The sequence below is a fragment of the Streptomyces lunalinharesii genome (genome assembly GCF_039532155.1).
GTDB lineage: Bacteria > Actinomycetota > Actinomycetes > Streptomycetales > Streptomycetaceae > Streptomyces > Streptomyces lunalinharesii.
This window is the reverse complement of the sequence record NZ_BAAARK010000009.1, coordinates 114,783-278,022: the sequence shown is the minus strand read 5'-3', so window position 1 is coordinate 278,022 and position 163,240 is coordinate 114,783. Positions and strand designations below refer to the sequence as shown.

The window sequence follows — 163,240 nt, the reverse complement described above, 5'->3', positions numbered from 1 at the left end:
AACGGCTCGATCAGCAACCACAGTTCATCCGACACGATCCACGGCCGTGCCTGTCTCTTCCCCACGACCAGACCAACGAGCGGACAAGCCAACAGTCACATGATCAACCACTTCTGTTAGGACCTCTTAGCGAGCGGTTCCTACGCCTACCGCGGCTCGGTCAGATAGGTACCGGCAAGCGTGCCGTCGAATCCCTCCGCCCGGGCTGCGCTCTCCAGGCTGGGGTGGTCCTGGACGATCCCTTCGCCGATCATCGACAGGTAGTCGGCGCGGGTCAGTTCGCGTTCGACCCACTGGTGCGAGCAGCGGCAGCGAAGGCTGATCTCGTTTCCGTCGCAGATGACCATCCAGTCTCGGCGCGCGCCGCACTGTGGGCACATGACCGTGATCCCGGTGATGATGATCTCCTCCGGGTGGGTCGTTGCGCGGAGATCGTAGTTGCCGTCGTTCGGTTGCATCTCGCGTCGGAGCCGTAGCAGGGGGTCCCCGCTGTGGATGCCTCCGGGTGGATGTGTCTGCGGCATCGGAGGGGTTCGGTGTTCATCGGTCTGTTTCCTTGCTGGGTGCTACGACCAGCCGTAACAGGGTGTTTCTGACAGTGTCCAGAGGTTTCTCGCCGCCTTGGTCAGTGCCTGGCACTGGGCCGACCGGGTCGCTGAGGCGGCTGCTGTGCCGCGTTGTGCTGTGATGCCGTGGGTTGCGATGTCGGGCGGTGATGTTGCGGTGATCGCGGCCGTGCGGTCGACTTCCGTGGCGTGGTTGGCGCAGCCGGAAGATCCGCCAGGCGACGTAGGCGCCAGACGAGTACGTCGGTGACGTTCTCGGCGGTGTGCAGTTCGCGCCAGGCAAGGGCCTTCTGGAGCAGGGCATCGGGGTCGTGACCGGCTATTTCCGCCTGGTGGAGGGTGGCGAGGAGAGCGTCTCGATCTCGGTCTCGGTGGGAGGGCGAGTGGGCACCCCAGCCTGGTAGTTGCGTTTCGAGGGTGGTGGCGTACTTGGCACGTAGCGGGTCCGGAAGGCTCTGTCCGTGTGCGCGGAGGTTCGCCAGCGACGTGGCGGAGGCGGTTCGGTAAGCAGCATGTAGGTGTTGGGCGGCTTGGTGTGCTGCGGCGGCCTGTTGGGCGTGGCCGCGGGCGGAGTGCCAGCGTGCGGCAGCGGCGGTATCACCGTCTCCGGTCGACGCGGTCACAGCTCGTTCCGCGGCGGGGACTGCCGTACGGCGGGCACGGGCCGGCCGCGCCCGGAGCGTGGTCTGGTCGTCGAGGGTGTGGGCATCCAGCGGGTCGGCGGCGAGTCGTCGACGGGGCCAAGGGCTCACTGCACCGACACGACGGGTGCTCCGTCGACACCTGCAACGGCTCCCTCCCCCGCCTCGTCCAGACCCTCGTCGGCCCGCAGTTCCCGACGTCGAAGCGCCAGGTGCCAGACGGCCATAAGCGCACCGGTCAGCAGCGCGCTGTGCCACAGCAGGGCGTCCAGGCGGCCTGCCTCGAGGTAGGCGCCCGCGGCCACGGCTGCCAGTGCGCACACGGCGCGGTCGACGATGCTCTCGACGGAGAGGAGGGTGGCGCGTGGTGCGTCAGGGGGGATGGCGTCGTTGACCAGCTTGCGCTGGAGCGGGTAGGTGAAGCCACAGACGGCGGCGAACAGGCAGAGCAGAAGGATGACGGTCCACGGGCCGCCGAGGGCGAGGCCTGCCAGTGTCCCGGCCATCGCGAGGCTGAGCAGTGTCACCCATGACGCCGGCCGCAGCCGTGCGGTGAGCCACTGCGGGCGGGCCGAGGCCACCGCCTCCGCGACGGTCATCGCGGCCAGTACGGCGCCGTGCGCCCCTTCGCCGATGCCGTGGTCCAGCAGCACCGGCTGGAAGAGGTTGACCTGGCAGATGCGGGAGAGGGTGAAGACCGCCACGCCCTGCACCATGGCAAGGGCGAGCCACGGGGTGGCTCTCAGAGTGCGCAGCGCCGTTGTGGCATCGCGCAGGGCCGTGGGGTGGCGGCGCGCTCCGGCCATGGGCGGAGAGGGGGCCCGGCCCGGCAGGACCACGGCGCACACGACGGAGCCGGCGGCGCTGATGGCGCTCAGTGCGTACGGCGCGCCGTGCGCGAGGTGCATGAGCGGGCCGACCAGCGGCCAGCACAGCACCTTCGCGCCCAGGCCCCACGCCCTCGCCTGTCCCTCGGCTTTCAGGTAGTGCTCGCCCGCGCCGTGGGCGCGCAGGCTGTCGTAGAGGTAGGCACTGGCGGCGCCGGAGGTCAGGGAGCGACCGGCGGCGATCGCCAGGAAGTGCGCCAGGAAGCCGGTGTAGGTGGCAGCGAGGAGGGGGGCCAGGTTTGCCGCGGTCATCACCACGGCGCCGGCGCGCAGACAGTTGCGGGCCCCGAGGCGGTCGGCCACCAGTCCGGTCGGGATCTCGAACAGGCAGAAGGCGATGTAGTAGATGCTCTGGATTCCGAAGATCTGTCCGTCGGAGAGGCCCGCCTGGCGCTGGTAGGCGTAGAAGACCGGCATCCACCACAGGAGGTTGAACAGCAGCTGGAAGGTGTTGTTCAGGCGGATGATCCGGCGGGCCCCGGGGGCCAAAGGCTGGGGCGTACCGGCGTTGCCCGGATGGGCGCTGCGGCGGTTCATCGCGCGTAGGGGCGGATCTGGACCAGGTGGAACGTTCCCTGATCGGTCATCAGCCACTCGATGTCGAGCGGATGGTCCACGTCCGGTGCACTGAAGTGTGACTGGAGCAGCCGGCCGGCCAGGGCCAGGTGTGCCAGTCGCTCCCGCGTGGCGGCCGGCAGGTCGGTGCCGGACGCACCGAGCGCGACGGTACGGCCACCGCCCTCGACCGTGTTGTAGAGGTACTGGAGAGGCAGCGCCGTGCCGTCGACGACGGCCTCCGGTGATCCCGGCGAGCAGTTGAGGAAGACGTTGCGGAAGTCCGAGCGCCTGGTCGGATTGCAGGTCACCAGTACACCGCCGAGGGCGGCCGGCACGTACGGCTGGACGATCACGCCCATGTAGGTGTCGTCGAGGGAGATGCCCGCCTCGTGGCGGAGCCGGACGCTGCGCGGCGACAGCAGGGAGGCCCACACCTCGCGTACGGCGTCGAGGAGGTGGTCCGCGCCGTGCACGGAGGTGACCGAGGTGTAGAGGCCCGCCGCGGAGAAGCCGGGCAGGTCCTCGGCGTTGGCGGACGAGCGGACCACGAGTCGGCGTCCGGCAGCCGGCCCGGTGGGTAATGCCCGGAGGATTTCGCGGGCCACCTCGTCGGGCAGGGTGGTGGTGCGGACGAGCTGTTGCAGCCGCCGGCAGAGCGGGTCCAGCGCCTCGGGGGCGTCGCCGTCGAGGGCCGCCCTGAGGCCGATGACGCCCTCGCGCAGTGCCGGGGAGGAGAGCACGAAGCGGTGTTGCAGGCCGAACGGCAGGGCGACGCCGTCCGGTGCGCCGACGGTTTCGGCCACGAAGTCGGCCGCCGCTGATCGGAGTTCGCCGGGGGCCGCCGGGTGTGTGGTGCCGAGGCGGGCGGCCAGGTGCCGGTAGAGGTCGGGGCGGGGCGGTCGCGGCTGTCCGTGGAAGGCGGTGAGGTCGGCGGCGCGGGTGTGCAGGACGTGGTGGAGCTCCCCGAGGTGGGCCGCCTTGGTGCCGTAGCGGTTCTGATCCGCGAGGCGCAGTCGGTGCAGCGACCGTGCCGAGATGTCGTCCAGCAGCGGTGTCCGCAGCCGGATCCGATGACGGTGCCGGGCAGGTGCTGTGGTCGGCACCGTCGCCGGGACGATCGGGACGAGGCTGATGTCGTCCTCGGTGACCCGGTAGCGGACCCAGCCGCCGGCCAGGCTCCCGGCCTGGATGAGCCGGTCCAGGTCACGGACTATGGCGTTGGGGATGCCCCAGCCGGCGGCGAGGACGTTGGTGTGCGAGAGCGGGGTGGTCGCCGCGGTGTTGATGAAGCCCGCGACGCGCGGCACATCGTCCGGGAGGCACGGCATGGCCAGGATGTCGGATCCGCGGAGGGCGCCGGCCGCGGCCACGTACTCCTCGGTGGTGCGGAAGTGGCGGAGCCGGCCGGTGGCTTCGCCGGGGTTGAGAGGGGTGCGGGTGCGATGGCCGAAGAGTTCGTGGCTGAGGATCCGCGGCACCCGGACGTCGCTGATGGGCGCGAGAGCGTGCTCCTGACCGTGGTTCGCCGGTTTCAGCAGGAGCGGCAGCCGGCCGTCGAGCCGGTGGCGGACGAACGTGTAGAACTCCTCCAGCAACGGGCCGTCCATGGTGTCGGCCTCGGTCGTCTCCAGGACGAGGAAGGGCCAGCGGCGGCCCTGGGTGTCCTGGTCGGTGTGCAAGGAGAGCACTCCCAGCAGGAAGCGGCGGTCGGGGGCCGTGTAGACCGAGGCGTTGAAGGCGTCGAGACAGGAGTCCAGTTCGGCCAGTTCCATGCCGAGGACGCGGGTGGCGATGTAGTCGACGTGGAAGGGGTGGACGGCGGTGTCCAGCAGGTGCCAGGTGTCCTCTGCGCGGTCCACCACGACCTTGAGGTACGGGTGACCTGCGAGGGAGCCGGACAGGCTCCGGAACAGCGGCAGTGCGAGGCGTGCACCGACGGCGGTGCGATCGGTCACGGAGCGTGTAGCGGCGGCCGGCGGGACGATGGCGGTGTTCATGAGCGGGCCTCCGTGGCGCCGGCGAGGGGCAGGATCTTCGGCAGGGCGTGCACGAGGGCCTGGAAGTCGTGGAGCACGGTCGCCGGGTCGGCGGCGGACAGCAGGCAGAGTGCTGCCATCGTGTTGGCGCCTGCGGCCGCGTCGTACACCGGCACCGGAGCACCGTCGGGGAGCGAGTTCTCGGCCACCACGGACAGCCGGCTGCCGGCGCTGAGCAGCGCCGCGTCCCGTACCGTCGGGAAATCCCAGAAGCGACGGTCCGGCCAGGCGTCACCGGCGGCGTCGACGGCGAGCACGACGAGCGAGCCGGCGGCACCGCGCGCCTCCTGGGAGGTGAGGACCTGGGCGGGCCACGCAACCGGCCGTCCCAGCAGCTGGTCGACGAGCATGCCGATGAGGTCCAGCCCGAAGACTTCCTCGGTCTGGGGCACGGTCATCGCGCCACCGAAACGTGCGGCGGTCTCGATCACCCACATCCGGCCGTCCGCACCGAGCTTGATCTCCGTGTGGGTACCGCAGTTCTCCAGGCCCAGTGCGTCGACGGCGTCGCGAGCGAGGGCCACGATGCGCCGCTGGGTGTCGTCCGGCAGCGGTACGGGGGTGATGCCGGCGCGCTCGGTGAACGGTGCCACGGTCGGCATCCGGCCGCTGAGACACACCGGGCGGAACTCCCCGTCGGCGACGACGCCCTCGACGCTGACGTAGTCGCCCCAGCCGCTCTGCTCGAACCAGCCGTCGGCGGTGCCCTGGACGATCTCCTCGACGAGGAAGTCCCCGCCGGCTCCGGCTACATGGAGTTCGGCGTAACCCAGCTCGGCCGATTCGGCCATGACGGCATTGGCCCGGTGCCAGGCCGCCGGCATCTCGTCGGCGGAACGGATGATCTGGTGCGCGGTGGAACCCGCGCTCCAGGCAGACTTCAGAAGAACGGGGAGGTGAAGCGCGGCGGCCGCGTCGCGCAACTCCTGCTCGTCGGCCACCGGGCGGAACTGCGGCTGGGAGATGCCCCGCTGCATCCAGGTGCGGCGCATCAGCCGCTTGTCGCGGGCGAGCGGGCTGCGGCCGCCGGCCCCTGCGAGGCCGAGCTTGGCACTGGCCTCGGCGACCGCGACGACCGCGTACTCGGAGAAGGTGACGATGGCGTCCGCGCCGACGGCCTCGGCCCGGGTGACGATCAATGACACCAGATCGTCACGTTCGGTCCCGGCGGGGCTCAGTACCGAGGCGCACAGTCGCTCGGCGACGGGGGCGGCGGTGGGCGGAAGCGTGCTGAGCGCCAGCAGGTGCACTGCCGACCGCGCGGCGACCCGTGACAGGGCATACCCCAAGGGCGGGCCACCCTTGGCATACACAAACAGCACCGTGCTCACTGGAATCCGACTCCTCTACAGGCGGTTTGGGGCCGTACCTACCGGTGGACCGGGGCAGCCGACGGCGCCGGATCCGCTCTCCGTGCGCCTCACCTCAAGCGAAGCAGCCGGTCGCCGCCCGATGCGCCGCAGCGGGCCTCACGCACTCAGGCAAACGCCAGAGTTGTGGAGTTCACCGTCAGCTGGTGAAGGTCCCGTGATGCTGTATGGCGGTGGGGAGGTGCGTTCCGACGGCCGGACACATACGTCCAGATCGGCCGAGAAGCGGGTATGCAGCCGGGGAGCTCCGGATACGCATTGCGGTGGCGCGGCGTACGCCGTCGTTGAACCCGTTGAACTCTTCACCGAAGAGAGGGCGTTGTGGACGAGACCGGACTGAAGTCGCTGCTCGAACACCTTCCGGTGTCCTGGTGGGAGGCCGACGGTGAACTGCGGGTGATCGACAGCGGAGGCGGCGCCTTCGGCGACCGGGAGACTGCGCAGCGCTTCCTGGACACCGTGTGCCGGAAGCTGTCCGGCCCGCACGCCTCCGGACTCAACCAACGGCGGGCACAGTTCGACGGCCGGCTCTTCGATGTGAACTGGTGTGGCGACGCGCCGCGGCAGGGCCGCTTCCGCGGGGTCGCCGTGGAGATCGGCGCCGGCTCGGCCACCAACCGTCGATACGACGCCTTCGCCGACCTCGCCCCCGCCGCGGCCTTCATCCGGGACGCCGGCGGCCGCCACCTGTGGGCGAACCACGCCTACGCCCACCTGTACGGCACCACCCCGGAGCACATCATCGGCAAACACATCGAGGAGGTGGACTCCCCCGTCGACGCGGCGCGGGTCCTCGCCCTCGACAAGGACGTGCTCGCTCGCGGGAGGCCGGTGCGGCACACGGTCACCTATCACCGCCCGGATGGCAGCAGAGGGCAAGCCGCAGGCCATCGCTTCCCCGTACAGGAGGGCACCGAGACCTGTGTGGCCGGAATCTACATCGACATCAGTGACTACACCCGCGCACTCCACCAGCGCCGGGAGGCCGAGGAGAGTCTGTGCGCACTGCGCGATCACAGTGGGCTGCCGTGTGCGCTGGTCTCCGCGGGCGGCCGGATCCAGCAGGCGAGCGCGGCGGCCGCCGAACTGTTGCAGATCCGGCTGTCCGACCTGGTCGGCCACCGGGCCGACAGCGTGCTGGCGCCTGCCTCGGAATTAGCTGGTCTGCGGCGCGGCTGGCGTGATCTGATAGCCCGCCGCAACCGACGGCTCCAGATCTCCGCCGTACTCGTTGACGCCCACGGCCGGCAACGCAGGGCCCAGTTGCACCTGACGACGGTGGGTTGGAGCGCAGCCCGCGCCACCAGCGTCTGGGCGGTCGTCACCCACCAGGGCATCGCCCACGAGCCCCACCCCACCCTGTCGGCCAGTCAGGAACGTATCCTGTCGCTACTGGCGGTCGGCCGCAGCAACGCGGACATCTCCACCTCGCTGCACCTCTCCCGTCAGACCGTTGACTACCACCTCAGCCGTCTCCGGGACCTCCTGGACGCTCCCAACAGGTGCGCGCTGGTCGCTCGCGCCTACTCGCTCGGCATTCTCGTCCCGCAGTCCTGGCCGCCTCGTTCGGCGACCCGGCAGCAGTAGCAACAAGTCAGGGAGAGCGACGGCCACCATCCTGAACTTGCCTCACTACGCTGACCGGCCCTAATGTCCCATTCCCTGATCCCTGATACCGCTTTCTCAGAACCTCGCAGGGGCCAGGTTGGCCGTCCCATACGGGGACGTGGTCCACACCCAGGCGATCGGCCGGGGCACGACCATGGCGGTCGACAGCTCCTAGAACTCGTTCGGAGCCATCTCTGCAGGATCGAAATCAACGCGCACGGTGATCAATATCTCTCCGCACGGCCGCGGATTCCACGGACGATCCGCAGCAACGCCCAACCGCGGAGTTCGATCGAAAGTGCCCGACATCGGAGCCACCAAGCACCAGGAACCGACCCCGCGCCAGCAACCACCAGCGCCGCCGCCCGGAAGATGTGCGAGCCGTCCCCAGCCTGCGCCCCGCAGATCGGCTGCGATCCCGGAGGGACGTGCGCCTGGCCACGCCCGCAGCCGTGATCCGCCGCACCAGTCGACCCGGCTTGCGCACTCCGTGCTCCAGCAGATCGACATCCGCAGGCTGGTCGATATCGGCTTCGACCACCGTGGTGTCGATGCGCGGTTTGCCGCATCGCAGCAGCTTTTCCTCCGCCAGCTTGCCGAGCAACGCGGCGTTGAGATGCTCCACGGTCTGTACTCCGCTGCGGCGCACCAGCTTGATCAAGGTGGTCGGGTGCGGGCCCGCGGACGTCAGCGGGATCCGGTCGACGGCCGCCCCAGCCGCTCGGCGAATGCTCCGCGCCACAGCGCGATGAACCGCTCGTCGTCCCCGTAGGCATCGATCCTGGCCAACTCCGCGGGCGGCCGCCGCGCCTGCTCCGGCAGCACCTCCCACCAGGGATCCTGCACACCTGCGACACGCAACAGCGCCCCACCCCCGGTCACCACGCCCCGCCTCCACTGTGAGGAAGCAGCCAGAGCGCGGCTACGGCAAGACGCCCCGAACTACGTGAGTTCGGGGCGCCTAGGCATTCGGTCAGGCCGGGGTGACGTTCTCCGCCTGCGGGCCCTTCGGGCCCTGGGTGACGTCGAAGGTCACCGCCTGGTTCTCCTCCAGGGACCGGAAGCCCCCGGCGTTGATGGCGGAGTAGTGGACGAAGACGTCGGGGCCCCCGCCGTCCTGAGCGATGAAGCCAAAGCCCTTTTCAGCGTTGAACCACTTCACGGTGCCGGTTGCCATGTTGTCCCCTAGTCCAGGGTCGGGGGGCACTGGCTTGTCAGTGCCCCAGGGTGAGGTGATCGCCCTGGTCCTCAGGCACTGCTGCACAGCACGACGCCCGCGGCGCGAACCGCGGGCGTTGAGACTTCGGAACCACGACTACTAGTGCAAAAGCTAGCCGATCCGAAGTCACCTGGCTACCGGGCGCAACGGAACTGGAGAGCATGGAGTGACACATCGGACAGGCTCTGGGTGCCCGTACCTCCCCTTTACTTCCCGCCCCCCATTGCCACCGCCGCCCTCCCTACGCCGTCGAGTGCGGCGAGCCGGAGCACGACAAGACCGCATCGAACACCACGCACCAGGCCGATCCCTGACCGTAGGGACCCCCGCCGGGGCTAATGGAAACAGCTCAGTCCGCCGGGCAGCTCGGGCAGCTCGGGCAGCTCGGGCAGCTCGGGCAGCTCGGGCAGCTCGGGCAGCAGGCAGGAATACCGGCCGAGCATGTTCATGTGATGCCGAACGAACGGGAGAGCCGGGCGACGTCCTCGTCTACCGCGTCGAAACCGTTCGCCCGTAGCTGGTTCACCGCGGTGTCCATGTAGCGGGCTGGCAGACAGGACGATGGCGTTGAGGACCAGGCCGAGGGCGCCGAGCTGGTCACCGGCTGACCCCTCAGAGGGTGCCAGCGTCGATAATGCGCCCCTGATCTTGGTTCTCGAGTGGGCTTTGGGCCACTCCCTTGCTGTCCATGAGGGAAGAGACAAGAGGCGGGACTACGGTGAACGTTCCACCTTTAGGAGAGGGGATCGGCACCGTGGGGGACAGCCGACTGGGACTCGTGATGATCCACGGGTTCATGTCCGGGCCGAAGGTCTGGGAGCCGTTACGTGAGCTGATCACCGCGGACCGGAGTCTCGGGTTCGTCGAACCGCTGAGTTTCGAGTACGCGACAGGGCTGCTGCCGGTCAATCCGCTGCGGGTCCTCCCGTCGATGGAAACGGTCGCCGACAGCCTCAAGGAGTACCTGGCCACGGAAGCCGGCGCGTTCGACCAGTTGCTCCTGATTACCCACAGCCAGGGTGGGCTTGTCGCCCAGCGCTATCTGGCCCGCATGCTCCATGACGGCAAGGGCGGCGAACTCGCCCGGATCCAGCGGCTGGTCATGCTCGCCTGCCCGAGCAACGGCTCCGAACTGCTGCTCTCCTTACGACGGCGCGCGTTGGGGGTACGTAATCCGCAGGAGAAGGATCTCCGCCCGCTGAACGACCGGGTCAGCGAGACCCTGCGCACGGTCCTGCGTGATGTCGTGCACGCCACCGCGGTCACCGACCGGACGTGTCCCATCCCGGTGTCGGTCTACGCGGGTGAGAGCGACGGCGTGGTGTCCCGCGCCTCGGCGCAGTCCGTCTTCCCCGACAGTTCCGCCCTGCCGGGCGACCACTCCAGCATCCTCAAGGCCGATTCGCCCCAGCACCGAACGTTCACCGCCCTGCGCCGTCTGATCCTCGCCACCCGCAGCGAACCCTACGTACCCGGGCCGGAACCGGAGGCGGGGCCCGAACCGGCGGGCCTCTTCACGCGTGCCCCGGCCGCGGAAGAGCCCTCGGGAAAGCCGCGGCGCCGGGTGGCCCTGATCACCTCGGCCGCCGCTCTGGCGGTTGTTGCCTCGGTCCTGTACTTCGCCCCGATGCCGTGGAAATCGACCGAAAACTCACCTGCCGCGGACCCGGAACCACCTATCGCAGGCACGGGTTCGAGTACTCCGAACCCGATACAGGAGGAGGGCGGCGCTACCCCGCCCGACAAGTTTCCGGCCACGAACAAGTTCTGGTTGGTCGACCTCAACCAGGACAAGAAAGCCGAATACATCACGGTCGACAAGAGCCAGAAATGGAAGTTCTGGTGGAACGGCGGCGTCAAGGACGAGCGCTTGTACTACGGCGAGAAGGGGGATAACTCGTACTCCCCTGCACCCCGTGCGGACGGCGCCGCCTTGCGCTTCGGCGACATCGACGGTGACGGCTGGCCCGACTGCATGGTGGTGGATCAGACCGGCAGGGTGGCCGTCCACACCTGGATCAAAGAGGCTCCGCCGGGCGCCCGCATGTGCCAGCGCAGCGACGGCAACGCCGACGTTCCCCTGACCGCCACCGCCCATCGCGTACCGGGCCTCAAGGAGATCCAGTTCGCCGACCTCGACGGAGACGGACGCGTCGACTATCTGTGGGTCGAGCCGAGCAGCAAGGTGACTGTCTGGTTCAACCGGGGCTTCACGTATGAGGAAGGACACAAGCGGCTGAAGTGGTCCCGTCCCCTAAGGACCGGCGGAGACACCTTCAACCGTGAGATGCGATTTGCCGACCTCGACGGAAATGGGCGGGCCGACCAGATCCTCATCACCGCCAAGGGCGGCGCCAATGCTTGGCTCAATCGAAGCGGCGCGGAATCGGGCATCAAGTCCGACGACATCTGTCGGATCATGCCGGACACCAACACCCCTCCGGAAGAGATTCAGTTCGCCGACGTCGACGGAGACGGAAAGGCGGAATTCCTACACGTCGACAAGAGCGGCGCGGTCCACGTGCGGACCCCCGACCTGCGGGGACAATGCCCGTAGCACTTCGTTGCGTTCTGGTGCGGGTGCGGGTGAGCGTTCTTCCACAGATGGTCCAGGTTCCGGTCCGACACCGCAGCAGGTCCTGCCGGGTATGGAAGACACGATGGCGGGTCAGGCCGCGATATCCCCACCGCAGCACACGGGTACGTGCTGTTCCTCTTGGGGAGTGGGGGTCAGGCGGTGAGTGGGGAGTGGGGGTGCTTCCAGCGGAGTGCCGCGTTTTCTCCGTCGAGCCAGTAGGACCGTTGGTCGTTGGTGCCCTGTTGGCCGCCGATCCAGTAGGCGTGTGCCTGTGGGGTGACGGCGAGGCGGACAGAGGTGATGTCGTGAGCAGCAACACCAAAATCGCGGGACCTGTCATCGACACCCGCGTCCTCCTCCAGGCCGGCGAGGGGATCCTCTTCTAGCGCTGGCGCCTCGGCTCCGGCGTTTCGGCCACCGGATCGCCCCGGCAAAACCCGCGCTTCACAAGGGTCTACGCCCCTTGGACGCACCGTCGATCGCTCTTCCTTACGGATCCCGCTCCGTCTGAATCACGTGTGTTCGATATCTCCAATGTGTCGTTGACCATCACAACACCGAACTCCCAAAGCTCCTGCGAATAAACCTGGTTGGCACTCGACGGCGCCGGTCTCGACCGCTTGGAGGACCACGTGATGCTCCTACCTGCCCCCGCGTTTGCATCCTTCGGACATCGACAGCCGCGGCTCGCGGCAAGCGCATCCTGCTCCTCCTCGTGCAAGGGGCAGGCTTCGTGGGCCGCGCTCCCAGAGTCGAGGTGTTCAGCATGAGTCCGACGAACGATGCAGCCGGCGCCTCCGATGCGGAGGTGCCGTCGCCGCGGTCCGGCCCGTTGTCGTTACCCCCGTCGTCCATGTCCGCTTCCCCGCAAGACGGTGACATGGTGGAGGAGATGGAGGAGGCGTACTGGTCCCTCTTCGACGGCGCAGCGGCCCAGGCGACCGTGCGACAGATGCTTGCTCGTCTGCCGAAGATCGCGAGGCAGATCGGCCAACTGGCCTGGCGTGCCGACCGGAACGCAACCCGGGCCCTGATCATCTGCGAACTCGCGTCGGCCGCGATGACCGCCTTCGGCCTGATGGCCTCGGTCTCGGTCCTGCAAGCACTTTTCGCTCAAGGACCGACCCCTGATCGGGTGTGGGCAGCACTGCCGCAACTACTGGCCGTGGTCGGGTGCCTCGCCGCACGAGGGCTGTTGGAAGGCGGTGTTTCTGCGGCCCAGGCTCAGGTGACACCCAAGATCCGTACGGCGCTGGAGACCGAATTCCTCTCGTTGACGGCACACGTGCGGTTGGAGGTCGTCGACAACCCGGACTGGCACGACGAGGCATACAGGGCCAACGACCGAGGGCTGTTCTACGCCCGCCAGATCATCGGCCAGGTCGTCGACCTGGCCTCCGCCATGCTCGCGCTGATGGGCACCGCAGGCGTGCTGAGCGTGCTCCACCCGGCGTTGCTTCCCCTGCTGCTGCTGTCCGTCGTGCCCGTCGGCGCGGCTGCGGTACACAGTGCGCGGGCCCGATTTCACTCCTACAAGCGGTACAACGCCCTTCAGCGGCGGGTGCGGGTGTTCTCCTGGCTGTTGTTGGAGCCGGACGCCGCGGCCGAGTTGCGCTCGGACACCGCCCAGCGTGCTCTTCTGGAGGAACACCACCGCCTGGTGTCCAAGATCGCGGAGGAGGACACCCAGCTCGGGATGCGTTCCGCGGCACTTGCCTTGGCCGGGCGGACGGCCGGGGGCCTGGCGCTCGGCGTCACCTACACCGCTCTGGGGGCCATGCTGATCGCCGGATGGCTTCCACTGGCGGCCGGCGCAGGTGCGGTCCTGGCCATCCAGACCAGCCAGTCCTCCCTCAAGCGCTTGATCAACGTGTCCCACCTCGTCTACGAGCACGCGATGTGGGTCGATGACCTCCTCGCGTTTCAGCAGCGCTGTCGCAAACTCACGCCTCGTCAGAACGACTTGGCAGCTCCGCCGACGGTGAAGACGATCACGTTGCGTGACGTCACGTACGCCTACCCTGGTAGGGACACCCCGGCTCTGGACCGCGTCTCCTTGACGCTCACCAGCGGGGAGGCCGTCGCCTTCGTCGGGCTCAACGGGTCGGGCAAGTCCACCTGTGCCCGGGTCCTGGCGGGCCTGTACGACGCCCAGGACGGCACCGTGTGCTGGGACGGTGTGAACGTGCAGGAGATGGACGCACAGTCCGTGCACGCCCAGGTCGCCTGTGTCCTCCAGGACCCGGTCCGTTTCCCCTTCAGCGCCCTGTCCAACCTCACCATCTCCACCGGCACCCTCACCGAGGCCGACCCACAACGCGCTCTCGACGCGGCTCGGGCTTCGTGCGCCGAGCAGGTCATCGCTGGGCTGCCGCACCAATGGGACACGCTGCTGTCGAAGCGGTTCCGCGGTGGCCGACAGCTGTCAGCTGGCCAGTGGGCGAAGATCGCGGTGGGCCGTGGCCTGTACAAGAAGGCTCCCGTACTGCTGTTGGACGAACCGACCGCGAGTATGGATCCACCGTCCGAGCACGGCATCTACGAGGCGGTACTGCGCAGCGACCTGCGCCAGGACCGGATCACCGTGTTGATCTCCCACCGGCTGGCTTCGGTCGTGGACTGCGACCGCATCTACGTCTTCGACGAAGGCCGGATCGTGGAGGCCGGGACGCACCAGGAACTCATGGACCTCGGTGGTGCCTATGCCTCGATGTTCACCCTGCAGGCATCCGGCTACCGGACCACAGCCGGGCCCGACGACGAGGCGGTGTGCGCATGAGCGAGTCCACTGAACCCACCGATTTCGACTCCCCGCGGCCCGCTGGTCCGGTCAACGCTTCGGCGCTGATCGTCAATTCGGCCGGTGAGTACCTGCTGCATCTGCGCGACCACATCCCTGGTGTCTGGGAGCCGGGGGCATGGGCTCTGCTCGGTGGTGGCCGCGAGCCCGGTGACGCCTCTTTGGAGGACACAGTCCGGCGTGAACTGCACGAGGAGGCCGGCCTCGATCTCCCGGACCTCACTTCGTTCGCAGTCGACACCGTGCCGGGAACGGATGGTTCTCCCGTTCCCATTCAGGTCTTCACGGGTCAGTGGAACGGCAATCCCGACGCCCTCCCGCTGGCCGAGGGGGTGATGTTGCGTTGGTTCCGCCCCGAGACGATGCCGCGGCTGCGGCTCGCTCGCTCAACCCTCGAACTGATCCGCCGTCACGCTCGACTCAGCGGGCCTCGGGACCACGACCGCCTCTCCCGGCCCCTCTCAAAGCAACGCGGTGTTCCGGGAGCGGGCGCCTCGGGACGCTCCGTCTTCACGGTGATCGGCGTGCACCTGTACCTGGAGAACCCCGACGGGCTGGTCCTCCTCGGTCTACGCCACTCGGATTCCGCCTTTGCCGGGGAGTCGTGGCACTTCCTGGCGGGTCACTGCGAGTGGGGCGAGAGTATGCTCGCGTGCCTTGTTCGCGAAGCCGAGGAGGAAGCGGGCCTCATCATCCAGCCTGAGGACGCCGAACTCGTCCATGTCGTGCACCTCGTCGACGAGCCGGGCGGCCAGCCTCGTATGGGGCTTGTCTTCCGTGTCCGGCGTTGGCAAGGCCAGCCGGAGCTACGGGAGCCGGACAAGTGCCTGGCCTGGCGTTGGTGGGACCCGGACGAGCTCCCGACTCCGATCGTGCCGTACACCCAGGCGGCGATCCAAGGCATCCGCAACGGCCGTCCGCACACCGAACTGGGGTGGCGAACCGGATTGCCGTCCGGAAGCGGAGCCGACGCGCCAGCGCTACCTCGCGCCCAGCACAACGCCACTCCCGCGGACCTTCCCGGACCAGACATGTCCGATACCGCGTACATGCGTTCCCGGCATGCTGTCTGGATGAGCGCCGCAGCGATCTTCACTGACGCGCTGCAGCGTGTACTGCTGGTCAAACCGACCTACCGCCGTCAGTGGCTCCTGCCCGGCGGAGCAGCCGAACCGCACGAGAGCCCCCGACAAGCCTGCCGGCGCGAGATCACTGAGGAAATCGGCCTGGAACGCGTCCCGGGTAGGCTCCTCGCCGTTCACTGGTTACCTCCGAACCACCCCGACATCGACGCCGGCATTCAGCTACCCGGCGAGATCCGCTACCTCTTCGACGGCGGCACCCTCGCCGACGACGAGATCACTGACCTGCGCATGCCCCAGAACGAGCTGACCGGCTTCGAGTTCGTCGACTCGACGCAGCTGGACCAGCACATGATTCCCCTCGATGCGCGGATCGCGCTCGCTGCGCTGCGGGCGCGACTGTCCGGGACGACCGCGCACCTTGAGGGTGGCCAACACGTGGACGAGGTACCGCCGTTGGACCGGCACGATGTGCGCCTGCGGTTTCGGGCTGGCCTTCGGTTTCCCTTGCTCACCGAGCCGTTGCCCGCTGACCTGGCCGTGCGCCAGTCCTGGGGGTGGCTGTTCGTGCCGGACGGCCGTGTGGTCCTGGTCGTCGACCCGGGCAATCGGCTGCCGGCACTGCCAGGCGGGACGGTCGAGACCACCGATGCCTCCCCCGAGGAGACACTGCGGCGCGAAGCCGTTGAGGAAGCTCAGATCACGATCGGTGAGCCCGTGCGGCTGGGCTGGGTACACGACACAACCGGTGGCGTTGACGGTGGTCCCGGCTCGTGCGCGCGGCTGCGGTTGGCTGCCCCGGTGACGGAGATCGGTGCGGTCGCGACGGACCCGGCCACCGGGCGGACCTTCGCGCGGTTGCTGGCCACCCCCGAGCAAGCAGCTGCGCTCCTCGGCTGGGACGAACAGGTTCTTCAGCAGGCGGAGTTGGCGGCGCGCGTCGCCCACACCCGGTGGGGCATTCCTCGCGCCACGCCGTCTGCGATCACGGAACTGCCCAAAGAGGGATTCGGCATGTGATGCGGTTGCGGGCAGGCGGGTCTGCTGAATTCGGCAGGCCCGCCTGCTGGTGGCATCGTCATCGGGCGCGGTCAGCTCATCGTCCCGATGGCGGTCCTGCAGTGCTTGTGTTGGACGTCGACAGCGCGCTTTCTGCTGCGGGGCGCATGGCGCGGATGAGGGCCGCTCAACAGCCGGTTTGGAGTTGAACCTTCCGGGCGGCTTGGTGCAGGAACATGGGCAGGCCGCCCAGGACGGTGCTCCCTGCCCGGTGCGCTGCCTTCGCGAGAAGAAGGGATCCAACCGTTCGATGAAGCGAGCGGCGCGGGAGTGACCGACCTCGTACCCTGACGCTCCGCAAGAGACAGTTCGCTACCCCACCCACCTGGGCTGCTGGGTGCGCGCAGGGCCTGGGGCGACCGCGTATCTACGCGCCCCCCAGGCCGTTGCGCCATGCTCAGCGCAGCCGTGGGTGATGGCGGTCTCGCCGTCGGCTGGTGTTCGGCGCCGATGAAACCGCGGGCCGGCTGCGTCTGACGGGTCAGTGCAGGATGTCGGCCCGCAGCCTCTCGTTCGGCGTCGCGATATCCCAGTAGCGGGCGGTGCCGCGCGCATTTTTGTAAATTCCTGTACCGCCTGTGATGGCCATGGTCAACGAAGTCGTTCCACTCGCCCAGAGCGACTGCATCGCCAGCGAACCATGCTCGAGGTCAATCGTGATTAAGCATTGCGACGTGAGTTCTCCGTCCTTGACGTACAGGATCTGACACGCACCTCCCCCACGTCCGACTCTGCGGCCGTCCTTCATCATGGCGCCGGAGTAGACCTCCATGTCACCCAGGCTCGGTCCTGTCGGCCCGAGATCAGTGGTCGCATGCTGCTCGTTTTGCACCTTGAGTTCGAGGACCTCGGCCTGGTTCCCTTCCGGGGTCTCGGCGTCCGCTCTGACGATGGTGCAGACACCGATCACGGCAGTGACCAGCGGTAGGGCAAGGAGCTTGGTAAGCGCCGCTCGCGGGCGACTTTTGCCCTGCCTTTTCCCGTGCACGCCGCCCCGCCTCGGAATACTGGTGACCATGCTGATTTCCTCCTCGCTACGCTCCTGCACGAACAGTTCGACGCTATAAGCGAGGAGTTGTCTTGTCTAAGATCAATATCGCTATGGCGATATGACCCAGGAGGCATGGTGGAGTTGAATTTGCTCAGGCAGTTCCTGCCGAGTTCGTTTCCGCCACCGAGGCCGGCGTCGGGGTCGCCCGGTGGAGCCCCGTCGCCGAGCGAAGCGCATCCCGCGCGATCGGCCTCCGCGCTCCCGGCTGTCGCTTCGCGACGTTATCCGTCGGATGGTCAGGTGTGGCCGACCGGAGCGTGGGGCCGCTGGATGTCCTCCGGGTAGGCGGTGTACACGACGGCCTCCTCGTAGGCGATGGTGCCTGCCGCGACGAGGGCGTTGATGCTGGTCTCCAGGGTCTGCATGCCGTCACGGTGGCCGGTCGCGACCACGTTGCGGATCTGGCGGGTCTTGCCCTCGCGGATCAGGTTGCGGATCGCCGACGTGCCTACCAGCACCTCGAAGGCGGCCACCCGGCCCCCGCCGATCCGCGGGATGAGCGTCTGGTTGAGGATGCCGACCAGGGTGTGCGCCAATTGCAGCCGGATCTGCGGCTGTTGCTCGGCCGGGAACACGTCGACGATGCGGTCCAGCGTCTGCGACGTGTCGTTGGTGTGCAGGGTGGCGAACACCAGGTGCCCGGTCTCGGCGATCGTCAGGGCCGCGGAGATGCTCTCCGGGTCGCGCATCTCGCCGAGGAGCAGGACGTCGGGATCCTCGCGCAGGGCCGAGCGCAGCGCGGCGGGGAACGAGTCGGTGTCGGTGCCGACCTCGCGCTGGTTGACCGCCGCGCGCTTGTGCTGGTGCAGGTACTCGATCGGGTCCTCGATGGTGAGGATGTGCACCGACCGGTGCGTGTTGACGTAGTCGAGGAGCGCCGCCAGGCTTGTCGACTTCCCCGACCCGGTCGGCCCGGTGACCAGCACGAACCCGCGCGGCATGCCTGCCCACCCGACGACGACCGGGGGGAGCCCGAGCTGCTCGGACGACGGCACGTCGAACGGGATGATCCTCAGCGCCAGCGCCGACGCGCCGCGCTGCACGAAGGCGTTCCCGCGCAACCTGGCCTTCTCCCCCCAGCTGAACGCGAAATCGACCTGCTTCTCCCGGCGGAACCGTTCCGTGAGTGCCTGGCCCAGCACCCCGGTCACCAGGCGATCGACCTCCGGCTCGGTCAGCGCGTCCCCCTCGACCGGTCGCAGGGCGCCGTCGACGCGGAGGAACGGCGCCGATCCGGCGGTGAGCAGCAGGTCGCTGCCGCCCCGCTCCCACAGCTCACCGAGCAGGTGGTCGATGATCGCGGAACTCGGCCCGGGCATGGTGGTCTCCAAGGGTGCGTGGTGGCTCATGGCAGGACCGTCCACCGCTTGACGGTGCTGGCGTGGCCGTCGAAGGACACGGCGGCCTGGAGGAGCGGGCCGGACAGCAGGTCGATCCGGGTGCCGCCGAGGTGCTCGGTCGCGCCGCCGCTCCCGGCGGTGACGGTGTAGGTCACGGTCAGCCCGGCCAGCTGGGAGGCTTTGGTCAGGCCACACGGTGCCAGGTCGACCTGGTCGGTCACCGGGCCGCTCGAACCGAGATGGACCGGCACGTGAAGTGCGTTGTTGACGCCGGTGCAGGTGCTGCCGGTGAAGTCCACCGACATCTTCACCGACTCCACGTCGCCGTCGTCGTGGTGCGCGACCTGGAGGACGACGTGGTCGAGCGGTCGGGTCGTGGCCGGTCCCGGCTGGGCATAGCCGCCCAACGTGAGGGATGCCCGGCCACCGCCGGGGAGGGTGGCGTCCGTGACGTCGACGGGCGCGCCGGGAGCCGGGGGCGTGAACCTGGTGATCGCGGTGACCGAAGTCGGTTTCGCGATCACGGCCGGATAGGTCGTGAACAGCACCGGCTCCGGTGGGATGCCGATCACCGGGCGGAGGTATCCGGCGGTCGGGCTGATGCCGAGGTCGATGGTCCGGGCGATGATGCCGCGGGTGACGACCTGCGAGCTGACCTGGCTCATCGACAGGTCGACGGCAGCGGTCGGGGCGTAGACGGTGCCGTTGACCACCAGGCGGCTGTGCGCGGTGGTGGTGTCGGCGTCGTCGGTCGACTTCAGCACCGCGCAACTGCGGCCTGCCGTGAGGCAGCCGGACAGGGCCCTGATGGACGGGGCTCGGAACACGATGTCGAGCTCGACGCCGTCGAGCTGGTCGACGCCTTCGGTACTGCCCGTGGCCAACGTCGCCGCATAGTCGACAGCGAGCTTGGACAACTGGTCGTCCGTCCTGACCCCGCAGGCGCCGAGGTCCACCACGTCGGCGCCGAGCGCTCCTTGATGGGTGGTCAGGGCGTGGGTCGCGTCGCAGGCGGTACCGGTGCCGGAGACGGTGAGCGCGGTCGTGGGTGGCTTCGTCGGTGGGGCCGGTGCCGGGGTGGTGTCGTCGTCCTGGTGCGCTACGCGCAGCACGACCTTGTCGATCACCGCCCCCGCCGGCAGCGGCTGCATCGCGAACGCGCCGAGCTGGATCGACGCCGACGGGGTGGCCGTGGCGAGCGTCGCGGTCGAGGTGGTGGTGTCGATCGCCTGCGCGTTGTTCGGGTTGTGGAACGCCGCGGTGGTGGGCGTCGCGGTGCTGGTCGCCTTGGTGGGCCGTACCGAGAGCGGGGGTCGGTAGGCCAGTTCCAGGGTGACGCCGTCGAGCTGATCGGTGGCGGTGGTGCTGCCGGCGCCCAGGGTGGCGGTGTAGGTGACGGCCAGGCCGGTCGTCTGGGCGGGGTCGGTCAGCCCGCAGGCGGCGACCAGGTCCACGGTGTCGGTGGCCAACGCGCCCTGGCGCGCGGCGAGTTTCCGCGGGGCGGTGCAGGAGCGAGGCATGCCGGGCCCGGTCAGGGTGACCGTGACCGTCGGCGGCGGTCCCCCGGTCGCCCCGGGATCGTCGCGGTGCGCGACGTGCAGCAGGGCCCCGTCCAGGACCGAGCCGGGTGGCACCGCGGGGGTGTCGTAGCCGCCGAGGTCGATGGTGGCGGTCGGCTTGGCCGGGTCGAGTGTGGCGTGGGCCGTGTTGGCGCCGTCGATCGCCCTGGCGTTGGTCGCGGGGAGGAACGTCGTGGACTCCGCGCTCGTCGCCGGCCGGGGCGGTGGCGGGTCGTAGACGACTTCAAGCCACATGCCGTCCAGGGAAGTGGCGCCCTCGGTGCCGCCCGCCTTCAGTCCGGCGGCGTAGGTCGCGGTCAGGCCGGTCAGCTGTGCGGCGTCGGTGATGCCGCATGCCGTCAGGTCGACGCGGTCGTCGCCCAGGCCGGCCCGCGCGGTGAGCGGCAGGTTGGTGCAACTGCCGCCGCCGTCCGCGGGGGTGACGTCGATACGGGGAGCCGCCGCGTCGCCGGTCTCCCGATGGGCCACCCGCAGCACGGCAGAGTGGATCGTCGATCCCGGCGGCAGGGGCGGCTGGCCGAACCCGGCCAGGGTGATCGATGCGGACGGGGCCGCCGTGGTCAGATCGGCGCCGGCCACCAACGGTGTCGGCTGTTCGCCGATCTCCAGGGCGTTGTGGGGATCGGTGCCGGGGGCGGTGAACCCGGTCGATGCGGTGACGGCGGTCGGCTTGAACGTGGTCGGCGTGCGGTAGGCGACCTCCAGCCAGATGCCGTCCAGGCGTTCCGTGGCGGTGCTGCCGTCGGCGTCCAGGGTGGCGGCGTAGGTCACTGTCAGGCCGGTGAGCCGGGCCGGGTCGGTGAGCCCGCACGCGCCCAGCAGGTCGATCGGCGGATCCTCGGCGAGCGCCGGGTGCCGGGGCAGGTTGTCGCTGCGGCAGGTGTCTGCGCCGACGGCGGTGGTGACCTTCACCGCGCCGGGGGCGGTCAGGTCGCCGTCGTCCTCGTGCCTGACCCGCAGCGTCGCGCTGGTGATGACCGAGCCGGGTGGCACCTGCGGGGTGAAGCCGGCGAGCTGCATCGACGCCGACTGACGTTTCGTCGGGTCGAGGGCGGCGTCGGCCGTACAGCTCGCGGTGCCCGTTGGCTGCGAACAGCCGGGCGGGGTCGGCTGTTCGCCACTGGTCAGGGCATGGCCCGGGTTGGCGAAGCCGGTGTTCGTGACGACCGCTGTCGGTTTCAGCGGGTGTGACGGCTTCGGTGGTTGGACTCCGTACACCGCCAGCTGTTGCGCGTCCGGGGTCACCGGGGCGCACAGTTCGACGTGTCCACGGTCTACCTGGAATCGGCTGCCGCCGCCCATCATGACCTCGACGCCTTCGGGCCGTGTTTTGTCGCAACCGCCCGGGTTGGGGATGGTCGGGCGGGTGGGGGCCGCGGGATCCCAACCGGCCTGCGTGCCGCCGACCACGCTGACCGTGGGGTCGTCGACCGTCCAGACCGCGGTGCCGCCGGTGAAGGTGAAGTCGAAGTAGTAGAGGCCCGGCCGTAGCCACACGACGACGCCCGGGCAGTCGCCACCGGTGAGGCGGGTGAGGGCGCGGGCGTCGTCGTAGTAGCCGGGCTGCAACCGCACCAGCCAGGAACCGGGGCCGGGGCACGCGGGCACCGTCTGCCGGACCGGGACGGCCGTGGCGGGCGGGGTGTAGTCCGGGTCGGCACCCACGGCCTCGTCGGCGGGGGCCGGCGGGGTGTCGTTGGCGCAGTGGTGCGCGTACGGCGCCTGGGTCGGGGGGAGCCGGGTCTGTGACACGGCACTGGAGCAGTCGCCGACGGCGGACACGTCGCCGGACACCACCATCGAGGCGCCGGCGCCGGTGGTGACGTTCGAGTGGGAGAACACGCTGCCCTGCACGCGCAGGCCGGGCGTGGACACGTTGATGCCGTCCTGCGCCGCCTGGCCCAGGCTGCGCAGCGCGTCCTGCGGTTGGGTCGCGCGCGTGGCCACGGGAGACGAGTTGAGGGGGTCGCAGTGGACGATCATCTGCTGGCCGTTGATCGGCGGGGCGGTGTAGTCGGCGCACGGGTTGCCCTGCGAGAAGTTCTTGATCGCGAGCTGCGTGGCACCGTCCGCGCTGTAGCCCCGCCTGCCCTGGTCGACGTACACGCGCGCGGCTTTCAGTCCCGTGCCGGCGAAGGACAGGACGGACACGGTGACCAGGCCGAAGACGACGACGAAGACCAGCGCGAGGATCAGTGTCGCGCCCTGTTCGTCGTCGCGCCGGCGGCGCGGGTTGAGGCGGCCGGTCATGACGCGCTGGATCGTCGGACGGCGGTGAGGGCCGTCGGGGGCGCGGCGGGGTCGCTCTGCACGGTCAGCGTTACCTCCATGGGCGGGGTGCACGAGGTCTCGGCACCGCAGCTCAGAGTCACCGGATGGGTAGGTGTGGCGTTGTCGAACCGGCCCAGCAACGTGGTGACGACGCCTTCGTCCGTGCACTTCACCCGCTTGAGGGCGCCGGTCGGCTGGTCGTAGGTGTAGACGACGTCGGCGCCGGTCCAGCTGAGGTGGACGATCACGCCGGCGACGCCGCACGCGGGGCCGGTCGTGACGTCGTCCGCGCTTTGCACGTCGCCGTAGAAGTAGCGGTTGAGCGTGCCCACCGCGCTGGTGGCGGCCACCCGCTTCTCGGTGCCGGCGGTGAACCGCAGTCCGAGGATGATCGCCTTGGGCAGCAGTACCCCGATGATGCCCACGATGACGATCGTGACCAGCAACTCGGTCAGGGTGAATCCCGACTCCGAGCGCCCCGTGGGCCGTTGTGTCGTCATGACAGCATCGACTCCCGCTTGACCACTTCGAGCGTCGCGTCCCTGACGGGGTGCGGGCCGGTCGAGTGCACGGTGAGCGTCACCCTCTGCACTCCGGTATCGGCCGTGGGGCAGGACCGGCCGAACGCACCCACCCCGTCCCAGTACTCGATCGTGACGGCCACGGTGTACCCGGCCGGCGGCGTCGGAGTCTCGTAACTGCTGGCGCAGGACACGTACGGGTCGCTGACGACCTTCTCGGCGGCGCTGCGGATGACCGAGTCGGCGCTGGTCACCTTCTGCTGCGTGACCGAGCTGATGAGCGCGGTGCCGATGCCCCCGATGATGGTCACGAAGGCGACGCCGATGAGCACCACGGCGACGAGCACCTCGATCAGGGTCTCGCCCTCTTCGCCGCGACGGCGCCGCGGGCGGCTTACCAGGCCGGTCACTGGACGTTGACCTGGTTGTAGACGCCGTAGATCGCCGAGATGAGGGCGACGGCGACGAATCCCACGACGACCCCCACCATGATCACCACGGTCGGCTCGAACAGGCTGGTCAGCCGCTTGAGTTTGTGCTGCAGTTCCTTCTCGTAGAACTCCGACACGTTTTCGAGCTGGTCGTCGAGCGTCCCGGTCTCTTCCCCCACGCGCATCATCTGGGTGACCGCCCCGGGGAACAGGTTGGTACGGGCGATCGGCCGGGAGATGCCGCCGCCTTCGAGCATCTCCGTCTGGGCCGTCCCGATGGACCGTTCGTACACCAGGTTGTTGGCGCCCGAGCCGGCCAGGCTGAGCGCCTCCGGGATGGGCACGCCGGCCTTGATCATCGAGGTCAGGATGCGGCAGAACCGTTCGATGACCATGAAGCGGACCACGTCGCCGACCACCGGCATCGCCAGCAGGAAGCGGTCGCGCAGTGCCCGTCCCCGCTCGGTCCGCAACCCGGCGATCAGTGCCACGACGAGCGCGACGAGCACGCCGACGATGACCGGGTACCAGGCCGTGACGAAGTCGGTGCAGCCCAGCAGAATCCGGGTCGGCAGCGGCAGTTCCGCGTGGAAGGACGCGAAGAACACCTTGAAACGGGGCAGCACGAAGATGACGAGGACGAGGACCACGGCGACGGCCAGACCCATCACCAGGCTCGGATAGGTCAGGGCGGAGCGGATACTGCGCCGGCCCTCGACGTCACGCTCGATGTAGCGGCCCAACTGGGCCATCACCACGTCGAGTTCACCGGTCGCCTCGGCCGAGCGGAGGACGGAGATGTAGAACGGCGGGAGCGCCTTGGTGTGGGCGGCCATCGCGACGGCGAAGCTCTCGCCGAATCGCAGCGAGTCCATGACGTCGACGAGCAGCTTGCCCAGCTTCTTGTCCTTGGTCTCGGCTCGGATGATCTCCAGGGCGTCCAGGATGGGCACTCCGGCCTTGATGAAGGCGGCCATCTGGCGGGAGAAGTTGCTCAGTTCGACCAGGTCGACCTTTTCCGCGGTGAGTTCGAGGTGCAGCAGGTTGCGGCCCTCGGCCTTGACCGACCGCACGTCGTAGCCCTGCCGGGTCAGGCTGTCGGTCACGCCGTCGACGCTGGAGCCCTTGAGCACGCCGGTCGCCCGCTTCCCGTCCTGGCCGACCGCGACGTACTTGAAGGTGGCCATGCCGATGCCCTCCCGGTTTCCGGTGTCAGAGGTTCGCGTCGTCAGTGTTGGGGTGCCGCATCCAGCGAGCCGGGCACCAGGGGCGCTTCTGCTAGACCACGTACACGCTGGACATGATCTCGGCGATGGTCGTGGTCCCCTCCTCCACCAGACGGACGCCGCCGTCCAGGAGGCTGTCCATGTGCTGCTCGCGGGCGGCCTTGCGCAGGCTGTCGATCGGCGCCTTCTCGACGAGCAGCCGCTTGACCGCGTCGCTCACCACCAGCAGTTCGAAGACGCCGATCCGCTCCTGGTAGCCGGTCCGGGAACAGAAGTTGCAGCCCCGGCCCTGCCAGAACGCGGTGTCGGTCGACCCGCCGGCCTTCGCGAAGAAGGCCAGTTCGTCCACCCCCGGTTGGTAGGGCTCGCGGCAGTGATCGCAGATCCGCCGCACCAGTCGCTGGCTGACCACGCCGGCGACGGTGGAGGTGATCAGGAACGGCTCGATGCCCATGTCGACGAACCTGTGCAGCGCGGAGCAGGCGTCGGCGGCGTGGATGGACGACAGTACGAAGTGGCCGGTGAGAGCGGACTCGACCGCGATCCGCGCCGTCTCGGCGTCTCGGATCTCGCCGACCAGGATCACGTCGGGGTCCTGCCGCAGGATCGAGCGCAGCCCGGTCGCGAACGAGATGCCCGCCTGGTCGTTGATCTGGATCTGGTTGATCGACGGGAACACGTACTCCACCGGGTCCTCGATGGTGGTGATGTTGCGCTCGCTCTGGTTCAGCTCACCGAGCGTGGCGTACAGGGTGGTCGTCTTGCCGCTGCCGGTGGGTCCGCCGCAAGCCACCATGCCGTACGGGGAGCGCAGCAGGGACGAGAACCGTTCGTAGGTCGCGGGGGGCATGCCGAGTTCGCCCAGCCGGAACAGTGTGCGGTTGCTGTCGAGCAGCCGCAGCACCGCCTTCTCGCCCCAGATGGTGGGGCTGGTCGCCACCCGGATGTCGACCGACCTGCCGTCGATCTCGGTGGCGATCTGCCCGTCTTGCGGGCGCCGCCGGTCGACGATGTTCATGTTGGCCATGATCTTGATCCGGCTGACCAGGGACGGGCCCATGTTCTCCGGCAGGCTGAGCACGTCGTGCAGCGCGCCGTCGATGCGGTTCCGGACCCGGACCCGGTCGGCGTGCGGTTCGATGTGGATGTCCGAGGCCCGGTCGCGCAGGCCCTGGGTCAGCATGAGGTTGACCAGGTGCACGACCGGTGCGTCCTCGCTCACCACCCTGGCACCGGAGTTGGCGTTGCGGCCGGTCTCGGTCGCCTCGAAGGCCTCGACCAGGCTGCTGACGCCGGCCAACGCCCGGTAGGCGCCGTCGATCGAGCGCCGGATGTCCGAGGGAGCCGCGATCGCCAACTCCACCCGATCCGGCGTGACGGCCCGGCCGACCTCGTCGAGCACCCGCGGGTCAGCCGGGTCGCCCGCCGCGATCAGCAGCGTGCCTTCGGCCCACCGCACCGCGACCACGCCCAGCGAGCGGGCCAGCGCCTCCGACACCCGGGCGGCCGCCTCGGGATCCGGTTCGCTCTGGCGCAGGTCGGCGACCGGGACGCCGAGTTGAACCGACAGCGCCTCGATCAGTGACCGCTCGTCGACCATGCCGAGTTCGACCAGCAGGGCGCCCAGTCGCCTGCCCGACGCCGACTGCTGGAGCAGCGCCTCGTCCACCTGCGCCGGGGTGAGCAGCCCGCGCTGCACCAGCAGTTCCCCGATGCGCGGCCGCTTCTGCCCTGCGGGCGACGACTGCGCCGCGCCGGACATCGCGTCCCGGGCCGGTTCGTCCGTTGCGGCCGGAGACGGCGCCGGACCCTGCGTTCCCTCGGGCAGGGTGCTGCCCTCGCCCTCGGGGCCGGTCGACGCCGCGCGGCGCCGGAGAAGTCGGCGATTCGCCAAGGAATCCACGCCCTTTCGCGCATCCAGCACAACGCGGATCGCTCAACGCGAGTGCACTCACAGTGTTGTCAGCCGCTGATTAGTCAGCCGGATACTACATCAGGCCACCACGCTGTCACCCGCGTCGACCGCCGGGGTCAGTCCTTGTGGGTCCACCACTCGCTACGTAGTCTACTGCTGAATAGTCAGGCTGTTACTATCGCTCGATTTTGCTTGCACCGGTCACCGTAGAGGGAGAAGGATGCTCACGTACCTGCAAGGCAAGTTGCGCCAGCGAATGCGTGCACCGAACGAGACGGCGGAAGCCGGCTTCACGCTCATCGAGCTTCTCGTGGTCATCGTGATCCTCGGCATCCTGTCCGCCATCGTCGTCTTCTCCGTCCGCGGCATCAACGACAAGGGCCAGGGTTCGGCGTGCAAGACCGACAAGTCCACGATCCAGACCGCGGAGGAGGCGTACTTCGCCGGTGACAATCGCGGCGTGTACGGCACCATGGCCGAACTGGTGAGCGGCGGGTTCCTGTCCAACGCTTCCACCTGGTACGACGTCAATCCGAAGGGCAACACGTACGACATCGCGCCGAAGGCCACGCTCCCGAGCGGCCAGTCAAACCCCTGCACCTGACACGGGGGAAGTCCTCACCGGATGTCGCCGGCCAGCGGTCGCCGGACGGTCGAGTTGGCCAGGCGGCTTCGGAAGCGCCGCCTGGCGAACCGCGGTCGGCGGCCTGCGGCATCGCCGGAACTGCCGGCCGCCTGGGCCGCCTTGCGAAGGGTGAGGCCGGTCGCGGCGAGGGTCGCAGATGCCTGGAGCACTGGTCTGGAGCATTTGCATCGTGGCAGTAGCGACGGGCAAGCACGGTGCGGCACCCTTGCGCCCATGCCACCCACACTTGTCGTGATCATCGGTCTGTTGGGGCTCGCGGTGGGGTCGTTCCTCAACGTCGCCGTCTCCCGGGTGCCGGCCGGCCGCTCGGTCGTGCGGCCCCGCTCTGCCTGCCCGCAATGCACCACGCCGATCGCGCCCCGGGACAACATCCCCATCGCGTCCTGGCTGCTGCTGGGCCGACGCTGCCGTGCCTGCCGGGTTCCCATTCCCGCGCGCTACCCGCTGATCGAAGCGCTCACCGCGATCCTGTTCGTCGCCGAGGCACTGCGCTTCGGCTGGTCGGAAGCGCTACCGGCCCAACTGGTCTTCACCGCAGGGCTGTTGGCCCTGGCCGCCTGCGACGCCGAGCAGTTCCTGCTCCCTCGGCGGCTGATCTACCCGACTCTCGGGCTCACCGCCGCCTGTCTGCTCGTGGCCGCGGCGACCACAGGACAGTGGCATCGGCTCGGCGTGACTGCGGCATGCGGAGTGGGCGCATTCGCTGTCTTCTTCGCCCTGCACTGGGTGCGGCCGGCCTGGCTCGGGTTCGGCGACGTGCGCCTGGCCGGATTGCTCGGCACCGGGCTGGGCTGGCTCGGTCCGTGGTACCTCGTCTTCGCGCTGCTGGCCGGCAGCTTCGCCGGGTTGCTGGTGGGCATCGCGCTCATAGCGACGGGGCGAGCGACCCGCAGTACCCGCCTCCCCTACGGTGCGTTCCTCGCCGCCGGCGCCATCGCCGCCATCCTCGTCGGCGCTCCCGTCGTCCACTGGTACGAGAGCCTGGGTGACCTGTACGCGATGGGTGCGCCGCTCACAACGGTCCGCCACTGACCACAAACACCTAGGCCAGACGTCGGTCGGGGGCCGGTTTCCGACTACCGGTTTCCGGCTACGGGCCACGGGCTACCTGCCACCTGCGGAACCGCAACAGTACTTCTGGGGCCTACGGCGCCGCGATCCGCAGGGGCACCGCAGACTGTTCCCTCGCGCGTCCGCCGGCCGGACCGACCGGTCCGTCCCCCTGGTATCCGGTTCCTATTTCAGCCTTTCCGGCCCCAGGCTCGATCGACATCGCAAACACCACCGACGAGCGCTACGGTAGTTACCATGGAACGACCTGATCTGCCACTGGCTGAGTGGATTGTACTTGCGCTCGTGGCTGAACGACCCAGCCACGGCTTCGCCATCGCAGCCCTCACGGCAGAGGGCGCGGAAATCGGTGAGTTCTGGTACATCTCGCGCCCCATGGTCTACCGCTCGATCACGCGGCTGGTCGAGCGCGGACTGATCACGCCGATCGGCCCCGAGGAGAGCGACCGCGGACCGCAGCGCGTGATCTATGCCGCCACCCGCTCGGCGAAGACGGCCGTCAGCCGGTGGCTCAGCGAACCCGTGGCCCACCTACGCGACGTCCGCGCCGACCTCACGACCAAGCTTCTGCTGCTCCAGCGTCGTGAGGCCAGCCCGGCTCGCCTGGTCGAGCGGCAACGGGTCGTCATCGACGAGATCGAGGAGTCGCTGCGCGCCAAGGAGCACGACGGCGACTCCCTCAGCCGCGCAATCTACGCGTGGCGACTGGAACACGTCCGCGCCGCGCGCGGGCTTCTCGACGCCGTCGACATCGACTCGACGCGGCCAACCGTCAAGACCTGCTGACGTCGCGCTTGTGATCGTCCTCCCCTCGGCAGCCACGTCACCGCGGCGCGCGTGCCACGACTCGATCCGGCCCGTACCGGCCGGCAACGACCACGACAGACGACACCCCGGCGCCACCGCAGCAGCCTTCACCTACGCGTCCGGCACCACACCCGGCAGCCGTGGACAGTGCTCAACGATGCGCGTGTGCCAGCGAGGCGGGCTCGGCGATCGCGTCGTCGCCATCGCCGAGCCCGCGAGGCACGTCAGCGCCTCATAGGCAGCCGCCGGAAACGGATCGTCGGCCACGGCACCTCAACGAGGGTCTCGCAGGAGCCGCCGGCCAGGGTGCCGTGCGTCGGCCCGGTCACGACCGCCGCCGTCAGCGTCTTGCCGTCGGCCGCCGCTTCGTCGTGTTGAGCAGCACCGACTCGTCGTTGACGAACGTCGCCGAGCTGTTGCTGTTGGCCGTGGCGACATCAGGACGCCGGTCGCCGTCGAGGTCGGCTACCGCTGTGTCCTGCGGATTGCTACCGCCGTTGAGCCCGAACGCGAGCGGGCTGCCGAACGCGCCGGTGCCGTCGCCCTGAAGCACCATGACCTCGTCCGAACCGGTGCTGGAAACGACCAGGTCGGCGTGGCCATCGCCATTCAGGTCGGACACCGAAGCGGAGCTGAGGTTCTTCCCCGCCGACAGGACGCGCGCAGTACTGAACCCGCCCGCGCCGTCGCCGAGCAAGACGGCGACGCGTCCCGGCGAGCCGGGTGCCACGATGACGGCGTCCGGCTTGCCATCCCTGTTGACGTCGGCGAGCTTGAGCTTGGACGGCAGTGCCACACCGGCCGAGACGCTCGACGCCGTGCCGAAGCCCCCGTGTCCGTCGCCCCGCAGCACGGAAAGCGTGCCGGTCGACGAGTTCGACGTGATGAGATCCAGATGGCCATCGCGGTTGAGATCGGCGGCCGCGATGCTCTGTGGGCCGGTGCCGTCGGCCAGTCCGAACTGCGTAGCGGCGCCGAACGTGCCGTCGCCGTTGCCGAGCACTACCGAGACGTTGTTCGTGTTCGTGTTGGACGTCGCGAGATCCGGCTTGCCGTCCTCGTCAAAGTCGCCCACCGCGACGTCATTCGGGAAGCGCGCGACACACGGGTTGTCGCCCGTGGTGTCGCACCCGGGCTTCGGGTTGAGCTGCACCGCCGCTCCGGCGCCGAGAGCGCCGGAGCCGTCGCCGCGCCAGACCAGGGCGACATTGCCGCGCCCGTCCTGGCTGATGACGTCCAGGTGGCCGTCGCCGTTGACATCCCGGATCACCGCCGAGCGGATAAAGGAGCTCGACATCTGGCGTGGCGCCGCGTACTTCGTCACGGGGCCGAAGCGGCCGCCGCCCAAGCCGAGGAACACGCCGAGGCCCTCGGTACGGATCGCCGTCACGAGGTCCGGTATCCCGTCGTTGTTGAGATCGCCGATCGCGACGGCGGAGCTGCCGCGCCCGTTGTCGTCGAGGTTCGCCGCGGTGCCGAAGCTGGTCCGGTGGGCGGCGGCCGCCGAGGCCGGGCTGCTGACCAACAGGACGGTCGCTGCCGCAAGGACGAGCGTCGGAGCTCGGCGTGACCGGCCGTGCGTGACCGCAACTGAGCGGCCGTCCGGCGTGCGGTGGCGACGTGGTGATCTGTTCATGGGTGAGGCCCCTCCTCAGGGCCTGACGAATGGGAGTTGGTGACGCACTTCGGCGGTACCACTGCCGAAGTGCGTCAGTGCTGTGCCGGTCGTTGCCGATCCGGCCGGCATTCATGGCGGGATGGCGTGGCGTGAACCGACTTCCGGTTGGTGGCTGCCGCGTGGGGAACCTGCTGGCAGGAGTAGGCAAATGTCTCGGCATGCCCAGGCGTCTACACGATGACCCGCTTGGTGGTGCCTTGCGTGTCGAGGTGCCGAGAGGGTGCTCCAGTGGTCAGCAGTTGACAACTCGGTGAGTCGACGTTGGCAACTTCTGCGGCGTACGCAATGTGCGTTGTCCGGCTTGCCGCGGGATGCACACTTCGGCGGTCCTACCGCCGACTGCCAGTGGGACCGCCGACGAGCATCGGCGAGCCGGGACCGTCGGCGGGCGATGTTCGCGCCTGGCCGATGGTCCGTTGCCCAGTGCTCCGGATCGCCTAGTAGCCGTAGGCGGCGAGGGTCGTCTTGATGGCGTTGTCGTCCCACTTGGTGGTGAACAGGTCTTCCCAGGCAGCCTCTGCGCCGGCGCTCCCGCCGTTCAGGGCGACGCCGAACTGCTGGATGTCTCCGTAGTCGGAGTACGCGCTCGGATCAACGTCGGTCCACGTGTTGGGGTCATTGCCCGTGGTGCCGTTCAGCGAACTCGACGTCCAGCTCACGTGCATGATGTTCGACTTCGCGACAAGACCCAGCTGGGTGTTCCCGCCGGCATTCGCCGTCACCGCGCCCCGCACCTGGCTGATCCCTGATTCCAGGCGTACCTTGCACGCCGCACCCGCGCTGTCGCACGCGCTTCCGGTGAACACGTTCTGACCCGCCCCGCTGGTGGTCCAGGAGAACCCGTTCTGTATCAACGCCTGCTTGGACGCCGCACCGAACGGCGCGGAAGCCGGGTCGGCGACCGCGATCCGGTGCCCGCTCGTCGCAAGCCAGCTCACCACCCCCGACATCGTCGTGGGCGCGCCGCCGGCGACCGGCGACGCATCACACCGAGGCGACTGCGACTTGCCGTTACCGCTGCCGTTGGCGTCCGCGCCCAACGCCAGCGGCGGACTCCCGGCGTTGGACGGGTCATCACCGTGCGTCGCGCCCGCCCAGTTGCCGCTACAGCTGTAGATCGCCAGGTGCCCGATTGCCACAGACTTCTTGCTTGCGATCGCGCCGTTGCACTCGACGCTCCCGCTCGCCGTGCACGTCCCTCCATCCGCGGTCGGGATCACCGCGTCCACGTTGGCTTCGTCCGCCGACAGGAACGCGTCGATGTGCAACGGCCCGTTGACGCAGTTGTTCGACGTAGACGGATCGCACGTGGTGTAGGGGCCGGCGCTCTTCAGCTGCTGACGCAGGCTTCCCGACGTGATCCCCCGCATCGTCGACGTATCGATCGCCGGCTTGTTCCAGAACCCGCCGATCTGCGATCCGGCATTCGCCGTGAACGCCGTGAACGACCCGAGCGACTCGATCGTTCCCTTCATGTCCTTCACCGCGGGATACATGTTGTTCGCGATGGCGACCTGCGAACCCGTCGTGGCGAATGCCGTCGGTGTCACGGCGGCGATCAGCGCGGTGGCGAGGGCGCCCACCGCGAACGCGTTCCGCACTCGGCGCATCGCGGTGCTGCCGGAGTTCCGGGCACTCCCAGTGCGTCTGGACCTTCTTCGCATTCTGCTACTCCTACTCCTCGTCGATCCGGTTGGCGGCGGCTGCCGCACGGGCACCCTGCTGGCGGAAGTAGGCAGATGTCCGCGAACTCCCAGGCATCTGCGTGGTTTTCCGGCATGACGGTGCCTCACACGCTAGATGGTGCTCACTCGGCCACCCAGTAGTCAATGATTGACAACCATGCTTGCTCTGTATGTAATGCACGCAGCCATCCTGTGGTGGGCCGGCGGGCGAGTCCCGTCGGCCCACTTCAGGACGTAAGGGAGGGGCTGGGAGCACGATGGACAGAAGCGTGATATGGCACGGTTGAGCAGACTGTCGCGCTCGCGCGCGATCCGGTGGGGTGTGCTGTTTCTCGCGCTAGCCGCGGTGACGGTGGTCGTTGTGGTGCTTGGGCGCGGTGGGTCAGATGAGGCCGCCCCAGCGCAGAGGTCCGACCCCGAGTGGTGCACTCCGGGCACCCAGCGCACCGCGCTCTGCCCGCACAACAAGGTTTTTCATGCAAAGGAATACGCCGTCCACGGGGACGCCTTCGAGTGCGACAACTTCGCCAGTCAGGCGGATGCCCAGGCGGTGCTGCGGGCCAACCCCAGCGATCCGAATCACCTTGATGACGGCGGCGGCGTCGCGTGTCGTGGGTTGCCGGAACCGCGCGACACCAAACCGGTTGCCGGCATCGCACAGCACTTCAAGTGCGGTCCTGGCGACACTCGCAGCGCGCTCTGCCCGCAACCGAAGCGGGCCTTCGACGCTCGCTACTTCCTGCGCTACGGCACTGACGCCTACGACTGCTCGGACTTCGCGAGCCAAGCGGACGCGCAAGCCGTCCTGCGCTTCGGGCCGGCCGACCCGAATCACCTTGACGACGATGGGAACGGGGTCGCGTGCCCGGACCTGCCGGGACCAAAGGACCGCAAGCCCGTACGTCGGGGAACACCGTGACGCGGCAAGGGCTAGCGCGTGTGCTCGGGCTGAACGTGACCCATCGATCGAAGGAAGCCCCGACTGCCATGACATCGGACCATCGCCTGTTCTCCTTGCGCGCCAGACGCCAGGACGGCTTCACGCTCATCGAGTTGCTCGTGGTCATCGTGATCCTTGGCATCCTTGCCGCCATCGTGGTGTTCTCCGTCAGGGGCATCGGCGACAAGGGCCGCAAGAACGCGATCGCCGCGGACGCGGCTACCCTGCGCACAGCGGAAGAGTCCTACTGCGCACGGCACGGGCACTACGGGACAGTCGATGATCTGAAAGACGACGGACTGCTGGCCGGCGAACCGGTCTACAACGCGGTGGCGGTCGGCGAGGAAAACAAGTGCGGTCGAGGCGAAAAGTCGTCGTTCGCGCTGCATGACGCCTCCACGCCGATGGAGCGCGGAGCGGACACAATCCAGGTTGGCACGAATCCGACCGACCTCGCGGTCGATGCGAAGGCCAATCGTGTGTACGTCGTGGCCAGCGGTAGCAACGACGTGACCGTGATCGACGGCAAGACCGACGAGCCGGTCGGTCCTCCGGTCAACGTTTCCAGCGCTGTGACGAGCCCGACCCGCATCGCGGTCAACCCTGGCACGGGCCAGGTCTACGTCGGGGGTACGGGCGGCGTCGCGATCATCGACACGACCCACGCCAATCAAGTGACCCACGTCAGCGGCTATACGACGACGGTCGCCGGCCTGGCCGTCTCCCCTGAGAACGGCGACGTCTATGTCGGCGGCGGTTCCGTAGGCAGTTCGGAGGTCGCCTACATCGCCGCCGGCAACACGTCGGCGACGCCGATCCCACTGCCCGCTGCGGGAGTCGTGAGCGCAGGCAGCGGCATGGACTTCTCCTTCGACCCCGTGCACCACGCCGTGTACCTCGCGAAGGCTAATCTCGGCACCGGCACGAGCCTCGCTGCCAGCATCGGCCTCGTCAGCATCTCTTCGCAGGACCACGTCGCGACCGTCGTAGCGAAGTTCCCGACGAAGTCGGCCTGCGGCACCGATACCGGGGACGTCCTCGTTGCACAGACCGCTCGTGGCAGCATCGCTGTCGATCCCGGCCGCAACCGGGTCTACCTCCTTGCCAAGAGGTGCGTTCGGGACCCGGAGAAGCCCTCAGGCCCGTGGAAAACCGTCGCGACAACGATCGTCATCAACCCCAGCGACGGCAGTTCAACACCGATCAACGACCTGGCGGCATCGTCCAACACGGCCATCTCCGCGGCCTACAACTCAGCGGCAGGGTCGGTCTATGTCTACTTGAACGGTGGATCGAACTGCACCGGTAGTGGGGGCCGCATCGACCGAATCGTCGGGACGACGGTCACGGGGCAGGCATGGGTCTGCGGATCGTCAACTGCCCGCGGGAACTCCGCGCACCAGGTCACCGTGCTGAATAACCTCAACAGGATCTTCGTCGCACAACAGGGCGACGCGCCAGGCGGGGTCGGGATTGTCGACGGCAGCACGCTGCTGACGCAAACTCCACTCGGCACGCCTCACCAGTTCGGCGCGTTGGCCGCGAACAACACTACGGCGAAGGTGTATGCGGTCGATACGGTGAACGGAACGGTCGCGGTGTTTCGACCAGGATCGGCCTAGGACGATGCCAAACCAGCCGCGCAACATCCACAAGGGCCCGGATCACCGGCTACGACCGGGTCGTCGTGCCTCCATTGCGGCGGTCAGCGTGATCGCGGCGATCACGCTGACCGCGTGCGGCGGCAACGAACCCCCGGAGCATGCGTTCGGCGTCGCTCCCTATGTCCACAAGGGGCACGTGGTCAACTGCGACACGTTCAAGACCCAGGCCGATGCGCAAGCGGTGCTGCGCGCGGACGCACTCGACCCCAACGGACTCGACCGGGACGGCGACGGCATCGCGTGCCCGAACCTCCCCGAGCCGACGGACAAGAAGCCGGTCCACCGCGACTTCATGACCGACAAGGACGGCGCACCGATCATCGAGCCGATCAAGCCGCCGCCGACGTAGCAACAGCGGAAGCCGTCATGCTCGGCACGGGTTTCTCTCCCACGCGTGCCTTTCCCACGCGTGTCTTTCCAACACGGAGCTTTCCGACGCGCGCCGCCCGCCCGCCACCCGAGGGCCTGCGCCCATTGCGTGACCCGGTGACCGTCCACCGCAACGAGGACGACGAGGACACCGGCGAATGACACGGCGTCAGGGCGTCCGGGGCGGGTGCTCGTCCGGGGTACGGGGCCCGGCGGCCTGGGGCTGCGCCGCGTGGGCGCGCGTGGCCGGAAGCAATGCCGCAGGCGGGCGGCGGCCGGGCCCGAGGCCCCCGGATCCGTGCTCGCCAGGACAGTGCGTCAGACCACGGCGAGCCGGTCCACCAGCAGTTCCACCCTCGGCTCGATGTACTCCGGGGGCAGCCGTCCCGCGCGGGTCAGGGTCGCGAGGCCGTGCAGGCACGCCCAGAACGTCTCGGTGAACAGCCCCGGGGCGACTCCGTCCCCGGCGACCTCGCCGAGGCACTCCAGCAGCGCGGCGAAGGCGTCCTTGAGGGGTTCCGGGGTGTCCTCCTGTGCATACGCCAGACCGCCGTCGAGCTGGAAGATGGCGTCGTAGACCGCCGGGTTGCGTGCGGCGAAGTCGAGGTAGGCGCGGGCGAGGGCGGCGACCCGCTCGCGCGGGCCGTCCACGGCGGCGGTCGCGGCCCGCACCGCCGCGGCCATCTCGGTGGCGCCCTGGAGGGCTACGGCGCCGATGATCTCGCGCTTGCCGCGGAAGTGACTGTAGAGGACGGGCTGGCTGTACTCGATGCGCTCGGCGAGCCGGCGGGTGGTGACCGCGTCCCAGCCCTGCTGCTCGGCGAGTTCACGGGCCGTCGCCACGATGAGGCGCTCGCGCACCGCCCGTTCGCGTTCCTTGCGTTCCTGTACCGACATGATTCGACCCTAGCACCGCTAGACATTAGAGCGGCAGTAGGTCTAGCGTCGCCTCATCACCTAGCGGCGCTAGATCCCAGGAGGGGCATCATGCTCAACGCACTTGAGGTCGTCACCACCGTGGTCGTCGGGGTGCTGGTGGGGGTGGAGTTCTCCGTCGCCTTCGTCATCAACCGGATCCTCAACGCGCTCCCGGAGGACAGCCGCCAGCTCGGCCACGCCCATGGGGGCCGGATGCTCGGCGCCGTGATGCCGTTCTGGTACATCGGCTCGCTCGTCCTCACCGGCATCTGGGCTGTCGCCAGGTGGCACCACCACGGCACCGGCCTCGTCGTCGCCGCCGGCGCGCTGCTGATCATCAGCGTGATCATGTCGGTCCTGCTGCTCGTCCCGATCAACAACCGGAACAAGACCTGGACCCCCGACAACCGGCCCGCCGACTGGAAGCAACAGCTCAACCGCTGGGAGCGCCTCCACTACGTCCGCGTCGCCATCCTCATCGCCGCCTTCGCCCTGCTGGTCGCCGCCCTCACCTGAGCCGACGGGCTCAACCGCCCGGGCGACCACCTGGCGGCCAACAGCCAACCCTCCCAGGCTCACCCGACTCGCCCTCGTCAGCCGCGTCCGTGCGGCCTGCCCAGCCCCCACGCGGCTCACCGAGCCCTATCAAGCTCACGACGACTCGCAAGGAGAAGAACAATGGCGCTGAAGAAGTTCAATACCGTCCTGGCCGCCGTCTTCGTCCTCTTCATCCTCTGGTTCGGGACGGAGTTCGTCCTGAGCCCCGCGACGACGGCGCCTGGCTTCGGCCTGCCGAGTTGGCCGTCCGGCGACGGCGGCGGCTTCCTGATCATCAAGGGAGTCCGTGACGTCGTCCTGGCCCTGGTCCTGGGCATCCTGCTGGTGACGGGCCAACGCCGGGCGCTGAGTTGGGTGCTGCTGGTGGAGGCCCTCGCCGCGTACGGCGACATGACAACCGTGCTGGCCCATCACGGCTCCGTGGCCACCGCGCTCGGCATCCACGGCCTCACCGCAACGCTGATGGTGGTCAACGGCCTGCTGATGATGCGCGAGACCCGCAAGGTCGCGGCCGCTCCGGCGACGCCCGCCCCGCAGCCCGCCTGATCCCATCGGTCCAAGGTGGCCCGGGCCCCGGCCAGGCCACCTCGGCGCGCGCCGGCATGCGCGTGTCAACGCCCGCCGGGAAAGGCCAGGCAGGCCGATCACGTGCCGGTCGGGCCCGCTGCACGCAGGCCACGACTCCACGGAGAGCGAGGGCCCCGTCCTCCTCAGGCCATCGTCGCGTCTAGCCTTGGCCAACTCGACGACGAGGGAGGGTTCATGACCGGGGCGAGCAGACTCGACGGCAGGAGAGCTCTGGTGATCGGTGGTGGCGGGACGGGGATCGGTCGCGCCATCGTCCGCGCCTACGCCGCCGCCGGGGCGGCAGTGGTGGTGGCTGACGTGGACGCCGCGCGGGCAACGGAGGCGGCGGCGGAGTTGCGGACGGCCGGACACACCGCCCATGCGATGAGCGGCGACGTCCGCTCACGTGAACAGCTCGACGACATGATCGCCGGCGCGGCGGAACGACTCGGCGGTCTGGACATCCTGGTCACGGTGGTCGGCGGGCAGGTGGCGTTCGTGCCCGCGGTCAAGCTCCACGAGATGAACGACGAGGACTGGGAGACCGTCTACGACCTGAACCTGCGCTACGTGGCTCGCGCCGTACGGCGCGTACTCCGCCTGTTCCTGGAGCAGGAAACGGGCGGGAACATCGTCAGCATCGGCTCGGTCACCGGGTTCATGGCCGCGCCGAAGCAGGCCGGATACGGCGCGGCGAAGGCCGGCCTCTACAGCCTGGCGCGCACCGTTGCGGCCGAGTACGCAGCCGACGGCATCCGGATGAACATCGTCGCAGGTGGAGCGATCAGCACCGCAGTCAACAACGCCAACCCCGCCGGCGACCGGGTCCCGGAGATTCCGGCGGGCCGCTACGGCACGTCGGAGGAGATGGCCGCTGCGGCCGTCTACCTGGCCTCGGACGAGGCACGCTACGTCACCGGCCAGCAGATCGTCCTGGACGGAGGCGTCTCCGTCCGCGGCCCGTTCCCCGAATAGCCGGCCGTACAAAGGAAGTTCACGCTGCGTTGGCGACCGTGGGAAGTGGCCGGAGCCGTCTCTGGAAGAGGAGGCGTTGCGGTAGGGGAAGCGAAGGCGCGGCCGAAGCGAGGCTGGGACAGGCACTGAGGGGAACGGCAGGTGGTGGCACGCGGTTCGGGAGTGACTGTGCGGACACGATCACGGCACGGGCCGCTCCCTGCCCGCGCGCCATCCGTGGGAGCGGGTGATGCCGTCCATCAGCAGGTCGAGCAGCCGCTCGGCCTGCTCGCGCTGATGGCCGGCCCCGGCTGCGAGGGTGACGCCGGCCAGGCCCGTGAGGATGTCGCGGGAGGGCAGGTCCTGCCTGATCACTCCCTGGGTGATGCCGGCGCGGCGGAACTCCTCGACCGCGTCGGTCAGTTGCTCGCGTGTCTGTGAGCCCAGTTGTTCGTCGCTCTGCAGGAGGGACTTGAGCGTGTCGGCCATGCCGTGTTTGGCGGCAAGGTAGTCCAACACCTCGGACATCCATGACCGCAGGGCCTGGTCGGCGGGTAGCTCGCCGAGCAGGGCCGAAGTCCGGGCGGCGAGACGCGAGGTCTCATAGCGGTAGGTGGCGTCGACGAGCTGCTCACGGGTCGGGAAGCGCCGGTACAGGGTGCCGATCCCGACGCCCGCGTCCTTTGCGATCTGCTTCAGGGTCGCGGCGGCGCCGTCCCGGGCGAAGGCTTGGGCGGCCGCGGCGAGCAACCTGTCCTCGTTGGCTCGCGCGTCGGCCCGGGTCGGCCGGACAGACGGATCGGTCATGCGCAGTCCTCTCTCTGCTTGCCAAGCGGAGTCGGCTCCGTCTAGCCTGCGACATCAAGCGGAGCCGACTCCGCTACTGGGACGGTAGCAGGTGACTGCCGGCCGTTCCCGCGCACCGCCGCGTCCACGGAAGGGCCGCCCACGCCATGCAGTACCGCACGCTGGGAAGTACCGGAGTCCAGGTCAGCTCGCTGTGCCTGGGCGCGATGATGTTCGGGCCGTGGGGAAACCCCGACCACGACGATGCGATCGCCATCATCCGCACCGCGCTCGACGCCGGCGTCAACATCATCGACACCGCCGACGTGTACGGGAACGGCGAGTCCGAGGTCATCGTCGGCAAGGCCATCGCCCACCGACGCGACGAGGTCGTCCTGGCAACCAAGGTGTCCAGCCCGATGGGCCCCGGCCCGAACGAACGCGGTGCCTCGCGGCGTTGGATCGTCCGGGCCTGCGAGGACAGCCTGCGCCGCCTGGGGACCGACCACATCGACCTCTACCAGGTGCACCGCCCCGATCCCGCCACCGACCTCGACGAGACCCTGGGCGCGCTGTCCGACCTCGTCCGCGCCGGCAAGATCCGCTACGCGGGTTCCTCGACCTTCTCCCCTTCGGCCATCGTGCAGGCGCAGTGGACCGCCGAGCGACGGCAACGGGAACGCTTCGTCTGCGAACAGCCCCCGTACTCCCTCCTGGCCCGGGGCGTGGAGACCGACGTGCTGCCCACCTGCGAGGCACACCGGATGGGGGTCCTTGCCTGGAGCCCGCTGGCAGGGGGCTGGCTGTCCGGCCGCTGGCGCCGGGGCGCGGCCGACCTGTCCAGCCACCGCACGCGGACGATGCCCTTCCGCACCACGCTCTCCCACTACGACCTGGACGTCCCCGGCAACCAGGCCAAGCTCGACGCCGCCACCGAACTCGCCGCCATCGCCGACGACGCCGGCCTGACGCTGATCCAACTGGCGCTGGCGTTCGTCACCACCCACCCCGCGGTCACCGCGGCGATCATCGGCCCGCGCACCGCCGACCACCTGCACGACCAGCTGAGCGCCGCGGACATCGTCCTGGAACCCGCCGTACTCGACCGCATCGACCGCGTCGTGGCGCCCGGCGTCGACCTCAACCCCGACGACACGGGCTACGGCGCGGCCGTCCTCGCCGATCCGAAGCGTCGACGCCGCGCCGTCTCCTGGTGAACCGGGGCGGATGCCTGGTGGCTCGCCTGGCATGCCCCGCGCCGACGCTCCACACCCCGAACCACGGTCCCGACGGCGTCAGACCCGCCTCCCACCGGGCGGACGAGGACTTCTTTCAGCCCGTCGAGGGATGTGGCGGCCGGTCTCGCGTTGTGTGAGGAACGGATGACAACGCGGGAAGTGCGTGTTTCCGCTGGTCTGCTTGACGCATGCAGACCAACACCAACCTCCGTGGTTCGACCTCCCCGCTCCGTCGCCGTCGCCCTGCCGTCGTGGCAGCCGTCCTTCTGGGCACGGTGGGCGTCGGTGGTGCCCTCACCGGGTGCGGCAACGCTGACGTCTCGGGTGTCTCGACGGCCCCCTCCACCTCCGCGAAGCACGAAACGGGCAAGAGGGTCTTGTGGTTGGGCGACTCCATCGCGGGTGCCGAGGCGCCGCCGCTGGGCGCGGCGTTGAAGGCGAGCGGCGTGGAGTTCGAGAACCTGTCCTCCGACGGTGGCGGCACCGTCGTCGAGGGGGACAAGATGACCGCGCCGATCGCCGAGTCGACGTGGCAGGGCCTCAACCGGGCGATCTCCTCCTTCCACCCGAACGTGATCGCCTACCAGGTCACCACCTACGACTGGGGCACCCGCCAGCAGCAGCGCGCCTCGTACGAGAAGCTCGCGAAGGCCGCCCAGGACGCCGGCGCCGAACTCGTCATCGTCTCCGCGCCGCCGTACAAGGTGGACGACTTCTACAAGAAGTACGAGGGCGCGATCAAGAGTGCGCCGAAGGCGGCCGAAGAGGCGGCCCGCAACAGCGGCGGCAAGGTGCGCTTCCTCGACGCCTCCGCCCTGTGGGGCACCGACAGCAGCGCCGCGAAGGCCCAGCGGTCGACCGACGGCATCCACTCGTGCCAGCAGGGATCGGCCGCCTTCGCCAAGTGGTTCACCGAGCAGCTCGGCAAGACCTACGGCTTCACCCCCGCCGCGCCGGACCAGTGGGCCAAGGGCTCGTGGGTGTCGGACCAGCGGTTCGCCAAGCTGGGCTGCAGCTGAGGACGCCGCGGCGGCCCCCTCCCTTCCCCTCCCCCTCTCTTTACGTACGGCGGACCGCCGGCACCGTGGTGGTGAGCGGCGGTCCGTCCGAGGACTCCGATGGCTCTTCATGACCTGGCCGCCGGCTCCGGCCGGCCCTCCGTTGCCCGGCGCGCTGCCGGCCGTGTTCACCTCGCCCCGCTCGACGGCCTGCGGGGCCTCGCGGTGGCGGCCGTGCTGCTCTTCCACGCCGGCCACGTGCGGGGTGGTTTCCTCGGCGTGGACCTGTTCTTCGTCCTGTCGGGCTTCTTGATCACCGGCCTGCTGTTGGGCGAGGTGGGGAAGCGGGGGCGGCTGGACGTGGCGGCCTTCTGGGGACGCAGGGCCCGCCGCCTGCTGCCGGCGCTGGTCGTGATGGGCGTCGTCACCCTGCTCCTGGCCTGGGGGTTCGGCCCGCCCGCCCGGCTCGGCTTCGCGCTCGACGACGCCCCGTGGGCCGCGGCACAGGCAGTGAACTGGCACTTCATCGCCGAGCAGGTCGGCTATTGGAACGCCGCCGACTCACGCTTGTTCTCGCATCTGTGGAGCATCGCCGTGGAGTGGCAGTTCTACCTGGTCTGGCCGCTGGTGGTGGCATGCGTCGCACGCGGCCGAGGACGGCGGTGGGGCGTGCTGGCCGTGGCTTTGACGGGCGCCCTCGCCTCGCTGGCGTTGATGATCCATTTCGGTGGGCTGGTGGACACGACGCGTGCGTACGAGGGCACCGACACCCGGGCGTTCGCCCTGCTGCTGGGCGCTGCTGCCGCGACCGCTCCGGCCAGGGAGTTCGCCGCCCGCATCCGGCGGCCGGTGGCGGAGGTGCTGAGCGCGCTGCTGGTCTGCGGGTTGCTCGTGTCGTGGGCCGTGACCGATGGGCAAAAGGCTCCCGGCCTGTTCCAGGGTGGGATGTTCCTCCACTCGCTGGCCGCTGCCGTGCTGATCGCGCTGGTGGCCGCCGTGCCTCACGGGCCCACGGGACGGGTGCTGGGCAGTGCGGCGCCGCGGAAGTTGGGCGAGATCTCCTACAGCCTGTACCTGTGGCACTGGCCGGTGTACCTGCTGCTGCCGCCGTCGGTCCTGGGGTTCGGCGGGTGGCCTCGTACCGTCGTGCTGATCGGGGTGTCGATCGTCGCTGCCGTGGTCTCGAAGATTCTCGTCGAGGACCCGGTGCGGTTCCGCGCCCGATGGGCCGTTGGGCGCCGCGGGCTGGTGGCGCTGGTTGCGGCGGCCGTCGTGGCGACAGGGGTGTGGGCGGCCGTACCGCAGCCGCGCCTGGGAGCCGGGACGGTGGACCTGGACCGGCTGACGAACCCGTGATCCGGTCGAGAGACAGGAACATTCCGATAGTGAGGCAAAATGGTCGAATGTCGAGCAAGAGGAGCGGCCTGCGCGCGAGGCGAGATCCGGGGCGCCGACCGTGGCGGCCCGCTTCGGCGCTCGCCCTGCTGCTCGCCACCGGGGCGCTTGCCGGCTGCGCGGTGACCGACACCGGGCCGGTCGCCGCCGGCGCGCCGGCGCGCGGCGAGCAAGCCCCAGCAGGAGAAGGTCTTCTTCGGCTGTACTTCCTCACCCCTCACGGCACCTGGCCCGTCGCCCGCCAGGCATCGCCCGGGGCCGGGCCGCAGGCAGCACTCGACGCCCTCGTCGCCGGCCCCACGCCTTCGGAACGGGCACGCGGACTGGTCACGGCGTTGCCAGCCAGCGCGCACAAGGTGAGAGCCCGGGCCACACCGGGAGCGGTTGACGTGGATCTGCCGTGGTTGGTTTCGGAGCTGGGCAGGGTCGCGGTCAACCAACTGGTGTGCACGGCCGCTGCCGCACCGGGAATCCCCGGGAACACGAAGCCGTCGGACGTGATCGTGCGGATCCACGAGTCGGGCATCGCGGAGAGTGCGTGGCCCGTCCGGTGCGACGACAGCGGCGCGGCCGCCCCCGTGGACACGGGCCCTGACCGCTGAGCCGACAGGTCGTTCCGGCCCGCCGGCGCTCGCCGCACTCCGCCCTCGGCGGTGGCCGGGACGACCCGCGAGTCCGATGCGCAACAGAAGGAGAAAGGGACCGCCTGATGACACACGTCCTGCTGATCGAGGACGACCCGGCCGTCCGCCGTGGCGTCACGCTGGGGCTGCGCCGCCGCGGCCACGAGACCGAAGCGGTCGGCACGGGAGAGGAGGGCCTGGAGGCGCTCGCCGCCAACACACCGGACATCGTCCTGCTCGACCTGATGCTGCCCGGCATGAGCGGCCTGGAGGTGTGCCGTCGCATCCGCCAGACCAGCCAGGTGCCCCTCGTGATCCTCTCCGCACGCAGTGACGACGTCGACGTGGTCGTGGGGCTGGAGGTCGGCGCCGACGACTACATCGTCAAACCCGCCAGCGACGAGGTCATCGAGGCCCGCATGCGCGCGGTGCTGCGCCGCCTCGCCCCCTCCCAGCCCGACACCGCCGAACCGGAGCGGGTCACGTACGGGGACCTGGAGATCGACCGAGCCGCCCTGCGGGTGCGCAAACGCGGTGCGGACCTGGCCCTCGCCCCCTCAGAGATCAAACTCCTGCTGTTCCTGTCCGCCTCCCCCGACCAGACCTTCAGCCGTCAGCAACTCCTGGAACAGGTGTGGGAGCACAGCTACTACGCGGACGTCCGGCTGGTGGACGCCTGCGTCATGCGGCTGCGGGCCAAGACCGAGGACGACCCGCGAAACCCGCGCTACGTGCAGACCGTGCGGGGCTTCGGCTACCGCTTCGGGCCGCTGTGAAAAGCCGCATCGTCCCGCGCGGGCTGCGCCCCCGACTGGTCGCCGCCTTCGTCCTGGTCTCCGCCCTCAGCGCCCTGACCGCCGCCGCGCTCACCTACCACCAGGCACGCACCGCGATCCTCCAACGCGCACAGGACAACGCGGTGCACGACCTGCGCGCCCAGGTCGACTCCCTGGCACCGGACCTGCCCGCCCGGCCCGCCGAGGCGGACCTGCGCACCCTGACGCTGCAACTCGACCGTGCCGGCGGCTCACGTGACTGGCGCACCGCGGCCACGTACCGCAACGGTCCGCTGACCACCGCGCACAGCCCCGCGCCCGACCTCCCCGCCGGCCTGCGCGCCAGCGCCGCTTCGGCCACCACCACCTTGGCGCAACGCTTCCACCAGGGTGAACAGCCCTGGCTCGCGGTCGCGTTGCCCGTCACCGCCGAGAGCCGCTCCGACCAGCCCTCCGGTCTGATCGTCTACGCGACCTTCTCCCTCGCCTCCGAACAGCAGGACGTCACCTCCCTGCTCGCCGCCGCCCGAGCCGGCGCGCTGCCTGTGGTGTTCGCCTCGGTGGTCCCCGCCCTGTTGGCCGCCCGCCGCGTCCTGCGCCCGGTCCGGCAACTGCACACGGCAGCCGAGAGCATGACCGACGGCGCTCTCGACACCCGCATCGAGGTCACCGGCCATGACGAACTCGCCGACCTGGGGCGCACCTTCAACACCATGGCCGCCACCCTGCAAGCCGACGCCACCGCCCTGAAGGCCATGGAGGCCAAGGCACGCCGGTTCGCCGCCGACGTCTCCCACGAGCTGCGCACCCCGCTGGCCGCGATGACTGCGGTGACCGGCATCCTCGACCATGACGGCGCCTCCGGCCACCTCGGCCCCGAAACCTCCGAAGCCTTCACCCTGGTCGCCGACGAGACGCGCAAACTCACGTCCATGGTCGAAGACCTCATGGAGATCTCCCGGTTCGATGCCGGCGCCGCACAACTGGCCCTCGACGAGATCGGCTTCGGGGAACTGGTCGGCAAGACCCTGACACTGCGTCACTGGCAGGACCGCGTGGCCGTCGACGTACCGCACGGGCTGCGCACCCGTCTCGACCCCCGCCGCATCGACGTCGTCCTGGCCAATCTCACCGGCAACGCCCTGCGCCACGGCGGGCCGCAGGCACGGGTAGGCATCCGGGCCCGGGCCGACGCCGACCACCTCGTCGTCACCGTCGCCGACGACGGCCCGGGCATTCCGCCCGACGTCCTCCCCCACGTCTTCGACCGCTTCACCAAGGGCGACGCGGCCCGTACCCGCAGCGAAGGCAGCGGACTGGGCCTGGCCATCGCCGCGGAGAACGCCCGACTGCACCTCGGTACCCTCACGGCCGCCAACGCGCCGGAAGGAGGAGCGGTCTTCACCCTCACCCTGCCGCGCGACCCCGCATGAGACGACATCGACTCGGCCTGCCGACCTTCGGCCCCGTCCTGCTCCTGACGCTGCTGCTGACCGGATGCTCGATCACCGACACCGCACCGACCCCGGCCGGCTCCCCGGCCACGGGACTCCAGATTCCCGCGTCCAACAGCACCGGCGCCACGCACATCTACTTCTACTCGGCCCAAGGACTCGAACGGGTCTCACGCCCCTACCAGGGGCCCGACGCGCTCGACGTCGCGCTGCGGCAACTCGCCGCCGGCCCCGATGCCGCCGAACGCGTCCGCGGCCTCGTCAGCTACGTGCCACCCCACGCCCCGATCCCCGTCGTCACCGCGCACAAGCCCGGCGAACTGACGGTGTTCGCACCGTCCGGATGGCAAGCGCGCACCGCCCTGCGCCAACTCGTGTGCACCGCAGCCGACGTTGCCAGCACCCAGGACCGAACCAGCCTGCGCACCCTCCGCGTCACGGTCCGTCGCGCCGCCGGCGAACCCACCGTCACACAGACGTGCGCGCCGTAGCGAGGAGCGAGGGACGGCGCCCCCGACCCACTACGACGCCCCCTCCTGCCACAGGCCACGGTGGTGGAAAGGCACCCGGGTCTCATGCCTGGAAGGTGGCCCGGTAGGCCGCGGGGGAAGTGCCGACATGGCGGTGGAAGGCGGCCCGGAAGGCGGCGGGGCTGCCCAGACCGCTGAGGCGGGCGACCTGTTCGACGGGCGCCGTGGTCGTTTCCAACAGTTCGCGAGCCCAGTCGATGCGGGCGGCGGTCAGCCAGGCCATCGGCGAGGTGTCCGTCTCCTGCTGGAAACGCCGGATGAACGTCCGCCGGGACATGTGCGCGCGCTGGGCCAGCTCGTCCACGGTCTGACGGTCGCCGAGATGGTCGAGCATCCAGGTACGGACCGGTGCGAGATCCTCACCGCGGCTGGCCGGGCGGAAGCGGTCGATGAACTGCGCCTGGCCGCCGGCACGTTGGGGCGGGGCGACGAGGACCCGGGCGCTGGCGTTGGCGGCCGCGGCACCGTAGTCGCTGCGGACGATGTGCAGGCACAGGTCGATGCCTGCGGTCACTCCCGCGGAGGTGAGGACGTCGCCGTCGTCGACGTAGAGCTGGTTGGGCCGGACGTCGATCCGCGGGTACCGGCGCTGTAGCACGGCGGTGTCCCGCCAGTGGGTCGTTGCGGGGCGCCCGTCCAACAGCCCGGCGGCAGCCAGCGCGAACGCCCCCGTACAGATCGACACCAGCCGGGCTCCGCGCGCGTGCGCCGAGCGGATCGCCGACAGTGCCGCAGCAGGAGGCGGGGCGTGCGGGTCCTCGTAGCCGGGGACGACCACGGTGTCGGCGGCCGACAACGCCTCCAGCCCGGCCGGTGCGGCGACGGTGAACCCACCGCTGAGGACCGGCCCGGCTGCCGGATCGGCACAGACGGTGACTTGGTAGTGCGGATCCATCCCGAAGGTCTGCACCGGTATGCCCAGGTCCAGCGGGAGAACTCCTGGAAGCGCCAGCACCGCGATGCGGTGCCCTTCGACGGTCGACATGGCACGATCCTAGCGATGCATGGCCCACGTGCCACTGTCGACGGCGACGACCTGCTTCGTAGCCTGCCGCCATGGACTTCTCACTCGACCTGCCCACCGGCCCCTTGGCCGAGGCCATCCTCGCCACCGTGCGGACCTCCGAGAACCCGTCGGTGGCCAATCACAGCCTGCGCAGCTTCTTCTTCGCCCAACTCCTCGCCGCCCACGAAGGTTGTCTGGACGACGCCGCCTACGACCGTGACCTGCTGTTCGCCGCGACCGTTCTGCACGACCTGGGCACCGGCGACCTCGCGACGGGCAAAGCCCGCTTCGAGGTGGAAGGCGCGGACCTGGCGGCGAGCCTGTTGCGGCAACACCAGGTCCCCGAAGCGGACGTCGACCGCGTGTGGGAGGCGATCGCCCTGCACACCTCCCCCGGCATCGCCGAGCGCCGCGGACTGTTGAGCTACCTCACCCGCGAGGGCGTGGGCATCGACTTCGGGCGCCACGCGCAGATCGTCTCCCGATGGGAGCAGCAGATCCACGCGGCCTACCCCCGCCTGGCCATGGTCCGCTCACTCGTCGACGCGATCGTGGAGCGGGCCGCCCGGTCGGACGCCGCGGCTCCCCGTTACGCGCTCGGCGGCGAACTCCTCCGCGAACGCCGGGCCGACGGCGTGACCAGCCTGGAACGCACTGCCGCCGCCTGCCCCTGGGGAGAGTGAGGGACCGCCATGGCCCCACACCCCCCGATCGCAAGGCACTTCGACGTGGAGAACGGGCGGGTCCACGGACAGGTCCGTACGGGTGCCGGCCCGGCGCTGGTCTTCCTCCACTACTGGGGTGGTTCCCATCGCACCTGGCAGCGCGTGATCGAACACCTCGACCCCGCCCAGGCGTACGTCGCCTACGACCACCGCGGCTGGGGCGGGTCCGCGGAGGTGCCTGGCCCTTACGGCATCGAGCAGCTGGCTGACGACGCCGAGCGCGTCATCGACGCCCTCGGGTACGACGAGTACGTCCTGGTGGGCCACTCCATGGGCGGCAAGGTGGCCCAGGTACTGGCCGCCCGACGCCCCGCCGGACTGAAGGGCGTGGTCCTCGTCGCCCCCGCTCCGCCTGCTCCGGTCGGGGTGACGCCCGAGTTCCAGGAAGCGTTGGCGCACGCCTACGACAACCACGACACCATCGACCGGAGCATCGATCTCGCCCTGACCAACGGCGGGTTGACCGCCGCCGCACGCCAACAGGTCCATGAGGACAGTCTCCGAGCGGGCGAGGTGGCGCGCCTGGCGTGGCCGCGGCAGGCGCTGGTCGAGGACTTCGCGGACCGGGTCGGTTCGATCGACGTTCCCGTCCTGGTGCTGGCCGGCGACAACGACAAGGTGGACCCGCCCCAGGTCCTGCGCGAACACCTCCTGCCCCTGATCCCCACCGCCACCCTCACCGAACTCGCCGATACCGGCCACCTGTCACCGCTGGAGGTCCCCGACCGAATCGCCGCGCACATCGGCACGTTCACGGGGTAGGTGGCGAGCCAGGTCAGGATCTGAGATCTCAGATTGCTTTACAGAGATCTCATGAGGATACTGGCGCCAGGCTGCTACCGCGCGGCCAAGGATCTCGGCATGTGGCCAGCAAGGACTTGAGCAATGACGATCTTCGAACCGATCACCGGCCGCTACGTCGCGGTCAACGGTGCACGTACCTACTTCGACGAGGCCGGGGACGGCATCCCGATCGTGTGTATTCACCCGGGGGCCACCGACTCGCGGGTCTACAGGCACCTTCTGCCGTTGCTCGCCGAACGCGGATATCGCGCGATCGCCCCCGATCTCCCCGGGCACTGCCGTTCCTACCCGGCGCAGTGGCAGCCGGGGACTTCCATTCACGACCACGCCGAGTTCGTGCACGCGTTCGTGCGCACGGTGCTGCCGGGAATCTCGCCGTTTGTGCTCGGCGCCTCTGTCGGAGGTCTGACGGCACTGGATCTTGCCGCTCACCATGGAGACAGCTATCGAGGGGTCGTCGCGATGCAAGCAGCATCGTGGACACCGCTGTCGGCCGAGGCCGCTGCGTTGCTGGCAGGTCGGACGAGCGCGCCCGATGCCGGCTGGACGGATCACCTTGAGTATGCGGCGGTGGCCTCGGCGAGCAAGAAGCTGACATCCGAGCAGAAAGTCGAGCTTCGGTGGCTTCAGCGCAGCACTTCCCAGCAGGCTGGGCAGTTCGACGGTCAGGCGTGGGCTTCCCACGATCTGCGCGGCCGGCTCGGCGACGTGCGGTGCCCGGTCCTGCTCGTGCAGGGCACCGACGATTTCTTCGTACAGGATCAGTTGGTCGATGACACGGTCGCGGAAATGGGCTCGATGGCACGATTGCTGCGGGTGCCTGACATCGGGCATTACCCGCCACTTGAGAATCCGGAGTGGGTTGCGCAGATAGCAGACACTTTTGCCACGCAGACGACGACGGCGGCCTGATCCCCCGTCCCGGGCCCTTGTGTTTTGCCATCCCCAGGCCGACGGATTCGACTGCGCACCCGCGACGCCTACGGGGGAAAACGCCGACAGCGGGACCAAGCACGAAAGCAAGAAAGCAAGACAGAAGAGCGGTGGCAACAGGCCGCTGCGCCAGGGGACACGGGGCCGTTGGCGAGCAGAGTTTCGCTCCTCCCTCCCCCTTCCCCCCCCGCCATCCGCCATCCGCCATCCGCCATCCGCCATCCACCATCCACCAGGATCCAAGATTTTCTCACTGAGATACCAGATCCGTAGGATGGGTGCGTGAAGTACCTGCCCGCCCTTCTCAGCGCAGACCACCCCAGCCTGACCGCCACCGAACGCGCTTACCTTGCGATCAAGCGGCGGATCATCGAACTCGAGCTGGAGCCAGGCGCCCATGTCACCAAGTCGACCCTGACACATCTGGCCGGGGCCGGCGCGATGCCGGTGCGGGAAGCCCTGACTCGACTGCAGCGCGACGGGCTGGTCCAGGCACTGCCACGCTCGGGATACCGCATCCTGCCTGTGACCCTGAAGGGGGCACGGGATCTCTGCGCGTTCCGGCAACTGCTGGAAACCGAAGCCGCCGGCCTCACAGCCAAGCTCGGTTGTCCGGCCGATGATCTCGCCCGGATGGAAGAACTCCTCGAAGCCAGTTACGAGTTGGGCAACGCGGCGAGCGTCGACGCCTTCCTGCGCGCCAACCTGGAGTTCGACACGATCATCGCCAACAGGTGCGGTAACGACATGCTGGCGCAGTCGATCACCCGGGTCTTCGACGAGCTGGAACGCATCCTGCGGATCACTCTGAAGTCGCTGCCCTTCTCCGCTTCGGCAGCACATGAGCGACACGCGATTCTGGATGCCATCCGTGAGCGTGATCCTGCTGCGGCCCGCACGGCCATGGAGGTTCGGACACGGGCCTCGCTGGAGCAGATCACCGACACACTCATGTCCAGTTCATCGATCACCGAGGCCAACATCCGGGTCTCCTGAACCCCAGAAAACGCCCTGGCGCAATGCACCAGGCGTGTTGTCCCGACAGGTTGGCGACGCGGCTGGAGGGTGCGGTGTGGCGGCTGTTTTATGGCAGCTGATGCCGGTGTGGAGCCACTGATGCCGGTGTGGAGCCGATGGTGGTTGTGCCAGTCCAGCCAGTCGAGGAAGGCTGCCTGTCTCAGGTGAGCGTGGCCAGCCGAGCGGAGCCGGCGGGTGGGCTCATCGAGCGGCGTTCAGCGGCAAAGGGTGCGCAGGGCGGCGAGGCAGTCCGCGGCCCGGCGCTGCGGGTCGAGGTCGGTGCTGGCCCAGGCGATCCGAGCGTCCGGCCGGATCAGGACTGATGTGACACTCCGCCAGATCCCGTGCGCCGCCTCGGTATTGACGGTTTCCGCCCGCTGCTCCAGGCCATCCGTCAGGCACGGTGTCCGCGTCCCGCCGAAGTCCAGCAACAGCGGTCGGCCGTGGTGCATCAACGGGTGGGCGGTGGGTGCGTCGGCTCCGTCCAGGGCGAGGCCGGCCAGTCGGGTGCCGTTCAGCGGGTGCGCGCCGGGTGTGGTGTCGGCCGGGCCCGGGTCGTCGAAGCCGGCGATCCGGCGGGCCCACTGGTGGTTGGTCTGCGGTTCGGCGAGCGCGGCGGACCAGACCTCGCGCAGGGCGATCTGCTCCGGGCTCGCCGCGGCGAACAGGGCGAGCTGCGCACGGGTGTTGTCGATGACGGCGCGGGCGGCCGGCCGGCGCTCCGTGTCGTAGCTGTCGAGCAGTCCGTCGGGCGCCCGACCCTGGAGGGTGGCGGCCAACTTCCAACCCAGGTTGGTGGCGTCCTGGATGCCGACGTTCATGCCCTGCCCACCGGCCGGGAAGAACATGTGCGCCGCGTCCCCGGCCACCAGGACCCGTCCGGCCCGGTACCGCGCGGCCTGGCGGGTGGCGTTGCCGTAGCGCGACAGCCACCGGGGGTTGCGGATCCCCAGGTCCCGTCCCAGCAGCGTGCGGGTCTGCTCGCGCACCTCCTCCAGGGTCAGCGGTTCGCCGACCCCACGGTGCATGGTGGCCGTGGAGAGCCCCGCCAGCCGGTGGACGCCGTCGCCGATCGGGGCCGCCAGGAACGACCCGGCCGGCCCGGTGGCGGCGAGCGGTGCAGTGGGCGGATCGTCCAGTTCCACGTCGGCGAGCCACCCGGTCAGCGTGGCGCCCTGGCCGGGGAAGTCGATGCCGGCCGCCTGCCGTACCGCGCTGCGGGTGCCGTCACAACCCACCACCCAGCGGGCCCGCACCGTCCGGTGGGCGCCGCCGGCCCGGATCACCACCTCGACGGCGTCCGGCCCCTGGGTGAGCGAGACGACCTCCTCCCCGCGCAACACCCGGGCGCCCACGGCGACCGCGTGCTCCTCCAGGAGTTGCTCGGTGACGGACTGACCGAGCGCCAGCATGAAGGGGTGGACCGCCCCGACGGTGGAGAAGTCCAGCCGGGTGGTCGCCGCCCCGAAGTGGCCGGTGGGCACCGGGGTGCCGCGTTCGATGAACCGCTGCGCGAGGCCGCGGGTGGCGAAGGTGTCCAGCGTGCCGGCCTGCATGCCGACCGCGCGCGACCGTCCGTCCGGTGCCGCCCGGCGTTCCACGACGGCCACCTCCACCCCCTGCAGGCGCAACTCCGCGGCGAGCCAGAGCCCCACCGGGCCGGCCCCGGCGATGAGCACGTCGAGCATGACAACCACTCCCTCTCACTCTTGTCCAATGGACAAGAGTGAGCATGCCCTAGAATTGTCCATTGGACAAGAGGGGCGCGGAAGCCGACCGGGAAGGCGCATCCAATGGGTACGACACAGGGCGAGATCGTCGCCGCCACGCTGGCGGTCCTCGACGAGCACGGGCTGGACGGGGTGACCATGCGCGCCGTCGCGACTCGGCTCGGCGTGCAGCACAACACCGTCCGCTGGCACGCCTCTAGCAAGAACCGCCTGCTCGAACTGGCCTCGGACGAACTCCTCGCACACTGCCTGGACGAGCCGCTGCCCGAGGCGTTCCCCGACCGGTTCAAGGAACTGAGCCGCCGCTGCCGTGCGGCGCTCCTCTCACACCGCGACGCCGCCAGAATGGTCGCGGGCGTCTACGCCGCCGAGCCGTGCACGCTGCGCTACGCCGACACCGTGATCGCCACCCTGCTGGCGGCCGACCACTCGCCGCGCACGGCCGCGTGGACCCACTGGTCGGTCTTCTACCTGACCCTGGGCCTCACACAGGAACAACAGGCCGCCCAGGAGAGCGCACCGACACTCCCACCCGAACAGGTCCCGGCCGACACCTACCCGGCCCTGGCCGCCGTCCTGCCCCACGTCAGCCCGGACAACTTCGACCAGCGCTTCGAATTCGCCCTCGAACTGATCATCGCCGGCCTTCCCCAGACCAAGGAGCCAGTCGGCTAGCAGGACTCCGTCACGCCACCCCGATCGTGGTCGCGGGGAGCATGCCGAGTGGACGGACATACGACAACCCAACGGCCCGCGTAGGGAGTTCGTGGCGGACGCGTTCGCCACGGCGCCACGTCGGGACCAGCGCCCCAAGGGAGACCGCTACTTGCAGAACCTGCGCGGCAGTTCGTCAGCCAGTCGACGTGAGATCCGGTGCAAGTGCAGCTGCGGGTGCGCGTACAGGCGCGGAGGCGCAAGCGGATCGCGGAGCGCATGGTCCCGCCGACCGGTCCTGACGCCTGGGCGATCGATGACGCGCCACTCCCCAACGGCGGGAAGATGTCAGTCGCGGTCACTCACCAGCACTGCGGCGCACCGGGCAAGCAGGCCAACTACCAGGTGGCGGGCGGTGAGCGTCCAAGCGGTCACCGATACCGCCTCCTGCCCACTGAAGTGACTGCGAGGCGGAGCCCGTGACCCGCATCAGCGCGAACGGTCCGCCTCGCCCTGGGCGAGCGACTGCGTCAGACGTTCCAGGCGCACGGCGAAGGCCGCGGCCTCACCCGACGGCCACGTCGCCATCTCCTCTGCCACGAACGACTCCATCGCCCCGCGCAACGCCGTGACCGCCCGCTCGCCCTCAACGGTGAGGACCAGCCTGGTCGCACGGGCGTCAGCGGGGTCGGGACGACGGGCGACCAGCCCGGCCTCCTGCAACCTGGTCGCGTAGCGGGTGGTGACGGTGCGGTCCATCCCGATCACCTCGGCGAGCTTGGTGGCGGTGACGGGCCCGACGCGGGCGAGCCCGGACAGCACCGGGTAGGTCGTGGCGTCCACGCCCTCCACCCCGGAGGTCAACCGGCCGTAGAGCCCGGCACGGGTGGCGCGCAGGGTCAGCGCCCCGATGGCTGCGGCCACGCGGGCGGCGGACGCGCTGTCACGTGTCGTTTTACTCACCCCTCGATGATACGTGCAAAAAGCACGGAGCCTTGCTACCGTAACTGCGTGCAGAAAGCACGTACATCAAGCACGCAAAGGACAGTCATGTCGCATTCGTCTTCGCACCAGCACCAGCACCAGCCCGTCGTGCGCCCGGAAGATGTCCTGCCCGAGGGCATCGACTCGACCGCGATCAACGGGCTGACCGTCCGCAAGGGTTCGGTGGCCGCATTCGTCGCCAACGCCCTACGACTGGACGACCTCACCGAGGGCACTCCCGAGTACGCGGCCGTCGTCACGCAGATGCGGGAACTCACTCCCGTCCTGCGCGCCATCGGCCTCCTCGACGTCTTCCGGCCTCACTCCCAGGCAGTGGAGCGGATCATCGCCGAGGCCGCGTAACGCGGCGCGTGCAGCCGGCGACCGCCCGACGCCCGGGGAAGCGACCACCGCGAACCCGTCAGGCGTCGAAACGTCGAGCGGCACACCGATCGGTGACGATCCAGTCATCGCGGCTTCCCCTCCGGGACGGCCCCGCCGGGGCCGTCCCGCCGGGGCCGTCCCGCCGGGCTCGCCCCCACGTGGCCTGCGGCGGGACAGCACCTCAAGCGCTCGGCGGCACGAACATCAACAGGGACGCTCATGCCCAACGGCCGTTCCTGCACGCTTCGTTACTCGACATCTCGAAGCGTCAGGGACGGCCGCTTCACTGCCCCAAAACCAGGCTGCGCCCGTACAACAAAGAACTGGAAGGCCAGCTGTACTCGGTACTCAGCGGGACGCCCGGTACCTCTACGGCAACGACATCACGCCGGAGACCGTCGCAGTACCAGTTGCACTACCAAGCTCCGCCCCACTCACAGGTGGCCCATGGGAGTGGCCCGCCGTCGCTGCCGCGGGCACCGTGCCGTATGTCGCGGCCGCACTGTAGAGCTCACCGGGCGCCCCGTCGAACCGTGCGGAGCGCCGGTTCGACCGTTCGGCTGGCGATGGGCGTCCGCAGGCATGACGGACGCCGAAAGCCGGCCCGATCTGTGCCAGTTTGTAGCCGACGATCTGACGGGCCGACACCGCGGTGGGGGTTCGGTCCACCCCTTTGGGAGTCGGCCCGGGACACAGGAGGCAGCCGATGGACAGTGGCGGACGACCGCCGGCCCCGGGCTCCGGCGAGCCGCGACGCCCGAGAGCGGACGAGGGCAAAGTGCAGGGGCGCCGCGAGCGCGTTCGCGCTGCCGCGGCGGCGCGGGTCACCCAGGGGGCCGCTCGTGCTCGGGCCCTCGTGCGGCGGGTTGAGCGGACTCCCCCGCCCCCAGGGCCCTTCCGTCCCGACTTCTGGCGCAGTCCCCTCCGCGGGCCCTGGCTGACGTCCGTGTTCGGCCTGGTGTTGCTGATCGGCATCCCGCTGATCTTCGTCACCGGGATGCTCTCCTACGCCTCCTACAACCCGGGACTCGACCGCCTCAACGACCAGACCCCGGACAAGGGCCTGCTGGGCTTCTACCTCTTCGCCTGGCCCACCCATCCCTACTGGCTGTACCGGCTGACCCAGGGCGTGCACGTGACGCTCGGGGTGGTCCTGGTGCCCGTGCTGCTGGCCAAGTTGTGGTCGGTGATCCCGAAACTGTTCGAGTGGCTGCCGGTCCGCTCCCTCGCCCACGGACTGGAGCGGTTGTCCCTGCTCATGCTGGTCGGCGGGGTGATCTTCGAATTCGTCACCGGCATCAGCAACATCCAGCTCTTCTACGTCTTTCCCGGCTCCTTCTACACCCTGCACTTCTACGGCGCCTGGGTGTTCATCGCCGCGTTCGTCGTCCACGTCTGCCTCAGGCTCGGCCGGATGACCCGTGCCCTGCGCTCCCGCAGTCTGGCCGCGGAACTGCGCACCGACCTCGCCAACACCCGGCCCGAGCCCCCCGACCCCGACGGCCTGGTCGCGGTCGCTCCCGCCCCGCCGACGATGACCCGGCGCGGCGCGCTCGCCATGGTGGGAGGCGGATCACTGCTCCTGCTGGTGGCCACCGCGGGACAGAGCATCGGCGGCTGGCTGCGCGGCACCGCCCTGCTCGCTCCGCACAACCGGACTCCGGGCGGCCGCCCGACCGACTTCCAGATCAACAAGACGGCCGCTTCCGTCGGCATCATCCCCGCGCACGTCGGCCCCGGCTGGCGGTTGGAGATCCACGGCCCCGGCCCGACGCACGTCCTCACCCGCGCGCAGCTCCTCGCGATGCCCCAGCACGCCGCCGCACTGCCGATCGCCTGCGTGGAGGGGTGGTCCACGGCCGACCAGCACTGGAGCGGCCTCCGGCTGGCCGACCTCGCCGCCCTGGCGGGCCTCCCCGACGCCGGAAGCGTCCTGGTGGAGTCCGTCCAACCCCCCGGCCCCTACAGCTCGGTGGTGCTACGGGGCAACCAGATCCACGACCCGCGCTCGCTGCTCGCCCTGCGCGTCAACGGCGCCGACCTCTCACTCGACCACGGCTACCCGGCCCGCGTCATCGTCCCGGCCAACCCCGGCGTGAACAACACCAAGTGGGTGCACCGGCTCACCTTCAGGACCTGACCATGGCGCGCTTCGTCCGCTGGTACGGCTCCAGCCCCCTCCATCTCCTCGTCCTGATCGCCTCGTTCGCCCTCACCGGCTACGCCCTGGTGCGCCTGTTCGCCGTCCGCCCCCTTGAGGTCGCGATCTGGTTCGTGGGCGCGGCGATCCTGCACGACCTGATCCTGCTGCCCCTGTACTCGCTCGCCGACCTGTCGGCCCACGCCGTCCTGCAGCATCGCGCCCCCCGCATGCCGCACCCGCCGTGGATCAACTACCTGCGCGTGCCCGCCTTTCTCTCCGGTGTGCTGCTGCTCGTCTGGTTCCCCCTCATCTTCGCCTTGTCGACCCCGTACCCGGGTGCCACCCGGTTGTCCATGGACGTCTACCTCGGCCGGTGGCTGGCCGTCACCGCTGTGCTCTTCGCCGCCTCCGCCGTGGCCTTCGCCCTCAAGCTCCGCCGGGTCCGGCGGGCCGCCCGCGCCGACGAGGAACGACCTGCACCGGGTCACGACGCCGCGTCATGACGACCGACGGGCACGGCTCGCCCCGCGCCGGGGGAGACTTCTACGCGCTCGCCCCGCGGGCCGGCCACGGGCCGGTGTACCTGCGGCTGGCGGACGGGCGCCGGATCCGGATGCCGGTGCACTGCTGGTACGGGCAGCCCGCCCTGGCCGACGAATCCGTACTGGCGCGCTGTGTGGGCCCCGTTCTGGACGTCGGTAGCGGGCCGGGTCGGCTGTGCGGAGCGCTCCTGGGCCGCGGAGTCTTCGCGCTCGGCGTCGACGTGGCTCCCCACGCGGTGGCCCATACCCTCGCTCGCGGCGGCATCGCCCTGTGCAGATCGGTGTTCGACCGGCTGCCGGCCGAGGGCGGCTGGCAGACCGTCCTGCTCATCGACGGCAACATCGGCATCGGGGGCGACCCGCGCGCCCTGTTGGGCCGCTGTCTCCAGCTCACCGCCCCGACGGCGCTGCTCCTCGTCGAGGTCGACCCCGACGACGTCGAGGAGCGCTGCACCGCCCGGTTCGAAGACCTCCACGGCCACGAGAGCCCGCCGTTTCCCTGGGCGCGTCTGGGAGCACCGGCGCTCCACAGGGTCGCCGAGGACCTTGCCCTCAGCGTCACCGACCAGTGGACGTACGGCCTCCGGCGCTTCCTCGCCCTCGGCCGTCGGAACTCCGCCTCGGGACCTCGCTGATGACGCGGGGCCGCCTCGTCACGCTGCAGTGGGGAGACACCGAGTACGCCGGCCGGACGCCGAACGCGGGGCACGGCGCAGGCGACGGCTCACGTCGTCCCGGCCGGGCCGCGTCCGACCCGACGTGGACGGGCGGGCACGCATGAGTACGCGGCCGATCGGTGACCACGCCCTGCTGTCCGACTGCCGCTCGGCCGCGCTGGTGACCTCCGACGGCTCGGTGGACTGGCTGTGCATGCCCCGGTTCGACAGCCCGGCGGTGTTCGCCCGGCTCCTGGACGAGGACGCCGGCCACTGGTCCGTCCGCCCTGTCACCGGTCCGGTCGACATCAGCCGCCGTTACGTCGAGGACACCCTCGTTCTGGAGACGGTCTTCCGCACGACCGGGGGCACGGCGGTCCTGCGGGATGCCCTCGCCCTGGGACGGCGCGAACGTGGGCACGCGCTGGGCACCGCTTCCCCGGGAACGCTGCTGCGGCAGATCACCTGCACCGAAGGGCGGGTGGACATCGAGATCGCCTACGCGCCGCGCCCGGAGTTCGGACTCGTCCACCCACTCTTGTCGGCCGTGCGCGGCGGGCTCGCGGCCTACGGGGGCGCCCATGTCGTACTGCTGTCCAGTCCCGTCGACCTGCGGGTGAGCGGTTCCACGGCGCACGGCCGGATCCCGCTCTCGGCGGGGCAGCGCCTCGGGTTCGCCCTGCACGTCGTGCCGGCGTGGGAACGGGAGTCGGTGGGCTGGCGGGCAGGGCGGATCCGGCGCCGCATGTCCGACACCGTCACGGGCTGGCGCTCCTGGTCGAAGCTCCATCGCGGCTACGTCGGCCCCTGGCAGGACGAGGTGGCGCACAGCGGACGCGTGCTGCGAGCGCTGACCTTCGCCCCCACCGGGGCGATCGTCGCCGCGGCCACCACCTCCCTGCCCGAGAAGACGGGCGGGATGCGGAACTGGGACTACCGCTACACCTGGATCCGCGACGCGAGCTTCACCCTGCAAGCGCTGGCCACGGCCGCCTGCGAGAAGGAGAAGAACCGGTTCTTCGGCTTCCTCGCCCGGGCCGCCGCGACCCAACTCGACCGCGGCGCCGACCTGCAGATCATGTACGGCATCGGCGGAGAACGTGATCTGAGCGAGCGGCTCGTGCCCCACCTGACCGGCTGGCGCAACAGCGGCCCCGTTCGGATCGGCAACGACGCCTGGCGCCAACGCCAACTCGACGTCTACGGCGAAATCCTCGACGCCGCCCACGAGTGCCTCCCGCCCGGCGAGCGTCTGGACCCGCCCACCCGCGCCTTCCTGGTCCAGGTGGCCGACACGGCCGCCCGTCGCTGGGCCGAGCGCGACCAGGGCATCTGGGAGAGGCGCGGACCGAGCAGACACTTCCTGCACTCGAAGCTGATGTGCTGGGTCGCCCTGGACCGCGCCATCACCATGGCCCCCGCCCTCCAGGCCCACGAACGCGTACCCCACTGGCGCCACGAGCGGGACAACATCCGGCAAGCCATCGAAGAGCGCGGCTGGAGCACCCGTGCGGGCGCCTTCACCCAGGCGTTCGGCAGTGACGAACTGGACGCCTCGGTGCTGATGCTGCCCATCGTCGGCTTCCTGCCTCCGCAGGACCCCCGCGTCCAGTCCACCGTGCTCGCCGTCGCCACCCAACTCACCGACCGCAACGGCCTGGTCCGCCGCTACCTCGGCGACGAGATCGAGGAGGCGGAAGGAACCTTCCTGCTCTGCACCTTCTGGTTCGCCCATGCCCTCGCCCTGACCGGTCATGTCGTCCGTGCCCGGCAGGTGTTCCAGTCCGCTCTCGCACACGCCAACGACGTCGGCCTGCTCGCCGAGGAGACCGACCCCACCACCGGAGAAGCACTCGGCAACTACCCCCAGGCCTTCAGCCACATCGGACTCATCAACGCCGCCCGCGCCATCCGCGACGCCGAGCAGCAGCCCCCCTCGCAAGGCATCGACGACCGTTCCCTGACCGGAACCGGGGACTGACGCTCGTACGCCACAGGCGGCGGACCAGCGTGGATGACGCGTCTTCCGCACCCGCCTCTCTACAGTGGGCGGCATGCGAGGACACCCGACCCTGGTAACCGTCGCGGCCACGGCGGCACTGCTGGCGTGCGCTTCCTGCTCCGGCACGTCGGAACCGGCCCCCGGCGCGCACCAGTCCTCCGCGGCCACCACACCCACCACCACTGCGCCCGCCGGGCCCCTCACCCTCACCCGGGGACCGGGATTCGACCGCACCGGAGCGTTCACCCCGCTCATGACCTGCGACGATCCGGGGGATCACTCGCCGGGTCTGAACTTCGCCAACGTGCCGCCCGGAACCCGGGAACTCGCCCTGACCATGGTCGACCTCGATGTCCACAAGATCCACTGGCTCCAGCTCGGAATCCGCCCGAGTGCCCACGGAATCACGGCCCACCAGCTTCTCCCAGGCGCCCGAGAGGCACTCAACGACTTCGGTGAGGCCACCTACGACGGACCGTGCCCGCCCCACGGCAGCACCCACCGGTACCAACTGACGCTGTATGCGCTCCACGCACCGATGCCCGCCTCCTTCGACGGCAGCACGCCGCCCGCCAAGACCCTGGAGGAGATCAAGCGCCGCGCCTTCGCCTCGGCGGTGCTGGTGGCCCCCTACACACGCCGCTGACGCAAGCTCCAGCCCGTTTCCCATTCACTGGGCAAAGTCACGCCATGCTCGGCATCGCCCGCCTGCACAACCTCGCCCTTGCCCGCACCGGCCAGGAGCAGACGAGACATGCCTGATCAGCCGGGCTTCGTCAGCCCGCCCAGGGGAGTGCGGCGCGGCGATACCTTTCGATGGCTGATCCGCCAGCCGTCAGCGGTGCGCACGACGGTGTCGTCGTAGGAGACGGAACCGCAGGAGCCGTCCGCCTTGATGCCCAGACCCTTGGATCGGACCTGCACCCGGCCGTCTGCCGACGCCGTGACGACGACGTTGGTGACGTGATGCGCGACCGGGTTACCGGATCCCAGCGTCCATGCCGCTTCTCGGACGGCCGTCACCCCGTACAGCGGCTCCTGACCGAAGTCGGTGAGGTCGTAGACGACATCGGAGGTGAACAACTCCTCCAACCGGTCAAGGCTTCCGTCGTCAACAAGGTGACCATGCAACGAGACCAGTTCGGTGATGGCCAAGCGATCTTCAAGAGCGAGTGACACGCGCGTCCTCTCCGGCCAGGCACGGAAAGGCCAGGCCGAGCATCGATCCGTCGTCAGCACGGCACCGCACCGCTGAACACCGCAACGAGTTCGAGTGCGTATGGCGAGAGACGGGCCGTGCACTCGCGATAGTCCCCTACCGCCGTTCGACCTGCCACCGACTTGTGCAGCCACGCCCTGCCACCGTCAGCCGGAGCACGTCTTACGGGACGGTCCTCAGGGGTCCTGGCGCAACGCCTGTGACGACGACCTACGGTCGGCCTTTCCAATCGCGCACGGCCCCGGCGACACGTACAGGCCGAACCTCAGCATTCGCGTCCTCATGACGGGCGCGAACCTACTGGTCAACAGCCTTCGGCGGCAACGCTTTCAGCCTTCCAAGGCACAGGGGCTCAGCGCGCCGCGGTGGGAGGGGGCAGGCGCAGGCCCGCCAGGTCCGGGGGGACGCAGGAGTCGGGGCGGAAGAACGGGGCGGACTCTCCGTCGGTCGCGGTGGCGGGTGCGTCGGTGAGCCGGAAGCGTTCCCGCAGACGTCCGTAGAAGTCGGTGGGCTGGAGGCGGACGAGCCGCACGCGTTGCGGGGCGCGGTAGACGCCGATCCAGTCGCCCGGGTCGAGGACGCCCCGGAGTTGGCCGTCGATGCTGACCGCGGCGCGGCCGGAGTGCGGCAGGATGCGCAGCGCGACCGGTTCGTCGGGGGCTGCGACGACGGTGCGGTTGAAGGTCATGTGGGCGGCGATCGGGGTGAAGACGACCGCGTCCATGTGCGGGGAGAGCACGGGGCCGCCGGCGGCGAAGCTGTAGGCGGTCGAGCCGGTGGGCGTGGCGACCACGAGGCCGTCGGCGGAGTAGGCGGCCAGCAGCCTGCCGGAGATGTAGACGCCGACGCCGACCTGGTGGTCCCGGGCGAGCTTCTCCACCACCACGTCGTTCAGGGCGTTGACGTCCAACGGCAGACCCCAGCCGTCGCCCGCGGTGCTCTCCGGCCGCGTCTGCGGTGGCGGCAGGGCCGGGCCTCGTCCGTAGCAGAAGGAGGACTCCAGTTCGGCGGGCACCTCCGGGAGGCGGGAGGCGCGCACGGTCAGCGTCATGCGCTCCTCGACCGGGGCGTGGCCGGCGTGGACGGCATCGAGGGCGGTGGCGATATCGGCGGCCGGCACTTCGGTGAGGAATCCGACCTTGCCCAGGTCGACGCCGAGCACGGTGGCGCCGGTCTTCACGGCGATCCGGGCGCCGCGCAGGAAGGTCCCGTCCCCGCCCAGGGTGACGACCAGGTCGGGGTCGCCGGCCGCACGGGCCTCCTCGCGCGCGGAGCGGCGGTGTTGGTCCGCCGACCAGACGTCGATCTCGGTGCAGGGGACCTCGTGCGCCGCGCACCAGGCGTGCACGACGCCGGCTGCTTCCCGGGCGGCGTCCCGGCCCTGGTGGGCGACCAGTCCGACGCGGTGTACGGGCATGGCGGACCTCGTCTGGTTTCCTCGTTCCACGGCTCTGCCCGCCGGGGTGCGGGGACTGCCTGTTCTCACCCGGTCAATCCTGCGGCCTCGGCGTGCGATCGGCCCACCGACATGCCGCTTGCTCCCGGCGCGGCGGCAGTCCCACCCCGTTGACAAGCGGGCCCAGTCACCCAACCTCACCGAGCGGAACCACGAGCACGTGCGCCGCCCGGACGCGCCGGGCACGAGTCACCGGCAGTCGGTCCGCCCGGTTGCCCCCTCGCTCGCGACTGCGGCCCGGATGGCTCATCACGGCATGACGACACGCCAAGACGTGTCTGAGCATGACGGCATGACGGCACGCCAGGAAGTCAGCCGGTCGGTGACGGACACCGACGGCCGCGTCATGGGCTCCGCCCCTGCCTGGCGGGCCGTGTGCGCTTTCCGGCGGCCGGCTTCCTGCTCCGGCGTCGGCTCGTACTCAGCCCGACCGGGTTGCGGCCCGGCGGCCGGCCGTGCGGGCGGTGTCCGGCCGTGCGGACGGTGGCTCATACGTCCGCCGCCGCGCCAGGAACTCCTCCCCCGACTGTCGGTGCTGCGCGTGGAGGAACGCGCCCCGCCGCTGAGGCCCAGGCAGTCCAGGCAGCGCCCCCTCGCCGACCACCCAGCACACCGACACGATCGCCACGAGGTGCTTTCCCATGCCCACACACTCCAGACGCGCCCTGCTCGGCGCGGGTATCGCCGCCGCCGGCAGCGGGCTGCTGGCCACCGGGGCCGCCGCCCTGGACACCAAGAGCGGCAGGCATCGTTTCCGCGGCGCTCCGCACCCCCTTGACTCGCACGACGGCCCCGGCTCGCCGGGACCCCACGGCCACGACACCGCGTCCCACTACGTCTCTCCGCACGGCCCTGAGGTCATCAAGACGGAGCGGCACCGGGGGTCGGGCCCCGTACGCCGCTTCAAGATGACCGCCAGCGCGGCCAAGTTCGACATCGGCGGCCGGATCGTCAGCACCTGGGCCTACGGCGACCGGCTGCCCGGCAGGGAGATCCGGGTCGACGCGGGTGACAAGGTCGCCGTGAGCTTCCACAACCGTCTCCCGCACTCCACCACCATCCACTGGCACGGGGTGCAGATCCGCAACGACATGGACGGTTCGCCCGACATCACCCAGCGCAGCGTGAAGGCCGGCCGCTCCTTCGACTACACCTTCGCGGTCACCAGGCCCGGCACGCACTGGCTGCATCCGCACGTCGGCGTGCAGCTCGACCGCGGGCTGTACGCGCCGTTGATCATCGAGGACCCCCGCGAGCCCCTCGCGTACGACCACGAGTGGGTCGTCATGATCGATGACTGGCTCGACGGGGTCGACGGAATGACTCCGGACGCGATGCTGGCCGAGCTGAACAAGAACAAGCCCGGTGGGGCCAGCGGCCACGGCGGCATGCAAGGGCACAGCGGCCGGTCGGCGGCGGCCGCCGCGTCCCGGTGGCACAGGCGTGCCAGGCACCTGCTGTCCGACGACCCCTCAGACAGCATCGACCATCCGTTCCACCTGATCAACGGCCGGGCGGCCAGGGACCGGGAGACCTTCCGCGCCAAACCCGGCGACCGCATCCGGATCCGCCTCATCAACGCGGCCGCCGCCACCGCCTACCGCGTCGCGCTCGGCGGTCACAACATGACCGTGACGCACACCGACGGCTACCCGGTGAAGCACAAGACGACCGACAGCCTGCTCATCGCGATGGGCGAGCGCTTCGACGTACTGGTCACGGCGAAGGACGGCGTCTTCCCGCTCACCGCGCTCTCCGCGGGCAGCAAGAACCAGACCGCGCAGGCCCTCCTGCGCACCGGTGACGGCGACGCACCCAACGAGAAGATCCGCCCGACGGAACTCAGGAGCGGTGGGTTGAGCGCGGACAAGTTCAAGGCCGCGGCATCGGTCCGGCTCTCGGACCGCGAGCCGGACCGCACCATCAAGATGGACCTCACCGGCACCATGGAGGACTGGGACTGGGCGATCAACGGACGGCCGTACACGGACACCCAGCGGTATGCCGTGCACCACGGGGAGCGGGTCCGGGTCACCTTCCACAACAAGACCAAAATGTGGCACCCGATGCACCTGCACGGTCACACCTTCGCGCTGCCCAACGGCGGCCCCCGCAAGGACACCACCATCGTCCTGCCGGACAAGAAGGTCTCCGTGGACTTCGACGCCGACAACCCCGGCCTGTGGATGCTGCACTGCCACAACATCTACCACTCGGAGTCGGGGATGATGACCGTCATGGGCTACAAGACGAAGCGGTGACCCTGCCGCTCCCGGCCGACTGGCTTCCGCGCGCCCAGCCCCCGCTACGCACGCGATCCCCGTAGCCACCCGGCCGTTCCGGATGCGCCGCGGCCGTCTGCCGCCGCCGGCGCTCCATCCGCCGCACCACTCATCACCACTCATCACCACGCACTACGACCGCTGGCCGGGCCTCCCCGAGGAGCCCGGCCAGCGGCCTTTCGTTGCGGCTGTGGGTCGAGCGGACTCCCGCAGCCCGGCCCCGATGAGGCCAACGGTGTCCCGGCCCGGACTGTGGTGCGGACGCCGGGTTCCCGTGTTACTCCCCGTCGCCGCCGCCTACCGCGCGGATCGGACCTTCCCCGCCTTCCCGGCCTTCCGCGCCGCCCTTGGCTTCCTTGCCTCCGTTGCCTTCCCTGCCCTCCGAGCCCTTGCCCTTGTCCTCGTCGTCTCCCCGGCCTTCTCTACCCTCCGAGCCCCTGCCCCGGTCCTCGTCGGCTGCCTTGAAGACGAAGGTGTTGTCGCAGCCCATGGACGAGCCCATCCGCGTGCTCTGCGCGCCCGGGGAGCCCTCGCCGCCGAGCGCGTTGCCCAGCACGCCGTTGAGGATGCCGACCTCGCCGAGGACGTCGACGTTCGCGTCGTGCGACCGGCACTGGGAGCCCTGCCTGACGTCGAACCCGTTCTCGCCCCGCCCGCCGTCTGCGTAGGCGGCGCCGGCGCCGAGGAAGGCGAAACCGCCGAGGGCGACGGACACGACGAGGGTCTTCTGAAGCTTGTGCATTTCATCTCCGGTGGCCGAACGGATGCAATCCGTGATATAGCGACTTCGTACAGTTACGAGAGGCTAATACGAAATACACCGCAAGCAGTTGACGACGCGCCGGATCCATCGCCGTCGCAATCGACCGGCCGCCCCGACCACGACCGGCGCAGACACCCCACCCCAACGGCCTACCTGGCGCCAACGAGAGCCTCAGCTGCGGATACGGGACGGCGAACTCCCATCCCGCGGCCCCCTGCCGTCACCCACCCCACCCGACAGGGAACGCGCGTCTACGTGACTGTGGCGGTCGCTACGGGCCGCTCCGGGCCTCGGTCAGATCTTGAACCGCTGATTGGGCTGCCGGTTGCAGGTGTACTGCACGATCGCCGCCCGGTTCGCCGTGCTGCGGCCCTGCACGTCGAAGCACTTGCCGGCGAAGGTCTGGAACTCGTACCAGTCTCCGCCGCGGGAGACGATTTTGAACTGCTGATTGGCCCGGTGGGTGCAGGTGTACTCGATGATCGCCGCACCGTTCGCCCTGCTGCCCGCGTTCACGTCGAAGCACTTCTGGGCGAACGTGACGATCTCCCACTTGCCGCGCTTCCCGACCACCGGCACGAGCTTGAAGTTCTGGTTGTAATCGCCGTTACAGGCCCACTGGATGACCCTCGTGCCATTCGCATCGCTGCGCCGTTGCACATCGAGGCACTTCCCGGCGAACGTCATGACGCGGGCCTCCGCGGGCAGTTGCGCGGCCGAAGGCGCGGCGGCGGAGGCGGCGGTCGACGGAGTCAGGGCGGCCGCCACGCCCAGGACGGTCAGGGCACGCCAGATCTTCGCGGTAGAACGCATGAGCACCTCGTTCGTGGTGGTCTCGGTCTGCCTGTCCGCTCCAGCGTGGTCCCGTCCTCACACCCGGGCTAGGTAAAGGTCCCACAATTCACTATTTAGGGGTATCCGACAGTCTCAAAACCACCAGTTCTCTTCCCGGTTGGCCGCCGGTCGCGTAGCCGGTGACCTGAGGGTCGCGCTCCGGGCCGGCGCCCGTTTCCGCTTGTTGTTGCACTTCTCCGCGACGCGATGCGCGGCTCGCTCGCCTGCGCCTGGCCCCAACTCCCAGGTGTGATCGGGGTTGGGCGCCAGGCCCCTCTCGTGCTGGCGGCTTCGTCTCAGACCATGGGGATCAAAACCGCCGGGAGTTCGCCGGCCTCCACGGTGGCCTGGTCGATCGACAGCCCGCAGTAGGCGCCGACCGCGCGGAACACCGCCGCAGGGAGCCGCTCCCTGCGCTCCTCGTGCTCCGCCTCCGCCACGGCGCCGTCCGGCCTGGGGCCGATCAACGCGCCCGCTTCACGCAGTGCGGCATCCAGGGCGGACCCCTCGCCGGTGTCCTCCCCGAACTCGGCACGGAAGACACGTTCGTCGCCAGGCACATGGAGGGTCACGCACGGAGGACTCCACCAGTTCATCGTCACGCAGACGAATTCCTCGCCCGGCCCCGGCCACATCGACTTGACCTCGTGGATACCGGTCGACCACGTCGACATCCCCCAGTCCTCCAGCACGTACACCCACTCGCCGCACGTCCCGTACATCGCGTAGTTGGCGCGGGCCGGACGTCCGTCCCCCGACGCGACGAGTTCCCGGTACGGGATCCGTTCGGCCAACTCGTCCAGGTCCGCGCCCAGGTTGATCAGGAATTCGTCCTTCTCCATGCCTCGGACGCAGGTCAGCGAGATCCCGCCACGCATTCCCGGCACGCTGCCGTCCCTGTCCGCGGTGCTGTACTGACCTATCCAGGCGAGCCCGGTCCGATCACTCACGATGGTGTCTCCTTCGGCAACGGTGACGAGCGTGCCGGTGGAACGTACCGTGCCGACGGGGCCCGCCCGTTGCGAGCGCGGCTCCCCTCGGCTCGGCCCGGGACAGGCGGGATCGAGCGGGAGCGCGACGGTCGGCGAACGTGGCACACTCACGTTCGGATGTGCCGTACAGCACATGCATCGTGCACTGCTGGGGGGATGAGTGAGACGGTCCGCGGTAATGACGGTCGCTTGCGCGATGGCGGTGCTGACGACGGCCAGCTGCACCGCGGCTGACACGTCCGTCCCGGGGGCCGAGCCCGCGACGCGTTCCAGTGCCGTGTCACCGACTCCGCACCCGGGCAAGTCGCGGGCGGACGTCACCGCTGACCTGCGCGCCGCCGGCGACGGACTCGGCACCTACAAGGACATGAACTCCCACCACACGCCGGGTTCCTGCATGGTGAGCGCCTGGCGTCTGTCGCGCCAGGTGCCCACGACGGAGCAGGCAGAGCCGGCTGCCGAACGGCTCCAACGACGCGGTTGGAAGCTCGACAAGAAGAAGGGCGAGTCCGCCTCGCTGACGTCGGGTGATTGGATCGCCGCCCTCGCGCCTGGGCCGATCCCCGAGGAATTCCGGGCGGAGTTGGCTCCGCACGAGGGGGTGCTCATCTTCACGGCGATGGGTAAGTGCGTGCGTCGCCCGTGACCGTCCCGCCTCGGGCGACGCCTGTGGCGACGGCGTGTGGTCAGTCGCCGGTGCCGTCGCCGACGACGAGGGCGAGGTGAGCCATGAAGTGGGTGTCGGTGGGGCCGTGCCAGTGTGCTTCGCCGGCCGGGCACTTGATGGTTTCGCCGGCGCTGGCGCGCACGACCCGCAGCAGGCGGGACTGCCTGCCTTCGGGGGCAGCCGGCGCGTGCCGGGCCTGCGCCGCGAGGAGGTCGCCCTGCTCGCGGGCGTCAGCATCGACTGCTACGTGCGCCTGGAACGCGCCCACCTGCACGACCTGGTCCGGTCCGCCGCGCCAGGCGTGCTCGGGGGCCGCCGCCCGACAGTGTGCTGCGCGTCCTGAACCCCATGAGCGATGGAGCTGCCCGCCCAACCCGGCCTGCCCCTCACCGCGTACAGCGCCCCGCCCACACCCCCGACCACGACAAGCTGCAGCTCCTGGCGGCCCGGGCCGGCAGCGGTGACGTCACGCCAGGCAGCTGCAGCTGAGATCCGACGGTGTCGGGCCCCGCTTCACACGTATTCCGCGCCGCTCGGTGACAGCCGCTGCGTGATGCGGTCGAACAGCACCGTCAGCGGCTCGCCGACCTCGCGGCCGAACTCGGTCAGTCCGTAGGTGACCTGGGGCGGCGTCGTCGGCTCGACCTCCCGCCAGACCAGGCCGTCCCGGACCAGCGCGCGCAGGGTCTGGGCGAGCATCTTCTCGCTGACGCCCTGGATGCTCTTGCGTAGCTCGTAGAAGCGGAGGTCATTGCTCCGCAAGGAGATCAGCACCCAGATGCCCCACCTGCTGGTCACGTGATCGACCACATCGCGCGCGGGGCAGTCCGTGTGAAACACGTCATACCGCTCGCCCGCCTCAACTCGCCTACGCTGCACGCCTTCCACCATGCCATGACCTTACCTAAAGGTACGTCCTTACCAATAGTTAGCTTGCGGTCCTAGCGTGCAGCCCACAGAGAACAACCGACGAGGAGCTGAACATGATCGTGGTAACCGGGGCTACCGGAAACATCGGACGGCCGTTGACGCAGGCGCTGGCCGAAGCGGGCGAGCAGGTGACGGCGGTGTCACGGCACGCGGCGGCGGTGCCGGACGGCGTGCGCCACGTGGTGGCCGACCTGGCCGATCCGGCCGGGCTCAAGCCCACGTTGGCCGGTGCGAAGTCGCTGTTCCTGCTGCTCTCGGGCGACCTGCACGCCACGGGCGCCCACCCTGCCGACCTCATCGACGCCGCCGCGGCCAGCGGGGTCCGCCGGGTCGTCCTGCTCTCCACGCTCGGCGTGGTGACCAGGCCCTTCGGCACCACACGGACCGCGATGCGCGCGCTGGAGGACACCCTGCGGGCGTCCGGCCTGGAGTGGGCCATCCTGCGGCCGGGCGGCTTCGCCTCCAACGCCCTGTGGTGGGCCGAGTCCGTCCGCGCGCAGCAGCTCGTCGCCGCGCCGTTCGGCGACATCGGGGTGCCGATCATCGACCCGGCGGACATCGCCGCGGTCGCCGCGGCCTGCCTGTTGGAGGACCGGCACACCGGCAGCGCGTACGAGCTGACCGGCCCGGAGGTGATCACTCCGCGCCAGCAGGCGGCGGCCCTCGCCACCGCGCTGGGCTCGCCGGTGAGGTTCCACGAACTCACCCGCGAGGAGGCCAAGGCCGGCATGACCCAGAACATGCCGGCGGAACTCGCCGACGACACACTGGACATCCTCGGTTCCCCGAGCCCGGCCGAGCTGCGCGTCAGCCCGCACGTCCAGCAGGTCCTGGGCCGCGCCCCGCGCTCCTTCGCCGACTGGGCCGACCGCAACGTCGCCGCGTTCCGCTGAGGTTGGAAGACGGCCCGGGGACGCGGGAGAAGGGAGGTGGAGCGGGACGGTGAGCGTGGCGGGTCACCGGCCGCGCTCACCGCCCCGGGCCGGCCGGCACCGGCGGTGCCATGATGACCGCCATCGGTGCCTTCCTGCTGGTGGAACGCCCGGCCGGCCGAAGAACCCGTCCCGCTCCACCCAACCCGGACCCGAAGGAGAGCACACCCGTGGAAGACCGGACGCAGCAGGAACAGGCGAGCCCCGCAGTGCAGAAGCGCGTCCGGGACAGCTTCGACCAGCAGGGCCTGATGTCCCATCTCGGCGCGCGCCTCGCTCACATCGGCCCCGGCCACGTGCGCATCGTGCTCCCGGCGCGCCCTGAGGTGTCCCAGCAGCACGGCTACGTCCACGCCGGGGCCACCAGCGCCATCGCGGACAGCGCCGGCGGCTACGCCGCGCTCACCCTGTTCGACGGGGACTTCGAGGTCCTCACCGTCGAGTACAAGATCAACCTCCTGGCGCCCGCCGCCGGCGACCACCTCGAAGCGGTCGGCACCGTCCTCAAGCCCGGACGCACCCTGACCGTCTGCCAACTGGAGGTCCACGGCGTCCAGGCCGACGGCGGCCGGAAGCTCGTCGCCAGCGGTCAGCAGACCCTGATCCGCGTGAACAGGCCCGCCTCATGAGCCGCCGGGCGCCGTGAGGTTCTCGTGCTCGGTCGGGGAGGGGGAGCCGGGCGACGCCTGCTCACGGGAGTCAGGCCGGGTCCTTGCGCCGGACCGTGGCGGCCGGGTCCTCGGACAGGTCCCGGCCGCGGGTTTCGGCGGTGCGCCAGATGGCGAGTGCGGTGATCAGTCCGCAGACCATGGCCAGGACGGCGAGGGGGGTGCTGGAGATGCTGCCCGAAGCCGAGAGCCGGCTGCTCGCGAAGAGCGGGGTGAAGCCACCGCCGATCAGGGCGGCCAGCTGGTAGCCCATGGAGGCACCGGTGTAGCGGACCTGGGTGCCGAACATCTCGGACAGCAGCGGGCCCAGCGGCGCGTACATCGCGTTCTGCACCACCTGTCCGAGCACCATCCCGAGGATCAGCAGGGGGACGGAGCCCGTGTTGATCAGCGCGTAGATCGGGAAGGCGAGCAGCACGATGCCCGCGGCGCCCCCCAGCGACACCGCCCGGCGTCCCAGGCGGTCCGACAGCGCGGAGAAGCACGGTATGGCCACCAGCCCGGTGAGCGCGGTGGCCGTGAGGCCGGACATCACGTCGGACGTGTCGTACCCGACGGACTTGGCGTAGGTGAGCATGAAGGTGCCGATCAGCGCCGTCAGGGCGAAGGGGCCGATGCCGACCGCGCAGGCGAGGAGCAGGACCCGCGGCGCGCGCAGCACCTGGGCCAGCGGAATGCGGCGTGGCGGCGCCGCGGCCTGCTCCTTCCGGGCCCGTGCCTGCTGTTGGAACAGCGGGCTCTCCGTGACGCTCATGCGCACGTACAGGCCGATGCCGAGGAGCAGCGCGCTGAACAGGAACGGGATGCGCCAGCCCCACGCGAGGAACCGGTCCTGGGGAAGGAGTGCGGTCACGCTGACCGCGAGGCTGGACAGGAGGAATCCGATCGGTGACCCCATCTGCATCACGCCGTTCCACAAGCCGCGGCGCCGTGCGTCGGCGTGCTCGACGACCATCAGCGTGGCGCCGCCCCACTCACCGCCGATGGCGATGCCCTGGACGATGCGGAACAGGATCAGCAGCACGGGCGCCGCGACGCCGATGGTCGCGTACGTGGGCAGCAGCCCGATCAGACAGCTCGCCACGCCCATGAGGAGCATCGTCACGACGAGCATGGTCTTGCGTCCGAGCCGGTCACCGAAGTGCCCGAAGACGACACCGCCGACGGGCCGCGCGACGTAGCCGGCGGCCAGTGTCCCGAACGCGGCGATCGTGCCGACCGTGGGGTTCGACTCGGGGAAGAACAACGGGCCGAAGACCAGGGCGGCCATCGTGCCGTAGAGCAGGAAGTCGTAGTACTCGATGACGGTGCCGAGCAGGCTCGACAGCGCCACCTTGCGCAGCAGCGCGGGATCCGGTGCCGTGGGTGGTCTCCCGGATCCTTCGGATCTTTCGGGGCTCTGCGGGGACGACGGGGAGGGTGCAGCGGGCATGCCTGACTCCCTTGCGCGTGCGGGATGTTGCGGGTGGGTGAGCGGTGAGTGGTTGCCGTGGTGTGCAGGGCGCGTCCTCCCGGGTGGTTCCGGGAGGACGACCGTCACGTGGGCGGGACCGGGCTCGGGCTTCCTGGGACCGGCAACGGCGCGCCGGCTTCAGCCCTTGCTCGCGAGACCGAACGCCTGTCGTGCGATGAGTGAGCGCATCACTTCGGAGGTTCCGCCGCCGACGGTTTCCAGGATCGCCTGCCGCCACATGAACTCGACGTCACTGTCCTTGATCAGCGCCTCGCCCGATCCGAACTCCATCGCCGCACGCGCGATCTCCTGGGCGAGCAGGGTGCCGGCGAGCTTGTGGTACGCCGCCGGGACCGCCGAGGGCTGACCGTTGATGATCTCGTCGAGCAGTGCCAGCGCCAGCGCCTCGACCTCCGCCACCTGCACGGCGAGGCCGGTCAGCCGTCGGCGGACGACGGGATCGCGGCCGAGGCCCGACGCCTCCACCCAGGCGACGAGATCCTGGAGGTCCCGGCGCAGCCGCTTCGGCGGGAACTGGACGTGCCGTTCGACGGCGAGCGCGGAGCCGACCACCTGCCATCCGTCGTTCTCGTCGCCGACCCGGTTCTCGACCGGCACCCGCACCCCGTCGAACCGGACCTCGTTGAGGCGACCGCCGTCGTGGGTCGGGATCGGGGAGATCGAGACGCCGGGGTGGTCCAGGGGAACGATAAGGACGCTGAGTCCGCGTGATCTGCTGTCCTGGGTTCCGGTCCGGCAGAGCAGCCAGATGTGGTCGGCCCAATGGGCGTTGGACGTCCAGCACTTGGCGCCGTTGATCTCGTAGGCGTCATGGACGAGGGTCGCCCGGGTGCGCACGGCCGCCAGATCGGAACCGGCGTCCGGCTCCGAATAGCCGAGCGCGAAGTTGGTCTCCCCACGCCGGAGTCCCGGGAGGAGGCGTGCGCACTGCTCGGCCGTGCCGTGGGTCATGAGCGCCTTGGCGACGAGGCCCGGGCCCATCGGTGGCCGGGCGACCCGCGCCCAGGCCATCTCGTCCCACAGGATGAACTCGTAGGCCGGCGACAGCCCGCTGCCGCCGAACTCCGCGGGCCAGGACAGAGACAGCCAACCGCGCTCCCCGAGCGCCCGGTAGACCCGCCGCACGCCCTCCCCCGTGCTCTCACCACGGTGGAAGTAGCCGTCCAGCCCCTGGTGGTCGGCCAGGAAGTCGAGCACCTCGGCGCGGAACGCCTCCTCCTCGGGGGTGAATCCCACGTCCATGTCAGTCGTCCTTGCCGGCCGCGGTGGTCCACTTCGGTTCGCGCCCCTCGCTGAAGGCCCGGGGACCTTCCTTCGCATCGGGGTGCGCCCAGTGCATGCGCAGGAGCGCCCAGCCGTACTCGCACGCCTGGGTGTACCCCATGTCCAGCGACCCCCAGATCGCCTGCTGCGAGAGCGAGACCGCGGCCGGCGAGTGCTTGGCGATGCATCGTGCCATGTCGTCGGCGGTTTCCATGAGGTCTTCGGGGGCGACCAGTTCGTCGACGAGTCCCAGCTGGTACGCGCGTGCCGCGGGCATCCGGTAGCCCTTGCCCATCAGGGTCATCCGCAGCGCGGAGCCCAGTGGCAGGCGCTTGGCCAGACCGATGTTCTCCATCGCGCCCACCAGGCCGACGTTGACGTGGGTGTCCATGAAACCGGCCCGTTCCGAGGCGACCACGATGTCGGCGTCGACCACGAAGTGCAGCCCGGCTCCGGCCGCCAGGCCGTTGGCCGCGCAGATGACCGGCTTCCACACCCGGTTCTGCCGCGGCGACCAGAAGACCTCGTCGGTCAGGGGCCCGGTGCCGGTGCTCATGCCGCCCCGGTCGGCCACGACGTTCACGTCCGCGCCCGTGCACAAGTGCCGGTCGCCGGCGCCGGTGATGACGGCCGCACGGATCCACGGGTCGTCGCGGACCTCGCTCCATAGGGCCTTGATCTGCGGCATCATCGTTCCGGTCAGGGAGTTTCCCTTGTGCGGTCGATTGAGCGTGATGTAGGCGACGTGTTCGCGCTTCTCGAAGAGCACCTCCGGCTCGTCGACGTCCGCCGCCCGCTGCTGGTCCTGCGTCATTCCCGACCACCCTCCGCATACATCGCCAGTACCTGTTCGCCTGTGTGATGCGCGTGCGACGGCACCATCGAGAGTTGCCTGATGCGCTGCGCGACGTGGCCGATCGGGCCCTCCACGGAGTAGCCGATGGCGCCGTGCGTCTGATGGGAGACGAAGGCTGCTTCCATGGCGGCGTTCGATGCGGACAGCCGCGCGGCGGACGCGAGGGCGGAGCCCTGGGGGTGCCGGTGGTCGATCGCCCGCGCGGCGACCTTGACGAGCTTCTCCGCGGCTTGCAGCCCGAGGCCGGCGTTCACCAGCGGATGTGCGACGGCTTGGAAGGTGCCGATGGCACGGCCGAACTGGACGCGGGTGCGCGCATGCTCGACCGCGGCGTCCAGTACGCGCCGGCCCGCGCCCCACAGGTACCCCGCCAGCATCATGTGGGCGAGGTCCGTTCCCTCCTGGACGTCTTCCAGTGGGAGGACGCGTTCCAGCGAGAGGCGTCCCCAGGGCTCGTTGCCCAGGGTCTCCAGCGGTTTCACCGCACCGGCGGGACGCGCGAGCCAGGCCCGTTCGCCGTCCGTCTCGATGAACACGTCCGCGAGGGGCGACCAGGGCATCAGCGGTGGGCTCCCCCACGACACCAGGCGCTCGCCGGAGACGACCGGGGGCGTGCACGCGGACGGCAGCGTGCGTGCCGCGAAGACGGTCGCCGCCAACGGGCCGGGGGCGAGGGCACGGCCCAGCTCCAGGGCGACGGCGGCGACCTCACCCGCCCCGCCCCCCTCACCGGGCACGGCCAACGCCAGCACGCCGAGTTCGGCCAGCCCGCGCCAGAAGGGCCGGGGAAACGCCTGCGAACCCGCGCGTTGGACGTCCTCGGTGCACTTGGCGGCGCAGTAGCGCCGGACGGACCCGGCGAGCGCTTCCTGATCCGGGGTGAACGCGACGGGTTCGCTCATGCCGCTGCGACTCCCCACCGCGAGGTCACCACGGCACGCCGATGGGCGCGCAGGCCACCGAGTTCGGCTCGCAGCGCCTGGAGGCGGAGCGTCCAGAGGTGGAGGTCGTGTTCCCGGGTCAGGCCGACCGCGCCCGTGATCTGGTGCGTCTCCCGCGTCAGCCGGTGCAGCGCGGCCATCGTGTGCGCGGCGGCGACCGCCGACGACTCCGCGGTGGCGCCCCGGAACGCCGCCTCGTAGGTGAGCCAGCGCGCCCCTTCGAGGAGCACGCTCGACTCGGCCAGGCGGTGCTGCAACGCCTGCAGCGAACCGAGGGCGCGCCCGAACACCGTGCGGTCCTTGGTGTACGCGACGGTGAGGTCGAACGCCCGCTGCATCATCCCGAGCGCCTCGGCGCACAGCCCGACGCGCCACCAATTCACCATGGTCCCCGCCGTCCCGGGAGCCAGCTCCTGTGCACGGCGCGGCACCACCCGGGCCAGCGGGTGGCCGTACGCCGACGGGACCGGCTCCGCGTCGTCCGGGCGCAGTTCGGCGGCGGTGCACCGGTCGGTGCCGGCGGTGAGGATCTGCCTGGCTTCGCCGCCGTACCGTACGGGGCCCGACCGCTCGTGGTCGGCCAGGACGACCGGCCCCTCGGGCACCGGCAGCCCGAGCGCGGGCAGCACGAGCAGATGCGGTGCCGGCGTGAGCGCGCCGAGTTCGGCACCGATCCGTTCGACCACCAGGGTGGCTTCGAGCGGACCGGCGCCGGCCGCGGCGAACACGTCGAGGAATCCCGCCGCGCGCAGCTCGGACTCCAGCTGGTGGTCGTACGCCCCGCGCGCGGCGAGCTCTCGGCAGCGCTGCGTGCCGGCGTGCCGGCTCAGCAGGGTGCCCAGGGCGTCCAGGAGGGCGCGTTGGGTGTCCGATGGTTCGAAATCCACGTCTATTCCTTCGGCAGCTTCAGGATCAGGCGGCTGATCAGGTTGAGCTGGACTTCGTAGCTCCCCGCGGCGATGCCGGCGCCCAGCGAGTTGCGGAACTGTGCGTCGCCGGGCGACTGCTCGACCAGGGCTTCGCTTCCCATGACGTCGAGCGCGAGGTCACCGACCGCCCGTTCGGCCTGGACCATCGCCGCGCGGGCCTGATAGGCCATCGGCGAGGGTTCCTTGGCCTTGGCCCGTTCGTCGATGACGCGGTAGACGAGGACCCGGGCGGCCTCGCAGAGCGCTCTCGCCTGGCCGAACTGCTCCTGGACGCCCGGGTCCGTGAGCAGGCCGGCGGCTCGGCACCAGTCGGCGAGTCCGTCGAGGACCAGGGCGGCACGGGCGTAGCGCGGGGCGCCGACCCGCTCGTAGGCGAGCGTCCGGCGGACGATGTCCCAGCCCTTGTTCTCCTCGCCGAGCAGGCAGCTCCCCGGCACCCTGACGTCGGTGAGGAACAGCTCGTTGAACGAGTGCTCGCCGACGAACCCCTCGATCCGCCTGACGTCGACGCCCGGCGTCCGCAGCGGCAGCAGGAAGACGGAGATTCCGTTCCGCCCGTCCGCCACGGAGCCGGTGCGCGCGAGGAGGAAGCAGTAGTCGGCCTCGTTCGCGTACGACGTCCAGATCTTCTGGCCGTTGAGGACGTAGTCCTCGCCCTCGCGGACCGCGCGGGTCCGCAGGGCCGCGAGGTCGGTGCCGGCCTCCGGCTCGGAGAAGCCCTGGCACCAGAAGACATCGCCCCGGGCGATGGGCGGCAGGAGCTCCCGCTTCTGTTCTTCCGTGCCGTACTTGATGAGGGCGGGACCGACCCAGTTCACGTTCATGTACTGCGGGCCGCGCGGCTCCCCCCGCTTCCACATCTCCTCGCCGAGCACGAAGTGCTGCCACGCCCCTTGGCCACCGCCGCCGTACTCCCGCGGCCAGTGCGGGGTGAGCCACCCCTTGGCTGCCAGGGTGCGCACGAAGTCCCTGGAGAAGTCGGTGTACACCGCGCTGCCGAGCCCGTGCTCGGAGCGACTCCACCCCTCGGCCAGTTCGCGGTCAAGAAAGCCGACGAGGTCGCTCCGAAACGCCGCGTCCGCCTCGCTCAAAGCGAACTCCATCAGTCCCTCCCCGTGGGGGTCGTGCGCCTCCCGCGCCACACCGTCAGGAGCGAACGCATCCCGTGGTGCCGCGTCGGTCGCCCCCATCGGAGGAGCGAGGCGCTCCCATAAAAGAGTACACTTTATTCGGTCGACGGCAAGACCCCTCACCTCCCGACAGAGAGCGGCACAGCGTCTACCCTCCCGCCCCGGCAGTCGGTAACGTCGCGGCAACAAGCAGGAGTTACGAGGAGAAGGCGCCGGAGCCGACCTGAGCCCGAAGGCGATCGCCACGCGCGTCAGGGTCGAGGTCCAGCACCAACTGACTGCCCGAGTGCGAGAAGATGCCACTCAATTGCCGTTTTGGCCGATAGCCTGAAGGGAACTCCTCGCGCTGACTGCGCCGGTTGACGACCAAGGGAGCACCTTCGTGGCTGACGTACTGACACTGCCGAACTGGCTGCGCACGCTCGGCACCGGCCCGCACGGCGCGCATCGTCGAGCGCTGCGCGACGACTGCGGCGAGGTGACCTTCGCGGAGCTGGTCGAGGCGATGGACGCCGTCGCCGTCGGGCTGCGGCGCGCCGGCCTGCACACCGGAGACCGCGTGGTGACCGCCATGGAGCCGTCGATACCGCACACCGTGGTCATCCTCGGCGCCCTGGCCGCCGGCCTGGTGGCCGCACCGCTCAACGACCGCCTGACCGGACCCGAAGCCCGCGCCTACCTCGCCACGCTCCGCCCGAGCGCCGTGATCGCGGACACCGCCCATGCCTCCCTCGCGCAGGAGACGGGCTGTCGGGTCATCGAACTGCCGGCCGCCGCCGACCACTTGCCCGTCGCGGACCGGACGGCCCCGCTGGCGAGCCGCGGCGGACCGCTCGCTCCCCCGGCGGAGGACTCCCCCGCCATCGTCTTCGCCACCGGCGGCACGACCGGAGTGCCGAAGGGCGTGTGCCACACCCATCGCAGCCTGTGGCTCTGGTTGAACACCTGCGCCCACGGGAATCCGCGCACGGTCACCGACGTCGAGCTGTTCTTCTCCCCGTTCTTCCACATCACGCTGGGCACCAACCTGTTGGCCCCGCTGTTCGCCGGTGGGGAGGTCTGGATCCAGCGGCGGTTCGACGCCGGCTCCGCGCTCGCGGCCATCGACCGCGGTGCCAGCCGCCTGATGGGTGCGCCCACGATGTTCACCGCGCTGCGCGGCCATCCCGCCTTCGCCACGACCCGCCGCGAGAACGTCCGGGCGATCCGCTTCGGGTCCGCGCCGTCCACCGACGGCTTCGTGCGCGGCCTGCTGCGCGACTTCCCCAACGCCCGGATCCGTGCGGGGTTCGGCGCCACCGAATTCGGCTCGGTCATGGGGTTCGACCACGAGGACCTCCTGGCCGACCGCTTCACCGGTGTGGGCCGGCCGCTCCCCGGTGCGATCGTCCGCATCCTCGACGAAGAGGGCCGCGACGTCCCCGCGGGTGTCGTCGGCGACCTCGTGGTCGCCTGCCCCTGGCAGGCCCAGGGGTACTACGGGCTGCCGGAGGAGACCGCGGAGACGTTCCGGGCCGACGGCGTGCACATCGGTGACCGTGCCGCACGGTCGGAGGACGGCTGGGTGTTCATCGTCGGCCGGACGAAGGAAGTCATCATCAGCGGTGGGGAGAACGTCTACCCGCGCGAGGTGGAGGAGGTGCTCCTGCGACACCCGGGGGTCGCCGACGCCGTGGTGTACGGCCTGCCTGACGAGCACTGGGGGGAGCGCGTCGAAGCCGGCATCGTGACCGTCCGGGGCACGACGGTCGACCTGGCTCAGCTGCGGGCCTTCTGCCGGGCGGACCTGGCCGGCTACAAGATCCCCAAGAGGCTGCGCCGGCTCGACGCGATCCCGCTCACCCCGAACAACAAGCCCGACCGCCGGAGGGTCCGCACGGAGGCCCTGGCAGAGGCCACGGGCACCGGCGCCGAGGCGTCGCGCGTCGCACCGGGCCCGCCCACCGAACCCCGGTGAACCGCCGCCTGGCGCGGCCGGTGACGGGTGCACCGTCACCGGCCGCGCAGGCAGGGGTGAGGATCCCTCAGGCGCCACCGCCGGGCTGCGGGAGCCCCGGCGCGAGGGCGCGGAACGAGTAGAGGTAGCCACCGTTGTCACCGCCGACGGTGACGTACGCCTCGGTCGTGCCCGGCTTGATGACCAGGTTGCTGACGAGGGGTTCCGGCTTGGGCTGCTGCGGTATCCGGATCGTGGCGATCAGGTCCCCGGTCTGGTTCCACACCAGGATCTTCCCGGAGCCGAGCACCACCTGGTACACGTTGCCGGCGGAGTCGACGGAGTTGGAGTCGAAGCCGCCGCGACCGGAGTTGGCGGTCATGCCCACGCTGCCCGTGGTGAAGCTCTTGCCATCGGGCGCCAGCGTGAAGAAGTTCTCCCGGCCGAGGTTGTACTCGCCCACCCACAAGCCGGAGAAGTCCGGCGTGAACGAGATGCCGTTGGGACTGGACAGGCCGTCCTGGAGGACGATCGGTTCGGCGCCGCGGGCGTCGAGGCGCACCACCCGGCCGTCCGGTTTCTTCAACGAGCCCTGGTAGTCGGTGAGGTACATGTCCCCCGCCTTGTTGAAGGCGATGTCGTCGGGCACCATCGCCCGGCCGTCCACCGGCCCCGAGAAGACGGTCGTGAAGCCGGTGCCGTCGGGGTCGAGCCGATCGATCTTCCCGTTGTCGTAGTCGGTGACGTACATCTTCCCGTCGGCCGGACTGAACTGCAGGGACGAGAAGCGGCTCGTGGCGTCGGTGTAGAGCGGCGTGACGGCCTTCGTCCGGGGGTCGAACCGGAGGATCTTGGGCTTTCCCGCCGGAGCGGTGAAGTCGACGAAGTACAGCTGGCCGTCGGGCCCGAAGGCAGGCCCCTCCAGCACGGTCGCGTGCCCGAACGCCGACGGCGGGTCCAGCCGTGCCACCTTGGCGACCTGCGTCGCCCGGATGACGCTCGGCGGCGCCTCCTGCCCCGCGTCGGAAGCCGGGACGCCGGCATCGGTCGCCCGTGCGGCGGGCGCGGCCACCGGGCCGCCGACGACCAGGGCCACCACCGCGGCGGCCGCGAGCGCGAGCCATTTCCTGCTCTTGATCATTTTTCTCCCGATCCACTGCTCTTGATCATGGTTCGTCCGGCCGATCGGTCGCGACGCGAGCGGACCGCTCCCGCAAGAGGTTCTTCTGGACCTTTCCCGTCGACGTCTTGGGCAGTTCGCCGAAGACCACGCGGCGGGGTGCCTTGAACCCCGCGATCCTGGCCCGCACGAAGGTGACCAGTTCCGCTTCGGTGACCGAGGCGTCGGCCCGGAGCATGACGTACGCGACCGGCACCTCACCCCATTTCGGATGCGGCGCACCGACGACCGCGGCCTCCAGCACCGCCGGGTGCTCCGCGAGCGCGCTCTCCACCTCGACGCAGGTGATGTTCTCCCCGCCGGAGATGATGACGTCCTTGGCCCTGTCGCGCAGTTCGACGTAGCCGTCCGGATGCATGACGCCCAAGTCGCCCGAGCGGAACCAGCCGTCGGTGGTCGCCGCGGCGGCGGTCGCCTCCGCGTCGCGGTAGTAGCCGAGCATCACGTCGTTGCCGCGCAGCACGATCTCGCCGAGCGTGCTGCCGTCCGCCGGCACGTCGGCGCCGTGCGGATCCACCACCCGCAGCGGTTCGGCGATGACGTTCGCGATGCCCTGTCGCGCCATCAGCGGTGCGCGCCGCGCGAGGGGCAGGTCCCGCCACTCGGGCTGCTCGTCGCACACGACGGCCGGGCCGAACGTCTCGGTGAGCCCGTAGAGATGACGGATCTCGATGCCGAGCGTGCTCATCCTGGCGAGCAGTGCCGGCCAGGGCGGCGCGCCCCCGACGAACGCCCGTACCGGGTGGGGCGCCGGTGCTGCCGCGGCGGGGTCGTCGGCCAGCATGGCCAGCACGGTGGGTGCGGCGCAGAAGTGGGTGACTCCGCTCTCGCGGATGGCCCGCCAGACGTCCGGCGGGTGCACCTTGCGCAGGCAGTGGTGCACCGCCCCGGCCGCGGTCACCGCCCAGGGGAAGCACCAGCCGTTGGTGTGGAACATCGGCAACGTCCACAGGAAGCGCGCCGAGGTGTCCAGTTGGGCGTGGTAGGCCATCGCCAGCGCCTGGAGATAGGCACCACGGTGGTGGTACATCACGCCCTTCGGCCGTCCGGTCGTGCCACTGGTGTAGTTGATCGAGAGCAGGGACCTCTCGTCGGTGACCGCCACCGCCCGCGGGGTGGCGCCCGCCAACAGGGACTCGTACGCGTCGTGCGGCCGCCCCGAGTCGATGACTGCGGGCCTGATCGCGCTGTGCTTGAGCGCCTCGGTCAGCACGTCGCGGCAGCTGGCGTCCACGATCACCACGGCGGGAGCGCTGTGGTCGAGGATGTAGGCGATCTCGGCGGGCGCCAGCCGGGTGTTGAGGGCCACGAGGACCGCACCGGCCAGGGGCACTCCGTAGTGCGCCTCCAGCAGCACGTGGGTGTTGGGGGCCAGCACCGCGACCCGGTCCCCCGGCCGCACTCCGTGCCCGTCCAGCACGCCGGCCAGCGCCTGCGCCCGGTGCCAGAGCTCGGCATAGGAGTACCGCAGGTCGCCGTCGACGACCGCGAGGCGGTCGGCGAACACCTTGGCGGCGCGCGCGGCGAACGCCACCGGAGTCAGTTCGGAGAAGACCATCCCGGGCATCTCGCGCCTCCTCGTCCGCTCAGGCCACGGCAATCGGCCGGAGCGGCGACCCGGTGCCGCCCCGAATGGTCAGCGGCAGGCCCACGAAGAGGAAGCTGGCCACCGCGTCGGCCGCCAGCTCCTCGCAGTCGACCCACTCCATGATGTGGATCCCCTGCTCATGGAGCAGGTACAGGTGCACCGGGAGTTGGTTGCCTGGCACCGTCGACGGCCTGACCTCGAAGGACATGGTGTCCGCGCCCACGTGGCGAGCGCCCTGCGCCACGAGCCACTGCGCTCCGTCCAGTGCCACGCCGCTGCCGCCGCTGCGCTCGCGGATCAGCTCGACGTCGGGCCAGAACTTCATCTGCCCCGTCCGCACCAGCACGATGTCGCCCTCCTCGACGGTCACTTCGGCGGCGTCCGCGGCCTGCCGCAGATGCTGCTCGCCGATCGCGAAGTGCGGCGGCAGGACGTCGAGGCCGAGCGCGCCGGCGACGTCCAGCAGGACGCCCCTGCCGAAGATCGGAGCCAACTCCGAGGCGTCCCCGTCCAGGGCACCGTGATCGCCCAGCGCCTCGTTCGCCGATACGCCGCCGTGCCATTCGTCGTTCGCCCCGCACGTCACGTGGCACAGTGCGTCGATGTGGGTCCCGGTGTGCAGGCTGCCCGACATGAGCTCGGAGACGTAGCCGAGTTGGACCTCGTTGCCCTCGGGGTCGTCGAACGGGAAGCGGCGGGCCGCGCGCTGGCCCTGCGGCGAGTTGTAGGTGACGATCTCGAAACGCGGATAGCCGTCGAACGTCGGCATGTGGCGCCACCACCCCGAGGAAAGGTCGTACACCGCGCCCCTGGTGGGGAGGGAGAGGGAGCGGAGCACGTCGTCTGCGCGGTGGTGCGGCCCGGTCTGCGAGTTCATGAGGACGTCCCTTTCGCGAGTGGCTGGAGAGGTGGCCCGGACGCTGGCGACGATCGGGCCGTGACGGACACCCCGGCGCCGGCTCTCACCGCCGTTCCGGCGCGCGCCGCGGTCGGCGGTGACGACAGGAACAGCACCGGCCCGGCGCGCTCATCCGGCTGGACGGGAAAGCCCCGCGGGATTCCCGCCGAGGCCCGGCCGCACGCGGAACGACCGGCCCGACGGGCCGACATGCCCCCCGTGACGCCCCGTTGCCCGGCCGATCCCGCCGTCCGCGACAGCGACCACGACGCCACCGCGCTCCGCGCATCCCGTTCCGCTCAGCATTAGTTCAGTGTACTCATTACTCGATCACAAGGTCCAGCCCGAAGCGAGTCGAGCACAACTCGGCACGTGGGACGCTAGATCAGCGGAAAGTCCGCCCCTGCGCCTCCCCTTGCCCACCAAAGAGTGCACTTTTTATGCGCTCGGGCGCCGGATCAAGGCGCCTACGCGGCCTACGACTCGTTCTTCAGCAGCTCCGCCACGGCTTGCAGGTGTCGCCGCATCCGGTGCTGCGCGAGCGGGGCGTCGCCGGCCACGATCGCCGCGACCATCGCCTGGTGCGCCTGGTGGGACTCGACCGCGGCCTCGCGATTGCCCTCGTCGGGCCGGCCGTCGGTCTCCCACTCGTCCTGCACCATGTCCTGGTCGAGTTGGGCCAGCACCTCGACGAAGAGGGTGATCGCCGGATTGCCGGCCAGTTCGGCGATCACGCGGTGGAGATGCCGCGCGTGCCCGAGGGTCACCCCCCGCTCGATCAGCTCCCGCTCGGTCTCCAGCGCATCCGTCAGGCGCGCGATCCCCGACTCCGTCAGCTTCTCGATCGCGGTGGTGACACCGGCGAGTTCGAGGGCCATCCGCGCCTCGAACAGCTGGCGCCGGTTGACGGCCGCGTGCCGGAGGTAGACCCGGGCCGCATCGCGGACGATGCCGGGATCCGGTTCGGTGACGACGAGGCCGCCGCCGGGCCCACGCCGCATCCGCGCCATCTGGTGATGCTCGATGAGCCGCACGGCCTCGCGAAACACGGCGCGGCTCACGCCGTAGCGCTCGATCAGCTCCCGCTCGGAGCCGAGGACCGACCCGGTGCGCCAGCCCTCCTTCACGATGTCCTTCTCGATCAGCTCCGCCACCGTCTCGGCGAGTCGCTGACTCCCCCGTCCGGCAGGTGCCGCGTCGCTCTTACCGTCACCCGTCATGGCCCACGCCTGCCCCGTCTGAGAATCATTGCCTCGGTCAACCCGTAGCGCATAGAGAGCACTCTTTCTTCGCCACATTATAAGTGAGCTGGGAAGAAGTCCGCGTCAATCCGACGGATGGGGCTAAATAAGTGGCCTTATCTTGCGACGGGAGTCACCGGTGCGAGCCACCCCACGGCACCTTCAGCCGAACAGGCGGGAACCGAGCGGGCGTTGCTCGTCGAAGCCGGGGAGGATCAGGAACGTCGCGCTGGCGGTCGTGGTGGTGAACTGCAGCAGTGCGTCGGAGGTGTCCATGTGGGTGAGGGTGGCGGTGAAGGTCCGCAGGTCGTTCTGGAAGCTGACGAAGAGCAGGCCGGAGCCGGGTGCGTCGGTGGTGTAGGAGCGGCGGAGCATGAGGCCGACGCCGACCACGGTGGGGTTGGCCCTGCGCACGTGGGCGTCCGCGGGGACGAGGTACCGTCCGTCCGGTGTCTTGGCTCCGAGTTCCGGGCCTGCGCCGACGGTCCCGCCGGAGAGGGGGACACCGCTGGCCCGGTGCCGCCCGAAGACCGCTTCCTGCTCGGCCACGGACAGGGCGGCGAACCGCGACAGGTCGAGTTCCATGCGTCGCACTACGGCGAGGGTGCCGCCGGCGACGGCGGGGGGACCGGCCAGCCACAGGTCGCGTTGCTGTTCGGCGGTGGTGTGCGGGCCCACGATGCCGTCGATGAAACCGAGCGGATTACGGGGCGCGGTAAGGCCGTTGCCGACGGGGACGTTGGTGCCGCGGCGCGCGGACTGCCGCCAGCGTTCGTGGAGGCGGTCGCCGGCCTGGTCCAGGAGCGCGGCGGCGACGACCGGTAGGAGCAGCGCGTCGCTGGCGCAGATCTGCATCAGCAGGTCACCGCCGCGTGCCTGGGGGGCGATCCGCTCGCGGGAGAACTGCGGGAGGTCGACCGCGCCGGGCAGCGCGGCACCGGCCGCGCGCACCAGCCGGGGGCCCACGCCGACGGTCACCGTGAGGTCGCCCGGCGGCAGGCCCAGCAGTCGTCGGTCGGTCCCCGCGACGAGGGTGCCAACGGCCCGGCCCAGTTCGGCCAGTAACGGGCCGACGGCCACGCCGGCGCCGACGTCGGCCACCACGGCGAGCAGGTTGGGCTGGGCCGGTTGGGGCAGCGTGATGCCTGCCTGATGGCGGCCCGTCACCGGAACCGGCGGGGGCGTGGCCGCTGCGGTGGGAAGGGCGCGGTCCGGCCGGGCGGCGTCCGCCGTGCACCCTGCCGCCAGACCGGCGGCCACCACGGTGCCGGTGGCGTTGAGGAACGTGCGGCGCGACGGCTGGCGCTCGGCTTGGTGCATGGTGTGCAGAGTGCCACACCGGCATCGCGGATGCGGTTCAACTTCGCGATTCTGGCGAGGGATTGGGCATCGTGCCAAACTGGGATCATGTCTCGATGGGCTCTTCGCGCGTTGGCGATGGTGGTGGGCATGCTGACGCTTGTGGTCGGCTGCGGTGGCGGCGAGGGAGGGTCGGACAAGGGCACGCGACCGAGCGGTGCGCGGGTGACGATCCGCGTGCCTGGCGATGCCCCGACGATCTCGGCCGCGGTGTCGCTCGCGCACTCCGGTGACCTGGTGTTGGTCGCTCCGGGCGTGTACCACGAGTCGGTGCAGGTCGCCACGCCTGGTGTCACGCTGCGCGGGGCGTCCCGGGACGGGGTCGTGATCGACGGGCGGTTGCGGCAGCCCAACGGCGTCGTCGTCACGGCGCCCGGGGTTGCCGTGCAGAACCTCACCGTGCGCAACAACACGCAGAACGGGATCCTCGTCACCGGTTCGGCGAAGGCGGCCGCGGGCCTGCCGGGCGGAAACGGCGGCTACGACACCGGCAGTGAGCCCGTCACCTTCCTGAAGTCGTTTCTGGTCTCCTACGTGACGGCGACCCGCAACGGCCTGTACGGCATCTACGCGTTCTCCGCTCAGAACGGCGTCATCGAGCACTCGTACACGTCGGGCGGGGCCGACTCGGGGATCTACGTCGGTCAGTGCAAGCCCTGTCGCATCGTGGTGCGGGACAACATCGCCGAACTCAACGCGGTCGGTTACGAAGGCACCAACGCCAGCGGAGACATGTACGTGGTCGGCAACCGCCTGGTCGGCAACCGGGTCGGGCTCACCACCAACTCCGACCACCAGGAGAAGCTGCTGCCGCAGCAGGGCGCCGTCCTCGCCGGCAACCTGATCGCCGCCAACCAGCAGCAGGCCACCCCGGCACAGGCCGACGGCGCGTGGGGCATCGGCATCGGCGTCGACGGCGGCAGCGACAACCAGTTCGTCCGCAACCGCATCGCCGGCAACAGCACTGCCGGGCTGGTGATCACGGCGACCACCGACATTCCTCCGGTCGGCAACGAGGTCGTGGCCAACACGTTCACCGGCAACGGCGTCGACGTCGGCTGGACGTTCCCCACCGCCACCCGGGGGCGGGGCAACTGCCTGCGGGGCAACGACCTGCGCAGCACGGTGCCCGCCGCGCTCGCCACCACCGCGCCGTGCCCGCTGCCGGCCACGTCGCCCTCGCCGGCCGGCACGTGGCCGACGCCGACGGCGCCCGGTGGCATCCCGTTCACCGACGTCGCGGTGCCTGGTCCCCAGCCACAGTTCCCGCACGCCGGCACCACGGGCGCCACCGCCGTCCCGGCCGTGCCGGCCCTACCGGAAACGGCCGACGTCCCGCTGCCGCCGACGTCCCTGCTCGCCGCGCACGCGCGGGTGCAGACGTCCTGAACAGCGGCTACGGCCTCGGGGTGACTCCCGGTACGGGCTTGATCGGAACGTACTTCTGCGGGCCGAAGTCGATGACCACCGGCTGCGTCTCGGAACCCACGCTGATGCGGACCCGGTACATGGTGCCGTCCTCGCCGACCCAGTAGCGCACGGTGCCGGCCGTTCCGGCGCGGCCACGGGAGTACGGCCCGGTCATGACGTCCACCCGATGCCCGTCCACCTCGTCCCGCCCCCACCAGGCGGCGCCGTTCTGCGGGAGCAGTTGGGCGTTGTCCGGTCGGTCGCTGGCGAGGTTGAGCGCGATGGCCAAAGAGCTGTCCAGCGCGACGCCGGACGACTGCAACGGACGGCTGTACCAACCCGAGGGGGGCGGCGACGCGGGCGCCTGCGCCGGGGCGTTCGCCATCGGGTGGACGAGGACCGCGGCGGCGGTCCACTGGATCAGCCCGTCGCTGGACGTGTCGCGCCCGGTGCCGTGCACCACGCCGTAACCGAGCTTGCCTTGGAAGTCGATGGATCCGGTGACGACGAGCCCGCCGGCGGTGCCCGGCACGGTGATCGTGACCGTGCGGCCGTGTGCCTGGAAGTTGCGGAACCGCGTGATCGCCAGCCGGTTCGCCTCATCCGACGTCAGTGCGCGCTGACCACCGGGGTCCGCGCCGCCGTCGGCGACCACGAACACGGCCACCGCGGCAACCGCGGCCACCGCCATGCCGATGCCGGCTGCTGCCCAGCGTGGCCGCAGCCGTCGGCGTCGGCCGACCGCACGGTCCGGTAGGGCTTTCTGGGTCCTGACGCTCCGCACCCGGCTCGACGCTGACACTCTGCTGGTTCATCCTCTCCGTCACCGCACCGCTCGGCCACGACGTGAGCTGCCTGCCCGCGGCCCGAGGGACGCGGGCAGGCAGCTCACTGTGGTGCGGTGCGTTCAGTGTTTCCGGACTCGACGCTTACGGCTCGCGAAGGCGAGGGCCAGGCCCCCACCCACCAGCAGGCCGACGGCGGCGAGCATTTCCGGCAGCCGGGACATGCCGGTGTGCGCCAGTGAACCCGAACTCCCGCCGCCCGGCGCCGGGTTGGCCGGTGGCGCTGGTGACGGCGGTGTGGAGGCCGGTGGCGCGGACGGAGTGGGCGTCGGGGTCGGCGTCGGGGTCGGTGTTGCCTTCGGGACGTACACCCCGGCGTCGATCGTGTGATCGACCCCGCCCGGCTTGGCCGGCGCCGTGACGGGCGCGAAGCCGTTGCACAGCTTCCCGGTGGTCGGCGGGGTCACGTTGGAGTCGTGCGCACGGTTGGCACCGGCTCTCGGGAGCGTGAAGCGCAGTTCGCTCGTGGCGGGCCGGCCGGGCACCTTGCTGGTGTCCGCGGTGCACACGTCGAACTGCACCGTGTACTTCGCGCCCGGTGTGAGCTGGTACGCGGCGCCGACCCCACCGAAGTAGTACTCACCGGCGGCATCGGTCCTGGTCGTGGCGACCTGCTTGCCGTGCGCGTCCAGCAGGTTGATCGTCGCCCCCGGCAGGAGCGGTTCCGCCGGGTCCTGGATCCCGTTGTGGTCGCCGTCGAACCACACGAGGTTGCCGATCTGGATCGGTGCGTTCGCCGCCGTGTACGCGATGTCGCCGAGTCCGCCGGCCTTGCCGAACCCGTTCTGTTCCTGACCGATGAACTGGAACGCGTTGGCGGCCGGACTGTTGCCCGGGCCCTGACCGGTCGTGACGTCGTAGTAGCCGGTACCGGCGGTTTCGATGTTGACGGTCGGGTCGAACTCCGTACTGACGACCCACTGTTGCTGCGGAATGTAGGCCACGGATCCCAGCGCGGTCTCCTGGTGCCCGCCGCTGAAGAAGTCACCCGGGAAGTATTCGACGACTCCGTCCTGCTGCCCGCCGTCAGTGGCGGGGGTGGCGTGGTTGGGGCAGTTTCCGGTGCCTTCCCACGCGTATCCGCCGTTGGGATCGGCGCAGGCCATGGTGATGTCACCGCCGGACATGCCGAATTCCGGCGTGGGGTCGTTCGGGCGCGGGTCCAGTCCCTTCGCACTGAGCACGTCCATGAACCGGTCGCGGAAACCCAGGATCATCGAGCCGTCACGGGCGAAGGCGAGGGAGGCGAGTTCCGGCTGCGGATCGATGAACGCGCCGCCCAGTTTCCGTTGGTCCCACGTCGCCAGGCTGGTGTTCCACGGATTCCAGTGGGTGGCCTGGTCGACGTTGCCGGCACCGGTGAAGACGGTGCCGCGCTTGCCGGTGAGCGCGTGGGTCAGCACCGTGGTGAACCGCTTGCCGTCGTAGGCGTAGACGACGGCCTTCAGGTCCGTGCGCTGCTGGGTGCTCTCCGCGGTGCACACGCCGCCGACGTAGAGCGTGTTGTCGTGGACGGAGAGACCGAACGGCCGCCAGTCGCCGGCGCTCGCGCACCCCGGGTCGGGGATCCGCACCGTCGCCTTGGGCGCCGAGGCGGTGGTCCCCTTCGCGTCGAAGCTCACCAGGCTGCGGGTCCGCAGGTTGACCGCGTACAGCGTGGAGCCGTCCTCCGACAGGGCCAGGCCGCCGATGCTCTCCTTGCCCGGTGCGTCGGTGAACCCGGGGTCCTTGATCATGTTGGCGGTGTCGTGCTCCGTGGCCGTGGCGCCCGGCACCTGCGCGAACGGCTCCGGTGCACCGGAGCCGTTGGTCGGCACCGTGTAGATCGCGCCGCCGCCCTTCGGCCCGTACGGGGCGTATCGGCGGGCGAACGCGCCCTGGAACAGCCGGTTCTGGTACTTGTCGTACGCCAGCCCGAACGTCGTGCCCACCTGGGCCTGCGTGGCCAGCGTGGTGGGGCACGACACGTCGGCGGGACACGTGCCACGGACCTTCGTGCCGAACGCCACCAAGGCCCGGGTGTCGGTCCCGTGGGCGCCGTTCTGGACGGGTACGAAGTACCGGGAGTCCGGCAGTGTGTAGTCGGCCGGGTTCCAGACGCCCGTCACCACCGAGGCGTTCTTCCCGCCCGACACGTCCACGAACGACGTGAAGCTGTTGAAGTGGTTCTCCGCCGTCGACGCGGGCGCCGCGCGGAGGTAGTTGTCGTACGGTGCCGGAACGCTGACGTCGACGCGGTACCGGCCGCCGCTCAGCTTCGTCGACCGGGACACCACGACCTTGCCCGTGGTGTCCGTGAGTCCGGTCACGACGTGCCCGGCGCGGTCGGAGACCTGCACCTTGATGCCCCGCTGCGGCACGTCCATCGTCGTGTTGATCACGCCGGTACCGAAGAAGTCGCGCAGCACCTGAACTGTCAGCGTGCCGTCGGTGGTTGACGCGGCGGCCGGTCCGGCCGTCGCCCCCATGGCGCCACCCGCCAGCAGGAGAACAGCCAACCCTGTGCGCGCCAGCGGCGCCGCGAGCCTCCGGGACGGCCGGCCCGGATCTCTGCCAACTTGGTTCATGGCATCACGCTCCACACTTCTTTCTCGGCAGGAAGACGAAGCACCTACTTCTCGCTGCCCGTCCACTTCACGGCCCCCGAACACGGGCGCCGTGAATCGGCAAAGCGCCCACTGCTGGTGAGTGGGCGGCTTTGTGGATTGCGGTTGTGACAGATGATGCTTAAGTGGCGCGGGCGAGGAAAAGCGAACGCCCGTTCAAAGCCTTGGGGAAAACCGCCCTGCATTGCGTGTTCTTGCAGCTCAATCACGGCACCCCGCCCCCACCGCCCACCTCACCGGCCGCCATCGCGAGCAGCGCGCGACATTCTATGGGCTGATGTCTCGGCGTCACCAGCAGAATCCTTGAATCCATCAGGAACGGCAAAAGTCCCTGAAAGAACGGGGATTGGTGACCTGAAGAATGCGCGTCGGTGACGTGCGGGCGGGCGGGTCGATGAAGTGTTCACGCGGTGCGCAGGTGTCCGCGCACCGCACCACGTGGCCGGCTTTCGCGCGCACGCCGAGGTCGTGGCGCGACCCCGGGGCCCGCAACACGTTCCGGAAGTAGACCACTTCGAGGGGCGCAGCTCACGCGGCCGGCACCACCACGTCACTCCCGTCACTGCCGCCCGTGCCTTTCTCGCCATCCGCGGGGTGACCCGGACGCGTCCGTCCATCGAACTGACTTGTCGTCAAGTTTGTTTCGTCCGGCGGGTCTTCTGTGGAGCTGGAGCGGCATCTGCACCCCTGCGACCGGGCCCTCATCCGCGCCGGCGCCTGGCGGGAGCGCTGCCCGGCGCCGCTCGGTCGACAGCGCCGGAATGCCCGGGGCGACCGGTGCCGGCACCCCGGAAACGGCCGTCGTCACAGGTCACCAGCTGCGCCTTCGTCGTCCAGGCACGTATGCGGTGACCTTTCGATGGAAGCGCCTCCAAAGTTTGGCCACAAGTTGCACACATTCCCCTCTCCGGAGGGGCCTCGATGGTCTACATTGACGCTGCTTCACATGACACGACGCGACAAATCGTGATCTTTGGGTCCGGCGTACGGACAACCGGCAGTCGTGCCCTCGGCGCCGGACATGGGGGATCGACTCTCGGAGCCCGAGCAGGGGCCTCGGGTGTGGGGAGCCTGCGATGGCGACGGACTTCCCCGTACCTCGGGCGTACGGCAAGACATGCGAGCCCACTGACGACCTGGGGGGATCTGTGCAGCAGGGGGAACTGGGCGGCCCGTTGCTCTTGGCGCGCGGGCGTCCGGAGAACGGCGCGACCAACCGGCCCGCGGCCGACTGGGAGCAGCGGTACCGCCGCAACGTGATCACCAGCGACACCGTGTCCACCGCCGTCGTGGCGACCGCGATCGGCAACTTCTTCGGGGCCCGGGACGCGGCCAACTGGCACGAGAAGTGGGGAATCCTCGCATTCGGCACCGAGCTGCTGGTGCTGGGGATGCTTGCGGTGACCCGGTCGTGGGCTCCGGCCGTACTCGGCCAGGGCGCCGAGGAGTTCCGCCGGCTCGGGCGCTCGCTGTTCACGGCGACCGTCGTCCTGGCGCTCGGCGGGATCGCCCTCGCCTCGCGCAACATCAAGCTCTGGATATTCGTCGCGGTCCCCACGATCGCGCTGGTCACCATGACCGCGCGGTACCTGCTGCGGCTGTCGCTGCACAGGCAGCGGAAGGAAGGACGGTGCCTGCGTCCGGTGCTCGCCGCCGGAAGCCCGGACACCGTGCGCGACCTGATCGCCCGAACCCGCAAGTTCCCGCACCTCGGCTGGCGGGTGGACGCGGTGTGCACGACGGACGGCCGCGGGATCGACGGGGACCAACTCGACGAGGTGCCGGTCGTCGGCCGACTGACGGACGTCGCGGGCCACGTCCACCGCGACGGCTACCGCGTCGTCGCGGTCACACCGGACCCGCACTGGTCACCGGACCGGCTGCAACGACTGGCCTGGAACCTCGAAGGCAGCGATGCCGAGATGGTCGTGGCCCCCGTGCTGATGGAGGTGGCCGGCCCGCGACTGCACGTCGACGCGGTGCTCGGGATCCCCCTGCTGCGGGTCAGCATGCCGACCTTCACCGGCGGGCACCGGGCGGTCAAAGAGGTCGTCGACCGCATGGGCGCGGCGATCCTGCTGATGCTGTTCGCACCGCTGATGGTGCTCGTCGGGCTGCTCGTGCTGGTCGACAGTCGGGGCGGGGCGTTCTACCGCCAGCGCCGGGTCGGCAAGGACGGCCGCGAGTTCACCATCGTGAAGTTCCGCACCATGGTCGCCGGGGCCGACCGGGCACGTGCCGCGCTGGCCGACCGCAACGAGGGCGCCGGTCTGCTGTTCAAGCTCCGCCGGGATCCGCGGGTGACCCGGGTGGGAACGGTGCTGCGCCGGTACTCGATCGACGAACTCCCGCAGCTGTTCAACGTGCTCACCGGATCGATGTCGCTGGTCGGGCCGCGGCCCCCGTTGCCGGAGGAGTCCGCCGCGTACGGCCCGGACATCCGGCGGCGGCTGCTGGTCAAGCCCGGGCTCACCGGCCTGTGGCAGATCAGCGGACGCAGCGACCTGCCGTGGGAGGAAGCCGTCCGACTGGACCTGCGGTACGTGGAGGACTGGTCGCTCGCCCTCGACGCGGTGATCTTGTGGAAGACGCTGCGTGCGGTGCTCCAAGGACAGGGGGCCTACTGATGCGCGGGGATCTGCGACGTCGTACGGCCGGCGCACGGACCGCAGGCCGAAGGGGCCTGCCTGGGGGGAGGAACGCGTCATGAGAATCAGCGTCCTGGGGCTCGGCTACGTGGGGTGCGTGTCGGCCGCGTGCCTGGCCAGCACGGGCCACGAGGTCATCGGGGTGGACGTCAACCAGGCCAAGGTCGACCTGGTCAACGCCGGCAAGGCCCCGGTGGTCGAGGAGCGGATCGGCGAACTCGTCGCCGAGGTCGTGCGGACCGGAGCGCTGCGCGCCACCGGCGACGTCCACGAGGCGATCACCGGTAGCGAGGTGACGCTGGTCTGCGTGGGCACGCCCTCGGAGCCCAACGGGAGCCTGTGCACCACGTACTTGGAGCGGGTCACCGAGCAGATCGGGGCCGCGCTGGCGGTCCGCGGCGGGCGGCACACCGTCGTGTTCCGCAGCACCATGCTCCCGGGCACCTGCCTGAACCTGCTGGTGCCGATCCTGGAGAAGTCCGTCGGCGGCACGGCAGGCGTGGACGTCGGGGTCGCGGTCAACCCGGAGTTCCTGCGCGAGGGCACGAGCGTGCGGGACTTCTTCGACCCGCCCAAGACCGTCATCGGCGAGTTCGACCGGGCCAGCGGCGACGTGGTGGCGGCGCTGTACGAGGGCTTGCCCGGCGAGGTGTTCCGGGTGCCGATCCCGACGGCCGAGGCGATCAAGTACGCGGACAACGCGTTCCACGGCCTCAAGATCGGCTTCGCGAACGAGCTGGGCGCGGTGTGCCAGGCGCTCGGGGTGGACTCGCACCAGGTGATGGACGTGTTCCTGGCCGACCGCAAGCTGAACATCAGCCCCGCCTACCTGCGGCCCGGCTTCGCCTTCGGTGGCTCCTGCCTGCCCAAGGACCTGCGCAGCCTGGTCCACGCGGCACGGCGGGCCGACGTCTCGGTGCCCATCCTCGCCCACGTGCTGCCCTCCAACTCCGACCACCTGCAGCGCGCGGTGGACCTCGTCGAGCGCACCGGCAAGCGCCGGGTGGGCCTGTTCGGGCTGTCCTTCAAACCCGGCACCGACGACCTCCGCGAGAGCCCGCTCGTCGAGCTGGCGGAGGTGCTCTTCGGCAAGGGCTACGACCTGCGGATCCACGACGCCAACGTGAGCCTGTCCCGACTGCTCGGCGCGAACCGCGAGTACATCGAGACCCGGCTCCCGCACCTCGCGCAACTGCTCGCGGACTCCGTCGACGAGGTCCTCGAACACGCCGAGGTGTGCCTGGTCGGGACCAGGGACCCGGCCGTGCTGGCGGCGCTGCCCCATGGCGGCGGCCCGGTGATCGTCGATCTCATCCGTCTTCCCGACGCCGAGGCGCGCCGGGCCGAACCGGGGTACGTGGGCCTTGCTTGGTGACGCATCGCTTCGAGACGCAGTCGACGGCGACGGGACGGGACGGCGCGCGCTGATCCTCGTGGAGAACCTGTCGGTGCCGTTCGACCGGCGGGTGTGGCAGGAGTGCACGACGCTGCGCGACGCGGGCTGGGAGGTGCACGTCATCTGTCCCCGGGGGGAGAAGCGGGACACCGAGCCGGAGGCGGAGATCGACGGGGTGCGGATCCACCGCTACCCGCTGCGCGCGGCCACCGGAGGCCCGGCCGGCTACCTGCGGGAGTACGGATCGGCGTTGTGGCACACGGCCCGGTTGGCCCGCCGGGTCGGCCCGGTCGACGTGGTCCACGCCTGCAACCCGCCCGACCTGCTGTTCCTGCCGGCACTGTGGCTGAAGCGGCGCGGCGCACGGTTCGTCTTCGACCAGCACGACCTGGTACCCGAGTTGTACCTCTCCCGGTTCGACCGCGGCGAGGACCTGCTCTACCGCGCCGTGTGCGCACTGGAACGGCGGACCTACCGGGCGGCGGACGTCGTGCTCGCCACGAACGAGAGCTACCGGGACGTCGCGGTGCGCCGGGGCGGCAAGCGGCCGGCGGACGTCTTCGTGGTGCGCAGCGCGCCCGCCGTCGACCGGTTCCAACCGGTGGAACCCGAGCCGGAGTTGAAGCGCGGCAAGCCCCATCTCCTGTGCTATTTGGGCGTCATGGGCCCGCAGGACGGCGTCGACTACGCCTTGCGGGCCCTCGCCAAGCTGCGCGACGAACTCGGGCGGACCGACTGGCATGCGGTGTTCGTCGGCGCCGGCGACGCCTTCGACGCGATGGTGGAACTGTCCCGGCGGCTCGGGCTCTCGGAGCAGGTGGAGTTCACCGGGCGCATTCCGGACGCCGACCTGGTGCGCCACCTGTCGACCGCGGACGTGTGCCTCTCCCCCGACCCACGCAATCCGCTCAACGACGTGTCGACCATGAACAAGGTCCTGGAGTACATGGCGATGGGCCGGCCCCTCGTCTCGTTCGACCTCCGGGAGGCGCGGGTCTCCGCCGGTGACGCCGCCGTGTACGCGCCGGCCAACGACGAGGCGGAGTTCGCCCGGCTCATCGCGCTGCTGCTGGACGACCCGGAGCAGCGGGCCCGGATGGGCAAGATCGGCCAGGAGCGGATCAGCGGGCAGCTCTCCTGGCGGCACTCGCAGGCGTCGCTGCTCGCCGCCTACGCCGCTGCCTGCCGCGGCCGCACTCCGGTGTCGGCGGGCCACCCGAACCGGACGGGGAAGAGGCCCCGCCGTTGAGCGACGACCCGATACGCCTGGCCACGATCGGGCGGATCATCCGTGGGCGCTGGCGGCTCCTCACCGTCCTCGCCGTGCTGGGTGCGCTCTTCGGCTACGGCACCTCGCTGCTGTTCCCGCCGGGTTACACGGCGTCGGCCTCGGTCCTGCTGCCGGGGCAGTGGGAGGAGCGCGAGCTGCTGACCCAGGTGGACATCGCGACCAGTTCGACGGTGGTCGACCGCGCGGCCGCCGCGCTCGGCTGGACCGGGGTCGGCGGCATCGAGCTGCGGGACCGGGTGGCCGCCAAGGCCGCCGACGGGAACATCATCACGGTCTCGGGCACGGCCGACACCCCGGAACGCGCCCAGCGACTCGCGGATCAGATGGTCCATCAGTTCGTCACGTTCGCCGCACGGATCGCGGGCGACAGCGCCGACCCCGAGGCGGCGGCGGGGCCCGAGGCACTGCGGCAGACGGTGGTGCAGACCAGCCGCCGCATCACCGAGCTGGCCCAGGCGGCCGATCCGGGGCGGACCGTGGAGGGCGTGCAGACCCGCACCGAACTCGCGCAGCTGCGCACCGCACTGCAAGAGGCAGTCAACAAGCTGGACCAGCTCACACCGGCCGCCAACAAGGCCAACATGGTCGTCATGGGGCCGGCGACCCGGCCGGCCGGCGAGGCAGCACCGACGCGAGTGCAGCTCGTCGGCGCCGGGGCGGTGCTGTTCTTCCTGCTCGCGGTCATCGCCCACCTCACCGCCGCACGGCGGGGCCGTCGACTGCGCGCCGAACCGGAGGTCGCCGAGGCGCTGGGCTCGACGCTCCTGGGTACCGTCGAGGTGCTCGACGAAGGGCCCGCACACCGGCCGGCAGGCCGTGGCCCGTGGGCCCGGGTCCGTGCGCTGCTGGGCGTCGACGTCCGGTGGGACGCACCCGCCCCGCGGGAGTCCGGCGACGAGGCCGGCAGGCAGCTCCGCTACCGGCGGGTGTGCGCCCGCCTCCGGGACGAACTCCCGGCCCCCCGGCGGCTGTTGGTCGTCGTCCCGGACGGCGACGAGACCGCCCGCCGGGCCGCCGCACGGCTCGTCGTCGAGGCCGGGCACGCGCCTTCCCCCGGCTCGTCGAACGGGGGATGCCCCGTGCTGCGGACGGTGGAGGTTTCGGTGGACCGGCCGATGGTGCCGGACCGCGACGACGAGACCGGCGCCCTGGTCGTGCTCAGCGCGGGCAGCTGGACCGCGGCGGAACTCACCGGCATCGCCGGGGCCTGTGCGGACGCCCGGCACGAGGTCGTCGGCATCGTCCTCGCCGACGCGGTCCGGGCCCGTCCGACGCGGTCCGCCGCGCGTCCTCGGGACGCCGCCACGCCGGTGCTCGCGGTGGGCGACGAGGCGACGGGAGGTGCACGGTGACGACGCGTACGACGGCGGAGCCGCCGGCCGCCGCTCCGCTGCTGGACCTCCAGGCGCTGGTGGTGGCGGTGCGCAGGCGGCGCCGCCTCTGGTGCGCCATGGCGCTGCTGGGGCTGCTCGTCGGCGCGGCGGTGGCGGTCCTGCTGCCGACGCCGCCGACCGCGGTGACCAAGGTGCTGGTCGCGCACAAGGAGGACCAGCCGAACGACCCCGGAACGCTGATCCGCACCGACGTCGCGCTGCTGGGGACGACCCGGATCGCCGACGACGCCCTGAAGTCCCTCAAGTCCCCGGAGAATCCGGCGGACTTCCTGCGCGACTACCAGGGCACCGGCCTGACCAACAACCTGCTGCAGATCGACGTGACGGGCGCCAGCGACGCACAGGCGGTGGCCCGGGCCAAGGCGCTGGCCGACGCGTTCGTCGCGGACCACGTGCGGCGGATGTGGGATGCCGCGAAGACCGAGGCCAAGGCCCTGGACGACCAGCGCGACCGCTTGCGGGACGAGCTCGCCCAGGTCAACAAGGCGATCGGAGACCGACCGCCGGGCGGCGATCCGAAGGACTCCGCCAGCGTCGAGTCGCGCTTCGCCCGCCGGGCCGAACTCACCTCGCGGATCGCCGACTTCGACCAGCGCGCCGAGGAGGCGCGCACCGGCACGCCCCAGGTCATCGCCGGCACGCAGATCGTGGACGCCCCGCGGGCGCTGCCACGCTCCCTGGCCAAGGCCGCGCTCACCGACGCCGCGGTCGGGCTCGTCCTCGGACTCGTCCTGGGGCTCGCGGTGGCCGCGGTCGGCGTGGTGGTGGCCGACCGCCCCGTGCTGCGCCGGGACATCGCGGCGAACCTGGGCGCCTCGGTCCTCGCGGAGCTGCCCCGCCGGTCGGGCCGGCCGTGGCAGCGCCGACGGATCCGGGCGGCACACGAACGGCTCGTCGGGTCCCTGGCCCGTGCCGTGCGCGGCTCCGCGGAACCGGTGGCGCTGCTGGAGCTGGGCTGTGCGCGCAGCACGCGCGCGCTCGCCCTGGACCTCGCCGGGTCCCTGGGACCGGACGGGCCGGTGGCCGTCGTCGACGGTCTGCCCGGCCCGCAACTCGCCGGCCGCCGCCGGAAGCCGGCAGGCCCGGGCGTGGTCAGCGGCGAGCCGGCCGCGGCCGGGTCGCACGAGGAACGCCGGTTCGGCGTCGGGTCGGTGGCGCCCGGCACCGCGTGGACCGACCTCCGGCACCTCGGCACCCGCGCCGTGCTCGTCGTGCGGGCCGGGCACGGCAGCGCCGCCTGGCTGCACACCGTCGCGCGGCACCTCGCGGAGCAGCGCATCGCGGTGATCGGCGTGGTGCTGATCGACCCCGATCCGCGGGACCGGACCGACGGCACGCTGTGGGACGGGCCGCGGACCGCGCCGCGCGGCGGGAAGGAGCGGCCGGCCCGGCAGAACGGGGAAGGCCGGCCGCGGGCGCAGCTGCCGTTGCTGTGTGCGACGCGGATCGCGGACGACGACCAGGAGGCTCGGTAGGACATGTGTGGCATCGCAGGGACTTACCGATGGCCGGACGGGAAGGTCGTCACCGACCGGCTCACCGACACCCTCGCCCACCGCGGGCCGGACGGTGCGGGCCGGTACGGCCACGCCGTCGGTGACGGCGAAGTGCACCTCGGGCACCGCCGGCTGGCCGTCATCGACCTGTCCGGGACCGGCGCCCAGCCGATGGTCGCGGGCGGCCTCGCCCTGACGTACAACGGCGAGCTGTACAACGCGCCCGAGCTCCGTGCCGAGCTGGCGGCCGGCGGGGTGCGCTTCCGCGGCACCTCCGACACCGAGGTGCTGCTGGAGGCCTGGCGGCGCTGGGGCACGGACTGCCTGCCCCGGCTGCGCGGCATGTTCGCGTTCGGGATCTTCGACGAGCGCACCGGTGAACTGGTGCTCGCCCGCGACCAGTTGGGCATCAAGCCGCTGTTCCTGCTCCGGCGCGGTGCGGGCCTGGCGTTCGCCTCCGAGCTCAAGGCGCTCGCCGCCGCGACCGGCGGTGCGCTGCAGGTGGACCATGCGGCGCTGGTGGCCTCGCTGTTGTACTACTGGGTGCCGGACTCACGGTGCGCGTTCCGCGAGGCGGAGAAGCTGCCGCCGGGGAGTTGGCTGCGGTGCCGGCCCGACGGCCGGGTGGAGCGCGGCCGGTTCTGGCACCTGCGGGACGTCGCCGCCGAGGGCCGGGAGCGGGCCCGGGCCGGCGAGCTGCCGGACGTCGGGGCGGTCGTCGAGGAGTCGACCCGGCGGCACCTGCGCTCCGACGTGCCCGTGGCGACGTTCCTCTCCGGCGGTCTGGACTCCAGTTACCTGACGGCGCTGGCGGCGCGCGAGCGGCCCGGGATCTCCGCCTACACGATCGGGTTCCGCGCCGAGGACGCCCGGTTCGAGGCGATGCCGGACGACCTGCGCCATGCCCGGCAGGTGGCCGGGCGGTTCGGCGTCGACCTGCACGAGATCGAGATCGCGCCGAACGTGCTCGACCTGCTGCCGCAGATGACGTACCACCTGGACGAGCCGATCGGCGACCCGGCCGCGATCAACACGTTCCTGATCTGCTCGGCCGCCCGGGAGGCCGGGGTCAAGGTGATGCTCTCGGGGATGGGCGCCGACGAGCTGTTCGCCGGGTACCGCAAGCACCTGGCCAACCTGATCGCGCTGCGCTACCAGCGCGTCCCGCGTCCCCTGCGGCGCGGCCTGTCCCGGGCCGTGGACCGGCTGCCGGTCGCCACGGCCCGCCGCGGGTACCGGTCGGTGCGCTTCGCGAAGCGGTTCCTCTCCTTCGCCGAGCTGCCCGAGGAGACCGCGTTCCGGCGCAGCTACACGATGTACGACCGGGACGAGTTGCTCGCCCTGCTCGATCCGGACCTGGCCGGGACCGTCGAGGACGTGCTCGCCGAGCACGCGGACGTGTATCAGGACAACGACCTCGACGACTTCGTCAACCGCATGTGCCTGGGCGACGCCCGGATGTTCCTGCCGGGGCTGAACCTCGCGTACACGGACCGGTCGAGCATGGCCGCGTCGATGGAGGTGCGGGTGCCGTACGTGGACGTCGAGGTGGTCCGGGCGGCGTTCGCGGTGCCCGGCGACCGCAAGATCGTCGGACGGCAGGGCAAGGCCGTCCTCAAGGAGGCGGCCACCTCGATCCTGCCCCGGGAGATCGTCTACCGGCCCAAGGGCCTGTTCAGCGCCCCGCTGCGCGCCTGGATGAGCCGGGACCTGGCGCCGCTGGTGCGCGAGGTGGTGCACGACGGCGTGCTCGTCACCTCCGGGTTGCTGCGCCGCGACGCCCTGGCGCGCATGGTCGCCGAGGACGCCGCCGGGCAGCGGGACTACTCCAAGCATCTGTGGCACGTGCTGACCCTCGAGTACTGGTATCGCGGCGCGACCTCCGGGTCCGGCCCGAGCGCTCGCTCGACGGCGTAGAAGACGGCTGAGGAACAAGGGGACTTCGGGTGAAACAGGTTGTGCAGAACTACAAGAGCGGCGAGCTGGCGGTGCTCGACGTGCCGGTGCCGGGGTGCAAGCCGGGCGGCGTGCTGGTCCGCAGCGCCTACTCGCTGATCTCCACCGGCACCGAACTCATGAAGGTGTCCGAGGCCGGCATGTCGATGCTGGGCAAGGCCCGCTCCCGGCCGGACCAGGTGGCGAAGGTCATGCAGAGCGTGGCCACCAACGGGGTGCCCGCCACCTACCGCAAGGTGATGGGCAAGCTGGACTCCTACACGCCGCTGGGCTATTCGCTGTGCGGGGTGGTCGAGCAGGTCGGCACCGGGATCGACGACGTGAAGGTCGGCGACTTCGTGGCCTGCGCCGGCAACGAGCACGCGTTGCACGCCGAGCTGAACTGGGTGCCGAGGAACCTCTACGCCCCGGTGCCGGACGGCCTCGCGCCGCGGCACGCCGCCTTCGGCACCGTCGGATCGATCGCGATGCAGGGCGTGCGCCGCGGCGAGCCGCAGCTCGGCGAGGTGGCACTGGTCATCGGCCTCGGCCTGATCGGCCAGTTGGTGGTGCAGCTCCTGGTCGCCTCGGGAGTCCGCGTCGTCGGCGTCGACCCCGACCCGGCGCGCTGCGAACTCGCCGCGCGCGTGGGCGCCGCGGCCTGCGGCGATCCTGCGTCCGCCGCCGTGGAGGCCGCCGTCGCCGAACTCACCGACGGCCACGGCGTGGATCAGGTGTACTTGGCCGCCGGCGGCGGCAGCAACCAGCCCGTCGAGCTGGCCGCGCGGCTCTGCCGGGACCGCGGCCGGGTCGTCGACATCGGCAAGTGCCGCCTGGACCTGCCGTGGAACGCGTACTACGAGAAGGAACTCGACGTCCGGTTCTCCCGCAGTTACGGCCCCGGGCGCTACGACCCGGAGTACGAGCTCCAGGGGCGGGACTACCCGATCGGCTACGTGCGCTGGACCGAGCGCCGCAACCTGGCCTGCTTCCTCGACCTCGCCGCCCGCGGCCGGGTCGACGTGGAGCCCCTGGTCTCGCACGTCGCCGCCTTCGACGACGCCGTCGAGACGTACCGGCGCCTGGAGGACGGCGACCTGAAGGCCGTGGCCGTGCTGTTCCGGTACCCCGAAGGCGCAACGGCCCAGGCGGCGAAGGCCCCGGCGGTGGCCGTGCCCGCGGTGCCCGTGCGGCGCGGTCCGGCCCGGTCCGCCACGAAACCGGTGCGCCTGGCGTTCGTCGGCGCCGGGAACTACGCGACGTCGATGCTGCTGCCGCACCTGGCCGGGCGCGACGGCGTGGAGCTGTCGACCGTCGTCACCACGACGGCGCTTTCCGCGGCCAACGCGCAGCGGAAGTTCGGGTTCGCCGGGGCGACCACCGACCTCGACGCCGTGCTCGGCGACCCGGCCGTCGACGCGGTGTTCGTGGTCACCCGGCACAGCTCGCACGCCGAACTGACCCGGCAGGCGCTGCTGGCCGGCAAGACGGTGTTCGTCGAGAAGCCGCTGGCCCTGACCGAGGACGAGCTGGCCGGCGTGCTCGCGGCGGTGGAGGAGTCCGGCAACGACCGGTTGCAGGTGGGCTTCAACCGCCGCTTCGCGCCGCTGCTGACCGAGGCCAGGAAGCGGTTCGGCCCCCGGACCGGGCCGGCGAGCCTGCGCTACCTGGTCAACGCGGGCCGCCTCCAGCACGGCAGTTGGTACCTCCAACAGGGCACCGAGGGCTCGCGGTTCGAGGGCGAGGGCGGGCACTTCATCGACACGGCGAGCTGGCTGCTCGGGGCCGACCCGGTCTCGGTGTACGCGGTCGCCCCGGCCGGCAACAACGAGGACCTCCAGGTCGTACTGGGCTATCCGGACGGCTCCACCGCCACCCTCAGCTACGTCACCACCGGCGCGCCCGGCTTCCCCAAGGAGACGCTGGACCTGGTCGCGGACGGCAAGGTGCTGCGGCTCGATGACTTCGTCCGCGCCTCGGTGCACGGCCCCGAGAAGTGGGTCAGTTCGCGGCTGCCCAGGGCCCGGGACAAGGGCCAGTCCGCCGAACTGGCCGCGTTCGTCAAGGCCGTGCGCACCGGCGGGCCGATGCCGGTGCCACTGGCGTCGCTGGTCGCCACCACGGCGGCCACCCTCGCCGTGCGGTCCGGCCTGGTGGGCGGCGCGCCGGTGACGTTGGCGAGGGCGCGATGACGGTGCGTTCGGGAAGTCCGGGCTGGTACCTGCGGCGGCTGTCCCGGATGGCGCCGGCGGAGGTCGGCGGCCGGGTGGGCGACGTGGTGCGCAGGCGGCGGTGGCGGTCGGCGCCGCCGCACTGCCCGCGCGTGACCGGCGCCCGGTTCACCGCGGTGCTGCCCGCCGGGGCGCTCGCCGCGGTACCTCCGGACGCCGCGAGACGGCTCGTCGCCGAGGCGGACCGGCTGATGGACGGGCACGTCGAGTACTTCGGGGTGGTCCGCGACGACCTGGCCGACCCGGACTGGTGGACCGACCCGAAGACCGGGCGGCGGGCCCCGTCGGGCTACGCCTTCGACGTGCCGTACCGGGACGAGGACGCGGTCGGCGACATCAAGCAGATCTGGGAGCCGTCCCGGCACCAGTACCTCACCGTGCTCGCCGCCGCCTACGCCGTCACCGGGCACGAGCGGTACGCCGAGCGCGTGGCCGCGCACCTGCGGTCGTGGTGGGCGGCCAACCCGCCGTTGCGCGGCGTGCACTGGATCAGCGGCATCGAGCTGGGCATCCGGCTGCTGTCCTGGGTGTGGATCCGCCGGCTGCTCGACGGCTGGCCGGGCGCGGCCGGGCTGTTCGAGGACAACCCGGTGGCGCTGCACCAGATCTGGCACCACCAGCGCTGGCTGGCCGCCTTCCCCAGCCGGGGGTCCTCGGCGAACAACCACGTCGTCGCCGAGGCCGCCGGGCAGTTCGCCGCGGCCTGCGCGTTCGGGTGGTTCCCCGCCTCGGCGCGTTGGCGGGCGGACGCGCTGCGGTCGCTGGAGCGGCACCTGCGCGGCAACACCTTCGGCTCCGGCCTCAACCGCGAACTGGCCACCGAGTACCACGGACTGGTGCTGGAACTCGGCCTGGCCGCGCTCGCCGAGGCGGACGCCGCCGGCGTGCCGGTCCCCGCGACGGTCCGGCGGGTGCTGTTGCGGATGACCGACGCGCTCGCGGCCGTCGTCGACGACCGGCTGCGGCCGCCGCGCCAGGGCGACGCGGACGACGGTCACGGTCTGGTCGTGGACGGCGCGGGCACCGACCGCTGGGGCTCGCTGCTGGCCACCGGCGACGCCGTGTTCGGCCGGCTCGGCTGGTGGCCGACGGTGACCGGCACCGATGTGCGCACCCCGTTGCTGGCCGCGCTGATCGCGCCTGACGTGCGGGCGGTGACCCGTCCGGCGAGCCGCCCGGCGCACTTCGCCGACGCCGGCCTGACCGTCCTGCGCGGCCAGGGAGGGATCTGGTGCCGCTGCGACGGCGGTCCGCACGGCTTCCTGTCGATCGCCGCGCACGCCCACGCGGACGCGCTGTCCGTGGAGGTCCGGCACGACGGGGTCGACGTGCTCGCCGACCCGGGGACGTTCTGCTACCACGGGCAGCCCGAGTGGCGGCGGTACTTCCGGTCGACCCTCGGCCACAACACCCTCCAGCTGGACGGCGCCGACCAGTCCGGTTCCGGCGGCCCGTTCCTGTGGACCCGGCATGCCCGCAGCCGCGTCCTGGCCGCGGACGCGTCCGACGGGGGCGTGGGCCGCTGGTGTGCCGAGCACGACGGATACCAGGGCCTGGTGCACCGCCGCAGCGTGCAACTGACCTCCATGCAGCAGGAGTTGAGGATCGTGGACGAGGTGCGCGGCCGGCGCCGGGCCGCGGTGCGCCTCGCGTTCCACCTCGGTCCGGCGATCGCCGTGGACCTGGTGGACGACCGGGCACGGCTCACCTGGACCCGGGACGGCGCGGACCGCGCCGCGGTGCTCGACCTGCCCGGGCAGCTGCGCTGGCGGGCGCACCGCGGCGAGACCGAGCCGCCGCTGGGCTGGTACTCCGCCGGTTTCGGCCGCAAGGAACCCGCCACCACGCTGGTCGGCACCGGCTTCGCCGACGGCACTGCGCTGTCGGAGGGGTTCACCACCGTGCTCAGGTTCCGCGGCTAGGGGGGCGCGTGGGGATCGAGAGGCGGCACTGGGCGTGGGCGGCGGCACCGCTGGCGCTGGCCCTGTTGACGGCGACCGGCTGTACGGGCACGCCGGGGGCCCGGGCGACGCCGACCGCTGCGCCCGTCCCGTCCGGGGCACCGTCCACGTCCGTGGCCCGGGTGTGCGCCGAACCCGCTGCCGGACCGACGAAGGCGCCGGCGGGCGCGGTGACGGTCGATCCCGCGGTGGTCGGCGACCTGGCGACGAAGACTAAGGACAACCCACCGAACACCACGTTCTGGCTCCGCGCCGGCATCCACCGGCTCACCCCGGATCGCTACGCCCAGGTCATCCCCAAGGAAGGGGACCGCTACCTGGGTGCGCCGGGCGCGGTGCTCGACGGCCGGCAGGAGAACCAGTACGCGTTCGGCGGCACCGCCCGCAACGTCACCCTCCGCCACCTGACCGTGCGGCGGTTCGTCGCGCCGCAGAACGAGGGGGTGGTCAACCACGACTCGGCCGAGGGGTGGGTGATCGAGCACACGACGATCCGGAACAACTCCGGGGCCGGGCTGATGGCCGGTGCCCACCAGCGGGTCCGCGCCAACTGCCTGCGCGACAACGGGCAGTACGGCCTGAACGCGTACACGACCGGCGGCCGGGTCACCGACCTGGTGGTCGAGGGCAACGAGATCACCGGCAACAACACCGGCGACTGGGAGCGGCGCCGGCCGGGCTGTGGCTGTACCGGAGGGGCGAAGTTCTGGGCCGTCGACGGCGCCGAGGTGCGCGGCAACTGGGTGCACGACAACCGCGGGACGGGGTTGTGGGCGGACACCAACAACAACGACTTCCGCATCGAGGACAACGTGATCGAGGCCAACGACGGCGCCGCCCTGATCTACGAGACCAGCTACAACGCGGTCATCCGGAACAACACGATCCGGCGGAACAACTGGGTCGAGGGCCGCCGGGCGGCCGACCGCGGCGACGACTTCCCGTTCGCGACCGTCTACCTGTCCGAGTCCGGTGGCGAACCACGGATCCGCGCGCGCACCGACGAGATCGAGGTCTACCGGAACGTGCTGGAGAACAACTGGAACGGAATCACCCTGTGGGAGAACGCCGACCGGTTCTGCAACAGCCCGGCCAACACCTCGTCCGGTGCCTGCACCCTGCTGGTGCGGGACACCGACCGCTGCGCGCAGCCGGCGATCGCCCGCGCACCGCTCTACGCCGACTGCCGGTGGAAGACCCAGCGGGTGGACATCCACGGCAACCGCTTCGTGCTGGACCCCTCCGTCGTCCCGTGCACGGCGAAGTGCGACCGCATGGCGGTGCTGGCCAACTACGGCACCTATCCGGACTGGTCGCCGTACAAGGGCGACCGGGTGGCCGAGGCGGTCACCAGCCGGCAGCACAACCGCTGGCACGACAACGTCTACCTCGGACCGTGGACGTTCGTCGCCCACGACCCCAGCCGGGTGCTCGACCCCGGGCAGTGGCAGGGCACGCCGTACCAGCAGGACGCGGACAGCACCTTCGGCCCGCAGGCCGGTGGTTGAGGTGGGCGGGGACCTGACGCGCGACGGGCTGCCGGGCGGACCGGACACGGCGGGCCCGCGACCCGGTGCGGCACCGGGCCCTGCCGGCACGCCGAAGGCCGTCGGGATCGTCTGGGGGTTGCTGGTCCTCAACACGCTCGGCTCCGCCGGGGCGAAGACGGTCGTTCCGCTGCCCCGCTCCCTCATCCAGGTGGTCACCATGGGCGCGCTGGTCGCCGCGTTCGCGCTGGCCCTCGTCCTCAATCGCCGGCTGCGCGTCCGACCCAGCGCCTTCCTGTCCCTGCTCACCCTGCTGCTGGTGACCGGCGTGATCTCCAGCGTCCGCCTGGAGTCCGGGTTCGGCGCGCTGTTCCGCTGTGGCCGGCTGGCCCTCTTCGTCGGCACGCTGTGGCTGCTCAGTCGCTGGTGGGACGGCGGCCCGACGTTCGTCCGGCACCACGTCCGGACGTACTTCGCGGTGCTCGGGTCGGTGGCCGCTGGCCTGGTCGTCTCACCGGGTGCGGCCCTGCCCGACCTCTACGGCGGGCGTCTGGTCGGCGCGCTGTGGCCGCTCACCCCGCCGCAGATCGGGCAGTACGCCGCGGTGATCGTCGGGCTCACCGTGCTGCTCGTACTGGGCCGCCGGACCGACCGGGCCGGCGCGACGGTCGTCATCGTGCCGTCGCTGGTCCTGCTCGCGTTGACCCACACCCGGACGGCCACGCTCGGCCTGTTCATCGGGCTGGCGTTGGCGATCGGCTCGCTCCTGCTGACCAGCGCCGCCGCCCGCCGGTTCTTCACCTGGGCGGTGGTGTGCGGCGCGGTGGCCGCGGTGGCGCTCGGTTCCGTACTGGAGTCGTGGTTCCTGCGCGGCCAGAGCCAGGAGAACTTCTCCAGCCTCACCGGACGGGCCAAGGTCTGGGACGCGCTGCTGGCGGCGCCCCGGACGACCTCGGAGCAGCTGTTCGGCGTGGGGCTGGGCGACAAGTCGTTCGGCGGGCTGCCGATCGACAACAGCTGGCTGGCCGTCTACAACGAGCAGGGTCTGATCGGCGTCGCCCTCGTGGCGGCGCTCCTCCTGGTGCTGGGCGGCGTCGCGTTGCTGCGGCCGCCGTCGCTGCCGAGGGCCTGCGCGATCTTCCTGATCAGCTACTGCGCGATCGCGTCGTACACCGAGGCCGGACTGGGCGACGCCTCGCCGTACCTGCTGCACCTGGCGGTCGCCGCCGCGCTGCTGGCGGCGCCGGCCGCGGCCGCGCCCGTCCCGACGCCCGAAGTTCCTCGCCGCCGCGTCCCGCGACGGACCCAGAGATCGGAGGTGACCTGACCATGCACGTCCTCGTGGTGCACAACCGCTACGCCTCGGCGCGGCCCAGCGGGGAGAACAAGGTCGTCGACCAGGAGACGGCGCTGCTGCGCGCGGCCGGCCACCGGGTCGAGGTGTTCGAGCGGCGCAGCGACGACATCGCCGCCCGGTCCCTGCCGGGCAAGGCCGCGGTGCCGCTGCTGGTGCCGTGGAACCCGGCGGTCCGCGCGGAACTCGCCGCCCGACTGCGCACCGAACGGCCGGACGTGGTGCACGTCCACAACGTCTTCCCGCTCCTGTCGCCCGCGGTGCTGGCCGCCTGCGCCGACGCCGGCGTGCCCGCCGTCGCCACGCTGCACAACTACACCCAGGTCTGCCCGCCCGGCACGTTGCAGCGGGACGGCCGGCCGTGCACCGAGTGCGTCGGGGCGGCACCGCTGCCCGCCGTCCGGCACGGCTGCTACCGGGGCTCCCGCCTCGCGACGGTGCCGCTCGCGGTCAGCCTGGCGGTCAACCGGCGGCGGTGGTGGTCCGGCGTGGAGCGGTTCTTCTGCATCTCCGCGGCGCAGCGCGACGTCCTGGTGCGGGCCGGCATGCCGGCCGAACGGCTGGCGGTGAAGCACAACTTCGTGCCCGAACCGGAGGTCCGCCGGGTGGGTGCCGGCGAGCACCTGCTGTACCTCGGTCGGCTCGCGGAGGCCAAGGGCGTGCGGCTGCTGATGGCGGCGTGGGACGAGTTGGCCGCGGACGGCGGGGTGGGTGTGCCGCTGGTGATCGCCGGCACGGGGCCGCTGGAGGCAGCGGTCAGCGCCTGGGCGGCGGGCCGGGACGACGTGCGCCATGTCGGCCTGTACGACACGGCGGAGTGCCAGCAGGCCCTCGCGCGGGCGGTCGCCGTGGTGGCTCCCTCGACGTGGCTGGAGGCGTTCGGCCTGGTGGTCGTCGAGGCGATGGCGGCGGGGGTGCCGGCCGTCGCCGCCGGTCACGGCGCCTTCGTCGAACTCGTCGAGGACGGGGTGACCGGGCTGCTGCACCGGCCGGGCGAGGCCGCCTCGCTGGTGTCCTGCCTGCGCCGGATCGTGGCCGACGCGGCCGGCAACCGGGAGATGGGCCGGGCGGCCCGGCGCCGTTACGAGCAGGGTTTCAGCCCGGCCGTCGGCCTGGAGCGCCTGGTGGAGGGGTACCGCACCGCGATCGCGGAGCGGTCGGCACTGGCGCGCGGCGGGGACACCCGCGCGCGCAGCGGGGATGGGGACAGTAGATGACACGATGCCGACTCTGCGGCTCGGAAGCGATGGCGAGCGTCGTCGACCTTGGGGCGACGCCACCGTGCGAGAGCTTCCTCGCCGCGGACCAACTGGACACGGCGGAGCCGGCGTACCCGCTGCACCTGCGGGTCTGCACCGACTGCTGGCTGGCGCAGCTCCCGCCGCTGATCACGCCGGAGGAGACGTTCAGCGAGTACGCGTACTTCTCCTCCTTCTCGACCTCCTGGGTGGCGCACGCGCGCACGTTCGTCGCCGACGCCGTGCGGCGCCTCGCCCTCGGGCCCGACGCCTTCGTGGTCGAGGTCGCGAGCAACGACGGGTACCTGCTGAAGCACGTGGTGGACCGGGGCATCCGCTGCCTGGGCATCGAGCCGTCGGTGAACGTCGGCGCCGCCGCGCGGGACGCGGGCGTGCCCACGCGCACGGAGTTCCTGACGCCGGACAGCGGCTCGGCGGTCCGCGCCGAGCACGGCCCGGCGGACCTGGTCGTGGCCAACAACGTCTACGCGCACATCCCCGACGTCGTCGGGTTCACCCGGGGGCTGCGCGCCCTGGTCGCCGACGACGGCTGGGTCTCCGTCGAGGTGCAGCACCTGCTGACCCTGATCGAGGAGAACCAGTACGACACGATCTACCACGAGCACTTCCAGTACTACACGGTCGCGTCCGCGATCCGGGCGCTGGCGAGCGGCGGGCTCGCGCTCGTGGACGTCGAGTTGCTGCCCACCCACGGCGGCTCCGTCCGGCTGTGGGCCCGACCCGCCGAGGCGGCCGGCGAGCCGACGCGACGCGTGGCCGAGGTGCTGGCCCGGGAGAAGGCCGCCGGGCTACAGGAGCTGTCCGGCTACACCGCGTTCGCCGGCCGCGTGGCCAAGGTCCGCCGGGACCTGTTGCGGTTCCTCATCGAGGCGGCCGACCGCGGCGAGACGGTCGTCGGCTACGGCGCGCCGGGCAAGGGCAACACCCTGCTCAACCACTGCGGCATCCGGCCCGACCTGCTCCCGTACACCGTCGACAAGAACCCGTACAAGCACGGCAGGTTCACCCCGGGCACCCGCGTCCCGATCCTGCCGCCCGAGCGGATCGCCGCCGACCGACCGGACTACGTCCTCGTCCTCCCGTGGAACCTGCGGGACGAACTGGTCGAGCAGTTGTCCTTCGTGCACGACTGGGGCGGCCGGCTGGTCTTCCCCATCCCGGAACTGAGCATCGTCGAGGTCACGTCGTTGAAAGAGGATGCAGCATGAAGGTCGTCCTGTTCTGCGGCGGCTACGGGATGCGGATGCGCAGCGGCGCCGCCGACGACGTGCCCAAGCCGATGGCGATGGTCGGCCCCAGGCCGCTGATCTGGCACGTCATGCGTTACTACGCGCACTTCGGGCACCGGGAGTTCATCCTGTGCCTCGGCTACGGGGCGCACCACATCAAGGACTTCTTCCTCCACTACGAGGAGACGACGTCCAACGACTTCGTGCTGCGGGGCGGGCGGACCGAGCTGCTGTCCACCGACATCGCCGACTGGACGATCACGTTCGCGCAGACCGGCGTCGAGTCGCCGATCGGGGAGCGGCTGCGCCGGGTGCGGCACCACCTGGACGGCGACGAGATGTTCCTCGCCAACTACGCCGACGTGCTCACCGACGCCCCGCTGCCGGAGATGATCGACAACTTCGCCCGGCGCGACGCCGGTGCGTCGATGATGGTCGTGCCGCCGCAGTCCTCGTTCCACTGCGTCGACCTGGGCGAGGACGGCCTGGTCGGGGGCATCACCGCGGTGAGCGAACTGCCGCTGTGGGAGAACGGCGGCTACTTCGTGCTCCGCCAGGAGGTCTTCGACCACATCCCCGAGAACGGGGACCTGGTCGCCGACGGCTGCGCCCAACTCGCCAAGCGGGGACGGTTGGTGGCGCACCGGCACCGCGGCTTCTGGAAGCCGACCGACACCGTGAAGGAGCGGGCCGCGCTGGACGCCGCCCACGCCCGGGGCGACCGCCCGTGGGCCGTGTGGGAACGGGACGACGCGGGGGCCGGCGCGACCGGCGGCCGGCACTGCGCCGGAGCGCGGGCGTGATCCGGCTCGGGGCCGAGCGCCTGGACCGGATCGTCGCGGTGGGCGCGCACTGCGACGACATCGCCATCGGCGCCGGCGGCACGCTGCTCGCGCTGTGCCGCGCGCGGCCGGGCCTGCGCGTCGACGCGCTGGTGCTCTCCGGCGGCGGCAGCGAACGGGAGCAGGAGGAGCAGGCCGCGCTCGCCGCGTTCTGCCCGGGCGCCGAACTGCACCTGACCGTCGACAAGTTGCCGGACGGCCGACTGCCCGTGCACTGGGACGAGGCCAAGGCCGCGGTCGAGGAGCTGCGCGCGCGGACCGAGCCTGACCTCGTGCTGGCCCCGCGCACCGACGACGCGCACCAGGACCACCGCGGCCTGGCGCAGTTGGTGCCCACCGCGTTCCGCGACCACCTCGTACTGGGCTACGAGATCGTCAAGTGGGACGGCGATCTGGGCCGTCCGACGGCGTACCAACCGCTGTCGCCGGAGATCGCCGAAGACAAGGTGCGGCTGCTACAGGAGCACTACCCCTCGCAGCGGCACCGGCCCTGGTACGACCGGGAGGCCTTCCTCGGCCTCGCCCGGATCCGCGGCATCGAATGCCACGCGCGCTACGCCGAGGCGTTCGCCGTCACCAAATGCACTCTCGACCTGGGGGATTGAACCTTGCGCGTACTGCTCACCGGACACCAGGGCTACCTGGGCACCGTGATGGCGCCCGTGCTGACGGCCGCCGGACACGAGGTCGTCGGCCTGGACGCCGGCCTGTTCGCCGACTGCGTCCTGGGCCCGACGCCCGCCGACCCGCCGGGCCACCGGGTGGACCTGCGCGACGTCACGGCCGACCACGTGGCCGGCGTGGACGCCGTGATCCACCTGGCCGCGCTCTCCAACGACCCGCTCGGCTCCCTCGCACCGCAACTCACCTACGACATCAACCACCACGCGTCGGTGCGGCTCGCCCGACTGGCCCGCGACGCCGGGGTGCAGCGCTTCCTGTACGCGTCGACGTGTTCGGTCTACGGCGCCGCCGGCGGTGGCGAACTGGTCACCGAGGACGCCCCGCTGCGCCCGGTGACGCCGTACGCGGAGTCCAAGGTGCGGGTGGAGGACGACCTGCACGCGCTGGCCGACGGCGACTTCAGCCCGGTGTACCTGCGCAACGCCACCGCCTTCGGTTTCTCGCCGCGGCTGCGCGCCGACATCGTGCTGAACAACCTGGTGGGCCACGCGCTGCTGTCCGGCGAGGTGCTTGTGCTCTCCGACGGCACCCCCTGGCGGCCCCTGGTGCACGCCGCCGACATCGCCCGGGCCTTCGCCGCCGCGCTGACCGCACCGCGGGAGACGGTGCACGACCGGGCGTTCAACATCGGCAGCGAGGTCAACAACGTCACGGTCGCCGAGATCGCCGAGCAGGTCGCCGAGGCGGTGTCCGGCGCGAAGGTGCGGATCACCGGCGAGAACGGCGCCGATCCGCGCTCGTACCGGGTGGACTTCGCCGCCTTCCGCACCGCGATCCCCGGCTTCGACTGCGCGTGGACGGTCGAGCGGGGCGCCCTCGAACTCGCCGACGCCTACCGGAAGCACGGGCTCACCGAGGAGGGCTTCACGCGACGCTTCACCCGGCTCGCCGTGCTGCGCGCGGCGTCCGACGCCGGCGCCGTCGACGACACCCTGCGGCGGCGCCGATGACCGGGCCCGGCGCACAGATGCACGCACTGGTGGAGCGGTTGTACCCGCTGTGCCGGAGCATCACCGGCGACGGCGTGCGCGCCACCTTGGACATCGTCGGCGAGTACGTCCCGCTCACGGTGCACGAGGTGCCGACCGGGACGCAGGTGCTCGACTGGACGGTGCCGCAGGAGTGGAACATCCGGGACGCGTACGTCGCCGACGCCACCGGCAAGCGGGTCGTCGACTTCGCCGCGTCCAGCCTGCACGTGCTCGGCTACAGCGTGCCGGTGTCGACGACCATGCCGCTGTCCGAGCTGCGCGGACACCTGCACACCCTGCCGGAACACCCGAGTTGGGTGCCGTACCGCACCAGCTACTACACGCCGGACTGGGGTTTCTGCCTGGCCCAGGAGACCCTGGACGCGCTGCCGGACGGCACGTACGAGGTGCACATCGACTCCACCCTCGCCGACGGCCACCTCACCTACGCCGAGCACGTGGTCCCCGGCCAGGTCCCCGACGAGGTCATCGTCTCCTGCCACGTCTGCCACCCGTCGCTGGCCAACGACAACCTGGCCGGCATCGCGGTGGCCACGTTCCTGGCCCGGGCGCTGGCCGAACGGAAGCCCTACTACACCTACCGGTTCGTCTACGCGCCCGGCACCATCGGGGCGATCACCTGGCTGGCCCGCAACGCGCAGCGGATCGACCGGGTCAAGCACGGTCTGGTGCTGGCCTGCGCCGGCGACCCGGGCCACCTGACGTACAAGCAGAGCAGGCGCGGCGACGCGGAGATCGACCGGGTGCTGCGGCACGTGCTGGCCGCGTCCGAACGCCCGCACCGCGTCGTCGAGTTCAGCCCGTACGGCTACGACGAGCGGCAGTACTGCTCCCCCGGGTTCAACCTCGGCGTGGGCTCGCTCACCCGGACCCCGTACGCCGGCTACCCCGAGTACCACACCTCGGCGGACGACCCGGACTTCGTCTCCCCGGAGGCGATGGCGGACACCCTCGCCGTCTGCCGCGAGGCGTGCGCCGTGCTGGACCGCAACCGGCGGTACCTCAACCTCAGTCCCTACGGCGAACCGCAGCTGGGCCGACGCGGGTTGTACGACGCGCTCGGCGGCCGCAGCGACACCAAACAGGCCCAGCTGGCCCTGCTGTGGGTGCTCAACCTCTCCGACGGCGAGCACAGTCTGTTGGACGTCGCCGAGCGGTCCGGGCTGCCCTTCGACGCCGTCGCCGCCGCGGCCGACGCCCTGCACGGCGCCGGGCTGATCAAGGCATGACGCCGATGAACACCGAGGAGCAGCAGACGACGGCATCGGCGGCCCCGGCCGGAGGGCGGCGGCGGACCGCCCAGCGGGCCATGGTCGGCCGGCTGTCCTGGGGACTGGCCGACCAGGCGGCCTCCAGCATCTCCAACTTCGTGGTGGGGATCTACGTGGCCCGCTCGCTGGGGGTGGCCGCGTTCGGCGTGTTCAGCCTGGCCTGGGTGACCTACGGCGTGGTGCTCAACGTCTCCCGCGGGCTGGCCACCGACCCGCTCGTGGTGCGTTTCAGCAGCGTGCCGAGCGCGTCGTGGCGCGCGGCGGTGGCCCGGTCCTCGGGTACCGCGCTCGGCCTGGGCACCGCCCTCGGCGCCACGTGCCTGGTGGGCGGGCTGGCCCTCGGCGGCAGTGTGGGGACCGCGTTCGCCTGCCTCGGCGTCGTACTGCCGGCACTGCTGCTCCAGGACGCCTGGCGGTTCGCGTTCTTCGCCGCCGGCACCGGGCGCAAGGCGTTCGTCAACGACGTCGTGTGCGGCGTCGCGCTCGTCCCGGCCATGGTGGTGGCGACCCACGTGGGCAGCGTCGCCGCCTTCGTGCTCGCCTGGGGCGCGTCCGCCGCGGTGGCGGCGGCGTACGGCTGCCTGCAGTCCGGCATCCGCCCCCGTCCGTCCCTGGCGCGCGGGTGGCTGCGCGCGCAGCGCGACCTCGGCTACCGGTACCTGGTCGAGAACGTCGCCCTCAGCGGCGCGAGCCAGCTCCGGGCCTACGGGCTCGGCGCGATCGTCGGGGTCGGCGCGGTGGGTGCGGTCCGGGGCGCCGAGCTGCTGATGGGCCCGTTCCTCGCGGTGCTGATGGGCCTGTCGCTGGTCACCGTCCCGGAGGCGGCTCGGGTGCTGCGGCGGGCCCCGCACCGACTGGGCCCGTTCTGCCTCCTGTTGGGCGGCGGGCAGGCCGCGGGCGCGCTGCTCTGGGGCGGGGCGCTGCTGCTGGTGCCGGACCGGCTCGGCGCCCTGGTGCTCGGCGGGGTGTGGCCCTCCGCCGCGCAGCTCATCGTGCCGATCACGCTCGGTGTCGCGGGCGCCGGTCTCGGCACCGGCGCGGCGGCCGGGTTGCGCGCGCTCGCCGCGGCCCGGCGCAGCCTGCGCTGCCAACTCTTCGCGTCCGCCTGTTACGTCGGTGGCGGGCTCGGCGGCGCGGTGGCCGCCGGCACCGTCGGCTCGGCCTGGGGCGTCGCCGCCGCGACCGTCAGCGGCTCGGCCGTGTGGTGGCTGCAACTGCGGTCCGCCCTGCGCGAGCGCCACCCCTCCCCCTCCCCCGAAGTGAGGACCCCATGACCGCCCCACCGAGGCTGAGCATCGGCCTGCCCGTGTACAACGGCGAGGAGTATCTGGCCGAGTCGTTCGAAGCCCTGCTCGGCCAGACCTACGAGGACTTCGAGCTGGTCGTCTCCGACAACGCCTCGACCGACGCGACCCAGGACATCTGCCGCGCGTACGCGGCGCGGGACGCGCGCATCCGGTACCTCCGGCTGCCCCGGAACATCGGTGCCACGCCGAACCACAACCGGGTGTTCGACGAGTGCCGCGGCGAGCTGTTCAAGTGGGCCTCGCACGACGACCTCTACGGCCGCGACCTGCTGCGGCGCTGCGTGGAGGCGCTGGACGAGCGGCCGGACGTGATCCTCGCGCACACCGGCCAGGCGGTCATCGACGGTACCGGCCAGGTGAAGGTCCCGTACGAGTACGGGCTCGCCACCGACTCCCGGCACGCGCCGGAGCGCTTCCGCAGCCTGCTGTTCGAACCGGGCGGCGACGACTTCTACGGGGTGCTGCGGGCCGACGTGCTGCGCCGGGTGAAACCGCTCGACAGCTACCATCACGCGGACCGCACGTTCGTCGCCGAGATCACCCTGCACGGGCCCTTCCACCAGGTGCCGGAGCTGCTGTACTTCCGCCGCGACCACCCCACCCGCGCCGAGCGGGCGAACCCGTCCAAGCGCGCCCGGTGCGTCAACCTGGACCCGCGCCGGGCGGGCCCGCTGCACCCGACGCCCCGTCTCCTCGCCGAGTACGTCTGGGGCTTCGCCTCGGCGATCCGGCGGGCGCCGCTGTCCCCGGCCGACCGCCGCGCGTGCCGCCGCCACCTGGCCGCCTGGCTGACCAGCCGGGTCCGACCGGGCACCGGTGAGCGGGTCGAGGACCGCGCCCCGGTCGACCCGGCCCGGCTCACCGTCTCCGTCGACGCCCTCGTCGCCGGTCGTGAGGGGAGGCGGGCATGACGCCCCCGGACGGAACTCCGGTGCGCGTCGGGGTCTTCGGTCTGCTCGGCTCCGGCAACCTCGGCAACGACGGGTCGCTGGAGGCGGTGCTCGGCTACCTCCGCACCGCGCACCCGGACGCGGTCGTGGACGCGCTGTGCGGCGGGCCCGAGGTCGTCACGGCGCGGTACGGCATCCCCGCGACGCGGCTGCACTGGTACCGCGGGGAGTACCGGACCGCGTCGCGTGCGGGCGCGATCGCGGCGAAGGGTCTGGGCAAGCTCGTCGACGCGTTCCGCACCGCCGCGTGGGTGCGCCGGCACGACGTGGTGATCGTGCCGGGCATGGGCGTCCTGGAGGCGACGCTGCCGCTTCGGCCGTGGGGCTTCCCGTACGCGCTGTTCCTGCTCTGCGCGTCCGGCCGGCTGCTGCGCACCCCGGTGGCGCTGGTCGGCGTCGGCGCCGCCACGATCGGCAGCCGGCCGACCCGGGCCCTGGTGCGCTGGTCGGCCCGGCTGGCCGCGTACCGCTCGTACCGGGACGCCCAGTCCCGCGACGCGCTGCGGGCGATGGGCGTGGACACCGCGGACGACGCGGTCTTCCCGGACCTCGCGTTCGCCCTGCCGACGCCGCGGCCGGGCGGGCCCGCCGGCCCGCCCGGCCTGGTCTGCGTCGGCGTCATGGCCTTCCACGGCAGCGACGACGACCGGGCCCGGGCCGCGGAGATCCACCGCCGCTACCTCGACGGGACGACGCGCTTCGTCCGCACGCTGGTCGAGGACGGCCGTCCGGTCCGGCTGCTCACCGGCGACGCGTGCGATGCGCCGGTGGTCGCCGCGATCCTCGACGCGGTGGACTCTCCCCTGGTCACCGCCGCCGAGGCGGCCTCGCTCGCCGACCTGATGGCGGAGACGGCCGCCGCCGACACCGTGGTGGCGATCCGGTACCACAACCTGATCTGCGCGCTGAAGGTCGGCACGCCGACGCTCGCCCTCAGCTATGCGGCGAAGAGCGACGCGCTGATGGCCCGGATGGGCCTCGGCGCGTACCGCCACCCGGCGCGCGAGGTCGACGCCGACCGCCTGCTGGAGCAGTTCCGGGCCCTGGAGAAGCACGCGGCCCAGCTGCGGCGGATCCTCGTCGAGCGGAACCTGGCCGCCACCCGGCAACTCGACCGCCAATTCGCCGCCTTGACCACGGCCCTGTTCCCGGCGGCCGACCAAGCCCGCGCCCGCGCCCCGCAGGAGGCCCCGTGAAAGTGACCCGAGTCCCCGAGATCGCCGGCGCGTACCTGTTCGAGCCGACGCCGTACGCGGACGAGCGCGGCTTCTTCTGCCGCACCTTCGACGCCGACGTGCTCCGCTCGGTGGGCCTCGACCCGGGCGCCTTCGTCCAGGACAGCGTGTCCCGCTCGGTCCGGGGCGTGCTGCGCGGCCTGCACCTGCGCTCCGGCGCCGGCGAGGCCAAACTGGTGCGCTGCTCCTACGGGCGGATCTTCGACGTCGTCGTGGACCTGCGGACGGACTCGCCGACGTACCGCAACGTGGCCACCTTCGAGCTGTCCGGCGAGACGCAGCCGACCCTGTACGTCCCGGCGGGGTGCGCGCACGGTTTCCAGGCGCTGACCGGGACCGCCGACACCTCGTACCGGATCGACCGTCCGCACGATCCGGCCGAGGACGTGACGATCGCCTTCGACGACCCGGAACTCGCCATTCCGTGGCCGCTGCCGGCCACCTCGATGTCCCGGCGGGACCGGGAGGCGCCGAGCCTCGCCAACGCCCTTGCAAAGAAAGAGAGTTGAGGCAGACGTGCGCACCGAAGACAGCGAACGGCTCCGCCTGCCCCGGTCGCGGCAGGCGAACGAGCGACTGCACGCCCTGGTCCCCGGGGGCGCGCACACCTACGCCAAGGGCGACGACCAGTACCCCGAGAACCTCGCCCCCGTCATCAGCCACGGCCGCGGTGCGCACGTGTGGGACGTCGACGGCAACCGGTACGTCGAGTACGGCTCCGGCCTGCGGTCGGTCAGCCTCGGGCACGCCCACCCCCGCGTGGTCGAGGCGGTGCGGCGGCAACTCGACCGCGGCGCCAACTTCGTCCGGCCGTCCATCGTGGAGGTCGAGGCTGCGGAACGCTTCCTGGCCACGGTGCCCACCGCCGAGATGGTGAAGTTCACGAAGAACGGCTCCGACGCCACCACCGCCGCGGTGCGCCTGGCCCGCGCCGTCACCGGGCGCCCGCGGGTGGCGGTCTGCGGCGACCAGCCGTTCTTCTCCGTCGACGACTGGTTCATCGGCACCACGCCGATGTCCGCCGGCATTCCGGCGGCGACCACCGAGCTCACCGTGACGTTCCCGTACGGGGACCTGGCCGCCACGGAGGAGTTGCTGACCCGCCATCAGGGCGAGATCGCCTGCCTGGTCCTCGAACCCACAGGCCGGACCGAGCCGTCCCCGGGCCCTGCGCTGCGTTCGAGCGGGGCGGAGCCCACTCCGGCCTACCTCGCCGGGCTGCGCCAACTGGCCGACCGGCACGGCTGCGTCCTGGTCTTCGACGAGATGATCACCGGCTTCCGCTGGTCCGAGGCGGGCGCCCAGGGCCTGTATGACGTCGTCCCCGACCTCTCCACGTTCGGCAAGGCACTGGGGAACGGCTTCGCCGTCTCCGCGCTCGCCGGCCGCCGCGAGCTGATGGAACGGGGCGGGCTGCGGCACTCCCGCGACCGGGTGTTCCTGCTGTCCACCACGCACGGCGCGGAAACGCACTCCCTCGCCGCCGCGATGGCCGTGCAGCGCACCTACACCGAGGAGGGGATCACCGCGCGGCTGCACGCCCTCGGCGAGCGGTTGGCCGCCGGGGTCCGCGACGCCGCGGCGAGCGCGGGCGTCGGCGACCACGTCGTCGTCCGGGGCCGGGCCAGCAACCTGGTCTTCGCCACCCTCGACGAGAACCGGCAGCCGTCGCAGCAGTACCGCACCCTGTTCCTGCGCCAGCTCCTCGCGGGCGGGGTGCTGGCCCCGTCGTTCGTGGTGAGCAGCGCGCTCGACGACGCCGACATCGACCGCACCGTCGACGTGGTGGCCCAGGCATGTGCGGTGTACCGGAAGGCGCTGGAGGCCGCCGATCCGACCCCCTGGCTGGCCGGGCGACCCGTGAAGCCCGTGTTCCGTCGCCTGGCGTGACGCGGGGTGACATGACGCGACGTCAGCGAAGCGCCTGCCGGTCGGCGTCGGCCGTCCGGTCGACCAGCCACGCGGTCGCTGACGTCACCGCCAGCGCGGTGCACCAGCCGCCGAGGACGTCGGTCGGGTAGTGCGCGCCCAGGGTGACCTGTGCCCACCCCATCGCGCCGCCGGCCACCAGCGCCGCGGCGCACACCAGCAGCGTGCCGGCCGCCCCGCCGAGGCCGCGCCGGCCGGTCACGAGCAGCGTCACGACGAGGCAGAGCGCGGTGAAGAAGGCGGTGTGCCCGCTCGGGTAGGACAGGTTGTCGCCGTGGATGGTGCGTCCCACCAGGGACTTGAGCAGCGTCGCCGTTCCCACGGTCAGGCCGGTCGCGGCCACCACGAACACCGCTGCGCGGGGGCGCCTGAGCAGCAGGCAGCCCGTCACGGTGGCCACGACCAGCGTCGTCGATCCGGCGGGCTCCCCCAAGAAGTCCATGGCCAGAGCGACGTACCGCCACGACGGCCCCGCACCGTCCACGGCCGCCGAGATCCACGCGTCCACGGCGTCGGGCCTGCCGTCGCCGGCATGGAGGACCCCGAGCACGGCGACCACCAGCGCGGCGAGGGCCGCAAGCGGCCCGAGCCATCGCCGCAGCAGTGCCGGCAGCACCGCGGCGGGCGGGCGGCCGCTCACCGGCCCACCGTTTCCGGTCGACCTGCGGCGGGGACCTCGCGGCCTGCCGTGCGCAGCGTCGGACGTTTCGGGATGGCGATCCACCGCGAGCCCCCCATCGTTTCCGGCCCACCCTCAAGCGACCATGAGCGCCCCGCGGACACCCGCTCCCGGCCGGTACGCCGCCGCAGGAGCCGACGTCCGGTGCGGTTGCGGTGCGGTGCGGTGCGGTGCGGTGCCGAACGCTCCCGCCTGGCCATCATTCCGGGCCAATTCAGCGGGAACGGCCGCCAGTTGTCACCCTAGCCAACCAAGGCGCCGCGGCGCGCCGGGGCCATCGCTTTGCGCGCCGCTGAGACCGTCGGGGCGGTCTCAACGGCGCGGGAACAGAGCGTTGACGGACGCACCCAAGCCTTCCGCCCACCTCGACCTCCCCCGTGGCCAGGTTGGCTGCTTGCGTGCGACCGCTCCGTGGAGGGCGGGCACCTCACCGACGTGACGTTCGACGACGTCGCGCAACGGCTGAAAAGTGCGCCGACCAGCAACGGATGATCTTCTGTCACCCACCAGCCTCACCCATGCCTCCCGGGAGCGGGTATAAGCAGAAGTACGTATCGACTACGGGGGATCGCCATGTCGGAGCTGTCCGCGCGCGAGTACGCACGGATCCTGGACCTGGCCACGGCCGCACTGCACGAGCGCTGCCCGGACCGGCTGTGGCCACTGCTGGCCGCGGAGGTGCCACGGGCCTGCGGTGGCGACGACTTCTTCCTCCGCAAGTCGGAGGAGTGGAGCGCGAGGGCGGGCACGGTCCGCCTGTGGACACCGGGCAGTTCGGGAGCAGGCGGCGTGGCCGACGAGGCGGGCCGGGCCCTCCGGCACGGCTATCCCTGGGCCGCCTACGCACGCTCCACCACGGACCGCGCCCCGGTGACCGCGTCCCAGGCAGCGGGCGAGAAGGCGTGGCACACGAGCCGGACCGCCGACACGATGCGCACGGCCTTCGGCACGGACCACGTCCTGGGCCTCCCCCTGCCCCGCGCGTCCGGCCCCTTCAACGGCTACCTGCTCTACCGCACGGGAAGCCCTTTCACGGCCGCCCACTTGGCCCGCGCCAAGCGACTGCAGCCCGTACTCGACGGCATCGAGCGGCAACACGAACTCCTCGTCCGATGGCGACACGCCACCCAGGCGTCCCACCCGCACACCGACCCCGATGAACGGGCGACCGACTACGGACTGACCCCGCGGGAGATCAGCGTCCTGTCACTGCTCGCCCAGTGCCTGACCGCCGCCACCATCGGAAGGCGCCTGGGCATCTCGCCGCGCACGGTCCACAAACACCTCGAAAACCTGTACCGCAAGATGGGCACCACCGACCGCGTGGCCACCGTCCTCCGCGCCAGGGCGAGCCACCTCCTCCCCCACTCCCCCCACCCGCGGGCATGACGTCGCCTCCGATGCCCGAAAGGCGCTCGGCCCGCTCCGGGACGCTTGGGGTACGGCGGCGGGCAGGCCGGCGAGCGCACGGTCCGGTCCGGCGCACCGCCCCGTCGGGAGCCTTGTCGCTACCTCCAACATCCGCATCACAAATGCAGGGCATTTTGGGGAAACGCCCAAGCAATTGCCAGGGGATTGTCGAATCCTAGCCGCATATGCAGGATGGATCGTGTCACGCTGCAAAGGAGGCGGTCAGGTGGGCGACGGAGAGCACCGCAGCGCCTTCCGCACAGGGCTCCGGGGCACCGAGGCGGGCGCGGGACCGCTTGCGGAGTCCGTCCCGGAACGGGCTCCGGCCGATCCCGTGACGCCGCCCCCGTCCCGGCCGCCCGAAGCCGTGACGGGTCACCAGCCGACCGCCCCCGCGCGGGCCGCCGACGGACGGCGACGCTTCCCGCTCCGGTCGTAGCTCCCGCATGCGCCCCGCGGCCCGGCCGGCACAACCGGCGGTTCGCGGGCCCCACCCCTGACCCTGCTCACGAGGCGAGGCAAGACCACATGACGACACGCACCACGGACGGCAGTGCCGGCGACGTCCACCACGGGACCGTCGGCACCGACCACTCGTCCTACCGTCGGCCCGACGAGCGCATCGCCCGGTTCGTCGCCGAGGCCCTGGGCGACTCGCGGACCGTCCTCAACGTCGGCGCCGGCGCCGGGTCGTACGAGAGCGCGGGGCACACCGTGACGGCGGTCGAGCCCTCGGAGTCGATGCGTGCCCAACGGCACGCGCGGCTCACCCGGGCGATCGACGCCGTCGCCGAGCACCTGCCCTTCGCCGACGGCGAGTTCGACGCGGCGATGACGCTGTTCAGCGTCCACCAGTGGTCGGACGCCCGGTTGGGACTGCGCGAGCTGCGGCGCGTGACCCGCGGGCCGGTGGTCGTCCTGACCTGCGATCCCACCCTGGTCCGGGACTTCTGGCTGTACCGGTACGCGCCCGAGGTCCTGGACACCGAGTCCCGCCGCTACCCGCCCCTCGCGGACGTGACCGCCGCCCTGGGCGGCACCGGCACCGTGCAGACCGTGCCCATCCCGTTGGACTGCACCGACGGGTTCAACGAGGCGTACTACGGGCGCCCCGAGATGCTGCTCGACCCGGCGGCCCGCCAGGCGTGTTCGGCCTGGAGCTTCGTCGACGACCGGGTCCGCGAGCACTTCGACACGTCCCTGCGCCGTGACCTGGACAGCGGTGCCTGGGACGAGGAGTTCGGCCACCTGCGCGGTCAGCCGACGTACGACGGGTCGCTCGTGATCGTGCGCGCGACCCGGTGAGAGGAAGAGGAACGCACGATGGCAGTACCCGACCGGATGGACGAACAGCTTCGGGCCCTGGGGTTGGTGGAGGCGCAGCGGACGGCCCAGGCCCTGTTCACGGAGGTCGTGGCCCGCGGTCTGGTGGCGCCGGGCCGCAGTGAACGCGCGGCGGGCGACCGGATCGGGCAGCTGGCGGGAGAGCGGTTCGGTACGGCCCCGCGCCACCGCGGGTGCATCGTCCGCTCCGGCCCCCACGCCGCCCTCCCGTACGGGGAGGAGCGGCCGGACCGCGTCATCGGGGAGGACGACCTCGCCGTCGTCGACCTGGGGCCGCTGCTCGGCGCGTCCGAGACGGACTTCGCGCGGACCGTGGTCCTCGGCGACGATCCGGCCAACAAGCGCCTCCACGAGGACCTGCCGAAGGTGTTCGCCGCCGGTCGCGAGGCGTTCCACGCGGACTCCGCCCTCACCGCCGGCCAGCTCCACGCCGAGGTCAAGGCGCAGGCCGCCAAGGCGGGCTGGGCGCTGGGCGGTTGGCACGCCGGTCGCCTGGTCGGCACGCCGTCGGCCCCGAACGCCCCCGGCACGCCGGCCGACGCGTACCTCGCTCCGGGCAACGACCGGCCCCTGCGCCGCACGGTCCAGGGCGGATGGCGGGCCCACTGGATCCTGGAGATCCACCTGATCGACGAACACCACGGCTTCGGCGGCTCGTACAAGCAGCTGCTGGACCTGGTGTGAGGTCGGCCGTCGGCAGCGGACCGGTCGCGACGAGCGGTACCGGGCGGTCGCCGGGCCGGCCGGAATGATCACGGCGAGCGGGTAGGACGGAAACCTTCTCCGGTTTCCCCATCCGGGGCGCGTGCACATATGCATCAGCCGGCTGGATCGGTGTCTTATTTGCCAGGACCGAAGTACCGACAGGCCCGCATCTGCAATTTCCCAGCATTTCCTCGCGGGACCTTGCAGCCTCGTCAAGAAGACACAAAACCCCAGTTCAGATGGGCTGATGTCGAGGCGAGCCAGGACGTCGCGGGGTGCTCCTGGAATGCGCCACGGAGTTGCGCCCATTTGGCTGGCGAATGCGTAACGGGAACTCCGGGCCGGGTTTTCCATCCGGTATTGTCGGCCGTGACGCACGTCGTGGAAGTGCTTGCCGATTCGTTTCCGACTTTGTGAGGCGTGTTTTCATGAGCCTGTCCATCCGCAACCAAATTGCCGGCACGGTCCTCTCCGTCACCGCCGGCGAGGCCATGGCGTCGGTGAAGGTCCGTCTGGCCGGTGGCCAGGACATCACCGCCGCGATCACCACTGACGCGGTGAAGGACCTGGGCCTGGCCGAGGGGTCCGCCGTCACGGCGCTGGTGAAGTCCACCGAGGTCGCCCTCGCGACCCGCCCGGTCGAGGGCATCTCCATCCGCAACCAGCTCGCGGGCACCGTCACCGACGTCTCCACCGGTGGCGCCATGGGCGCGGTCAACGTCGCCGTCGAGGGCGGTGGGCTGACCGCCGCGATCACCAAGGACGCCGTCGAGGAACTCGGGCTGGCCTCCGGCACCGCCGTCGTGGCCCTCATCAAGTCCACCGAGATCTCCCTCGCCGCCGCCTGAGCATCCCCCCCCCCCGCCGAGGGCCGCGTACCGCAGAGGTGCGCGGCCCTCGGTGCGGCGCCCGGGCTCACACCCACCAGCCGTGCGCCGTGAGCAGAGCGGAGCGCAACGGCAATCCACCGGCCAGGAGCCGGAAACGCCCCGGCCCGACAGTGGTGTTCATGTTTCCCGCGACCGCCACCTCCCCGCCGGCGCCGCCCACGGCGGTGCCCTGGACGCACGCCCGCGTGCTGGCGCACGGCGCGGCACGGCCGTCCCCGGCCCGTACGGTGCCGCTGCGGGCGGCCGCCGGGCTGACGCTGGCCGGTGACCTCCGCGCCCGGCACCCGCTGCCGGCGTTCGACACCGCCGCCATGGACGGGTACGCCGTGGCGGGCCGCGGCCCCTGGCGCGTACGCGCGGCGCTCCGGGCCGGTGGGACCTGGGCGGACACGCTCAACGCGGGAGAGTGCGTGGAGATTTCCACCGGGGCTCGCCTACCGGCGGGGGCCCGCGCCGTGCTGCCGTTGGAATCCGCCGCGGTCGGCGCCGACGGCAGCGTGGCCGGCCCCCTGCCGCCACCGGGCCGGCACGTCCGCAAGGCCGGCGAGGACGCCCCGGCGGGCCACCGTCTCGCCCCCGCGGGGACCAGGATCGGGCCCGCGCTACTCGGCCTGGCCGCATCCGGCGGCCACGACACCCTGCCGGTGCACGCCGGCCCGCGCGTCGGAGCACTGGTCACCGGGGACGAACTGGACCAGTCGGGCATCCCCCGCCCCGGGCGGGTGCGCGACGCCCTCGGACCGGCGCTGCCCGCTCTGATCGCCGAACTCGGCGGCCGGAGCTGCGGGGTGCGGCACGTCCCCGACCGGCCGGCGGGAGGGCTGGCCGCGGCCGTTCAGGGGTGGCACGACGTCGACGTCGTGGTGGTGGCGGGCTCCACCTCCGTCGGCGTCACGGACCAGCTGCGTCGGCTGCTCGACGACGCGGGAGCGCGGCGGGTCGTCGACACGGTCGCCTGCCGCCCGGGGCACCCGATGGTGCTCGCCCAACTCCCGGACGGGCGCTGGGTGGTGGGGCTGCCGGGGAATCCCTACGCGGCCCTGGTCGCCGCCCACACCCTGCTCGGCCCGTTGCTCACCGGTCTGTCCGGTCGGCCGTTGCCCGCCCTGCCGCACGTCCCCGTGTGGGGGCCGGTGCGGCCCGCCCGTGGGCGGACCCGGCTGGTGCCCGTCGCCTGGGACAGCGCCGGGGCCAGGATCGTCGGCGGTCACGGTTCCGCGTTCCTCCACGGCGCCGCCATGGGTGACGCGCTTGCCGCCCTCGCTCCCGACTGGGCCGACGGCGGCCCGGCACCCCTGGTCCTGACGTTCGGCTGATCGGAGCCGGCGCACCAGTGGGGCGGGGCGCCGGCGGTGTGGGCGGGTCAGCGGTCCGGCGGGCTGTGTTCGACGGGCTCGGGTCCGCGCTCCGCCGGGGTGTCGGCGACCTCGCGCAGGCGTCGGCGGCCGACGAGCAGCGGCAGTTCGAGGGGGAGGCCGACGACGACCTGCGGCAGGTTCTGCTGCACGTGGAAGAGGAGGGCGAACGCCAGCGCGGAGCTGGGCAGTACGTGCATGAGGTTGAGCGCGTAGAGGGCGCCGACCTCGAAGGTGCCGAAGTGTCCGGGGGCGACCGGCAGCATGTTGGCGAAGTCGATCAGGAACAAGGTGAGGATCGCGGCGGCGACCGGCAGGCGGATCCCGAGCGCGTGGAGCACGACCGCCGCACCCGCGACGTCGGCCGCCTCGCCCACCAGCATCACCCCGAGCATCGCGACGACCCGCCGCGGTTCCCGCAGGGAGTACATGCCGCCGACCACGCCGCCGAGGAACTTCGGCAGCCGCTCGGTCCTGCCGCGGCGCGCGATGACGATCAGCACGCCCAACTGCACGACCATGAAGGCCGCGAACACCGCGATGCAGCCGCTCACCACGCCGGGGACGCCGTCGAGGAGCCACGGCACCGGCGTCACCAAGATGGCCAGCCCGAGGGCGCCGAACAGCTTCTCCAGCCAGATGAGGGCGCCCGTGGTGGCGACGGGGACGTCGTCCCGCTTGAGGAACCACAGGCGGATCAACTCGCCGGCCCGTCCCGGGCTGATGGCCGAAGCGGCCTGTGCCGAGAACTCGTAGCGCAGCAGTCGCCCCCGGGGAACCGGGTGCCGGGAACCCAACATGATGCGCCAGCCTTCGGCGCTGACGTACTGGCTGAACACGTTCAGCAGGAGCGCCACCACGAGCAGCCACGGCGTGGCCCGTTCGAGGGCCCGGCCCAGGGCCGCCACGTCGATGCCCCGCACGAACCACCACAGCGCTCCGCCGATCGCCGCGACGTTCAGGACGCGGAACGCGATGCCGGCCGCGCGCTTCGCCCGGCTCCTGCGGTCGTTCACCGGTCGGGCCCGAGACGGCCGTCCGGATCGCCCGCGGTGACCGGCGACGCGCTGCGCGGGAGCCGACGCGAGGCCGCGGCGGCCGGCCAGCGGGCGCGCTCGCGCGCGTAGGCCGCGACCAGGGCACGGGTGTCGATGCCCACCGACGCGCGGAGCCGGCCGAGGCTGTGGTGCATGAGGTCCCGCCACGGCAGCGTGTGCAGGGGCCTGATCCCGGTGTCCCTGGCGAAGTCGACGGCGGTGCGGAACACCTCCAGGTCGGTGCGGGAGAACCGGAATCCGCCGCGGTACAGGTGGCGGGCGCCCAGGGCGAAGACCTTCTCCTGCCAGGCGCCCAGGGCTCCGCTGGCGCCCATGGTGAAGCCGACCACGAACGCCTCGTCCGGCGGGAGCGTGCCGCGGCCGAGCAGGATGTGGATGCAGTCGTGCCCCAACAGGTCGACGGCACCCGGCAGCGCGACCGGGCTGGCCGGGTTTTCCAGGAGCCTGACGTACCAGGGGATCGCCGCGGAGTCGTCACCCGGCATCGCGTCGTAGACGGTGCGCAGCGTCACCGTGTCGTCGAGCCCCGGATTCCATGCGGCGAGCGGTCCTCGCGTCGGCACCTTCGTCCCCCCGTCAGTAGACCCGGCCGACGTCGCCGTCGACGGTGACGAGCTGGCCGTCCTGGATCAGCTTGGTGGCGTTGTTCGTGCCCATGACGGCGGGGATTCCGTACTCCCGCGCCACGATGGAGCCGTGCGACAGCGCGCCGCCGGTGTCGGTGACGACCCCGCCGGCGATGGCCAGCAGGGGTGACCAGGCCGGGGTGATGTAGGGCGCGACCAGTACGTCGCCGGCCTGGAACGTCGGGAAGTCGCGCACCGAGAAGACGCGGCGGGCGGGGGCCGTCACGCGGCCCGGGCTGACCGGTGAGCCGTGCAGCCCCGCGCCCTCCTCGGCCTTGGCCTGGTGTCCGACGAGGGCGACCGAGGTGACGTCCACCTTGCCCATGAAGATCCGGGCTTCCGCCGGAACCTGCGGGGGCGGGCTGAGGAGCCTCTGCTCCTCGCGGCGTGCGCGCCGCCGGTCCACCACGTCGTCCCAGGTCTTCGGGGGCTGTCCGCGGCCGATCGTCCTGAGTTCGCCGTGCAGTTCGTCGCCGGTGAGGAAGAAGACGTCGTCCGGGGAGCGCAGCCCGCCGGCCGTGGTGAGCCTGCGCCCCAGTTCCAGGTAGGCGCGCCGCATGATCGGCCAGCCGCGGGTGAAGTGGAAGAGCGCCTGGTCACGGACCTGTCCGTAGCGGCGGTTCCAGCTGAGCAGGGCGGCGAGGGCGCCGCGCCGGAGCGGGAAGGGGCGCAGTGCCGCCTCCATCTGGGCCCGTGCGGAGGTGCGGCGGCGGGCCAGGGAACGCATCCGCTCACGCGGGTCGGCGGCCCGGCCGTCGCGGTACGCCGCGATGGTGGTGCGGAACGTCGACGGGTCCTCGGCGGGCGTGGGCTCGACGAAGTCGAGGTGGTAGACCTGATGGCCGTACCGCGCGAGGAACGTCTCGAAGGTGCGCTCCGCCTCGTCGTCGTCCCGTTCGGCGCGCGCGAGGTCGTGGAGGGCGAAGGTGGTCTCCGAGGTCTTGCTCGGGAAGCCCTGCAACAGGGCTCCGTGGCCCGGGACTTCGGCTCCGGCGTCCTTCAGCGGCTTGGCGATGTGGGGGTAGGCGGTGGCCAGGAGCCATTCGCCGATGTTCCAGTACCAGGCGAGACCGCCGAGGATGGCCCAGTACGTGCCGCTCAGTTCCTGCGCCTCGGCTATGAGGCGGAGGAGGTCGTCGGTGGCCAGTTGGGTCAGGTCCTTGCGGCGCATCGCCTCAAGCCGCGCGACGTGCCGCGGCAGGATCACCGTGCGCCAGCGCCGCTCCAGCGGACCGAGGTGGAACCGGTAGCAGTTGAGCGCCAGTTTCACCGTCCTGAGCGGGTACTTGTTCATGGGGTAGTCGAGGCGCAGGTAGGCGAAGCCGTTGATGGTGCCGGACATCGGCTTGGGCAGCAACGGGTTGGTGAGCTGCTCGGCCGCGGGCCCGGCCCAGTTCTGTGACCAGTGCGCGACCAGGCAGGGGAAGAGTGTGGTGGCGAAGAGCGGGGACAGCGGCTCCGGCAGCCAGGAGTCGCAGATGCTGATCCGCGCCCACCACGCCCCGTCGACCGGACTCTGCCAGCGCACGGGGGTCGGCGCGGTCCGCGCCGGTGCCCGGTCCGTCAGGGGCCGTGCCTGGAGGATCGCGATCCGGTCCGCGTGGACCGCCCACTCCACGTCCTGGGGGCGGCCGAAGTGCGCCTCTATCGTGCGGCCGTACCCGGCGAGTGCGACGGCCTGCTCCGCGGTGAGCGAGGCCGCGTCCTGCCGGTCGGGCGGCACGTCGACGACGGCGGTGCCGATGGGGGCTTCGGCTCCCGCTCCTTCTCCTTCCCCTGCTCCTTCCCCTTCTCCTTCGCCGGCTGCGTCCGCGGGTACGACCATCCGCGCCTTGTGCGCGAGCTGCGTGCTCACGACACGTGCGTCGGCACGGGACACCTCGAAGCGGTCCGGGGTGACGAGGCCGCCGACCACCGCCTCGCCGTAGCCCCAGCTCGACTCGATGACGGTCCGTCCGGCGGGGGGCGGATCGCCCGCCCCGTCGGTGGCGGTGGTGGTGCGCGGGTCGACGGTGAACATCACGCCGGCCGACTCCGCGGGCACCAGGGCCTGGACGACGACCGCCATGCCGGCCGCCGCGTGCGGGAGCCCTTGGCGCTCCCGGTAGCGGATCGCGTGGACCTGCCACAGGGAGGCCCAGCAGCGTCTGACCGCGGTCACGACGTGCTCGGGGGATCCCACGGCGAGTTCGGTGTGGTACTGCCCGGCGAAACTCGCGGTCGCGGAGTCCTCGGACGTGCCCGAGGAGCGGACGGCGACCCCGCCGCCGTCCGGGCGGACGGCCCGGTACGCCCGTGCCATCGCGTCCAGCAGCGGCTGGGCGAGGTCCACCGTCAGGATCGTCTTGCGCAGCAGGCGGGCGCAGTCCTCGATTTCGCCGTCCGTGGCGCCGGCGGCGAGCCGCGCGGTGAGGGCGTCGAGCGGTGGCCCGAGTACGGCCGCCGTCGTGGTCCGGTACACGGAGATCGGCAGGCAGAAGCCGTCGGGGACGGGCAGTCCCGCGGACATCAGCTCGCCGAGGTTCGCGGCCTTCGCGCCCGCCCGGGTGGCGTCGTCCGCCCGCAGGTCTCGCAGCATCACGACGTCAGGCATGGTCGGCCACCCGGTCCACCCACTGTTGGTAGTGCTTGCGGAACCTCAGCACGCCCCGGTCGCGTTCGAGGTAGATGCCGTGGCGGTCGCCGGGTTCCATGGTGTTGAAGACCGGCAGGTCCTGGTGGGAGGCGAAGGTGATCTCCAGCCGGTTCGCCAGGTAGTGCCGCAGGTCCCGCCAGCGGCGGCCGGTCGTGAGGACGGCCGCGGTGATGTGCTGGATCGTCCGGTTGGGTGCGATCGGTGTGGTGGCCAGCAGCAGCCGGTACTGCGGGACCCCGTCGGCCCAGTAGGAGATCCGCTGGCCTGCGGGCCAGCCGTCGACCCGCAGGACGAACTCGTCGGCGTTGGTCCCCAGCAGCCTGGTGACCGCGCCGAGTTTGCCGGTGTAGCCGGGCCACGTCAGTTCGGCGCCCAACCATGCCTCCGGGTCGATGGGCGGGCCGTGGTCCCGTGTCTGCTGCTGGTCGGTGAGCATCCGCAGTCCGCACGGCCCCGCGACCTGAAGTCCGTGGAGCGCGACGAGGTGGTCGGGGTCGTAGGTGTTCTCCAGGATGCGCCGGACCGTCGCCCCGGTGCTGTCGGCGAGCCGGAACCTGCGGTGGCCCGGCCGGTCCTCGTCGAGCGACGGCATCTCGGGCAGCGGGAACAGGGGTTCCTCGCTGCCGTACCAGGCCCATACGTAGCCGTAGCGTTCCACCGTCGGGTACGGCCGCAGGCGTGCCTTCGACGGGATCCGCGCCGTTCCCGGGAGGTCGACGCAGGTCCCGGAGCGGTCGAAGCGCCAGTGGTGGAAGGGGCAGCGCAGGTTGCCGTCGACGACGGTGCCGTCGGCCAGGCTGGCTCCCATGTGCGGGCAGTGGCGCGGCATCACCACCGGTCGGCCCGTGCCGTCGCGCCAGGCAACCAGCGGCTCGCCGAACAGCTTGAGCGCCCGGGGCCGCTTCGCCAACTGGCCGGCGGGGAAGGCAACGTACCAGCTCGCCGGGAGGTTGAGGCCGGCGGGCACGTGGGCGTCCGCCGCGGTCGTGTGGGGTGTCATGTCCGTGCCGTCCCGTCGTGCTCGGCGCGCTGCGCACGCTCCACCCAGGTCTGGTAGAGCTTGCGGAACTTGAGCACGCCGTGGTCGTTTTTGACCGGTACCCCGGAGTGCGTCTCCTGGGCGTGCCGGTAGATCATGAGGTCCTCCCGGGTGCCGAGCAGGTGTTGGGCCCGGTACGCGAGGTAGGTCGGTGCGTCCCGCCAGACGCGGCCCGATCGGCGCACGAGCGACCAACCCTGGAAGACGGTCCGGCCGCGGGAGACGGGTGTGATGCCGAGGAGTTCCTTCGCGACGACCTTGCCGTCGAGGAAGAACGTCAGCCGTTGGCCGCCGGTCCATCCGTCCACGAGGAGGGCGAAGCTCTTCCCCTCGATGCCCAGGGCCGTCAGCGCGCGGGGCAGTTGCAGCTCCCGCGAGGCGAGCCGCGCGCCCGCCCACACCTCGGCGTCGATGGGTGGGCCGTTCTCGGCCGCGGCCGCGGGGTCGGTGAGCATGGTCAGGTCCAGGGACCGGGCCGACTTCACGCCGTGCAGGGTGGTGAAGTGCGAGAAGTCGAAGGCGTTCTCCAGCACCCGCCGGGGGGAGGCCGGGGTCGTGTGGGAGAAGCGGTACGTCGCGTAGCGGTCGCGCTGCGATTCGAGTGCCGGGAAGTCCGGCAGCGGGTACATCGGTTCGTCGCCGCCGTACCACGCCCAGACGAACCCGTACCGCTCGATGACCGGGTACGTCCTGCGGTGCGCGGTCTCCGGGATGCGCCGTGCGCCGGGGACCCGGGTGCAGGTGCCCGACCCGTCGAAGCGCCAGTGGTGGAACCGGCAGCGCAGGTGGCCGTCGACCACCTTGCCCAGCGCCAGGCTCGCGCTGAGGTGCGGGCAGTAGCGGGGCATGACGACGGCACGGCCCGCGCCGTCGCGCCAGGCAACGAGTTCGCGGCCGAACAGGTCGAGCGCCCGCGGCTTGGCGAGCGCCGTGGACGGCAGCGCGACGTACCAGCCGGCGGCCAGTTCGGGCACGGCGGTCGGCGTCGGCCGTGCCTGCGGAGCCGGATCGCCCGTCATGTCGTCTCCCCGGGCAGTGTCGGGGCGGGGGCGGCCCGGTCCACCCACGACTGGTAGTACCTGCGGTACTTGATCAGGACGTTGTCGTACCGGACGTAGGTGCTGGGCCGTCCGGTCGCGGTGGTGTTGTAGATGGGGATGTCCTGTGCCGTGCCGCCACGGTTCTGCGCGTAGAAGAGGAGGGAGTACAGGAAGGTCTTCCAGTGTTTGTTGGATTTCCGCACGCCGGCCCAGCCCCGCTGGACGGTCCGGTACTCGCCGGTCGGCGTGATGCCCATCAGCACCTTGGAGATCTCTTCTCCCTCGATGTACGTGGTGAAGCGCTGGCCGCCGGGCCATCCGTCGATCAGGAGCCGGAAGTGGGGTCCCGAGCCGAAGGTGGTGACCATCTGGTGCACCCACCGGACCGGGTTCTCCCCAAGGCTCCAGGTCCGCAGGGTGCCGTCGACCTCCACGCCGAACCAGGCGTCGTCGGCGATCGGCGGCCCGTTGTCCCGGGCGTGCGCCTGGTCGTGCAGTTGCCGGAACGCCACCGGGTCCAGCGACATGCCGTGCAACGCCATGAAGTGGAAGTAGTCGATGGCGTTCTCCAGCAGCTGGCGGGCCGTGCCGGTGGTCCGGTCCGAGAAGCGGAAGCCCACGTAGTCGCCGCGGTCCTCCTCCATCGCCGGGAAGTCCGGCAGCACGAACTCCGGGTCCGGGCCGCCGTACCAGACCCAGACGTAGCCGTAGCGCTCGACCGTGGGGTACGGGGTCCGGCGGGCGGTGCTCGGGATCCGGTCGACGCCCGGGATCGCCACGCACGTCCCCGACGCGTCGAAGCGCCAGTGGTGGAACGGGCAGCGCAGGGCGCCGTCGACGACCCGGCCGAGCGCGAGGCTCGCCCCCATGTGCGGGCAGAAGCGGGGCATCACCACCGGCCGACCGGCGCCGTCGCGCCAGGCAACCAGCGGCTCGCCGAACAGTTCGACGGCGCGCGGGCGGGGACCCAGCTCCCGCGATGCGAGCGCGACGTACCAACTCGCCGCGAGATTGAGGCCGTTGGGGTTCGGAGGCAGTCCGGTACTCATGTGGTCCTGCGAGGTAGTCATGTGGTCAGCTCGTGCGGGTGCAGACGAACTCGGCCATCGCCAGCAGCGGAACCGCCGGCTGACCGAACGGAGCGATCTCCTTCTTGGCCGAGTCGACGAGTTCACGGGCGCGTTGCATGGACCCGTCGACGCCGAACAGCCTGGGATACGTGGCCTTGCGGGACTTCTCGTCCTTGTTCGGCGTCTTGCCGAGTTCCTGGCGGGTCCCGATCACGTCGAGGACGTCGTCGACGATCTGGAAGGCGACGCCGACCTTGCGCGCGTACCGGGAGAGCCGGGCGATCGTGTCGTCGTCGGCGCCGGCGAGGGTGGCTCCGGTCACCATGGCCGCGTCGATCAGCGAGCCGGTCTTGCGGGTGTGGATGAACTCCACGGTCTCCAGGTCGATGTCCTCGCGGCCCTCGCACTCGATGTCCACGGCCTGGCCGCCGACGAGTCCGGAGATCCCGACCCGGTTGATCAGCGTGTGCATCACGCGCAGGAGTCGTTCGGCGGGCACCTGGCGTGTGTTGAGCAGGATGAACTCCAGTGCGTACGCGAGCAGGGCGTCGCCGGCGAGCAGGGCGATGCCCTCCCCGAACACCTTGTGGTTCGCGGGCTTGCCCCGCCGGTAGTCGTCGTCGTCCATCGCGGGCAGGTCGTCGTGGATCAGTGACGCGACGTGCAGCATCTCCAGGGCGCACGCGGTGGGGATCGCCAACTCCGGATCGCCGCCGCTCAGGGAACAGCCCGCCAGGCAGAGGATGGGCCGTAACCGTTTCCCGTCCGAGGACAGGGAATACCACATCGACTCGAAGAGCCTCTCGGGATATCGAGGTTCGAGCGCGCTTTCCAGATGACTCGCAACAATCGCCTGTTGCGAATGCAGATATGCCGGGAGGTCGAACTTCGCCACGACATCGGCGCTGACTGTATCGTTCGCTATATCGATGTCCCCCATGGCCGCAACGTACCACCCTCCAATTCCGGAGATCTACGGTGCGAACCAGCCGACCGGCCGCAGCCTCGATGATCTTTTGAAGCACGCCGTACGCCATTCCGTCATCGCAGGCGAGAACGGCTCCCCCAGTGGCCCCTTGCTTCACCCGAGGGCGCCCGCTGAACGCACTTTTCAGCCACCGGCAGGAAATTGGAATGATCAATTTCGGTTTTCAATCCCGGCAAACTCGGACCAAACGGCAGATTAACTACAGGTGAACATGGCCATGCGCTCGACGTTCTGAACCATGTACGCTAACCGCCTGATCCAACTCACCGTCACGGGACCCGAATTCAACAAAGCGCACCGCTAAGCGAAGGACCCTGGATGGCTACACACGCGATACGCGCGAAGGAATTACCGAGGGAACGCGCCCTCGTCGAGACCGCCGCCCGCACTCTCCGCCGCCGCCTGACGGGGGCGTTGGAGGTTCCCGGCAAGGCGGCACGCATCGTCAAGGACTACGCCGGCGACCTGTACTTCCCGGCGAACCGCCTTTCCGTGCCCCAACGCCTGTGGTGCGCACCGCCGATCCTCCTGGTCGAGTACCTGGTGTACCGGGTCGATTCCGTCGCGGAGGGCGCCAGGGACGTCGACCTCGACGCCGCCAGGAACGACGACTACGCCAAACTCCACGCGTACAAGGCCCGGTTCGAGCGCCTGCTGCGCCGCCTCCACGCCCACAACGCGGTGGTCGCCCGGGAGATCGAGAACGGCGAGCGCTACGTCCGGCTGGAGAACAAGGTCACCTCCGGCCGCACCCTCGACCACGCGGACGTGCTGCGCCTGGCGGAACTGCGGCCGTCGGACGTGCGCCTGCTGCACGGCATGACCTTCGCCCTCCTCGGCCGGCCCTGCGACACGGCCCTGCTGAAGCTGCTGTGGCCCGTCGAGGTGCTCGCCGACATCGGCAACGACCTCTCCCAGTACCACCAGGACGTCGCCAGCGGCCAGTTCAACACCTACGCCGCGTTCGTCCAGCTCTACGGCGCCGCCGCCCCGGACCGGATCCGCACCGAAATCGCCCGCTACGAGCGGATGTTCCTCGACGAACTCGCGCGGTTCCCCCGCGCCCGACAAGCCGAGCTCCGGGCCCTGGCCACCCGGCGCTACCGACCCCTGACCGCGGTCGTCCCCGACGCCCTCCCGGCCGCTCCCGCACCTGCGGACCGCCCGTGATCAAGGACCCGCCCATCGTCGTCCTCACCGGCGTGCTGTGCGTGTTCTTCTGGATGGTCGCCTACGTCGCGATCATCCACCGGGGATTCCGCGACAAGACGTACGGCATGCCGCTCGCCGCCCTCGGCGCCAACCTCTCCTGGGAAGCGATCTACTCGTTCTTCCTGGACCCCATGGGCGACCACATCCACGCCCTCAGCATCCCCTGCTTCTTCATGGACCTGGTCATCGCCTGGCAGGTCTTCAAGTACGGCTCGCGCGAGCGCACGGCGACGCCCTTCGCCCGCAAGTACTTCAAGGCGCTCTTCTGCGCCGCGGTCGCCATCGCCTTCCCCCTCGTGTACCTGGCCTTCTACGAGTTCCACGACCCGCTCGGCGAGTACACCGGCTTCGGCATCAACTTCATGATGTCGTTCCTCTTCGTCGCCATGCTGACGCGCCGCGAGGGCGTCGCCGGCCAGTCCCTGTACGTCGCCGTGTCCAAGTGGCTGGGGACGCTCTTCGCCTACATCGCGACCGCACTGACGGTGACCACCAGCAAGAGCCACCCGATGCCCGACAGCCTGTGGTCCTTCGTGACCGGCACCGTCACCAGCACCTCCTATCCCCTGACCCCACTGATCAGCGTGCTGTACCTGGTCGTCTTCCTCGTCGACCTGCTCTACATCGCGCTGCTGTACGCCCGTCTCAAGGAATCCGGCATCTCCCCGTGGCGACGCTTCTGACGCCGGGGTGTCCATCGTGAGAATGGAGCACACCGATGACCACCCCGTCCTCAGGACCGAACATCATGGACCCGGCGCTCATCGCCGACCCCTACGGGGGCTTCGACCGCCTCAGGGAGGAGGCGCCCCTCGTCCGCGGACAGAGCGCGGACTCCACCCCGACCTGGTACGCGACGCGCTACGACGACGTGCGCGCCGTGCTCGCGGACCCCCGCTTCGTCGTCGACCCGGAACTGACGCCGGGCACCGAGGCCGTGGACAACCGCAACAGGATGCTCGACATGCTGGAACTCCCCGCGGAGTTCCTCCCCTACCTCAGCGAGTCCGTACTCGACGTCGACGGCGACCGCCACACCCGCCTGCGCGGCCTGGCGACCCGCGCCTTCACCGCACGCCGCGTCAACGCACTGCGGCCCCGGGTCGAGGCGATCACCGCGTCCCTCCTCGACTCCTTCGGCGACTCCGTCGAACTCATCTCGGAATTCGCCTACCCCCTGCCGATCGCGGTGATCTGCGAACTCGTCGGGATACCGGAGGAGGACCGCGGCCTGTGGCGCACCGCGGGCTCGGCACTCACCTCGATCGCACCGGGCTCCAAAGGGGCCGCGGCCCACGAACTGATCGAGTACACCCACGCACTGGTCGACCGGCGCCGCGCCGCACCCGCCGACGACCTGATCTCGGACCTTCTCAGGGTGCAGGACGAGGACGGCGACCGGCTCTCCGACGTGGAGCTGGTGACGATGCTCCTGGGACTGGCAACGGCCGGCCACGAGACCACCGCGAACCTCATCGGCAACGGGGCTCTCGCCCTCCTCAGCCACCCCGACCAGCTCGAAGCGCTCCGCCGCACCCCGGATCTGTGGCCGACGGCGGTGGACGAACTGGTCCGTTCGTGCGGTTCGATCCTCATCACCCAACTGCGCTACGCCACTGAGGACATCGAGGTCGGAGGGCAGACGGTCAAGGCGGGCGAGGCCGTCCAACCCGTCGTGGTGGCGGCCAACCGCGACCCCCGCGAATTCAGCCGGCCGGAATGCCTGGACGTGACGCGCCGGTCCGGCAAGCCCGGTGACGGCCACGTCGGCTTCGGCCTCGGCGCCCACTACTGCCTGGGGGCCGCACTCGCCAGACAGGAGTGCGAGGTCGCCCTGCGCAGTCTCTTCGACCGCTTTCCCCGCCTGGCCCTGGCGACCCGCGAGCACACCTGGGTCCCCGTACCGGGACTGCGCCAACTGACCTCGCTCCCACTGAAGTTGCACTAGCCTCCCGGGGCTCCCGGTCGCACTCGACGCGCACCGAAGAGCCCCGAACACCGGGCCAACAGAGCCCACTCGTATGCACGTTCAAAAACCTCTGTCGAATTCAGACAGCGGCGTTTGAATGCGAAGAACATCGCCGTCACAGCAAACTCGAAGGATATGCTTGAGCCGTGAATGCCACATGGGAGCCCACAGAAGGCGTCTTACAACTGCCATCGGGACGACTCATCCGCGGTCGCGGCCTACGGAAGCCGCTGCCCTCCGGACCGCAGCCCGACTTCGCCCTCTACTTGCGCGGCCGTCAACCCCCGACGGTCGACTGGGAAAGCCACTGGGTGCGCTGGCCCGACTTCTGGCTGCCCACCGATCGGGCAGCATTCACCGAATCGCTCCGCGATCTTCTGGAACGGGCCGAAAACCAACGCGTGGAAGTCGCCTGCGGCGGCGGCTTCGGACGCACGGGCACCGCCCTGGCATGCCTTGCCGTACTCGACGGGATCCCCAACGACAAAGCCGTGGCATACGTGCGCGAGCACTACTCCCACCGCGCCGTCGAAACGCCATGGCAGCGCCGCTTCGTCGCGCGCTTCGGCTGACCCCAGGCAATTCCCCGAGATCCCCGTTTTCGTGATCACCGCGGGCCGACATTGCTCCCCGCACGGAAAAGCGGAAAGCGGGAGCCCTCACGGCGCCCGGACCGCACGCGACAGCCGTCGACTCGGCCGCGCAACGCAGCCCGCCGGAATCGTTCCGGCGGGCTGCGTCGTGTCCCGGAGCGCCGGCCCGGCCGGCTGAGGCATCCCACGGGGACGGTGGCGCCGGCCCCGCGGTCCAGCCGTCTGCACCCAACTGCCTGGCCGCGGAGAGACGACCTCTACAGTGCATCCAGGAGTGTCAGCCGCGGCCCGAACGAGAACGCGTGCACCGAGTTCGGGCAGGCGTGGTGCAGACCGGTCAACCGCTGCGGCTGTGGGGGCGGTGAGTCAGGTCAGAGGGCAGGCAGTGGGCGATTCGGTCGGGACGGGCGCGGCACAGACACCCGTTGACGTGCAGGAGGGGTCGGTGTTGCGGCCGCGCGGGCTGGTCGACCTGCGGGACGCGGGCGACGTACCGGCCGTGTTGGCTTATCCCCCGGGTGCCGTGGTGGTGGTCTCCGGCCTGCCGGGCAGCGGCAAGAGCACGCTGCTGCGGCGCTGGTCGAGGGCTGCCGCGGTGATAGATCCGCGCGTGGTCCACGTCGCCTGTGAAGCGGTGATGCCGGCGTGGCTGCCCTACGCCGCGTACCGGCCCTGGGCGCGGTGGCGGTACTTCCGTTGGCTGCGGGCCGCGGTGCGCGGCGGCGAGCCGTTGCTGGTGCACGACTGCGGAGGCCGACCGTGGATGCGCCGCTGGCTCGCCGGCAGTGCGGGGGCACAAGGACGCGAACTGCACCTGGTCCTCCTGGACGTGGGGGTCGCCGAGGCCCTGGCGGGCCAGGCGGCCCGTGGCAGATGGGCTCCGCGCAGTGCGTTCACCCGGCATCGCCGTGGGCTGGACCGGCTGCTCGGCACGTTCTCCGGGCTCGGGGAGGCGGCCGCGCCCCGTGGTCCCGCGCGCGAGGTCAGGTCGGTGGTCCTGCTGGACCGCGGTTCGCGGGAGCGGGTGTCGGTGGTGGAGTTCGGCGACGGACGGGTCCGGTCCGTCCGGTCGTGAACGACGGCCGCGCCGACGCCGCAGTGCGCGCGGCGGAGTGCGCCGCCCCCTGCGAACGGTGATTGCAGGAGGGACACAGAGTTGCCAGTTTCCCCACTGTTTACCCGACGGACACCATAGTTGGGCCTACTAAGGCGCCAGCTTGTTCCGTCATGACGTCGAACAGGTGCTCACCCCCCACGTGCATCCCCTGTGTGGCCCCACAGGAAACCCCTCAAACCGCTGTGCGTACCCCCTGGAGAGACCGTGACCGTGCTCCTACCGAGGACCGCCGCCCTCACCGGCATCCTCACCACCGCCGCCGCACTCGCCCTCAGCGCCTGTGGCGCGGCCTCCGACGCGTCGACCACTGCCGACGGGAGGAGCGCGGCCAGCGCGACCTCGGCCGGGGACTTCGGCGGCGTCGACGCCCTGGCCAAGGAGGCCAAGAAGGAGGGCACCCTGCACGCCATCGCACTGCCCCGCGACTGGGCCAGCTACGGTGCCCTGATAGACGGCTTCGAGAAGAAGTACGGCATCAAGGTCGAGGTCGAGAACCCGACCGGCACCAGTCAGGACGAGATCAGCGCGGTCACCTCGCGCAAGGGCCAGGAGAACGCGCCCGACGTCCTCGACCTCGGCAGTTCCTTCGCGCAGAGCGCCGCGCAGCAGGGGCTGCTCGCGCCGTACATGGCCACCGGTGTCTCCAAGATCCCCGACGACCAGAAGGACTCGATCGGCCGTTGGTCGAACGACTACGGCGGCTACATCTCGTTCGGCTGCGACACCAAGCGCGTGCAGACCTGCCCGACCAGCTTCAAGGACCTGCTCAAACCGGAATACAAGGGGCAGATCGCGCTCAACGGCAACCCCAGCAAGGCGGGTTCGGCCTTCGGCGCCGTGTACGCGGCCGCGCTCGCGAACGGCGGCTCGTTCGACGACATCCAGCCCGGCATCGACTTCTTCGCCCAGCTGAAGAAGAAGGGCAACTACACCACCGTCGAATCCACCCCGGCCACGATCGCGAAGGGCGAGACGCCGATCAGCATCGACTGGGACTACCTCAACGCCGGGTACACCGACGCGCTCAAGGCCAAGGGCCGGGACTGGACGGTCACGGTCCCCTCCGACGGACTGTTCTCCCAGTACTACTCGCAGGCGATCAACAAGGAGGCGCCGCACCCCGCGGCCGCGCGCCTGTGGCAGGAGTACCTCTACAGCGCCGAGGGGCAGAACCTCAGACTCAAGGGACACGCCCGCCCGGCCCTGATGCCCGCCATGGAGAAGGCCGGCACGCTGGACCAGGCCGCGGCGGCGAAGCTGCCGAAGGTCAGCGGCACGCCGAGCTTCCCGACCGAGTCCCAGCAGAGCAGCGCCAAGTTCGTCATCTCGCAGAGCTGGGACCAGGCCGTCACCGGGTGACGCGCCCCACACCAGGGCCGACGTGGTGCCCGCCGTGTCCTCCCCACGGCGGCCCCACGCGGCCGGGCGGGCCCGCCCGGCGGCCGGGGCCCGCGCAGGGGCTGAAGGCCCCCTCCGGATCGCCCGCCACCGGGACGACCTCCCTGTTCGGCGACCCCCAGTGGCCCCGCCGGCCCTGGCGAGCCCCTAATATCATTTCGCGTTCTCCGACGGACCTGGACACCCACTGGCTCGTGTCCGCCGCCCAACGCCCGGTACGACACGACGACGTCCACCGCACGACGATGGAGTCGAGCATCGAGGAGAGGAACGTTCATGCGCGCCCGGAGCATCGCCACGGCCACCGCAACAGCACTGGCACTGGTGGCCGCTCGTGACCTGGTCCAGAAGAAGCACGCACTGCTTCGGAACTTCCCGGTGGTCGGGCACGCCCGGTACCTGCTGGAGACGATCGGGCCCGAGCTGCGGCAGTACATAGTGACCTCCAACGACGAGGAGCGTCCGTTCAGCCGGGACCAGCGCACCTGGATCTACGCGTCGTCGAAGGGCGAGAACAACTACTTCGGCTTCGGCACCGACAACGACGTCGAGCACATGCAGGGGCACGCGTACCTCAAGCAGCGCACGTTCGCCGGCCCGCTGCCCGACGTGCACGACCCGCAGGCCCCGCTGCCCTCGGCGAAGGTGCTGGGCGGGCCGCGCGGGCGCGCCAAGGCGTTCCGGCCGGCGAGTGTGGTGAACATCTCGGCGATGAGCTTCGGCTCGCTCTCCGGCGCAGCGATCACCGCGCTCAACAAGGGTGCGGCGCTGGCGGGCACGATGCACAACACGGGCGAGGGCGGCCTCTCCCCGTACCACCGCAACGGCGGCGACCTCGTCCTCCAGATCGGCACGGCGTACTTCGGCTGCCGCAACGAGGACGGCACCTTCAACATCGACAAGCTCAAGGACGTGGTCGCCGGCGCCCCGGTCAAGGCCATCGAGATCAAGCTCTCCCAGGGCGCCAAGCCCGGGCTGGGCGGGATGCTGCCGGCCGCGAAGGTGACCCAGGAGATCTCCGACATCCGCGGCATTCCGCTCGGCAAGGACTGCGCGTCCCCGTCGCGGCACACCGCCTTCAGCGACGTCGACTCGATGCTCGACTTCGTCGAACTGATCGCCACCGAGACCGGCCTGCCGGTCGGGGTCAAGAGCGCGGTGGGCGAGATGGAGTTCTGGCAGGAGCTGGCCACGCTGATGGCGCGCGGTGACCGCGGTGTCGACTTCGTGACCGTGGACGGCGGCGAGGGCGGCACCGGAGCGGCGCCGCTGATCTTCAGCGACTCGATGTCGCTGCCCTTCCGGATGGGCTTCTCCCGGGTCTACGGCACCTTCGCCGAGCTGGGGCTGACCGACGACCTGACGTTCATCGCCTCCGGCAAGCTCGGCCTGCCCGAGAACGCCGCGGTCGCCTTCGCGCTGGGCGCCGACATGATCAACGTGGCGCGCGAGGCGATGCTGTCGATCGGCTGCATCCAGGCGCAGAAGTGCCACACCGACAAGTGCCCCACCGGCATCGCCACCCAGAACCCGCGGCTGGCCCGCGGTCTCGACCCGACCTCGAAGGCCACCCGGGCCGCCGTCTACCTGCGCACCCTGCGCAAGGAACTGTTGAAGGTCTCGGCGGCCGTCGGCGTCGCCCACCCGGCGCTCATCACCCCCAACGACGTCGAGATCATGAACGGCGACTACGAGGCCCGCACCCTGGCCGGTGTCTACGGCTACAAGGACGGTTGGGGCGAGCTCGGCCCGCACCTCGCCGAGGAGATCACCGCCCTGCTGACCACCGAGCCGGCCGCCGCACCGAAGCCGCTCGTCTGACGCGCCGGCAGCGGCCGGCGCCGTGCCCACTGCTCCCCCGCTCGGAGCAGGTGCGCGGCACCGGCCGGTGTCACCCCCGCCCCCCTGTCCCCGCACAGCCCCTGCCTAGGTGATCACAAAATGCCCGAAAAAGTGAGATTCCAGAGCGTCGTCGGCCCCGAGCTGGCCGGCGCGATCGACCTGCCCGAGGGCGAGATCCGGGGCTGGGGAATCTTCGTGCACGGATTCACGCTCGGCAAGGACTCGCCGGCCGCCTCCCGCGTCAGCAAGCAGCTGGCGCGCGAGGGGATCGGCATGCTGCGCTACGACAACCTCGGCATCGGCGACTCCGACGGCGACTGGGGCGACGGCTCCTTCACCGTCAAGGTCCAGGACACGGTCCGGGCCGCAGCCCTGATGGCGGAGCGGGGAACCCCGGCGGACCTGCTGGTGGGGCACTCCTGGGGCGGCGCCGCCGCGATCGCCGCGGCCGGCGAGGCGACGGGCGTCCGCGCGCTCGCCACGATCGGGGCGCCGGTCGAGCCCAGCCACGTCGAGCGGCAGTACGACGCGGTCATGGACCGCGTGCTCAGCGAGGGTTCGCACGAGTGGTTCGTCGGCGGGCGGACCCTGGTCCTCAAGCGCGCCTTCGTCGAGGACGTCCGCCGCGCCCACCTGCGCGACCGGATCCGCGAGTTGAACCTCCCGCTGCTCGTCCTGCATTCGCCGACCGACCAGACCGTCGACATCGACAACGCCGGGGAGATCTTCCGCGAGGCACGCCACCCGCGGAGCTTCGTGGCGCTGGAGGAGGCGGACCACCTCCTGACCGCACGCGGACAGGCACAGCGGGCCGCCCACATCATCAGCGCCTGGGCCGACCAGTACATCCACGGCGCGCGGCCGGGAGGCAGGACGCCCCGGTGACGCACCGCCCGCTCGGGTAGGGGTGAGGGCAGGGCCGCCGTCGTGCCCTGCCGGAACCGCGCCACGTCAGGCGCCAGTTGGGAGTCCCCGCGTGAGCGATCGGCACACCGCCCCGCAGAGCGAGAAGAAGCCCTTCCTCTACGTCGTCGTGTGCGCCGCGGGGATCGCCGGCGACGTCGGGAAGCTGATCACGGCCGCCCAGGAAGCGCACTGGGACGTCGGCGTCGTCGCCACCCCGCAGGGTCTCGGCTTCATCGACGCGACCGCCGTGGAGGCCCAGACCGGGTTCCCGATCCGTTCGGCCTGGCGCCTTCCCGGGCAGCCCCGGCCCCTGCCGCCCGCCGACGCCATCGCGGTCGCCCCGGCCACGTTCAACACGATCAACAAATGGGCCGCCGGGATCTCCGACACCCTGGCCGTGGGCATCCTGTGCGAGGCGTACGGCTTCGGCATCCCCACCGCCGTCCTGCCCTACCTGAACTCCGCCCAGGCCGCCCACCCCGCCTACGGCCGGAGCCTGGCCCGGCTGCGGGAGATGGGCGTCCTCATCAGCTCGTACGAGCCGCACCAGCCCGCGGCAGGCGGCGGCGCGGACCTGTTCCGCTGGGAAGAGGCACTGGAGCTGCTGACGCCGGAGCTGGCCGGCGGGGGGTGAGCCCCGGGGGGCTCGGGTGCACGCTGCAGCGGAACGCGGCGTCGGGGCACCGCCCGGCCCCCGTGCATGCGGTCCTTTCCGGCGCGGAGAGGGGGGAAGCCGCGGCTCCGGATCTCGCCAAAAAGTGCAGCGGACACGTAAGGTCCCGGCATTCGGAGGATGCCGTGTACGCGAGAACCGGCCTACAGGAGACATGCAGGGAGCTATGGCACAGACTTCCGTGCTGCCGGGGTCGGACCGCATACGACTGCTCGGGCCCGTCCGGTACGTCTCGTCCCGGGGGAACGTGACCCGTCCCGGTGCGCCCGGGCCGCAGACCGTGTTGGCGGCCCTGGCGCTGCATCCCGGCACGCTGGTGACGGTCGACGAGCTGATCGACGGGCTGTACTTCGACGACCCGCCCGCCTCCGCCCGCCGGGTGATCGTCAACTACATCCACCGGCTGCGGACGCACCTGGACCGCGAGGCCCACGGTGCGCCGCCGGGCGACCGCCCCGGGCAGGCGGTGATCGAGACCATGGCCGACGGGTACGTGCTCCAGATCCCCGAGGAGCGGGTGGACGCGCTGGGCTTCGGCCAGCTCGTCGCGTCGGCGCGGCGGCACGCCGACGGCGGGGACCCCGCCGCGGGGGCCGCCTGCGTGGAGGAGGCGTTGGCGCTGTGGCAGGGGCCCGCGCTGGCGGGGCTGCCCGGGCCGTTCGCGCTCGACTGGCGCCGTGCGTTGGGCGAGCAGTTGGCGTCCGCCCTGGAGTACCGGCTGGAGCTGTTGCTGGCGTGCGGACGGCACGCGGAGGCCGTGCCGGACATCGTGCGGGCCCTGAAGACGTACCCCTACCGGGAGCGGCTGCACGGTGCGTTGATGTTGGCGCTGTACCGGTCGGGGCGCGCGGCCGAGGCGCTGGCGGCCTACGACCGGGCCCGTCGCGTGCTCGCCGAGGACCTGGGTATCGACACCGGTCCCACGCTGCGCACCCTGCACGCCGCGATCCTGGCCGGGGACCACGCGCTGCTGCTGCCTCCGGAGCAGGGCGACGAGGACGCCGGGGCGCCTTCGCCGGCCACCGGGGCGGACGCGCCCGCGGCCCTGTTGCCGGCCCAACTGCCGCCGGCTCCGTGTGATTTCACCGGGCGACGGGAGCAGATGTCGGCGCTGGTCTCCGCGTTGACCGCGGGCCAGGCACATGCCGTGGCCGTCGTGACGGGGATGGGCGGGGCCGGGAAGACCGCGCTGGCCCTGCGGGCGGCGCACGCGGTCGCCGGGACCTACCCGGACGGCCAGTTGTACGCGAACCTGCGGGCGCCCGACGGCGCGCCCGCCGAGCCGGCCGAGGTCCTCGCGGGGTTCCTGACCGGGCTGGGGGTGCCCGCCGAGCGGATTCCGGGGTCCCTGGCCGAGCGGGCCGCGCTGTTCCGCACGCTGCTGTCGCCGCGGGCGGTCCTCGTCGTACTGGACAACGCCGGCACCGCGGCGCAGGTGGACCCGCTGCTGCCGGGTGCGGCCCGGTGCGCCGTGCTGGTCACGGGGCGGAGCCTGACCGCGCTGCCCGCCGCGGTCACCGTACCGCTGCGGGGGCTGGGGGCCGACGAGGCCGTCGAACTGATCGGCAGGGTCGCCGGGATCCACCGCATCCAGGAGGAGCCGGACGCGGTGACGGCGCTGGTGACGGCCTGCGGCCGCCTTCCGCTCGCGCTGCGGGCGGCCGGCGCGCGGCTGGCGGCCCGCCCCGGGTGGAGCGTCGCCGCGCTGGTGGAGCGGGTCTCGGACCAGGCGCGGTTGCTCGCGGAGCTGCGGGTGGGCGAGGTGACGGTGGAGGCGGTGTTCGAGATGTCGTTCGCGCAGCTCTCCGCCCGGCACGCCGGGGCGTTCCTGGCCCTGTCGGTGCCGCACTGCACCGAGTTCGACGTGCGGGCCGCGGCGGCGGCCCTGCGGATGCCTCAGCGGGCGGCGGAGGACGTCCTGGAGACGCTGGTGGATGCCGCGCTGCTGGAGACCGGGGCGCCGGGTCGGTACCACTTCCACGACCTGGTGGGGGCGTACGCCCGGCAGAAGGCCCGGGTCGAGCTGCCCGCGTCCGAGCACCGGGCGGTGCTGCGCGGCGCGATCGACTTCCTGTGCGCCGGCGTCGTCGCGGCGGTCCGGGCCACCCAGCCGCTGAGCGGGCCGCTGACCGCGGAGATCCGTCCGCGGCGGACCGCCGAGATCCTGATGTCCGGCGGGCCGGAGGCGGTGCACTGGGTCCGGCGGGTGCTGCCCGTGCTCGCCGCCGTGGTGGAACAGGTCGCGGCCGGCGACGATCCCGAGGCGGTGGCGCTGGCCGTGGACGTGTTGACGCTCGTGCCCTGCTTCGAGGAGGTGCTGCCCCTGGGGTCGTTGGGGCGGGCGGCCGCCGCGCTGCTGCCGGCGGCGTTGGCGCACTGCGGCCCGGACATGATCGGCACCGCCTACTACGCGGCGGGGGCGATCCTCAAGAAGCACCCGGAGGCCGGTTCCCTCCAGTGCGCCCGGGAGTACCTGCGGCAGGTGGTGGCGGTCTTCGGCGACGCGCCCCGGCCCGACGCGGGGCACCGGCCGTTCCTCGCGGTGCTGTTCACCCTCGCGATGCTGGCCCAACTGGAGCTCCAGTTCGGTGACTTCGAGGCGGCCCGCGGGTACGCGCAGCGGTCGGTGGAGTTGGCCGGGAGCACCGGGGACCAGGCACTGGTCGCCCGGCGGCGCACCCTCCTGTTGCAGATCGAGGTGCTGGACCCCGACCGGCGGACGGACCTGGCCGCCATCGGGGCGCAGTGCCGGGAGCTGGCCGGGGTCCTCACCCGCCGCCAGGACGTGAAGTGGCTGATCAGGGTGCTGATGACGGAGGCAGACAGCCTGCTGTACGCGGGTCGGCACGCCGCGGCGGCCGGGCTCTACCTGCGGGTGCTGGCCCAGGCCCGGGCGACCCACCACTTCCGGAACGTGACGGAGTGTCAGTTGCGGTTGGCCGAGGTGATGTTGCTCGTCGGGGACGCCGGGGAAGCGGTGCGGCACGCGCGGGAGGCGTTGGCCGGCGCCCGGGACTCCTGCGAACAGCACCTGCTGGCCCGCAGCCACCAGGTGCTGGGCGAGGCGCTGCGTGCCGTGGGGCGGTGCTCCGAGGGAGACGGCCACCTGGTGCGGGCCGCGAGGCTGTACAGGGAGTTGCAGCGGGACGGGCCGACCGGCACCGCGGTGCCGTGACCCGCTCCCGCCCCGGCTCGGTGCCGGGGCGGGAGCGGGTCAGCGGGCGGATGCGGAGACCGGGTGGGCCGGGCCCGCGCCGCACGCCGGTGCCGGCGTCACCGGGGCGCGCGCTCCAGCCAGTCGGCCAGTACCGGCCCGATCTGGGCGAGCTGCTCCGGGCGGGTCAGTTCGCCGTGGGTGCCGCGTACGGGGGTGGCCGCGATCCGCCCCGTGACGTGGGGCCGCCAGTCGTCCGGCCGGGGCGCGTCCGCGGACTTGCCCTCGGTGGCCTCGAAGAGCAGCACGTCACCCGTGAACGTGCCGGGCACGAAACCGTCCTGGAGTTCGCCGTGGTGCGCGAAGACCCGCAGCATGGCCGAGAGGCCGCGCTCCCCGAGCAGTGCGAGCGGCCCGGCGGGGTCGTCGGCGTCGGGCGACCGGCCCAGCGACGCGAAGAGCGCCTGCCGCAGTTCGACCTCGTCCACCGTCTCCTCCCCGGGGAGCGGAAGGCCCGGCGGGAAGCTGTCCATCAGCACCAAGGAGGCGACTTCCTGGCCGGCTTCCTGGAGCTGGACCGCCATCTCGTGGGCGACCAGGCCGCCGAAGGACCAGCCGAGGAGGGCGTAGGGGCCGTCCGGCCGCACCGTCCGGATCTGCTTCAGGTAGGCCCGCACCATCTCCGCCATGTCGGCCGGGGTGGCGGCCGGTTCGGTCAGTCCGTGGGCCTGGAGGCCGTACACGGGCTGGTCGGGCGGGAGGTGGCGGAGCAGTCCGGAGTACACCCAACTGATACCGGCCGCCGGGTGCACGCAGAACAGCGGGACGGGGGCGGCGGCCGCGCGGGACGACGCGGGGCGCGCCCTGCGCAGGGGGAGGAGCACGGCGAGGGAGTCGTCGCGCCGGTCCCCGGCCAGGCGGGCGCCGAGTTCGGCGACAGTGGGGGCGTCGAACAGGGTCCTGATGTCCACTTCGGCCCCGAGCACCGAGCGGATCCGCCCGATCAGCCGGGTGGCAAGCATCGAGTGGCCGCCCAGCGCGAAGAAGTCGTCGTCGATGCCCACCTCGGGCACGCCCAGCACCTGTGCGAACAGTCCGCACAGGAACTCCTCGCGCACCGTGCGCGGGCCGCGCCGGTGCTCCGCCGCGCCGCCGCCGGGCGCCGGCAGTGCCCGCCGGTCCAGTTTTCCCCGCGAGGTCAGCGGGAGGGCGTCCAGGAGGACGAAGGCGGACGGGACCAGGTGGCGCGGCAGGGTGGCCGCGGCGAAGCGTCGCAGCGCGCCCGGGTCCGGGGGCTGCGGCGCCGGACCGTTCCCGGCGCCGTCGCGTCGGGGCACCACGTAGGCGACCAGCCGGCGGTCGCCGGGTTCGTCCTCCCGGACGACCACCGCGACCTGGTGGACCGCCGCGTGGCCGGCCAGCGCCGTCTCCACCTCACCCGGCTCGATCCGGAACCCCCGGATCTTGACCTGTTCGTCGGCGCGCCCCACGTACTCCAGGGCGCCGTCGGGGGTCCACCGGGCGAGGTCGCCGGTGCGGTACATCCGCTCGCCGGGCCCGCCGAACGGGCAGGCCACGAACCGCTGCGCGGTCTGCGCCGGCCGGCCGACGTACCCGCGGGCCACCCCCGCCCCCGCCAGGTACAGCTCACCGGTCACGCCGGGCGGTACGGGGCGCAGGCCCGCGTCCAGGACGTAGGCGCGGTTGTTGCCCATCGGACGCCCGATCGTGGGCCGTTCGTGGTCGGCGGCCCGGGCGTGGGTGACGTACACCGTGGCCTCGGTGGGGCCGTAGCCGTTGACGGTCACGGTCCCGGTCACCGCCCGCAGATCGCTCCACAGGGCCTGGTCGCACCCCTCACCGCCGAGTTCGATGAGGCGCGGTCGGTAGGGGCGGTCGTCCGACAGCAGTCCCGCCGCCATGAGTTGGCGGCAGAAGGTGGGCGAGACCTCCAGGTAGTCGATGGCTTCGTGGGCGACGTAGTCGGCCAGGGCCTGCGGGTCGCGGCGGGTCTCGTCGTCGACCAGGTGCAGCTCGTGGCCGCCCATCAGCCACAGCACCGGGCACCAGGACGAGTCGAAGGTCAGCGGCCCGGTCAGCGCGGCCCGCAGGCGCCCGGCGTCCGTGGCCTGCGCGCCGTGCACCTCGCCGAGGTGGCCGTGGAAGAGGTTGATCAGGCCCCGGTGCTCCACCGCGACGCCCTTGGGCCGGCCGGTGGAACCGGAGGTGTAGATCACGTAGGCGAGGTGGTCAGGACGTAGCCGTACGGGGCGGTCGGCGCGGGTGGGGTCGGCCGACGGGTAGCCGGCCCGGGTGGAGCGCACGGTCGGGTCGTCGAGCGGCAGGACCGGCAGCGTCGTCGCGCAGTGCGGTCGGATCCGCAGGTCGCCCTCCCCGTCGGTCAGCAGGAGTACGGGGGCCGCGTCCGCCAGCATGAGGCCGAGCCGTTCCACCGGGTACTCCGGGTCCAGCGGGACGTAGCAGGCGCCTGCCTTCAGCACGGCCAGCAGGGCGACCAGGTGCTCGGCGGTGCGCGGCAGCAGGGTGGCCACGTGTTGGTCGGCCACCACGCCCTGGGCCAGCAGCAGCCAAGCGAGCTGGTTGGCGCGGGTGTTGAGTTCCCGGAAGGTCAGCGGGCCGTGCGCGTCGACCAGGGCGGTGGCGTCGGGCGTGCGTCGGGCGTGCTCCTCGAAGACCTCGTGCAGCAGCCGGTCGTCGGGCAGCGCCCGGTCGGTGTCGTTCCACTGCGTCAGGATCCGGGCGGTCTCGCCGGGGCTCAGCAGGTCCACGGCGTCGAGGCGGGTGTCGGGCTCCTCGGTGACCGTGTCGAGGAGCCGCAGCAGCCGCTGGGCCAGGGACTCGACGGTGCGGTGGTCGAACAGGTCGGCCGCGTAGTGCAGCAGTCCGTCGATCCCGCCGGGGCCGCCGTCCGCCGTCGTGCGCTCGACGAAGGTGAAGTCGAGGTCGAACTTGGCCGGGACGGTGTCGAAGGTCCGGGGGGTGAGGGTGGTGTCGGCGAGGCGGAAGGTCGCCTCGGTGTTGTTCTGGAGCACCAACATGGTCTGGAACAGCGGGTGCCGGCCGCCCGTCCGGTCGGGGTTGAGCTGCTCCACGATCCGCTCGAACGGCAGGTCCTGGTGGGCCAGCGCGGCGAGGTCGGTCTCCCGCACCCGTTGCAGCAGCTCGGCGAAGGACGGATTGCCGGCGGTGTCGGTGCGCAACACCAACGTGTTCACGAAGAACCCGACGAGGTCGTCGAGGGCCTGGTCGGTACGGCCGGCGGTGGGCGTGCCGAGGGGGATGTCCGTGCCGGCGCCCAGTCGGGTCAGCAGGGCGGCCACCGCTGCCTGCAACGCCATGAAGACGGTCGCCCCGTGCTCACGGGCGAGCGCGGCCAGGCGCTCGTGCAACGCGGCCGGCAGCTCGAACCGGACCAGGCCGCCTTCGTACGTCGGCTGCGCCGGACGCGGCCGGTCGGCAGGCAGGGCCAACTCCTGCGGCAGGTCGGCGAGCGTCCGCGCCCAGAACTCCGTCTGCTCCGCGCCGACTTCGGCCAACAACTCCCGCTGCCACAACGTGTAATCGGCGTACTGCACCGGCAACGCCGCCCACTGCGGAGCCTCACCGGACAACCGCGCCTGGTAGGCCGCCGACAGGTCCCGCAGCAAAGGCGTCTCGGACCACCCGTCACTCGCGATGTGATGCAACGTCAACAGCAGGACGTGCGCGTCGGCGCCGTACGAGAACAGCGTGACCCGCAGCGGCACCTGCGACGCCAACGCGAAGGGCGCGAAGGCGGCCTGTTCGATCAGGGTGGACAGGTCGTCGTGGTCGCACGGTACGACGGAGAGGTCCACCGTCGCCTGCTCGGGCGACAGCACCTGCTGGAAGGGCTCCCCCTCCACCGCCGGATACACCGTCCGCAACGCCTCGTGCCGCGCCACCACGTCACCGACCGCCGACCGCAACGCCACCACGTCCACCGGACCGTCGATGCCGAACGCGAACGGCGCGTTGTACGTCGGACTCTGCTCGAAACGATCCAGGAACCACAACCGCTGCTGCGCCGACGACAACGGCAACACCTCCGGCCGCCGACGCACCGCAAGCGCCGGACGCGCCACCACCCCCTCCTGCGACAACCGCTCCACCAAACCGGCCACCGTAGGCGCGGCGAACAACGCCCGCACCCCCAACTCCACACCCAACACCGACCGAATCCGACCGATCAACCGCGTCGCCTTCAGCGAATGCCCACCCAACGCAAAGAAATTATCCTCAGGCAACACCCTCGCCACACCCAACACCTGCGCAAACAAGCCACACAACAACTCCTCCCGCACCGAACGCGGCCCCCGCACCACACCACCCTCAGCGCCAGACACCACCGACGCCGCCTCACGACGCTCCACACCACGAAGCAACTCAGCACGACGCTCCCCACTACGCCGCAACAACGTCCGCTCCTGCTGATCGGACTCAAAGACGCCAACCGTCTCCACCCCCGCCTCCGGATCCCCCGTCACCGCATCCACCACCCGCACGAACAGACGGTGCAGCAACTCGGCCGTGGCCGCGTCGAAGAGATCGGTGGCGTACTGGAGCACGCCCGAGATGCCGGCCGGGTTGCCGTCGGCGTCCCGCTGCTCCGTGAAGCTCCAACCGAGGTCGAACTTGGAGGGAGCGACGTCGAGGGGTTGCGGGGTGATGCGGGTGTCGGGGAGGTCGAGGCTGGCCCGTGCGTTGTTCTGGAGCACCAACATGGTCTGGAACAGCGGGTGTCGGCCGCCCGTCCGGTCGGGGTTGAGTTCCTCCACGATCCGCTCGAACGGCAGGTCCTCATGCCCGAACGCCGCCAGATCCGCCTCCCGCACCCGCTGCAACAACTCCGCGAACGACGGATTGCCCGAGGTGTCCGTACGCAACACCAACGTGTTCACGAAGAACCCGACCAGATCGTCCAGAGCCTGGTCCGAACGCCCCGCCGTCGCCGTCCCCAACGGAACGTCGCCCCCCGCACCGACCCGCGACAACAACACCGCCAACGCCGCCTGCAACGCCATGAAGACCGTCGCACCGTGTTGACGGGCGAGCGCGGCCAGGCGGTCGTGCAACGCGGCCGGCAGTTCGAACCGGGCCAGGCCGCCTTCGTACGTCGGCTGCGCCGGACGCGGCCGGTCGGCAGGCAGGGCCAACTCCTGCGGCAGGTCGGCGAGCGTCCGCGCCCAGAACTCCGTCTGCTCCGCACCGACTTCGGCCAACAACTCACGCTGCCACAACGTGTAATCGGCGTACTGCACCGGCAACGCCGCCCACTGCGGACCCTCACCGGACAACCGCGCCTGATAGGCCGCCGACAGATCCCGCAACAAAGGCGCCTCGGACCACCCGTCACTCGCGATGTGATGCAACGTCAGTAGCAGCACGTGCGCGTCGATTTCGGAGGAGAACAGCGCGACCCGCAGCGGCAGCTCCGACGCCAACGCGAAGGGGGTGAAGGCGGCTTCGTGGAGGAGGGCGGGCAGGTCATCGCTGGCGCACTGCACCACCTCGACTTTGGCGGCTGCCTGCTCGGGCGGCAGGACGCGTTGGAAGGGCTCCCCGTCGACGTCGGGGAAGAGCGTGCGCAGGGTCTCGTGGCGGGCCACGACGTCCTCGATCGCCCCTTGCAGTGCGTCCACGTCCACCGGGCCCTCGATACGGAAGGCGAACGGCGCGTTGTACGTCGGACTCTGCTCGAAACGATCCAGGAACCACAACCGCTGCTGCGCCGACGACAACGGCAACACCTCCGGCCGCCGACGCACCGCAAGCGCCGGACGCGCCACCACCCCCTCCTGCGACAACCGCTCCACCAAACCGGCCACCGTAGGCGCGGCGAACAACGCCCGCACCCCCAACTCCACACCCAACACCGACCGAATCCGACCGATCAACCGCGTCGCCTTCAGCGAATGCCCACCCAACGCAAAGAAATTATCCTCAGGCAACACCCTCGCCACACCCAACACCTGCGCAAACAAGCCACACAACAACTCCTCCCGCACCGAACGCGGCCCCCGCACCACACCACCCTCAGCGCCAGACACCACCGACGCCGCCTCACGACGCTCCACACCACGAAGCAACTCAGCACGACGCTCCCCACTACGCCGCAACAACGTCCGCTCCTGCTGATCGGACTCAAAGACGCCAACCGTCTCCACCCCCGCCTCCGGATCCCCCGTCACCGCATCCACCACCCGCACGAACAGACGGTGCAGCAACTCGGCCGTGGCCGCGTCGAAGAGATCGGTGGCGTACTGGAGCACGCCCGAGATGCCGGCCGGGTTGCCGTCGGCGTCCCGCTGCTCCGTGAAGCTCCAACCGAGGTCGAACTTGGAGGGAGCGACGTCGAGGGGTTGCGGGGTGATGCGGGTGTCGGGGAGGTCGAGGCTGGCCCGTGCGTTGTTCTGGAGGACGAACATGGTCTGGAACAGCGGGTGTCGGCCGCCGGACCGGTCGGGGTTGAGTTCCTCCACGATCCGCTCGAACGGCAGGTCCTCATGCCCGAACGCCGCCAGATCCGCCTCCCGCACCCGCTGCAACAACTCCGCGAACGACGGATTGCCCGAGGTGTCCGTACGCAACACCAACGTGTTCACGAAGAACCCGACCAGATCGTCCAGAGCCTGGTCCGAACGCCCCGCCGTCGCCGTCCCCAACGGAACGTCGCCCCCCGCACCGACCCGCGACAACAACACCGCCAACGCCGCCTGCAACGCCATGAACATCGTGACTCCCTGACCGCGGGCCAGGGACTCCAGGCGGTGGTGGAGTGCGGCGGGGAGGCCGAAGTGGAGCAGGCCGCCCGCGTGGGTGGGGTGTTCCGGGCGCGGCCGGTCGGTGGGCAGGACCAGTTCCTGCGGCAGATCGGCGAGCGTTCGCGCCCAGAACTCCGTCTGTTCCGCGCCGACTTCGGCCAACAGCTCACGCTGCCACAACGTGTAGTCGGCGTACTGCACCGGCAACGCGCGCCACTCCGGCGCCGCTCCCGACAACCGCGCCGCGTAGGCCGCCGACAGGTCCCGCAACAGCGGCACCTCCGACCAGCCGTCACTCGCGATGTGATGCAACGTCAGCAACAACACGTGCGCATCGGCATCGGCGGAGAACAGCGCCACCCGTAGCGGCAGTTCCGTCGACAAGGCGAACGCCCGGAACGCCTCGTCGTGGAATCGCCGGGTGATCTCCTGCGCGGGGCACTGCACGACGGAGAAGTCCACCGTCGCCTGCTCGGGTGACAGCACCTGCTGGAAGGGCTCCCCCTCCACCGCCGGATACACCGTCCGCAACGCCTCGTGCCGCGCCACCACGTCACCGACCGCCGACCGCAACGCCACCACGTCCACCGGACCATCGATGCGGAAGGCGAACGGCGCGTTGTACGTCGGACTCTGCTCGAAACGGTCCAGGAACCACAACCGCTGCTGCGCCGACGACAACGGCAACACCTCCGGCCGCGGACGGGGCAGCACCGCCGGACGCGCCGCCACCCCGTCCGCGGTCCGGGCCGACAGCCGCTCGGTCAGGCGCGCCACGGTGGGCGCGCCGAACAGTTCCCGGATCCCCAGTTGCACGCCGAGCACGGAGCGGATCCGGCTGAGGAGCTGAGCGGCCTTGAGGGAATGGCCGCCCAGGGCGAAGAAGTTGTCGTCCGGCGCCACGCTCGGCACCCCGAGCGTCTGCGCGAACAGGCCGCACAGCAACTCCTCCTGCACCGACCGCGGACTCTGCGACTGGCTCATGACGCTCCCTTGAAGATCCGGAAATGGGTTCGGTTGCTAAAGCGCCGGCTTCGGCGTCAGGTCGGTCCAGTGCGTGTCGATGTAGTCCAGGCACGCCTGGTGGCCGGTTGCGCCGTGGGCCACGGTCCAGCCCATGGGGGGTGCCAGCCGGGCCGGCCACAGGGAGTGCTGCTGCTGGTCGTTGGTGAGGACCAGGTAGGTCCCGTCGGCGTCTTCGAAGGGGTTCGTCACCGCGTGGGTGTCCTTTCCGGTGGAGCAGGGCGGGGGAAGGTCGGGCTGCGGGGTGCGGCGGGGCCGGGCGGCCTCAGGCACCGGCAGTGGACGGCACGGTGGACGCCGTCGTGGTCAGCGCGGGGATGTGCAGCGGCAGCCGGCGCCAGATCTCGGGGGTGTAGAAGTGGCCGCCGGGCAGGACGTCGTGCTGGTAGGGGCCCGTGGCGACCCGGCGCCACTGGTTGCCGGCGTCCCCTTCGATGACGGCGTCGTCGGTCGCGGAGAGCATCTGCACCGGGATGCTCACGCGGGCGTCGGGCGTGTAGCGGAAGGTGTCCCGGACCTGGATGTCGGCCCGCATGAGTTCCACCGCCATCTCCTGGAGGTCGGGGTCGTCCAGGACGTGCGCCGGCATCAGGCCGTTGGTGCGCATCCAGTCCAGCAGCGCGCCGTCGGTGTCCTGGCGGGCGGGGAACATGTCACGGGGCGTCAGGCCGCGGTCGGGGGCGTTGCACGAGGAGACGATCAGCTTCTCGGGCAGCGGTCCGCCGTCGCACTCGATGCGACTGGCCACGTCGAACGCCATCCAGCCGCCCATGCTGTGGCCGAACAGGACGTACGGCCCCTGCACGGCGGAGAGCACGGCCTGTGTGGTGTCGGCGGCCAGTTCGTCCCAGTCCGTCGCGCAGGGCTCCAGGAACCGCCCCTCACGGCCGGGGTAGCAGATGGCGGAGAGGGCCGTGTCCTCGGGGAGGCAGTCGCCCCAGGCGTGGTATGGCCCGGTGCCGCCGCCGCAGAAGCCCAGGCAGATGAGCGTGTGCGAGGTCCGCTCGGTCCGCTCCTTGATCCGGATGACGGTGGTGTCCTGTCGTCCCTGGGTGTGTCCGGCCATGATGGCTCGCTTCCTCTTCCTGTCGTGCGGATGGGGTCGGGGCTGTGCCGCCCCGCGGCGGGGCAGTGACCGGCCGGCCCGTGCCCCGCCGGCCGGGGGCGACGGTCAGACGGCCGCGCGCAGCTCTTCGACGTGCCGGGCGAGGTCGCGGAGCTGCGGGTGGCGGTAGACCTCGCGGGTCGACATGGCGATCCCGAACTGCTTCTTGAGCCGGGCCACGACGCGCAGCGCGATCAGCGAGTGGCCGCCCATGGCGAAGAAGTCGTCGTCGGCGTGGACGCGGGGGCGGCCGAGCACCTCGGACCAGACGGCCGCGATGAGCGTCTCGACCTCGCCGTTCGGGGCGTTGTCGGGGTCCTCGTCCGTCTCCGGGGCCGCGGTGGGCTGCTCCTCGGGCGCGGGCAGGGCGGCGAGGTCCACCTTCCCGTTGACCGTCAGCGGCAGCGCGTCGAGCCGGGTGTACGTGGTCGGGAGCATGAACTGCGGGAGGACCAAGGCCAGTTGTTCGCGCAGGGCGTCGGCGGTCGGGGGCGCGTCGGCCGGGTCCGCCGGGGACACGACGTAGGCGGCGAGCTGTTCGCCGGAGACGGGGCTGCGGTGCAGGGTGACGGCGGCCGCGGAGACGCCCGGTTGGCGGGTGAGGGCGGCCTCGATCTCACCCAGCTCGACCCGGTAGCCGCGGATCTTGATCTGGCGGTCGATGCGGCCCAGGTACTCCAGGGCGCCGTCCGGGCGGCGGCGGACCTGGTCGCCGGTGCGGTACATCCGGGAGCCGTCGGCGGCGAACGGGTCGGCGACGAAGCGGGTGGCGGTCAGGGCGGGCCGGTTGAGGTAGCCCAGGGCGACCTGGGGGCCGGCGAGGTACAGCTCCCCCTCCGCGCCGTCGGCCACCGGGTCGAGGTCGGCGTCCAGCACGTGCGCCCGGACGCCGGGCAGGGCGGGGCCGATGTGCGGTCCGTCGCCGTCGATCCAGGCGGCGGCGGTGTCCACGGTGCACTCGGTGGGGCCGTACAGGTTGAGTGCGTCGAGCCGCCCGGCGGCGCGTTCGGCCGCCAGTTCCTGCCAGGTGCCCTCGGGAACCGGCTCGCCGCCCATGAACAGGCGCAGGTGCCGGCCGGCGGCGGCGCGCGCCAGCAGGTCGTCGCGGAGCAGGTGCCAGTGCGAGGGGGTCAGGTCCAGGTCCTGCACGCCGTGCGCGTCCAGGGCCGCGGTCAGCCGGCCGGGGTCGGTGCGCTCGTCCTCGTCGAGTACGACGAGGGTGTCGCCGCGGCAGACGCGTGCCCACTGTTGGACCGAGGCGTCGAAGGAGACGCTGGCGTTCCAGGCCACGACGCGCGGCTCCGGGGCGTACATGCCCGCCTCCTCCAGCGCGGCCACCAGCGCGGCCACTCCGGCGCGGGTGGTCTGGACGCCCTTGGGGGTGCCCGTGGAGCCGGAGGTGTAGATGACGTAGGCGGGGGCGTGCGCGGCGACGGGGACGGGCGGTGCCGGACGCGGGGCGGTCGACGCGGCGGTCCGGTCGACGGTGACGCCGTGCACACCGGGCGGCCAGGCGTCCGCCGCGGCCGTGGTCACCACGACGCGGACGCCCGCGTCGCGCGCCATCGTGTGCCGCCGCTCGCTCGGGTACGCGGGGTCGATCGGCACGTACGCGGCGCCGGCCCGCCAGACGGCCAGCAGCGCGACGACGAGGTCCGTGCCCCGGGGCAGGCTGACGCCCACGCGGTCGCCGGGGCGGACGCCCGCCCCGGTCAGCGTGGCCGCCACCGTCGCCGTCAGCGCGTCGAGTTGGCCGAAGGTGAGGGCGTCGGCCCGGTCGCGGACGGCGGTCCGTTCCGGTGCCTGCGCCACGGTCCGGTGGAGGCGGTCCAGGAGGTCGACGGGCCGGCCGGGGCCGGGGGCGACGGTCGTGTCCAGGCCGTGCGGGCCTTCCAGTACGCCGGTCACGCGGCCTGCTCCTCTCGGGCGGCGGGGGCCACGGTGGGCCGGCAGTCCTGGAGGGCGACCGGTTCGCCCATGGCGACGACGATGCGTCGGTCGCCGCGGAAGGGGTCGCGGCCGTGGGTGGCCAGGACGTTGTCGACGAGCAGGATGTCGCCGGGCTCCCAGGTGCGGCGCAGCGTGGCGCCCTCGTAGGCGGCGTTGATCGTGTCGACGTCCGCGCGGGTCAGGGGGTTGCCGTCGCCGAGGCCGGTCTCGAACGGCAGGCCCTCGGGGCCGAACTCGTCCTGGAGCGCCTCCCGGATCTCCTCGTCCAGCGACCAGGAGTTCCAGAACGCCATGTGGTTGAACCAGACGTCCTCGCCGGTCTCGGGGTGGCGGATGATGCCGGGGCGCAGTTGGCGGGTGCGCAGGGCGCCGTCGTCGTCCCAGGCACAGGAGACGAGGTTGTCGGCGCAGTACTTCTCGACGTCCGCGCGGTCCTCGGTGGCGAAGGCGGTGCGCCAGTCCAAGGAGATGTGCTCCGAGTAGTTGCGGGTCAGCAGCCAGCCCCCGGTGCGCATCCGCTCGACCAGGTCGGCGGGGAGCCGACGGAGCACCTCGCGGCAGTCGGCGACGGGCGTCGCGCCGCCCTCCTCGGGGGCCGTCAGACAGCCGAACAGCAGCCGACCGGGGAAGGTCAGCGTGTAGCTGTTCTCGTTGTGCATGCGGATGGGTTGGTTGGGCGGCAGGTCGGTGGAGGAGTAGACGTCGTTGCCGTAGCTGCTGCGCGGGGTGGCCTTCTCGCGGTAGGGCGTGCGCTGCGGGACGAGGACGTCCCGTACCGCGGCGAAGTCGTCGACGTCGTGGACGGGCAGGCCGCGGAGGTACAGCGCGCCGTGCCGGTGCAGCGCCGTGCGCAGCTCGTCGTGGACCGAGGTGAGCCATGCGCACGCCGCGGTGGCGTCCGCGAACTGCGGGACCTGGGTCGTGGCCGGCTTTCCGGTCTCGATGGTCCAGAAAAGGGATTCACTCATCGTGATGCGCGTCCTGTCGTGTCGTTTCTCACGGATTTCCTGGTGCGCCAATTGCTGCGGTGCGTCATCCCCATCCGGTGTCGTGCTCGTCGAACGGTTCGCCGGGTCCGGCCGGAGACAATTGGGTTAAGCGCATGGGGGGTTCTCCTGCTTGGTGGAAGGGGGCCCGAGCGACTCACGGGATTCGGACACCGGATTCGGTGGGGCCGACGCGCTTCACGCTGTCACCGGAATAGGTCGGCCACCAGGGTGGTCGAGGGCTGACATTCACGTCTGTCGCATAGACGAGAGGGCACAAAGAGGGCATACGGCACCGGGGTGGGCGGGTGCCTCAGTGCCCCGCGTCCGCCCGCGTCGGCAGGTCACGGCGGGTCCGGACGGGCGAGCAGAGCAGGATCAGCGCGCTCAGCGGGATGCCCGCGATCATCACCCAGAGCGTCGGGCGCACCCCGAACCAGGTGCCCAGCGCCCCGGCGAGCAGCGCACCGAGCGGCAGCGTGCCGTAGTTGAGGAACGACGAGCAGGCGGCGACCCGACCGAGCACGTCGGGCCGGCAGTAGCCCTGTTGGAACCCGGCCTTGATGACGTTGCCGGCGACCACGCCCACCGAGACCGCGGCGTAGCCGATGACGAAGAGGGCCAGCCCGGCGCCCCGGGAGGTGAGGACCATCAGCGGTGCCAGCGCGGGCACCGCGAGTTCGAACAGGAGCAGCGCCCGGGCCGTGCCGAAGCGGGTCACGCCCCGGCGCACGACGAGCGCCCCGATCACCCCGCCCGCGCCGCCGACCGCCACCAGCACGCCCACCCCGCTGTCGGTCAGCCCGACGTCGCGCACCAGGAAGACCACGAGCAGCGACTGGTACCCGGCCAGGAAGAGGTTGGAGACGGCGCCGAAGAGGGTGAGGCTGCGTAGATAGGGGTCGCGGGCCACCAGCCGCACGCCCTCGCCGACTTCCCGGAACAGCGCGCCGCGGGCCCGTGCGACGCGGAGCGGCGGCTCCCGGTGGCGGATGCGGGCCACGCACGCGAGGGAGACGAGGAAGGTCAGCGCGTTCGTCAGCATGCCGTCGACCGCGCCGACGGCCTGGGCGATCAGTCCGCCGGTGCCGGTGCCGGCGATCTGGGCGGCGGAGGCGCTGCCGTGCAGTTTGGCGTTGCCCTCGGCCTGGTCCCCGGGGCCGACGATGCTGGGGAGGTAGGCGGTGTAGGCGGTCTGGAAGAAGACGGCGGCGGTGCCGGCGAGTAGCGCGACCAGGAGGAGCCGGGTCACGTCGAGGGCGCCGGACCAGTAGGCCAGCGGCACGCTCACGAACAGCACGCAGGAGACGGCGTCGCTGACGAGCATGACCGTTCTGCGCGGCAACCGGTCCACCCACACCCCCGCCGGCAGGCCGATGAGCAGCCAGGGCACCCAGGTCGCGGCATTGAGCAGGCTCACCTCGAAGGTGGTGGCGTGCAGGACGGAGACGGCGACCAGCGGCAGCACCACGCTGGTGACCGCCGCGCCGAATTTCCCCGCGCTCTCGCCGTACCACAGCTTCCTGAAATCCCTGTTGCGGCGCAGCAATCCACCGGTCCCAGGACGGTTGGTTATTCGCCGCCGGGCGTCTTTGCGGCGCCGGTGCGCCACTTCCCCTGGCGGGTCGTCGCGCTCTCTCACCGGCATGCGGTCATTCCCGTCTGCTCGGCGTTGACCGGTTGTTGATCGGTCGTGTCTAGGCTGCCCCCCGACCAGGGGAAGACTCTGATACAGCAGGGGTAGACCATGAATACCTCACGTTCAGTCAGTGAAATCAACATGAGCCAGAGAGCCTTAGAAGTCTTCGAATTCGCGGCGAACCGGACCGCATTCGACATCGAGGACCTCGCCGTCCTCGGCCTCGACGCCGACGAGGCGGAGCGGGTCGTCAAGGAACTCGCGGGCCTGCGGCTGCTGTCCCACGCCGAGGGCACCCCCGGGCGCCTGGCCGTCGTACCGCCGCGGATCGCCGCCAACCGGGTGCTGCGCCCCATGGAACGCGAGGTCCGCAGTCAGCAGGACGAGATCGAGCGGTTCCGGTGGATGTTCGAGACACTGGTGCCCGCCTACGAGTCGGGCCAGGCACGCCACACCGACGTGGCGCACGTGGAGATGATCGACGACCTCGGCCTGGTGCAGGAGCTCATCGAGGAGCTGACCCTGAACTGCCGTACGGAGGTCCTCACCGCGCAACCGGGCGGGGCCCGCTGCCCCGAGACGCTGCGGGCGGCGTCGGAGCGGGACCGTCGGATGCTCGCGCGCGGCGTCGCCATGCGCACGCTGTACCAACACCCGGCCCGCTACCACCAACCCACCATCGACCACGTGCAGCGGATGACGGGCCTGGGAGCGGAGGTGCGCACCCAGTCCGAGAGCCTGTGCCGGATGTTGGTCTTCGACCAGCACGCGGCGCTGCTCGGCGTGCCGGACGATCCCGAGGCGGCCCTGCTGGTCCGCGAACCGCGGCTCATCCACAGCATGCGGGGCTTCTTCGACTGGGCCTGGCGCGGCGCCTCGCCGTTCCCGCTCAGCTTCGACGCGATGTCGGCCGTGCAGATCTCCGGCGAGATCCAGGAAACGATCGTGGCGATGCTCGCCGAGGGGCTGGAGGACAAGTCCATTGCGCGGCGCCTGGGCATGTCCGTCCGTAGCTGCCAACGTCACGTCGCGGAGGTGATGAAGGCGCTCGGCGCCAAGAGCCGCTTCCAGGCCGGCTTCCTCATCGGACAGTTCCGCGACCGGCCCGACGACGGCGCGCCGTCCGGTGCCCAGGCACTGGCGCTCGGCGCCGCGCTCGCCGCCCGGAGGGAGTGACGGCGCGACGCCGACGGGCCCGGTCGACACGTCATCCCGGCTGCGGGGCCGGGGCGGGAAGGGGCGCCGCGGGATCGGCCGCGGCCAGTGCCACCACGAGGCGGCCCAGGCCCTCGGCGTGGCGGTCGGTCTCCGCCGCCGAGTAGGTGGCGGGGTTGGCCTCCACGCTCACGGTCGTCCCCTCGCGCGGCGACCGGACGTCGAAGAACAGGCTGAGGTCCGGGACGGGGCCGGTGTTCAGGGTGCGCACCGAGCCCCGGGCCGCTCCCAGGCGCAGGTCGCGGTCGAAGTTCACGACGTTGACGAGCGGCCCCACCCCCGGCGTCGCCGCCGGCCCGGCGGCCGCGGCCAGCGCCCGCCGGAACTCCTCGTAGCGGTACCGGTGGTGGCGCATCGCCTGCCGGATCCGGGCGTCCGCCTGCGCGAAGGCCGCCCCCACGGAGGCGCCCGGGTCCACGGTCACCCGCAGCGGCAGGATGTTCGCCAGCGGTGCGACGACCCCGCGCAGCGCGCGGGTGGCGCGTCCCCCCACCGAACAGCCGAAGGTCACCTCGTCCGCCCCGGTGGCCTGCCGCAGGTACAGCGCGGTGGCCGCGATCAGGAAGTGCGCGGCGGGCACCGCCAGTCGCTCGCTCTGGGCCTGGATCGCGGTCACCTCGGGCGTCGGGAGGTGGTGGCGGGCCTGGCGGGCCGCGGAGGCCGGCGGGGCGTCCGCCGACAGCCGCCCGGTGGCCGGCCAGGCCGCCGCCTCCTGCGCCCAGAACTCCTGGTCCGCACGGTACGTCCGGCCCGACGCGTAGGACCGGTCGTGCTCGACGGCGACGGTGACGGGCTCGAAGGGGTGCGGCTCCGGCGGCGTCCCGGTGTGCAGCGCGTTGTAGAGGTCCGCCGTCCGGCGGGCGAGGGCGGCCAGGCCGTGGCCGTCGGCGACGATGTGGTGGACGCGGCGGTACCACAGGTGGCGGTCGGCCGACACCTTGAGCAGGGCGGCGCCGAGCAGCGGACCGGTGGTCAGGTCGACCGGTCGGGCGAGGTCGGCCCGCATCCAGGCCACCGCCTCGGCGTCCGGATCGGGTGCCTGGCTCAGGTCCAGCACCGTGAAGTCCCACTCGGCGGGGACCAGTTCCTGCACCGGCGTCCCGTCGGCCTCGGTGACGAACCGGGCGCCCAGTGATCCGGCCTCGTCCACGGCGGTCCGCGCCGCCTGTTGCAGCAGGGCGGCGTCCAGGGCACCGGTGATCTCGTAGTAGTCGCCCACGTGGTAGGCGGTGCCGACCGGCTCCAGGATCTGGGAGATCCAGATCTCCAATTGGCCTGCTGTCAAAGGGACTCGCACGTTTCCGCTCCAGACGCCTCGGGACCGTCGTCACCGACCCTGCCAGGCGTCACGGTCCGCGCACAGAGCGCAGTGGGGGTGGTGTTCCCGCCTGTCGTGGACCCGAGGGGGCGTCACCCCGGTGCGGGTCCCGCCGCCGCGCCCGTGCGTCGGACGACGAGCGCGAGCGTGTCGTCCGGGTGCAGGATCACGGTGTGCATGTCGTCGGCGATGGCGGACGGGATCTCGTCGGTGGGGCGGTGGCGGTGGCGGC

At 71.1% G+C, this 163,240-nt stretch carries 128 protein-coding genes and 4 pseudogenes (1 of these 132 running past the window's edge); 76 read left to right on the top strand and 56 right to left on the bottom strand.

Going from position 1 to position 163,240, the window contains the following annotated elements; genetic code table 11:
- Window positions 1–146 precede the first annotated feature (146 nt).
- The 4 genes from ABD385_RS17255 to ABD385_RS17240 all read right to left on the bottom strand — a co-directional run bounded on the left by ABD385_RS17255 (window position 147) and on the right by ABD385_RS17240 (window position 6,019).
- Window positions 147–458, bottom strand: a complete 312-nt coding sequence (locus ABD385_RS17255; protein WP_344576626.1) for a hypothetical protein — start codon at window positions 456–458, stop codon at window positions 147–149.
- An 856-nt stretch (window positions 459–1,314) separates the two neighbouring features.
- On the bottom strand, window positions 1,315–2,631 hold the full coding sequence (locus tag ABD385_RS17250) for an MFS transporter (protein WP_344576623.1): 1,317 nt from the start codon (window positions 2,629–2,631) through the stop codon (window positions 1,315–1,317).
- Window positions 2,628–4,649 carry a PEP/pyruvate-binding domain-containing protein gene (locus ABD385_RS17245; protein ID WP_344576620.1) on the bottom strand — a complete coding sequence of 674 codons (2,022 nt, stop codon included), beginning with the start codon at window positions 4,647–4,649 and terminating at the stop codon, window positions 2,628–2,630. Before ABD385_RS17245 ends, ABD385_RS17250 begins: the two co-directional genes overlap by 4 nt.
- Window positions 4,646–6,019, bottom strand: coding sequence for an ATP-grasp domain-containing protein (locus ABD385_RS17240; RefSeq protein ID WP_344576618.1), 1,374 nt, complete (start codon window positions 6,017–6,019; stop codon window positions 4,646–4,648). The genes ABD385_RS17245 and ABD385_RS17240 overlap by 4 nt, the downstream gene beginning before the upstream one ends.
- Window positions 6,020–6,379: 360 nt before the next feature.
- On the opposite strand from ABD385_RS17240, the gene ABD385_RS17235 reads away from it, so the two are divergent.
- Window positions 6,380–7,645, top strand: a complete 1,266-nt coding sequence (locus tag ABD385_RS17235; RefSeq protein WP_344576617.1) for a helix-turn-helix transcriptional regulator — start codon at window positions 6,380–6,382, stop codon at window positions 7,643–7,645.
- A 379-nt stretch (window positions 7,646–8,024) separates the two neighbouring features.
- On the opposite strand, the pseudogene ABD385_RS17225 reads toward ABD385_RS17235, so the two are convergent.
- The 3 genes and pseudogenes from ABD385_RS17225 to ABD385_RS17215 form a co-directional block, all read right to left on the bottom strand.
- Window positions 8,025–8,530: pseudogene (locus ABD385_RS17225) on the bottom strand (ISNCY family transposase); the annotation flags it as partial.
- A gap of 109 nt (window positions 8,531–8,639) precedes the next feature.
- Window positions 8,640–8,843 (bottom strand): cold-shock protein, encoded by a 204-nt coding sequence (locus ABD385_RS17220; RefSeq protein WP_344576615.1) that lies wholly within the window; start codon window positions 8,841–8,843, stop codon window positions 8,640–8,642.
- A 377-nt stretch (window positions 8,844–9,220) separates the two neighbouring features.
- Window positions 9,221–9,484, bottom strand: a pseudogene (locus ABD385_RS17215) (Tn3 family transposase); the annotation flags it as partial.
- A gap of 155 nt (window positions 9,485–9,639) precedes the next feature.
- Between ABD385_RS17215 and ABD385_RS17210 the strand changes: the two are divergent.
- From ABD385_RS17210 to ABD385_RS17200, 3 genes are all read left to right on the top strand, one after another.
- Entirely contained in the window at window positions 9,640–11,442 is a 1,803-nt protein-coding gene (locus tag ABD385_RS17210; RefSeq protein WP_344576610.1) for an FG-GAP-like repeat-containing protein, read from the top strand.
- Between the two features lie 874 nt (window positions 11,443–12,316).
- On the top strand, window positions 12,317–14,242 hold the full coding sequence (locus ABD385_RS17205) for an ABC transporter ATP-binding protein (protein ID WP_344576607.1): 1,926 nt from the start codon (window positions 12,317–12,319) through the stop codon (window positions 14,240–14,242).
- Entirely contained in the window at window positions 14,239–16,365 is a 2,127-nt protein-coding gene (locus ABD385_RS17200) for an NUDIX domain-containing protein (protein ID WP_344576605.1), read from the top strand. Before ABD385_RS17205 ends, ABD385_RS17200 begins: the two co-directional genes overlap by 4 nt.
- A 520-nt stretch (window positions 16,366–16,885) precedes the next feature.
- On the opposite strand, the gene ABD385_RS17195 is transcribed toward ABD385_RS17200, so the two are convergent.
- The 7 genes from ABD385_RS17195 to ABD385_RS17165 form a co-directional block, all read right to left on the bottom strand.
- A complete protein-coding gene (locus ABD385_RS17195; protein WP_344576603.1) occupies window positions 16,886–17,452 on the bottom strand; it encodes an allene oxide cyclase barrel-like domain-containing protein in 567 nt (188 codons plus the stop codon).
- A gap of 239 nt (window positions 17,453–17,691) precedes the next feature.
- Entirely contained in the window at window positions 17,692–18,804 is a 1,113-nt protein-coding gene (locus tag ABD385_RS17190) for a type IV pilus twitching motility protein PilT (RefSeq protein WP_344576600.1), read from the bottom strand.
- Window positions 18,801–22,625 (bottom strand): hypothetical protein, encoded by a 3,825-nt coding sequence (locus tag ABD385_RS17185; protein ID WP_344576598.1) that lies wholly within the window; start codon window positions 22,623–22,625, stop codon window positions 18,801–18,803. Before ABD385_RS17185 ends, ABD385_RS17190 begins: the two co-directional genes overlap by 4 nt.
- Entirely contained in the window at window positions 22,622–23,146 is a 525-nt protein-coding gene (locus tag ABD385_RS17180; protein ID WP_344576595.1) for a type II secretion system protein, read from the bottom strand. Before ABD385_RS17180 ends, ABD385_RS17185 begins: the two co-directional genes overlap by 4 nt.
- Complete coding sequence (locus tag ABD385_RS17175; RefSeq protein WP_344576593.1) at window positions 23,143–23,577, bottom strand: type IV pilus modification PilV family protein; 435 nt, start codon at window positions 23,575–23,577, stop codon at window positions 23,143–23,145. Before ABD385_RS17175 ends, ABD385_RS17180 begins: the two co-directional genes overlap by 4 nt.
- A complete protein-coding gene (locus tag ABD385_RS17170) occupies window positions 23,574–24,785 on the bottom strand; it encodes a type II secretion system F family protein (protein ID WP_344576590.1) in 1,212 nt (403 codons plus the stop codon). The genes ABD385_RS17175 and ABD385_RS17170 overlap by 4 nt, the downstream gene beginning before the upstream one ends.
- A 91-nt stretch (window positions 24,786–24,876) precedes the next feature.
- Complete coding sequence (locus tag ABD385_RS17165; protein ID WP_344576588.1) at window positions 24,877–26,718, bottom strand: GspE/PulE family protein; 1,842 nt, start codon at window positions 26,716–26,718, stop codon at window positions 24,877–24,879.
- A gap of 241 nt (window positions 26,719–26,959) precedes the next feature.
- Here ABD385_RS17165 and ABD385_RS17160 point away from each other — a divergent pair, with 241 nt between their 5' ends.
- The 3 genes from ABD385_RS17160 (at window position 26,960) to ABD385_RS17150 (ending at window position 29,242) form a co-directional block, all read left to right on the top strand.
- Window positions 26,960–27,343: a competence type IV pilus major pilin ComGC gene (locus tag ABD385_RS17160; protein WP_344576585.1), complete on the top strand. Its 384-nt coding sequence runs from the start codon at window positions 26,960–26,962 to the stop codon at window positions 27,341–27,343.
- A gap of 255 nt (window positions 27,344–27,598) precedes the next feature.
- On the top strand, window positions 27,599–28,417 hold the full coding sequence (locus ABD385_RS17155; protein ID WP_344576583.1) for a prepilin peptidase: 819 nt from the start codon (window positions 27,599–27,601) through the stop codon (window positions 28,415–28,417).
- A 276-nt stretch (window positions 28,418–28,693) separates the two neighbouring features.
- Window positions 28,694–29,242, top strand: a complete 549-nt coding sequence (locus ABD385_RS17150) for a PadR family transcriptional regulator (protein ID WP_344576582.1) — start codon at window positions 28,694–28,696, stop codon at window positions 29,240–29,242.
- Between the two features lie 361 nt (window positions 29,243–29,603).
- On the opposite strand, the gene ABD385_RS17145 is transcribed toward ABD385_RS17150, so the two are convergent.
- Together ABD385_RS17145 and ABD385_RS17140 are read right to left on the bottom strand one after the other, a co-directional pair.
- On the bottom strand, window positions 29,604–30,899 hold the full coding sequence (locus ABD385_RS17145; protein WP_344576580.1) for an FG-GAP repeat domain-containing protein: 1,296 nt from the start codon (window positions 30,897–30,899) through the stop codon (window positions 29,604–29,606).
- A gap of 479 nt (window positions 30,900–31,378) precedes the next feature.
- Window positions 31,379–32,551, bottom strand: coding sequence for a type 2 periplasmic-binding domain-containing protein (locus ABD385_RS17140; protein WP_344576577.1), 1,173 nt, complete (start codon window positions 32,549–32,551; stop codon window positions 31,379–31,381).
- 349 nt (window positions 32,552–32,900) lie between these two features.
- On the opposite strand from ABD385_RS17140, the gene ABD385_RS17135 reads away from it, so the two are divergent.
- The 3 genes from ABD385_RS17135 (at window position 32,901) to ABD385_RS17125 (ending at window position 35,579) form a co-directional block, all read left to right on the top strand.
- Window positions 32,901–33,545 (top strand): hypothetical protein, encoded by a 645-nt coding sequence (locus ABD385_RS17135; protein WP_344576576.1) that lies wholly within the window; start codon window positions 32,901–32,903, stop codon window positions 33,543–33,545.
- Between the two features lie 68 nt (window positions 33,546–33,613).
- Window positions 33,614–35,188: a prepilin-type N-terminal cleavage/methylation domain-containing protein gene (locus tag ABD385_RS17130; protein WP_344576575.1), complete on the top strand. Its 1,575-nt coding sequence runs from the start codon at window positions 33,614–33,616 to the stop codon at window positions 35,186–35,188.
- Between the two features lie 4 nt (window positions 35,189–35,192).
- Window positions 35,193–35,579 (top strand): excalibur calcium-binding domain-containing protein, encoded by a 387-nt coding sequence (locus ABD385_RS17125; protein ID WP_344576574.1) that lies wholly within the window; start codon window positions 35,193–35,195, stop codon window positions 35,577–35,579.
- Window positions 35,580–35,917: 338 nt separating this feature from the next.
- Here the strand turns inward: ABD385_RS17125 and ABD385_RS17120 are convergent, their stop codons facing one another.
- A complete protein-coding gene (locus ABD385_RS17120; RefSeq protein WP_344576572.1) occupies window positions 35,918–36,496 on the bottom strand; it encodes a TetR/AcrR family transcriptional regulator in 579 nt (192 codons plus the stop codon).
- A 90-nt stretch (window positions 36,497–36,586) separates the two neighbouring features.
- On the opposite strand from ABD385_RS17120, the gene ABD385_RS17115 reads away from it, so the two are divergent.
- The 3 genes from ABD385_RS17115 to ABD385_RS17105 all read left to right on the top strand — a co-directional run bounded on the left by ABD385_RS17115 (window position 36,587) and on the right by ABD385_RS17105 (window position 38,617).
- Complete coding sequence (locus tag ABD385_RS17115; RefSeq protein ID WP_344576571.1) at window positions 36,587–37,033, top strand: anthrone oxygenase family protein; 447 nt, start codon at window positions 36,587–36,589, stop codon at window positions 37,031–37,033.
- A gap of 162 nt (window positions 37,034–37,195) precedes the next feature.
- The gene (locus ABD385_RS17110) at window positions 37,196–37,621 is read left to right on the top strand and encodes a DUF4267 domain-containing protein (protein ID WP_344576570.1); all 426 of its coding nucleotides are present in this window, start codon (window positions 37,196–37,198) and stop codon (window positions 37,619–37,621) included.
- Window positions 37,622–37,837: 216 nt separating this feature from the next.
- Window positions 37,838–38,617 (top strand): SDR family NAD(P)-dependent oxidoreductase, encoded by a 780-nt coding sequence (locus tag ABD385_RS17105; protein WP_344576569.1) that lies wholly within the window; start codon window positions 37,838–37,840, stop codon window positions 38,615–38,617.
- A 180-nt stretch (window positions 38,618–38,797) separates the two neighbouring features.
- Here ABD385_RS17105 and ABD385_RS17100 read toward each other — a convergent pair whose 3' ends face one another.
- Window positions 38,798–39,403, bottom strand: coding sequence for a TetR/AcrR family transcriptional regulator (locus ABD385_RS17100; protein ID WP_344576568.1), 606 nt, complete (start codon window positions 39,401–39,403; stop codon window positions 38,798–38,800).
- A 146-nt stretch (window positions 39,404–39,549) separates the two neighbouring features.
- Between ABD385_RS17100 and ABD385_RS17095 the strand changes: the two genes are divergently transcribed.
- From ABD385_RS17095 to ABD385_RS17065, 7 genes are all read left to right on the top strand, one after another.
- Entirely contained in the window at window positions 39,550–40,599 is a 1,050-nt protein-coding gene (locus tag ABD385_RS17095) for an aldo/keto reductase (protein ID WP_344576566.1), read from the top strand.
- A gap of 272 nt (window positions 40,600–40,871) precedes the next feature.
- The gene (locus tag ABD385_RS17090; RefSeq protein ID WP_344576565.1) at window positions 40,872–41,639 is read left to right on the top strand and encodes an SGNH/GDSL hydrolase family protein; all 768 of its coding nucleotides are present in this window, start codon (window positions 40,872–40,874) and stop codon (window positions 41,637–41,639) included.
- 99 nt (window positions 41,640–41,738) lie between these two features.
- Window positions 41,739–42,974 carry an acyltransferase family protein gene (locus tag ABD385_RS17085; protein ID WP_344576563.1) on the top strand — a complete coding sequence of 412 codons (1,236 nt, stop codon included), beginning with the start codon at window positions 41,739–41,741 and terminating at the stop codon, window positions 42,972–42,974.
- A 47-nt stretch (window positions 42,975–43,021) separates the two neighbouring features.
- On the top strand, window positions 43,022–43,615 hold the full coding sequence (locus ABD385_RS17080) for a GerMN domain-containing protein (RefSeq protein WP_344576562.1): 594 nt from the start codon (window positions 43,022–43,024) through the stop codon (window positions 43,613–43,615).
- 107 nt (window positions 43,616–43,722) lie between these two features.
- Complete coding sequence (locus ABD385_RS17075; RefSeq protein WP_344576561.1) at window positions 43,723–44,412, top strand: response regulator; 690 nt, start codon at window positions 43,723–43,725, stop codon at window positions 44,410–44,412.
- Entirely contained in the window at window positions 44,409–45,845 is a 1,437-nt protein-coding gene (locus ABD385_RS17070) for an ATP-binding protein (protein ID WP_344576559.1), read from the top strand. Before ABD385_RS17075 ends, ABD385_RS17070 begins: the two co-directional genes overlap by 4 nt.
- Window positions 45,842–46,357 (top strand): hypothetical protein, encoded by a 516-nt coding sequence (locus ABD385_RS17065; protein ID WP_344576558.1) that lies wholly within the window; start codon window positions 45,842–45,844, stop codon window positions 46,355–46,357. Before ABD385_RS17070 ends, ABD385_RS17065 begins: the two co-directional genes overlap by 4 nt.
- Before the next feature lie 82 nt (window positions 46,358–46,439).
- Here the strand turns inward: ABD385_RS17065 and ABD385_RS17060 are convergent, their stop codons facing one another.
- Entirely contained in the window at window positions 46,440–47,381 is a 942-nt protein-coding gene (locus ABD385_RS17060; protein ID WP_344576557.1) for a GlxA family transcriptional regulator, read from the bottom strand.
- Between the two features lie 71 nt (window positions 47,382–47,452).
- Here ABD385_RS17060 and ABD385_RS17055 point away from each other — a divergent pair, with 71 nt between their 5' ends.
- From ABD385_RS17055 to ABD385_RS17040, 4 genes are all read left to right on the top strand, one after another.
- Window positions 47,453–48,085, top strand: coding sequence for an HD domain-containing protein (locus ABD385_RS17055; RefSeq protein ID WP_344576556.1), 633 nt, complete (start codon window positions 47,453–47,455; stop codon window positions 48,083–48,085).
- A 9-nt stretch (window positions 48,086–48,094) separates the two neighbouring features.
- Entirely contained in the window at window positions 48,095–48,889 is a 795-nt protein-coding gene (locus ABD385_RS17050; protein ID WP_344576555.1) for an alpha/beta fold hydrolase, read from the top strand.
- A gap of 123 nt (window positions 48,890–49,012) precedes the next feature.
- The gene (locus ABD385_RS17045; protein ID WP_344576554.1) at window positions 49,013–49,843 is read left to right on the top strand and encodes an alpha/beta fold hydrolase; all 831 of its coding nucleotides are present in this window, start codon (window positions 49,013–49,015) and stop codon (window positions 49,841–49,843) included.
- A gap of 303 nt (window positions 49,844–50,146) precedes the next feature.
- Window positions 50,147–50,860 (top strand): GntR family transcriptional regulator, encoded by a 714-nt coding sequence (locus ABD385_RS17040; protein WP_344576553.1) that lies wholly within the window; start codon window positions 50,147–50,149, stop codon window positions 50,858–50,860.
- A 236-nt stretch (window positions 50,861–51,096) separates the two neighbouring features.
- Here ABD385_RS17040 and ABD385_RS17035 read toward each other — a convergent pair whose 3' ends face one another.
- Window positions 51,097–52,569 carry an FAD-dependent monooxygenase gene (locus tag ABD385_RS17035; protein ID WP_344576552.1) on the bottom strand — a complete coding sequence of 491 codons (1,473 nt, stop codon included), beginning with the start codon at window positions 52,567–52,569 and terminating at the stop codon, window positions 51,097–51,099.
- A 105-nt stretch (window positions 52,570–52,674) separates the two neighbouring features.
- Between ABD385_RS17035 and ABD385_RS17030 the strand changes: the two genes are divergently transcribed.
- Entirely contained in the window at window positions 52,675–53,286 is a 612-nt protein-coding gene (locus ABD385_RS17030) for a TetR/AcrR family transcriptional regulator C-terminal domain-containing protein (protein WP_344576551.1), read from the top strand.
- A gap of 58 nt (window positions 53,287–53,344) precedes the next feature.
- Window positions 53,345–53,725: pseudogene (locus ABD385_RS17025) on the top strand (transposase); the annotation flags it as partial.
- Window positions 53,726–53,754: 29 nt separating this feature from the next.
- On the opposite strand, the gene ABD385_RS17020 reads toward ABD385_RS17025, so the two are convergent.
- Window positions 53,755–54,228: a MarR family winged helix-turn-helix transcriptional regulator gene (locus ABD385_RS17020; protein WP_344576550.1), complete on the bottom strand. Its 474-nt coding sequence runs from the start codon at window positions 54,226–54,228 to the stop codon at window positions 53,755–53,757.
- Window positions 54,229–54,315: 87 nt separating this feature from the next.
- On the opposite strand from ABD385_RS17020, the gene ABD385_RS17015 reads away from it, so the two are divergent.
- From ABD385_RS17015 to ABD385_RS16990, 6 genes are all read left to right on the top strand, one after another.
- A complete protein-coding gene (locus ABD385_RS17015; protein ID WP_344576549.1) occupies window positions 54,316–54,612 on the top strand; it encodes a hypothetical protein in 297 nt (98 codons plus the stop codon).
- Between the two features lie 967 nt (window positions 54,613–55,579).
- Entirely contained in the window at window positions 55,580–56,773 is a 1,194-nt protein-coding gene (locus ABD385_RS17010; RefSeq protein ID WP_425585417.1) for a molybdopterin-dependent oxidoreductase, read from the top strand.
- 2 nt (window positions 56,774–56,775) lie between these two features.
- A complete protein-coding gene (locus tag ABD385_RS17005; RefSeq protein ID WP_344576546.1) occupies window positions 56,776–57,279 on the top strand; it encodes a hypothetical protein in 504 nt (167 codons plus the stop codon).
- Window positions 57,276–57,953 carry a class I SAM-dependent methyltransferase gene (locus ABD385_RS17000; RefSeq protein ID WP_344576544.1) on the top strand — a complete coding sequence of 226 codons (678 nt, stop codon included), beginning with the start codon at window positions 57,276–57,278 and terminating at the stop codon, window positions 57,951–57,953. Before ABD385_RS17005 ends, ABD385_RS17000 begins: the two co-directional genes overlap by 4 nt.
- Before the next feature lie 142 nt (window positions 57,954–58,095).
- A complete protein-coding gene (locus ABD385_RS16995) occupies window positions 58,096–59,955 on the top strand; it encodes a glycoside hydrolase family 15 protein (protein ID WP_344576542.1) in 1,860 nt (619 codons plus the stop codon).
- A gap of 73 nt (window positions 59,956–60,028) precedes the next feature.
- On the top strand, window positions 60,029–60,622 hold the full coding sequence (locus ABD385_RS16990) for a YbhB/YbcL family Raf kinase inhibitor-like protein (RefSeq protein WP_344576541.1): 594 nt from the start codon (window positions 60,029–60,031) through the stop codon (window positions 60,620–60,622).
- A 116-nt stretch (window positions 60,623–60,738) separates the two neighbouring features.
- On the opposite strand, the gene ABD385_RS16985 is transcribed toward ABD385_RS16990, so the two are convergent.
- On the bottom strand, window positions 60,739–61,155 hold the full coding sequence (locus ABD385_RS16985) for a nuclear transport factor 2 family protein (protein ID WP_344576641.1): 417 nt from the start codon (window positions 61,153–61,155) through the stop codon (window positions 60,739–60,741).
- Between the two features lie 392 nt (window positions 61,156–61,547).
- A complete protein-coding gene (locus ABD385_RS16980) occupies window positions 61,548–62,612 on the bottom strand; it encodes an NAD(+)/NADH kinase (protein ID WP_344576539.1) in 1,065 nt (354 codons plus the stop codon).
- Window positions 62,613–63,292: 680 nt separating this feature from the next.
- On the opposite strand from ABD385_RS16980, the gene ABD385_RS16975 reads away from it, so the two are divergent.
- Window positions 63,293–64,912, top strand: a complete 1,620-nt coding sequence (locus ABD385_RS16975; RefSeq protein ID WP_344576538.1) for a multicopper oxidase family protein — start codon at window positions 63,293–63,295, stop codon at window positions 64,910–64,912.
- 298 nt (window positions 64,913–65,210) lie between these two features.
- Here the strand turns inward: ABD385_RS16975 and ABD385_RS16970 are convergent, their stop codons facing one another.
- The 3 genes from ABD385_RS16970 to ABD385_RS16960 form a co-directional block, all read right to left on the bottom strand.
- On the bottom strand, window positions 65,211–65,675 hold the full coding sequence (locus tag ABD385_RS16970) for a hypothetical protein (protein ID WP_344576537.1): 465 nt from the start codon (window positions 65,673–65,675) through the stop codon (window positions 65,211–65,213).
- Between the two features lie 315 nt (window positions 65,676–65,990).
- Complete coding sequence (locus tag ABD385_RS16965) at window positions 65,991–66,509, bottom strand: RICIN domain-containing protein (RefSeq protein WP_344576535.1); 519 nt, start codon at window positions 66,507–66,509, stop codon at window positions 65,991–65,993.
- A 317-nt stretch (window positions 66,510–66,826) separates the two neighbouring features.
- A complete protein-coding gene (locus ABD385_RS16960) occupies window positions 66,827–67,480 on the bottom strand; it encodes a hypothetical protein (RefSeq protein WP_344576534.1) in 654 nt (217 codons plus the stop codon).
- Between the two features lie 220 nt (window positions 67,481–67,700).
- Between ABD385_RS16960 and ABD385_RS16955 the strand changes: the two genes are divergently transcribed.
- Together ABD385_RS16955 and ABD385_RS16945 are read left to right on the top strand one after the other, a co-directional pair.
- Window positions 67,701–68,168 (top strand): hypothetical protein, encoded by a 468-nt coding sequence (locus tag ABD385_RS16955; RefSeq protein WP_344576533.1) that lies wholly within the window; start codon window positions 67,701–67,703, stop codon window positions 68,166–68,168.
- Window positions 68,169–68,280: 112 nt separating this feature from the next.
- A pseudogene (locus tag ABD385_RS16945) lies at window positions 68,281–68,546 on the top strand (hypothetical protein); the annotation flags it as partial.
- Between the two features lie 156 nt (window positions 68,547–68,702).
- Here the strand turns inward: ABD385_RS16945 and ABD385_RS16940 are convergent.
- Window positions 68,703–69,080, bottom strand: a complete 378-nt coding sequence (locus ABD385_RS16940; protein WP_344576531.1) for a winged helix-turn-helix transcriptional regulator — start codon at window positions 69,078–69,080, stop codon at window positions 68,703–68,705.
- A 92-nt stretch (window positions 69,081–69,172) separates the two neighbouring features.
- Here ABD385_RS16940 and ABD385_RS16935 point away from each other — a divergent pair, with 92 nt between their 5' ends.
- Window positions 69,173–70,012, top strand: coding sequence for an SDR family oxidoreductase (locus ABD385_RS16935; RefSeq protein WP_344576529.1), 840 nt, complete (start codon window positions 69,173–69,175; stop codon window positions 70,010–70,012).
- A 209-nt stretch (window positions 70,013–70,221) separates the two neighbouring features.
- Complete coding sequence (locus tag ABD385_RS16930) at window positions 70,222–70,680, top strand: PaaI family thioesterase (protein ID WP_344576527.1); 459 nt, start codon at window positions 70,222–70,224, stop codon at window positions 70,678–70,680.
- 70 nt (window positions 70,681–70,750) lie between these two features.
- On the opposite strand, the gene ABD385_RS16925 is transcribed toward ABD385_RS16930, so the two are convergent.
- The 6 genes from ABD385_RS16925 to ABD385_RS16900 all read right to left on the bottom strand — a co-directional run bounded on the left by ABD385_RS16925 (window position 70,751) and on the right by ABD385_RS16900 (window position 77,285).
- Window positions 70,751–72,151: an MFS transporter gene (locus tag ABD385_RS16925; RefSeq protein ID WP_344576525.1), complete on the bottom strand. Its 1,401-nt coding sequence runs from the start codon at window positions 72,149–72,151 to the stop codon at window positions 70,751–70,753.
- 159 nt (window positions 72,152–72,310) lie between these two features.
- On the bottom strand, window positions 72,311–73,435 hold the full coding sequence (locus ABD385_RS16920; protein ID WP_344576523.1) for an acyl-CoA dehydrogenase family protein: 1,125 nt from the start codon (window positions 73,433–73,435) through the stop codon (window positions 72,311–72,313).
- Window position 73,436: 1 nt separating this feature from the next.
- Window positions 73,437–74,270 carry an enoyl-CoA hydratase/isomerase family protein gene (locus ABD385_RS16915; RefSeq protein WP_344576520.1) on the bottom strand — a complete coding sequence of 278 codons (834 nt, stop codon included), beginning with the start codon at window positions 74,268–74,270 and terminating at the stop codon, window positions 73,437–73,439.
- Window positions 74,267–75,214, bottom strand: coding sequence for an acyl-CoA dehydrogenase family protein (locus ABD385_RS16910; protein WP_344576519.1), 948 nt, complete (start codon window positions 75,212–75,214; stop codon window positions 74,267–74,269). The genes ABD385_RS16915 and ABD385_RS16910 overlap by 4 nt, the downstream gene beginning before the upstream one ends.
- On the bottom strand, window positions 75,211–76,140 hold the full coding sequence (locus ABD385_RS16905; protein WP_344576518.1) for an acyl-CoA dehydrogenase family protein: 930 nt from the start codon (window positions 76,138–76,140) through the stop codon (window positions 75,211–75,213). The genes ABD385_RS16910 and ABD385_RS16905 overlap by 4 nt, the downstream gene beginning before the upstream one ends.
- Before the next feature lie 2 nt (window positions 76,141–76,142).
- Window positions 76,143–77,285 carry an acyl-CoA dehydrogenase family protein gene (locus tag ABD385_RS16900; protein WP_344576517.1) on the bottom strand — a complete coding sequence of 381 codons (1,143 nt, stop codon included), beginning with the start codon at window positions 77,283–77,285 and terminating at the stop codon, window positions 76,143–76,145.
- A 409-nt stretch (window positions 77,286–77,694) separates the two neighbouring features.
- Here ABD385_RS16900 and ABD385_RS16895 point away from each other — a divergent pair, with 409 nt between their 5' ends.
- Complete coding sequence (locus ABD385_RS16895) at window positions 77,695–79,269, top strand: class I adenylate-forming enzyme family protein (RefSeq protein WP_344576516.1); 1,575 nt, start codon at window positions 77,695–77,697, stop codon at window positions 79,267–79,269.
- A gap of 67 nt (window positions 79,270–79,336) precedes the next feature.
- On the opposite strand, the gene ABD385_RS16890 is transcribed toward ABD385_RS16895, so the two are convergent.
- From ABD385_RS16890 to ABD385_RS16870, 5 genes are all read right to left on the bottom strand, one after another.
- A complete protein-coding gene (locus ABD385_RS16890; RefSeq protein ID WP_344576514.1) occupies window positions 79,337–80,389 on the bottom strand; it encodes an SMP-30/gluconolactonase/LRE family protein in 1,053 nt (350 codons plus the stop codon).
- Window positions 80,390–80,414: 25 nt separating this feature from the next.
- On the bottom strand, window positions 80,415–81,995 hold the full coding sequence (locus ABD385_RS16885) for an AMP-binding protein (protein ID WP_344576511.1): 1,581 nt from the start codon (window positions 81,993–81,995) through the stop codon (window positions 80,415–80,417).
- A gap of 19 nt (window positions 81,996–82,014) precedes the next feature.
- Window positions 82,015–82,893, bottom strand: a complete 879-nt coding sequence (locus ABD385_RS16880; RefSeq protein WP_344576509.1) for a cyclase family protein — start codon at window positions 82,891–82,893, stop codon at window positions 82,015–82,017.
- Between the two features lie 497 nt (window positions 82,894–83,390).
- The gene (locus ABD385_RS16875) at window positions 83,391–84,134 is read right to left on the bottom strand and encodes a FadR/GntR family transcriptional regulator (RefSeq protein ID WP_344576506.1); all 744 of its coding nucleotides are present in this window, start codon (window positions 84,132–84,134) and stop codon (window positions 83,391–83,393) included.
- A gap of 183 nt (window positions 84,135–84,317) precedes the next feature.
- Entirely contained in the window at window positions 84,318–85,475 is a 1,158-nt protein-coding gene (locus ABD385_RS16870) for a Dyp-type peroxidase (protein ID WP_344576503.1), read from the bottom strand.
- A gap of 87 nt (window positions 85,476–85,562) precedes the next feature.
- Here ABD385_RS16870 and ABD385_RS16865 point away from each other — a divergent pair, with 87 nt between their 5' ends.
- Window positions 85,563–86,903 (top strand): right-handed parallel beta-helix repeat-containing protein, encoded by a 1,341-nt coding sequence (locus ABD385_RS16865; protein WP_344576501.1) that lies wholly within the window; start codon window positions 85,563–85,565, stop codon window positions 86,901–86,903.
- Window positions 86,904–86,910: 7 nt separating this feature from the next.
- Here the strand turns inward: ABD385_RS16865 and ABD385_RS16860 are convergent, their stop codons facing one another.
- A complete protein-coding gene (locus ABD385_RS16860; protein ID WP_344576498.1) occupies window positions 86,911–87,615 on the bottom strand; it encodes a hypothetical protein in 705 nt (234 codons plus the stop codon).
- Between the two features lie 216 nt (window positions 87,616–87,831).
- Window positions 87,832–90,237 (bottom strand): SdrD B-like domain-containing protein, encoded by a 2,406-nt coding sequence (locus tag ABD385_RS16855; protein ID WP_344576497.1) that lies wholly within the window; start codon window positions 90,235–90,237, stop codon window positions 87,832–87,834.
- 1,286 nt (window positions 90,238–91,523) lie between these two features.
- Between ABD385_RS16855 and ABD385_RS16850 the strand changes: the two genes are divergently transcribed.
- The 21 genes from ABD385_RS16850 to ABD385_RS16750 all read left to right on the top strand — a co-directional run bounded on the left by ABD385_RS16850 (window position 91,524) and on the right by ABD385_RS16750 (window position 119,227).
- A complete protein-coding gene (locus ABD385_RS16850; RefSeq protein ID WP_344576638.1) occupies window positions 91,524–93,002 on the top strand; it encodes a sugar transferase in 1,479 nt (492 codons plus the stop codon).
- Between the two features lie 79 nt (window positions 93,003–93,081).
- Window positions 93,082–94,398, top strand: a complete 1,317-nt coding sequence (locus tag ABD385_RS16845) for a nucleotide sugar dehydrogenase (RefSeq protein WP_344576495.1) — start codon at window positions 93,082–93,084, stop codon at window positions 94,396–94,398.
- Window positions 94,388–95,668: a glycosyltransferase family 4 protein gene (locus ABD385_RS16840; protein WP_344576487.1), complete on the top strand. Its 1,281-nt coding sequence runs from the start codon at window positions 94,388–94,390 to the stop codon at window positions 95,666–95,668. The genes ABD385_RS16845 and ABD385_RS16840 overlap by 11 nt, the downstream gene beginning before the upstream one ends.
- Window positions 95,665–97,062 (top strand): polysaccharide biosynthesis protein, encoded by a 1,398-nt coding sequence (locus ABD385_RS16835; RefSeq protein ID WP_344576486.1) that lies wholly within the window; start codon window positions 95,665–95,667, stop codon window positions 97,060–97,062. The genes ABD385_RS16840 and ABD385_RS16835 overlap by 4 nt, the downstream gene beginning before the upstream one ends.
- Window positions 97,059–98,579 (top strand): Wzz/FepE/Etk N-terminal domain-containing protein, encoded by a 1,521-nt coding sequence (locus tag ABD385_RS16830; RefSeq protein WP_344576485.1) that lies wholly within the window; start codon window positions 97,059–97,061, stop codon window positions 98,577–98,579. The genes ABD385_RS16835 and ABD385_RS16830 overlap by 4 nt, the downstream gene beginning before the upstream one ends.
- 3 nt (window positions 98,580–98,582) lie before the next feature.
- Complete coding sequence (asnB, locus tag ABD385_RS16825) at window positions 98,583–100,517, top strand: asparagine synthase (glutamine-hydrolyzing) (protein WP_344576484.1); 1,935 nt, start codon at window positions 98,583–98,585, stop codon at window positions 100,515–100,517.
- Window positions 100,518–100,546: 29 nt separating this feature from the next.
- Window positions 100,547–102,727: a bi-domain-containing oxidoreductase gene (locus tag ABD385_RS16820; protein ID WP_344576481.1), complete on the top strand. Its 2,181-nt coding sequence runs from the start codon at window positions 100,547–100,549 to the stop codon at window positions 102,725–102,727.
- A complete protein-coding gene (locus ABD385_RS16815; protein WP_344576480.1) occupies window positions 102,724–104,688 on the top strand; it encodes an alginate lyase family protein in 1,965 nt (654 codons plus the stop codon). Before ABD385_RS16820 ends, ABD385_RS16815 begins: the two co-directional genes overlap by 4 nt.
- A gap of 8 nt (window positions 104,689–104,696) precedes the next feature.
- Window positions 104,697–106,235 (top strand): right-handed parallel beta-helix repeat-containing protein, encoded by a 1,539-nt coding sequence (locus tag ABD385_RS16810; RefSeq protein WP_344576478.1) that lies wholly within the window; start codon window positions 104,697–104,699, stop codon window positions 106,233–106,235.
- A gap of 1 nt (window position 106,236) precedes the next feature.
- Window positions 106,237–107,541, top strand: a complete 1,305-nt coding sequence (locus ABD385_RS16805; protein ID WP_344576476.1) for an O-antigen ligase domain-containing protein — start codon at window positions 106,237–106,239, stop codon at window positions 107,539–107,541.
- A gap of 2 nt (window positions 107,542–107,543) precedes the next feature.
- Window positions 107,544–108,785 (top strand): glycosyltransferase, encoded by a 1,242-nt coding sequence (locus ABD385_RS16800; protein WP_344576475.1) that lies wholly within the window; start codon window positions 107,544–107,546, stop codon window positions 108,783–108,785.
- Complete coding sequence (locus ABD385_RS16795; protein WP_344576473.1) at window positions 108,782–110,035, top strand: class I SAM-dependent methyltransferase; 1,254 nt, start codon at window positions 108,782–108,784, stop codon at window positions 110,033–110,035. Before ABD385_RS16800 ends, ABD385_RS16795 begins: the two co-directional genes overlap by 4 nt.
- Window positions 110,032–110,859, top strand: a complete 828-nt coding sequence (locus tag ABD385_RS16790) for a glycosyltransferase family protein (protein WP_344576471.1) — start codon at window positions 110,032–110,034, stop codon at window positions 110,857–110,859. Before ABD385_RS16795 ends, ABD385_RS16790 begins: the two co-directional genes overlap by 4 nt.
- On the top strand, window positions 110,856–111,503 hold the full coding sequence (locus tag ABD385_RS16785; protein WP_344576469.1) for a PIG-L deacetylase family protein: 648 nt from the start codon (window positions 110,856–110,858) through the stop codon (window positions 111,501–111,503). The genes ABD385_RS16790 and ABD385_RS16785 overlap by 4 nt, the downstream gene beginning before the upstream one ends.
- Before the next feature lie 3 nt (window positions 111,504–111,506).
- The gene (locus ABD385_RS16780) at window positions 111,507–112,532 is read left to right on the top strand and encodes an NAD-dependent epimerase/dehydratase family protein (protein WP_344576467.1); all 1,026 of its coding nucleotides are present in this window, start codon (window positions 111,507–111,509) and stop codon (window positions 112,530–112,532) included.
- Window positions 112,529–113,803 (top strand): DUF4910 domain-containing protein, encoded by a 1,275-nt coding sequence (locus ABD385_RS16775; RefSeq protein ID WP_344576465.1) that lies wholly within the window; start codon window positions 112,529–112,531, stop codon window positions 113,801–113,803. Before ABD385_RS16780 ends, ABD385_RS16775 begins: the two co-directional genes overlap by 4 nt.
- Window positions 113,804–113,808: 5 nt before the next feature.
- Complete coding sequence (locus tag ABD385_RS16770) at window positions 113,809–115,119, top strand: MATE family efflux transporter (protein WP_344576637.1); 1,311 nt, start codon at window positions 113,809–113,811, stop codon at window positions 115,117–115,119.
- On the top strand, window positions 115,116–116,063 hold the full coding sequence (locus ABD385_RS16765; protein WP_344576463.1) for a glycosyltransferase family 2 protein: 948 nt from the start codon (window positions 115,116–115,118) through the stop codon (window positions 116,061–116,063). Before ABD385_RS16770 ends, ABD385_RS16765 begins: the two co-directional genes overlap by 4 nt.
- Window positions 116,060–117,298 carry a polysaccharide pyruvyl transferase family protein gene (locus tag ABD385_RS16760; protein ID WP_344576460.1) on the top strand — a complete coding sequence of 413 codons (1,239 nt, stop codon included), beginning with the start codon at window positions 116,060–116,062 and terminating at the stop codon, window positions 117,296–117,298. Before ABD385_RS16765 ends, ABD385_RS16760 begins: the two co-directional genes overlap by 4 nt.
- A complete protein-coding gene (locus ABD385_RS16755) occupies window positions 117,295–117,846 on the top strand; it encodes a dTDP-4-dehydrorhamnose 3,5-epimerase family protein (protein WP_344576457.1) in 552 nt (183 codons plus the stop codon). Before ABD385_RS16760 ends, ABD385_RS16755 begins: the two co-directional genes overlap by 4 nt.
- Before the next feature lie 7 nt (window positions 117,847–117,853).
- Window positions 117,854–119,227 (top strand): glutamate-1-semialdehyde 2,1-aminomutase, encoded by a 1,374-nt coding sequence (locus ABD385_RS16750; RefSeq protein WP_344576455.1) that lies wholly within the window; start codon window positions 117,854–117,856, stop codon window positions 119,225–119,227.
- A 22-nt stretch (window positions 119,228–119,249) separates the two neighbouring features.
- Here the strand turns inward: ABD385_RS16750 and ABD385_RS16745 are convergent, their stop codons facing one another.
- A complete protein-coding gene (locus ABD385_RS16745; protein ID WP_344576453.1) occupies window positions 119,250–119,906 on the bottom strand; it encodes a phosphatase PAP2 family protein in 657 nt (218 codons plus the stop codon).
- Between the two features lie 612 nt (window positions 119,907–120,518).
- Here ABD385_RS16745 and ABD385_RS16740 point away from each other — a divergent pair.
- From ABD385_RS16740 to ABD385_RS16720, 5 genes are all read left to right on the top strand, one after another.
- Window positions 120,519–121,334 (top strand): helix-turn-helix transcriptional regulator, encoded by an 816-nt coding sequence (locus tag ABD385_RS16740; protein ID WP_344576450.1) that lies wholly within the window; start codon window positions 120,519–120,521, stop codon window positions 121,332–121,334.
- 549 nt (window positions 121,335–121,883) lie between these two features.
- Window positions 121,884–122,660 (top strand): class I SAM-dependent methyltransferase, encoded by a 777-nt coding sequence (locus ABD385_RS16735; protein ID WP_344576447.1) that lies wholly within the window; start codon window positions 121,884–121,886, stop codon window positions 122,658–122,660.
- A gap of 18 nt (window positions 122,661–122,678) precedes the next feature.
- Window positions 122,679–123,383, top strand: a complete 705-nt coding sequence (locus tag ABD385_RS16730) for a M24 family metallopeptidase (RefSeq protein ID WP_344576444.1) — start codon at window positions 122,679–122,681, stop codon at window positions 123,381–123,383.
- Window positions 123,384–123,832: 449 nt separating this feature from the next.
- Window positions 123,833–124,252: a TOBE domain-containing protein gene (locus ABD385_RS16725; RefSeq protein ID WP_344576439.1), complete on the top strand. Its 420-nt coding sequence runs from the start codon at window positions 123,833–123,835 to the stop codon at window positions 124,250–124,252.
- Between the two features lie 161 nt (window positions 124,253–124,413).
- A complete protein-coding gene (locus ABD385_RS16720; RefSeq protein WP_344576437.1) occupies window positions 124,414–125,610 on the top strand; it encodes a molybdopterin molybdotransferase MoeA in 1,197 nt (398 codons plus the stop codon).
- Between the two features lie 47 nt (window positions 125,611–125,657).
- Here the strand turns inward: ABD385_RS16720 and ABD385_RS16715 are convergent, their stop codons facing one another.
- Genes ABD385_RS16715 through ABD385_RS16685 form a run of 7 tightly spaced genes read right to left on the bottom strand, consistent with a single transcriptional unit; the run spans window position 125,658 to window position 134,057 of the window.
- Entirely contained in the window at window positions 125,658–126,665 is a 1,008-nt protein-coding gene (locus tag ABD385_RS16715) for a lysylphosphatidylglycerol synthase transmembrane domain-containing protein (protein ID WP_344576435.1), read from the bottom strand.
- A complete protein-coding gene (locus ABD385_RS16710; protein ID WP_344576433.1) occupies window positions 126,662–127,270 on the bottom strand; it encodes a hypothetical protein in 609 nt (202 codons plus the stop codon). The genes ABD385_RS16715 and ABD385_RS16710 overlap by 4 nt, the downstream gene beginning before the upstream one ends.
- Window positions 127,271–127,283: 13 nt before the next feature.
- Window positions 127,284–129,926 carry a PEP/pyruvate-binding domain-containing protein gene (locus tag ABD385_RS16705; protein ID WP_344576432.1) on the bottom strand — a complete coding sequence of 881 codons (2,643 nt, stop codon included), beginning with the start codon at window positions 129,924–129,926 and terminating at the stop codon, window positions 127,284–127,286.
- Window positions 129,919–130,968 carry a Rieske 2Fe-2S domain-containing protein gene (locus tag ABD385_RS16700; RefSeq protein WP_344576429.1) on the bottom strand — a complete coding sequence of 350 codons (1,050 nt, stop codon included), beginning with the start codon at window positions 130,966–130,968 and terminating at the stop codon, window positions 129,919–129,921. The genes ABD385_RS16705 and ABD385_RS16700 overlap by 8 nt, the downstream gene beginning before the upstream one ends.
- Window positions 130,965–132,026 carry a Rieske 2Fe-2S domain-containing protein gene (locus tag ABD385_RS16695; protein WP_344576427.1) on the bottom strand — a complete coding sequence of 354 codons (1,062 nt, stop codon included), beginning with the start codon at window positions 132,024–132,026 and terminating at the stop codon, window positions 130,965–130,967. The genes ABD385_RS16700 and ABD385_RS16695 overlap by 4 nt, the downstream gene beginning before the upstream one ends.
- On the bottom strand, window positions 132,023–133,117 hold the full coding sequence (locus tag ABD385_RS16690; RefSeq protein ID WP_344576423.1) for a Rieske 2Fe-2S domain-containing protein: 1,095 nt from the start codon (window positions 133,115–133,117) through the stop codon (window positions 132,023–132,025). Before ABD385_RS16690 ends, ABD385_RS16695 begins: the two co-directional genes overlap by 4 nt.
- A gap of 4 nt (window positions 133,118–133,121) precedes the next feature.
- Window positions 133,122–134,057, bottom strand: coding sequence for a polyprenyl synthetase family protein (locus tag ABD385_RS16685; protein ID WP_344576421.1), 936 nt, complete (start codon window positions 134,055–134,057; stop codon window positions 133,122–133,124).
- A 366-nt stretch (window positions 134,058–134,423) separates the two neighbouring features.
- Between ABD385_RS16685 and ABD385_RS16680 the strand changes: the two genes are divergently transcribed.
- The 10 genes from ABD385_RS16680 (at window position 134,424) to ABD385_RS16635 (ending at window position 146,990) form a co-directional block, all read left to right on the top strand.
- Window positions 134,424–135,275, top strand: a complete 852-nt coding sequence (locus ABD385_RS16680) for a hypothetical protein (protein WP_344576419.1) — start codon at window positions 134,424–134,426, stop codon at window positions 135,273–135,275.
- Entirely contained in the window at window positions 135,272–136,000 is a 729-nt protein-coding gene (locus tag ABD385_RS16675) for a transmembrane-type terpene cyclase (protein WP_344576416.1), read from the top strand. Before ABD385_RS16680 ends, ABD385_RS16675 begins: the two co-directional genes overlap by 4 nt.
- 35 nt (window positions 136,001–136,035) lie before the next feature.
- Window positions 136,036–137,265 (top strand): cytochrome P450 family protein, encoded by a 1,230-nt coding sequence (locus ABD385_RS16670; RefSeq protein ID WP_344576414.1) that lies wholly within the window; start codon window positions 136,036–136,038, stop codon window positions 137,263–137,265.
- A 167-nt stretch (window positions 137,266–137,432) separates the two neighbouring features.
- On the top strand, window positions 137,433–137,858 hold the full coding sequence (locus tag ABD385_RS16665; RefSeq protein ID WP_344576412.1) for a protein-tyrosine phosphatase family protein: 426 nt from the start codon (window positions 137,433–137,435) through the stop codon (window positions 137,856–137,858).
- A 466-nt stretch (window positions 137,859–138,324) separates the two neighbouring features.
- Entirely contained in the window at window positions 138,325–138,954 is a 630-nt protein-coding gene (locus ABD385_RS16660) for an AAA family ATPase (protein ID WP_344576410.1), read from the top strand.
- Window positions 138,955–139,200: 246 nt separating this feature from the next.
- On the top strand, window positions 139,201–140,355 hold the full coding sequence (locus tag ABD385_RS16655) for an ABC transporter substrate-binding protein (protein WP_344576409.1): 1,155 nt from the start codon (window positions 139,201–139,203) through the stop codon (window positions 140,353–140,355).
- 315 nt (window positions 140,356–140,670) lie between these two features.
- Window positions 140,671–142,215 (top strand): FMN-binding glutamate synthase family protein, encoded by a 1,545-nt coding sequence (locus ABD385_RS16650; protein ID WP_344576405.1) that lies wholly within the window; start codon window positions 140,671–140,673, stop codon window positions 142,213–142,215.
- 132 nt (window positions 142,216–142,347) lie between these two features.
- A complete protein-coding gene (locus ABD385_RS16645) occupies window positions 142,348–143,121 on the top strand; it encodes an alpha/beta hydrolase family protein (protein ID WP_344576403.1) in 774 nt (257 codons plus the stop codon).
- Window positions 143,122–143,212: 91 nt separating this feature from the next.
- A complete protein-coding gene (locus ABD385_RS16640; protein ID WP_344576401.1) occupies window positions 143,213–143,776 on the top strand; it encodes a flavoprotein in 564 nt (187 codons plus the stop codon).
- 205 nt (window positions 143,777–143,981) lie between these two features.
- A complete protein-coding gene (locus ABD385_RS16635) occupies window positions 143,982–146,990 on the top strand; it encodes an AfsR/SARP family transcriptional regulator (protein ID WP_344576400.1) in 3,009 nt (1,002 codons plus the stop codon).
- A gap of 98 nt (window positions 146,991–147,088) precedes the next feature.
- Here the strand turns inward: ABD385_RS16635 and ABD385_RS16630 are convergent, their stop codons facing one another.
- From ABD385_RS16630 to ABD385_RS16605, 6 genes are all read right to left on the bottom strand, one after another.
- The gene (locus ABD385_RS16630) at window positions 147,089–154,756 is read right to left on the bottom strand and encodes an amino acid adenylation domain-containing protein (RefSeq protein WP_344576399.1); all 7,668 of its coding nucleotides are present in this window, start codon (window positions 154,754–154,756) and stop codon (window positions 147,089–147,091) included.
- Window positions 154,757–154,792: 36 nt separating this feature from the next.
- Window positions 154,793–154,987, bottom strand: a complete 195-nt coding sequence (locus ABD385_RS16625) for an MbtH family protein (RefSeq protein WP_344576396.1) — start codon at window positions 154,985–154,987, stop codon at window positions 154,793–154,795.
- A gap of 73 nt (window positions 154,988–155,060) precedes the next feature.
- Window positions 155,061–155,861 (bottom strand): thioesterase II family protein, encoded by an 801-nt coding sequence (locus ABD385_RS16620; RefSeq protein WP_344576393.1) that lies wholly within the window; start codon window positions 155,859–155,861, stop codon window positions 155,061–155,063.
- Between the two features lie 105 nt (window positions 155,862–155,966).
- Window positions 155,967–157,808, bottom strand: coding sequence for a non-ribosomal peptide synthetase (locus ABD385_RS16615; protein WP_344576390.1), 1,842 nt, complete (start codon window positions 157,806–157,808; stop codon window positions 155,967–155,969).
- Window positions 157,805–158,818: a TauD/TfdA family dioxygenase gene (locus tag ABD385_RS16610; RefSeq protein ID WP_344576387.1), complete on the bottom strand. Its 1,014-nt coding sequence runs from the start codon at window positions 158,816–158,818 to the stop codon at window positions 157,805–157,807. The genes ABD385_RS16615 and ABD385_RS16610 overlap by 4 nt, the downstream gene beginning before the upstream one ends.
- Before the next feature lie 331 nt (window positions 158,819–159,149).
- Window positions 159,150–160,355: an MFS transporter gene (locus ABD385_RS16605; protein ID WP_425585418.1), complete on the bottom strand. Its 1,206-nt coding sequence runs from the start codon at window positions 160,353–160,355 to the stop codon at window positions 159,150–159,152.
- Window positions 160,356–160,616: 261 nt separating this feature from the next.
- On the opposite strand from ABD385_RS16605, the gene ABD385_RS16600 reads away from it, so the two are divergent.
- Window positions 160,617–161,651: a helix-turn-helix transcriptional regulator gene (locus ABD385_RS16600; RefSeq protein ID WP_344576381.1), complete on the top strand. Its 1,035-nt coding sequence runs from the start codon at window positions 160,617–160,619 to the stop codon at window positions 161,649–161,651.
- A gap of 31 nt (window positions 161,652–161,682) precedes the next feature.
- Here ABD385_RS16600 and ABD385_RS16595 read toward each other — a convergent pair whose 3' ends face one another.
- Together ABD385_RS16595 and ABD385_RS16590 are read right to left on the bottom strand one after the other, a co-directional pair.
- Entirely contained in the window at window positions 161,683–162,987 is a 1,305-nt protein-coding gene (locus tag ABD385_RS16595; RefSeq protein ID WP_344576378.1) for a condensation domain-containing protein, read from the bottom strand.
- 113 nt (window positions 162,988–163,100) lie between these two features.
- Window positions 163,101–163,240 carry the final stretch of a PP2C family protein-serine/threonine phosphatase gene (locus ABD385_RS16590; protein WP_344576375.1) on the bottom strand. The gene runs 1,189 nt beyond the window's last position, so 140 of the gene's 1,329 nt are visible here — the last part of the coding sequence; its start codon lies off the right edge, out of view; it ends in the stop codon at window positions 163,101–163,103.

Coding starts and splice junctions, on each gene's coding strand:
- ABD385_RS17255 (WP_344576626.1), bottom strand. CDS start 458: ATGCAACCGAACGACGGCAACTACGATCTCCGCGCAACGACCCACCCG.
- ABD385_RS17250 (WP_344576623.1), bottom strand. CDS start 2,631: ATGAACCGCCGCAGCGCCCATCCGGGCAACGCCGGTACGCCCCAGCCT.
- ABD385_RS17245 (WP_344576620.1), bottom strand. CDS start 4,649: ATGAACACCGCCATCGTCCCGCCGGCCGCCGCTACACGCTCCGTGACC.
- ABD385_RS17220 (WP_344576615.1), bottom strand. CDS start 8,843: ATGGCAACCGGCACCGTGAAGTGGTTCAACGCTGAAAAGGGCTTTGGC.
- ABD385_RS17205 (WP_344576607.1), top strand. CDS start 12,317: ATGTCCGCTTCCCCGCAAGACGGTGACATGGTGGAGGAGATGGAGGAG.
- ABD385_RS17200 (WP_344576605.1), top strand. CDS start 14,239: ATGAGCGAGTCCACTGAACCCACCGATTTCGACTCCCCGCGGCCCGCT.
- ABD385_RS17190 (WP_344576600.1), bottom strand. CDS start 18,804: ATGAGCCACCACGCACCCTTGGAGACCACCATGCCCGGGCCGAGTTCC.
- ABD385_RS17185 (WP_344576598.1), bottom strand. CDS start 22,625: ATGACCGGCCGCCTCAACCCGCGCCGCCGGCGCGACGACGAACAGGGC.
- ABD385_RS17180 (WP_344576595.1), bottom strand. CDS start 23,146: ATGACGACACAACGGCCCACGGGGCGCTCGGAGTCGGGATTCACCCTG.
- ABD385_RS17170 (WP_344576590.1), bottom strand. CDS start 24,785: ATGGCCACCTTCAAGTACGTCGCGGTCGGCCAGGACGGGAAGCGGGCG.
- ABD385_RS17160 (WP_344576585.1), top strand. CDS start 26,960: ATGCTCACGTACCTGCAAGGCAAGTTGCGCCAGCGAATGCGTGCACCG.
- ABD385_RS17155 (WP_344576583.1), top strand. CDS start 27,599: ATGCCACCCACACTTGTCGTGATCATCGGTCTGTTGGGGCTCGCGGTG.
- ABD385_RS17150 (WP_344576582.1), top strand. CDS start 28,694: ATGGAACGACCTGATCTGCCACTGGCTGAGTGGATTGTACTTGCGCTC.
- ABD385_RS17145 (WP_344576580.1), bottom strand. CDS start 30,899: ATGAACAGATCACCACGTCGCCACCGCACGCCGGACGGCCGCTCAGTT.
- ABD385_RS17140 (WP_344576577.1), bottom strand. CDS start 32,551: ATGCGCCGAGTGCGGAACGCGTTCGCGGTGGGCGCCCTCGCCACCGCG.
- ABD385_RS17135 (WP_344576576.1), top strand. CDS start 32,901: ATGGCACGGTTGAGCAGACTGTCGCGCTCGCGCGCGATCCGGTGGGGT.
- ABD385_RS17130 (WP_344576575.1), top strand. CDS start 33,614: ATGACATCGGACCATCGCCTGTTCTCCTTGCGCGCCAGACGCCAGGAC.
- ABD385_RS17125 (WP_344576574.1), top strand. CDS start 35,193: ATGCCAAACCAGCCGCGCAACATCCACAAGGGCCCGGATCACCGGCTA.
- ABD385_RS17120 (WP_344576572.1), bottom strand. CDS start 36,496: ATGTCGGTACAGGAACGCAAGGAACGCGAACGGGCGGTGCGCGAGCGC.
- ABD385_RS17115 (WP_344576571.1), top strand. CDS start 36,587: ATGCTCAACGCACTTGAGGTCGTCACCACCGTGGTCGTCGGGGTGCTG.
- ABD385_RS17110 (WP_344576570.1), top strand. CDS start 37,196: ATGGCGCTGAAGAAGTTCAATACCGTCCTGGCCGCCGTCTTCGTCCTC.
- ABD385_RS17105 (WP_344576569.1), top strand. CDS start 37,838: ATGACCGGGGCGAGCAGACTCGACGGCAGGAGAGCTCTGGTGATCGGT.
- ABD385_RS17100 (WP_344576568.1), bottom strand. CDS start 39,403: ATGACCGATCCGTCTGTCCGGCCGACCCGGGCCGACGCGCGAGCCAAC.
- ABD385_RS17095 (WP_344576566.1), top strand. CDS start 39,550: ATGCAGTACCGCACGCTGGGAAGTACCGGAGTCCAGGTCAGCTCGCTG.
- ABD385_RS17085 (WP_344576563.1), top strand. CDS start 41,739: ATGGCTCTTCATGACCTGGCCGCCGGCTCCGGCCGGCCCTCCGTTGCC.
- ABD385_RS17080 (WP_344576562.1), top strand. CDS start 43,022: ATGTCGAGCAAGAGGAGCGGCCTGCGCGCGAGGCGAGATCCGGGGCGC.
- ABD385_RS17075 (WP_344576561.1), top strand. CDS start 43,723: ATGACACACGTCCTGCTGATCGAGGACGACCCGGCCGTCCGCCGTGGC.
- ABD385_RS17065 (WP_344576558.1), top strand. CDS start 45,842: ATGAGACGACATCGACTCGGCCTGCCGACCTTCGGCCCCGTCCTGCTC.
- ABD385_RS17060 (WP_344576557.1), bottom strand. CDS start 47,381: ATGTCGACCGTCGAAGGGCACCGCATCGCGGTGCTGGCGCTTCCAGGA.
- ABD385_RS17055 (WP_344576556.1), top strand. CDS start 47,453: ATGGACTTCTCACTCGACCTGCCCACCGGCCCCTTGGCCGAGGCCATC.
- ABD385_RS17050 (WP_344576555.1), top strand. CDS start 48,095: ATGGCCCCACACCCCCCGATCGCAAGGCACTTCGACGTGGAGAACGGG.
- ABD385_RS17045 (WP_344576554.1), top strand. CDS start 49,013: ATGACGATCTTCGAACCGATCACCGGCCGCTACGTCGCGGTCAACGGT.
- ABD385_RS17035 (WP_344576552.1), bottom strand. CDS start 52,569: ATGCTCGACGTGCTCATCGCCGGGGCCGGCCCGGTGGGGCTCTGGCTC.
- ABD385_RS17030 (WP_344576551.1), top strand. CDS start 52,675: ATGGGTACGACACAGGGCGAGATCGTCGCCGCCACGCTGGCGGTCCTC.
- ABD385_RS17015 (WP_344576549.1), top strand. CDS start 54,316: ATGTCGCATTCGTCTTCGCACCAGCACCAGCACCAGCCCGTCGTGCGC.
- ABD385_RS17005 (WP_344576546.1), top strand. CDS start 56,776: ATGGCGCGCTTCGTCCGCTGGTACGGCTCCAGCCCCCTCCATCTCCTC.
- ABD385_RS17000 (WP_344576544.1), top strand. CDS start 57,276: ATGACGACCGACGGGCACGGCTCGCCCCGCGCCGGGGGAGACTTCTAC.
- ABD385_RS16995 (WP_344576542.1), top strand. CDS start 58,096: ATGAGTACGCGGCCGATCGGTGACCACGCCCTGCTGTCCGACTGCCGC.
- ABD385_RS16990 (WP_344576541.1), top strand. CDS start 60,029: ATGCGAGGACACCCGACCCTGGTAACCGTCGCGGCCACGGCGGCACTG.
- ABD385_RS16980 (WP_344576539.1), bottom strand. CDS start 62,612: ATGCCCGTACACCGCGTCGGACTGGTCGCCCACCAGGGCCGGGACGCC.
- ABD385_RS16975 (WP_344576538.1), top strand. CDS start 63,293: ATGCCCACACACTCCAGACGCGCCCTGCTCGGCGCGGGTATCGCCGCC.
- ABD385_RS16970 (WP_344576537.1), bottom strand. CDS start 65,675: ATGCACAAGCTTCAGAAGACCCTCGTCGTGTCCGTCGCCCTCGGCGGT.
- ABD385_RS16965 (WP_344576535.1), bottom strand. CDS start 66,509: ATGCGTTCTACCGCGAAGATCTGGCGTGCCCTGACCGTCCTGGGCGTG.
- ABD385_RS16955 (WP_344576533.1), top strand. CDS start 67,701: ATGACGGTCGCTTGCGCGATGGCGGTGCTGACGACGGCCAGCTGCACC.
- ABD385_RS16940 (WP_344576531.1), bottom strand. CDS start 69,080: ATGGTGGAAGGCGTGCAGCGTAGGCGAGTTGAGGCGGGCGAGCGGTAT.
- ABD385_RS16935 (WP_344576529.1), top strand. CDS start 69,173: ATGATCGTGGTAACCGGGGCTACCGGAAACATCGGACGGCCGTTGACG.
- ABD385_RS16925 (WP_344576525.1), bottom strand. CDS start 72,151: ATGCCCGCTGCACCCTCCCCGTCGTCCCCGCAGAGCCCCGAAAGATCC.
- ABD385_RS16920 (WP_344576523.1), bottom strand. CDS start 73,435: ATGGACGTGGGATTCACCCCCGAGGAGGAGGCGTTCCGCGCCGAGGTG.
- ABD385_RS16915 (WP_344576520.1), bottom strand. CDS start 74,270: ATGACGCAGGACCAGCAGCGGGCGGCGGACGTCGACGAGCCGGAGGTG.
- ABD385_RS16910 (WP_344576519.1), bottom strand. CDS start 75,214: ATGAGCGAACCCGTCGCGTTCACCCCGGATCAGGAAGCGCTCGCCGGG.
- ABD385_RS16900 (WP_344576517.1), bottom strand. CDS start 77,285: ATGGAGTTCGCTTTGAGCGAGGCGGACGCGGCGTTTCGGAGCGACCTC.
- ABD385_RS16890 (WP_344576514.1), bottom strand. CDS start 80,389: ATGATCAAGAGCAGGAAATGGCTCGCGCTCGCGGCCGCCGCGGTGGTG.
- ABD385_RS16885 (WP_344576511.1), bottom strand. CDS start 81,995: ATGCCCGGGATGGTCTTCTCCGAACTGACTCCGGTGGCGTTCGCCGCG.
- ABD385_RS16880 (WP_344576509.1), bottom strand. CDS start 82,893: ATGAACTCGCAGACCGGGCCGCACCACCGCGCAGACGACGTGCTCCGC.
- ABD385_RS16875 (WP_344576506.1), bottom strand. CDS start 84,134: ATGACGGGTGACGGTAAGAGCGACGCGGCACCTGCCGGACGGGGGAGT.
- ABD385_RS16870 (WP_344576503.1), bottom strand. CDS start 85,475: ATGCACCAAGCCGAGCGCCAGCCGTCGCGCCGCACGTTCCTCAACGCC.
- ABD385_RS16865 (WP_344576501.1), top strand. CDS start 85,563: ATGTCTCGATGGGCTCTTCGCGCGTTGGCGATGGTGGTGGGCATGCTG.
- ABD385_RS16860 (WP_344576498.1), bottom strand. CDS start 87,615: ATGGCGGTGGCCGCGGTTGCCGCGGTGGCCGTGTTCGTGGTCGCCGAC.
- ABD385_RS16855 (WP_344576497.1), bottom strand. CDS start 90,237: ATGGGGGCGACGGCCGGACCGGCCGCCGCGTCAACCACCGACGGCACG.
- ABD385_RS16845 (WP_344576495.1), top strand. CDS start 93,082: ATGAGAATCAGCGTCCTGGGGCTCGGCTACGTGGGGTGCGTGTCGGCC.
- asnB (WP_344576484.1), top strand. CDS start 98,583: ATGTGTGGCATCGCAGGGACTTACCGATGGCCGGACGGGAAGGTCGTC.
- ABD385_RS16815 (WP_344576480.1), top strand. CDS start 102,724: ATGACGGTGCGTTCGGGAAGTCCGGGCTGGTACCTGCGGCGGCTGTCC.
- ABD385_RS16800 (WP_344576475.1), top strand. CDS start 107,544: ATGCACGTCCTCGTGGTGCACAACCGCTACGCCTCGGCGCGGCCCAGC.
- ABD385_RS16795 (WP_344576473.1), top strand. CDS start 108,782: ATGACACGATGCCGACTCTGCGGCTCGGAAGCGATGGCGAGCGTCGTC.
- ABD385_RS16790 (WP_344576471.1), top strand. CDS start 110,032: ATGAAGGTCGTCCTGTTCTGCGGCGGCTACGGGATGCGGATGCGCAGC.
- ABD385_RS16775 (WP_344576465.1), top strand. CDS start 112,529: ATGACCGGGCCCGGCGCACAGATGCACGCACTGGTGGAGCGGTTGTAC.
- ABD385_RS16770 (WP_344576637.1), top strand. CDS start 113,809: ATGAACACCGAGGAGCAGCAGACGACGGCATCGGCGGCCCCGGCCGGA.
- ABD385_RS16765 (WP_344576463.1), top strand. CDS start 115,116: ATGACCGCCCCACCGAGGCTGAGCATCGGCCTGCCCGTGTACAACGGC.
- ABD385_RS16760 (WP_344576460.1), top strand. CDS start 116,060: ATGACGCCCCCGGACGGAACTCCGGTGCGCGTCGGGGTCTTCGGTCTG.
- ABD385_RS16740 (WP_344576450.1), top strand. CDS start 120,519: ATGTCGGAGCTGTCCGCGCGCGAGTACGCACGGATCCTGGACCTGGCC.
- ABD385_RS16735 (WP_344576447.1), top strand. CDS start 121,884: ATGACGACACGCACCACGGACGGCAGTGCCGGCGACGTCCACCACGGG.
- ABD385_RS16730 (WP_344576444.1), top strand. CDS start 122,679: ATGGCAGTACCCGACCGGATGGACGAACAGCTTCGGGCCCTGGGGTTG.
- ABD385_RS16725 (WP_344576439.1), top strand. CDS start 123,833: ATGAGCCTGTCCATCCGCAACCAAATTGCCGGCACGGTCCTCTCCGTC.
- ABD385_RS16720 (WP_344576437.1), top strand. CDS start 124,414: ATGTTTCCCGCGACCGCCACCTCCCCGCCGGCGCCGCCCACGGCGGTG.
- ABD385_RS16705 (WP_344576432.1), bottom strand. CDS start 129,926: ATGCCTGACGTCGTGATGCTGCGAGACCTGCGGGCGGACGACGCCACC.
- ABD385_RS16700 (WP_344576429.1), bottom strand. CDS start 130,968: ATGACACCCCACACGACCGCGGCGGACGCCCACGTGCCCGCCGGCCTC.
- ABD385_RS16695 (WP_344576427.1), bottom strand. CDS start 132,026: ATGACGGGCGATCCGGCTCCGCAGGCACGGCCGACGCCGACCGCCGTG.
- ABD385_RS16690 (WP_344576423.1), bottom strand. CDS start 133,117: ATGACTACCTCGCAGGACCACATGAGTACCGGACTGCCTCCGAACCCC.
- ABD385_RS16685 (WP_344576421.1), bottom strand. CDS start 134,057: ATGGGGGACATCGATATAGCGAACGATACAGTCAGCGCCGATGTCGTG.
- ABD385_RS16680 (WP_344576419.1), top strand. CDS start 134,424: ATGGCTACACACGCGATACGCGCGAAGGAATTACCGAGGGAACGCGCC.
- ABD385_RS16670 (WP_344576414.1), top strand. CDS start 136,036: ATGACCACCCCGTCCTCAGGACCGAACATCATGGACCCGGCGCTCATC.
- ABD385_RS16650 (WP_344576405.1), top strand. CDS start 140,671: ATGCGCGCCCGGAGCATCGCCACGGCCACCGCAACAGCACTGGCACTG.
- ABD385_RS16635 (WP_344576400.1), top strand. CDS start 143,982: ATGGCACAGACTTCCGTGCTGCCGGGGTCGGACCGCATACGACTGCTC.
- ABD385_RS16630 (WP_344576399.1), bottom strand. CDS start 154,756: ATGAGCCAGTCGCAGAGTCCGCGGTCGGTGCAGGAGGAGTTGCTGTGC.
- ABD385_RS16620 (WP_344576393.1), bottom strand. CDS start 155,861: ATGGCCGGACACACCCAGGGACGACAGGACACCACCGTCATCCGGATC.
- ABD385_RS16610 (WP_344576387.1), bottom strand. CDS start 158,818: ATGAGTGAATCCCTTTTCTGGACCATCGAGACCGGAAAGCCGGCCACG.
- ABD385_RS16600 (WP_344576381.1), top strand. CDS start 160,617: ATGAGCCAGAGAGCCTTAGAAGTCTTCGAATTCGCGGCGAACCGGACC.